Below are 175,200 nucleotides of genomic sequence, written 5' to 3'. Positions count from 1 at the left end.
CTCAGTTGGTTAGAGCACCACCTTGACATGGTGGGGGTCGTTGGTTCGAGTCCAATTGTGCCTACCAAATCGAAAAAGGGGTGATCCGAAAGGGTCACCCCTTTTTTCATTGTCCACTGCCGCGCGAGTGGGAAAACCGCGGCATGGACGCAAAGCGCTTTCATTCGAAAGTTTTTGATTTTTCTCAAAAAAAAGCTTTACAGGTACGCATCGCGCCACTAATATTCGCACCACACGACAGGCACATAGCTCAGTTGGTTAGAGCACCACCTTGACATGGTGGGGGTCGTTGGTTCGAGTCCAATTGTGCCTACCAAATCGAAAAAGGGCGATCAGAAATGATCGCCCTTTTTGCATTTGCCCCCGAAGCAGCGTGTAACGTTTGGTCGCGGTTCGGGGCATACCCGGCGTGCTAGAATCCGCCCCTTCGAATCTGGAGGTACACGCGTGCGCAAACTGGCTGTGGTAATGGCAGTGCTCGCCCTGGCGGGCTGTGAGAACGAGGTCGAAGGCGTGCACAAGCAGGTGGCCGAACACCTGCATAACCCCAAGACCGCCAAGTTCGGCAACGTGCGGATCGACACCCAGGGCACCATCTGCGGTCAGGTCCGCGGCAAGGACGATGCCGGGCAGTACGAAGCCTACCGCAGCTACGTGGCGATCAAGCGCGATGGCCAGTACGACATCATCGTTGACGATACCGGCAACAACCTGCGTATCCGTGAACTCTGCGGCGGAGCCGACCTGCAGCGCCGTGCCGAGGCGCTGGCAGACCAGCCGGCGCCCCAGGGGTGGGATGTGGAAGTGGTACAGGGCGCCAACATGGGCGCACTCAGCGATATGACGGCGCGCCTGATCGAAAAGGGCATCCCGTCTTCGGTGGAGTACCGTGACGGCAAGCCGGTGGTGCTGATGGGGCCGTTCCCCACCCGCGAAGAAGCGCAAGCGCGCAGGGATGAAGTGATGGCCAAGCTTGGTACCGATTCGGTGGTCATCCAGCACGGCGCAGCACGCTAGGGTACGCAAAGTCTTGAGACGCAGGTCAGGCTGTTTCAACGCAGCATGAACAAGTATCAAGGCTTATCGTACAGCGCCTAAGCCGGTACAGTGGCGCCGCGGCCAAGGCTTGTGTCAGGCGCTGTTCACACAAGTTTGGCTATGCTTGGGTTGGGAGATGCCAAACGGGGAGGGCCTCATGTCTACACTGGAGCGGGCCATTGCCGTGGCCGCCAGGGCGCATGAAGGGCAATACGACAAGGGTGGGGCGGCTTATATCCTCCACCCGTTACGCGTGATGATGCGGGTTTCCACACCTGAGCAGCGGATTGTGGCGGTGCTTCACGATGTGATCGAAGACACCCCGCTGACCCTGTCCGACCTGGCGCGTGAGGGCTTCGCGCTGAAAATCCTGGCTGCGTTGCTGGCGCTTAGCCGCCGCGAAGGCGAGCCTTACCAGGATTTCGTGGTGCGCCTGGGCGAAGACCCGTTGGCGCGCACCGTCAAGCTGGCCGATCTGGCCGACAACAGCGACCTCTCGCGCATCCCTTGCCCGGGCCCCGCCGACCTGGCGCGGCTGGCCCGTTATCGCCAAGCCAGTGCCTACTTACAGGCGCTGGCCTGAGGATCAACCGCACGCCTTGAGGTTGACCGGCCCCACGAACGCGTTTCCTCGCCCCATCACGCAGGCGACCTGTTGGTTGCGTTGCTGCTCCCAGGCTTGCGGCGGGTAGGTCTTGTTCCAGGCTTCGAACAGCTGGCGGTCCTGTTTGGACAGGCGCAGGTTGTACTGCTTGCTCATGTAGAAGTAGGTGCGGGCGATCATGCCGCGGATCGACGGGCGCGGCATCACCTTCTTGGCCTTGAAGTCGACCTGGGTCAGGCAGCGGCCATACTGGCCGCGTTGTTCTGGTAGCCAGCCGAAGCTGAAGTTGCTGCGGTCGCCGTTGACCTCGCCGATGCTTGGCACCAGGTTGTGCAGGTCGGCTTCGGCGCGTTGGTACACTTCGTCATGCTGCGAGCACTGCTTGCGCCCGCCGCTCTGCCAACACTGGCGCTGATGGCCGATCTGCCAGGCGGGTACGATGTGTTCCCACTCGATGCGCGACGCGCGCTGGGCGTTCTTGCGTGGGGCATAGCCGCAAGATGCCAGGTCGACCTTGTTGCCTTTGTATTTACAGCCGCAATAGAACTCGGTCGATTGCGGCGCATAGAGCTTCCAGGCGACCTTCTTGGCCTCCTGGAAGGTGCGCGGGGCGTCGGCTTGAACAAGCGGAGTGGTCAGTAACAGGCAAGCTGCTGCGAAAAGCGAAACTCTCATGCGCCGTCAATCTTCCTTCGGTACGGTCCAGAAAATCTGCACGCCGCCATCGTCGCGATGGGCGAGGGTGACGTTGTCGTTTTCTGCGATCTCCTGAAGCAGGGTCTCCCAGTCATCCGGGCTTTCCTGTTCCAGGCGGAAGATCAGCGCCGCACGGCTGCGCTGGGCGGTGGGGCTGTTGATGATCTTCTGGATGCGTACACCCAGCTGTTCATAGCTGCTCGGGGTGGCGGAGGCGGTGCTGGACACAGGAATTTCCTTGTTTTGCTGTATGTGCATACAGTATTTCACTGTAAGTAAATTCGCAACAGCTTGTCAGGGGAAATCCAGCGTTGGTCCGTAAGCCATGACACCGTTCTGAAATGTAAACGATGTTCGGGTTAGTAGCAGTGCAAAGCAAAACCTCTTTTTTGTCCTGGGTATGAAGTGAGACAGGCGGCGACTGAGGCTGCCTGCCTTCTTTATCGCTTCAGCAGGTTGTTGCGCTGGTGGCTTTCTTCGCGGCCGTACGGATGTGGGTGCCGTACAGCGTCAGGCCTGTGAAGGCCAGGCCGCCCACCAGGTTGCCCAGTACGGTGGGGATTTCGTTCCACACCAGGTAGTCCATGAGCGAGAAGTCGCCGCCCATGATCATTGCGGAAGGGAACAGGAACATGTTCACGACCGAGTGCTCGAAGCCCATGAAGAAAAACAGCATGATCGGCATCCACATGGCGATCACCTTGCCGCTCACAGAGGTGGAGATCATCGCGCCGACCACGCCCATCGACACCATCCAGTTACACAGCACGCCACGCAGGAAGATCGTCAACCAGCCTGCCAGCCCGTATTGCTCGTAACCCAAGGTGCGGGCCTCACCGATGCTGGCAATTTTCTCTCCCACGGCACCGGGGGAAGCATGGAAACCATAGGTAAAGACGAAGGCCATCATGCAGGCGACCGTAAGGGCGCCGGCGAAGTTGCCGACGAACACCAGGCCCCAGTTGCGCAGAATTCCCCTAACGGTGACCCCGGGACGTTTGTCCAGTAATGCCAGCGGGGTGAGCATGAAGACCCCAGTGAGCAGGTCGAAGCCCATAAGGTAGAGCATTGAAAAACCAACCGGAAACAGTACTGCGCCTAGCAGGGCTGAGCCTGTCTGTACTGCGATGGTCACTGCGAATACGGCAGCCAGGGCCAGAATTGCCCCGGCCATGTAGCTGCGGATCAGTGTGTCGCGAGTGGACATGTGGACCTTTGATGCGCCGGCATCGAGCATCTTGGTGACAAAGTCGGTGGGTAGCAGATAAGACATGGCGGCTCCCTCAGTTGCGGGTCATAGGCGGCACCCCTGAGGGGTGCCGAGGGTTGGATGGGTTTACCAGGAACGGTATGGCAAGAACTTGCCATTGAGGGTCAACAGAACCCGGTCGCCTTTGGGGTCTTCGATTCGCTCGACATGCATGGAAAAGTCGATGGCACTCATGATGCCGTCGCCAAATTTTTCCTGGATCACGTCTTTCAGGGTCGGGCCATAGACGCCCACGACTTCGTACAGCCGATAGATCAGCGGGTCTTGAGGAATGGACTTGTCCCAGCCCTTGACTGGGAAAGCGGTTAAGGTGGTGGCGACTTGATCATCCAGCTCCAATACCTCGCAAAGATGCGTTGCCACTTCCCGCGGCGCGCTGTTCATGCCGTAGCAGACCGATGCAAGCCATACCGGGGCCTTGCCCACTGCGTTGGCAAGATCATCCCAGCTCAGGCCCTTGCGTGCTTTCGCGGCCATGATCAGGTGATGCATTTCAAGTTTGTCCATTATTTCTGCTCCCGCAGTTGGGTTTAAGGTGAACACACCCATAGCGAGAGATGTGCCAATCTCCATTATTTTTTAACTATCTGATTTTATTAGTTTATTTTTTATTGATAGCGATTTGGATTGACGAAATTTCGTGAATTACGAACTCTCGTAATATTGTTTACGAAATTTCGTGAAAATCGGCTGAAGGATATGCATCTGTGACAGACGCCGTCGCCCTCGGAGTCGCTGCCGACTCCGCCGTTGCCATGCTGTTAATCCACCCGGTAGATGATCGGGTACTGCAAGCCAACAACGCCGCGCTTGATTTACTGGGCTGCGCCGCAAATGAGCTGCCCGGTCATGCCTTTAGCCATTTTCTGCGAGGGGGAATCGCACTGTGGGTGAGCTTTACGGATGAGGTGCTGACTCAAGGCGAAGCGTGGTCGGACGACCTGCTGCTGGTGGATCTGCAACTGCGGCAAATAGCGGTGGAGGTTTCGGCTAGCGCGGTTGATGGCGGGAAAATTGTACTGGCGGTGCAGCGCCGGGACCTTCTGGAGCAGCGCCGTAACCGTGCAGAGGCGCGCCGCCAACACCGTTTGGGTCACGTGGGATGGGAGCGGATCAGCCAGGTGTTCGAGCGCATCCAGCAGCAAAACCGGCTGATTCTTGGTGCAGTTGGCGAGGGCATCTATGGGCTCGATACCCGGGGCCAGACCACGTTCATCAACCCCGCCGCCGAGCGTATTTTGGGGTGGAGTGCCGTCGACATGATTGGCCAGGATGCCCACCATTTGTTCCACCACAGCCATAGCGACGGACGTGCGTTCGAGGTCAATCAGTGCCCCATCCATGCTTCGTTCAGCGATGGACAAGTTCATCGCGTGGACCACGAGGTGTTCTGGCACAAGAGCGGCGAACCAATCGCCGTCGAGTACACCAGCACTCCAATCTTCGAGATGGGAAGGCTGGTGGGGGCGGTGGTGTTGTTTCGGGACATCCGCGAACGACAGCGCACTGAAGCGCGCCTGCGCGATGCGCTAAGTGAAGTAGAGCAGTTGAAGACTCGGCTGGAGATGGAAAACCAATACTTGCAGGAGGAAATCAACGCCCACGGCAATCACCACGAGATCGTCGGCGAAAGCCCAGCGGTCAAGCATCTGTTACAGCAGATCGACCTGGTCGCAGCTACCGACGCCAACGTGTTGGTCACCGGCGAGTCAGGCACGGGTAAGGAGCTTGTGGCTCGCGCGATTCATGCCAGCAGCCCCCGGCGCGACCGCCCTCTGATTCGGGTCAATTGCGCCGCGGTGCCCCGTGAATTGTTCGAGAGCGAGTTCTTCGGCCACCTCAAAGGGGCCTTCACCGGAGCGGTCAGCAACCGAGTGGGTCGCTTTGAGTTGGCAGACGGCGGAACCTTGTTTCTCGATGAGGTGGGAGAGATTCCGCTGGAGCTACAAAGCAAGTTGCTCCGTGTTCTACAGGACCGCCAGTTTGAGCCTGTAGGCGACAATCGCACCAGGGCCGTTGATGTGCGAGTTATCGCCGCAACGAACCGTGACCTGCGCGATATGGTCGCCCGAGGGGCGTTCCGGGAAGATTTATACTTCCGCTTGAATGTGTTCCCTATACGCTCGGTGCCCTTGCGGGAGCGACTTGAGGACATTCCGTTGCTCGCCAGCCATTTTCTTGAAAGGGCTAGCCTGGCGTTTAACAAGCCGGGCATTCGCATGTCGCTGACCCAAGTCGCGGTGCTTCAGCAGTACGCCTGGCCAGGCAACATCCGCGAGCTTCAAAATGTGATTGAGCGACAGACCATCGTCTCCCGAGACGGTCGCGTGAGCTTTCATGAGGTTCTGGCGCCAAACGGCCCGTCCAGTGGCCCAGTATCTTCAATTGCACAATGCCAGCCTGAGCCGACTGCCGACAAAGACTGGGAGCGGCAGATGAAGCTGAATGCGATCTCTGTGCTCAAACGAACAGCAGGGAAAGTCTCCGGCGAGGGTGGTGCTGCGCAATTGCTGGGGTTGAAGCCCACAACCTTGGCGTCTCGACTCAAGAAGTGGGGCGTTGATCCGAGAGATTACAAATAGAGCCGCTTGCGCAAGCCAGAGAAGAAACCCGCTGATGCGAGCCCCAGTTGAGTGGCGGCGGGGCGGGTTGATCTGGAACGGAAGCATGGCCGGTGATGTGGGGCACCGGCCATGGGGGGTTGATCAGTACTCCCAGAAGATGCGTTGCAGCTCTTTGCTGTCCTGGGTCTTGGTCATTGCCACCATCGCCAGGATCCGCGCTTTTTGCGGGTTCAGGTCGTGAGCCACGACCCAGTCGTTCTTGTCATCCGGCTGTTCGGCGTTACGCAGTACGAAACCACCCTGGTTGACATGCGACGAGCGGATGATCTGCACGCCGTTCTTGCGCAGTTCTTGCAGCGCCGGGACTACCCGCGACGATACCGAACCGTTGCCGGTACCGGCATGGATCAGCGCCTTGGCGCCGTTCTGTGCCAGCGCCTTGTAGGCGGTGTCGGTGACGTTGCCATAGCCATAGGCAATGTCCACCTGCGGCAGGCTGCTGATCTGCTTGATATCGAACTCGGAATTGACCGTATGGCGCTTGGCCGGCAGGCGGAACCAGTACGATTTGCCTTCCACCACCATGCCCATCGGGCCCCAGGCGCTCTTGAAGGCTTCGGTCTTGATGTTGACCGCCTTGCTCACATCGCGGCCGGACTGGATCTCGTCGTTCATGGTCACCAGCACGCCCTTGCCACGCGACTGCTTGTCGCTGGCTACGGCCACGGCGTTGTACAGGTTGAGCATGCCGTCGGCGGACATGGCGGTACCCGGACGCATCGAGCCGACCACCACGATTGGCTTGTCGGTCTTCTCTACCAGGTTGAGGAAGTAGGCGGTTTCTTCGAGGGTGTCGGTGCCGTGGGTGATGACGATGCCGTCCACGTCCTTGCTTTCGGCCAGCTCGGCGACGCGCTTGCCCAGCTTCAGCAGGTCGTCATTGCTGATGCTCTCGGAGGCGATCTGCATCACTTGCTCGCCACGTACGTTGGCGATGTCGGCCAGTTCTGGCACGCCGGCGATGAGCTTGTCGACGCCCAGCTTGGCAGCCTGGTAAGTGGCGCTGTTGGCTGCGCTGGCGCCGGCGCCGGCAATGGTGCCGCCGGTGGCGAGGATGACCACGTTGGCCAGCTTCTGTTGGGTTTCGGCTTCTTTGGCCGAGGCGCTGGATGGCAGGATCAGCAGCAGGGCGAGTGCGCTGGGGGCGAAGGTTTTGAGTGCGGCATTCATCGTTATTGTTCTCGCTTCCTAGTGAGATAGTTATTGAGTCGCGCAGGGCTATAGGCATTTTTCGTACCAAGGCACCACGCGTTGCCTGGGTTGGAGCGGCCTTGCGTTGCAAGGGGCCGCGTAGCAGCCCCGGCAATGTGTGGTGTTGCACCGAGCCGCGCCTGCAAAAGGTGGCATTGCATTCGTAATTCCGAACAAAAAAAGGAAAAGGTGTTCGGGTTTTCGGAAAAGCCTGCATAATCGGCCCCGGCAGCACATCGGCCTCCGACAGCCAAACGGATTTGACAAACAACGGTCCTGTTACCATAGTTGGTCAGCGCAAACGTTTGCGATCCGATAAAAAACACAAGATTCGGAGTCATCGTTCATGAAGCTGCCGTTCCCCGGTCGTCTGCTGGCCCTCGCTGTCATTTCCTCGCTTAGCCTCGCCTTGCCATTGTCTGCCGCCCAGGCTGAAGACAAGCCCAAGGTCGCCCTTGTCATGAAGTCGCTGGCCAACGAGTTCTTCCGCACCATGGAAGACGGCGCCAAGGACTACCAGAAAACCCACGCCGACGAGTTCGACCTGATCGCCAACGGCATCAAGAACGAGACCGACACTGGCGAGCAGATCCGCATCGTCGAGCAGATGGTCAATGCCGGCGCCAAGGCGCTGGTGATTGCACCGGCTGACTCGAAAGCACTTGTGTCGGCGGTGAAGAAGGCCATGGACCAGGGCGTGGTGGTGATCAACATCGACAACCGTCTGGACCCTGACTTGCTCAAGAGCAAAGGCATCAGCGTTCCCTTCGTCGGCCCCGACAACCGCAAGGGCGCGCGCCTGGTTGGCGATTACCTGGCCAGCCAGAAGCTCAAGGCCGGCGACCAGGTGGGCATTATCGAAGGCGTGCCGACCACCACCAATGCCCAGCAGCGTACCGCCGGCTTCAAGGACGCCATGGACGCCGCGCAGATGAACATCGTCTCGGTACAAAGCGGCAATTGGGAGATCGACAAAGGCAATGCCGTCGCCGCCTCCATGCTCAACGAATACCCCGACCTGAAGGCCTTGCTGGCCGGAAACGACAGCATGGCACTGGGCGCTGTGTCCGCCGTGCGTGCCGCTGGCAAGGCCGGCCAGGTGCAAGTGGTGGGCTATGACAACATCAATGCCATCAAGCCAATGCTTGAAGACGGTCGCGTGCTTGCCACCCTCGACCAGGCCGCCAGCCAGCAGGCGGTGTATGGCATTCAGGCGGCGCTGAAAATGGTCAAGGGCGAAAAGCCTGATGTGGATGCCGACAACGTCATTCAGACCCCGGTCGAACTCATCACCAAGAAGCCCTGATGCTGCCAGGAGAATCGGCCATGCCTGCATCGGCCAATGAAGTGGTGCTTGCCGCCAGCGGCCTGGGCAAGACCTACGCCCAGCCCGTGCTCGGCGAGGTCAGCCTGAGCCTGCGCGCCGGTGAAGTGCTGGCCCTGACCGGCGAGAACGGCGCGGGCAAGAGTACGTTGTCCAAGCTCATCAGCGGCCTGGAGGTGCCCACCACCGGGCACATGACCTACCGTGGCCAGGCCTACGCGCCCGGCAGCCGCAGCGAGGCCGAACGCCTTGGTGTGCGCATGGTCATGCAGGAGCTGAACCTGCTGCCGACGCTGACCGTGGCGGAAAACCTGTTTCTCGACAACCTGCCCAGCCGTTTCGGCTGGATCAGCCACAAGCGCCTGCGCCAGCTGGCAACGGCCGCCATGGCTCGGGTCGGGCTCGACGCCATCGACCCGGACACCCCTGTCGGCGAGCTGGGCATCGGCCATCAGCAAATGGTCGAGATTGCCCGCAACCTGATCGGTGACTGCCATGTGCTGATCCTGGATGAACCCACTGCCATGCTCACTGCGCGCGAGGTGGCGTTGCTGTTCACCCAGATCGAGCGCCTGCGCGCGCGCGGCGTGGCCATCGTCTATATCTCGCATCGCCTGGAAGAGTTGCAGCGGGTGGCCCAACGCATCGTTGTGCTGCGCGATGGCAAGCTGGTGTGCGACGAGCCGATCCAGCGCTACAGCAGCGCCGAGCTGGTCAACCTGATGGTCGGCCGCGAGCTGGGCGAGCATATCGACCTTGGCCGACGGCAGATGGGTGCACCGCTGCTCAAGGTCGACAAGTTGTGCCGCGGCGACAAGGTGCGCGAGGTGTCGTTCGAAGTCAGGGCAGGGGAGATTTTTGGCATTTCCGGCCTGATCGGCGCCGGCCGTACCGAGCTGTTGCGCCTGATCTACGGTGCCGATCGCGCCGACAGCGGCGGTATCGCGCTCGGCCAACCGCCGCAGGCGGTAAACATCGACTCGCCCAAGGCTGCAGTGCGGGCCGGTATCGCGCTGATAACCGAAGACCGCAAAGGCGAGGGCCTGCTGTTGACGCAGTCGATCAGCGCCAACATTGCATTGGGCAACCTGGGCGCGGTATCGCGGGCCGGCGTGCTCGATGGCGAAGCGGAAAAAGCCTTGGCCGAACGCCAGATCCAGGCCATGCGCATTCGCAGTGCCGGCGCGCAGCAGGTGGTGGGTGAGCTGTCTGGCGGTAACCAGCAAAAAGTGGTGATCGGCCGCTGGCTGGAGCGCGATTGCCAGGTGCTGCTGTTCGACGAACCCACGCGTGGCATCGATGTGGGCGCCAAGTTCGACATTTATGGCCTGCTGGCCGAGCTGGCGCGCCAAGGCAAGGCCTTGGTGGTGGTGTCCAGTGACCTGCGAGAACTGATGCTGATTTGCGACCGCATCGGCGTGCTGTCCGCCGGTCGCCTGATCGACACCTTCGCGCGTGATCATTGGAGCCAGGACCAGTTGCTTGCCGCCGCCTTCGCCGGTTATCAGAAACGTGACGCGCTGCTGCATGATGCAGCCCCCAGGATGGATGCATGAAAACCACCCCGCTCAACAACCAGGAAGCCGCCCCCGTGCGCCGCAGCGGTACCTACTTTGGCCTGGGCACCTACCTGGGCCTGGCTGGCGCCTTGCTGGCGATGATCGTGCTGTTCTCGTTCCTCAGCAGCCACTTCTGGTCGTATGGCACCTTCAGCACGCTGGCCAACCAGATCCCGGACCTGATGGTGCTGGCGGTGGGCATGACCTTCGTGTTGATCATCGGCGGCATCGACCTGTCGGTGGGCTCGGTGCTGGCGCTGGCCGCCTCCACGGTGAGCGTGGCGATACTCGGCTGGGGCTGGGGCGTGCTGCCCTCGGCGCTGCTGGGCATGGCTGTGGCCGCATTGGCCGGCAGCATTACCGGTGGCGTCACCGTGGCCTGGCGCATCCCGTCGTTCATCGTCTCGCTTGGTGTGCTGGAGATGGCCCGTGGCCTGGCCTACCAGTTCACCGACTCGCGCACCGCCTATATCGGCGACGCCTACGCCTGGTTCTCCAACCCGGTCGCCTTTGGTGTTTCGCCAGCGTTCATCATCGCCTTGTTGGTGATCGTGCTCGCCCAGTTGGTACTGACGCGTACGGTGTTCGGCCGTTACCTGATCGGTATCGGCACCAATGAAGAGGCCGTGCGCCTGGCCGGTATCGATCCGCGCCCTTACAAAGTGCTGGTGTTCGCCCTGATGGGCCTGCTCGCCGGCCTGGCCGCACTGTTCCAGATCTCGCGACTGGAAGCCGCCGACCCCAACGCCGGGTCTGGCCTGGAGCTGCAGGTCATTGCCGCCGTCGTGATCGGCGGTACCAGCCTGATGGGCGGGCGTGGCTCGGTCATCAGCACCTTCTTTGGCGTACTGATCATTTCCGTATTGGCCGCCGGGCTGGCGCAGATCGGCGCCAGCGAGCCGACCAAACGCATTATCACCGGGGCGGTGATCGTCATCGCCGTTGTGCTCGACACTTACCGTAGCCGGCGCGCAGGCCGGCGGAACTGACACCATGGCAACCATCAAAGACGTCGCGGCACTGGCGGGTATTTCCTACACCACCGTGTCCCATGTACTCAACAAGACCCGTCCGGTCAGCGAACAGGTGCGGCTGAAGGTGGAAGCCGCCATTGTCGAACTGGATTACGTGCCCAGTGCGGTGGCGCGCTCGCTGAAGGCGCGCAGCACGGCCACCATCGGCCTGTTGGTGCCCAACAGCGTCAACCCGTACTTCGCCGAGCTGGCGCGGGGTATCGAAGACGCCTGCGAGCGCAACGGCTATTGCGTGATCCTGTGCAACTCCGACGACAACCCGCAGAAGCAGCGCAGCTACCTGCGCGTGCTGCTGGAAAAACGCATCGACGGCCTGGTAGTGGCCTCGGTGGGCCAGGACGACGACCTGCTGCAAAGCCTGGCCGGTGTGCGCACGCCAATGGTCATCGTCGACCGTGAGCTGGAAGGCGTCGATGCCGACCTGGTGCGCATCGACCACGAGCAGGGGGCGTATCTGGCCACCCAGCACCTGCTGGAGCTGGGCCATCGCGACGTCGCCTATATCGGCGGCCCCGCCGAAACCGGGGTTACCCAGCTACGCCTGAGCGGCTTCCGCCGTGCCATGGCCGAAGCCGGAGCGCCTGTGCTGGACAGCCGTGTACTGCACTGCGACTTCACCAGCCCGGGTGGTCATGCAGCGGCGGCGCAGGTGCTGGAAGGCAAGCGGCCCTCGGCGATTTTTGCCGGCAACGACATGATCGGCTTTGGTGTGCTGCGCGCTGCCGCCGAACGCAATATCAGCGTACCCGGCGAGCTGTCGGTGATCGGCTTCGACGACATCGAACTGAGCCGCTACGTGTACCCACCACTGACCACCGTGGGCCAGTCGATCCGCGAGCTGGGCGAGAGCGCTGCCTCGTTGCTGCTGACGCGTATCGCTACGCCCCGGCAAGGCGCGGCGGAGCAGCGTATCGTCGCCCCGCGTATCGTCTTGCGTGAATCCACCGGGCCGCGCCCGGACCTGTTCAATGAATACCGCTAACGCTAAGGAAACGTCATGAATGCCAAGGTTGTGGTGGTCGGCAGCCTCAACATGGACCTGGTGGTCCGCGCCCAGCGCCTGCCCCGGGCCGGCGAAACACTCCCCGGCGATAGCTTTTTCACGGTGCCGGGCGGCAAGGGTGCCAACCAGGCGGTGGCGGTAGCGCGGCTGGGGGGCAGCGTGGCGATGATCGGCAATGTGGGGGATGATGACTACGGGCGGCAACTGCACCGGGCCTTGTATGTCGAGGGTATCGACTGTCAGGGTGTCAGCACCTGCCCGGGCACGTCCAGCGGTGTGGCGCTGATCACGGTGGATGCTGCCAGCCAGAACTGTATTGTCATCATTCCCGGCGCCAACGGCCTGCTGACGCCGCAGTCGGTGCTGCGTTTCGATGCACTGCTGCAGGCCGCCGAGGTGGTCATCTGCCAGCTGGAAGTGCCCACTGGCACTGTGGCTTGCACACTGGCCAGGGCGCGTGAGCTGGGCAAGCAGGTCATCCTGAACCCAGCACCCGCTACCGGCCCCTTGCCAGCGGACTGGTTTGCGCATATCGATTACCTTACCCCTAACGAAAGCGAGGCCGAAGCCTTGACCGGTGTGGCGGTGACCGACCAGGACAGTGCCCGGCGCGCAGGCGAGCGCTTGCTGCAGCTGGGGGCAGGCAAAGTGATTATCACCTTGGGTGCGCAAGGTGCCTTGCTGGTTACTGCCCAAGGCCATCAGCACTATCCGGCGCCGCGCGTGCAACCGCTGGACACCACCGCTGCCGGCGATACCTTCATTGGTGGCTTTGCTGCCGGCCTGGTGCGTGGGCTGGACGAGGGGGAGGCGATCGCCTTTGGCCAGCGTGCCGCGGCATTGTCGGTTACCCGTGCCGGTGCCCAACCGTCGATTCCCTACCTGGCGGAGCTGACGCCATGAAGAAAACCCCGCTGCTGAACGTTGCCCTGTCGCGAGTCATTGCCGGCATGGGGCATGGCGATATCCTGGTGATCGGCGATGCCGGGCTGCCGGTGCCGCCGGGTGTCGAGCTGATCGACCTGGCCATTACGCCTGGCCTGCCGGACTTCGCCAGCGTGCTGCGGGTGGTGCTGAGCGAATTGCAGGTTGAGCGGCACGTGCTGGCTGAAGAAATGCAGAAAGTGGTGCCACCTGCGCTGGTCGAAATCGAGCGACTGAAGGGCAAGCTGGGCAAGCGCGAATGGCTGACCCATGAGGATTTCAAAGTGCTGTCGCGCAGTGCCCGTGCGGTGGTGCGTACAGGCGAGTGCCAGCCCTACAGCAACATCGCCCTCATCTCCGGCGTCACCTTCTAGCCGCTTCCACAAAGGACGCCGGGCTGTGTAAACGCATGATGCATAGGCAACAGGAGTGCCATCCATGCTCAAGTCCCTGCTACAAGGAGTTGTTTTCATGGCCACAGCCTCCACCCTCCAGGCCGCACCCATCGACCTGATCATCGACACCGATCCCGGCGCGGACGACGTGGTCGCGCTGTTTCTGGCCATGGCTTCGCCCAACGAACTCAATATCCGCGCCATCACCACCGTGGCCGGCAACGTGCGCCTAAACAAGACCTCGCGCAATGCCCGCCTGGCCCGCGAATGGGCGGGGCGCGAAGACATCCCGGTGTATGCCGGTGCCGGCCGCCCATTGGTGCGCACGCCGATCTACGCCGCCGACGTTCATGGCGAAGAAGGCCTCACCGGTGTACCGGTGCACGAGCCGAAAGCGCCCCTGGCCCAGGGCAATGCCGTGCAATACCTGGTCGATACCCTCAGCGCAGCCAAACCGCACAGCATCACCGTCGCCATGCTCGGCCCGCAGACCAACCTGGCCCTGGCGCTGATCCAGCGCCCGGGCATCGTCAACGGCATCAAAGAGGTGGTGGTCATGGGGGGAGCCCATTTCAACGGCGGCAACATCACCCCGGTGGCGGAGTTCAACCTCTACGCCGACCCGCACGCCGCCGAAGTGGTGCTGGCCAGCGGCGTGCAGCTGACCTACCTGCCGCTGGATGTCACGCACAAGCTGCTGACCAGTAACGCTCGCCTGAAGCAACTGGCAGCCGTGAACAACCAGGCCAGCAAGCGCGTGGTGGATATCCTCAATGCTTACATCACCCACGATATGGACGTGTATGGCATACCTGGCGGCCCTGTGCACGACGCCAGCGTCATCGCCTACCTGTTAAAGCCCGAGCTGTTCAGTGGCCGGCGTATCCACATGAGCATCGACAGCCGCGAAGGGCCCACTTTCGGCCAGACAATTGCAGACTGGTACGGTGTGCTCAAGCGGCCGGCGAATGTGCTGTGGGTGGAGCAGGGTGATGCCCAGGGGCTGTTCGACCTGCTCAGTGCCCGTCTGGCGCGATTGGAATAGCCGCGTGCGGCGCGTAGCGCTCGAACACCTGGTCGATGAAGCTGCGTGCCGCCTCGGCACCGTTGTCGCGCACCAACAGGTCGATGGCGATCAACAGTAACTCTTCCGGTGTGCCAGGGCTGTACGCGCTCTGGCCCTCGGCCCATTTGACCTTGATATCGGCATCGATGCTGTGGGTGCTCATGAAAAGCTCTCGCTGGGGGCCCGGAACGAAGGGGGAACACCTGACCCTGGTGTTCGATGGAGGCGGGATGCGCTCCACTTCTTGCAGCAAATCATGGCTTTGCGCCGGTGACCGTGCGAGCTAAGCATATGGCAAACGCAGCGTGTTGTGCAAAATCCGGTCACGATTGCTTTTCGCCTCGCCGCTGCAGTTCAGGCAGACTTGACCGGTTTTGCAACAAATGATGAGCGGAGCTGTCGGATCAGGCAGTTCCCGGACCGATTTAGGAGGCTTCATGTTCCGTACCCGTGCTTACCTGGCAACTCTGGCTGTGGCTGCTGTCCTGGCGGGTTGCAGCACTGGTGGCAATGCTGATGGTGGTGCCGCGCCGGCCGCGCCAGCGGGCAACGATGGCCGCTGCGAAGCCAGTGGTGCCGACTTTGCCCTGGGCAAGCAGGCCAGCGCCGAATTGCTGGAGCAGGCACGCAAGGCCAGCGGCTCGCAGATGGCGCGCATTCTCAAGCCGCACGACGTGGTGACCCTGGAGTACCGCTCCGAGCGCTTGAACCTGAACGTGGACGAGCAGGGCAGGGTAACCCGCGTCAACTGCGGTTGATGCACGCAGGGGCAACTGCCTTGCGCAAAATGTGAAAAACCTGCGCGGTCGCCTGTAGGAGCGGGTTCACCCGCGAACACGGGCGAAGCCCGTGCCATTCACCCTAAAGTAGGTTTCGCAGGCAATCCCGCCCCACTCAGATGATGCATCACCCATAAAAAAACCCGCCACAAGGGCGGGTTTTTTTACAGCTATCCGAATTACTCCGGACGAACCTGTGCAGCCTGCATGCCCTTCTGGCCGCGCTCGGCGACGAAGGAAACAGTCTGGCCTTCTTTCAGGCTCTTGAAGCCGTCAGATTCGATGGCTTTGAAGTGTACGAACAGGTCGTCGCCGCCGCCTGCTGGGGTGATGAAGCCGTAGCCTTTCTCATCATTGAACCATTTGACGGTGCCTTGTTGGCGATTGGACATGGGTGAATCTCCAGAACATTTAGTTTTTTCAGTGGTGCAATGCGGCCGAGGCTACGGAGCACGGGATACATCATAGTCTAATTCTGCGCATCTAGCGCCTTTTACCTTCGCAGGATATTGATCCAGCTCAAAGAATGGCTGGCCATCACCGGCTTTAAGGTTTCAGCTCTTCGGTGCGCAGGCCTGTTTCACCACCGACTGCGCCTTCTGCATCAGTTTGGCGTCAACGCCGTCCTTGCTGTCGAGGTCGGCAATCTCGGCGTCGGTGAAATTCTTTTTGATGGCTTGCGCGCCGCAGTCGCAGTGTTTTTTCGCGGTGGCAGCGTCAACGCCCTGGCCGCTGGCCACTTGCGTGCACTGGGTCATGTAGGCGGCCTCCTTCCCGGCTGGGAAGTTGCCGGCGTTCGCAGCCACCGGCAGCAGCAGGGCGCCAGCGGCCGCCAGGGCCAGAAGAGACGGAACTCGCATCACCAGTTACTCCTTGGGTTAAGGTCTCATCAAGAGTAGGTTGCTTCCCAAAGTCTGAGCGGTATTTTTCCGCGTTAGTTCACCGCTGCGGTGCAATTTCCAAATATTTCTGCCTGGGGTGCAACCCGCGTGCTAGCATGCTCGGCTTGCAGTCGCGCTGTTGCCGGCTGCAGCTATCTTTTTTCTTTCCAGTCACTCTGGTTCGTCCCTGACAAGCCGAAAGGCTTCTGCCACTGTGGGGCAGGCTTCCTTTTACCGGAAGGCAGGTCGGATCTTGTACTGGCTCATCCCAACCCACGTGACCTTTGGTAGGGGTCACCACTAGGAGAGGAGGCGCCATGCCCGTTATTACTCTTCCCGATGGCAGTCAACGTTCGTTCGATCACGCCGTATCCATAGCCGAAGTAGCCGCTTCCATCGGCGCTGGCCTGGCCAAGGCCACTGTGGCCGGCAAGGTCGACGGCAAGCTGGTCGATGCGTGTGACCTGATCAGCAACGACGCCACCCTGCAGATCATCACCCCTAAAGATGAAGAGGGACTGGAGATCATCCGTCACTCGTGCGCCCACCTGGTTGGCCACGCCGTGAAGCAGCTGTACCCGACCGCCAAGATGGTGATCGGCCCGGTCATTGACGAAGGCTTCTATTACGACATCGCCTACGAGCGCCCCTTCACCCCAGAAGACATGGCCGCCATCGAAAAGCGCATGATGGAGCTGATCGAAAAAGACTACGACGTGGTCAAGAAAATGACCCCGCGCGCCGAAGTCATCGATGTGTTCACGGCCCGTGGCGAAGACTACAAGCTGCGTCTGGTCGAAGACATGCCGGATGAACAGGCCATGGGCCTGTACTACCACGAAGAATACGTCGACATGTGCCGTGGCCCGCACGTGCCGAACACCCGCTTCCTCAAGGCATTCAAGCTGACCAAGCTGTCCGGCGCCTACTGGCGTGGCGATGCCAAGAACGAGCAGCTGCAGCGCGTGTACGGCACGGCCTGGGCTGACAAGAAGCAGCTGGCTGCGTACATCCAGCGCATCGAAGAAGCCGAAAAACGCGACCACCGCAAGATCGGCAAGCAGCTCGACCTGTTCCACCTGCAGGAAGAAGCCCCGGGCATGGTGTTCTGGCACGCCAACGGCTGGACCGTCTACCAGGTACTCGAGCAGTACATGCGTGGCGTGCAGCGCGAAAACGGCTACCAGGAAATCAAGACCCCGCAGGTTGTCGACCGCATCCTGTGGGAGCGTTCCGGCCACTGGTCCAACTATGCCGAAAACATGTTCACCACTTCGTCGGAAAGCCGTGACTACGCGGTAAAACCGATGAACTGCCCGTGCCACGTGCAGGTGTTCAACCAGGGCCTGAAAAGCTACCGCGACCTGCCGCTGCGTCTGGCCGAGTTCGGTGCCTGCCACCGTAACGAGCCGTCGGGCGCCCTGCACGGCATCATGCGCGTGCGTGGCTTCGTACAGGACGATGCGCACATTTTCTGCACCGAAGAACAGGTGAAGAAAGAAGCCGCCGACTTCATCAAGCTGACCCTGGACGTGTACAAGGACTTCGGTTTCAGCGACATCGCCATGAAACTGTCCACTCGTCCGGCCAAGCGTGTCGGTTCTGAAGAGTTGTGGGACCGTGCTGAAACAGCGCTGGCCGACGCCCTGAACGAATCCGGCCTTGAGTGGGAATACCAGCCGGGCGAGGGTGCCTTCTACGGCCCGAAAATCGAGTTTACCCTGCGCGACTGCCTCGGCCGTAACTGGCAGTGCGGTACCCTGCAGTACGACCCGAACCTGCCAGAGCGTCTGGATGCCAGCTATATCGCCGAAGATAACAGCCGAGTTCGCCCGGTCATGCTGCACCGTGCCATCCTCGGTTCGTTCGAGCGCTTCATCGGCATGCTGATCGAGCACTATGCTGGTGTGTTCCCGGCGTGGCTGGCCCCAACCCAGGCGGTGATCATGAATATCACCGACAAGCAGACCGATTTCGCCCTCGAGGTTGAGAAATCTCTGAACGGAAGCGGTTTCCGTGCCAAGTCGGACTTGAGAAATGAGAAGATCGGCTTTAAAATCCGCGAGCATACTTTGCTCAAGGTCCCGTACCTTTTGGTTATAGGGGACCGCGAAGTCGAAACGCAAACCGTCGCTGTGCGTACTCGCGAAGGCGCAGACCTGGGCTCCATGCCCGTCGCCCAATTCGTTGAGCTGCTGACACAAGCGGTTTCCCGGCGTGGTCGCCAAGAATCGGAGTAATGACTATTAAGCGTGAAATGAGAAACGATAAGCGTGCTGTACCGAAGGCCCCGATCAACGAGAATATCTCGGCCCGCGAGGTTCGGTTAATTGGCGCAGACGGCGAGCAGGTTGGCATCGTCTCGATTGATGAAGCGCTGCGTATCGCTGATGAAGCGAAGCTGGACCTGGTAGAAATCTCTGCAGACGCGGTACCACCCGTCTGCAAGGTCATGGACTACGGCAAGCACCTCTTCGAGAAGAAGAAGCAGGCTAACGAAGCCAAGAAAAACCAGAAGCAGATCCAGATCAAAGAAATCAAGTTTCGTCCAGGGACGGAGGATGGGGATTACCAGGTAAAACTACGCAACCTGGTACGTTTCCTTACCGATGGGGACAAGGCCAAGATCTCTCTGAGATTCCGTGGTCGTGAGATGGCCCACCAGGAGCTGGGCATGGAGCTGTTGAAGCGGGTCGAAGCCGACCTCGCCGAATACGGCACCGTTGAGCAGCATCCGAAGATGGAAGGACGCCAGCTTATGATGGTCATCGCCCCCAAGAAAAAGAAGTAATCTCCCGGGCACGGCAGGCCTGATGATTATGTGTAATTTTATCGAATGCGGAGTTCCAACATGCCAAAAATGAAAACCAAGAGCGGTGCTGCGAAGCGCTTCCTGAAGACAGCTTCGGGCTTCAAGCACAAGCACGCTTTCAAGAGCCACATCCTGACCAAAATGTCGACCAAGCGTAAGCGTCAACTGCGCGGTGCCAGCTTGCTGCACCCGTCCGACGTCGCAAAAGTCGAGCGCATGCTGCGCGTTCGTTAATTCTGGTTAAGATAGAGGAAGTTACTCATGGCTCGTGTTAAGCGCGGCGTTATCGCTCGTAAGCGTCACAAAAAAATTCTGAAACTGGCTAAAGGTTACTACGGTGCACGTTCGCGCGTATTCCGTGTAGCCAAGCAAGCGGTCATCAAGGCAGGCCAATACGCCTACCGCGACCGTCGCCAGAAGAAGCGTCAGTTCCGCGCACTGTGGATCGCTCGTATCAACGCCGGTGCCCGCACCAACGGTCTGTCCTACAGCCGTCTGATTGCTGGCCTGAAAAAGGCTTCGATCGAAATCGACCGTAAGGTTCTGGCTGATCTGGCAGTGAACGAAAAAGCGGCGTTTGCTGCGATTGTCGAGAAAGCTAAAGCCGTTCTGGCTTAAGTACCCGCGACAATCACCCGGCGGTGCTAGCGCTGCCGGGCATTGAACGTCATCGATAGGGGAAGAGCCTTCAAAGCTCTTCCCCTATTTTCGTATCTGGAGTCTGTACATGGAAAACCTGGATGCGCTGGTCTCCCAAGCCCTAGAGGCCGTGGAACGCGCTGAAGACATCAACGCCCTGGAACAGATCCGGGTTAATTATCTCGGCAAGAAGGGCGAGCTGACCCAGGTGATGAAGACCCTGGGCAACCTGCCAGCCGAAGAGCGACCGAAAGTCGGCGCGCTGATCAACGACGCCAAAGAGCGCGTCACCGTTGTGCTCAATGCCCGCAAGGCTGCCTTTGAAGAAGCCGAGCTCAGCGCTCGCCTGGCTGCCGAATGCATTGACGTCACCCTGCCAGGCCGCGGCCAGGCCACCGGTGGCCTGCACCCGATCACCCGTACACTCGAGCGCATCGAGCAGTTCTTCACCCACATTGGTTACGGCATCGCCGAAGGCCCAGAGGTGGAAGACGACTACCACAACTTCGAAGCGCTCAACATCCCTGGCCACCACCCGGCGCGGGCGATGCACGACACCTTCTACTTCAATGCCAACATGCTGCTGCGTACCCACACCTCGCCGGTGCAGGTGCGGACCATGGAGTCCACCCAGCCGCCCATCCGCATTGTGTGCCCGGGCCGCGTATACCGCTGCGACTCGGATATCACCCACTCGCCGATGTTCCACCAGGTCGAAGGCCTGCTGATCGATCGCGATATCAACTTCGCCGACCTCAAGGGCACCATCGAAGAATTCCTGCGCGTATTCTTCGAGAAAGAACTGGCGGTCCGTTTCCGCCCATCGTTCTTCCCCTTCACCGAGCCGTCTGCAGAAGTCGACATCCAGTGCGTGATGTGTTCCGGCAACGGCTGCCGCGTGTGCAAGCAAACCGGCTGGCTGGAAGTGATGGGCTGCGGCATGGTGCACCCGAATGTGTTGCGCATGTCCGGCATCGACCCAGAAGAGTTCCAGGGCTTCGCCTTCGGCATGGGTGCCGAGCGCCTGGCCATGCTGCGCTATGGCGTCAACGATTTGCGTCTGTTCTTCGACAACGACCTGCGGTTCCTAGCCCAATTCCGCTAGGCCCAATCGACGCAACTTTCAGGAGAACAGCATGAAATTCAGTGAACAGTGGCTGCGCGGTTGGGTCAACCCGCAAGTCTCCCGTGACGAACTGGTCGCCCGCCTGTCCATGGCCGGCCTCGAAGTTGACAGCGTTACCCCCGCTGCCGGCCAGTTCAGCGGCATCGTCGTGGGCGAAATTCTCGCCACCGAACAACACCCGGACGCCGACAAGTTGCGCGTGTGCCAGGTAAGCAGCGGCCAGGAAACCTTCCAGGTTGTGTGCGGCGCCCCTAACGCCCGCCCAGGCATCAAGATCCCGTTCGCCATGATCGGTGCCGAACTGCCAGGCGACTTCAAGATCAAGAAGGCCAAGCTGCGCGGTGTCGAGTCCTTCGGCATGCTGTGCTCGGCTGCCGAACTGCAGATCAGCGAAGAAAACGACGGCCTGCTGGAACTGGCTGCCGACGCTCCGGTTGGCGAAGACATTCGCACGTACCTGAGCCTGGATGATGCCAGCATCGAAATCGGCCTGACCCCGAACCGCGGCGACTGCCTGTCCATCGCCGGCCTGGCACGCGACGTCAGCGCCCTGTACGACACCCCGGTCACCCGCCCGGTGGTGCCAGCCGTAGCGGCCGCCCATGACGAAGTGCGCCCGGTCGAAGTCAGCGCCCCGGCTGCCTGCCCGCGCTACCTGGGCCGCGTTATCCGTAACGTCGACCTGAGCAAGCCAACCCCACTGTGGATGGTCGAGCGCCTGCGCCGCAGCGACGTTCGCAGCATCGACGCCGCCGTCGACATCACCAACTACGTGATGCTCGAACTCGGCCAGCCGATGCACGCCTTCGACCTGGCGGAAATCAACGGCGGCATCCGCGTGCGCATGGCCGAAGAGGGCGAAAAACTCGTCCTGCTCGACGGCCAGGAAGTGGCCCTGCGTGCTGACACCCTGGTCATCGCCGACCACACCCGCGCCTTGGCCATCGCCGGCGTCATGGGGGGCGAGCACAGCGGTGTGAACACCGAAAAAACCCGCGACCTGTTCCTGGAAAGCGCCTTCTTCGAGCCGATTTCCGTCGCCGGTAAAGCCCGTTCCTACGGCCTGCACACCGATGCCTCGCACCGCTACGAGCGCGGCGTCGACTCGCAACTGGCCCGCGAAGCCATGGAGCGCGCCACCCAGTTGCTGCTGGACATCGTTGGCGGCGAAGCCGGCCCTGTGGTTGAAGCGGTCAGCGAGCAGCACCTGCCACAAGTAGCCCCGGTCACCCTGCGCGCCGAACGCATCACCCAGATGCTTGGCATGGAAATGGACCCAGCCCAGGTCGAGCAGTTGCTCAACGCCTTGGAACTGACCACGGTTAAAAGTGCAGAAGGGCAGTGGACCGTCACCGTTCCAAGCCACCGCTTCGACATCAGCCTGGAAGTGGACCTGATCGAAGAGCTGGCCCGCCTGTACGGCTACAACAACCTGCCGGTCCGCTACCCTCAGGCGCGCCTGGCGCCACAGGGCAAGCCGGAAACCCGCGGTGACCTGCCGACCCTGCGCCGCCTGCTGGTTGCCCGCGGCTACCAGGAAGCCATCACCTACAGCTTCATCGACCCGAAACTGTTCGAACTGTTCAGCCCGGGCGTAGAGCCGCTGCTGCTGGCCAACCCCATCTCCAGCGACATGGCCGCCATGCGCGCCTCGCTGTGGCCGGGCCTGGTCAAGGCACTGCAGCACAACCTGAACCGCCAGCAAGACCGCGTGCGCCTGTTCGAAAGCGGCCTGCGCTTTGTCGGCCAACTGGGTGACCTGCAGCAGCAGCCAATGATTGCCGGCGTCATCACCGGCAGCCGCCTGCCAGAAGGCTGGGCCAACGGCCGCGACGGCGTCGACTTCTTCGACGTCAAAGCCGACGTGGAAGCCTTGCTGGGCTACTCCGGCGCCCTGAGCGACTTCACCTTCAGCGCCGGCAAACACCCAGCCCTGCACCCAGGCCAGACCGCTGCCATCGAGCGTGACGGCAAGCTGGTCGGCTACCTCGGCGCCATTCACCCGGAGCTGGCCAAAGCCCTGGGCCTGGACCGCCCGGTGTTCCTGTTCGAGCTGGTGCTGGGCGACGTGGTCGAAGGCCGCCTGCCGAAATTCAGCGAACTGTCCAAGTTCCCGGAAACCCGTCGCGACCTGGCTTTGATCGCAGGACGTGATGTGGCTTCTAGCGCGGTGCTTGAATTAATTCGTGACAATGCAGGCGAATGGCTCACAGACCTCAGGCTGTTTGATGTGTACCAAGGTAAAGGCATTGATCCTGATAGAAAAAGCCTTGCCGTCGGCTTGACCTGGCAGCATCCATCGCGCACTCTTAACGACGATGAGGTGAACACTACCCTGCAAAACATCCTCACCTCGCTCGAACAAAGGTTGAACACCACGTTAAGGAAATAACGGCATGGGTGCTCTGACGAAAGCTGAGATGGCCGAAAGGCTGTACGAGGAGCTGGGGCTTAACAAGCGTGAGGCCAAGGAGCTGGTCGAGCTGTTTTTCGAAGAAATTCGGCACGCACTTGAAGAGAACGAGCAGGTCAAGCTGTCCGGTTTCGGCAACTTCGACCTTCGCGACAAACGCCAGCGGCCGGGCCGCAACCCCAAGACAGGGGAAGAAATCCCGATCACCGCACGGCGCGTCGTCACCTTTCGTCCAGGGCAGAAGTTGAAGGCCCGGGTTGAGGCCTATGCTGGAACCAAGCCATAACGACGAACTGCCCCCCATACCGGGCAAACGCTACTTCACCATTGGTGAAGTGAGCGAGTTGTGTGCCGTAAAGCCACACGTGCTGCGGTATTGGGAGCAGGAGTTCGACCAGCTGAACCCTGTGAAGCGGCGGGGGAACCGGCGGTATTACCAGCGCCAGGATGTGCTGATGATCCGCCAGATTCGTGCGCTGCTGTATGATCAGGGGTTCACCATTGGCGGGGCGCGGTTGAGGCTCTCCAGTGATGAGGCTAAAGATGAATCCAGCCAGTACAAGCAGCTGATTCGGCAGATGATTGTTGAATTGGAGGATGTGTTGGTGGTTTTGAAGAAGTAAACCGGGTTTCTGATGAGCGGAAATTTTTTTGAGAAAAAGCTTTCATTTATCAGAGGGTTAGGGTACATTCTTCAACGTTCTCGGCAAGATTGAGAACATGCTTCAAAGCCCAGTCGGGGCGTAGCGCAGCCCGGTAGCGCACTTGCATGGGGTGCAAGGGGTCGAGTGTTCGAATCACTCCGTCCCGACCAAATAACTCCAAAGAATCCAGTCACTTAGCGGTGACTGGATTTTTTTGTGCCTGTACGTTTTTCGGCGATGGGCATTTTTGCCCCACTTTTTGCCCCACCGAAGATTTTTGATGTCTCTGGCGTTTTTTTGTTGGGCCTACCGTGGTGCTATCGCTAACCACGTGCCTTGGCCGCAAACCCGTGAGAATCTAGAGTTAATTGTCGGGTCGGAGAATCGAAGCCCGATTCGCTCCCGTTGGGTACCAACGCATGCGTTTCGCCTTAGTCTCTGTCTCTGCGGTATTCCGAGGGAGCGTCGTAGCGATGCCGTCTAGTTGGTGTGGGGCCAGGGGAGGTATCGCTAAGCGATTTTCGAGTTCGAATGTCTACGCTTCCGCCACTATTTTTCATCAAAGCCCTGATTTTTCGGGGCTTTTTTGTGCCTAGGTGTTTTTGGTCCCCCACCTGGTCCCCCATTATTAGTTTGGCTTTTGCTGGTTTACAGCGGATTGTGATGGGCATGCTGTTTTCATGGGACCTAATGACTCACGTTAGGAGGAGCGATTTTTCGAAAGCAGCGTAGGTGGGAGATACGCTTGGCTCTTCCCGGCATCTATCGACCCGGCGCTTGGATATTGGGGCCGCTTCGCGACCCATCGACGACAAGCGTGGCTGCTACCGGTGTGGCGCAGGTCTGGAAGCTGTTGATATTTTCGTGGGGCCCGGTTTGCAGCGATTAGGCCCGAACTGGGGGAACACAAAGCCTTGGAATGATGCCATCATCACACCGTCGCTATCGCCCTATAATGGCTTAACAGAGCAAAAGCGGCAGGGCATGAAGCGAAGCGTGGAAGGCGCGGCCAAAACCGGCTAGCAGCTACTACGCGAAGCCCTTGATGCGATAAGGGCGCATCAGGACACCCAAGATAGTGGAGCATCTCCGAATATGGTCGAGCGGCTTAGAGCTTGGCCGACTCCGTCTACCACGGGGTAGTGAATTTCCAGTTGCTGGAGGCCGGCATTCCGTCTGAATCGATTCACTGACATCGAGGCACTGATGCCCAGATAGGCCAAGATTTGCCGCCCGACCACCAAGCCTACACCCAGGCAATTGAGACAATGCGCCGGTACCATGAAGCTCAGGATGCTGGCGCGCCTGCAATAGAGGTGGGAAGATTACGCCTGATAGCTGAGTCTCTGTTCCAGTCAGTCACTGACTATCAAATGCGAGTTTTTGCCCGCGGGGGTTGAACCGCTCACTGATCGTCAGTTGTACCTGAAACATCCTCTGAGATGGTCGCAGCGACCCAGCGCAGACATTGTATACCAGGGCTTCTTCGCGGCCCATCGACGCATGATACCCGTTGACCTCTATCGGAAAACTACCGTCCCATGTCGATGTGTTGGATGAGGGAGAAACTAACTTGTATACGCCTTGTGGTAGGTGGTGGCTTCTCATGGAGAAGCCACTAGGTTCGGAGCTTTCCTGTCAAACGGGTCAAACACGAGCAAAGTAAAAGTCTTTATCTTTGAGCCGAACGTAGGAACTTCAGCGCAACTTCGAATCCAATAGTAGCACTTAGCTCCGCGCAATAATTCTGATAGTTGTCAGTTTTGTTTCGGTCGGCTAAATCCGATACGCATTTTATGCAGATAAATTTAGATTGAGGATCCACCGACATGTCTGCAGCAAAATATACTCCATAACATTCCATATCCACTGCAATAGCTTTGCGATGCTGCTTAACAAATATGGCATGCTTGCTAGGGTCTTCGACTACCGCACTTCCAGAAAGCATCGGTCCTACGTGTACCTTTGGTTGAGTTCCTGGGCGCTGATCTTGGCTTTTCCAGAACTGCAAAGATATATCTTCTGTTCCTCTGGCCAATGCCACGATATCCGGTGAGGCCTCTTTGTGATCCGGCGCAGAGTCAAACTCACCTGAATGTAACCATTTCCCACTTTGCCAGTCCCAACTTCTATCTGCTACAATAACATCGCCAAGGTTTACATTTCTAACTCCGCCGCATATGCCTGTCATTACGATCAATTTGGGGTAATATTTTTCCCAAAGAACTCTTGTCATAAAGGATGCAGCAATCATGCCCATTTGACTTGAGTGCGCACAGACAAACTTCCTCAACTTTCCATCAATTTCTGCCGTTCCCTCTTGTATCAGTACACCGTTGCCAAGACTCTGCTCCGGTGTCCAGCTTATAGGTAAGCCCAGTACTGCGGTTAGCTCAGGGTAACGAAGAGCAGTTATGAAGCATACATCCACCAATCTTTCTTTAGGGTGTTGTTGAGATCGGACTATATGGCTGATTAATTTTTCAAGCGAGAATCGCCATGCTGTTAGCTCTGGAGTAACTAATAAAATTTGTGTGGTGAGGTTCTTGAAAGACTCCTCATATTTACCCATGGCCTCGTTGTCTGCTGTGGTTCCAACTATACTTGTAGGAGGTAAGTACTCTTCGTCATCTAAGATTTGGCGTAAAAGTTCAATTCCCACCGATGCGCTTGGAGTGTCTCCCTCGCGATTTGGAAGTACAAGGTCGAGCAGAAGTAGGTCTATTGTTCCGGCGTGCTCGCGCAGGGCGCACCTAGTTTCATATCCGTTTTTTGCAAAGATGAGTTCTAGTCCGGAGATATCAAAGGTTGAAAGAGCGTCGGAAAGAAGCTGTGCTTTGTAGGGAGTGTCTTCAGAAATAAGTACTTTAACAGCCATTGAACTCACCGTAGATGGACAGTTTTAGTTTGTTGCGCCAGTCGCTTTTCTGGCTGGCATAAAATAGAACTGCTATTAATGTTGTTCTGAATTTTTTTAGAAGCTGGTCGGTTAAACACTCGAGGGTGGAAGCAGCGCCGTTACCGTCAGGGAACTCACTGTATTGTGTGATAATTATTGCCTTGGTTTTTTCTCTTTCACTCTGTAGGAAGCGAAGTATATCGATGCCTCCTTTTGATTGAGGTTCGCCCCCGGTTGTATCTGCATCAAAATCGTAGGTGGGGATTGACATATCTACTATGCAGAGATCAAAATTTTCTGACTCCAATAACTGCATGGCACTAGTTAGCGACTTGGCGCTTATGATGCTTTTGATCATTAGCTCTTCGCTGAGGCATTGATTAATTGCGCTAAGTTTTGGGTTGTCATCCTCTACTATCAAGATCCTGAGGTCAGTAATTGTAGACATCGTAAGCCTCGGCACGCTTGTGAAGTGGGATAAAGGCCATTACCACAAAATTGCTGCCTTCAATTTTGATATCTAATGGGAGCGGGCAAATGCCTCGATCAATCTTGTGTGACAGTCTGGCGATCTTCGGCAGTCCGGTGCCTCCCTCTGTAGCTATGTTCTCAATGACAAGTTCTTTTTGAAATCGCGCGCGAATACTCTCTAAGAACTCTGGTGTCAACTGATTCAATCGGTTTGAAGATAGAGGGTTTGAGATCGCTACAGAGAGAATGTCATTTGCGCTATTGATGCTGGACATTATATCTATGGTGTATTCCTTGTCATACAATCCTGAGTATTTCCAGCAATTTTCAAGTAGTGTGGTAAGCGCTTCAACTATGGCGGTCATCCCAATGGCTGTAAGCTTTAAATCAAGCGAGTCATTTTTCTCAACTTCAACTATTGCATTAAAACGCGGGTAGATATTTTTTGACACCTTGGTTGCAATGCTAATCGCTTCATCGAATGAAAAAACGCGATCGGTCAGATTGCTATGAGGTTGAAACCAGCCCGCAGCAACAACACATTTTTGGCATGTCAAATTCTTTATTCTTGTCAGACCCGCAACCAAGGTTCTAGAACCATCACCAATGACTTGTATTTTGTGTATGGCTTGGTCGAACATATTATAAATTTGCTGCTGGAAGTCTCCGTTGAAGTAATCGTGAAGGCTCTGCAATGAAGGTTCTAGGAGCTTCCAAAATGTTGTGAATACCACTGATACAAATGTGTTGAAGTCCAGCATCGTGCCGATTAACGGAGCCGTTCTGCTGAAGCCGGCTTGACTATTACCTATTGAGATAAATCCATGCGGATGCTTTTCGCTTTTTATACGGATCTTGTTCGCGAGAGCGTCATTAATCAGGTTAACTAGTCCAGCTGATAGCTCCAATAGTGCAGGAGTAACTATTTCTACTTTATGGTAGTGAGAAAATTCATGCATCAATCTATCAATGCTGTCGTCTAACCGCTCTCCAACAGCTAGAAAGCCTGCTTCATCTAGCGGGCCGAGTACCGTGTTTTTAATAGTCCCATGCCTAATTCTAGCGCTCAGATAGCAGTGAAGGCCGTCTAAAGGGTCGTTAAGGAATTTGTTTTCCAGGCGAGCTATGATGGTAAGCAATATTTTGTGCTCGTCCGACATGCTGCTGCCCGCTATTTCATCTAGTCGTTCTTTTGTAGGCGAGTTTGCAAACTGGAAAATTTCTTCTGCAAGATCCTCGGTGAACGTTATTGCATGTGCTTTTTTCCATGTTTCGAAATCTGGGCGAAGTTCTTTGTCTGCCCATCTTGATATTCCGGCTTCATTGACGAATATTCGTGTCTCGTCTACATGGCTTAACCCCTCCCACTGAGATTCCCGAAGAGTAATATCCATGATTTCAGCTGCATACTCTTGCTCACCTTCTGGGTGCGTTTGTACTAGCAGGCGAAGTACATCAAGGCGCTCATTCATAGCCTCGCGACTGGTCTTGAAGTTCAAGAATGTGAGGTTTTCCTCGGTCCAAACTTTGGAGAAAAGTGTAATTGCTGCCTTTTTTTCTTGTTCTGAAAGTACTGCTTTAAGAATTTCTTTGCCGCCTAGTTCCTGGTGGATGCGTTTACAGGCCATTTTACATATGTAGAGTATATCTTCGTCTTTTGATTCGAGTGTGGCGTTCGTAAAATGGGCGACAATCGCTGTCTCTGTCGGGTTGAAATGTTTGAAGTCGCCCCAGGTGTTGTCTTCGAATATAATTGCGAATGGGTATTCGAAGCTTTGTACGTGATTGTTTTCAATTGACTGATAGGCAAGAGTTAATGCGTCTTCGGTGTTATGGTTTCGGCTTAGGAGATTGAGCTTTAACTTGATTGCTTGCCTTTTCCAGAAGGGTTGTCTGCTGGATAAATGCTTGATAATGATTTCGACTTCGGTGTGGCGCCCTTCTTCAATGAAATAATAACCGAGCCATAAAGCCGAATTACATGAGATTGACTGGAATGAATCCTTGTCGACTGAGTTGTTGCGGGCATTTAAGAGTAGTTTTGCCTGCCTAACCACTTGCTCGTTGGTGTGTGAGTTCGAGATTTTCTCAATAAGTTCCCATGCGTGGTTGCATGGCAAAACAAAAAAGTCTTCAATCGCTATAGAGGAATTTAATAGCGTAATCCATGGCTGAGAGACTGATTTTTCAGGATCTTTACTGAATAGGTTTACGCTGAACCCAGAAAGACATACGCCTAGGGGGATAAATCTTAGCCCCAAACTCTCTTTTTCTAACTTTCCCAGCGCTTCAAATGCCATTGCGCCATTTTCATTGAGTTCGTAAATGAACTCAAGTGCTGATGGCACATCGGATTTGTTTGCGGAGTGGTTAATCAGTGCCTGATATGCAAGCTTTGCATTAGGTCGTGTGCTTTGACTTATAGTCGTCGGCTCACCGGTAAGCAAGAGGGAAAGCTTTTTTAATCGAGGGTCTTTGATTCCGCCAGATATCAATACCTCAATACATTTTGCTACACTTTCTTTCAGCATTCCTGGGTTGGAGGCTATTAGTGAGTGTACTGATTCTACACATGAGTTGTAGCAGTCAAATATTGATATCGAAAAATCTTGAAGTAATACGTCTCCAAGCGAGTCTTTTAAGTCGGAAATGCCTAATACATGGAATAAGTAGTGGTTTCGTATTTCTGGCTTTTCAATATATTTAGGTATTATTTCATGCCATTTCGATACAAAGTTGTCGACGGAGTACCGGTCGTCCACGCGCTCAGCGAATATGCTGGCGGCAAGTCCAATTATTCTACCGTCTGTGCTTTCTCTTATCTGCCTGGCTAGTTTTATAGTTTCTTCAGAACCATGTACCTTGTTTGTTAGATATATTACCGCCTCTAGCACCCAGAAACTCCATCCGTGAGCCTTCTGGAAGTCATGAGCCACCGCAAGCGCGGTAGCGTAATTTTCTGAAATTATCAGTTCTTGAATGGTTTCTGAAACTTCGATAAAGAGATTAAGCGCTTGAGTGTGTTTTATTAGCCAAATTGTTGCGAAGAAAAAGTCGTCGCAATAATTCTTGCCTGAAAAATGTGCGTAATATCCAACATCCTTCAGTTCTCTCTTTCCACTCCATGCGTGTTTTTTGAAGCGTTTCCCTACTTCAAAGTATACAGCTAGGAATGCTGGGTACTGGTCGGGCTTTAGTCTCTCATGATAATTTGAAGCGATCTGAATGAACGTCGAATAATCTTTCTTAGCAGCGCCATCCAGATCTTTGTAGATTATTTTTTCCAGTGCCCTAGACAAGATGCTATTCTCCCTGCGTGCAAATTTTTCTTCAGTCCGTTGTGGCAGATTGCCTCATGCTAACGAGAACATCAAGCATTCGGCTGCGTCTTTTCACGTGAGCTACGTTCAGAAACAAGCGGCACGCTATCTTCATGATTATTTTCTGTTTATGGCCAGATTTTAAGGAATTTGTTGTCCTCTGGCATCTGATCAGAAATGTAACAGCTCTCACGAAGCAAGTATCCATTAAGAGTTCCTGCTTTTCGTGGTCCTCTTACCTTGCAGATCCAAATGTTCCGGCCGTTGGGCTTTTTCACATGAACACCCAGTTTCTCAAATTCACGTTGGACGCGTTGCCATCCTTGGTTTTGAGGATCCGCTTCGGCCGACGCTGGTTGCTCAGAGACATAGCGTTGGAAAATGCCCGGCGTGACCACGAAAAAAGCACCTTCCACGGTGTGGACCTTTGCTTTGCTGTCGTTAATAACCAATCGATGACTGCGGACACCGTCGCGCAGCCACCCTAGAAATGCCAGCCCGATGGCATCCTGGGAAGGGGCAGTTGCGGACTGCAAGTTTCCAGTGCTTGATTCAGCCTCAAGCTGGCCCGGATCTTCCAACATATCCACCAAATCGTCGAGGTAGGGGAAATCCTCACCAAAGTGCGCTGCGGTCGGCCGCTCTTCATCCGCAGAAGTCTGCGGCGCATCAGTGCTCGATTCGCTGGGTTCACTGTTTGGTAGGGGATGGTCCATCATCGGTTCAACCGTGCCACGAAAGCACCGTGGCCGAGGTTCATCGGCCCAGATAAGGCTTGGCTGCAGACGAAGAAAGGTAAAGCGATGTTGCCAGTCATCGTCTGTAATGGTCGCGCTCCATACCGCTTTCCCTTCTGGTGTACCGTCCACCAATCCATGTGATTGCAGCTCATCGAACAAGGCGATATTGGAGGAGGGGATGCCATCCACGCCCTGAGCGAGCAGGTAGGCGCGCAGTTTGTCGGTGGCCGTCTTGCTTACCAGCCACAGTTCGTCCTCTGTGAGCCAACCGGCGGCGCCGGGCTGATTGAGCTTGAACTCGTTCTTGACCAGGTGTCGCAAGCCCGTGAGCAGGTGATGCTGCAGCGAGTGTTTGGGTGCCTGCAGGGCCTTGGTGGGATTGGCGCCGATGTTCTGCGCGGTGGAGACCCGGTCCGCTTGCAGCACCAGTTCGCCGAGGGTGCCGGCGTGCTCGTAATGGTTGGCGAGCAGGAAGAGCAGGTGGCCCCACAAGACCGGGTAGTGGCTGAGCCAGTCGAGCTGACGGGACGTCAAAATCTGTGTATAAAGCAGCCCGGCGGCGGCGCCGTGTAGCTTGTAATTCCGGTCGGGGTGGTAGCGGAAACGGTAGGGTTGGTTCAGTGGCCCGTGCCAAGGGCGCCACACCTCACCATTCTGATACTCCACCTGCACGTCAACGGCAATTTTGCCAATGTCATGGAGCAGGGCGCCGTAGGCAATCGCCGCGCTCCAGGCGTCCGCCTGCGCGGCCTGATCTTCCGGTGCGGCGCCGCTGGGTAGCAGGTACGACTGGCGTAACTTCAAGCTGCAGGCCACCAGTTCCAGTCCATGGTCCAGCATGCCGCCCGGATAAGCATGGTGGTGGCTTTCGCTGGCGGGGAGTTGCTGTACATAGACGGCGTAGCGGCGGATCGGATCAAGGTAGAGCTGATTGAACTGAGGTTCCGAAAGCGCCGTGTATTGCCAGATGCGCTCCAGCAGCTTTTTCCGGTGGTCGGCACACAGCAGGGATTCAGCGGGGAGCGGGAGCAAAAAACCCTCGGGCGCTAGGGCGGGTGTGGGCTCTGCGGCATTGCCTTTTTGATGTTTGAACCACCAGCGCTTCATCGCGTTACCTGCTCTGCATTAAGAAGGTCCTTTTCCTTTTCGGATAGGCCTCTTACCCTTGTGCCCCCTTACCGTTGCCGCCGTTACCCTTTAACGCCTTGGTCCTTTTCGCGAATGCGGAAATTCGAAGACTGGTGCATCGGGTTACCTGTGGGACCGGAATGGCCTGTCCTTTTCTCGGGAGGTAGAATGTCCGGCATTATTTGGGGGAAGGTAGCCTGATGACGTTGAGCGATGCCATTTTGATCGTGCTGTTGGCCGACCGGATTCATGATACCGATGCTGCCATTCGATCAGCAGCCAAGCGATGTGCGAAACAGCTGCCACGCAGTCAGCGCGATATGTTGTTCAAGATCGGCAACAGTGCTGCACCTCGTGAACTAGTAGGCCATCTTTGCCAGTTCTTGCCGGACTGATTAGTCACGTAGATATGTGCACATCTTGAGACATGAAAAGTTAGCTGAATAGCGAATTAACGCTCGGCTAGTACTTTTGCTTCAGGTAATATCGCTGCACATGCCCCAATCCTAGGAAAGATTTCACATGTCCAAACTTGCCGAATTCAAAGCGCTGGAAGCTCAACTGGCCGCTCAACTTCAACAACTGGACGCGATGAAAAACGATTCCGGCCTGAAGCAGGAAATCGAGTTCGAACAAAAGCTCAAGGCCTTGCTGGATGAGTACGGCATGAACCTGCGCCAGGTCATCACCATTCTTGACCCGTCCAAAGGCGTGAGCGTGACTACTTCCAGCGCCTCCACTGGCGCTCAGCGCAAGCCGCGTGAAGTTAAACGCTACAAGCACCCGCACAGCGGCGAGATCGTCGAAACCAAGGGCGGCAACCACAAAATCCTCAAGCAGTGGAAGCAGGAGCACGGCTCGGATGTCGTCGAGAGTTGGCTGCAGTAATCGCTTGCTCAATTGCAGCGGCCGATGCTCGCGTTGCAGGTAAAACAAAGGCCCCGGTTGGGGCCTTTCTGTTGAAGGTGAAAAGTCACGCCGTGAGCCGTTCCGCTGCCTCGGTAGCCTGATCTGGCAGCAGCGCCAACAGGTACTCGGACGCCTCTCGCGCCTGACCGCTGGCGCGGAAGATGGCCCGCTTGTCTTCCTTGAGAATTTTCAACCAGTATGCCAAGTATTCCTCATGGCGCAACTCGCCCTGGGTGCCGGTGAGGGCGCAGAGAAACGCTGCGCCCATCTCCGCGACTAACTCCTCGAAGGCGTACGCCGCAGAGCCGAATCCATGCCCGCCAGTGATGCCTTCCCGGTTGAGGCGGGCGTGGTGACCCGACCAGTGCGTCAGCTCGTGTAGGGCGGTCGCGTAGTAGCTGCCGACGTCCACGAATTGGGCTTTGGTAGGTAGTTGGATGAGATCCCGTATTGGTAGATAAAGCGCGTCATCCCCATAGCGGTGTTCGATGCTTGCGCCGCTGGCGATCAGCAGTTGCTCGGCAGGGGCATGATCGATGAACGCTGTCGAATCCATGCTCTGATTCCGTGGCTGCTCTTCGTTGGGTAGTCCCTCGGTCTGCTCAATGTTGAACAGGCAATGCGTCCGTAGCAGTGCGAACTGCACCATCTTGACGTTACCTTGCTCATCACGGACGACCTGACCGTCTTCGTCGTGTGCTTCCTTGCTCATAGGTTTGTACAGCACCGCGAGGGTCGATTGTTCACCCTTGCGCACATGCCCACCGGCTTTCCGCGCCTGGTTGTAGGTGAGCCAGCGATCCTGGCGGTACCCGCGCAGACGCGCTTCGGCCCACAGCAGTGGAATGTTGATGCCGGCGTAGGGTCGCCGGGTGATCGCGTTAATGGGGAAAGGTGCGTCAGCACTTGAGCCCGAAGTGGTCCAGGGTTTGATCCAGGGGATGACCCCTTGGCTCAGGGCACTGACAATCTTGTTGGTGACGTCCAGGTAGATATCGGACATGACGTTCTCCAGTCAAAGAAGGGGAACGCTGCCCGGCCGGGAAGGGTTCCCGGTGGGGTAGTCAGGCAGTAGCGGTGATGCATGGTTAGAGGGCGGCGATATCTACTACGATCTCGCCGGGTAGCCGGATGAGCAGAAAAGCCGGGCCCCTGTGTGGCGTGATGCGAGCCAGCTGAAGCTGCGGCAGGTGAGCAGATACTGAAGTGCCGTTGTGCCGCAAGCGGTCGAGTTGCAGCTCGATGGGGCAGTGTGAAGGACGCGGTGCCGAAGTCAGCACGCTGTTGAGCAGGTCCGCCAAGCGCAGGCCTGACTGTCCAATCGGTTCCTCGCCTGTGGCAGGTTCAATGAACTGCTGCCAAACGCCTGGGCTCAGCACCACCGCATCGGAAAAGCGCTTCATCCTGGACATTGGGACCTCCGCGTAGCTGATCCCGCGACACCTCATGTGAGGTTCGTGCGTGGACCTGCTCAATCTGAACAAGGCACTGAGCAGGGTGCGTCCATCTATTAAACCGCGCTTGGACGTGAGGTCAATCTCCGATCTACACCTCACATGGATGGCTCTATCCAGGGAGTTCCAGCGAAGACTTCCGTCCTTGGACACCTGACAAACGGCGATCTTCAAGCGACTGAAGATGGATGCGAGAGGCGCCCAGAGAGGCCCGGTTAAGGTGCCGCTCTGGGTACGCGTGGAGATCGATTCGGCGTTTAAGATTTGCCTGCCGGATCAACCTCGGCGGCCAGGTACAGGTGGGTGGAGGTGGCCTCTACCACCAACGATCCTGCAGTGCCGCGAAGGCTGGCGAGGACAGGATCATCGATGTCGAAGTACTCGGCAAAATCATCGCCGCCGAATTCTTCGCGGGCGCGATTCCACCAGGTATCGAAGTCGTCGACGTAGGGGTTGCAGCCAGTGGCATAGGCCACGCGTTTGCGGCCGCCACCGTCCGGTTTGCTTTCGCCAATCTCGGACATGAGGTAAACACCGTGGTCCTTGACCAGTATCAATCTGCAACCATTGATACCGGCCTCGGCCAACACGGCGTGAAGTTCAGTGCCTGTGAAACGCAGCATGATGAGATCCTCCAAAGAGTGCGGAGGAACGCCACCCTGTGTGGGAGAGTTCCCAGCACTGGAATGGATGTGAGTAGGGTGCAACGAAGACGCTGGTTCAGCGAACCCAGGGGATTAGAAAGCGTTCATCACCGGGGAGCGGTGACCATGCGAGCTGCCGAACGCGAATCGCATTTTGGGGTAACCATCACATCGTGACGTAGCCTCAAAGGTTATGGCTACCTGGGGTGCTGGAAAACCAGCGATTGCATAATTGGTTTACCAAGCGACCGATGTAGCGTCAATGGCGCTTTTCGGTGGATGCAATGTCCCCTATCCAATGAGCGCCACCGGCGATAACCCGCGTATTCCAAGTGATCAACGGTCATGGAATTTAGCGACGGAGGAGTAAGCTAGAGCTTGGATCCAAATTGGCGGTAGCGGCTTGGCCGCGATCGCAGTGACGGGTATAGGAGGCAACCAAATGTCGACTCCAGCTTCTGCCAGGTCCCGCCGGACCGGTCTCGGCAGGTTTCTCATTCGCACTGCGGCTGGTGCTGGTCGAATGATGCAGCGGCTCGAAACGAAAGTGCTGCACTCCAGCATATTGGCTTCAGTACCTTGCAAGTATCGGCGATTTGGCTTGCAGATTGTCAAATTGCTCCTCGTCCTTGCGGTTGCGTCAGTTGCACTGTTCCTGGCGATCGGCTTGTTGGCTCTCTGGGCCATGGCGGCACTGCCCATTACGGCATCCGGTGATGAGGAACCTGGTGTGCATCAGGTCAGTCACCCTCAACATCAACACAAGTATCCAGAGCTGTATGACGAGTACGGGTCGCTCAAGTAGAGTCTTATTTGAGTTTCTGGACACCTGCCATTAGCTGTGTGGAGCCTCTTCCTGCTTGTGTCTGAGCGGCCTCCGTTCCTCGAGTAAGAAGAGTCTGGATAGCACTTCCCACGTTATACCCCGCCCAACTCATTGCGCCGATAAAGATCATCGGTAGCAAAACAAACATTGCGCCCATGACGTACTCGATCACCTGAGCGGTGACTGTCCCATCCATGAATCCTGCTGTCGGTAACGACAACAGTGCCTGGTCTGTGGCCGACACCTGGTTGTACAGCGTTTCCAGCATGCTCGAGTCGATCCAGCGCGCGAGCTCCCACCAGAACGTCAGCATGTGCAGGGTGAACAGCGCGAATGTGATCGTCATGAGCGCCTTGAGCTGGTACGTGCTAATCAGCAGCACCAGCGGTAGGCTAATGATGGTGCCCATGATCAGAAAGGCCTGGACCATCGGCAAGGCCGCGCGTAGCGCATTCATTGCCGGGAAGTTGCTGAACGAGCCCAGCGCAAGGCCGGTGTTGGTGGCCAGGTTGTTCAGCCCTTGCGTCAACGAGCCGCCCCGGGCACTGCTGCCATAGTCCTGGAACACCTGCCCAGGCGCCATGCTCAATGACTGCTGCCGTGGGCTCACCAGTTCGCGCAGGGTGGCGTCTTCGACCTCCGTAGCGGTGCGCCCGGTCAGCCAGCCCCTGAGTTGCGACAGCAGTGAAGGATTGACCTCGGCTACCAAGCGATCGCGCAGTCCGATCGCGCCGTCGCTCCACCATTGCTTGCAGGTAGGGTAGCCAGCGCCGTTGTCGAGCTGAGGAAGGGAGGTGTCCCGGGTCTCGTCGTACGGCCAATCGACCCTGGGTACTCGCGAGCGATCGGTATCGTAGTAACCCGGTGTGTTGAGCAGGTAGGTCGAGCCAATCCAGGACGCGTCGTAGCTCTGCGATTCATCCAGCTCGGGACGATTGGTAAATAGTCGCGAGCGCGAAAAGCCGTAGCAGTCTCGAGTAAAGTCGGCGACCTCCTGTAGCAGCACCTGGTCGTTGATCCTCGAGCTGTCGATCTCCATGCGCATTGCCCGGATGTCGGGCGCGCAGGGAATCGCCGCAGTCGCTGCCGCGGTGATGCCTTTGCTCATGGCATGCACGAGAAACCACCACACCGGCACGTTTGCTGACTTCTCGCCGATGGTATTAAAGGTTGCGCCCCAGGCCGTGTCGGCAGGCTTGGCCATGGACACCCCACAGCGCTGGCTCGCCGCATCGTCGAAAGTGACGGAGGATAGGTTGAGCGGAAAGAACGGCATGCAGCCAAACAGAATGACCACGTAGCTCATCCACAGCCGGTTCTCGACGCGAGGGATCGACAGCAGACCCTTGTTGCCTTCGTCAGCACCCTGTTGGCGGGCCGATAGCCATTCCTGCAGGATGACCGCACCGAATGGGGCGGCGAACAGCCCGGTGTCCACCAGCGTATTCCAGATGCCGTTGTTGATGATCCAGGCCAGCAGCGACAGGTAGTACTCAAGGTAGCTGTTGGTGCTCATGTTCATGGCCGCACCTCACACGCGAGATAGTTCGACCAGGATGATCGAGCTGAAGCCGATCAATCCCAGGCGCTTTAGTCTTTTCTGGTCCACAGGCGCTGACCGTATGCGCAACGCTGCGGTCCACCCGGCGATGATCAGTGTGTACAGCAGGGCGCGCCACCATACGAAGTAGGTGGCAGCCGTCCCCGCCGGATTGAGCCAATCCAGTTGGGTGGCGGGCAGTTGCAGCGCCATCCAGGCAATCAGCAACATGACCAGCATGAAGCCGAGAATCAGCAGCACGTGGACGATCAGGGATCTCATAGACAACGTGATCATGGCGTACTCCTTTCCTGTTCAGCCCGGCGCACTCGGTCCGGCACCGGGTCGCGCTGATCGATGCTGCGCGAGGCGTCGGCACCGCCGGCGTGGCGATCAAGAACCAGGCTGGCGGTATTGGTGGCCAGCGACTGGCGTACCTGTAGCTCGGTTTGCAGCAGGCGGATCTCCCGTTCCAGGGTTTCGACGTTGCTGTTGAGGGCTGTGGTGGCGGGCTGCGCCGATGCCACGTTCGGCTCATGGCTGCCGGCGAACAGCGTGCGTTGCAGCAGCATCGCCTTGTAGATCACGCTGGACAGTGCGGTCTCACTGGCCAGACGCCGGGACAGCAGGTTCTGATCAGGGTCATCGCGCAGCCCCTCAATGACGCCGCGCGAGACCTGCAGCAAGGGGCTGGAGACCTTGCTGAGGTTCTCTGGGGTAGGCTGGTCGGCGTCCGAGACCATGCGCTGCAGGCCTTCCAGGTGTTCCGTGTAGGTTTCTTGGATCAGCGGCGACAGGCCTGTACCTGCGGTTACACGCAGCGTCTCGCAGTCATCGCAGGTTTCCACCTCGGTTTCACCGAGCACTCGTGTCGCCCATTCCGAGGCCTCTTCGGGGCTCGACCAGGCTTGACAGATAGCGCCATTCTGGCAAGCCGACCCGACGGCCGAGGTGTCCTCGACGGCCCGGTTGTGCAGCAGGTTGTAGCCGGCCTTGACCACATCCGAAGTCACCCGGATGGGTTGCTGTCCGTTACCACCGGCTTTCTGCCCACCGACCCAACTGACGCCGTTGTTGCCGTTGTTCGACTCGGTATCCTTCACCGCCATGACGGCATCGCCGCCGGACTGCTCGAGGTTGTGCTGCATTTCCTGATTCTGAGCCAGCGCGCCCCAGCCAGCTTGATCGACTTTGTCGGCCATTTTCGCCGCCATCGCCTGGCAGGTGAGCTTGGAACGATCAAAGTCGATGCGCCCCTGCAGCACGCCATTGCTCAGCAGCTCATACAGCCCGGGATTGGCGCGCTGGATGATCATCGCCGGCAACGACATTACTGCCTGCGTGGCGCTCTGGATGACGTTGCCCATGATCTGCTGAAAGCCCTGGGTGGCGCCGTTGAGCTGGTTCTGCAGGGTGTTCGAGAGGTTCATGTTTCCGCACATCATGTTGGCGCGCCATGACATACCGACGCCAAGGCCATTGGGACGGTAAAGCGAGGAGGGCGCTCCCGCCGCCGAACCACCGCCTATGGTGTACATCACGCGGTCGTCCAGGACCGGGGCCTGGTCACCGAGGTGGTAGCCGTTCTCTGCGGCTAAGCTCGCGGCGCACACGAGGAAGCACACCAACCCGAGCGCGAGGTTTTTCATCATTGGCCTCCATCAAAGTCGATGCTGAACAGAAACGTCTGGCCCATACGCTGGCAGCAGCGGTAGGGCCGCCACAGCGACCAGGCATAGGCACCGTCGGAGCTCTGGATCGTTGGGGTGGGGAAGATGGCGCAGGTGTTCTGGATGACCGGGACCAGCAACTGCCAGCGGTGATTGTTGACGTTGTTCTCCAACACCGGCCGCGGCGGCCAATAGCCAGGAGCCGGCATCGGCTGCAGCGGTAGATAGACATGCGGCTGGCCGACGCGGGTGATGAAGTCGCTGGCGCGCTGGGCCATCACGGCAGCCGCCTTGAAGTCATCTGGCTGCACCAGAAAACCGTGGCGCGGATACACGCTGCCCCACATGTCCCCGAGAGCCTGGTTGCCGATCTCGCGCATCCCCGGGACCATTGCCTGTGGGTAGGCGGACTCGGGGATCGCCTGGCGCCACGCCAGCGGGTCGAGCGTGCTGAGGTAGTAGGGCGCAAACGGCACGGCTCCGCTTGGGCACGCATAACCGAATGCATGCGCGAGAGCTGTGAGGGCTGCCCCGCCGGGATGGCCAATGCCGTCGACATTTTTGAAGCGGGGCAGGTTGTCGCGCTGCGGCGAGGGCGTAATCAGGTTGCCACCCCCTTGTGACGCCAGCGTCGGCGTCGACAGCGCCGACATCTCGCTCCAGGGATTGGCGCCGGTGTCGGCATAGCTCGATACCACCAGCTCGGGAATGAAGTGACGGATCTTCGGTGAGGTCCGCACCGTGCAGCCGAACGGTGTGCACAGCAGCCAGTAGCAGATTCCTACGACCCGATACTCCAGACACTGCAGCGAAGTGACGGAGGCTATGAGGGTTGGCGTAGTCAATGCCAGACACTGCTCGGCGGCCACCAGCAGAGCAGCCGCGGTGAAGGCACTGCCACGGCGAGCCTTTCTGGGTTTCGGCGCTTTGCTTCGGGTGAAGGCGGTGAGGTTCATGGGCAACGCTCGGCAGGTGGCAGCGGTGTGCATCCGTGCGCCAAGTTTCAGCATCCCGGATCCGGTGCTGGAGGAGGGCGGACAAACCGAGTCCGGGGTGATCGGTTTCGTCGGGCGCTCGATTTAGCGGCGCGAGATGAGGAAACTGCCAGGGGGGGTACAAATGTGCTCTTTCCGATTTTTACTAAGCAGAAGGGCTCGGATAGCCCTGACGGTGTCGTTCACGAGATGCCGCGCAGGCGATCAATCTCCGCCGCGACCTGCAGGGCGGCTTCCAGCTCGGACTGCTGGTGCTCTTCCATCAATCGCCAGCGCTGAGCTTTTTCCTCGGGCTCGGTCATGGCCAGGGCGAGGTAGAGGCTCGGCGGCACTGCGCGGAACAGCGTTTCCAGGTTCTTCGACAGGACCACGCCCTCGGTGTATTTGCCCGAGGCCTTACTCGCGGAGAGCAGCAAGGCTTTCTGTGCCGGCGTGAGCTTCTTGAAGCGAGCAATTTCCTCGATTTCCGCTGGCGGCATGTTCAAGCAGATCCACCACTCAATCATGTTGAGCATGGTCTGCGCCGCGTCGGGCAAGTCGGCCATGTTCTGCGTTGCCAGCCAGAACCAGGCGCCGAGCTTGCGCCACATCTTCGTGCCCTTGACCACAAAGGGGGCCAGCAGCGGATTCTTGGTGATGATGTGGCCTTCGTCGGTAACCATGATGATCGGTCGCCCCAGGTACTGATCGCGCTCGGCGATGTTGTTCACCGTGTTCATCAGGCTGATGTAGCTGATCGACATCTGCGCCTCGTAACCCTCACGGGCGTACGTGGCGAGGTCGACGATCGTCACGTCGCTCTCCGGCCAGGGTGTGCCGGGCCGGTCGAACAAGGCACCTTCGAAACCTTGGCAGAACAGGTCGATGGACTCGGCCATCTCCTGCGCGCGCTCGCGGCGTTTGTCGGGCAGATGGGTGTCGCTGGCGACCTTACGCAGGGCATCGCGGACATGCCGGGTCAGCACCTGTTGCTCAGTCGCCGCGCAGTGTCGGGCGGCATCGAGGATGCATTCGCGGACCAGACTGCGGTCTGCTCGGGTCAGGCGCGCTTCTTCCTTGGCTTCGCCGCCGGTGATCATCAGCCGCGCGGTGATCTCCAGCTCGCCCAGCACATCGCGCTGCTCGTCACTGTCCGGCGCGGCCTCATCCAGGTCTTCGGTCGACAAGCTGGCGACTTGGTCCGGATGTTCGATCAGGCGCCGGGCATGTGCGAACGGCGCCAGGCTCACATCACTGCCTGGTTTGAGCTGAACCTTGTTGACGGTTAACCCGAGGGTGGCGAAATAGTCGCCCTGCAGGCCAAAGGAGTTTCCGGCTTCGACGATGAACAGCCGCGGCCGGTAAACGGCCATGACTTGCATCAGGATTGAAACCAGAGTGGCCGACTTGCCGGCACCGGTCGGGCCAAACAGCAGCAGGTGACCATTCATTGAGCGATCGAAGCGTGATAGCGGGTCGAATGACAGCGGCGCACCGCCACGGTTGAAAAAAGTGATGCCCGGGTTGCCGGTGCCGATGCTACGTCCCCAGAGGGGCAGCAGGTTGGCGACGTGCTGAGCAAACAGCAGACGGGTGTACCAGTTGCGTGTGTCCCGCGCCGGGTTGTAGACCATCGGCAACCAGCGCAGATAGCTGTTGCACGCGGCCACTTCATCGCCCTCGCGCACCGGCTGCAGGCCGGCGCCGAGCAGGACGTTGGCAGCCTGGACCGAGCGCTGGCGCAACTGCTGTTCATCGGCGCCGCGCAAGTACAGCGCCAACGTGCCGCGGTACAGCTTGTGCTGACGACCAATCAGCGCGCGGGCTTCTTCCACGTCCTGACGGGTTTGGGTCGAAGCGAGGTTCTCGCCGATGGCTTTTCGCGCCAGGCGGTTGAGCTGCTCCTCGAGCACATCCTGGGGCGTGATCACCAAAGTCAGGCTCATGACCGCCTGTTCGGGCAATTGATCGAACAAGGCGTTCAAGGCCTCGCCCTTTCGCGTTTCGCCGGTCAGCTGGCCGATATGCGGTGGCCTGCGCAGCTTGTCGACCACCATCACGGCGTGGGGCTGCTGATCGAAGTACCACAGACCCTGCTCGCTGTCGGAGCGCGGCTCTTGGAAGAACAGCCGCTCGGCGAAATCGTGGTCGAACGGCAGCGGCAGCTCCTCGCCGTCATCCCCTTCCGGATAAAGCACACGCCGATAGAACGCGGCGGGGGATTCGTCGGTGAGGGCAGGAGCGGGGTTGAACCAACGCAGCAACCAGGCGTAGAAGTCGCGCCCGGCCAGTCGCCGAGGGCTGACCCCGCAGGCCTGCAATGAGGCCACCAAGCGATCGCAGGTCCGGCTCAACAGCTGGACTGGGTTCTGCCCATCCTCGTCGGCCTGGTCGCCGAGCCAGCGGTAGACCACCATGCGAATCCGCCGATTGCTGCCGCGCCACGGCAGGTGAGACACCACATGGTCGTCGAACAACCCGCCCGGCTTGCCGACGGCGTCGAGGTGGCGTTGCATCGACGTGAGGAAGGCCTCCGTGAACGGCGTACCTCGCGCGCGCGGCGCGATATAGCGATTCAGGCGTTCAAGGTACGGGGCGAAGTCACTGTCGTCCTGGCAGAAGAACTGCACCACCCAGGGCGCCTGGTCGAACTCGTCGAAGCTGTCCTGCAGCGCATCTTCCAGGGCGTCGCGTGCGGCCATCAGCCATTCGGGCTCGCGACCCTCCGTGCCGATCGGTTGCAGCTCGAATACGGCACCCACGGAACGGTTGTCATCGAGCATAAAGCACTGCTCATCTTCGAGGTATTCGACCCAGGGCAGGTAGTCGGCGAAGCTGGGGTTGTGCGCGTACTGGGCGGCTTCGTCGGCCAGGGTGGCGCGCCGGCGCTGTGCCGCGCGCCAGGGCTTCCAGCGGGACGGATCGCGACTGGCGTCATCAGCCATCACAGATCGTCCAGGCGCTCGCCGGGCAGCGCGTACTGGACCTTCTCGTACAACGGGAACACGGTCGAGTAGCCAGGCACCGGCGTTTGTTGGGTACCAGCCAGATGCGGGTAAACGTACATGACCAGGTCTGGATTGGGCAGGCGTGGGAACTGGGCACGGATCTCGTTGGCGGCGGTGCGCGTGTAGGCGCTCTGGGCGTTGATCAGGCGCTCGGGATCCAGCACCGGGCGACGCAGTTCGCCACGCGCCTCCTGTAGCTGTTGCTGGCTGCCCACCGAGCCACTGCCGTTCCAAATGTCCAACATGGTGTGATCGCCGTGGGGCAGCATTTCCTCCTTGCTGGTGGAGCAGCCGGCCAGATGCAGGCCGAGCAGCAAGCTAATCCAGATCCAGTACCGAGACGGATGGGCTTTCATGGTTCACTCTCCGGCCTTTGGGTTCGTAGTCGATGCTGATTTCGTGGTCCAGGTGCAGGGCCACTTTGGCCCCAGGCGGTACGTAGATCGCGGCGAAGGCTTCGCCGTAGAGCTTGTTGACCCATTCACGGATATCGCCAATGCCACCGCTGATCACCGAGTTCACCGCGCTGTTACCGCTGTTCTGGGACAGGCCCAGACTGCCGCTGGCCGAATTGATGAACGAGGTGTTGGTATGCTCGCTGCCCAAGGCCGCGGCGAAGCCGGCGCCGGCCGCAGTGATCAAGCTCTGGCTGCCCAGGTACTGCTGGGCGTTGGAGCGGCGTTCGCCGGAAATGCAGGGGATGCCGTAAGGGTCGGAGATGTAGCCCAGGCCGCCGCGGATCTTCTCGGTGTCCGAGGTCTGCGTACTGCTGCGATTACGGCTGACGACCTTCTGCGGCTGCGGCACCGTGCGGACAGTACCGTCGCTGAAGACGAAAGTGATCGACTCGACCTGGCCGCGCACGCAGGACAACGTCCAGTCACCGGCGGCGGTGCCGCTCATGACCGCGCCGACTACGTCCGGCAGGTCAATGCCGTTGGCGGTGAGGTTGTCCGGTCCCACCAGCACTTTGAACGGATAGGGATCGTTCACCGTGCCGTCCACCGGCACCCGGCCAATCAGGGCGGTCATCGCGATCGAGCCCATCAGCGTCGAATTCTCGGGGATGGTATAGACGGGGCGGGCACCTTCGGTACGGTCCTGGGCGCTCTCCAGGTCACGTTCGCCTTTGGCGACGGCACGCAAGCGGTCCTGGCCACGGTCGATTGCATTGTCGTCCAGACCCCGCAGATCCTTGAACTTTGAGGTCAACGACGACAGCGGTCCGTCGGCTTTGCCGGTATCCACTTGCCCGGCGCGTGCATTCGACGGTTCGATCCACTGCACCGCATCTGCCGGCGGTTGAGCTCCTGCGAATTGCTGCTCGTCGCCCGGTTCAAGACCGAAGCCTGCGGGAACATCTGACTTCGCGGCTGGCTTGCCCGTGAGCTGATCCTTGAGCCTGGAGAGCAGCCCCTGGGTCTCGCGGTGTTGCTGCTCAGCTCTCTGCCGAGCATCGTTGGCCTGCTGGCGCTGCTCAGTGACTTGTTGGGTGACGCTGCTCAGCGTGCTCTGGATGCGTGTGTCGATGTTGCCTTCGCGGGTACGCAGCCGGTTGTTCTCGGTTTGCAGGGCATCGTTGCCTTTCTTCAGCGTCTGCATCTCACTGCGCATCGCCTTGACCTGGCCGATCAACGTGGCCACGGTGTCGCGCGGAGTGTCGCCGGCGATGCCCAAGGCTTTGGCCTGTTCCGCGCTGAGTGAGGCGTTTTCCGGATCGTGAGTGGGCTGGCCATCTGGAACGGCCATCCAGGACTTGATGATGATCAGCACGATGCCCAGTAGGACTACGGGCACCAACCATTTCAGCAGGCCGTTAGCTTTCATGATCTACAGCCTCCGGTTTTGGCGGAGGCAACAGCAGCGCATGCTTCAAGTCACCGCCACGGGTGACGAGATACGCCACGGTAGTGTCTTCAGGCGTCCCGGCGAGACCGAGGTCGGCGTGCTGGAATGTCGCGGCGTACAGCGTGGCCTGCAGGTGTCGCGGGTCCAGCGCCACCTTGCCAGGACCGCGATTCACGATCTTCACCGCGGTCACCCAGTAGTCGCCCAGCCGCCAGGCCGCGAGGGCCTTGATCGAAACCCGTTCGGTGGGCAGCAAGGTGCTGAACGCGGTGGAGTCGCTCAGCGGCACCCGCCGCACACCGGGTAGCGGTGCCACGGTACGCAGGGGCGCATAAAGGTTCTGCGCCGCATAGCGGGTGAGCACCACCGGTACCGGGGTCTCTGCAAGTGACGTGTCCTTCGCAGCTTCCACGTCCGGTGCCTGAGCCTGGGCCACGATCTTGACCGGTTCCAGTGCCTCGCTGCCCTCGAGCGCCTCGATGTCGATCAGGATGATGTCGCCTGATTTCACCGACTGCAGTTGCAACCGGGTAGGGGGAAGGGTGTCAGCGGCGCGCAGATACACCGTACCGCCGACGGACTGCACACGCAGCTTTCCGGCGATCGCATTGGGCAGGCCGACGCGCACATCCTCATCCAGCATCAGGACGCGCTCCTGGCCCACCGTAAGTGGAACGGCCAGCGGCAGGCGATCCCAGTATTTGACCTCGACCGCACCGACTGCAGAACACCAGCCTGCGGCTATCGCCAGCATCATGATCAAGACACGCATCATCCTGCACCTCCAGGTAGCGTCAGCTTTTGCGGTGTGCCTTCGTAGCAGTCCAGGGCCAGGCCCCACTTGTTGTGCTCGGGGTCGACGTCGAAGCGCACCACACGCAGGGGATAGCGCACGACCACACGCTTCACCGGCTCGGCGGCGTAGTACTCGTCGGCATTGAGGTCAAGCTTGACCAGCCAGCTGTGCTTATCCAACTGCTTCACTCGCAGGTCGGGGTCGTCGCTGTAGCCGCGGCCCAGCACCTCGTATACGCCGCGCACCCGACCGCGCAGTTCGCCTGCAGCCTTGCGGTACTCGAAGTCACCGTCGAAGAAAGTCTTGCACGCCGGGGTAAGGTAGGGTTGCAGGGCAAAGATGGCGCGGTGATAGTCGACTTCGCCGTCGGTGGGCCAGCGGTTGAGCTGGCCGAAGATGTACAGCGCGAAGGCATAGATGTTTTCCGGGGGTACATCCCACCATTTGCGTGTGCTGCCGGAGCGCAGGTCGGGCGGCACGTGAATGGTCAGCTCGGAGGGCGAGGACTGCCAGCCGTACCACAGCCCGCAGCACAGCAGTGCCAGGATCGAAACGGCCAGACGCAGGCTGAAGATATGCGCCTGCTGCGCATCCACCTTGTTGCGGAAGCGGCTCATGGCGTCGACCTCGCATGTCGACGCGTGCGGCGCACTGTCCAAGGCCCCGAGTGCAGGATCAAGTGATGAGTGCCGACACCCCAGTGCACTGCCAGGTGCCACTGTAGGCGTCGGTATAGCCAGGTTTCGGGGCGGGCGCGTTTGAGCCTTCGCATCAACTTGCCGCCGCCCAGCAACACCAGCGCCATGCAGATGAACATGCAAGTGGGGAGGGTGGCGATGGAGGCGGTGGCCACCGCCAGCGGTGCACCGAGAATTGCACCCAGCCCGGCACCGACAACTAGGGCGACCCACATCTCGTCGTTGGTGAGCCCACGGAGAACGGCCGGGTCACGATTGAGGCGCTCCGGGAGGAAGGTCAGAGTGCCGTCAGGCAGGGTGGCAGGGACGTCGGACATGGTGACCTCACAGGATCGTCGCGGCTTTGGTGAGGAACCACAGGATCACCACCACCAGCAGCGCGCCAACGCCGACCACCGCGCCGAGATCCTTCCAGGTCTTACGCTGGTTCTGCACGTCGGCGTAGACGGTGAGCGAATGCCAGGCCACGCCGAGGAAGGCGAGGGTGGCAATCAACAGACCGAGCAGGATGCCGCCGTCGTAGGCGTAGTTCTTGATGGTGTCGATCAGCCCCGAGCCTTCGCCACGAGACGGTGCTTCCATGGTCGGTAGGTCAGCCCAGGCGAACGTCGAGCTCAGCAGCGCCAGGCCACAGAACAGTACTTGCGTAGAGGATCCCCGCAACAAGGCGAGCGGGCGATGGCAACGAGGGGAGAGATTCATAGCAAGATCTCCTGATTACGACAGCATGAAAAACATCAACACGATCAGGGCGAGGGCCAGGCGCAGCGTGCTGCCGCCGAGCGCACCGAAATTGAGGTTGCCGGCCGCCCAACCGCGATAGCCGGTCCACAGGGCCCAGGTGCACCAGAGCAAGGCGAGCACCAGCACTGATGAGCGCCACAGCACTGAGCTGAGCTGCGGGGTGAACCCGGCCACGACCGAGAACGCGTTGAGTTGGGCGTCAGTCATGCTCATCGGATGCCTTCGCGAGGGGCGCTTCAGTGCGGTAATCACCGGTCAGATCGACCAAGTCAGCCGGCTGCGAGCGGGAGGGCGAAAGGTATTTGTGGATGCCTTGACGCATACGCTCGAGGTCCGCAGCGAACCTTGCATAATCAAAGCGGTAGCGAGCTCCTGCGGCGTCGATTGAGCTGCTACTTGCGCGGTGGGCCAACTGTTCGATGTAGAAAATCTGCCGCTCCACCAGTTTCAGGTCCGAGCGCTCGCGAATGTCAGCAGCAGCGGAAAGCGATACTAGGTAGGCAAGCAGCAGCAGGTAGGAAAAAATAGTCATGGCGAAATCCAGCGAGGAGTCTTTCTTTCACCTTAATGGCACAATCTGGCTTTGGCATGAGTTAAAAGGATGTGCAGATAATCGCTTATGTACGAGAGACTCTGATCTGCATTTTTTATGGTATCGATCTCAAAATTTGTTAGAAAAGATCGATTCAAAGATCGGTCTAGCTCCTGATTTGTTTCAAGCGAGTGCGCAGCATCAATAATTCAATATTTGGCGAATTCAGGGTAGGAGAAAAGCTGGCCGCTTCTCGCTTTTTCAATCCAGTGTAGAGAGGTGTCAAGGGTGTGTTTTCTAATAATGGTCTCAGCGAGATCCTTGTGGCCTAGGGCAAATAGAGAAATAAGGATGTTGGAGGCTGCGTTTGTTTTGTTGTGTATATGCATAAAGCTATCTCTAACTGCGGCAGGTCCACATTTGAATTCATGAGCTATTTCTTTGGATGCTAGCTCATATGCTGTGTCGTAGTACTCCGTGTATGTTTTATCGCGTGCGAAATAATATAGCGCATGTAGTCCTGCCAGAAAGTCGGGGGTCATTAGTTTTTCAAATTTGCTCCAGGTGGCCTGTTGTGATTCGGCTTGTTTTTTTATGTCATCAATAATGGATTCTTTTCTTTCCCAGTAGTCGATGCCGAGGCTTGGTTTTGATTCTTCTTCAGTATCACTATTTTGACTTGTCCAGTTTTCAAAGAAACTTAAGATTTGGTCTTCGGAAATTCCTTTGATTGGTAGTGGTGCGCCGATCAGGTATGATAAGAAGTAGTGATTTTTAATTTTATCAATGGCTTTTGTAAGGTCTCGGCTTCCGAGGTTGTATGTCTTCATCAGTTCTTTTTTTGTAACGGTGAACTGAGGGTGAGACCACTCGGACTTTGGAGGTAGAGCACGAGCTAACTCATAAATTTTTGGGCGAGACAGTTTGCTTGTAAAGGTCCCTTGTTGGTACTCCTGTTTAAGCCAGAGGTTGAGAGAGTGAAGGGTGTCGAGGTTTTTTTCTAGCTCGCCAAATTTATTTTTTAGAAGGAAGAAATTTATTAGCGCAATTTCAGTTAGGTGCTTTTGGCTTTCGTTGCTCACAGGGTAGCGGAATGTTTGGCCTGTGGCATCTACCGCTGCGATGTCAGATATTGTTGAGTTGATCGATTTGTTGACTTCGATATAGCGCTCGTCAAGAAGCTCCGATTGAGATTTAAAGAAGTTCCAAATATTTCCAATGTCGTGAGATCCTGATAGGTCGAAAACGAAAGGCTGGCTTTGGATTTCAGCTATGTCAGCCAACTCTTGGATTGCACCCTTAAGTCTAAGTTCGACGGAGTGGCGCATGTTGAAACAAACTGGGTATACAAGGTCGTCCACTGGTAAATCTAACCCGCGGCCCGCCAGGACTTGCTCAATCAAAATATTAGCGGCAGCAGAGAAGCCTTTGGAATACTCTATATATCCAGGGTTGCCATTATTTCCGACGCAGGCATTTGCCCAAGAGGGGTCCGCGCCGCTAAAAGTAGCGTTATTAGATGTTGTCATTGTTAATGCTCTATCAGTTGATGGAGGCGAGTTGCGGGTGTGGCGCATGCTCATTTGTCTAACTAAGGTGGTTAGTGTGTAGTGGCGGAATTTTGTTGTCGATGACGTCTGCATACATTGTTTGTGTTTCGCCAGTTTGGTTGCATGAAAACTGGCGGGTACCAATGTTGCGTCATGCGCGCTCTGTAATCGCAGCGAGTTGTAAAGCAAATTCGTAAATTTCGCTGGTTACGGACTTCAAGTGGTGGTTGGTGTCGTAGGCTATCCAGTTTGTAGAACTGCCGACAATTTTCCCAAGGCTGCATTGCATGATCTTGTTGTCGCCCCAGCTGAATTCGGGTTGACGGTAGTGAATTGAGTTAACAATTATCTTTGAGAGTTTCTGGCTTTGGGCATAGCCATCCTCACCTTTTACGGAGTGGCCGCGAGCAACGAAGTAAGCATTGTTTACCGTGTATCTTATCTTGACGTTCATGTTTGGGGCGATGTTGTCTGAAGCCCTTGGGTTTCTTACGCCGTAATCGCCGAAGTAAAGTTTTGCAGTGGGGTTCGCAGAAAGAAAGCCTTTCCAAGCAATCATTTCTTTTCGTTGCACCAAGCCAGTCGAGTCGCGGTCCTTTACGGCTTTCTCAATAGAGTCAGGGATGGAGCTCCCGCTCATGATTATGTCCTGGAATCCCAAAGTCTTCATCTGGCCATACGCAGTCTCAAGGAGCTCCATGACTTCCTGAATAGAAAATTTGGTAACATCGCCCATGTCAATAAGGACGGGTGTGGTTGATTCGATCAGTCCAGTACTGGCAATCATGTCCTCAATAACTTCTGCTAAGTGGTCTGGGTCTCCAAGATCTTCGATGGCCAAGCTGTCCAAACGAATACAAAAGAATGAACGATCAGGCAAAGTCATGGAGGTAATCGTTTCTCGATATTCGACTACCTCCCATCGGTCATAGCCGATTATAGGACAAACCAATACACCCAATTCGTTCAGTCGATTGCAGATGAAGCTCAGTACCTGCTCCCCACCCTCCGTTGTGAAATCAAGAGGCCATTGAGAAACGTCAACAATTACGTGCTTGCCTCTGAATATCTGCGCAATTTTATGCGCACGTTCATCAAGGTATTTTTCGAAAGGGGTATCGCTCCTCTTTCTGGCCGTCTCGAGAGCTTTTCCGTCTAGCTTTGTTATCTCGAAAATTGGTGTGCAGCGAGCCAGCGATGCTTTATCCAGCTTGCTCAGAAATGTTAAGGCTTCCAGCTCACCGGATTTGGCTCGAATGATAGGAAAATACTGGGTGTTCATATTTAACGCCTCATAGATTTTCGAGTTGAGCTCTTACCATTCCTTGGCCGATGAGATCAGTGAATTGGTTGTAATTACCAGCTTCTTTTCTAAGTCGGCCAGCAACTATTGCTGGATGTATGTTGAGTTCCTTTGCCAATGCGTTGATGGTCTCTTTGCTTGGCTTCAAGTACGCATCGGTTCGCTTCCATAATGACCTCGGAATGAATGCGTCACGTGCGATACGATTGGCCTCTGACTCTCTTTTGTCGGTGCTTGCGTGTTCTAAGTCGTCCAGGATTGCTTCGTTTGTGTCGTCAATGTGCTTCCAGATGTGGACTAGTTCATGCACTAGGGTAAACCAGAAGTTGTCAATCCGGTCGTACCTGAGGGTAAGTGCGATTATCGGAGTTCCGTCGATCTCTTTAAGGGCCGCGCCGTCCAGCATAGTGCCCTTTAACTGTGGTTCAATAATCACAGCTATGCCATGATCCTTAAGTAGCGATACTGCCATTTTAGGGCCGTCCTCAAAACGACTGAGGTGCACGATTTGCTTGATTAAAGAATCGCCAATCTTAGCTCTGTCATATGGTGGCAGCTCGCTTTTTATTTCGCGCGTTTTTTGGATTACTCTAGCAAGCCAGGCGTATAAGGCATAAGTTGTGGTGGGCGTAGGCGAGTCTCCGGCAAGTGTGCGGCGAAAAGAGGCCCCGCTTTCTTGTAGTCCCATGTCGGAAATGAAACCTTGGACTATTTCCTCTACAGTCTTCTTAGCCTTGCTGGTTATGTTGTCAATCCAGCCTCTAGCGACCATTTCTTTGATCGGAAATTTTGACCAGTCTACATTTTGTTTTTTATTATTGCCTTCGACTTCGTCAAGACCAATCAATGTGTCAGCGGAGATGCCGAGACCGACAGCAAGAGCTCGTATCATAGGGACTGTAAGTGGGCGCTTCCTAGCCAAGACCTCTGAAACTCGGCTCCTAGTGCCGAAGTAGGGTACTAAATCGGCTTGCTTAAGCCCCTTCTCGGTCATGCGAAACAAAATTGCATCAATAGGGTCTGGAGCCTCGACCGGATATTTTTGCTTCTCGTAATCTTCGATCAGCATCGAAAGTAATTCGAGCCTATCACTCTCCTCAGAGCCTAGTTTTGGAGAGGAAATTATCAGCGAATGCACTTCATTGAAGTATTCGAGGTACTGTTCCTCTGTTTTGATAATTTTCGGGCTCAACGTAATCATATTTTTTTCACTATAGCAGTGATGATTGCAATTCCTTGGGCAAAAGCAACCTTCAACTCTAAAAACTTGCCCGAGTCGCAGACAGAGAACAGAAAAGTATCTTCGGTAGTAGCAAGAGCACTCGGGAACTGCTCCAGCAGTTCCGATGGGATTTTCCAGCTTGCATGGTCGATTTCACTCACCCACACGCCAATCCACTTGCGGATGTGCTCGCTCTCTCCCAGCAGAATGGGTAATTTTTCTCTACCAAGCAATCTCATGATCGTAGCTTTGTTCCCAATTTGGGAACAAGGTATCTGAGCATTGGTTGTACGTCAATGGGGTGTTCCCAAATCGTGAACACCTCGTTTGGTAGCAGGAAGGTGTCGATGCCGAGAACCCGTTCCTGACTCACAGAACTCGCGGTGTTCAGCCCCATTCGGCGGAGATGCCTGTATCTGTGCATCAGGTGCATCCTCAAAGGTATTTTTTGAATGTCGCTGAGGTGAGGGCGACCATACAGCCCAGAAGAGTCGCGCATGGCAGTAACACCCAGTTGGGATTCAGCGAGCATGGTAGGGATAGGTAGATCACCCAAGGGCTGACTATAAGCGGCAAGAGTGTCCGCTTCGCTCGGTGGTACACGAAGCTGCTTTCGCGGCCTGCTCCGAACTTGCGCAGGTCACGGCGCATCAACCCATCGACCGCACCGGTGATTACAGCCAGCAAAAACAGCGGGGTGGCCAGGGTCAAAACGGCTAGCCTCACCACGAAAGTAAAGACCGTGAACAGAGCCGCCAACAGGTAGTCCTGCATCACAACGTAGACCTGCGCGAACTGCCCCTGCATTGACGCTTCTCGACTGAGCAGTTTCAGCTGTGCGTCGGAATGCGCCCATCCAGAGCGCACTACGACCCAGTTGTTGAGGTGTTCGAGGACCTTGGCGGTCGCTTGCGCCGGTTCTTGCACGAGCAGCGAATTCTTGAAGTGATTGCTTAGCCAGCCGAGCTCACTCAGCCACATGGCGTGGCTGTGATGCCAGCCCTGCTCGGGCCAGAACCAGAGCATGCCCACGAACTCCAGCACGATGGAGAAGATCAGCGAAGCGAAGAGCAGGCCGAGTAGCCGCAGACACAGCTCGAGCATGCCGAAGATGAGCCCCGGACTTCGCTGCGGGGGAGTTGGGCTGGCTGGGGTGGTCGACATATAGGCTCCAGAGTATCCGGTTGCACAAGGCGTGCTCATCAGGAGTGCCTGCGCCCTGGTGGAGGCATCTCGGGATCAAAATCGACTGTCGGCGCACCGCCAGCGCTGCTCCACCAACTCCCCGTATTGGCGTTGTAGGACTCGCGCATGCGCGCGGCCAGGGTCTGCAGGTCTGCCGGCATTTGGTCGTCACTGCCGGGTTTGGGCAGTGGCATACGCACTTTCCATAGCTGTCCGCCTTCCTGGAACGAGAACATCTGCCCCTTGGGCAAGGCGATGATGTGCGCCGGCTCGATCAGTGGTACGGCGGCGGTGGTAACCCGGTCCTGCGAGGACGAGGTGAAGTCAGTGTGGGCATCAGGATCGGCGGTGTCCGTCGCGCCGGAGACCAGGGTGCGGGTCTGCACGTTGACCTTGGGCAGTTGGTTGGTCAGCAGTTCTGCGGTGGCGGTCTCCCGTACCCGCAGCATCTGCAGGGTGTTGAAGTTGCCAATGACCTGGCCGGCCTTGGCCCGGTTGCCGATCCGAGCCTCGATGTCGCTCAAGGTCTGGGTGTAGGCAGTGACCTGGATACCGGCGCCGCCACCTTTGTTGATCAGCGGAATGAACTCGTCGCCCATCAGTTCGTTGAATTCGTCGGCGTGCAAGTTGATCGGCACCTTGTCCGCGGCGCTGGAGGAGCCTGGCAGCCCGTGGTCAATGCCGTGCTTGTAGATATGGCCGGCGACGGAGACCAGGTCGGCAAACATCGAGTTGCCGACGGCAGCCGCCACCTCGGCATCGGACAGCGCATCCAGGCCAACATACACGATGCCGCGTTTGCGGATGATCTGCAGCCAATCGAAGATCGGCCGTGGATCCTCCAGGTCGGAGTAGTTGGGGGCGAGCAGTTGCGCGGTCTTGCCGCTCGTGAGTTTTTCCAGCAGCGGCAGCAGCGAAGCCACGATCTTGTCGAAGTAGGTGCGGTCGTAGCGCACCGCCGAGCGCAGGCCGTCCATCACCGGATCGAAGATGCGCTTGGCGGTCAGGTACTGCTCGATGGCGACCACGCGTTTTTCTCGGCCGATCATGTGCCGCGGGATGTTCTTTTCGTTCAGGCGACCTTCGATCAGCACGATTGCTTCCCAGGCCTGCGGATCATGGCGGGCGAAGAAGTGCTGAGCGTACTCGATGAACAGCGCATCGATGTTCACCACATGCCGCTGGATCTGCAGGTAGTCAGGGCGCCGGCCGAGCTCGATCAACGCGCGGGCGATGATGTTGACGAAGCGCCAGGCGAACTCGCGAAACGCCGCCGAGTTGCCTTCGCCGCTCAGTTGGCCGGCGATGCGGGTGGCGACTTCGGAAATGCGGCCGAAGCGGCCGATGGCGTTGTAGCGGGCGGATATCTCCGGCCAGCCCAGGTGGAACACGTAGAACTCGTGCTCACGGCCGGCGCGGCGCGCTTCGACGTATATGCGCTTGAGCAGGTCAGCATCGCCCTTGGGGTCGAAGACGATGACTACTTCCTGGCTCGGCCGGTGGATATCCTGAGTGATGTACACCTCGGCCAGGCGTGTCTTGCCGACTCGCGTGGTGCCTAGCACCAGGGTATGCCCGACGCGCTCGCCCAGCGGCAAGCTGGCTTCCTGCTCCTTTGGCTCGACGCCGTGCAGCAGTGGCGAGCCGCCCACCGGCGGCAGTGGCCGCACCGGGTTGAATGGGCTGTCCCAGGCGGTCAGGCGGGGCAGCAGTGACAGCCAAGGTGGGGCCTTCTCCAGCAAGTGTTCCATCCGCCGCGCCCACTGGTGAGCGGCCGATTGGTTGACATAGCGGGCCAGCGCCGGGTCCTGCGCCTCGAGCAGGCGCTGGGTGTGCAGGCGAGTCCAGCGAAAGCCACGACCCATGAACAGGCGCTTGCCGCTTACCGGAATCTGCCGACTGGTCAGCGAGTAGCGCGGCAGGCGGCGGATATTGCGCCGATAGCGCAGGACGATCCGCGCCTCGTTGAGCCGCTTCAGGCCGAATGCGGTATAGGCCAGGGCCATGCCTGCCCCTACCTCGGGCGACAGGGCTACCGCCCAGGGCGAATGCAGGCACAGGGCGCCGGCGCCGGCGCAGATGCCCACGGTGTACAACTCCACCGCAGGGCGCAGCAATGACTCCATCGCATGTTCGCCCATGAGCCACCCTCACTGTTCCAGGCCGGTGGGCGTGATCAGCACCGGGTAGTGCTGCAGTTCCAGGCGCTCGGCGATGTCGTCGCCACTCACCGGCCAGATGTCCACCCCCGGGGCTGCCGCTTGGATGCGGCGCAACGCCGGGGTGTTGGCCACTTCAACAGCCAGGCCGCTGGCGCCCAACTCCTGCAGCTTCTGTGCATGCTGGGCCAACCATTCCAGAGAGGCGGCGTCGTGCCCGACCAGGAACAGCGGCGTCAACCCGGGCAGCTTCAATGTCCTTGGCGACACGGCACCGGGTGACAGGCGTGTGCTGTGTACGGGCAGGGCCCACGTCAGCGCGCGGGGATCGGGCAACTGGCTGGGGGCCGCGAGCGCGCCAACCGTCCACCAGAGACAAATACACAGCGTTACCCAGCACCGACAGTTCATGGCTGCGGCCCTCTCGGAGACGCCACGACCGCTTGTACACGCTGCCAGTGCTGGCTGAACTTGCGGCGGTAGCGCGCTGCAGGTTTACCGCCGGTAGGGCGGTGATAGCGGCCCGCCGCCATGACCCAGTCACCGCTGTCGGCGTAGTGGGCGCGCAGCAGCTCTGCCGTCACGGCCAGGTTGGCGCGAGGATCGAGAGCCTCGCAGGCGCTGTGGTAGCGGTCCGGGTGGTAGCCGAGATTGGTCTGGCCCAGCCCGACATCGATGCGCTTGGGATCGTGACGGATCAGCGCCTGTTTGAGTGCGGCACACGCCTCATCACGGCGGGCGAAACGCTGCGGCGTACCAGCAACATTCAGGGTCCAAGGCCAAGGCATGAGGTGACCTCGCAGCGGCGTGCCGCTCTCTTGGAGGGCGATGGCGAACAGCACGGAGGCGGGGATGCCGGCGCGTGCGGCAGCCAGTTGATACGCCGGCGGCGGCAGCGCGTCGGCGTGAACGGCCGTGGCGCAGGTCAAGGCCAGCGCCAGGATCAGTCGATGCGCTGCCATTTCCCGTCCACCTGCTGGTAGCGTGTGGGTAAGGGGCGGCTGGCGCCCAGGGCGAACCAGCGGCCACGGTCATGGTTGAGAGTGACCTGGCCACTGCTGACCTGGGCGGGGGTAATGCCCGCGCCCCGAGCCCACCGGCGTAGACGCGTATCGTCACCTTGGCTGCCGACCAGGTACACATCGAGGTGCGCGCCGCCACGAAGCCATTGCTGAGTGTTGGCGACACAGGGCGGGCAGCGTTCCTCCACAAACAGGGCAAAGCGGCCAGCGGGGGTAGGCGCTGGATCGTCGGCCATGCCCTGCACGGGCAGCATGCCCGGGAACAGTCGTGCCCAGGCGGCGGTGTAGGCCTTCTGGTAGGCCAACTCGCGCTCGGCGCGCTTGGCCTCGAGACGGACCTGTAGCTCGGCGTAGCGTTGCCGTTCCTGGTCCGAGTCGGTTTCCACGCCGAGGGTGGTGAGCGGGTCGAGCTGCGGCGACCAGTAGTGGCGGGGCCCAGCCTGCAAGCGCTCGAACTCGGCCCACTCATCCTCCGTCAGCCCCCAGGCCTTGGCCCGAGCCGCGTCGGATGCCTGCCGACCCAGTGGCATCTGTTCGCTGAACTGCGAAGCCGAGTCGATCAGTTTTGGCGCGGTCCACGCCAGTCCTGCGAATAGACAGGCGGGGAGCAGGATGAGCGAAAGGCGGGAGCACCTAGCCATAAGCACCTCGTCACGGCAGGGGCAGTGTGTGGTCGCCCTGTCCGGGGACATGGAACACCACCTGGTTCGTGCGGATCGCGCGCAGCTGCCAGCTGTTCAAGCTGTCGCCAGGCTGTAGCAAGTGCACGGTCGTCAGCGAATGCGCACCTTTGGGCAGGGCTGCCACGAACCTGACGTCACCTCGGGTCTCGATACCCAGCAGGGTAAAGGGCGGGGCCAGAGGCTTGGCCTTGGCTTTTGCACTGGTGAAGGACTTTACCTGTGCGTTGGTGGCCGCGGGCACAGAAGGGAGGGTCGACAGTTTCTCGAGCTTGGCTTCTGCCGTGGCCAGCCGATGTTCCAGTGCCGTCAGATCGCTGCTGCTCGGACCTGGCGGTGCTGCCTGGAGCGTCTTGAGCGAGGTGGCCAGTTCATCCTGCTGCTGACCGAGGGTGACCTGCGCCGCGGTGTGTCGACTTTGCGCCTCGCTCAGCGCGACTACCTGCGGCTGCAGCGTCGTGAGCTTGGAGGACAAAGCATCGATATCGCGGCGCAGGGCTGGCGCTGGATCCGCCGGGGCATTACGGGCCGCGGCTTGAAGTTCGGCCAACTGCTGGTGATGGTTGTACGTTTCGGCGGCGAGCACCGCAGCGCCCAGGCACAGGGCACCGACCACCAAGGCCTGAAAATGGAGGACCTTCATGGCGTGAGCTCCAGGGTCGAAAAGGGGGCAGCGGGCGATGGCACGCGCAGGGCGTAGCACACGGTCCGATCAACTGGATCGATGTCGAGTTGCCAGGCCGGGCCGCCGATGATGGTCAGGGCGTCCAGCAGCGAGATAGGTCCGAGCTGGTGCTGTACCGCGGGCAGAGGGCGACGGAACAAGCGATCCACCGCTGGGCTGTCGGCACACAGCGCGAAGCCCGAGCGGTGCAGCACGTGGCGCAGGGCTTCACCGACGGTGGCATGCAGGGCTGGCGCGATCTGCACGTTGACCAGTTGATACAGCGGTTGGCGCTGCTCCAGCGTGGGCCGGGTGGTGACGAGTGTGTAGCGGTCTTGGCGGACCCAGGCCGGAAGCGGGGTTTTCGGCTGCGGCGATACCGCCGGCAAGGCGGGTGGTGCCGTGGGGGCCGGGGCCGGCGGCGGTGTGCTACAGCCGGCCAGGACGGCCATCACGCCGATAGTGGGAAGTAGGGATGTTTGCATGACTGGGTCTCGACGAATGTTGCCGATACCATGGCGAAGACACGAGGCGAGTCCCCACTGGAAAACCGAATCCGGCGAGCCAGCTTTTCTGTCGGGCATCATAAAAAAGGCGCCCGGGAGGGCGCCTTGGTCATTCTTCGGTGAATAGCGGTAGTTCCCAGAGAGGTGCCGCGTCAGGATCAAAGATCAACAGGCGGATGTCCGCCTGGCCTGCCAGTAGGAGCAGCTTGAGTAACACCGGAGGGACACGGTCAGCGAGCATCCGCGCACTGACCTCGTCGGCGCTGCAGCTGCTGCCGCCGGCTTTAATGTCTGCGACCCAAGGCGTCGAATACAGCTTGCAGCCGACGGCATGGCTGACGTTGAGTTCGAAGCACTCGAAGAAGCTCGCCGGTGAATTGCACCAAGCGCACACCTGCAGGTACTCGAAGTCGTCTGCGGGCAGGTGGGCGCTGCTGATTTCCCAGCTGCGGCTGTAGTGCCCGGTGGCAAAGGACAGTTGTTCGATCAGGTTTTGCGCAGCTTCCACGTTGACGAGGTCGCCGATATGCATCGAGCGTCCGAGCTGACTACCCAGTATCTGGTAGAGCACGGTATTCACCAGGCCGTCGGCCGGGCAGCGCATGCGCAGAAACTCGGGTACGCATACACCATCGGTGATCACCGCGACGTCGTCATCGAACAGGCACGGCTGCAGGTTGATGGCTTCATTGGGCAGCTCGTTCTGAGCCGGGTGCAGCGCGCGGTAGCATGGAGGGCAATCGTCGGCATAGCTGATCTGCAGGACACGCTCGTAGCGCAAGTCTTGGAAACCGCGAAGAAACGGATTGGTATGGGAAGGATGCATGGTGGTTCTCCGAAAGTGCCGAGGCCACCCCGAACGGGCGGTGACCTCATGGGCAACGTGGGCTGTCACATCCAGCCGTACTCGGCCAACGAAAGCGGAGTGCCTTCGCCGACGATGATGTGGTCCAGGACGCGCACCTCGACCAAGGCCAAAGCCTCGGTCAGGCGGGTGGTGAGTACCCGATCGGCGCCGCTCGGTTCAGAGCAGCCGGAGGGGTGGTTGTGGCTGAAGATCACGGCGGCGGCATTGTGTTCGAGTGCCTTGATCACCACCTGGCGTGGATACACGGAGGCACCGTCAATGCTGCCGGTGAAGAGGATGTCGAAGCTCAACACACGGTGGCGCGAGTCGAGGCAGAGCAAGGCAAACACCTCGTGGTGGTAAGGGGCGAGTTGCAGTTTCAAGTAGGCTGCGGCATCGGCGGGGGTTATCAGCACCTCGCCGCGCTGGAAGTGACGTTGGTCCAGCAGCTGCAGGGCCTCGGTGATCAGCGCATCCTCACGGGCGCGTTGGGCCAGTACCGAATCGAGCGGGTCAACCAGGTTCAAGGCGGTGTTCATGGGCAATTCCTCGTGGCAGATGGAGCGCCCCGTGGGGGAGTGCCCCAGGCTGGTTTAAGTGCGTGATCAAAGGCGCGTGAAGCGATGTCGCGTGCCATGCAGCGGGCTTTGGCAGCCCTCGCACGGTTGCATCGAGAAGGCCTCGATACCGGCGCCGGTCTGCGGGTCGAAATCGGCGCTCAGCGGTAGCAGGGTTTGCAGTTGGGCGGGCATGTGGATGATGCGTTGCTCGACTTCAGCCTCGCTGTAGTACAACGACAGCGCGCTGAAATCGTCGTAGGCGACCGCCTGCAGGCAGTCTTCGCAGAGCCAGAAGCTTTCCATGGCGACCTCCGACGTGAATGAACAACAGGCGCTCATAAGAGCGCCTGCTGCGGGCGGTCAACCTGCCTCAAGCAGATTGGCGTGCGGCGGTGGATTTGCGTGCAGCGGGTGGAGTTGGCTGGCCTTGGCCAGTGTCACCGTCCACCTGTTCCGACTCTGCTGATTCAGCAGCCTCAGGGGCGGCGGCGTCGGTGCGCGCTGGCGCACGGTAGCTGAATTGGCCATCGACTTTGATCCACTCGATGAAGATCAGTCGGCCTTTGAGGCTGGCGCCGGGTTGCCCCTTGCGTTCGCCTTTCTCGTACATGAACGGATCGACCCAGAGGTCGCCGATGCGAAACGCGATAAGGACCTTGCGTTCAGCGCGGACGTCTTCCAGGTGTTCACGGATCAGCCGGTCGGCTTCACCGCTGGCGACCTTGCAGTCGAAGCGGGTGTACTCAACGTCGTCCGAGGCACCGTGCAAGGCAGCGATGTCACAGGCCATGAACGCTTGGCCGCGGCGAACCGGGACTTCGCGAACACGGTTCAGGTAACCGATGCCTTGGGTGTGCAGGTTGAAGTAGGTGGTGGGGGCGTTATTGCTTGCAGTCGTCATGATGGAGCTCCTGTTCAGCAGAAACGCGGACATCCACCGGCCCTGGCGGCTGGTGAGTTCCGCAAGGGGAGGTGCAAACACATGATCGGTCGAGAAGGCGCTCATCACCGATGGGACGGTGACCGTGCGAGCTGCCGAGCGCGAGTCGCACTTTGGGTAAGAACCACCCGATATGGGCGTAGCCTTGAAGGTCCTGGCTACCTGGGTGCTGTCAACGACAGCGAGGTGCAGCTCATCTATAAAACGCTGCAAAAGGCCCGTCAACCGTGGTCTGCAGGCGGTCTGGGCGGGCGGAATCGGGTGGCTTTCGGTGGATTGTCGGCGACGAAAAAATAGCCCGACGGTCATCAGGCTAGGAGGAGTTGGACCACCCTTGACCCGGCGATGTGGCACCGGAGTCCGTCGCAGACCTCCACTGCCGATCCATCTGGATCAACCGACCCTTGTCGTGGCCTGGGTCGGAATCAACTGGCACGCATCCGCGTACAAAAGGTGCCCAGTGTTTCGCCGGCGGGCACCGGAGCTGAGCATCGTCGCCGAAGCGGATGACCCCTGAGGCCTGATGCAAGCCGCACGGGTCATCCACCTGGAAGACTTGCAACGCTGAGAAGTCATCCGCAGATGCGCTGAAGTGTGGCTCCGAACTCTAGGAGTCTGACCGAGCTGCCCGGAGCGAATCGGTCTTGGTCGCCAAGCGGCGAGAGGCCAGATCACTACACCAGCGCTATGGTGTGCCGTCAAGTCATGCGTTTTTCGCCCGCTTGGGCTTCGCCACCGGTTTGGTGCCCTTGCATTCGGGGTAGCGGTTGCAAGACCAGAAACTGCCGGTGCGGCCTTTGCGCTGGCGCATGGTGCTGCGGCAAACCGGGCAGAACGGCCCCTTGCTGGGGTGCGGGCGCAGGGTGAGTGTGGCGTTACTGCGCACCAAGCGGGTCAGCCACTCTGCCTGCTTGGCGAGAAAGGCCTCGACGCTCAGCTGGCCCGATTCGATGCGGTCCAGCGCCTGCTCCCACAGCGCGGTCATGACCGGATCGGCCACCTCCGGCGGCACCGCTTCGATCAAGGTATGCGCCGCAGCTGAGGCAGCTAGGCTGCGTTTCTTCTTGGTCAGGTAACCGTGATCGATCAGCCCCTGAATGATAGCCGCGCGAGTGGCCTCGGTACCGAGCCCGCAGCTGTCCTTGAGCTTCTGCTTCAGGCGCGGATCGGCCACCTGGTTGGCGATGGTTTTCATCGCTTTGACCAGCGTGCCCTCGGTGTAGGCCTTGGGCGGCTGCGTGCGCTGTGCGTTGAGCATGGCGTCGATCAGCGCCACCGTCGCGGATTCACGCAATGTGGGCAATCGCTGCGCCTGTTCGGCCGGCTCGGTGCCGTCGGCCTCGTTGATGACTGCCTTCCAGCCGCGGACCAGGATCTGCTTGCCGCGCGCCACCAGTTGATCTGCCTGGCTGTGCAGCAGCGCCTGGGTTTTCAGGTACTCGTGCTCGGGCATGAACTGCGCGAGGTAGCGTGCGCGAATCAGCGTGTACACCGCCCGCTCGCGCTCGGAGAGCTGCGCCAAATCCAGCGTGACGGCGGTGGGAATGATGCCGTGGTGCGCGGTGATCTTGCTGCTGTTCCAGGCGCGTGAGCGGCGGCTGGGGTCAACCTCTTTCAGAACTGCCCCCAACGAGGGTGCAGCGGCGAGGGCGTGGAGCACGCGTGGGACTTCATCGAGCATGCTCTCCGGCAAGTAGCCGCAATCGCTTCTCGGGTAGGTCGTCACCTTGTGGGTCTCGTACAGGGCCTGGGCAGTGGCCAGGGTCTCCTGTGCACCCAGTCCGAGCTTGGCCGAGCAGATCTCCTGCAGCGTGCCCAGGTCGAACGGTAGCGGCGGGCCTTCGCGCACGTGCTCGACTTTGACATTGTCGATCTCGGCGGTGCCGGCTTGAATGAGGCGTCTCAGCGCCTGCTGTGCGGCGGTTTCGTCAATACAGCGTCCAACCGCATCGCTGACCGCGGCCGGGGGCTGCCAGCGCGCTTGAAAGCGGATCCCGTCCTGCTCCATGTGAGCATCGACGGACCAGAATGGCTGTGGCGCAAAGCTGGCGATCGCCCGGTCGCGCTCGACCACCAGGCGCAGGGTGGGCGTCTGCACACGTCCCACCGGCAGCAGGCCATCGAAACCGGCGCGGCGGCCGAGCAGGGTGAACAGCCGGCTCAGGTTGATGCCGACCAGCCAGTCGGCACGGGAGCGAGCGAGGGCGCAGTGGTACAGCGACAACGTCTGCTCTCCCGGGCGCATGGCGCTCAAAGCCCGGCGGATCGACGCTTCATCCAGCGCGGACAGCCACAGGCGCAAAATCGGCCCCTGGTACTGGCAGCGCTCGAGAATCTCCCGGGCGATCATCTCGCCTTCGCGGTCGGCGTCGGTGGCGATGACCACCTCGCTGCAGGTGCGCAGCAGTTGGCTGATCACCTTGAGCTGGCCAGCGACCTTGGGCTTGGCTACCAGTTGCCAGCGGCTGGGGATGATCGGCAAGTCTTCCAGTGACCAGCGCTTGTAATCGCCATAGGTCTCAGGCGGCGCGGTCTCCAGCAGATGACCGACGCACCAGGTGACGGTAATATTCGGCCCTTTCAGGCAGCCATCACCGCGGCGGCTGGCCTGCAGCACCTGGGCGATGTCGCGGGCTTGGGATGGTTTTTCGCAGATGAACAGGCGCATGCGCGGGCCCTCTCGGTGGGTACCGACAGGGTGAGGGTGTTATCGCGGAAGGCCAGGGTAAATCCGAAGGTGCCGCGTTCATATCGGCGGAGGTGCATCACTTGCGTTGCGCGAGATGGCTCGCCAGCGCTTTCAGAGATTCCAGGGCGAATTGCTTATCCGCATCATCGAGCTCCTTGATGATCGAATTAATCTGCACGCCTAAGTCCTGCGGCCGAGGGCTGATCGCGAGCAGCAGTTCATCGGCCGGGCAGCCATACAAGTCGGCCAATTGCAGCAGCTTGGAAACCGAGAGTTCAACGAAGCCTCGTTCCAAGCGCGACACCGCTTCGCCAGAAATCTGCAGATGCTCGCCGACCTGTGTCTGGGTCAAGTGCCGGGCACGGCGATACTTCGCCAACTGGCGACCAATGTGATGTGGACTAGGCTCTTTCACGGGCAATGGGGGCGCTCTTCAATTCGACCTATATGGTCGAACAGCACCCCAAAGATATGAACGACTCAAAAGGTTGACTAACAACCCGATGAGGCGTATCACCGAAAAAAATATGGATGTCTCGACCGTCATCACGGAGGCAACAAACTTGCACGTATCCCACCAGAGTGAGGCAGATGCGTTAGCGATCAAGGCCTACGAGCTATTCATGGCCACCCATCTGGAACCGGACAAGGAGCAGGCTCGGGCCCGGCTAGTCGCCTGGGTTCAGGAGAGTCCGCTGCACTGGCGGGCATTCCTTGCCCTGGACCAGTACTTGGCGGAAGTGAAGCAAATGCTGGAGCATGAGCGGCGCAAGAGCGCCCGGCGAGAGTGAGTCAAGCGGCAGCAGCCGGTGTTGCCCGCTGAGCTGCCTGTACGGCTCCAGTGATATCGCGCTGCGGGCGGCGATTCCACTGAGTACCACGCACTTATCCGGATTTGCGTGACGCTTTCTTGCCTCCCCCCTTGCGCGAATTGCTCGCGTTGTCGCTGGCTTTCTCGCGCATGGTCACCGAGGCCACGCGGTGCGGCAGGATACCGATGCGCCGCGCCTCCACCTTGAACGTCACGCGGGCGTTGTCCTCGCTGTCCTCCCATTCCTCCTTGACCGTGCGCCCCTCGACCAGGACGCGCATGCCTTTCTGGTACAGCGTGGCCCAGTGCTCGGCGTCGCGGTTCCAGAGCTCGACGGGCGCCCAATAGCCACCGCGGTCCTCGTAGCCGCCTTCGCGTGGTACCGGGTTGTCGAAATAGACATTCAGCCGCAGCAGGCGGCGCGGCTCATCCGGGTTGGTGTTGAACTCCTGATACTCAGGAACGCTGCCGATGTTGCCTTCACCAACAAACAAAGTACTCATGCGGGTTACTCCTCGGTGGGGGAACGGGTCAGGGCGAGCTCGGCGGCCTCGAGCTTGCTGGCACCAGTGATGGCCTGGCGATACAACGACTGCAGGCTGCTCATCTGCAGGTTCAGCACCACACGGTTGGTCTCCAGCTGATACAACGCCTGCCGCAGTTCCGGGTGCAGGTGCGGCTGAACCATCGCCTCCTGCCATACCTCCACGCCCATGCGCAGAAAATCCGGGCTGCGCCAGCGCAGGAAATCAGTGCCCGTCGCGCTGTGCTGGACGACCAGGCGCAGGTCCAGCAACGAGAAGGGGGGCTGGGCCATGATCGCCAGCATCACCGCCATCAACTCGGCGACCTGGGTGCGCAGGCGCAGGATCGTCTCGGCGAACTGCTGCAGCTCCCCCTTACCCTTAAAAGGCTTTAAAAGGCCTTTTAGGGAGGCACCCTGTGCGAACTCGCGATAGGCATCGGCTGACAAACGCCGGGCAATGGCTTCCGCCAGGGTCATGCCTCACCCCCGTCGTTCGGGGTGTCGGCTGTGGGCTGCTCTTCGGCTTCCGGCGGATTCGGGCTTTCGATCTCGGCGTGCGCGTTACTGCGGGCGATCGGCGGGGCGAACTGAGAGCGGCGCGTCCCTTCGAGAATGTCCTGCGGCAGGACGCCGAACTTGTCGATGGCTTCGCGGGCGCGGGCGTTGTTGGCGGCCATGTCGTCGCGGCTCACCCCCGCCAGGCGGTAGCGCTGCGCCAGGCCAAACAGGCTGCGCAGCAGATGCGCCCCGCCATCGATCCAGGACTCCATGTCGCCCCGGCCGATCAGCGCTGTGTGGTGGGCGAGCAGTACCCGCCGGACCAGGGTGTCGTAGTCGGTAAGCAGGTAGATCGCCAGAAAGCCCAACTGGCTGCCGATGAACAGCGGCAGGGTGACGGGGTGGATATTGAGGTTGTCGCCGACATCGACTTGCGTGGGCAGGGCCCGTTCCACGCGGCTCATTTGCTGCGTCAGCGTGGCCATGTCGAGCCTGGCCTGCAGTAGCTTTTCCTCCAGCTGCAACATGAACCAGTCCGCGTACGGGTCGCCTTGGCTGCTGGCGTGTTTGAGCAGGTTGGTGACGCTGATGTAACCGGGCATGCCCAGGATCGGATGTACCCCGTCGCGACCGCTACGCCCCTGCCACAGCCGTGCCGCATGGTGGGTGTGCAGAGTGAGGGTGATGCTGCTGCGCAGGGAGCCCAGGTTGAGTTGGTAGTGATCGACCATCGCCAGTACCTCGCCGTCGGAATGACGCCGACGATGGGCCTAACCCTGACTGGCGACGCGAATCATCGCGAAGGTGGTGCGGTCACATTTCCAGAAGGGTGGACGTTGTTGGAATCTATGGCATTGGCATTATATCCACCGAGTTCCAGCCCTATGTCGCCGCAGTGATCCCCCGACAACGTTGTTTCAGTTCCTCCAGGCAGGAGAGGGCGAGTGGCGAGGCGGTGCGCTGACCGCCGCGCTTCGTTCGTTCGCGGGACGGCTCCTCCGACGCTGGCTTGGCTGGGCGTGAAGCAGGGTTTGAGGATTTCTCTTGCTCGGTACGCGCGGCCCAGAGAGTGAACTTGCCCTGGCAAGCGCGCTTGATCAAACCCATTAGATAGGCGACGGGTTTTCGGATCTCTCCGCGGGCGCAGCGCACCGCCGCTTCGTTGATTACCGCTTGTTGCTGTTCCGGCTCGAGCTGACGCATTGCCTGGGAGGCCATGCGCCGCTCGTTCGGGTTCAGCGGTAAATCTTCGGGCCACCGTGCTCGACCAAACTCTACCTGCCCCAGTACCGTACTTTTTTTGCTTTGGTTTTTCTGTACTGTACGGCCAGCGTCGGCATTCCGAACCATAGCCAAATCCGCTGTATTGCCGCAGGGTTCGGGATCTGTTGCGCCAGCCGGAGAATTCCGAACGGGGCCGTGTGCGCCAGGTTCGGAATCCTCTGTCTTTGTTTCAGCGTTCATCAGCGGCAGCGTTTGCTGTTGGACCGGTGGCAGCGAGCCGATCTTGTCCTTGTCGACTTGAGCGACTTGCGGGTCGGCCTGGATCTCGGCGATCACATGCCGCGCCACGTCTCGGACCCCTTTGGTGGCATGAGAGAGGTTCTGCTGCAGCAACGCCGCGTAGCCGCTATCCAGTTCCAACTGCTCGGCCGCGGTCAACGGATCGCCGTGCAGCACGTAGACGCAACCGCGCAGGCAGCCGTTGGCATCGCGTGAGCGTTCCACCAGGCTGAGCCAGCGAGTGGTGCGTAAAACGTTGAGTGCGCGGGCGATGGTTTCGCGCGAAGCCTGGGCGCCGCAGGGACTGGTCGCCAGGTAGGGCTGCAGGTCCTGATAGCGTGGCGTCTTGACCCTACGTTCGGTGATCAGCCAGCGCAGTACCTGCCAGGTGTTGCGCTCCAGTGGCGTCAGCCGCCGATCCAGCAGCAAGGTCTGCGGCAGCGGATTGTTGTCGCCGTAGTAGATCGTCCGCACCGCCGGCTCCTGGGTGGAAACAGCCAGTTTGCCGTTCGCCACATACCACTCATTTCGGCGCCTAAGGGCGTCGTAGCACTGACGCACCACGTCCTGCCAGTCGACCTCGTAAAAGCTCAGCATGGTGTGCCTCCATACAGTTCGATCTGTTGCCAGACCAGGGTCAGGCTGATGTGTTGTTCCTCGGCCAGCATCATCATGGTGTCCAGCGGATCGTTGTCCGGATCCTCCGTGCGCAACTGGCTCCAGCGATTCCACACCGCATGCTCTTGCGCTTCACTGAGCTGGACCGGCCGACCGCGGTGCGTCTCGATCTTCAGCACACGTCGGCGCAGCGCGGTTTCAGAGTGGTCCAGGCCGAAGCAGCGGTACATGATGTTGGAGCTCGCGCCCAACTTGAGAGCACGATTGATCAGCCGCTCGTTCTGTTCGTCGCGTTCGGCCTGAACGATCAGGCGGCGCAATACGGTGATGTCGACCTTCACCTCGACCCAGGCGATCGATGAGTGTGCCAGGTGGGACAAGGTGGTCGGCGGTAGCGACTGCAGCACCTCAATGTCTTCGTCGGCCAGGCCCAAGGCCTTACAGCGCTGCAGACGCCCATGGCGCAGCTCATGCAGCACTTGGTTTAGCATGGCATGGTTCAACAGATTGAAAGTCGTGCTCATGAGGTGGCTCCTCACGTTATCGAGTGGACGACAGCGTCAGTTCGATCAACTGGCGGGCGTGGCGGATCAGCGAGAACAGCTGCTCCAGCTGGGCATCAGGAAGTCGTTCAAGGCCCACCGTCAGGGCTGGACGGTCGGTGAAGGGCAGGTCGTAGACGCCGATCATCAGCTGACCAAACAGTGCAGCCGGCAACTGCTGACGTTCCTTCCAGGTCACGTCGTCCTGCAGGCGCAGCAGTGCCGAGAGCAGCAGCTGGATACCGGTGTGCCGCGAGCTGAGTCGCTCGCCATGCCCCGGTGAAAGCGTGAAGCCCAGTCCGTCCACGAGGGGGCTGACCATGTCGCCGGCGTCTGCGTAAGCGGCAAGGTCGGCGGCCAGGGCGGCGCAGCTCGCGCGCAAGGCGCTGATCTTTTCCAGTGACGCTGCGCCTGATGGCGCCGTGACGATCGGCGTCGGAACCTCCTCGACCTCTTCCAGAAGCTTCTCCGGTAATGGCTCGTCCCCCAACGCCTGGCGTATATCGGGCAGGCGTGGTGCTTGCGGCGCCGAGAGGCCTGCATCAGCTTTTGTCGGCTCGGGACTGGGTACCGCAGTCGGCGCTTCTGGCGGATGCACAGATGAAGGCGAGGGCTTTGCAAGCTCACCCGCTGAAGGGGTCGGAGGGGTATGAGTGCTGTCGGCTAGGGGCAGCGAGGGGCGTTGTTCCTGGTGCAGCTCCAGAGCCAACAGACGAGGTGTCTGCTCCAAGGACACGGACATCCTGGCAATCAATTCATCCTGCAGCTCACTCGAACTCAGTTCCGGCTTTTCACCGTCGAACGCTGACAGAACCTCGAACCACAACAGCGGGAATTGCTCAGGAGCACCTAAGTACCGATTCCAAATCGACTCCGCTCGCCGTCGCAAACTGATGAGGCGCACGATGCCAGATTTGCCCAGGCCCGCGTACAGCATCTGCGGGATGGCTGGGAGCAGATGTTCGAGCGCGTCGAACATGCGGCTGATGTGTGACTGTGAGATGGGATAGCCACCCTCACTCAAGCGCGTCGCGAGCTCGCGTTGGGTGAGGCGAGTGTCCGGGTATTGGAACATGTCCTGGAGCTTTGCCACGGCCAGAGCCCGTTCGATAAACGTCAATTGGCCGTGCAAGTCACTCTCGGCCAGGTGCCCGAGCAAGGCATGTGACTCCGATTGCCACGGACGGAACAGGCAATGGATACGGAAGAAGCGCTCTTCGCGCGTTTCCTGCCACAGTTCACCGAGGATGCTTAGACGCGTGTTACCGCCGTTGCGGATGATGAAGTGCGGCTCATCGGGACGGCGGGTGATCGCAGGTGGCTGATCCAGGCCACGCTCGCGGATTGAGGCCTTGATGTCGTCATAGAGCGGGTTGCGCACCACACGCGGGTTGAGCTCATATGGCCGCAGTTGCTCGAGACTAACCACAATCGGTGTATCGCCAACGGGGGCCACGGCGAGGTCGCGGTCGTGGTTTTGCGGAAAGTGCGCCTGTTGCAACTGACGCGTGATGTCTTCGGAGGTTGGTGGCTTCATCACTCATCCTCCGATCAGACGCGACGGAGCAGTTGCTGCCCAGCGTCAGTCAGCATGCCGGGCGCACGGGCGGCGAGCGCATCGACCTGCTGGGCCCATTGCGGGAATAGCTCGATGGCCAGGCCGCACATGACCTCTGCGGCGCAAGGGCTGCGGCTCCCGGACGGTGGAGTTATTTCCACTCGGTGCACGGGGAGGCCGAGCGAGGCGGCATTGGGATAAGCCACACGGTCGGGGATCACCGTGCTGCAGACGCTGACATGCGGATCGGTCTGAAAAGAGGCCTGTAGGCTCTGCATGATCAAGCGCGTATCGCGGCGGTTGGCATTGACCTGGTTGAGCAGCAGCTTTACCGACGGCAAGTCAACGCCCAGGTAGCGGTAGGGTTCCAACTCTTCGAACAGACCCAGCGTACCCCGGCGCAGCTCTCGTGCGGCGAGCATTTCCGGGGGGACCGGACACAGGGCGCAAGAGGAGGCAAGAATGACCATCTCCACGACCACGCTGCGTGCACCTTGGGTGTCGATGATCAGTACATCGTAATGCTCCTCGAAGGCAGGCAGCAGGTTGCGCAGGCGCAGACGGCCATCGGCCGCGTGCAGCAGCAGGGTGTTGATGTGCCCGGCGCGGTCGTTGGAGACAATCAAATCCAGGTGCTGAATGACAGTGGCAGAGATCACCTGATCAGGCGCCGTGAGCCGCTGCGCGATAAGTTCGTAGCTACCGGCCTCACATGCATCGCTCATGGTGTAATAGCTGGACAGCGTCGGTTGGCTGTCCAGGTCCAGTAGCAGAACGCGAAGGCCGGCATCGGCGAGCACGCCGCCGAGGTTGGCGGCGACGGTAGTCTTGCCCGCGCCGCCCTTGGTCGAGATCAGCGAGAGGACTTCCATGAGTTAGCCCCCCATGGACAGTCGGTCCTGGACCCACTGCTCGATCTCCAGTGAATCCCAGCCGACGGCACGGGTGCCGATACGCCGACATTGCGGAAACTGACCGGCCTTCATCAGGTTGTAGATGTGCGAGCGTTTGAAGCCGGTTTTCTGCTCCACTTCATCGCGGCGCATGATGTGGCGGTCAGCTGCAGGAGGGGTAGGGCTGGTCGGTTGCATGATGTCACTCCTTAGCGCCGGGTGGCGCGTGGTGGGTAGTGACAGTCAGTGAAGGTCTGAAGAGGGCAAAAAACATTGTCAGGCAATGCTGGGCATTGCCTGACAATGCGGCGTTAGCCCCGTTTCGCCTGGGCTATAAGACGGCGGGCGTCGGCAAATCGGCGATCAATGGTACTTTTACTCAACCCATCCACACCGGGAAAGCGCAGCAGAATAGCTTGTACCAATGCTGCCTGGCTGGAATAGATCGATTGCTGCTTACCGTTTTGGTTTTTCCCGAGCGTGGTTTCGAGCATGGCGCCGATCAGCCAGTTGTGCATGGCTTCGGACGTCTCGGATGGGATGCCAAGTGACTCGAGCCGCGTTTTCAGCTTTTCGTTGAGCGTGGAAAGGGCGGCCATCTCACCAGCGGTGATATCGTAGCTTTGCTGCAACTGCTCAAGCGTATTCAGGGCATACTCGAGCTCGGCTTGTTTGGCTAAATGCGCATTCAGACTGACGCATCTCGAGTGATCAGCATTCTGGGGAAACAGAAAGGCGGGTTTCTGATCGGGGCGGCTCCGTATGAACCAGAGCAGGAGGTCGGCGCGCCGAATGGAATAAAAGCCTCGGTGAACGTGCTTCTCGGCAGTAATAGGCTGGCCGAGGTAAGTCGCTGGCAATTCCCCGCTGAAAATGGCGTCATAGAGATACTCGACGTGTTCGTGCAGGCTTGGCCATTGCGGGAAATGCTTTCGCAAGCTGCCCGGCTGGGAAAGGTCTACTTGAAGAATCTCGTCCTCGTGCTCGGAGAGGTCGCACCACAGAATCGCGGCGTCGATGGGGTGGTAGGAGCTTCTTATTGAGATCATGGCACACAGCCTCCTGCTGCGTTCATCCTGGAAGCGCTGGCGGGGGCTGTGATCTGGCCCCTGTCGAGCGAGCCAATTCAAAAAGCAATAGCATCAAGAGATGGTGACCATACGCCAGGGATTTGGTTCTGCGATGGATATCGGTCACGACACGATGTGTCGTGATCAGCGCTTGAGGACTCTTGATGATCTGGGGTCGTAAATTGAAAATCGCTTCGCCTATGCATGCTAGATTCGATTAAACGATCGTCAGCAGGTCTCTAGGTACGTAGATATAGCTTTCCCAAACCCCGAACTGACAGCAAGGCGTAATCTGCATACAAATGCGGTCACCTTCACCGCGCTTACCCCTTATACATTGAGTCCTTTCGCTACTATCCCGTATGTGTCGTCAATAACACAATCTAGGTGCCGCTACCGCTTAGTCTCGTCGGCTGAGAGCGAGCCTCAACGCCACATTGTTGTCCAATCAATGATCAGGTTCAAAGAAACATGCTTTCTGATGTTGTGCTTGTCTCGCCGTCAGTTACCGCTTACGCCCTGTGCTGTGTTTTCGTCGCTGCGGTTGCGCGGGGTTTTTCCGGTTTCGGCTTTACCCTTCTGGCCATCATGTCACTTTCGTTCGTGTTGCCCTTATCGACGATTGTGCCGGCCATGTTTGTTCTGGAAATTGCTGCCGGTGTGAAGCTTTTGCCCTCCCTCTGGGGGCAAGTGCATTGGCGATCCATTCGAATATTGGTCATCAGTTCGATCATGGCGACGCCGGTGGGCGCGTATCTGCTTGTCAGCCTGCCTGCCGAGTATGTCAAGTTTGTGCTCGCCATCCTGATAATGGCGTGCTGTCTGGTCATGATCACTGGATATAAACTAAAGAGGATGCCCTCGGCCACGCAGACCGCTGCAACAGGTGCAGGGGCAGGGGTGCTCAATGGTTCGCTGGGCCTGGGTGGTCCGCCCGTCATCGTCTTTTTCCTTGGGTCTCCGCTGGCCTTGGAAGCGGGGCGGGCGTCCATCGTTGCTGCGTTTTTGGCAATGGATGTGGCGGCGCTTCCCGCTTTCTGGGCGCTTGGCCTGTTCGGGCGCGAGTCGCTACATCTCGGATTGATGAGCTTGCCGGTGTTGGTAGCGGGCGTGTGGTTGGGGGCGCGGATTGCCCAGCATGTAGAAGAAGCGGTAGCGAGAAAGGTAATTCTCGTACTACTAATGCTGCTTGCCTTGGGTAGCTTTGTTTAACGGCCCGGTACCGCAGGCCACTCAGCGAGTCGCCTAGACGGCCTCCAAGACAGGTACGAGCTGGCCTTAATTGCCTTTAGCCAGCCACGCGTTGAAGCGCACTTCCAGATCTTCGCCATGATCGACCCAGAATTCATTGTTGAACGCCAGCGACTGCTTGATATTCGCGGGGAAGGTATTGAGCCGTGGAGCCACACTGGCATCCAGCAGCCCTGCAGCCTGTAAATTCACTGCCCCATAACCCAGCTTTTCTGCGTGGAGCTTTTGAGCCTGTGGCTGCAAGGTCGAGGCGATGAACGTTTGCGCAAGCGCCTTGTGCTTGCTGCCCTTGGGAATGGCCCAATAATCAATCGCGTGGATGCTGCCTCCCCAAACGGGTTTGATCGGCGCTCCAGACGCCTGGGCGACGAAGATTCGGCCATTGAATGCGGTGGTCATCACAACGTCACCTGCGGCCAGGTACTGCATCGGTTGAGCGCCGGCTTCCCACCACTGGATAGCAGGTTTGATCTTGTCCAGCTTCGCAAGCGCGCGGTCAACTCCCTCTGATGTAGCCAGCACTTCATAGACGTTCTCGCGAGGAACGCCGTCGGCAATCAACGCCGCTTCCAATGTGAACTTGGCACCGCGTTGTAGCGCGCGCTTGCCCGGGAATTTCTCTAAATCCCAGAAATCAGCCCAGCCTTGCGGAGCTTCTTTGAGTGCATTAGCGTTGTAGGACAAAGTCATCGACCATACCAGTAACCCGGCTCCGCATTCAGACAGGGTTTCAGGCACAAACGCCTGCGCATCGCCAAACTGGTTCTCATCAAGTGGTTCAAACAGCCCCTCGTCACACCCTCTGACCAACTTGTCTGACTCGACTTGTACAACGTCCCAGTTCACACTTTTGGTGTCCACCATGGCCTTGATGCGGGCCATTTCACCGTTGTACTCACCCGCGATGATTTTCGCTTGGTGAGCTGTTTCGAAAGGTTTGTAGAAGATTTCAGTTTGTACATCTTTGCTGACGCCTCCATAAGAAATAACCGTCATTTCCTCGGCGCTGACTGGGGCGCACACCGCGAGCGCCAGGGTGAGAGAGGTCAAATGCTTATCCATACGCGTTCTTCCTTGTTTTCATTGTGAAGGCGGTAGTTGGGGCAGGTCCGCTCCATTTTTCGTGGTGGCTGGATGCGGTTCTATAACGTGCAGGACGCTTTATTGAACCGCTCGGCTGAGTGGCAACTTGAATGTTGCTTGCCATGCACGAGCGCAGAGAGTCACCTTGGATCGAGGCATTGAGCACGCATTGAGAGGCCGGTTGGATGGCTTGTGAAAAGTTATAATATAACGTAAATTTGCGCCCTTCTTCTGGTGGAGCTTCAGGGCTCCGGCCGTTTTACGACTGACCACCGCCGCCGTCTCCTTGGCAGTAATCCCGCGAGAGGGATTCAGACAGGGCAGTGAGCACGCGCGTTAAGGATAATGATGAAAACCGATCTGGCTCCCTTTGCGCTCCTTGCAGCTTTCACCGCTGGTGAGTCACTCGCTGCGTCAACAGGAGAATCCACCATTGTTTTGGGCGAGACCCACATTGGAGGAGGTTCTGGTGGAGGACAGGTTTATCAGACCGGAAGTAGCGTAATGACTTCCGTGGATGTACTCGGGGCTGACAAAATCGAGGACCAGGCTGTCATGAACAGCTGGGAGCTGCTTGGGCAGATGCCAGGCATCCAAATGACGGAGACTCGCCAAGGCGGTGAGTCGGGCAAAGTCAGCTTCCGGGCATTCAATGGTGAAGGTTATATCAATGGGATCAAGACATTGATCGACGGCGTTCCCAGTAACGTCAATAGCGGGAACCAGCGTTTCATCGAGATGGTCTTCCCCCTTGATCTTGAGTACATCGAGGTGGTTCGAGGGACAAACGACCCGCGTTATGGACTGCATAACATCGCCGGCAACGTCAATATGGTTACCCGGCAGGGGGGCAATTACGTCGACAGCCGCCTGACCTATGGCAGCTTCAATACTCAGGAGCTTCAGCTGGCGACTGGGCTGGAGTCAGGTAATTTTGCGCAGAACTATTTCCTGGCCAGTCAAACCTCCGATGGCTATCGGGATCACGATACATCTGAAAAATACTCGCTGAGCGGCAAATGGTTCTACACCGACGATGAGGCGAGGATGAAGCTTGGGTTGGTAGCGCGTCTCTACCACCATGAGGCTGACGAGGCGGGCTTCATGACCAAGGCTGAGCTCGACGCGGATCGCCGCAGTTCCGACCCGCGCAACGCCAATGACGGCGATGACCGTGACATGAAGCAGCTGGCTGTGCATTTCGACTGGCAGATGCGCGACGACGTTAGCCTGAGCAACAAGGTCTATTACAACAGTTACAAGGATGACCGGAAAGTCACCTTCAGTAGCATCCCCGTTGGCGATGCGCCACGGCAGCGCCGTCAGTGGGACGAGCAACAGACCGGTATGTTGAGTAACCTGACCTGGGTTGCTTCCAACGGTCTGACCTTGGATGGCGGGTTGAATGTCGAACACCAGAATAATGAGTACCGCCGCTACCGTTATCGCTACAGCATTCCCACCGACTTCGACGCGGCCCCCGCCCGCGTTCAAAACGACGACTCCTACACCTTGGATAACGTGGGCGGGTACGTTCAGGCTGTCATCCAGCCAACCGAAGCGTTGAAGATCATCCCCGCAATGCGCGTGGATCGGTTCTATGGCGAAACTCATATGCTGAACGGCGAGCACGCAGATCTCCAGGACTACGGCTGGATCCGTCAGCCTAAGTTCAGCGTCATTTATAGCCTCACGCCTGAGATCAGTGTGTACGCCAACTGGGGGCGTACCTTCCAGATTCTCACCGGCTCAACGGCGCCTGCCTATGTGACCCCGGGCCAGGTGCGTTTCGATCCCTCCATCAACACGGGCAAGGAAGTGGGGGTCAACTTCAGCCCGGTGATGGGGACCGAAGCCCGTATCGCGGTATGGCAACAAGACGCGACGGATGAGGTGGCCAACATGCCCAGTACGGGTACCTCGGTTGGTCTCGGCGAAACACGACGCCGCGGTATCGACCTGCAATTCAATGCCAGCGTGACTGAGCAATGGAGCGTTTGGGGCTCGCACTCCATACAGGAAGCGAAAGTCGTGAGCGCGTACGCCGCTGACGGTCAGTCGCTGGCGGGCAAAGAAGTCTTCTCGACCCCGCGCCATATCAGCAACCTGGGTACCGACTACCAGCTCGATGATCACTGGCGTTTTGGTCTGCAGGCTCGCGCCCAAGGTGACTATTACGTGGATTCGCTGAATGAACAGGGTAAATATGGGGGATATGCGCTGCTCGACGCCAGTGTGCGTTACACCCATTCTGACGCGCTGAGCGTCGACCTGCAGGTCAAGAATCTGACTGACCGGGAGTATGAGTATGTGTGGTACGACAATTTCTTCTGGGACGGTGCTGACCGGCCCATGTTTTCACCGGCTCCTGGCCGTACCGCCTTCGTTTCACTTAATCTGAAGATCTGACACACGACATCCACGCGCTAGTGTCCTCGGACAGGAGCGATGCCGCCCTGTAGGCCATGGCCGCCCATCTCAAGGCGTTGTCGCCGGCCAAGGGTTCGACTGAACAAGGTTCGCTCAGTAGGAGCAGCCATCGAAGCGCGCTGATTTCTGGTCCGCTTGGTGTAACAACGCGAGCTCTGAGGTATCAGGGCTCGCCTTGTTGTTGCATCTATTAGCAGGTGGCGTTTGCGATTGGTTAGCCCAGTGCTGCGGCCTGCTGCAAGCTCATGGAGCGCGTTTCGGGGGCCAGCATCCAGCTGATTGCCAGCCCGACGAAGGTGATGGCGGCTGCCGCGTACATCGTAAATTCAATCCCGTAACCTTGAAGTGAGATCGGCACGAGATAGGTGCCCAAGGCTGCCCCAATTCTGGAGAGCGAGGTACCAAGGCCGACCGCCTGCGTACGAATCTCGGTAGGAAAGATTTCATTGGGGTATACAAGCGCAAGCACTTGCGCGCCGCCGATGGACACTGCATAGAGGCCGAAGAGCATCAGCACTCCCACAGGGCCGCTGGCGTGCATGATTCCTAGGCCAAGCAGCGATACGCCTGAAAGAAGAAGGCTGAGCAATAACAGGTTTCGCCGGCCCAATGTATTGATCAGCTTGGCCGCCACGGCGCATCCGGCAATGAAGAGCAAGGTGATGCCGAAAGAGGCGCTGGAGGCGAGGTCGCCTTCCAAGTTCAACGACGACATGACTTTAGGGGCGAATGCATAAACGCCAAACAACGGGATGATCGAGCACGTCCAGAATGCGCTCACGAAAAACATTCGTTTCCCGTAACCCGCGCGGAGCAACGACCAGGTGGAGAGCGATTGCGTTTGCGGCTCTTCCGGAAGGTTTTCCAGCGAAAATGCGGGGCCATAGACGGCTTTGATGATTTGCTCGGCTTCTTTCGGGCGGCCTTTGCTCAAAAGCCAGCGCGGCGATTCGGGTGAGCCTACGCGAACCCATATCAACGCCAGGCCGAACACAGCGCCACTTGCCAATACCAGGCGCCAGGCATCAGCACCCCCTATGCGCAAAATCAGCTCACCCAGCCCATAGGCCACGGCGGCGCCCGCAAACCAGATGATCATGAACCAGGCAAGGCGCGGGCCTCGATATTTTTTTGGCATGAATTCGACAAGCATTGCGGTGGCGACCGGATACTCGATGCCTACCGCTATCCCCAATATCAGCCTAAGAGCAAACAAGGTGAGGGGGTCGCTGACCCAATATTGAGCCAGTGACGCGACGACAAATATGATTGGGCCAATAAAGTAGACCCGTTTACGGCCCAGGCGCTGGGTCAGGGAGCCGCCGAGAAAACCGCCGAAGAAAATGCCTATCAGGGCGGATGCCGCGATCATTCCCTCCCAGAAGCTGCTGAGATTGAGTGCGGCAGAGGTGGGCATCAATGCGATGCCGATGATGCTTAATATGTAACCGTCGACGAAGGAGCCGCCAGCGGAGCGCAAGGTGAGTAGCCGATGAAATCGGGTGAGTGGAACATCTTCGATCGAACGAGTTGGACGAGTCATGGGGTCTCCAAGTACGGCTGATCTTTTATTTCTTGTTGGCGGCATGACACGGTGAAGAAACATGCGGCACATGATCAGCTTACGAATTAGCCATGGCGCGGCTTGTCAGGCCACAGGCATTAGAAGGACGGTTAATTTGAACCTTTGATGAAGGGTTTCCAAAAAACGGGCGCAAAGCGCCCGCGTCCCAAGAAGGACTAGTTACCACAAGAGTTCAGGTGACTGGGTGGATCGTTTCTCCTCAGACAGCCGCGCTACGCTCGCGCAGGTTTATATTCAGGATGCGATCGTTTTCGCTGTAATCCACCGGGCAGTCGATCACGTGCACACCGGGGTTGGAAACACAGTGGTCCAGCAGGGGCAGCAACGCATCGGCGCTCTCGACGCGGTAGCCGTTGGCACCGTAAGACTCGGCGTACTTCACGAAATCCGGGTTGCTGTAGTCCAGGCCGAAATCGGTGAAGCCCATGTTGGCCTGTTTCCAGCGGATCATGCCGTAACCGTCGTCACGCAGGATCACCACGGTGATGTGCATGCCCAGACGCACTGCGGTTTCCAGCTCCTGGCTGTTCATCATGAAGCCGCCGTCGCCGCACACCGAGATCACCGGTCGATCCGGGTGCACCAGGTGCGCCGCCATCGCTGATGGCAGGCCAGCGCCCATGGTCGCCAGGGCGTTGTCCAGCAACACGGTATTGGGTTTGTGTGCCTTGTAGTTACGAGCGAACCAAATCTTGTAGATACCGTTGTCCAGGGCGACGATGCCTTCGGACGGCAGTACGCGACGGATGTCAGCGACCAGGCGCTGTGGGTAGACAGGGAAGCGATCATCGTCGCCACCTTCCACGATCTGCGCTTCGTTGGCCTCACGAATGGTCATCAGGCGGGTGAAGTCCCAGTGCGCGGTCTCGTTCAGTGCTTCGCTGATCTGCCACACGGCATTGGCGATGTCGCCGATGACTTCCACCTGCGGGAAGTACACGGCATCGACTTCGGCGGAGCGGAAGCTGATGTGGATGACTTCGGTACCGCCGCGGACCATGAAGAACGGTGGCTTCTCGATGACGTCGTGGCCAATGTTGATGATCAGGTCGGCGGCTTCGATGGCGCGGTGAACGAAGTCACCGGACGACAGCGCAGCGTTACCCAGGAAGCGCGGGTGACGCTCGTCGACCACACCTTTACCCATCTGGGTGGTGATGAACGGGATGCCGGTCTTGTCGATCAGCTGCTTGAGGACCTTGGCGGTCATCTTGCGGTTGGCACCGGCGCCGATCACCAGGATTGGGCTGCGAGCGGCCTGCAGTTTCGCCACGGCAGCTTCGATGGCCTTGTGCTCTGCCAGTGGACGGCGGTGCAGGCTTGGCGGAATGGGTAGCGAGTCGGTTTGCTCGGCAGCGATGTCTTCTGGCAGCTCCAGGTGCACGGCCCCCGGCTTTTCTTCCTCAGCCAGGCGGAAGGCTTCGCGCATGCGCGCCGGGATGTTGTCGGCCGAGGCGAACTGGTGGGTGTACTTGGTGATGGGGTCCATCATGCCGCACACGTCGATGATCTGGAAGCGGCCCTGCTTGGACTTCTTGATCGGCTTCTGGCCGGTGATCATCATCATCGGCATGCCGCCGAGATACGCGTAGGCGCTGGCAGTGACCAGGTTGGTGGCACCCGGGCCGAGGGTCGACAGGCTGACGCCGGTCTTGCCGGTCAGGCGACCGTAGGTGGCAGCCATGAAACCTGCAGACTGCTCGTGACGGGTCAGTACCAGCTTGATCTTCGACTTGCGCAGGGATTCCAGCAGGTCGAGGTTTTCCTCACCAGGAATGCCGAACACATACTCGACACCTTCGTTTTCCAGGCATTGCACAACGACATCGGCGGCCTTGGCCATCTTGCTCACTACCTCAACTCTATAATTGTTCTTACACCAGGCTTCACGAGACCGACTCCAGCGTCGATCCCGCGAGGAACAGCTTGCGTTGGGACCAGTGACTTCAGGCCAACTGGTAGGTGGTCTTGACGCGGGTGAAGAATTGACGGGCGTGGGTGCCTTGCTCACGCGAACCCAGGCTCGATGCGCCATTGCCGCCAAACGGCACGTGATAATCCACCCCAGCCGTAGGCAGGTTAACCATCACCATGCCTGCCGTACTGTTGCGCTTGAAATGCTCGGCGTGGCGCAGCGAGGTGGTGACAATGCCCGCCGAAAGACCGAAAGCGGTGTCCTCTGCCGCAGCGAAGGCCTCGTCGTAATCCCGCACCTTCAGCACGCTCAATACCGGTCCGAAGATCTCTTCGCGATAGATGCGCATGTCGGGCGTCACTTCGGTGAACAGAGCCGGTGTGAAGAGGTAGGCGCCAGCCTGGTTTTCGATGCGCTCACCGCCACACACCAGCTTGGCACCCTGTTCACATCCGCTGATTACGTAGGACAGGTTCTGCTCCAGCTGCCGACCATCCACCACTGGGCCGATATCGGTAGAGGCCTGCAATGCATCGCCTACTTTCAGTGCTTGAGTACGCTCGGCCAGGCGCGCTACGAATTTGTCGTGAATACCCTCGGTGACAATAACTCGAGAGCTGGCCGTGCAACGCTGACCGGTGCTGAAGAACGAGCCATTGAGCGCCACGTCCACCGCCTGCTCCAGGTCGGCATCGTCCAGTACGATCAGCGGGTTCTTACCGCCCATCTCCAGCTGCACTTTCTTCATGCCTTCAGCAGCGAGCTTGGCGATCTGGCGACCCGTATTTTCCGAGCCGGTAAAGCTGATGCCGTCTACCTCTGGCGAGCGAATGATGGTGTCGCCCACGCTGCGACCTGGGCCGATCAGCATGTTGAACACGCCAGCAGGCAAACCCGAGCGGCTGATGATTTCGGCCAAGGCCCAGGCCGAGGAGGGGACCAGTTCGGCAGGTTTGAATACCACGCAGTTGCCGAAGCACAGCGCTGGCGCGATCTTCCAGGCGGGGATGGCAATCGGAAAGTTCCACGGCGCGATGATGCCAATCACACCCAGGGGTTGAGTGAACACGTCGATGCCGACGTCCTGGCGCACCGACTGGTATTTCTCGCCCTCGGCGCGCAGCGCCTCCTGGGCATAGAACTTGAACGAGCGTCCGGCGCGGTCGACTTCACCCAGCGCTTCGCGAACGATCTTACCTTCCTCGCGGGCGAGCAGGGTGGCCAGTTCTTGACGGCGTGCAAGAATCTCGCTGCCAATGAAGTCCAGCGCATCGGCGCGCTGCTGCGGATTGCTGCGCGCCCATGCCGGCTGGGCGCGCCGTGCGGCTGTGATTGCCTGCTCGGTCAGCAACTGGTCGGCACGCACGAAGCGCTCGACCACTTCACCTGGGTTGGAAGGGTTGCGGTTTTCGAGGATATCGGTGCCGCTGTCCAGGGCTACGAAAGCGCCGTCGACGAAGCTGCTTTTGGTGGCGATGGTCATGCGGTGCAAGTCCTTGTTTGAGTATTGTGGCGGGCTACGAAATCAGTGATGTTGTCGACTGCGCGATCCATTAGCTGCTGCATGGCATCCTCACTGCTCCAGGCGATGTGCGGGTTGAGGATGAAGTCGTCGCGATCGATAAGCGCGAACAGCGGGTTGCTTGGATGCAGCGGTTCAACTTCAACCACGTCGAGTGCAACGCCACCCAGGCGACCATTTTGCAAGGCATCGATCAGGGCGGCTTCGTTGACGATGCCGCCGCGACCGGTGTTGATGACCACGGCGTCACTTTTCATGAGCGCGAGCTTCTGGGCATCAATCATGTTGTAGGTTTCAGGCGTCAATGGCGCGTTGATCGACAGCACATCGCAACTCTTGAGCAGGCTGTCCAGCGGGCGGTTGTCCGGCCCCGGGCGCTTGCCGCCACGGTCTTCGAACAAGACTTCCATACCGAACGCGCGAGCGAGCGCTGCCAAGCGGACGGCAATCGGGCCGCTGCCGATGATCGCCATCTGTTTGCCGCGCACATCGCGGATGCGGTGGTCGAAGTAGATATTCTTGTACTCAGCCTGCCCGGCATGCACCTTGCGCATCAGGCGGCTGAAAGCGGCCGGGCGACGGAACAGCTCGAGCATCATCGCCATGCTGTGTTCGGCGACGGTGTTCGCGGCATAGCCAGGTACGCTGGCTACCTCGATGCCGTGTGCATCGCAGTAATCGACGTCGACGATGTCGCGGCCGGTCAGTGCCAGCGAAATCATCTTCAGTTTCGGCAACTGACGCAGGTGCTCTTCACGCAGCGGCACGCTGCACGTCAGCGCTACGGTGGCGTCCTTCAGGTGCTCAAGCACCTGGTCGGGATGGGTATAGGCAAACTGCTGCCAACTATGCTCGCAGTCAGGGCGTTTAAGTCGCGTCGATGCGGCAAGACCGTCGTCGTCGAGAAAAACAATATGCTCACTCATAATCCTGATCCTGATACTTATTTCTTCTGGGCAGGGACATAGCCGGCTGGCGCCATGGAAACCAGCTGGCGGGTGATGAAGCCAGCATCCTGATCGTGGTCTTCTAGGGACTCTTTACGCACCAGTGCATCGCGCACCATGTGCGCGCCGAAGAAGCGGAAGGGCTCTGGCGGCAGCAGTTTCATCTTCTGGTTGACCAGGCCACAGTTGGCCCACTCGTCATTGGCATGGGTGGCCAGCGATTTGATGATGCGGCTGGCGAAGACTGTGGTGGCCACGCCGTTGCCCGAGAAGCCAATGCCGTAGCTGACAGTCCCGTGATGGTCGAGGTAGCCGAAGTTCGGCAGGCCTTTCATGGCACGGTCGATCGGGCCGGTCCAGCTGCTGACAACCGGCACATCCTGCAGTTGTGGGTACAGACGGCGCAGTTCGGCAGCGACCTTGTCGGCGGCCGGCGATGGTTTTTCGTAAAGGTTGCCGATGCGACCGGCGTAGGCGAACTGGCCCAGGGGCTTACCAAACACGACGCGGCCATCCGGGGTGTTGCGCCAGTAGTTGAGCACGGTGCGCGAGTCGGTCATGCACTCACCGCCACTGAAGCCGATGGCGTCGAGCTTGGCTTTCACCGGGGCGGTTGCCACCATGTCGCTGGACATGATGGCAATCATGCGACGCAGCTCGGGGAACTGTGCACCCCAGGCGTTTAGTGCGAGCACAACATGGTTGGCCTTCACACGCCCCATAGCCGTGTGCACCACGGGATTCTTGCCGCGCTCAAGGTGGGTGAATGGCGATTTTTCGAAGATCTTCACCCCAAGCTTGAGGGCGACGCGGCGCAGGCCGCGCGCCAGCATGGCAGGCTGCACAGTCGCGGCGTTAGGGTCGTAGATACCGCCCAGAACCAACGGCGAGCCCACGCGGCCGCGAATGGTCTCACGGTCCAGTTCCTGGAACGGGTTGACATTGAGCTTCTGCAGACCGTCGGTCAGCACCTTCCAGGAGCCCATCTGCCGCTGGTTGGTGGCAGTCCACAACCAACCGTCTTTACGGTACTGGGCATCGATACCGTGCTCCTGGCAGAAGCTGCCAATTTCGTCGATGGCCGATTCAGCTGCTTCACAGATGCGTCGGGCTTCGACGTCACCGCAGATGGTACGCACCGACAGGTACTTGCCCCACCAGTTCGTGGCGACCCCACCGTTACGCCCGCTGGCACCAGAACCGCAACGATCGCGCTCGACGATAACGATGGTTTTTTCCGGGTGCGCCTGCTTCAGGCGGATGGCCGACCAAAGGCCAAGGAAGCCGCCGCCGACAATGCAGACATCCGCTTGAATTGCATCCTGCAGAGCAGGGGCCAGATCGCTGTCCAGGTCGAGTGCCTGGGCATACCAGAATCCACGGTACATAGTGAGTGCCTTTGAGCATGTTGGTTTTTGTCAACATGATGCTCAGTAAACGGCCGCCTAGATATTACGCACATGACAATTGATCGTACGCTTGCGCCTATTCGCACTGAATGTCCTAAACTTCCCATTAGCTGAGATTGATATGATATGTAGGACCGCGGGGGTGCTTTAGAATTGGGCAGTCCAACAAGCCGAGGTGATTCGCAGTGGTCCGGGAATCCGAAGAACAAAGCAGCGTTCCTGCCTCCATCAAGCCAGAGTTGAGGGTCGGCTTTGTCTTGATGAACCACTTCACCTTGGTACCGGTTGCCGGGCTGGTGGACTCCTTGCGGTTTGCGGCTGACAAGTCCTTTCGCAGTCAGCAGGTGTTTTGTCAGTGGGATTGGATGACGCTGAATGACCAGCCCATTGTGGCCAGCTGCGGCATGCCTATCTCACCGACCAAACCCCTGAACCTCTGGGCTCAGTATGACTACATCGTGATTGCCGGGGGGTTGCTCGGTGAGACGCGCAACCCGCCGGACTGGCTGCTCGACGCTCTACGGGATGTGCATGCTGCCAACATTCCGATCATAGCGTTGTGCTCCGGTTCTTTCGTGCTGGGCAAGGCTGGGCTGCTTGATGGCCGGCGATGCGCGCTGCATTTCACCCTGCGAGAGGAGTTCAAGGAGCGCTTCCCGCTGTCCACTGCGGTGATCGACAAGAACTATGTCGATGATCGCGGAATCATCACTTGTCCTGGTGGCACGGCCATTGATCTGGCGGCCAGTCTGATACGCCGCCACTGCGGGGCCGTTCGGGCACAGAAAGGCCTGGAGTACCTGCTGGTCGAGGAGCGAAACGAAGAGGAGGCGACGGGATCTGAAGGTGGGGTCTATCAAAACGACCGCGTTCAACGAGCCATCGCTTTTATGCGCGAGAATCTCGGATCATCCCTTACCATCCAGGCAGTTGCCAGTGCTGTCGGTACGCATCCTCGACAGTTGCACCGCGAGTTCGTAGCCAATACGCAAGAACCTCCCGCCAATTATTGGCGCAAGCTGCGTCTCGATCACGCCAGGCGCTTGCTGGTCAATACCAGTCAGAACATCACTACCATTGCGCTGGCCTGCGGTTTCTCGGACGCTTCCCATTTCATACTCTGGTTCCGGAAGCAGTACGGCGAAACGCCCTACAGCTTCCGCAAGCGTCGGCACGAGGTGGAGCGCTTTGAATGGACTAACGAACGTGTTGGTTTGGATCCCGAGCTATGAGCGTCAAGCCGGCTGCGCCGGTCCGCAGGCGGCTTGATGGATCAGCAATGCTCAGCCTATTCGCTACTCATGGTCAGCCTTATTCTTCAAATTCCACCATGGCATCACTCACCGCCCCCAGGAAATAGTCCAGCGACGGGCGATCGAACAGCAACTGCAACGCCCTCCCTGTATTCACCACGATCACATTGGTCCGCGCCGCCGAGGTTTGCGCCACGCTGCCCATGGCGAACGCGCCTTCGCGCAAATCCACCCCGCACAGCTTGGCCATCACCGCACTGGCCTGATCTCCAGCTAGTTGCAGCCAGGCATGGCTGTCCTGGCGCGGCAGCAGGTAATTGCGCGCGTTGTCGTCCAGCATCCACTGCGCTTCCAGCGCCGCCACCGGCGCACCGTGGTCGGCGAGGGCGCCCAGCAGTAAATACTCCGTATGCGACAGCCGCGCCACCCAGGCGCCGTCGTCCTGGCGTTCGGCCTTGTTGGGCTGCGCCGGCAGTCGATAGCCATGGGTCTGCAACCAGGCGGCGCTGTCGGCGCCGCGAAACCCCACCCGAGCCACGGCGGTCAGGTCGGTGAGGGTGCAAGGCTGAGCCAACACCGCCTGCGGGCTGCGTTCTTCGAAGCTGTCGGCTTTCAACAGACTGGTCATCACTTACACCTCCTGACGGATATTCTCGGGGTCGTAAAACGGCAATTTCACCACCTGCGCCTGGACGATCTTGCCGCCCTCCACGCGGATCGGGATGTGCATGCCAGGCTTGGCCTGATGGGCACCGGCGTAAGCCAGGCCGATGATCTGCCCCAGGGTTTGCGAGTATTCGCAGGATGTGACGTTGCCGCTGATGTCCGCCCCGTCCAGCACCAGATGCCCCTCCAGCGGCTGTGGGCTGCCCTTGGGCAGAGTGAAGCCGACCAGTTTGCGCTTGAGCGGCTGCGCCTCGAGGATCTCGATCGAGCGCTTGCCGACGAAGAATGGCTTCTTGCGGCCCATGGCCCACTGCATGTCGATCTCCGCCGGGTGGGTCATGCCGTCGGTGTCCTGGCTGATGATCACGTGGCCTTTTTCCAGGCGCAGCAGGCGCTGGGTCTCGACGCCGAACGGGCGAATGCCCAACCCCGCGCCGGCCTGCATCAAGGCATCCCACAGGCGCTCGGCGTGGCGCGCCGGCACGTGCACTTCGTAGCCCAGTTCACCCACAAAGCCGACCCGCAGGATGCGCGCGGCAATACCGGCCACATTGCCCTGGCGTACGCCGAGGTAACGGAAGGCCTCGGCCGACAGGTCCACATCGTCACATACCTTGGCCAGCACCTGGCGTGACAGCGGCCCGGCCAGGTTGACCGCGGCCAGGGCGGCGGTGACGTTGGTGACGTCCACATCCAGGCGCCATTGCGCGTTCCACTTCAGCATCTGCTGGTAGATGCGGTCGACGCCGCTGGTGGTGGCGGTGACGTAGAAGTGCTGCTCGCCCAGCCGGGCGCACACGCCATCATCGATCACCACGCCGTGCTCGTTGGTCATCAGCGCGTAGCGGGTGCGGCCGATGGCCAGCTTGGCGAAGCCGAAGGTGTAAAGGCGCTCCAGCAGTTCGGCGGCGTCGGGGCCGCGCACATCCAGGCCACCGAGGGTGGAAACGTCGATCAGGCCGACCTTCTCGCGCACATGGCGGGCTTCCTCCTGCATGCAGCGTTCGCGTTCCTCGGGCTTGCCATAATAGGCCGGGCGCTGCCAGAGGCCGGCCGGCATCATCTTCGCCCCGGCTTCCAGGTGGCGGCGATGCATCGGTGTTTGCCGGTACGGGTCGAAGGCGCGGCCGGCGACGTGGGCCAGTTTTTCCGCCTGGAACGGTGGCCGGGCGGTGGTCACCCCGGTTTCGCTGATGCTGCGCCCGGTGGCGTGGGCCACCAGGCGGGCGGTCGGCAGCGCCGAGTGGCGGCCCTGGGACGGGCCCATGCCGACCGTGGAAAAGCGCTTGACCAGCTGCACGTCGCGGTAGCCGCTGCGGGTGGCGTTGACGATGTCGCGCACTTGCAGGTCTTCGTCGAAATCGACGAAATCCTTGCCCTTGGGGTGGGGGAAGATTGGCCAGGGGAAGTTGACCTTGGCTTCGGCACTGAACACTGGCTGCACTGGCGCTTCCAGGCCCAGCGCTGCCAGCGCATCGGCAGCCCCGCGAGTGGCGTCAGCCAGCACATTGCCCAGTGCGTGACGGCCGTTCACCGAGCCGGCGATATCCAGCCCGGCCGGCAGGTTGCTGATGGCGAATTCGTCGCGGTTCACATCGTAGGCCAGCTTGCCGCCAGCCTGGCACAGCAACTGGTACACCGGCATGTAGCCTGCCGACATGCACAGCAGGTCGCAGGCCAGGCGCAGGCCATGCGGGCCGACCTTGCCCTGGCCGGTGATCGGGCGAATATCCACGCCACTCACGTGGCGCATGCCCGCTTCGTGCAGGGCTTCGTACACGGTGCTGCCCAGGTGCACGGGTATATCGCGGCGCTTCAGTTCTGCGGCCATTGCGGCATCGGCTGGCGCGGCGCGCATGTCGACCACCGCGGCCACGGCCACGCCTTGCTCCTGCAGGTCGAGGGCGGCGAGGTAGCCGTCATCGTGGCCGGTGAGGATTACCGCGCGCTGGCCCGGCTTGACCGCGTACAGCTTCATCAGCCGCTGCGCGGCGCTGGTCAGCATGACCCCCGGCAGGTCGTTGTTGCGGAACACCACCGGCTGGTCGAACGCACCGGCCGCCACCAGGCAGCGGCTGGCGCGCACCTTGTACAGGCGTTTGTGCTGGATCACCGGCAGGTAGTTGTCGGTGAACCAGCCGTTGCAGGTGGCTTCCAGCAGCACCTGGATGTTCGGGTGGCCCTCGACGGCTGCCAGCAATTCCTGGCGCAGGCCGGTGGCGCGGGTGCCGGCAATGTCGAAGCGGGCGTAGGTGAGCGAGCCGCCAAGCACCGGCTGTTGTTCGATCAGCAACACCTTGGCCCCGGCATTGGCCGCGTCCAGTGCCGCACGCAGGCCCGCCGGGCCAGCGCCGATGACGGCCAGATCGACGAACAGATAGGCCTTGTCGTAATACTGCGGCCTGAAACCGAGGTCGAGCACGCCCAGGCCGGCCTTCTTGCGGATCAGCGGCTCCCACACCTTCCACATGCCCTTGGGCTTGTAGAACGAGCGGTAATAGAAGCCCACCGGCATGAAGCGCGAAAACTTGCCCAGGTAGGCATCGCGGTCGTGCGCCAGGCTACCGTTGAAGTTCTGCCCTTCGACCACCAGGCCATCGCGGGCGGCTTCCAGGTCGGCCAGCACATTGGGCTCGTCCGGCAGCTGCACCAGGGTGTTGGCATCCTGCCCGGCCATGCTCAGCGGACCGCGCGGGCGGTGGTACTTGAACGAGCGCGACAGCAGCCAGCGGCCGCTGCCGAGCAGGGCGCTGGCGATGCTGTCACCGGCAAAGCCCTGGCAGGCCTGGCCGTCGAACTGGAAGTGCAGGGGCCGCTCGCGGTCGATCAGCAGGCCCATGGGTGCGGGGAGGCGAGTGTGGCTGTTCATCCGGCAATCTCCGGGGTGGCGGCGGGGGTGAAGTCGACGCGGCGGTCGAACAGTTCTTTCGGGTCGAAGGTGCGCAGCACCTGGTCGCTCACCGTGTGGCGTTCGGCCAGGAACCAGTAGCTGGAGGCGTTGTGCAGCCACCATTCGGTCACCACCCCGGCCAGGTTGTCGCTGTTGAACACATAGTCGGCCCATTCGGCGTCGCTGCAGTTGGCCGGGTCGGGCATGTGCCTGAATTCGCCGCCGTAGGTGAACTCGCTGATATTGCGCGGGCCGTTCAAGGGGCAGGTCAGGATCTTCATCGTCGTCGCTCCTTAGTGGCTGGCCGCGGTAGCGCCCATTTCGTTGACTTGCTGGAAGCGGCTGAAGCGCTCCAGGGCAAAGGGTGCGATCAGTTCCGGTACCTTGCCGCCACTGGCGACCAGCTCGGCCATGGTCTTGCCGCAGATCGGCGTGGCCTTGAAACCCCAGGTGCCCCAGCCGGCGTCCAGGTAATAGTTGTGCACCGGCGACAGGCCCATGATCGGGCTGTAGTCCGGTGTCATGTCGGTGATCCCGGCCCATTGGCGCATCAGCTTGGCGTTGGCCATGAACGGGAACATCTCGATGGCGTGGGCCAGCAGGCTTTCCTTGAGGTCGAGGGTGGAGCGGGTGTTGTACAGCGGGTAGGGGTCGGAGCCGCCGCCAAAGACGATCTCGCCACGGCTGGTCTGCTGCACGTAGCAGTGCAGCGCCGACGAGCTGACCAGCGGATCGAGGAACGGCTTGAACGGCTGGGTGACCATGGCCTGCAGCGGGTAGGTATGGATCGGCGCACGGATGCCGGCCTTGGCCATCAGCAGCGAACTGGCCCCGGCCACGGCCTGCACCACGCAACCGCACTGCACGGTGCCACGGTTGGTCTTCACTGCCTCGATGCGGCCATTGCGGATCAGCAGGTCCTGCACTTCGGTCAGATGGTGGATCTCGACGCCGCGCTTGGCCGCCTGCTTGGCGTAGCCCCAGGCCACTGCGTCGTGGCGCGCGGTGGCGCCGTCGATGTGCCACAGGCCGGCCAGCACTGGCAGGTGGCCCGGGTCCAGGTTCAGGCTTGGCACCAGTTCGCGGATCTGCTGGCGGTCGATCATTTCCGTGCGGCCACCGAAGTGCCTGTTGACCTCGGCGCGCTGGCGGAAGGCGCGCACGGTGGCGTCGGTATGCGCAAGGGTGAGCTGGCCGCGCTCGGAATACATGATGTTGAAGTCGAACTCGTTCGACAGGTTCTGGAACATGCGCACCGATTCTGCGTAAAAGCGCACACCCTCACTGGTGAGGTAGTTGGAGCGGATCACCGCAGTGTTGCGTGCAGTGTTGCCGCCACCGAGATAGGCCTTTTCCAGCACGGCGACATTGGTGATGCCGTGGTACTTGGCCAGGTAGTAGGCGATGGCCACGCCGTGGCCGCCGCCGCCGATGATCACCACGTCATAGCGTGGCTTGAGGTCGCACGGTGGTGGCAGGTCGACCTCCACCGGGTAGTCGGCGCTCAGGCCGTATTTCAGCAGGGCGAAAGGCATGGGGTGCGCTCCTGGTGGGCGGCCTGTTGTTGCAGGTCGAGGGCGAGCAGGGTGTTTTTCATCAGGTAGGCGATGGTCATCGGGCCGACCCCGCCGGGCACCGGGGTGATGCCGGCCACCTGGGGCAGTGCGGCGGCGAAGTCGACATCGCCGACCAGGCGGCTGTGGCCGCCTTCGTCGATGCGGTTGATACCGACATCGATCACCACCGCGCCGGGCTTGAGCCAGTCGGCACCAATCAGCCGCGGCTTGCCCACTGCGGCCACCAGGATGTCGGCCTGGCGACACAACGCCGGCAGGTCGCGGCTGCGCGAGTGCACCACGGTCACCGTGCAGTCGGCCTGCAGCAGCAGGGCGGCCATGGGCTTGCCGACGATGTTCGAGCGGCCGACCACCACCGCATGCTTGCCGCGCAGCTCGCCACAGGCATCGCGCAGCAGGCGCATGCAGCCGCTGGGCGTGCACGGGGTGAGCACATCGCGGCCCTGGGCCAGGCCGCCGACGTTCTCGCTGTGGAAACCGTCCACATCCTTCAGTGGGCTGATCGCCTGGAGAATGCGGTGTTCGTCGATATGGACCGGCAACGGCAATTGCACGAGGATGCCGTTGACCTCGGCGTCGCGGTTGAGGCGGTCGATCAAGGCCAGCAGCTCGGCCTGGCTGGTGTTGGCGGGCAGGCGATGCTCCAGCGAGCGGATGCCCACCTCTTCGGCACGCAGCACCTTGTTGCGCACGTACACCTGGCTGGCAGCGTCGGCGCCCACCAGCACCACCGCCAGGCCCGGCTGCACGCCGCCCTGGCGCAGTTCCTGCACTTGCTCGCGTACCTCGGCCAGCACCCGCGCCGCGGTGGCCTTGCCGTCGATCAGCTTGATACCGGGAATGGCGTTCATTTGAAGATCACCGTGCGGTCGTGGTTGAGGAACACTCGGTGCTCCAAGTGGTACTTGACCGCGCGGGACAGGGCGATGGTTTCGGTGTCCCGGCCGATCGCCACCAGGTCGTCGGGCGTGTAGGCATGGTCCACGCGTTGTACTTCCTGTTCGATGATCGGGCCTTCGTCGAGGTCGCTGGTGACGTAGTGTGCGGTGGCGCCGATCAGCTTCACCCCGCGCTGGTACGCCTGGTGGTAGGGCTTGGCGCCCTTGAAGCCGGGCAGGAACGAGTGGTGGATGTTGATCGCCTTGCCGCTGAGCTGGCGGCACAGGTCGTCGGACAAAATCTGCATGTAGCGGGCCAGTACCACGAGCTCCGTGCCGGTGTCCTCGACGATGCGCATCAGCGCCGCTTCCTGGTCGGCCTTGGTTTCTTTAGTCACCGGCAGGTAGACGAAGCGAATTCCCTGACGCTCGGCCATGGCGCGCAGGTCGAGGTGGTTGGACACCACGGCGGTGATTGTCATGTCCAGCTCGCCCTTGGCGTGGCGGTACAGCAGGTCGCTCAGGCAATGGTCGAACTTGCTCACCATCAGCAGCACGCGCATGGGCTTGGCGCTGCTGTGCAAGCTCCAGTCCATGTCAAAACGCCCGGCCACATCGGCAAAACCCGCTTCCAGTTGCGGGGTGTCACCGCTCACGCCAGTGTTGTAGCGGAACACCGCACGCATGAAGAAGCGGCCGTTGTCCTCGTCGTCGAACTGCGCCATTTCGCTGATGTAGCAACCGTGCTCGGCCAGGTAGGTGGTCACCGCGGCGACGATGCCGGACACGGCCGGGCAGCTGACGCGCAGGATGAAATGGTCGGGAGCGGGGTGCATGAAAGTGTCCTCGTGGCGGGGAGAGTAGGGCAGGTCTGGCACAAGGGCGAAAGGGGATGATGCTATGTTATTTCTTCGTAGGAATATAAATTTCCTTTTGCGGATTTATAGGCGAAGTGGTGGCGTGGGTCTAGCGGTTTGTGAAATTTTTTTGCTTGAGAGGAAAGTTGGAGGGTGAGCAGGGTGGTGTCAGTTCACTATTGGCACGGCCCTTGGGCAGCGGCTTCAAGGCCGCTCCCAAAGAATCACCTGTGCTTCGGTTGTGCTGTACCTGCGGGGGCCTAATTGCCGGCGATGAGGGCGGCGGGAGATTTGCGCGTCAGTCGCTGCCGTAATTCATGATCGACAACAACCGTATCGGCACTTGCACCAGCTTCTCCGGCCCGTGGGGCGTTTCACCGTCGAACGTCAGGCTGTCGCCGGCTTTCATCGGGTACAACTGGTTGCCATGTCGATACACCAGCTCGCCCTCCAGCAAGTGCAGGAACTCCGTTCCGGGGTGGGCAAAGGTTGGAAACTCTTCACTCGCATCGTCCATGCTCACCATATACGCCTCGAAGTTTTTCTTCGGCCCTCGGGTGTGGTTCAACAGCTGGTAGGTATGGCCTTTCTCTGTGCCGCGGCGCACCACTTCCAGCCCTTCACCGGCCTTTACCAGCAAGGCGTTGCCGTCGGGTTGGTCGTACTGACTGAACAGCTTGGCCATGGGCATGCCCAGCACGTCGCACAGGCGGCTGAGGGTGTCGAGGCTGGTGGACACCTGGGCGTTTTCGATCTTGCTCAACATGCCCTGGCTGATGCCGGCGATACGGGCCACGTCGGCCAGCTTCAAGGATTGCGCCTGGCGCTGGCGCTTGATCTGCATGCCCAGGTACTGCTCCAGGCGTAGGCGCGGTTCGTTCTCGGTCGACATTCGGTGTCCTGCACGGTTTCAGTTCAAGAATAATATTTTCGCACCTGGAAAGTGCGTGAGTTTCCTTATGTGAAAGGGAGTTTCCCATAATTCAACGGGAAATGCTTGGGGGGCCAATGGTTCTATCGCCGGCAAGCCAGCTCCTACGGGGTTTGCGTGACCTGGAGGAGCCGGCTTACGGCGATCAAGGCGATCCAGTGGCAAAGTTGGCAAGGCAGTTGCATTCCTGTGGTGAAAGTAAGTTTCCTTATCTGAAATTTATCCAGGCCAACCTTGCTGTGCCCTAACCCAGGAGTGATCAACCCATGTTGCCAGCAGAAACCCAGCGCACCCTCGATCAGCACGGCATCAAGTACGTGCTGGCGCAGTTCGTCGATATCCATGGCTCGGCGAAGACCAAATCGGTGCCGGTCTCGGGCCTGAAGATGGTGGCCGAGGAGGGCGCCGGCTTTGCTGGGTTCGCCATCTGCGGCATGGGCATGGAACCGCACGGCCCCGACTTCATGGCTCGTGGCGACCTTTCCACCTTGATCCCGGTACCGTGGCAGCCGGGTTACGGCCGGGTGGTATGTGTAGGCCACGTAAATGGCCAGCCTTGGCCCTACGACAGCCGCTACGTGTTGCAGCAGCAGGTGCAGCGCCTGGCCGACAAAGGCTGGACCCTGAACACTGGCCTTGAGCCCGAATTCAGCCTGTTCCGCCGCGACGAGGATGGCAAGCTGCAACTGGTGGACGCGTCCGACAACCTCGACAAGCCGTGCTACGACTACAAGGGCCTGTCGCGCTCGCGGCTGTTCCTCGAACGCCTGACTGAGGCGTTGCAGCCGGTGGGCTTCGACATCTACCAGATCGACCACGAGGACGCCAACGGCCAGTTCGAGATCAACTACACCTACAGCGACGCCATGGAGTCGGCCGACCGCTTCACCTTCTTCCGCATGGCCGCCGGCGAGATCGCCAACGACCTGGGGATGATCTGCTCGTTCATGCCCAAGCCCGACCCCAAGCGCGCCGGCAATGGCATGCACTTCCACCTGTCGCTGGCCAGCAGCACCAACAAGAACCTGTTCCATGACCCGTCCGACAGCAGCGGCATGGGCCTGTCGAAGCTGGCCTACCACTTTGCCGCAGGCCTGCTGGCCCATGGCCCGGCGCTGTGCGCCTTCGCCGCGCCCACGGTCAACTCGTACAAGCGCCTGGTAGTCGGCCGCTCGCTATCCGGCGCCACCTGGGCCCCGGCGTTTGTCGCCTACGGCGCCAACAACCGCTCGGCGATGGTGCGCATCCCCTATGGCCGCCTGGAGTTCCGCCTGCCGGACGCTGGCTGCAACCCGTACTTGGTCACCGCCGCGATCATCGCTGCCGGCCTCGATGGCATCGACCGTCAGCTGGAGCCGGGCGAGATCTGCAACGAGAACCTCTACAACCTGAGCCTGGAAGAGATTGCCGCACGCGGCATCAAGACCTTGCCGCAATCGTTGAAGGAAGCCGCCGATGCCCTGGAGGCCGACCCGCTGTTCCGCGAAGTGCTGGGCGCCGAGATCGTCGACGAGTTCATCAAGCTCAAGCGCATGGAGTGGGTGGAGTACTGCCGCCATGTCTCCGACTGGGAAATCCAGCGTTACACCGAATTTTTCTGACCGCCCCCAATCCCTTGGGCGGCCAGCACGAAGGCGGTCGCCCACTGCCTAGTAAGGAGCATCACCATGTGTGGAATCGTAGGTCTGTACCTTAAAAAACCTGAGCTGGAAACCCAGCTTGGCAAGCTCTTCGAACCCATGCTCGAAGCCATGACCGACCGTGGCCCGGACAGCGCCGGCTTTGCCATCTACGGCGACGAAGTGGCCGATGGCTGGGTCAAGCTGACCCTGCAGGCTACTGACATCAACTACCCCTGGGTGACCCTGATGGGCCAGCTGGAAGGGCGCCTGGGCTGCTCGCTGGATTGGTTCCAGAACGCCAGCGCCGCCGTGCTCAAGGTGCACACCCGCGAGGCGTTGGCCCGCCAGGCCCTCAGCGAACTGGCCCCTGACGTGCGCATCATGAGCGCCGGGCAGAGCATCGAGATCCTCAAGGGCATGGGCCTGCCGGCGGAAATCTCCAGCCGCTTCGGCCTGGTCGGCATGAAAGGCAGCCACATCATCGGCCATACCCGCATGGCCACCGAAAGCGCCGTGACCATGGAAGGCAGCCATCCGTTCTCCACCGGCGCCGACCTGTGCCTGGTGCATAACGGCTCGCTGTCCAACCACTTCCGCCTGCGCCAGGAGCTCAAGCGCGAAGGCATCAGCTTCGAGACCGACAACGACACCGAAGTGGCCGCCGGCTACCTTACCTGGCGCCTGCAGCAGGGAGACAGCCTGGCCCAGGCCCTGGATGGCGCCTTGGAAGACCTGGACGGCTTCTTCACCTTCGCCATCGGCACCCGCAACGGCTTTGCCGTGATCCGCGACCCGATCGCCTGCAAGCCCGCCGTGCTGGCCGAGACCGACGACTACGTGGCCATGGCCTCGGAGTACCAGGCGCTGGCCAGCCTGCCGGGCATCGAGAACGCCAAGGTCTGGGAACCGGCCCCGGCCACCCTGTACGTCTGGGAACGCGAAAGCGCCTGACCTGCCACCGAACCACTGGAGAACCACATGAAGACGATCGACCTTTCCAGCACCTCGGTGCGTGTCCTCAATCAGTCCTTGCACGGTGAGGTGCAGGACCACGAATGGCGGGTGACCCACCCCGACGGCAAGCACAACCTGGCCGTGGGCATCAACGCCGCCGTGGCCGTGGATATCGAAGGCCACGCCGGCTACTACTGCGCCGGCATGAACCAGCAGGCCAGTGTCACCGTGCATGGCAACGTCGGTGTCGGCGTGGCCGAAAACATGATGTCCGGCTCGGTGCGGGTCAAGGGCAGCGCCTCCCAGGCCGCCGGCGCCACCGCCCATGGCGGGCTGCTGGTGATCGAGGGCGACGCCGGCGCGCGTTGCGGTATTTCCATGAAGGGCGTGGATATCGTCGTCGGCGGCAGCATTGGCCACATGAGCTGCTTCATGGGCCAGGCCGGGCGTTTGGTGGTGTGTGGTGATGCCGGCGATGCGCTGGGCGATTCGCTGTACGAGGTGCGTATCTACGTCAAGGGTTCGGTGCAGTCGCTGGGCTCGGACTGCATCGAGAAAGAGATGCGCGCCGAGCACCTGCAAGAGCTGCAGGAACTGCTGAACAAGGCCGGCCTGGACCACAAGGCCGCCGATTTCAAACGCTACGGCTCGGCTCGCCAGCTGTACAACTTCAAAGTCGACAACGCCAGCGCGTACTGATCCAGGAGCATTCCCATGAGCGAGCAATTCCCCCCGGTACTGCGTGAGTCGGCCACCTTCGACCGCCTGACCATCCAGGAAATCCAGCGTGCCGCCGAAACCGGCATCTACGACATCCGCGGCGGTGGCACCAAGCGCCGCGTGCCGCACTTCGACGACCTGCTGCTGCTCGGTGCCAGCGTGTCGCGCTACCCGCTGGAAGGCTACCGCGAGAAATGCGGCACCGATGTGCTGCTTGGCACCCGCTTCGCCAAGAAGCCGATCCACCTGAAAATTCCGGTGACCATCGCCGGCATGAGTTTCGGCGCGCTGTCGGCCAACGCCAAGGAGGCCCTGGGCCGTGGCGCGACCATTGCCGGCACCAGCACCACCACCGGCGACGGCGGCATGACCCCGGAAGAACGCGGCCAGTCGCAGCACCTGGTGTACCAGTACCTGCCGTCGCGCTATGGCATGAACCCCGATGACCTGCGCAAGGCCGACGCCATCGAAATCGTCCTCGGCCAGGGCGCCAAGCCGGGCGGTGGCGGCATGCTGCTGGGCATGAAGGTCACCGAGCGCGTGGCCGGCATGCGCACCTTGCCGATCGGCGTCGACCAGCGCAGCGCCTGCCGCCACCCGGACTGGACCGGCCCGGATGACCTGGCGATCAAGATTGCCGAGATCCGCGAGATCACCGACTGGGAGAAACCGATCTACGTGAAGATCGGCGCCAGCCGCCCGTACTACGACGTCAAGCTGGCGGTGAAGGCGGGTGCCGACGTGATTGTCCTCGACGGCATGCAGGGCGGTACTGCCGCGACTCAGGAAGTGTTCATCGAACACGTCGGCATCCCGATCCTGCCGGCCATTCCACAGGCGGTGCAGGCGTTGCAGGAGATGGGCATGCACCGCAAGGTGCAGCTGATCGTCTCCGGTGGCATCCGCAACGGTGCCGATGTGGCCAAGGCCATGGCCCTGGGTGCTGATGCCGTGGCCATCGGCACGGCGGCGCTGATTGCCCTGGGCGACAACCACCCGCGGCTGGACGCTGAGTTGAAGAAGATCGGCTCGGCCGCCGGGTTCTACGACGACTGGCAGAACGGCCGCGACCCGGCCGGCATCACCACCCAAGACCCCGAGCTGGCCAAGCGCCTGAACCCGGAAGAGGCTGGTCGGCGCCTAGCCAACTACCTGCGAGTGCTGGTGCTGGAAGCGCAGACCATGGCCCGTGCCTGCGGCAAGTCGCACCTGCACAACCTCGATCCTGAGGATTTGGTGGCGTTGACCGTTGAGGCAGCGGCCATGGCTCGGGTGCCGCTGGCGGGCACCGCGTGGGTGCCAGGTCAGGCGCAGTACTGACAGCCCAGCCCCGTCTCTGTAGGAGCCGGCTTGCCGGCGATAGGGCCACCGGCCGCGCCACAGCTTGAGGGCCGTGGAATGCAGGCCCGGCCCGCATCGCCGGTAAGCCGGCTCCTATCTTGTCCCGATCACACAGGAGTGCCCCGCATGAAGCTGTCTCTCGCTGTTGTGTTGTCCTTGCTCGCTACCCAGGCCAGTGCCGCCGAACCCAGCCTCGATACCGGCAACACCGCCTGGATGATCTGCGCGGCGATGTTCGTTCTGATGATGTGCATCCCGGGCCTGGCGCTGTTCTACGGCGGCATGGTGCGAGCCAAGAACCTGCTGTCGGTGTTCACCCAGCTGTTCGCCGTGGCCGGTGTTATCGGTATCCTCTGGGTGCTGTTCGGCTACAGCCTGGTGGTCAGCACCGAAGGCATGGTAGAGGGCAAGCTGACCCTCAACAGCTTTATCGGCGGCCTGAGCAAGGCGCTGATGCTCAACATCGGCCACGACAGCCTGGTGGGGACCATCCCCGAAGGTGTCTTCGCCGTGTTCCAGCTGACCTTTGCCATCATCACTCCGGCGCTGATCGCCGGCGGCTTTGCCGAGCGCATGAAATTCAGCGCCTCGCTGCTGTTCATGGGCGCCTGGTTCGTGCTGGTGTACGCGCCCATCGCGCACATGGTCTGGGGCGGTCCGGGGGCTTTGATGGTCAACTGGGGCGTGCTCGATTTTGCCGGCGGTACCGCCGTGCATATCAATTCCGGCGTGGCGGCCCTGGCTGCTGCACTGATGCTCGGCAAGCGCAAGGGCTATCCGCAGATGGCCATGCCGCCGCACAACCTCGGCTTCACCTTAGTGGGGGCGGGCCTTTTGTGGGTGGGCTGGTTCGGTTTCAACGTGGGCTCCGGGCTTGCCGCCAACCAAGGTGCCGGAGTGGTAATGCTGGCGACGATGGTCGCCGCCTGTGCCGGCATCGTCGGCTGGTTGCTCACCGAAACCGTCACCCATGGCCGGCCTACCGCGCTGGGTGCGGCATCCGGAGCATTGGCGGGGCTGGTGGGCATTACCCCGGCGTGCGCCTTCGTCGGACCGCTGGGTGCGTTGGTGATCGGCTTGCTGACCGGCGGCGTGTGTTTCTTCGCGGTGACCAAGTTCAAGCAGGCCCTGGGCTACGATGACAGCCTGGATGTGTTCGGCCTGCATGGGGTGGGGGGCATCGTCGGGGCGCTGCTGACCGGGGTTTTCGCCGCGCCGGCGCTGGGTGGTTACGTGGAGGGCGTGACGCCGTTCGGGCAGGCGCTGGTTCAGCTGAAGGGGGTGGCGTTTACCTTCGTCTATTGCTTCGTGGTCAGCTGGGCGATCCTTGGCGCGATCAAATTGACAATTGGCTTGCGCGCTTCGCAGGAGAACGAGGAGCAGGGGCTGGACTTGGCCGAGCATAACGAGCGGGCGTACAACCTCTGAGGCGGCGGGTGTACATGAGCGAAAGCTGCACTGTGCATTCCTCAACCGACAGTCGCCCGCCAGGCGAAAAAAAAACGCCGCAGGTCGGACCTGTGGCGTTTGCGGGGCAGCGATCAAAGGCTACGGCAACTCACCAAAGGCCTGGATCTCGATGAGGTACTCAGGCGCGGCCAGTTGTGCGCCCACGCATGCGCGTACAGGCGGCTCGTCTCCGACCCAGGCGTCGTAGACGGCGTTCATGGCGGCGAAGTCGTCCATGTTGGCCAGCCAGATCTGAATACGCGAGATGTTTTTCTTACTCGCGCCCACTTCTGAAAGCCAACGCTCGAGCTGGGTCAGCACGCATTGGGTCTGCTCGCCGATGCTGCCCTGGGGCGCTTCGGCGACGATGCCAGAGGTTTCGATACGGCCGTTTATCAGCACCATCTGGCTCGCACGGGCGCCAGGCTTGATCCTTTCGATCATAGACCCTCCTTAGAACAGCACGTAGGTTTTGCGCAGTGGCTCGCGAATGTCCCAGACGCCTTCACAGTTCTCCGGGAACAGCACGGCATCACCAGCGCGCAGCTCGACAGGCTCGCCACCGTCTGGGGTAAACGTGCACCAGCCGCTAACGATGTGGCTGAATTCGCGGTTCTTCAAATGGCGACGGAAAACGCCGACGCTGCTCTCCCAGACGCCGATGCTGGCGCCGACCGCTTCATCGGTCTGTGCCTGGCCGGTGGCGGCCACGGCGACGATGTCGCCGATTGGCAGTTTGGCTGGGGAGGTTTCACCCAGTGCCGACTCGGCAGCGTTTCGTACAACGGTAAGAACTTGGGTCATCAGGTACTCCTTGGTGTCTCGGTCGTTCAGGTTGGTTAGTAACTGCCTGCTTTAGCGGGAGTCAGTGAAGAAGCCTGCTGCAGGTCAAGCTTGCTCGTCTCTGGGGCCAGCCACCAAGAGATGAGTGCGCCAAACAGCGAAATGACAGCCGCTGCGAACATGGTGTTGGCGATGCCCAGCGACGCGAGTGAAATAGGCACCAGATAAGTTCCGACCGCAGCGCCAATGCGCGAGAGCGATGTTGCAAGCCCCACCGCGGACGCGCGGATCTCGGTCGGGAAGAGTTCATTGGGGTATACATATTCCAGTACCTGGGCCCCGCCGATCATCACCGCGTACCCGCCGAACAGGATGAGCACCAGGGTAGGGGACGCGTCCGGGAACATCCCCAGCAGCAGCAAGGACAATCCTGACCACAGGAAGCTGTGGATCAGCATCTTGCGCCGGCCCATGCGGTTGATCAGTTTGGTCGCCAGGAGGCAGCCCAAGGTAAACAGGAACGTAATGGCGATGGAGCCGTAGCTGGCCCAGTCACCGGTCAGTTTCAATGCTTGCAGGACTTTGGGGGCAAACGCATAGATGGCGAACAGTGGAACAATGGCACAAGTCCAGAACAGCGTGATGAATGCCATGCGCTTGCCATAGCCGGAGTGGAACAGCGACCACACGGAAGTTGGCTTTTCGCTTACCGCTTCTGGCAGATCACTGATGGAATACGAGGGCCCGTATACCTTCTTGATCACCGCATCTGCTTCAGCCACGCGCCCTTTGTTCAGCAGCCAGCGTGGCGACTCCGGGGTGCCAGAGCGGGCGATCAGGAACAGTGCGCCAGGTACCACCGCACTGGCCAAGACCCACCGCCAGCCGTCATCACCCATGGCGCGGAGCAAGAGTTCACCTACCAGGTAGGCGACTGCGGCGCCTGCGAACCACATGAGTACCATTGCAGCCAGCAAGGGGCCTCTGTGCTTGCGGGGCAAGAATTCGGCCAGCAGGGATGTGGCGATCGGGTAGTCAGCGCCGACAGCGATACCGATCAGCAAGCGCCAGGCAAACAGGGCCCACGCTGACTCCACCCAGAACTGCGCGACCGAAAAGCCTACGATGGCGATCAAATCAACCAGGTACAGGATTTTTCGGCCGTACTTGTCAGTGAACCACCCGCCTAAAAATCCACCTAGAAAGACCCCAATCAAGGCGGACGCTGCAATCAGGCCTTCCCAAAAAGCACTAAGGGAAAGGGCGCCTGAAATCTGAACCATGGCAACGCCGATAATGCTTAATACATAGCCGTCAAGAAACGGCCCCCCCGACGAATAGACCGCTAGTTTGCGGTGAAACGCATTGAGTGGAGCATCCTCGACGGAACGTTTTGAAACTGACATTTACGACCTCTTGTTTTTATTGCGCGCACAGTCATCGGCCCGATGGCGGGTCAACTATGCGGGTTATAACTAGCGGGGGAGGCGCCTTGTCCAATGGGTGACTTGCGCACCTTGGCATCCTGCCTTGCGTCACTATGGCATCGATTGTTAACAGGCCATATAACGCACAGGACAAGTCATAACAGTAATCGGGCTTTTCGATTCTTTACTGCGGTGGTCGAGTTCGGGTAAGAAGTGCGTCCAGTACAACTTCACAGGCAGCTCCCCAGTTGGCGCTTACCGGTTGGTGCATCAACACGGACAGCCCTTCGGCAGAGAAAGTCCCCGGAGTTGCAATTGCCCAGCCCAGTGACTGGAGACTTTTGTCGGGGTTGGATTCCGCAGAGCCTACACAGTCCTTGATATTGCCAAGCACCAAGGCGCGGGCCTGGTCAGCGGGCAATCCTTTTTCACTCAACCATTGCTCAAGATCGTGCAGCAAGAAGTAAAACCAGCTGTTCATGCACGCTGCGACGGTTGCAAGCTCGAACGAATCTTCGTCTTTCAAGGTCACCAGCTGGCCCAACGTTTCGAGCAGGTTCGCCGTCGCCGCATCAGGCGGGCAGACGACAACCGTCGAGCGGTTGAGCTTGGCTGCGCATGAGAGCATTGCCCGCACGCAGTCGGCTTGCGGGAATGCGGTGCGCAGTTGCTTCAGGCTTATGCCTGCCGCAAGCGAGATCAGCTTTTGGCCGGGCTTCAGGTGAACTTCATTTGCCACGCTTGTGATATGTTCTGGCCGGACGCCGAGCAGCACGGTTTCGCTGCAATCAACGACCGCCTGATTGTCTTGCAGAACCTGGCATGCGCATTCTTCAGCCAGGGTCTGGGCGCGTTCCGTGTTTCGCGGAGACAGCATGATCACGCCGGTAAACCCGCCGCTGCGCAATCCGCGAACGATGCTTTCAGTCAGTTCACCTACACCGATAATGCCCAGGCTCTGCATGTCGTCCCCTTAGCTTTCCATTCCGGCGCGGTGCTGACCCCAGCGCAGATTCAAGTTCACGCCAACGCTCAGAAACGGTTCGGGAGGGTTGCGATTCGGCCCTTCGGCACTCAACAGGAAATCAGTCAGCTCATCGCGTTCGCCGGCGAGCCAGTTGGCCAGCAAAGTGCCGGTCACGGTGCCGCGGGTGATGCCCAGGCCATTGCAACACAGCGCGCCATGTACATTGCGCGCGAGTGAGCCGAAGTGCGACATGTGGTTGCGCGACAAGCACATGGAACCACCCCAGGTGTACTCGAACGGCAAGCCTGAAAGCATCGGGAAGCGTCGTTCGAACGAGTCCCTGTGCTGGCGCCCGGCACGATCCAGATAATGCTGGTGGGCACGACCATCGGCATTGAAGCTGAAACTGTTGCGCACGAGCAGGCGTTGATCGGGGGTACGACGTAATGTGCTACCGAACGGATCTGCGGGGATCACGCCCCAGGTTTCCTTGCCGCCGAGTCGCTGCTGTTCCTCTGCCGTCAGGGGGCGAGTCATGCTCGCGTAGGTGAAGATAGGCAGCAGACGGCCCGGCAGGAAGCCGAAGTGCGAAGCAAAGGCGTTATTGGTGAGCAGCAATTGGTCGGCGATGATCTCGCCAGCGTCGTGCCTCAGCGTGACGCGGTCGCCCTGTTCGATAGAGGTGATGACCGTGCCCTCGTAGAGGGTAACGTTGGCCGGCAGCGTCTCTGCGAGCCCTTTGGCCAGTGCCGCTGGCTGTAGCAGTTTGGTACCGGGGGTATACAACGCCTTTTTGTAGAACGATGTACCCAGATGATCGGGAAGATCTTGTGCATCAATCATTTCATAGGGTTGGTCAAGCTTTTCGAGGCCACTGCGATATGCCTCCAACACCGCAAGCCCCTTGGCTTCCACGGCAGCTTGATATTTGCCATCTGGCCTTATCTGGCAGTCGATGCCGTGCTCTTTGATCAATTGCTCAAGGATGCCCTGCGCCCGCAGATTGAGCTTCAGATTCATCCGGGCAGTCGGCAGCGGGCCAATATAGTCCGCAGCACCAATGTCATGAGGCAGGTCGATGGCGAAGCCTGAGTTGCGCCCGGATGCGCCAAACCCCACGACTTGGGCCTCGATCAGAATGATTTCGTCTGCTGGAAAATGGAAGGCGAGCTGGCGTGCCGCAGCGAGGCCGGTGAAGCCTGCACCCAATACAACCCAGCGTGCCGAGCTGCGGCCCTTGTGACCAGGTTTTGGAGTGCGGGCCGGGCTCAGGTGGAACCAGCCACAGCCGTTGTCATCCGCAGGGGTGGAAGTGCTTCTGTACATGCGAATCTACTTTTAAATGTTGTTTGAGTCACTATCGCACCCATCGCCGCGTGAAAATATAACGGCCGGGACGACTCATGGAAGGTTCTGGCTGCGCCTTGAAAGACATACGCCGCGGTCCGATCGGAGCCGCGGCGTGCGGTTTTTTTCAATGGGACTGAAGGCTGGTATCAGGCCCAGATGTCGCCGATGGTGAAACCTTCGGTGAATGGATCGTCATGATCCAGCACGAACGTGTTCAAACCATAAATCCAGCTTTTGCCGGTAATGGTCGGTACCACCGCCTTATGGCTGCCGATGGTGGTTTCGTCGATCAGGCGGCCGGTATAGATGTTGCCGACAATGCCCTGGTGCCGGAATTCTTTGTTCAGCGGCAGCTCGCCTTTGGCGTGCAGTGTCGCCATCTTCGCGCTCGTGCCGGTTCCGCATGGGCAGCGATCGAGGGCGCCTGTCCAGGTGGCCGGGTCATCCCAGGAGAAATCGCCCGAAGCCATGGTCACGACATTCTTCCAATCGGCTTTAGGGTCATCGGTAGGCCCCGACAGCTGCGAGATCGTGATGCCGACACCTGGATAGTCGGGATGCGCCACCGGCAATTGCTCGATGGCCGCTTCCCGGATCATCGAAGAAATACGCGCGATCTCGCCGCCGTGCTGGGGAATCAGCTCAAGACCCTTGAACTGACGTACATCCGCGATCACGTAGAACATGCCACCCCAGCCGACATCGACTTTGACTTTGCCCAGGTGCGGCACGTCGATGACGGCGTCCAGGTGCGCAGCGAAGGCCGGCACATTCTGGAAAGTAACGCCTTTGACCTTGCCATCCTTGCACTCTGCCTTGATACGGATCAGCCCAGCTGGGGCTTCGAGCACCAGTTCGGTCAACGGTTCTTTCATGGGCAGCAAGCCCATTTCCAGCAATACGGTAACGACAGAAATGGTGTTGCCGCCAGACATCACCGGGTACTCGATCTGCTCCATGATCACATAGCCGGCGTCGGCTTCCGGGTGGCAAGGTGGAACGATGATGTTGCAGCAGTGCGCAGGGTAGCCACGAGGCTCACGCAACATCAGTTTGCGCAGCTGGTCGTCATTTTCCTCCAGCCACTTCATCTTTGCATACACGGTGTCGCCGGGCACATGAGGTACGCCGCCGGTGATCACCCGCATCGGAGTGCCGGCGTGGGTGTCTACTGCGTGGATCGTGCGCTTGAAAGACATGATGAGTATTCCTTGTTATTGGCTAACGCGTTTCGGGGAAGGGTGACGGTGGGTCTCGACAACTGTGGGGGCGTCGATCACGTCCTTGTTCGAGAGCAGGCTGCGGCAGAGGGTGTAGGCGGTCAGCAGCATGTACACAGCGATAGGCAGGCCGACCACGATGCTGGCCATTTGAATGGCCAGAAGCCCGCCCGCAATGATCAGGCTGCCCGCGATAGCACCTTCGAGTACGCACCACATGATTCGTATCCACTTGGGCGGGTGTAGCGACCCAGAGGAGTTCAGCGTCGATATCACCTGTGTCCCGGCATCGGCAGCGGTAACGAAGTGCACGGCAAGCAGCAGGCATACGACCAGGCTCAGGATGCCGCCGACGGTCGGGCCGTCCAGCCTGCCGAGGAAGGTGAACATGGCAGTGGTGGTTTCGCGACGGGTTTCTTCAAGAATCGGACCGCCTTTGAACGCACCGGCTGCGGACTGCTCCGCCACGGGCAGGTTGGCGTAGGCATGGCGCACCTGTTGTTCATCTTTCAGGGCGGTGCCACCGAATACCGACATCCAGATCAAGGTGACGATGGTGGGCACCAGCAGCGCGCCGAAAACCAGTTCCCTGACGGTGCGGCCTCGCGAAATCTTGGCGATGAACAGCCCTACGAACGGCCCCCAGGTCATCCACCATGGCCAATAGAACGCGGTCCAGGTTTTCTGCCATTCGCTACCCGCTTGGGCGTCCGTCCAGAAGCTCATGCCCACGATGTTCTGCATATAATCACCGGTCGTTTCGAACAACAGGTTCATGATGAAGTTGGTTGGCCCCAGCGCCAGCACCACGGCTACCAGTCCCAGAGAGATCCACATGTTCAATGTGCAGAGACGTTTCATCCCTTTGGACACACCGGCGAGCAGAGATATGGAGGCGATAATCGTGACCACGACGATAATCGACAGCTTGAAAGTCAGGCTGACGGGAAAGCCGAAGACGTGGTGCAGCCCCATGTTGATTTGCTCGACACCGAGGCCGAGTGCCTGGGAAACGCCGAAAGCTGTGACGACCGCGCCGACGATATCGACCGTGTGACCAATCGGGCCGTAGATCCGGTTTCCAATTAGGGGATAGAGAATCGAGCGCAGCGCCAGGGGCAGGCCTTCGCGATAGGCAAAATAGGCCAGGCCCAAGCCGATGATGGTGAAGATCGACCACGGGTGCAGGCCCCAGTGCAGCATGGTGATGCGCATCGCCATGCTGGCGGATTCATCCGTGAACCCCGGAGTGAACGGGTTGCTTGCATAATGCAGCACAGGTTCGGCAACCGACCAGAAGATCAGGCCCACGCCCATGCCGGCGCTGAACAACATGGAGATCCATGCCGCGAAACTGTATTCGGGCTTTTCGTCAGGCCGCCCGAGACGCAGGGTGCCGTAGCGGCTCATGGCCAACACCGCCAGCACCAGCAGCACGCCGCTGACCAGGGAGATATAGAACCATTTGAAGTTGTCGAGAATGGCGTCCGAGGCGAGTTTGAAAACGCCCGTGGCTGATTCTCCATAGATGCCGCAGAAAATGACGAAGGCCATGACCAGGGCAAGTGACCAGACGGTCACGGTGGGGTTCAGGCCCTTTAGAAGGCCTTGTTTTGCACGCATCGGCTATATCCTTTTTATTCTTGAAAGCTGTAAATCAGCTCGGCATATCGATGATCGAAACGTAACGAAAAAAAGCTGATGCGCGGCGCTAGCCGCGCACCAGCCAACCCAGGTATCCACCTGGAAGGGTGATGTTCAGGTTCTCCAGAGAGGGGCCCGCTCCATGGGAGTAGGGCACCAGGTCGATGTCAGAGGTCGACAACCAGGTTGGATGTCGGTCGGCTGCAGCAGAGCAAGCGCAGGCCTTTGTCAATTTCGCGCTGGCGGATACCGCCGTTGTGGTGCATTTCCACAGTGCCTTCCAGTACGGCGGTCTTGCACGTGCCGCATACGCCCTGACTGCATGACGACGGCACTACTGCACCCGCTTTTTTCGCAGCAGCGAGCACGGTCTGGTCGCCGCTCATGGTGAATTCCTTGCCTGACCGTGCCAGGCGCACCGTAAAGGTGTCGGCGGCGGGTGCTGCGTCGGCCGAGGCGGGCGTTTCAACTTCCACTGCGGCTTCGGCGTTGATATCGAAGCTTTCCTGATGGTAGTGGCGCATGTCGAAGCCGCCGCTTTGCAGCAGGGCTTTCACCGCGTCCATGTAGCCTTTCGGGCCGCAGGTGAACACCTCCCGCTCGAGGAAGTCAGGGACCAGCTGTTGAAGCTGCTCGACGGACAACCGGCCGGTTGGCCCCTGCCAGTCCGGTTCGTCCCCGTTGCTCTCGCAGAAGAAGAAGGTCTTCAGGCGTGGCATGGAGCGTTCGAGGCGCGACAACTCATCGCGGAAAATGATGTCTTTCGGGGTGCGGGCGCTGTGCACGAACACGATGTCCAGGTCGGCATGCAGATCCGCAGCGGCGCGAGTCATGGCCATCACCGGCGTTACCCCCGAGCCCGCCGAGAGGTAGAGCAACTTTCTGGCCGGTGCGGCTACGGGGGTGAAGATGCCGGCCGGGCCGGAAGCCACGAGCGCATCACCGGCACGCAGGTTGTCGTGCAGCCAGTTGGAGACGACGCCGCCCGGCACCCGCTTGACCGTAATGCTGAAGGTGAAGGGGCGCGTCGGCGTCGACGACAGGGTATAGCAGCGGGAGATGCTCTCGCCGTTCACCACCGGCGACACGGTGAGGAACTGCCCTGGTTCGTATGCCAGCGCGTGATAATCAGGGCAATGGAACACGAATGTCTTGACGTCGTGGGTTTCGTCCACGACGGTCAGGCATTCGATTCGCTTGGTTTCGCCGCTCGCCCACTGCACGCCAAAGGTCGCCCAGTGGTCGGTGTCGGCGAAGCGCTGATCAGCCCGCAGGCTGGCAATATTCTCGATCATGCCCATCACCATTAAATCCCGTGTGCTGCGAGGCGAGTGGAGTACCAGCGTGCAAACTGATCAACATACGGCTCGGTGAATTGAGAGTACGGTCCGGGTACGAATGCCGGATCCTGGGTGCCGCTATGGGTGATCGCGACGAGGCTTGCGTCCTGTTGAGTCGTGGCGACCCAGACTTCGGTCAGACGCTGCAGGTCGTAGTCGACGCCTTCCACCGCATCCTGGTGAACCAGCCACTTGGTACGGACCAGGGTTTTGTCCGGCGACAGCGGGAAGATCCAGCTGATCATGGCGTGGTCGCTCATTACATGGGTCCAGGCGTTGTTGCCCCACATGTGAGTATCGCCGAGATCTTTGCGGGTGAGGTTGCCGAGCAGCTTGGTGCATGCCACCTTGGTGTCCAAGGTTTGCGATTCGCCGGAACCGGCGATGATCATGCGCTGGGTGCGGAATTGGGTCGGGGCATCGTCTGCCAGGTGTTCCACCGTGGCATAGAGCAGGCCGTCGCTTTCCCAGTTGGCTTCGATGCCGGCTTTACGAATCTGATAGGCATCGTAGGAAGCCCGCTGCTCGTCGGTCATTTCCTCCAGGCTTACACCCAGGTCTTCCGACTGGTAGGAAACGATCAGCTCAGGGTGAGTCCCTTCGCAGTGATAGCATTCGCGGTTGTTCTCCATGACCAGTTTCCAGTTGCCGTTCTCGACATAGTCGAGCTCGTAGGCAATCTTGGTCTTGGTCAGGTCAAACGGTTCGAAGCGCGGGCGCATGGTGTCCGCCAGGACCTTGATGTCCTCTGGCGGCGTATCGCTCAGGCAAACGAATACGTGGGTGCCAATCACTTCGCAGTTGACCGGGATCAGGCTGCGGCATGAAGGATCGAAATCGGTACCCATGTGCTTGGCGTGCTTGAGGCTGCCGTCCAGGTCATAGGTCCACTGGTGGTAAGGGCAGACCAGCATGCCGACTGTGGATTTGCCAGCCTCTTTCAGGCGTGCACCGCGGTGGCGGCAAACGTTGCGGAATGCGCGGACCTGCTCGTCGTCGTCACGCACGACAATGATCGACGCTTTGCCGATATCGACCGTGTACACATCGCCAGGCTCAGCGACGTCAGCGGTAACGGCAACCAGAATCCAATGTTTGTGGAAGAACACATCAAGATCGTTTTCGAATACGTCTTGGCGACTGTAGAGTTCGCCAGGCATACCGAAACCAGGCTTGCGAGAATCCAGCAACTCGCGATGCGTTTTGATAGGGGAAGTGCTCATTGTAATCCTCACGGGCTCTTATTTTTAGTTCGCCATGAACGCCAGTGGATTATTTGAGCACGCCCATATCTCGTCAACGCACCAATTCTTACGCTTGCATAACTCCAAGTTATTCAGTGACGATTTTCTTGGTGGGTGGCACCGCTTTACTCTGCAGCCATTGGACCACGGCGGTCACGTTCGCTGTTACGGGACGACCTTTTGGCACGATGAGGTAATACGACTTCTTGGGCCTGACGACGAAAGGTTCAAGTTTGACCAGCTCACCGCTGTCAATCAGGTGATCGACCATCCTTCCCCACCCCAGTGCGATGCCGTAACCGTTGACTGCGGCATGAATGGCATCGGTGTAAAGGCTGCAACGCAGGTTGATGGTCAGCTTCGAGTAATTGGCGCCTAGCTCCTTGAACCAGGCCGGCCAAGTGATCCAGCCTTCCGAGGTGGCTTCTGCGTCCAACAGCCCAGCGGTAGTCAGATCTTCAAGGGTTGATGGCATGGGGTTGCGAGCCAGCCAGGCCGGAGAGCACACCGGAAAAACTTCTTCTTCGAACAAAAGAATGGCCTCACCGTCATCCCAATGACCGTTGCCGAAACGAATGTCCATGTCGAAATCCGGCGCCTTGAGGTCTCCCAGAAACATCTGGGTCGACAGCCTGAGCCTGACGTGGGGTAGGGCATCTACCAGCGTATTCAGGCGCGGCATTATCCGGAACTGGGACACGGGCGCGGTGGACGACAGGACGATTTCCTCCTTTTCATTACCTTCCAGTATCTGGTCGAACCCGCTGGCAATTTTCTGCAACGCCTCTGAAATGATGGCGAACAGGGTCTGGCCTGCCTCGGTCAGGTAGATATTGCGGTGCATGCGCTGAAACAACTGAGCGCCAACATTTTCTTCCAGAAGCTTGATCTGCTTACTGACAGCGGCTTGGGAAACACCCAGCTCTGCCCCGGCGAGCGTGAAGCTGTTGTGACGCGCGACGGCTTCGAACTGGAGTAAGGCGGTCATGGACGGGATGATGCGCCGGTAGCCTTTATGTTTGTTATCCGTCTCGTGGTTTTTCATACGGGGTCCGCGCGATGTGCTGAAAGGGGGCGTCAAAAAGTAAAGCTGATCGAGAACAGCTTGGCAGCACGTCCCGCCAAAACAGGCTTGGGCTTGGTCATGTGCGCCGGACAGGGTAAGGCGGCGTGCGGTGCATGGCTATAGCAAAAACCATTTCAATTTCAGGTTATGGCGGCGTGAGATGAAGTTATGCAAGGCGCTTTGCTGGCATGTTCTATCGCGTCTGCCTGGAAATTACATTTTTTGACTGAGGCATACAATGAGGTCGGCGCAGTCTGGCCTACAGTGTGTTTAAGTCGAGATAAAAAATGGATCGCAAGCTAAGCAATTTGTACATGGAGGTCATGTACATCAGTGCCCGTGCTTATCGCCCAGGGCGCCTCGTCTAACTTATCGCTCGCACCTGCAGAGCGACCTGCCAGTTGTATGGCGACTCCTTTAACGAGTCGGCTAATTGGTCACAAATATAATAAAGAGGGTCGTATGAGTGAAGGCAACGAAATCCTTTCGGTGAAGAACATCTTCAAGGTGTTTGGGCCCCGTCCTGAATTGGCCATGGACATGCTGCGAAAGGGCGCGCACAAAGATGAGATTTTCAAAAGCACGGGGCACGTGGTTGGCGTATTTGACGCCAGTTTCTCCGTCAAGCGAGGTGAGATTTTCGTCATCATGGGCCTGTCCGGCTCAGGCAAGTCGACCATGGTACGGCTGTTCAACCGCCTGATCGAGCCCACTTCCGGCAGCATCCATCTCAACGGAAAGGAAATCACCGGGCTTTCCGACAAGGCCCTGCTCGATGTGCGCCGCAAGGAAATGGGGATGGTGTTTCAATCCTTTGCCTTGATGCCGCACATGAGTGTGCTGGAAAACACCGCCTTCGGTCTGGAGATCGCCGGCGTGCCCGAAACCGAGCGTCACAATCGCGCACGCGAAGCGCTGAGCCAGGTCGGCCTGGCCGGCCACGAGCATAGCTATCCGCATCAGCTATCGGGCGGCATGCAGCAGCGTGTAGGCCTGGCCCGGGCGCTGGCCAACGACCCGGCGATTCTGTTGATGGATGAAGCATTTTCGGCCCTCGACCCGCTGATTCGCAGCGAGATGCAGGGCGAACTGATTCGCCTGCAAGCCGAGCAGCAGCGCACCATCATCTTCATTTCCCACGACATCGAGGAAGCCATCCGCATCGGTCACCGCATCGCGATCATGGAGGGTGGGCGCGTGGTGCAGATTGGCACCCCGCAGGAACTGATCAACCAGCCGGCAAACGACTATGTTCGCACGTTCTTCAAGAGCTTCGACAGCTCGCGGGTGCTCAAGGCTGGTGATTTGGCCAAGCTGGATCCGGCGGTGGTGTGCAAGGTCAATGGCAAGGCGCCAAGTTTCAAGGCCGGCGTGCCGTTTGGTTACTTGATCGACGACCAAGGGCATTTGCTGGGTGTGGTCGACACCGATGCTAGCGGTGCGTCAGCGGGTGATCGCTACAGCCTTCACGAGCAGCGTCCTGTCTTCATCGACACACCATTGCATGAAGTGCTGGGCATTGCGGCTGACCTGCCGTATCCGGTTCCGGTGTTCGACCGCCAGGGCGCCTTCCGGGGGACGGTATCGAAGAACGAGCTGTTGCAGACCTTGAGCCGCCACTAATCACAACAAGAGGTAAGCCCTCATGTCCGAATTCAGCCTTCTCGACCCGTTCCAGGCCGCTACCATCCCGTTGGGCGACTGGGTCACCGCAGCCTTGAACTTCCTTGTGCACAACTTCCGCGAGGTTTTCCGCGCCATACGCTGGCCGATTGACCAGGTGCTGAACGGCATCGAATTTACCCTGCAAAGCATTCCACCCACCATCGGCATCATCCTGTCGTCGTTGCTCGGCTGGCAGCTGGCTGGCAAACGCATGGCTGTCCTGTGCTTCGTCACCCTGACCTTGCTTGGGCTGATCGGAGTCTGGAGCGAATCGATGACCACCCTGGCATTGGTGCTGACGTCGGTGTTCTTCTGCGCGGTCATTGGTATTCCGCTAGGCATCCTCAGCGCTCGCAGCAACCGCCTGGAGAGCGTCATTCGACCGTTGCTCGACGCCATGCAGACCCTACCGGCGTTCGTTTACCTGGTACCTGTGGTGATGCTCTTCGGCATCGGCAACGTGCCTGGAGTGCTGGTGACCATCGTATTTGCTCTACCGCCGCTGGTACGTCTGACCAACCTGGGGATCCGCCAGGTGCCGGAAGACAAAATCGAAGCCGCCCGTGCCTTCGGCTGTACCCCATGGCAGATGCTGACCCGCGTTCAGCTCCCGCTGGCCACCTCGACCATCATGGCGGGCCTCAACCAGACGCTGATGCTGTCGTTGTCGATGGTAGTGATCGCCTCGATGATTTCGGTGGGGGGGCTGGGTCAAATGGTGCTGCGCGGTATTGGCCGACTGGACATGGGTGTGGCTACCGTTGGTGGAGTAGGGCTTGTGTTGTTGGCGATTTTCCTCGACCGCCTCACCCAGGCCATGGGCGCCCGCAGCAGTGCGGACCCGAGCCTGCGCTGGTATCAGACTGGGCCGCTGGGGCTTTTGCTGAAAGTGTTCGGCTTGCGCCACTCCTCGCGTCGCCGCGCTGCCGTGTAACGCTGATTGATTTGTAGTGTTGAACCGCAACAACAACCATAAAAAGGTAAACGACATGACTCATTTCGCACCTCGCAGGATGTTCGGCTACGCAGCAGCGTGCGTGCTTTCTCTTACTTCACTTTGCGCGAGTGCTTCGTATGAAAAGCCCGGCGAGGGGGTCAAGGTTCGCCCTTCCTATCCCATCGCGATGGAAGAGCGAGTGTTGGGTGAGATTGCAATCGCCGGGTTGAAGGAACTGGGATACGACGTCAAGACGCCCAGTGAAACGGAAATCCCGACGATGTTGCTGGCCGTCAGCTACGGAGACGCTGATTACACCGTGAACCTGTGGGAGAAGCTGCATGCCAGCTTCTACAAACGGGCTGGCGGCGACGACACCATGGTCCGTGTCGGTGACATGGTGCCCGGGCTCGTTCAGGGCTACATGATCGACAAAAAAACCGCAGAAGCTCACAACATCCGTTACATAACGGACATGAAGAAACCTGAGATTGCCAAGCTTTTCGATACCGACAATGACGGCAAGGCCGATCTCACCGGTTGCAACCCTGGATGGGGATGCGAGTTGGTGATCGAACATCACCTCAAAGCTTACGATCTCAACAAGTCGATCACACATGTGCGCGGTTCCTACACTGCGCTCATCGCCGACACCATTGCCCGTTTCAACGAAGGCCAGCCGGTCTTCTACTACGCCTGGCTACCGCAATGGGTAGGCGGCATTCTCGTAGAGGGCCGTGACGTAGTGTGGCTGGAGGTACCCAAAACTGATTTGCCAGACGGCGACAACCAGGCCGACACCACCTACCAAGGCAAAAATCTTGGCTTTGCCAAAGACAAAGTGGAGGCCGCGATCAACAAAGAGTTTGCTGAGGAGAACCCGGCACTTGTCAAGTTTCTGTCCCAGTTGCGGGTGAGTTCGGAAGATATCTCGGCAGAGAATTTCAAGCTTCACGAAGGTGAAGACAAGATTCCCGACATCCAGCGCCATGCGAAGGAATGGATCGCTGCGCATCGACAAGAGTTCGATGGCTGGCTTGAGAATGCTCGCAAGGCTGCGACCGTAACCGATCGCTGATTACGCAATCATTCAATCCCACTTATTCGCCCAGCGCTGCGCTCTGAAGAGCGCGGCGCAACACGGCTAAGGCTGGATACTCATGATGAATTCGCCGTTCTCAATCCCCTCGGCAGCCAGAAAGATCGATCCTGCAAGACAGCGCGCAGCAGCGTTGAAACGCGATGGGTCTGAAGATAACAACGATCGCGTCGAAATCGGCCCCACCCCGCTGGCTTTCTCAGAATGGGAAACCCTCGGGCTTGTACCGCCGAACCTGCCCGCCATGCGTGAATATCGCTTGCGTCGATTGCAGGCACAGTTGGTGGCCCGCGACCTTGCGGGTGTCCTTCTGTTCGACCCGCTCAATATCCGCTATGCCACCGACACCACGAACATGCAGTTATGGACGACGCACAACCCAGCGCGTGCCTGCTTTGTCGCAGCCAGTGGCCACGTTGTTCTATGGGATTTTCACGGGTGTGCGCATCTCTCTGCCCACCTGCCACTGGTGAGCGAGCTGCGTAGTGGTGCGTCATTTTTCTATTTTGAAACCGGGGAGCATACCGAACATCACGCTCGCCGTTTCGCTGCCCAGATTGACGAGCTGCTGCGCCAGCATGCGGGCGGGAATCGTCGGCTTGCGGTGGATCGTATCGAGGTCGCCGGTCTGCGCGCTCTGGATGCACTTGGCGTCGAGGTTCAGAGCGGGCAAGAGGTGACCGAATTCGCTCGTGTCATCAAGGGCCCCGACGAGATTCTGGCCATGCGCTGTGCAGTGGCTTCTTGCGAAGCTTCTATTGCTGAAATGCGTCAGGTCATGCGCGCAGGTGTCACCGAGAATGATGTCTGGGCCGCGCTGCACGCGGGGAATATCCGGCGAGGAGGGGAGTGGATCGAAACGCGCATCCTCAGTTCAGGGCCACGTACCAACCCTTGGTATCAAGAGTCCGGTCCCCGGGTTCTGAGTGAGGGTGATCTGCTCTCATTCGATACCGATCTGATTGGTGTCTACGGTTACTGCGTGGACATGTCCCGCAGTTGGATCTGCGGAGACAGTGAGCCCACGGCAGAACAAAAGCGCCTTTACCGCATTGCCCATGAGCACATCACCTCGAACACGCAGATGGTCCGGCCAGGCATGAGCTTCGCGGAGCTTACCGCCAAGGGGCATCGTTTGCCTGAATCATGCCGCCAGCAGCGCTACGGCGTGATGTTTCATGGGGTTGGGCTTTGCGACGAATACCCGTGCATACGCTACCCGGAGGACTTTGAGTCGCATGGTTACGCCGGCGTGCTCGAGCCGGGGATGGCACTCTGCGTCGAGGCCTACATCGGTGAGGTGGGCGGGCGTGATGGCATCAAGCTCGAGAATCAGCTGCTGGTCACCGAGACTGGCTGTGAGGTGCTGACTCGATACCCCTTCGAAGACAGCTTCCTCAGAGACTGAGTTCGTTGGGCTGGTAGTTTTACAAAGGAGAAGCAGTAATGAGTGCAAACAATAGAGGCGTCGTGTACCTGGGCGCAGGCAAAGTTGAAGTCCAGCACATCGACTATCCGAAAATGCAGGACCCGCGCGGCAAGAAGATCGAACACGGCGTCATTCTGAAAGTGGTGTCGACCAACATCTGCGGCTCGGACCAGCACATGGTCCGCGGCCGCACCACTGCCCAGATCGGCCTGGTGCTGGGGCACGAGATTACCGGTGAGATCGTCGAAAAGGGCAGCGATGTCGAGCGCATGCAGATCGGCGACCTGGTGTCGGTGCCGTTCAACGTAGCCTGCGGCCGTTGCCGCTCCTGCAAGGAAATGCACACCGGTGTCTGCCTCACCGTTAACCCGGATCGCCCGGGTGGTGCTTATGGGTACGTCGACATGGGCGACTGGACGGGCGGCCAGGCTGAGTATGTGCTGGTGCCGTACGCCGACTTCAACCTGCTCAAATTGCCAGAGCGCGACAAGGCCATGGAAAAGATCCGTGACCTGACCTGTCTGTCCGACATTCTGCCGACCGGTTACCACGGCGCCGTCACAGCGGGCGTCGGCCCAGGCAGCACTGTCTACGTTGCCGGTGCCGGCCCGGTCGGCCTGGCTGCAGCTGCTTCGGCGCGCCTGCTGGGCGCTGCCTGTGTGATCGTTGGCGACCTGAATCCGCTGCGCCTGGCGCATGCCAAGGCACAAGGATTCGAAGTGGTCGACCTGACCAAGGACACCCCATTGCACGAACAGATCGCCGACATTCTGGGCGAACCAGAAGTAGACTGCGCGATCGACGCGGTAGGTTTCGAAGCGCGCGGCCATGGTCACGAAGGCGCTAAACAGGAAGCGCCAGCTACCGTGCTCAACTCGCTCATGCAGGTGACCCGTGTAGCAGGCAAGATTGGTATTCCGGGCCTCTACGTGACAGAGGACCCGGGCGCGCACGATGCGGCTGCAAAGTTGGGTGCCTTGAGCATCCGCTTCGGCCTGGGCTGGGCAAAATCGCACAGCTTCCACACCGGCCAGACGCCTACGATGAAGTACAACCGCCAGCTGATGCAGGCGATCATGTGGGACCGCATCAACATTGCCGAAGTAGTCGGTGTACAGGTGATCAGCCTGGATCAAGCACCTGAAGGCTACGGTGAGTTCGATGCGGGCGTGCCCAAGAAATTTGTAATCGACCCCCACAAGATGTTCAGCGCGGCTTGATCAGGCAGGCGAGCTAACCGCTGCATCGAAGCGCGGTGGCAGAGCGAGGCCACAGCGTTCGTTGTACAGGTTGGTGCATTGCAGCGAATGAACGCCGTGGCCACTGGGCCGCGGCGTTTACATTTGTGCAGCCGTTTAGTACCGACAATGAGATTTTGAACGATGCGAATTTATGATGCTGAAACCATCGCCTCCTTTTTGGACTGGGGGAGGGTGATACAAGCACTTCACGATGCACATCTGGGCCCGCGTCCACAGGGAGAAAGTTTTTTCATCGGAAATAGCGGCTACGGACTGTTGAGTCGAGGTGTGGTTCTTCCCGGTTACGGTGCAGGGTTGAAGGTGTGCTCCATCACCCCTTCCAATAGCCAGCTGCAGCCGCCATTGCCGGTGGAACAAGCCCGTTTTCTGGTCATAGATGAGCAGAGTAAAGCAATCGTTGCGTTAATGGATGGCCCTGAAATCACCCGGTGGAAGACCGCCGGCGATTCCGCCCTTGCGGCTTCTTTCCTGAGCAGAGTGGATAGCCGCACGCTGCTTGTGGTCGGGGCTGGCCCTATCGCCCGGGCACTGTGCGAGGCCTACTTGCATGTGCGGCCCTCGATCAGACAGGTTCTGCTTTGGAATCGATCCCCCGAAAAGTGGCGGGCGGCGGTTCCCACATTTGGCGATGACGTGTTGGTGGAGGTAGTGACTGACCTGCCGGCAGCGATCGCAAAGGCGGACATCATTACTTGTGCCACAAGCGCCTCGGAGCCGGTAATTCCTGGCGCCTTGGTTCGTCCCGGCACGCATGTGGACCTGGTTGGAGGCTTTCGCGAGGAGATGCGGGAAGCCGATGATGACCTGTTCATCAATGCTCGTGTGTACGTAGACGATTTTACGACCGCGCAGGTTAGCGGCGATATTTGCGGGCCGAGGAAAACGGGCATTTTGCGAAGAATAGAGGGTGATCTGTACGATCTTTGCCGCCCGGAACCTTTGCTCCGAGCGGCAGAAGAGATCACGGTCTACAAGAACGCCGGCGGTGCGCATCTGGACCTTGTTGTCGCACAGACGGTGCGTAGCTTGCACCGTTGAGCCCTCACGCCCTGATGCGGGAGCTGCAGCGGCCTTCAAGACCGCCCCAGGCCCCTGCGTTCGGGCTCACTGCGAATCACCATGGACACGCCTACCGCCGACACACACAATCCGAGGATGATTGACCAGGAAAAGGGCTCTCCAAAGCTGATCCATGCCCAGATGATCGTCACCGCAGGACTGAAATACAGTACGCTGGCGACCCGGGTCGGCGATGATCGCTGGAGGCATATCCAGTAAAGCCCATAACCGCCAAGGGTCGACAACAGTGCGGTCCATATCACACTTGCCGCAAAACCCGTTGAGGCCACGGGCGCAACGCCTGTATCAAAGCTACATGCCACCCCGAAGCACAGCGTGGCCACGAAGCACTGTATCCACAAGGTCGCAAGCATGCTCACCCGCTTTGCTTTCGGGGCGGTTTTTTGCCAGACGCTGGCCACGGCTAACGAAAGCATCCCCAGGAGCGGGAGCCCATAGGCCCATAGCGGCGCGTTTCCGATCCCAAGCACTTCTTGCGTGACAATGATCACGCCCACCAGACCAATGCCCAAGCCGGCCCAGGCTCTGGCCGAGAGTTGCTGTTGCCCTAAACCGATAGCTATGACCGCCGTCCCGATGGGTAACAGATCTGCTATCAGGGCGGCTAGCCCAGCAGGCACACCCAGTGCGATCCCTTGAATCACGCCGCCCAGATAGCCGGTCATGGCCAGAAAACCGATCGAGGCCTGTTTTCCCAGGAGGGGCAGGGGTGTGCGCCGTAATTCGCGCCAGACCCAAGGCGTCAGCACGGCTGCCACTACCAGGCAGCGCCAGAACACGACCAGAAACGCCGGCGCGTGATCGATGGAATACCTCGCTCCGATGAATCCCGAGCTCCAGGTGACGACCATGGCTGCTTCTAACAGGGGAAGCGGGAGAAGCATGGGTGAAGCGACACGGGCCAGCATGCGGGAATCTCCAGAATGAAAACTTGACCCTACGCAGTGCTGGTCATTTAATAAAACGAATTCTTGTGATGCAGTAGTTTAAAGGTGATCAACCATGAGCTCGACACTGGATATCGCGCTACTCAGAACATTCCATACCGTTGCGCACCTCAGGCAATTCAAGTCCACTGCCCAACAGCTTCACAAAAGCCCGGCCGCGATAAGCGTGCAGATCCAGAGACTTGAGCAGGCGGTCGGAGGCCGGCTGCTTGACCGTGATAATCAAGGGGTGGCATTGACGCCGTTGGGACGTCGCTTGCTGGCCAATACTCGCGAATTGCTCTCTGTGCATGACCGGACTGTCAATGAGCTGAAGGTGGCGCCAGCGGCTGGAAGAATTCAGCTTGGGGTGCCCGACGAGTACGTCGTGCATGTCATGCAGGACATACTCCCGGCTTTTATCGCGGCCTGGCCTCAAGTGACGCTGGAGATCAGCACGGCGCCCAGCTTCACGCTTCTGCAAGCGGTAAACGAAGACCGCCTGGACGTAGCGATCATTGCTCACCCGTCAGGACGCCTTCCAGGTGGCCACCTGCTTCAGGCAACCAGTCCCGTTTGGGTGGGGGCCTTTGAAGGCCTGGAATTCTATGCGCAACCGATACCTGTCGCTTTGTATGCCTCCCCATGTCCTTATCGAGAGGCCATGATAGATGCGCTGGATGGCGCCAGCTTGTCCTGGCGGCCCGTCCTGGATACGCCGTCAGGTGCAGCAGTCAAGGCGTGTGTCGAGAGCGGGATTGGCGTCAGCGTAATCGACCGCGCTCGGCTCACGCCAGGCATGTTCATCATGCATGAGCTTCCGGCACTTCCCATCCATCATATTTGCCTGATCAACAACCCCAGAGCGCGTATGGCTGACCGGGCTGCGATCGAACTGCTTATCGCCTCGATCCGGCAAAAATTCAAACTGTGAAGCGGACCGCCCGGCAGTTCCAACGTGCGCCAAAGAACCTGTCGCGGTTTTCGCTTTCATCACAATTACAGATTCCGGTAGTCAGTATCAGGAATCCTGATAGAGCGAACGCATATGCTGTTTCTGTAATTTCACAGGCGTAGACTCGGAGCCACGCCGGATTACAACCGGCACAAAAGACAAGTACAAAAATGTCATCTGGAGTCACGCATGAACACTCAAGTTTCGGTCGAAGACCTGCCCCTTAGCCGCTTCCATGTAAGAACGGTATTAAGTGGGACAGGTGGACAGTTCAGTGACGGGTTCGTATTAGGGATTATCGGCATTGCCGTCAGCATGGCAGCTGGCCCCCTCCAATTGAATGCGCTTTGGATGGGCTTGCTAGGTGCAGCCTCCCTAGCAGGTCTCTTTATTGGTAGCCTGGTTGCAGGCCCCCTGGCAGATAAATTCGGACGCCGAAAAATCTTCGCCTGGGATATGTTGCTGTTCGCTGCCATCTCCGCCTCACAATTTTTCGTCACCTCTCCCGAACAATTGCTGGTTCTACGCCTGTTGCTTGGGCTGGTGCTCGGTTTCGATTACGTGGTCAGCAAGTCCTTGGTCACGGAGTTCGCTCCACGGCGCTACCGCGGACGACTGCTGAGCGTTCTTGCCGCAGCATGGGCGGCAGGTTACGTCGCCGCATATCTTATCGGTTTCGTCCTGCGTGATCTTGGGCCAGACGCCTGGCGCATCATGCTCGCTGTCAGCGGCATCCCTGCATTGCTGATCCTGCCACTGCGAATGGGCGTGCCTGAATCTCCCATCTGGCTGATGGCCCGTGGTCGCAAAGAAGAAGCCCTGGCGATAATCCGCGATAAATTCGGCCCCAACGTTTACCTGCCGGTCCCGAGCGCGACTCCCAAGAAAACCGAGGGTGCCTGGGCCGAGCTGTTCAGCAAGCGGTGGCGGAAAAACACCATTGTCGGCTGCGTCTTCTACACCTGCCAGGTCATTCCGTTCTTTGCGCTGGGGACCTTCGCGCCGCGTGTTCTCGAGGCCCTCAACGTCCAGGACAAGTTCGTCGGTGGGCTGGTCTACAACGTGTTGCTGATGATCGGTGCATTGCTTGGCCTGATGATCATCGACCGAATTTCCCGCCGCGCATTCCTGGTTGGTACCTTCTACCTGAGTGCAATAGGCCTTGCCGTCCTGGCCTTTGCCGGGTTCGGTCCGGTTGGCACCATTATCGCCTTCGGCTTCTTCGCCTGTGTACTGGCTGCAGCCGTCAACCTGGAATTCGTTTACCCGCCGGAACTGTTCCCCACTCACCTGCGCGCCTCGGGTATCGGCATGGCCGTAGCGGCAAGCCGATTCGGTTCTGCTTTTGCTACCTTCCTGTTGCCTATCGCCGTACAGGACCTCGGTATCCACGTCGCACTGGGTGTGTGTGTCGCTGTCTTGCTGATCGGTGGTGTGGTGTGCCATCTGTTTGCGCCGGAGACCAGTAAAGAGCAGTTGTCTGCCGTCACGACCGATACCCATGGGGCGTTGCCGCCTGAGGCCTGCGCAGTGCCTCCTGCCGGGCGCAAGATCGGCTGACACCAGCTTGACCGACTCACGATCCTGAACGAGTAGAGCCTATGCCGACCGACAAGCTTATCGACATGTACGCCGTGCAAGTTTTCATTGCGGTTGCAGAGACGGGAAGCATGTCGGGCGCGGCGGTGCGTCTCGGGATCTCCCAGTCTGGTGTTTCGCAAATGGTCAGGCAGTTGGAAGAGGAGCTGGGCGTCATCTTGATCAACCGCACGACGCGGCCAATGACGCTTACCCCCTTTGGCATGGCGCTGAAGAACAGAGGATCCTTGCTCAGCGAAGAGCTCTCTCACCTCAAGGCACAGGTGCTGGATGCCGGTCGCGGTGTGAAACCGGACCTTCGGATCGGTTTGGTGGATTCCTTCGCCGCCACCTGCGGCTCGGTTTTCACCAAGCAGCTTTTGGGCAAGGTGTCTCAACTGTCGATTCGAACCGGCTTGAGCCCTCAGCAGGGTGAATCGCTACTGCGCAGGGATCTGGATCTGATCGTGACCAGCGACCCGCTCATGGATGCGAACGTGGAGCGGTATCGAATCCTGTCGGAGCGATACTTCGTGATCACGCCTAAAGATAACCGGCCAGCGATGACCTCCATGGAAGAGCTCCGGGCGCTGGCCAATGTTCTACCCGTAGTACGTTTCAACAGAGCCTCTCAGGTGGGTCTTCAGATTGAGCGGCATTTGCGTGGCCTGGATATCCGCGTGCCCAATCGTCTGGAACTCGACAATGCCGATGCGCTGACCTCGATGGTCGCTGAAGGCATAGGTTGGGCGGTGACCAGCCCGATCTGTTTTTTGCAGGCCGCCCATTGGGTGAACGATGTTGCAGTTCATCTCACACCCGATCTGGGACTGCAGCGCTCGCTGTACCTCGTAGCCCGCCGCGATGAATACAGCTCTTTTTTTGCTGATGCATGTGAAATTGCTCATGACGTTGTGCTCAACACCTTTTTGCCCCGCCTAACCGCACTGGGGTGTGGTGTTGAAACACTGATAAATATTGCCGAGGTTAAATAGCCGTGAACACCTTTGATAGCGTGAAAGAACGTCTGGAACGTGACTATGTGGGTGAAGTCCAGATTCCTGGGGACAAATTGTATGGCGTCAATTCGCTGCGTGGCTACGAGAACTTGACCGTTTCGCCACTGACGGTTGCCCACTACCCGGAGTTCCGCAATGCGTTTGCCCAAGTCAAATGGGCAGCTGCCCTGGCCAACCTGGACTGTGGAGTATTGACCAACGCTCAATGTGATGCGATCGCCCAGGCGTGCCAGGATGTGATTGCGGGCAATTGTGACAGCTCTCTTATCGTTGACTTGCTGGAAGGGTCAGGCGGCACGTCCACCAACATGAACTTCAACGAAGTAATCGCCAACCGCGCCCAGCAGTTGCTTGGACACGAAGCGGGCTCGTACGAAGTCGTGCACCCCAACGATCATGTGAACTGCTCGCAGTCCACCAACGACGTGTACCCGGCGGCCTTGAAGATCGCCACCCACGCCATGCTGGGTGGGCTGATCGCAGAAGTCGGGCTGCTGGCTGCCGAGTTCGATCGCAAGGCGCTGCAGTTTGCTGACATCCTGCACCTGGGTCGCACCTGTCTGCAGGACGCCCAGCCGATGCGGCTGGGTCAACTGTTTTCCGGCTACGCTTCGCTGACCCACCGCCTGGCCGACGAACTGGCCGGGGTTCGGAGCAAACTGCATACGCTGCCCCTGGGCGGTACCGCGATCGGTACGGGCTTCGGCGCGCCGGCCGCTTATCGAGCTTCGGTGTATCAACATTTGGCCGCCATCACTGGTGTGGCCTACAAGGCGCCATCGAACTCCTTTGATGCCATGCAGAACATGGATGTCTTCTCGCGGGTATCGGGTGAGTTGCGTACTTGTTCCGCTTCCATCGCCAAGATCGCGGCTGATCTCACCGTGCTCTCCTCGGGACCGGTTGCCGGATTGGGTGAGGTTAAGTTGCCGGAAGCCCAGGCTGGCTCGTCGATCATGCCTGGCAAGGTCAACCCGGTCTTGCCGATGTCCATGATCCAACTGAGCTTTGCTGTGATTGGCAACGATACCGCCGTCGCTCAAGCAGTTCAGTACGGTGAGCTCGAGATCAACCACTTCGAGCCGGTCGTGTCTTCTCGGGTGTTTGACAGCATTACGCTGCTGACCAAGGGCATCCGGCAATTCCGGGAAAAGTGCATTGTTGGCTTGACTGCGGATGCGGAGCGAAATAAAGCGCACCTCACCCAGTCCATGGCTGTCGCCACTGCTTTGGTGCCCAAACTTGGGTATGCGAAGGTGAGTAAACTGGCCCGCCAATCGGTGAGCGAAGGGCGGTCGTTGCTCGCAATCATGGAAGAGACAGGTGTAATGAGCGAGGCGGAAGCAATCGCGGCCATTGAAAAAGCATCGCGACCAGTCTTCGACGTCTGACGGTACGACAACTTGCAAGATACGTGCTACGTGTCTTGCAGGTTTTAATGAGAGTAAATGTGGTGAATGCGGCTGAATTGCTGGCAGAAATGAAGTCCATGGGGTTGGCGTTTGCTGTCCAAAGACATGCTGCCGTCCTGACCATGGCTGAATCAGGCGAACTGGAGCTAATGCTTCAGGGGGAGCGCTGCAAGAATCTGCTGTTGCGCGATAAAACCGGGCAGCTTTTTCTGGTCATGACCCTTGCTGACAAGGCCATAGATCTCAAGACGCTTCGGGCGTCACTCGGCTCTGCTCGGCTTTCCATGGCGAGCCACGATCAGATGTTCGAGACGCTCGGCGTCAAGACCGGTGCGTTGAGCCCTCTGGCATTGGTCAACGACACCCAGCGCGCAGTCAAGCTGGTTATCGACAGTGAGCTCCAGCTAAGCCCTGGGCTTTTGCTGCATCCGCTCGATAACTCCATGAGTGTCCAGCTTTCTACCCACGCCCTGGGCAATTTTTTGTCTGAGCTGGGGTATGCCCCCGCTTGGACGCCGCTGTAGGCATAGCGCTGTGAATGCAAAAAGCGAAGCCATGGGTTGGCTTCGCTTTTTTGTGCCTACAGATATGAGCTGAGTGCTTCAGTCACAAGCGTCATGGCTAGCGCTCATGTCCAATCTCGCTGGCCAGCCCTGCCTTGCACGCCAAAAGTGCATCGGTGTACCGGTTCGGCTCTCGTTCAAAGCGGAACGTCGGGATCGGCATAGAGATGGCGAAGCAGCCAAGCACCGTATCCAGAGCGACCGCAGTGGTGGTGATGCCTTCCATCAATTCGCCATGATCACAGGAAAAGCCCAGCTGGCGGATGCCATCCAGCTGTTGAAATATCTGGTCATCGAGCGGGTCACTTGCCGCATCTGCACTGACCATCATGCTCCGGATCTTCTCGTCATCTTCAAGTGCCAATAGCGCACGTCCCGCTGATGTTCCATGCAGTGGCAAATCGAGCAGCCCCAGCCTGGGCATGACCTGCAGTTCACGATCAGCCACCACGCGATGTTCCACCAGCAGCCGAAGCCCGTCCGCACAAGACAGTACAGCAGTCTCCTGGACGCTGCCGCTGAGCTTTTGAAGCCACGGGTGGACAATCGTGATGCGGTCGGCATGCGCGTGGGTTACGAGCCTCAGCAGGCCAGCACCCAGGCGGATACCGCCTGCGCCCTCGCTTCGGATCATGCCTTCCTCTTCCAGCGCGCCCACAATCCGCTGCACCGTGGAGCGCGGGAAACCAACCTGCTGAGCGATTTCTCCAAGACTCAGCCCGTCGGGCCTTTTGCCTAGCAAATTTAATATCTTGGCTGCACGCGCAATCACTTGGATACCGCCGCCACGTTCGTCGCTGGTGCCTGCCTGATTCGATGGTTCCATGCTCACCTCCCAGTTTCCGGTCACTGTACCACATTGTGGTACGCATTTTTTCGCGATACAGTGACCACATTGTGATACAGATCATGAGGTGGGGTGTGCTCCGGGAGTTTTCATTTGCAGGGCTGTTGGTAAGCCCGATGGTGGTATGTGTGCTTATCGCGGCGTTGCTCACGGCCATGACGCTTCGGCTGATCCCAGGGCGGCTGGAAATGCTGTTCCAGGTCAGACCTGCCTGGTTAGGGCTCGCGATTTTCACAGGCTATACCGCCGCGGCTTTATCCATTCTGGATGGGGGTTTGAAATGAGCGGTGTGGTACGCGTTTCGATGACCTTGCTGATCGCCGCCGCTACGATTGTTGCTGGCTCCTGGGTATGGAACCACTATCGATATTCGCCGTGGACTCGGGATGGGCGCGTGCGTGCAGACATCGTGGTGGTCGCCCCTGACGTTGCCGGCTGGGTAACCCGGTTAAGTGTTCGGGATAACCAGGCGGTCAGGAAGGGCGACCTCTTGTTCGTGATTGATCCTGCCCGGTATCTGGCAGCCTTGAACGAAGCAAAAGCGAAGATGGAGCATGCGAAACATGCCTGGCAACTAGCCGCCGGCCAGGAGCGTAGGCGAGTTCCGCTCGCCAGAATCAACGCTATCAGCGCCGAGGATTTGGACAATGCCCGCTCCCAGGTACTGCTCGCCAAATCCGAATATGAAATGACCAAGGCGCAGTGGGACAAAGCTCGGATCAATCTCGCGCGCACCCGAGTCACCGCCCCGGCAGATGGCACCATCACCAATATCCGGCTGCAGGAGGGCAATTACGTGACGCAGGGTGGCCCGGCATTCTCCTTGATCAAAGATGGCTCGTTCTACGTGACCGCGTACTTTGAAGAGACCAAGTTGCCCAGCATCAGCGAAGGGGACATGGCTGATATCGCGCTGATGAGCGGTGGGCCGATCTTGTCAGGGCGGGTCACGAGCATCGCCAAGGGCGTCGCCAACACGAACACCCAATCCGACCCCATGTTGCTGCCGCAAGTGCAGCAGGCATTCAACTGGGTTCGGCTGGCGCAACGTATACCCGTGGATATCCGGCTCGAGACCGTGCCGCGTGAAATACGCTTGAGTGCGGGCATGAACGTCTCAGTGAGACTCGTACCTGCTCATGGCGCGGTCGCTGGCCGATGAGAACCGTGCTCATACATTACCTGCAGCCGAACTTGCGCAGCGTTCTCTTTGCGCTGAAAGGGGTGTCTGCGGTCGCATTGGCGCTCGCTGTCTCCATGGGCCTGGATCTGGACAAGCCGTTCTGGGCGATGGTCGCCTCGATGATGCTACAGGCGCGCCCCGAAACCGGCCTCGTGATCGAAAAGGCGTTGTGCTTGATCCTTGGCTCGACACTGGGCGCAGCTGTGGCCATATTTATCCTGGATAACTTCATGCCTTATCCGACGCTGGCCATTGGTGCGTTGGCTGTCTGCGTTGCCTTCACTTCAGCGCTGGCTTCAACCGAGCGTCATGTCAATTTCATCTTTGGGCTCGCACTTGTTTCGGTGACGGCCATCCTGATCGTCATGTTCGCGATAGCCGATCCCGCGACCACTAGCAGCGGGTCAATATTCCTGGTGGTCAGAGCGAGGCTGACCGAGGTGATCGTAGGCGCAAGTTGCGCAACGCTTTCGAGCCTGTTCCTGTTTCCTTGGCGGGTTGAGATGCTGGTCAAAGGTCATGCAAAACGGCTGCAGGCTTTGAGCATGGGTTACATCGAACTGCTGCTGCAGCCAGAGCCAGATCGTGCAGCGCTTCACCAGCAGCGTCTGGGCATGATCGCCCTGGTCACCACGATCAACGATGAATCGAACGCCGGTCGCTACGAGCGGGCCAACACCATTCGCGCTGCTCTGTATATGGCGAACGCTGCCCTGACAGTGATCGCCTGTGGCCAGACAGTTGAGGGATGGTTCAGGCAGAACAAAGCGAGCTGGGTAGGCTTGCTGGCTGCGCACAACACAGATCAAGGTGTACAGCATTCCCCGCTGCAGCTTCTGGCTGAGCTAAGCCAAAGATCCTCTAAGATCCAGGTGGATGACCTCGACGCCGCGTTTCAGGAGTTGGCTAGGGCCAGTGCGTTGATGTCTGCAGCAGATGAAACCTTGGAGAAGAATGAACATTTCCATGAGCCTGGTCCACGCCTGAAAAGGCACAGGGACTGGCGGACCGCCGGAACATCAGCGCTGCGCAATGCAGTGGTGTTTCTTGCCGTAGCTTACGTATGGATCCTGTCCGATGGCGCCCCAGCGTTGATCATGATGATGGTACTGCCCACTCTTTTCTCGCAAATGTTCGGCGCTGCACCGGCACCGGCGATGATGGTTCGTAAACTGATAGTAGGGGTAGCCCTCGCGGTACCGGTGGCAACCTTTTTGGTGCTGGGAACGGTTGCCCAAGGCCCTGATCATTTTGCAGCTTTAATCATGATTCTGGCTTGCCCCCTGTTTCTTGGCCTGATGGCGATGACGTCGCCTGCCTTAACGCCGTATGGACTGGGCTTTTGCCTGACGCTGGCGGTGTCGACCCAGCCTAGCAACTACATGACGTTTGCAGTTGATCAAGCTGTTACGACCGGCATCGGTGTCATAGCGGGTCTCGGCGTCCTCTTCATTGCGTTCGCCCTCACAGGACCCCCCAAAGGCGTTGCGTTACAGAGGCGGGTAATCCAGGCGTTGGCTGCCGACTTGACCTTCATGAAGGCGACAGGAAAGCCGGTAGCGTGGTTCAACCGGCGTGTGGTTGAACGACTCGCTTACCTACACGGTTATGCACCCGATACCGTCGAGGGGCGAGAGCTCACCGTGCACGGCTTGGCTCTGCTTGAGAAAGGGCATCGCTTGACAAGGAATCGTTCAGCTAGTGGCTGAAGCCAGCCGGGATAAGTCCCTGGCTGACAAGCCCGCCTTCTGTGGCCCTAACCCAGATGCGCAGGCATATTGGACGGGCTGTGCGATCAATCGGGGCGGACCGGGTATTTGCCCCAGCATACCAATCGTAGATCCGGTCACTTCCTTGGCCTGCAAAATGAGTCCAGAATTGAGGCTATCCCCGTTTCAGGGATAGCTGAAAAGCCTTAGTTTTCAACGGCTCGGAAGGCGGATGCGAGTCTCGTTTCCATCCTTTAACTCAGTTCAGCCAGCACCTTGCCTTTGTCAGGTTGTTTTGCAACCTGACAGTGCATAGCGAGCTCATTCCTCCATCAGTTGTTTTCGTTTTTCCAGCAGATCACCTCGTCGATACGCTGCTTCAGTCGCATTACTCTTCAGAAGTAATAACCCACGTTGCTGTAGACCTGATTTTCCCACCGATTGCTGCCGCCGCTACCCAGGCTCTGGGTAAAATCACTCCCGCCGATGTACGGGTCATTGCGACCATGCAGCCATTCCAGCGCCACAAAGAGCCGCCCCAGGTTGAACGAACTGCCGAGAATGGCTCGCTGTGAATTGCTGAATTGCCCCTCGTCCTTGTCGAACAGGCTGTAGTTGGCATATACCTTGACCTTCGACAGCCAGCCGAAGCGTGAGGCTAGTTCATAGCTGACGTCCGCCAAGTACAGGTTGCCCTTGGCGGCGACATTGAACGTGGCATCGAAGCCGCCAAAACTCACCAATGTGTCGGTCCCCATGTTCTTCGGAGTCATTCGCTGGCGCGCAGCCATTGCCTGGAAACCGAGCGGGCCCCTTTGGGCTTTGAGGTGCAGTGCCGTGGCCAGGCGCTGGCCGTCGCGGTTGGTGTCGTTGTTGTGCAAGTTCGAGGACAGCATCGACACGCCGAGCTCACCCTGCCAGTCGCCAACGCTGTAGCGACGGGCAATACGCCCGACGAGGATGTCGCGCTCTTCGTTGTCGCTGCCTTGCGCCACATAGCTGTCGGCCGAGGCCACGCTGGTGCCGTAGGTGCGGCCGCCGCGGCTGGTGCCGTGACCCTGTTGCGCGGTGACCGGGTAGTAGGCCGCGCTCAGATCCCAATCATCGAACTGGCCGAGGTACTTGATGCCGATGTCCTGGGTATCCTCCAGGCCGACCACGTTGCCGAGGGTCTCGAAGAAGGTATTGCCAAAGTACCGGCCCAGGCCGAAGGGGATGTCGGTCAGGCCAAGCTGGACCTGATGCGCAGGGGAAAACCTGTAGCCCACCCAGGCATGCTCGAAGAAGGCGATATCACCGATGTCATTGGTGTACTGAAAAGGGTAGGCATTGCCGTAGAAGCGATATTGTACCGAGCCGATCCAGTGCTCCGAGTCGTAATCGGCACGCAGGATAAGCGTGTCGAAATCGAACCTGGAAATATCCCGGTCCGGGTCGATATCGAGCCGGCCGCGGATTGCACCGCCGATGTCCAGGTGCTCGGTCACCGGCACGGCCGCGGCCTGTTTTGGTTGATCTAGGAGGGCGAGCAACATCAGCGCGAACGCATAGCGTTGAATCTTCATGAATCGCTCCGGAATTATTGTTTTAAGGGCGACGAGGAGAGAATTGCAGACGTGACTGGACACAGTGGCGCCCGGGCGACGCGCCAGGCGAGCCCATTACCACTGTGCATAGGACTGATTTGGAGACCTGCCCCGGGGCCATGCGTCCCGGGGCAGGTGAGGGCAAGCGCTGCTTAGCCTCTCAAGGCCGAGGTGGCTGCCTCGTCGACCTGCAGCGTGAGCGGGTCGATGACCACGCCGTAGTCACGCTTGGCGGCTTCGATGCTGATGTATTCGTCGAGTACGTCTTCCAGCACTTCAGTCACGGTGCGCTGGCGTGGATTGCCCCAGCCACCGCCACCTGTGCTTTCGAACATGAACACATCGCCTGCTTTGAACTTGTGCGAGGCCAGTAGTGGGCTGGACCACGAGCCGTCGCTGGCCAGGCCACCAATGACCCGAACGTCGCCGTTGGCATGGATATGACTGGCACGCTGTACAGCGCTGGGCAGGCCGCCCGAAGCGCCGGGGCTGCCTTCGAGGGTACGCGAGGTTTCCATGCCCAGTTCGCCGCCGCCAAGGAAGCGTACCTTGAAGGTAGCCCCTAAGCCGCCACGGTGGCGACCGGCACCTGACGAATCGCCTCGCAGCTCGAAGGCCTCGTAGGCGATGGGGAAGAACAGCTCGGCGGTCTCGGCCGGCATGTTCATGCAATTGCCCAGCGGGTCCATGGTGACGCTCATGCCGTCGGCATATGGGGTGCCGCCCCAGCCACCGGCCGGCAGGTCGGAGAACACGTCGGTCTTACCGTCGGGCGAGGTGCAGCTGGCGACGAACCAGTTGCATTCCGAGCATGTGGAACCGGTGATTTTCTCGGGGATGGCCTTGGCCAGGGCCTGCCAGATGGCGCTGGTGATCTTCGACGAGGTCAGCGTGGTGCAGCCGATGGTCGGCGCCGGCCATTGTGCGTTCAGCCAGCAGCCCTCAGGCAGCACGACCTCGATCGGGTTGAACATGCCTTGGTTCTGCGGCGCATCGGGCGCCAGAAAGAACTGCAGTGAATACAGCGCGGCAGAAATGGTGTTGGCTCGCGGCGAGTTGATCGCGCCCTGACAGATGGGGTCGGTACCGGCGAAGTCGACCTTGATCGAGGTGTCCTGGATCTCCAGGGTGACCTTGAGCTTGACCCGCTGGTCGCTGATACCATCGGTGTCGGCGTAGTCCTCGGCCTCGTAGACACCGTTGGGGATCTTGCGGATCGACTCACGGATCATGCGCTCGGTGTAGGCCTGGATCTTCTTCATGGCCTTCTTCACCGTTTCGGCGCCATAGCGCTCGCAGGCCCGTTGCAGCTCCTGTTCGGCGCCCAGCAGCGCGCCCAGGTGCGCCTGCAGGTCGCCCTTGATGAAGTGTGGAGTGCGTGAGTTGTTGAGGATGATCGCCAGCAGGTCGTCGTTGAGCTTGCCGCCCGAGTAGATCTTCAGCGGTGGCAGGCGCAGGCCCTCGGCCGCGATGTGGGTGCTGAACGCCTGGCCGCCGGCACCGCCGCCGCCCAGGTCCATCCAGTGGCCGCGGCTGACGCCGTAGCCAATGAGTTCCTGCTTGTAGAAGATCGGCTTGATGAAGGAAATATCGTTGATGTGGGTGCCGCCACGATAGGGGTCGTTGACCACCATCACGTCGCCTTCATGCACGTTCTCGCGGCCAATGGTCTTCACCGCTTCCTCGGCACTGAACTTCATCGCCGCCAGGTGCACTGGGCAGTTGGCCGCCTGGCTCAGCAGTTGCAGGTCGGCGTCGTAGATGGCGTTGGAGAAGTCCAGCATGTCCGCCAGGATCGGCGAGAACGAAGAACGTTGCAGCACGGTCGCCATGCGGTCGCTTGCGTACTCGAAGATGCTGCGCATCACCTCGAAGGTGATCGGGTCGATGTCGTTGTCGACGTCATGACCGATGATTTGCTTGCTCATAGTGGGCTCCTTATTTTTATTTTTCGATGTCGATGACCAAGGCGCCCATCGCATTCACATGCGCTTGGGTGTTCGGCGGCATCACGGTGCAGGCGTGCTCGTACTCGATGATTGCCGGCCCCTGGATGCGGTGCTGGGTGCCCAAAGCTTCGCCGTCGTAGACCTTGCACTGCGTCCACTGGCCATCGAAGTACACGTCGCGCACGGTCTTGACTGCATCGCCGTCGGTGGCGTTGACCAGGTCGACCGGGGGCGGCGAGTCCATGCGGCCGATGGCGGTGACGCCGAAGGAGACGAACGCCGGGGCGAAGTCGTCGGAGCTGACGCCGAACTCCTGCTTGTGTGCGGCATGGAACGCCTGCTCGATGCCCGGCAGGCAGGCGGCGGTCAGTTCGCCAGCGGGGATCGGCGTGTCCACTTCATAGGACTGGCCGACATAGCGCATTTGTGCGGTGCGGATCAGTTCGATATCGTTGTCGTCGTCGATGCCCTGTTCGCGCAGCACGGCCTTGGCCTTGGTTTCCAGCTCGGCGATCATTTCGTTGATCTTGCCGAGGTCGGCTTCTTTCACCGGCGAGTAATAGAACCGCTCGAGGTCCTGACGCAGGTTCATTGCCGTGGCGCCGAAGGCCGAAGCGACACCGGCATAGGGTGGCACTATGACCTTGGGGATGTTCATCGACTTGGCCACGATGCAAGCATGCAGCGCACCCGCTCCACCGAAGCTGGCGAATACGAAGTCGCGTGGGTCACGGCCCCGGGCGACGAGGATTTTCTTCACGGCCTGGGCCATATATTCGCAGCCGATGCGGATCATGCCTTCGGCGGTCTCCAGCGGCGACAGACCGATTTGCTTGGCCAGTTGGGTCATGGCCTTGTCCGCGGCCTCGATGTCGAGGTCGAACTTGCCACCCAGGGTTGGTTCCAGGCGCCCCAGTAGCAGGTTGGCATCGGTGATGGTCGGTTGCGTGCCGCCACGGCCGTAGCACACAGGCCCAGGCTCGGAGCCGGCGCTTTTCGGGCCGACGCGTAGCGAGCCCCCCTGATCCACCCAGCCGATCGAGCCGCCACCGGAGCCGACGCTGTGGATGTCGAGCATCGGCACCACGATCGGCACTTCCCATTCCAGTTCATGGTCACGGGTGATTAGGCCCTTGCCATGCTCGACGATGGACACGTCGAAGCTGGTACCGCCGACATCGGTGTGCAGGATCTTGTCGAAGCCGCTGAGTTCGCAGAGGTAGGCCGCATAGGCGACACCGCCTGCCGGGCCGGACTCGAGCATGTCTTCCGGGTGCAGCCGCGCCAGCTCGGCGGACATCACGCCGCCGCTGCTCTTGAGAATCAGCAGCTTGCCGGTGAACTGGTGCTGGCGCAGGCGCGCCTCCAGGTCGTCCATGTACTTGACCATCACCGGCATGCAGGCTGCGCGCACAGCGGTAGTGGTAAAACGCCCGTGCTCGCGGAACACCGGGCGCGTTTCCCCGGAAAGCACCACATGCACGTCAGGGCAATGCTCGAGCAGGATGTCGCGCATCTGCTCTTCGTGGCGGGTGCTGGCATAGGAATTGATGAAGCCGATGCCGACCGACTTGATGCCCGATGCCTTGATCTTCTGCGCGACCTCGTGGGCTATGGTGATATCCAGTGTGCGCTCGGTCTCGCCGCGCACGTTGGTGCGCTCGGGGACGGTATAGCGGAAGCGCCGCTTGATGATGGGTTTGGGCTTGGTCTGGTACGGATCGTATAGATGTTCACGGTGCTGTCGACCGATCTCCAGAGTGTCGCGGAACCCTTCGGTGGTGATGAAGGCCGCATCGGGGTAACTACGCTCGATCAAGGCATTGGTCGCGGTGGTGGTGCCATGCATCAGATGGGAGATGTCGGCGATTGCTATGCCGGCCTTGTCGATGGCTTCCAGTACCGCGATCGAGCGGTCTTGCTTGGTGGTGAGCACCTTGGCTGTCACCTGTTTACCCGAGATTTCCTCCCAGGCGAATAGGTCGGTAAAGGTACCACCCACGTCTACGCCTACTCTCCACATACGATGTTTCTCCGCGCTTGTTGTTTTTGGAATGCTTCAGAACCACATCCCTAGATTCTTCCTCCGCAAACGCAGGCTCAATCAGTCAGAAACAATAAAATCGCAGGGCGTCCCATACGTTCGTATGAGGTGAGTTGGATACGTTATCGCGAGTCGGTGGAAAAGCAGCCTGCGTACTACAGCGCGACTGGATTTCCTGCAACGTTTTCAATTAGCAAAACCGGTGATGCGTTCATGCTCGAATACAAGAACTACTGTTCGATTCCCGCAATTTGGGCGCTTCGTAGTGCTATCCAAAGCGCTGTGACGTCTTCGGTGGATTCGAGAGAGCGTCCTGTAATTTCCTCAATACGTCGAATTCGATAAACCAGCGTCTGCTTGTGAATATTCAAACGCTGAGCCGCTTTCTGCCAAGAGCGATTGTCTTCCAGGAAAACACGCAAGGTGTGCTCGAAACGAGCGCCCTGTTGCTTGTCGTAGTCGGCCAAGTGGCCCAGAACCAGACGATGGACACGCGCGGCCTCGTCAAGGCTGCTGGGTAACCATGACTGTTCGTCGCGGGCTTGAGCGTAGGCCACCAAAGGCCTTGTGGGCCCGCAGTGTGCCAGGGCCAAGCGGGCTTCACGCAAGGCCTCAGGCGCTCTCAATGCGCGACCCAAAGCATTGCTCTGTCCAAGGTTGCATCCCAGTTCTGCTTGAATCTGCCTAGCTGTATCTTCCAGGGAAAACAGGGTGATCAACTCGTCCCCCTGCAGGCGAATCGCGATTCTGGTGTTCAACCGAGCCAGGCGCCGTAGCCAAGCGCTTTGCTCGTCACCGCCTACCTTGGTGATTGCGATAAAAGTCTGCTCAACCGCGCAATCGAAATGAGTCAGGCGCTCCTGCGCTGATCGTTCGGTAATGCGCTGCTGCAGCAGGTCGTCGAGTAATTCCGAGCCTAGACGCAACAAGCGTTGGTGCTCGGCCTGGAGGCGTTCCAGTTCCATGCTCAGCACCCCAACGAGATGGTGCAGAAGTCCATAGTCCAGGAATTCGCCACCGATACCCAACAGGTGGCAGTGCTGCATCGATGGGAGGCCGATAGTGAGCGCTTCTGTCTCTCCATTGCTGCAACGTGATGCCGATGCAGGCAGTTCACGCTTTTCGAGTGCCACACACCAGCTTTCTGGTAGGGCAGGGAGGTCGTCTTGCCAAGGTTGCAATGTCCTGGCATCGAACAGATACAACTGGGCGTGAACGTCTTTGGACAGTCGTATCAGCAGGTCCGCAAGCCCCAATCCTTGCAGCCCCAGACGAGCGCTTTCGTACATCCTGCTAACGGCTTGGCGCCGTTGGTATTCAGCCTCTTTACTGGCGTCCAGGATGGCACGTGTAACAGCCGAGAACGGCACCGAGTAAAAGGTCATCATCACCGGCAACCCGAGCCGTTCGGCCTCCACCTGCAACGCTGTCAGGTCTGCCGGCGCTTGCATGTTCTCACCGATCATGACGCCGGCCAGGCGTGCCTTGGCCAAGCGCTGGACATACAGTTTCTGCGCTTCGGGCTCCACAGGAATGCCGATACCGGTTGTCATCAGCAGATCGCCTTCGCCAAGCCACTCCGTGGGATCCATGAGTTCACAGACATGTGCCCAGCGAACGGCTCGATCGACACCGGCAGCACCTGCCAGTAAGCGAGTTTGCAAGGAAGTGTTGTCGAGAATGTCCTGAACGCAGTACGTCATTTTGACCGGGTACTCATTTTGTATTTGTTCGAAAGAACAGGTATGCCACTGTTTCTCACAACTGCCAAGTTATGGCATCAGGTAGCGAAACGCTTTGGTTGGGACAAGTATTGAAATGTGCGTGAGCGTCGGCTTAGGCTGAAATGGCTGTGCGCAAGCACGAAGGTTTTGCCTCTCTCTACAGGCTGAAAGACAGGAATTACGCATGCCGATACTGCCATCGCAAGAACTGGTTTCTCCATCGCAGTGGTCTGTTTCTGCTTCAGTCGACCTTCACGGGCGCGTGGAGGAAACAGACAGCGCACGAGGTGCACGGCAGCTTCGCACGCTTGAAAGGGTGATTCAGCTCGCAAGGGCATTACTGTTGTCCGGCAAAGATGCTGTCAGATGCATTTGGGTGGCAGAGGACAGCACCTGGCAGGCCGTGAAGATTGAGCGGTGCGATGCCTACACCACAGTGCCAACTGCCGAGGTGAGCCTGCAAAAGCTGGAACCGACGGCTGGCATTTCGTTACGCGAGCTGGATGTGCTGACGTTGCTGGCCGCCGGATTGAGCAACGAGGTTGTCGCACAGCGCTTGGGTCGGAGCCCGCGAACCGTTGCCAAGCACGTTGAACACCTGTTTGAAAAGCTGCAGGTCTGGACCCGAGCAGGGCTCGCCAGCTTCGCTGTGGATCAAGGGCTTTTGAGGTTTCCGACCCCAGGGGGTTGCCAGGGCTTGGCGCTGGGCTCAGCAGTGCTTGAAGGATTGATTGACGAGCTGGATTCGCAGAAGGTAATTCCTCCGGTCAGGCTGCAACGACGGCCGTTGTACATCGGCATTCCGTACAGTGCAGAAGGCCGAGGCTCGGCGGACTCACAGGAAATGCTCAATGGGGCGCAGTTGGCGATAGAGGAGATCAACAGCCGCGGCGGTGTGCTTGGCCGTGAGTTGGCGCTAGTGACCAGCTCCTGTGACCCGAGCGATACAAGATCTATGAGCCAGGCACTTGAGCAATTGGTGAATTGTGAGGTGGACGGCATTACTTCGGCTTATACACATCCACAGGCATTACTCAGTGATCTGTTGAGCGATTACGGCGCGCCGCTGTTGCACTCATTGACCATGGAGTGTGCGGTGGAACCTGTGAGGCAGGAGCCCTTGAGGCTAGGCAATCTCTTTCAGGTCAATGCCAGCGATATTACCTATGGCGTCGGGCTGGCGAGATTCCTCAAGCAGATCATCGCTGAAAAGTTGTGGGCGCCGTCTAACCGCAAGATTGTCATCGTTCAACCTTTCTGGCCTGGGCTGAATCTCGGGCTTTCTGCGCTGGAAAGTCGCCTGGGCGAGCAGGGCTGGGATGTGGAGGTCATGTCAGACCTCGCTGCGCACCCTGTTAATTGGGACCTTGTGGTGACGCAGCTGCACGTCCGGCAGCCCAGCGTAGTGGTGCTGGCGTCCTACTTCATCGAGGATGGTATATCGTTCCAACGAGCATTTTCGCAGTCGCCATTACGGGCGTTGGTGTACATGCTGTATAGCCCATCGGTACCGGCCTACGGCATTGAACTGGGCGCACTTGGCAACGATGTGGTATGGGCAACAAGTGCAGGCGTTTACCCCGATCAGATGGGAGTACGCTTTCGTCAGAAGTACTTCGAAAGGTTCAATCAGGCTTCGGGGTTGTCTCAGGCGGGTTTGGGCTATGACCGCGTGCAGATGCTGGCGAACAGTTGGGCCAGGGTCGGGAATGCAAGACGCTTCTCGCAGGTACGCGATGATCTGCGGCATAGGGTACATCGTGGCGTGACGGGGGCCTGCTACCTCGATAACCCAGGTCAGGTGGGGCTGTCATTCCCGGACGATACGCTCGACTTGTCCATGTCCCATGCGCACCTGATTTACCAGGTCCAGAATGGCCAGCAGAACATCCTCGCGCCATCCCCTTATGCCGTTGCGCATTTTCGAACGCCTTGGTGGTTCGACCGGTGTTGAAGGCTTTCGGCTAAACATCAGAAGCCGAGAAAGGCTTCGAATCATAGAGAATACGTATTTTTGCGTATTGTCCTCAGTGGCTATCGACACCAATATCTGCGCCATACCCGCTACTGCTCGAAGCAATAAGCCGGTGAAAAAAACAATAACAGGAGAAGTCAATTGTCCATCCCCGCCTTGCGCGTCCACCTAGTTAGCCGTCCGTTGCAGCAACTCCCACACTAACCGCTACGTCATCTAACTGAATGACCGGCGCCCCATCGGCCGCCGACGGTGAGGTCTTGCCCGAATTTCAGTCGACAACGTTATTTTCAATGAGGAGTGGTCATGGCGACCAAAGATATCCAAGTCAGCATTTGCCCCCATTTCGACGCCGTCTCGCTGTGGATTGGTTCATTCGGTGGCGCAGACTCGCCCTGTGACATTTCCCGTGGTGTGTTTGCCGCCAAGCGGGGCGTTCCACGACTGCTGGACATGTTCAAACGCTACGGCATCCGGACCACTTGGGGTGTCACCGGACATTCGATGGAAAGCTTCCCTCGGGCGGCTGAAATGCTGGTGGCGTCTGGTCACGAACTGGCAGTGCACGGTTACATGCATGAGAACCCTCTGGCGATGACCCGCCAGCAGGAAGCGGACGTTCTCGATCGCACCATTGAACTGATCAAATCCAGCAGTGGCATTAGCCCAACGGGATACATGGCGCCATGGTGGGAGTTGAGTTCAAACACGATCGACCTTCTGCTTTCACGAGGCATCAGCTACGACAGTAGCCTCATGGAAGATGACTATCATCCCTACTACCTGCGCCAAGGCGATAGCTGGACGAAAATTGATTACAGCGGTTCTGCCGAGGAATGGATGAAACCTTGGCAGCCCGGCAAGATCGTCGATCTGGTGGAAATTCCTGCTAGCTGGCACCTGGACGACGCCCCGCCGACCATGTTCGTGAAGGCCATGACCAACAGTCACGGATGGGTCACAGGCAGGCAATTAGGCGAAATCTGGCAAGAGCAATTCGACTGGGTTTATCGCAATCACGATTACGCAATTTTCCCGATCACCATTCATCCGGACAGCGCGGGTAAGCCGCACGTGCTCATGATGCTGGAGCGCCTCATCGAACACATGCTGTCCCACTCCGGCGTTCGCATGGTGACTTACGCCGAGATTGCGGACGACTTCCGCAAACGCAATCCATTCAATGCGCAAGTGGAAATAGGCGGTCGTAGTGGCTGCTGAAAACAGGTGATGTCGCTATGTGCGGAGCTTGTGGCGTTTTACTGGGCGCAACCGAGTGGGCCGACGCGCTGGCTCTGGATATTCCCCTCCAGGCACAGCGGCACAGGCGCATCGCGATAGTCAATCGGTTGCTCAGCGTTTCCGGCACACGCTTGTATGACGCTGGAAGCAAAATGGTACTGCATGACTTCACTGGCAGAACCCGCGTCGTGGACGATCTGGCACATATCTGGATTGCCGCAGCAGAACTGGGCACTCGACCCGTCGACCCCCTGTCTGGTTTTTGAGGTGTAGCAAAGGAGACAACTCAATGCACACACGATCTGACAAGCGCATTCCTGTGGTGGTGCTGGGTGGTTTCCTCGGCGCGGGCAAGTCGACGATTCTCAATCGTTTATTGAGCGAAACAGGTAACGAATCCGTTCGGGTTGCAGTGGTTGTCAACGAGTTCGGCGAAACCAGTATCGACCATTTGATGGTCGAAGCGGTGGTCGGGGACACCACTGTACTCAAGAACGGATGCATTTGTTGCGTGATTCGAGATGACCTGACTCATGCGTTGCACGAGCTGTTGGAAAGGTGCTCGGGACCTGACGGAGCAATGATTGATCGGGTCATCATCGAGACAACCGGGCTCGCCGATCCGGGCCCCATCGCTAAATCCATTGCGACAGACCCGCTGCTTTGCCAACAGCTCCGTTTCGCCGGCGTGCTGTGCGCGGTCGATGCTCTGCAATGTGTCGAGCAGCTGCGTGATTTCGCGCTCTGTCGGCAACAGATTGCCAGCGCTGACGTGGCGATGATAACGAAGATCGACCTCGCCAGCCCCGAGTCAGTGAACAAGGCACGGGCATTGATCGAAGACTTGAATGCGACGGCTAGGGTCATTTGTCGCAACGCCCGAGTCGATCCGTTGCGGTCGATCTTTGATTCGTTGATGTGCGGAGAAACTCAGCGCAAGGCTTCGGCTCAAGGCGTGGTGCAAGCGGGGCGGGTACTTAAGCGCTTAGGAACTAATAGTTCAGGCCTCGCGCATGATATCCAATCCGTCAGCGTTCAACTGAACGATACGTTTGAATGGGTAGCCTTTTCGGTTTGGCTGTCTGCATTTGTACATTGTTATGCAGATAGCGTTCTGAGAATCAAGGGTGTGATAAGAGTTCAGGGGGGGAGTCAGCCAGTGCTGATTAACGTGGTGAGGTCCTTCATCCATCCACCCGACAATCTGGACGGAAATGATGAATTGCCCGCCGGCAGTACGTTGGTATTTATCGTTACCGGTATTCAACCCGGCCGCATAGAGGCGTCCCTGAGGCATTTTATGGCCAGGTGATTAGATCTGGCTGGCAAGGGACAGGAAAGGCCTGTTACGAATACAGCTATATAGGGGGTTAGAAATAATGGCGAAAAAGTTGATGAATGGGTTTCCTCCGCTTACTGAAGAGCAAGTTACGCTGTCCAATTGGCGAAGCGCGCCTTATATCCAGTGGTCGTTCACGCATGTGCGAGAGATTGTGCCGTCAGCGGATATCCCTGGTGCATGTCGAAACAGTAAACCCCTGGAACAAGTGCCATCCGACGTAGAGTCAGTTCGGATCCCGTTCAAAGGGGTGGATTATTCCCTCTCGGCGTTTTTGGAGGAGACCAATACCGATGGGTTTGTCGTGCTGCACAAAGGCAAGCTGGTTAACGAGTACAACCGACCGGGTCTGACTACTGAAACACCTCACATCATCATGTCCGTGTCCAAATCGTTTCTGGGGCTGCTGGCAGGTATCCTGATCGATCAGCGGCGGCTTGGTGAGGAATTGCTGGTTACTTACTACGTTCCGGAACTCGCTGGCACGGCGTTCGACGATGCTACTGTGCGTGACCTGCTGGACATGAAAGTCGGCGTCGACTTTGAGGAAAACTACCAGGCAAGCGAAGGCTTGATGATTGCCTATCGTCAAGCCCAGGGCTGGCATCCGGTAGATGCGACGACCAAGGCACATGACTTGCGCTCGTTCTTCTCCCTGCTCACAGGCCGCCAGGGCAACCACCGCGACAAGTTTCACTACGTGTCCCCCAACACCGATCTGCTCGGCTGGATCATCGAACGAGCAACTGGCCGACGCTACGCGGATCTTCTCTCGGAGTTGCTGTGGCGTCCGATCGGTGCTGAAACGAACGCCTACATAACGGTCGATCGACTGGGCGCTCCACGTTGTGCGGGGGGCATATGCACGACCACTCGGGATCTGGCCCGAGTCGGTCAAATGATGCTGGATGATGGCCGAGTGGGTGAGACCCAAGTCGTGCCACCTCAGTGGCTGCAGGACATTGAAACGCAGAGTGACAGGGAGGCGTGGAATAAAGGCGCCTTTCTTGATTACTTCCCCGATTTGCCTATGCACTACCGCAGCCAATGGTACGTGCTCAATGGTAAAGATCCGCTGGTTTTCGCGGTTGGGGTTCATGGCCAGAACGTGTTCATCGACAAAACTAACGATCTCGTTATCGCAAAGTTGTCCTGCCACGGTGTCGCTATGGATGCGGAAAAAATTCAGTTTACCACTGCGGCAGTACAAGCGATCCGAGCCCATTTTGCTAGTCAACGGCCGGAGTGTTGAATCTTATAGAACCAGAAACTACGTGCCGTTCAGGGCTTGAGAAACAACCCTTCAAAAATAGTTTGGCTTGACACTATTTTTTACAACAACAAGGAAATCAATATGTCCATTAACTCTAAAGTTGTACTGATCACCGGTAGCGCCGGCGGCTTGGGCGCTGCGCTCGCACGACGCCTGGTGGCCAGTGGCGCTTCCGTCGTTGTGACTGATTTGCAGGAAGAACCGCTGAAGCAACTGACCGAAGAACTCGGTGATAAGGCGAGCTACTGCGTGCTCGATGTGACGCAAGAAGCCCAATGGCAGCAAGCGATCACGCATGCAGTTAAAGTTTTCGGGCGCCTGGATGGCCTTGTCAACAATGCTGGCATTTACTGGCCCTCGCCTTTGGAGGAAACCTCCACCGAGGCATTTGATAAGGTATATCGAGTCAACCAGCTTGGAACCTTCCTCGGCATGAAGTATGCCGCATTGGCTATGAAAGAAACGGGTGGGGGCTCCATTGTGAATCTGTCCTCTATCTTTGGTATGAAAGGTTTCGAAAAAACCATCGCCTACGGTGCCGCTAAATGGGCTGTGCGCGGCATGAGCAAAATTGCTGCGCGTGATCTTGGTAAGTACGGCATTCGCGTGAACTCGATTCATCCTGGGGCATTCGATACGCAGATGGTTCGGGAAAATCCGAGCGAGCTCCTCCAACAGTGGGCTAAACAGACCCCGCTGGGACGTCTGGGGCGACCGGATGAGTGTGCTGATGCCATGATCTACCTGCTTTCCGACGCAAGTAGCTTCATTACTGGATCGGAGATTCTGATCGATGGCGGACTCACCGTCTAAGTCAGACTGTGCCTAGCTCATGGCACATCGTGTAGGGGCGGTGGAGCCCCTACACAGCAATTTGTAAGGTCCCGCGCAGGCATCATCGGAATGCTACTGCCAGCTAGTTGCTCTTTACGAAGCACCGCTACTCAAGATACGTGCTGTCTCCAACAAAAATAAGAGTAATGCCATGACGAAAAGACACATGATTAACGCAAGCCTTTGGACAGGGGCGGTGGTGGGTATTTATGTCCTGCTCTATTTGATTAGTCCCTTAGCGGCACTCGGTACCCTACCTTGCACTTTCGTCGTCCTACCTATATTCCTGAGCAGCAATGCTAGCGCCCAAAGACTGCCTGACGCCCTCACCAGTGTTGCAGTGGGCGTCGCGTGGGGCGGTGTATTCGTTTATGCCGGTGCACAACTTACCCGGACCGGTATCGAACCCGCGAATGCCACTGCGCTTTCAGTCGCGCTGCTAACCAGCATCCTGTGTGGCGCGCATCTACTGCTGACACCGAAAGGCTTGTTATCGCATATTCCCCTGATGTTCGGTGCGGTTGCCTGCGTGTTCTTCATCGGCGTCGAAAGATGGCCCGCCATACTCTTGACCGTCTGTCTGGGTGTATTACTAGGCGGAGTCATCAATGCCAGCGCCAAGCTCATGGATGAGCGAGGGCGTTGGTCGCTCGCTCGCTTGAAAGCGCGTAGACAATAGCCGAGTCGCGTATGGAGCGAACGTCTACGGGTGGACTCACCGTCTGATTGTGCTTTCCGGTGCTGAGCAAACGGCAGGGGCGAAATCGCCCCTGCTTTGAACGTTGGTATGATTACACCGTTCCGTAGATACGTTGCGTGTCTGCTTCAAAGTAGCTCAACTCTTCCAACCGTCTGCTCTCACTCCAGCCCAATACTTCAGCCATGACCTTGGACAAATCCTCTGCCTGGTCACGTCCCATCGACTCATCCAGCCCATGTGGCAAGCGTCTTCGAATCAGGTCGGACAGCCTCACCACATGCTCATGGAGAATGACATCGCGTACGCTGTTACTTTCGAGCATGTTGTGCTTGATCATGCCCTGCGGTGCAATGCCTCGTTTACCCAGCCGTGACTCCACGGCTTTGGCGATCATGCGTGCTGCATGGCGATGGAGCATGATGGTTGAGCCGGTCAAGGTCAGCAGATCGGGTTTGCCAGGCGTACTGCTCAGTCGCACCGGCAACGAAGTAGATTGTCCGCCCAGCGTCGATGTCGGTCGCACCCCGCACCAGGTATGCAGAACATCTGTACGACCCAGTTGCAATGAAGGGAAGAGGAGGTTCGCTTCATTGAGGATGTAGTCGATCTCCTTTTCCTCGACCCGAACCAAGTCAGGGTCCTCGGTGAACTCGGTCTCTGTAGGGCCGATGAAGTGGTGATCGCGCCAAGGGAAAACATAGAAGGGCTCGCCTTTGCTCGAAAATGCTTCAAGGCCTTGGTCGCGGAAAGCCGGGGGCAGGCGGACCATGACATTCACCCCCTTGATGCCAAGCACGCGCTTGCTGCTTTCACCTCCCGCGCCAGGCACACGATCGACCCAAGGCCCTGCAGCGTTGACGACCATCCGTGCTCTGACCTTGGCTGTACCCGTGCATTCTGGGGCTTGTTCTTGCAGTGATACGTGCCAAGCATCATCCGTTCTCACCAGATCGGTGACACGGGTGTAGGTTCGTATTGTCGCGCCGCGCCACTGGGCGTCGAGCGCGGTGTCCACGCAAATGCGCTCTGGCCAGGCGTACATGTACTCTTCGAACATCCCCACATCATGTACTGCCCCGCCAAGTGCTGCGGCCATCGCGCTTTGGCCTTTTGCACGTTCAACCGGCAGGCGCTTGTAAGAGAGCGGCACTTTCCAGCTGCCCAACGCTTCAACCAGGCGAAACCCCGCGTCCACCAGCCAGGCAGGATATCTGTCTTGCTTGCGGAATGGGTAATGGAAACGGTGTTTGGTCAGGTGGCCAGGCATTTCCTTGACCAATTCAGCACGACACTGCATGACTTGGCGGGTGTACCGTAGTCGCTGCCACATGTCGAAGGGGCGCAGGGGCACCTGCCACAGTGGGTATCTCGCAGCCAGGTAGCCTAGGCCGGAGTAGAGCATCCTGCTGGACCGCGAGGAGGTTCCGGCACCAATGTCTGCGCGGTCGACCAGCAAGGTACGGAAGTTTCGAGCGGCGAGTTGCCTTGCGGCTGCGCATCCGACAGCGCCGGCGCCGATCACGATGACGTCAAACACCTGGCCATCGAGCATATCCAGATCGGTACGCTTCATCAGACCTCCGGATACGAAAGGGCAAAACAGTACATCGCGGCAAATAGCATGCTTCAGATCTCCGTTAGTTGTCATTGTTGTGAGTGCTGATGCAATGGGTGTCGATGGTGGAGCTCACGCTAGAATCTTCAAGCACGAACCCCATCGGCTAGTACATTCAGGACAACATCTGTAACGACCCAGCCTAAAGACAAAAAACCCCCGATTACCTGTGGTAAGCGGGGGCTTTATGCAGCTAGTTCATTACCAACTGGAAGGGAGCATTCCGAGCGCTGAAAGTATCGCGTACACGCCACTGGACAGGAATACCATGACAATGAACGCTTGCAGGAACGGGTGCGCATACCAGCCGCAGGTGAACGCTGGCTGCTGGTCTCCGGACTTGCGGGCGGCGTTGAGTAGCAAGATGGGAATGATCCCCATCAGTACGCCACCGAACGTGCCTGCGAAGTACAGTGCATTCACGAAACCGCTGAAGCCGGAGTAAGCAAAGGCGATCGGTGGCAAGGTCACCACCGCCAGGACGATCAGGCGATTGCGCCGGTTGTCTTCGTCGCCAAGGCGGAATTGGTCGAAGATGTTGGTGAACAGGCAACCCCCCAAGCCCCAGTAGGAAGTGAGCATGGCCAGCAGGGCAAAGGTGTTGGCCACATAGTACGCCCATTGGCCCAGTGACCTGCCCCAGCTCAGGGTCGCCACTTCGCTGAGGTTGTCCAGGCCCACCAAGGCGATCACCGACGCTGGAATGGCGGCGACCAGGACCAGTGTGAGTATCATGCCGCCAATGATCAGCCGCGGAATTCGTTGGGGCGTCTCCAGGTTGCCCCGTACCAGTTCGGGCACCAGGAACTGAGCGCCGAACACGAACACGGCAAGGTTGAAGATGGGCACAACGTACTGCCACTGGCTTTGCCATAGGTGCACCCAATGTGAATCCGGGTGAATCGCCGTGGCGCCGATCAGCAGGCAGACGATAAGCACCATGCCAGCGCTGATCAGTTTCTCCGCGACGCCGAGCGCTTTGAGGCCCAGGTACAGGACCAGTGCAGCAGGGACGAAGAACAGCAGGCTGCCTTGCTGGGGCGTCAGGCCATACTGGCCAAAGAAGTCCGCGAGGATGTTGCCGCTGCCACTGATGTAGGCGATCAGGGCACCATAGCTGTTGGCGGCTACGGCGATGAAGATCAGCCATCCACCGAGTGGCCCCAGGTACTTGCGGGACAAGCCGCTCAACTGCAGGTTCTGGCGCGTCCTCAGGCAGGTTTCGGCGACGTAAAGCATAGTGATGATGCAGAATACGCAGGTGGCGATCAGGCAGATCAAAAGCGGCCCGTAACCGACCTTGCGAGCGGCAAATGCCATACCCAGTACACCGGCGCCGATATTGGTGCCGATGATGATGCCGATGGTCTCCATGCGGCTCAGGGCATGCGCCTTGAGCCCAGTCGCCTCGGGCACTTGTTGTTGTATACCCACTTCTTGTACCTCGTATTATCTGTGGGAGGTGCTTCGGAATTCCGTCAGTTGAGAATCAAATAGGTCTTGCGAACGGTTTCAAGGATGTCCCAGGTACCTTGGCTGTTGGCCTCGAAGTACAGGGCATCGCCGGCGCTGAAGTGCACGGGCTCGGCCCCGTCAGGTGTAAAGCTGCCAGCGCCACTGACGATGTAGCTGTATTCGGCCTGCGCCACCTGGCGTCGAAAACGCCCCGGCGTGCATTCCCATATTCCCGTACTGCCTCGGCCGTCGTTCAGTTCCAAGTTTGCCGCGATCCGAGCTTGTGGGGTTGGATCGGTCGCGCTCCCCAGCGTGACTGGCTCACCGAACTGGTCGTTGTTTTCCAGCGTGATGCGAATGACAGACATCGTGCCTCCTCAGGCTTTGTCTTCAAGGCCGGCCGGCGCGAAGCTGGCCAGATAACGGTCGACAGGCGAGGGCTTGCGCCCAGCCAGTTCTGAACGCTCTTTACGCAGGACGGCGTTGCGTACCAACGAGCCGCCGAGGTAACGGAAGGGTTCTGGCGGGAAGCTGCGGCAGTTGCGCTCAACCAGCGGGCATTGGCTCCACGCGTCTTTGCGACCAAGCGCCAGGCTGGCAAGGATTCGCCCTCCCAGACGGCTCGGGCCGACGCCGTTGCCACTCCAGCCAATGCCATAGTGAATATTGCTGTGTCCATTCAGGCGACCAAACACAGGCAGGCTGTCGTAGGTGCGATCGATGGGCCCCGACCATGAGGCTTCGACCTTGACGTCGTCGAGCATCGGGTAGGTGCGACGCAAGTCTGCTTCGGTCAGGGAGAGGCTGGCGCTGTCCACACTGAAGACTTCATTGATCTTCGAGCCGAAGCTGATTGCGCCAGTGCCTTTGCCGAATGCAATGCGCCCGTCGCGGGTGGTTCGGTAGTAGTCGACCATCAGTTGCGAGTCGGTAATCGACTCGCCACCCGTCCAACCCAGGCGATCCAGGCGATCAGGCATGGCCTGGGTCGCCACGATGGAGCTGTTGACCGGGACGATGAGTTTGGCCAGTGCGGGCAGCGCTGCACCCCAGGCGTTGACGGCGAGCACGACGTTACGTGCGTGAACACTACCGTGGGCGGAGCGAACGCAAGCGGGATCTCCGGGCTCGATGGCGGTTACCGGCGTATGCTCATGGATCCGGATGCCTTTGCCCAAGGCAACACTGCGCATGCCCTCCACCAGCAATGCTGGCTGAACCGTGGCATTGCTGCGCTCGAGAACGCCGGCAATATGCACCGCCGAGCCAGTTCGGCGGGCAACCTCCTTGGCATCAAGGCGTTCGAAAGGCTGCACGCCCAAGCGCTGGCAAGCTTGCAATGTGGTGTTCCAGCTTTCCACGTGTTGGAGTGTGGTGGCGGTCCAGAGCCAACCGCCTTGATGGAAGTGCGCATCGATACCGTGGCGCTCGCAGAATGCCCCCAGTTCACTGATGGCCGCTTCCGCCTGCTCGCCCAAAAAGCGGGCCTGGGTATCGTTGCAGAAGCCGCGCAGCGTACCCACCTTCGGCCACCATGACATCACGAACCCGCCGTTGCGTCCCGATGCGCCGCCGCCACAGACATGTTGTTCCAACACAGTCACCCGTACATCGGGCTCTAGCTCTTTAAGGGTGAGGGCGGTCCACAGGCCTACGAAGCCACCGCCCACGATGACGACATCGGCTTCATGACTGCCCTGCAGCGGCGAGGTTGCATCCTCGAGCAAGCGCGTCGCCGCCATCCAGTGACTGGGCTTCAAGGGTGGGGTAGGTGTCAGATTCATTGTTGTCCCCTCAGGCAAGTAAGTAACGCTAGTGTCTGAGGAAGGTCCAAGGGCGACAATCAGTCGCACTTAGGATTTAAGACATGTTGTTCATACGATCGAACAAGTAAGCAAACTGGTTGCCCATTGATAATTACAAGAGCGGATCGTTACGTTGCGAGTGCTGAAGGCCTCAATTACTGCTCTTGCGAGCTTGATAGGCTGGATGACTGAAAATTTCTGTACAACTCACCTGAAAGATCGGGAGCAAAATTGAGGCTATCAAGCGGTGATGGCGGCTGCACCGGCCAGTGGTGGCAGTGAGCCCGCCGTCATCTCAGGCTATCCGACATTAGCCGATGGTCGCAGCTTGAGTAGCGCTACCATGTGACTCTAGGGAGACTGATGAGTTTACTCTCCACAACGCTTCGCCATCTTTTTTGCCACCTTTCTACGCAGACCATGGTTGCAAGCAGCTGGCCGGCGGTAAGCTTGCTAGTTATGAAAATTAAGTCCAGAATCAAGGCAATCCCTGCTTCAGGGATTGCTGAAAGCCCTTAGCTTTCAACGGCTCGCAGGCCCGATACGAGTCTCGTTTCCCACTCCAATCAGTTTCTGATTAAATTTCGGCCGTTGGAGTTCGAAGGATTGTTTCAAGACGGTCGCCCAGTATGTTCCATGCCTCATTCTTCTCCTTGGCATAGTCATAATGCAGATAATGCCGGCGTACCTTTGAGCCTCCCAGCAGGTGATTCTGGCAACGATCAATGATTTCTAGTGTCACTCCGAGCTCCTGCATCATGGTCGCTCCTGTGCGACGCAAATCATGCGGAGTCCATTCGCCTTTGTTACCTTGGCTTAGTACCAGTGAGTCGTCGTGATGTCGGCCAGATAGAGGCTTGCTGCGATTTTTGAAGCGGCATTGCCGGTCTCCGATCAGCTTGCTGACTGTTTTGGTATCCACATGACTGCGTTCGTCATTGCTGGGAAAGCAGAATGGGGTGTGGCCTGTTTCTTCTCTAAGGCGTTTGAATTGGTTCAGCGCGAAAGATGATAGGAATACATGGTGAGCCTGCCGTTTACCTTTATGGCCTTTGGTGGCTTCTGCTGGAATGAACCAGGTGCCGTTCTCTAGATCGACATGTCGCCATTCGGATTTTAGGAGCTCTCCAATGCGACAGAGCGTGCTAAGACAGATCCAAACTGCGCATTGCACGCGGGAATTCACAGGTCGGATACCGGAGTATTTCTTACCAGCGGGCAAGGCATCATACTCACACACCAGGCGAGTGAAAATTTGTTGCAGCTCTTGGATTTCGTCAGTGGATAGAAGGCGATCGCGCTGCTCCTGATAGTCATGATCAAGTAGCTTATTGACGTCAATCAGGTCGGCGGGATTACCGTCGACCATCAAGGTGCGCCACGGCTTGCGTTTCTCGGCCCATCTCAGCATCTGACCTATGTCTTTGCTGCGAATAACGACGGTACGGTTTAGACCGCGGGCTTTGATCGAGCGCAGGAGGGCGAGCAGGTCTTTTTCAGTGATGGTTCGCAGTGGTTTATCGCCAATAGCTGGTAGCACGTCTTTGGAAAAGCTGCGGCGCAGTTCTGCGTTGTCGTCCTGGCGAGATACCCCGTCGCGCATCCACTCTTCAAAAAGGTCGGTGACCGTTTTGTTTTCTGCAGCCTGACGTTCCGCTTCAGCAATGGTTGCGGCGACCGCAGCTCGAGCCTCGAGCTTAGCTGCCTTTCGTGCAATTGCGGGTTCTATACCTTTAGCAACGCTTGCTCTCACTTCGTCTCGCTCAGCACGAATCTGCGCTAGCGATTTTTTGGGCCAGCTGCCCAGGCGCTGATCGCGTTTGGCTCCGCCCATTTTGAACTCATAGCGGAAAAGCGCTGTAACGCCGCGCACACCTGCACGAACTTTGGCGGTCAGGCCACCCTCTTCACGGAGCGTTTTGCCATCATCGGCGGGGGTAAGTGCTTCGAGTTGCTTCAATGTGATCTTCGCCAATCTCTACCCCTAGCCAAGGTCGATCACCTTGGAATTTTGCCCCACTTTTGCCCCACCGAATCGCTTGGCTAAAGGTGGACGCTGGTGGACCTGAATAGATCAAACTATAGGCTATAGGCCTTGTATTTACTAGCCTGTAGGCTATCCATGACGGCCTACAGCATTCCATGGAAATACTTTGTATAAGCGCATGGGGTGCAAGGGGTCGAGTGTTCGAATCACTCCGTCCCGACCATATATTTCAATGACTTAGGCCATTTCCGAAAGGAGTGGCCTTTTTCATGTGCGTGACTTTTGCGTGACTGCTCAGGATTTTACGCTTGCCTCCTCTTCAAAATTGTCAGCACCGGCCCACGCGAGTCCGTCGCTGAAACTTTGTTTGCCGCCTTTATCAACACTCCCTCACCGAAGCGGCATCAGTGAATCTCGTGGCTCGCCGGGACCCGCTGAGTTTCAGCGCCCCCTCAATGCCGAAGCTCAAGGCGCTAACTCAATTCGTTTCATGAAGCGCACGATTGCGGCTTTCGAACATCGAACGTTCGCTTGGCGAGCGCCTGTCCAGATGAGGCGCTCTCGTATAGGGGAGTATCGCTCCATGTTACCGAGTCTTAACGTCCTCAGGATAACGCTGGCACATAGACAACTTGGTCACGCCCCCCATGTTTGGCCGCATAGAGACCGCCGTCAGCGCGCTTTATTGCATCATCAATCTGCTCACCCTGGGTGAGCAGGGTGCATCCAATGCTCATGGTCATCTTCCGGGGGCCGCCGGGCATCAAAAACGGCGTGCTGCCGATTGACTGACGCAAGCGCTCCGCAATCTGCGTTAATTCTTGGCTATCTTTAACCCGTAGCAGGGCCACAAACTCCTCTCCTCCCTGGCGTACCAGCAGGTCATCTGGCCGCAGCGTAGCCCGCAGTCGGCGGGCACACTCGCAGAGCACTTTATCGCCGGCATCGTGGCCATGCTCGTCATTGACGGATTTGAAACGGTCGAGGTCTGCGTATACGGCACCTAGCTGTAAACCTCGCTCCTCAGCCAAACGAAGCTCTCGGTTCTGAAATGCTGCCAACGCCCCGCGGTTCCATAGTTGTGTCAAAGGATCAAGCAAAGCCCTGCGCTGCCCGCGATCCATTTCAACACGCAGAGCGCGATTGACCTGCGCTAGGCTCCGCAGTTGCAAATAACCCTCGGTGAGCGTGGCTAAGTCCCGAAAATTAGCCTGTTGCGCCTCGCTGAGCTTCCGCGGCCGAGGATCGAACATGCACAGGGTGCCAATGGCTTTGCCATTTGAGGCACGTAACGGGTGGCCCGCATAGAACCGGATATAGGGTGGGTTCAGCACGAGGGGATTGTCCTCGAAGCGTGAATCGCACCTGGCGTCGGAAACCATCAAGGTATCTTCACCGAGAATCGCGTAGCCGCAAAAGGACACATTGCGCTTCGTCTCGCTTACCTCGATGCCGATTCGAGCCTTGAACCACTGCCGATCCTGATCGATTAGGCTGATCAGAACGGTCTCCACCTGGGCTAGTTCTTGGGTGAGTCGTACCAAGGTATCAAGATAATGCTCGGCTGGCGTATCGACCAAGTCCATGTCATCAAGTGTGCGCTGACGAAGTGCTTCATCAGCGGGTAGGGGACAAGCTGGCATGTCTGTTACTCCACTCCTTGGTTCGTTTTTTCACAAACGCGGATAGAAAAATCTCAAGCATCTTGGCCAATGCCGCACACGCTCGGCGCCTTCAGGCCAGCCGAAGTAGAGAGCATAGCAAACCGGTTGGCTCTATCCCGGATCCTCCAGTGGGTCATACCTGTGGCGTTGATCGGCGCGGCTCGGTCGGTCGCCCAAGTCCTCGACAAACTTCTCAGACTTACAGGCGGCTTGAACAAACGGTTGAGGTTGTCGCCCCTGGCTGCCTTATTGGAAAACCGGTATTGACCTCGAGTTAAGTCAAGGTTTTAGAGTGGCGTCCGGACGCTCTCGCTGCTTTCGGAAACGAACTCACAAAGGACCCGGAATGGACACTCCGACTTCACTGCTGATTTTCCAGATCACCTGCTGCATTGGCTTGAGCCTGTGGCTGAGTATCAGCCTGATCAACAACCTGCAGGCCTTTGCCAGCTCAGCCGGGGCGATCGGGGAGACCATGTCGATGGCGCCGCTGGCCCAACCTCCCGGAATCAGCCTCCCTTTGCTGGTGCGAGCGATGACCTCTCACGCCATCCATCGCTTGGCCTTGTCGATCATCGTGCTGACACAGGCAGCCGCCGTTCTCGCGGCTTGGGTTGGCTGCTATGAACTGCTGCTTGGCGCCGGTTTGGAGGTGGCGCTGCCCTGGTTGAACCTGGCCTTGAGCGCAACGCTTGGGTTCCTGTTCGCGATGCTGCTGGGCGGGATATGGTTCGGCTACTGGATCCGCCAGGAAGGGTTGCAACTGACCCATCTGCTGTTGATGGTCTGGATCCTGCTGCACTTCGTCGTACTGAATGTCCGGTGGAGTTGAACGGCTCAGGGAAGCTTGGAGCATTTCAGTTAAAAGGAGCAACAGATGAAGATGATGATCGTAGGCGCCGGCAGAGGGTTGGGCCGGGCTTTGCTCGAAGGGCTCGGCAAGCCAGGGGACACGCTGATTGGCGTATCACGCAAACAACCGTCAGACTTGGCCCTTGCCCCGGACATCGATCTGCACTGGGTCGATGCCGACCTTGCCAAGCCAGCGGCGGCTGTGGCACAGATCGCGGATCGGGCACCTGCCGATCTGGATGTCCTGATCTACAACGTTGGCATCTGGGAAGAACACGCCTTCAGCGAGCACTATGCCTTCCTTGACGACAGCGACGAATCGATCACCAGGCTGGTCGAGGTGAACATCACGGCCACGCTGCTTCTGCTCAAGCGCCTGGTGCCCAAGTTGCTTGGTGCGTCCCGGCCGCAGTTGATCCTCACCGGTTCGACCTCAGCTCTTCGCCAGAGTGGGCGCCCGGAGGTAGCGTTCGGCGCCTCAAAGTTCGCCCTCAACGGCATGGCTGATGCGCTGCGCGAAAGTTTCAGGAATGACAACCTGGCGGTGACTGTGCTTCAACTGGGTTATCTCAATACCGACGACTCCCTGAACACGCCATTGGCGCAAGCCGCAGCACGTGGCGAGCGGCGCCAGGTACCGGTGCATGATGTGGTCACTATGGTCGACGCGCTGTTGCGCTTGTCCGGGGCTTCGTTCGTACGGGAGCTGATCTTGCCGGCTATCGGTGATGAGCGCTTCTGACGCCAAATCACTGGAGCCTTTGCGTGAGGGTTCGGCTTTGATGTCGCAATCGATGGAACTGAGTCTTGGATCACGTCTAGCAAGAAAGGGGCAGGGGGTAGGTCGCTGAGTCGCCTTCAAAACCGGGAGTCGCATAGGTCTTGAAGGCACCCAGTCGATGATGAGTCATTCAGCGCATCATGCCCAGTTCAGCATCATCCATCAGTGCCTTGGCTAACGCGCAAAGGTAGTGCGAAGCCCAGATCAACTGAGGTTTATCTTCCATCAATCCATCCAGGGTCATGTCCCGTGCATAGCCCATCAGCTCGGACGCCTGTTCACGGGCGCTTTGGCAAGGGATGCCGGCTTCGATGCGGAAGAGGGGATGGGTCTGGTTTTCACCTTGGTAGAAGGTGGTTTTGCCGACGGTGAATTTGGTTTCTTCTGTGGACATTGTTCAGTTTCCCCAAGATTGCTTCAGCCTGTACGGGCCTATTCGCGGGTGAACCCGCTCCTACGGGAGCACGGCAGTCTTCAAGGCTGAGGGAGTGCCGGGGAGGGTACCGCGAAGAGGCCGGCCCAGGCAGTACATCAGCGACACGTCAATGCATAGTCCGAGGCTCACTGGGCATCTGCACTTGGGCTATTGCGGACTCGAGCAAAGCTCTCAAGGTCTCCAGTTCATGCATCGAGGTCATCATCAAAATCGACGCGGGGGACTTGGGCTGCAGCAGCATTGCCTGATGCACGACGGTCGCCGCGCATAACGCGTAGTCCGTAGCCTGAACCAGGGTGTCTTCCAAGGAAAGAACGTTGTGGGGTGGATCAGGTACTATTTTCAGCATAAACCCTCTCAGTGCCTTACAGGGCTGCCGCAGTACCGCTGTCAAACGGAAGGGTGGCAGCTGTTTGTGGGTTGACAGACCGGGGGCACTGAGAATCCCGGCGCACACGAAGGTGCCCCACGCACAGCTGCCATAACTGGCATTGCACATGCTCTCAGTGAACCACGGTCTGTCAAAACCGTGCCGCCAATGGGTGGCGACAGGCCGAGACTAGGGCTGACTATTTCCATGTGCAACGAAAATCAGGCGCGAGGAGTATCTTTGGGAAATGGCCTACAAGGAAGGGGTAATTTCTGATTTTTCGACCCGCTCCCGTTCCCCAAAACGTCGACAGGAAACATGCGGGCAAAAGAAAGCCCGCCGAGGCGGGCTAAGTACTATCACGTAGGGATAGCTTCATCCTGCCCAAGCCACTGTGAAAATGGGGTGAAAGAAAGGTCCCCATAACGTCATCATCCAGTGACGTTAGCGGGGCCCCGTGCCCTTTAAAGCTCGGCTTTCTGCCGCTGGTGGCGCTGAAAGCGGGTAACCGCGATCTGGACGGCAGCTGCAACGAGGCACAGTAGGCCGACTTTCCAGCTGCCCTCCAGGCCGTAATGCTCGGCGATCTTCCCTGTGATGATGACGCTAACGAAGATGGCGAAAGGCAGGATCAGTTTGTTCATCGGGTCTTCCAGCAGGCTGCAGATGGCTCGGGTGAACATGCAGTTCACCCAGCGGAAAGGCCGCGATCTTAGCAAATCCGGTTGCGGCGTTGTGGTCACTTCCAGAGCGGTTGCAAGGTGTGTTGTCTGTATCGCGATAATGGCAAAGGGTCAGTATGGACTTGCGCGACCCAGCCCTCGAAACTGATCCATTCGCATCTGGACCAGGGCCGGTCATGAATAACCTGCAACGCACACTCTCTCTCATGCTGCTGCTGGCAGCCGCTTCATTGACCGCCTGCGTCCCCTGGAAACGCGAACGCGCCGCCTACGCGGACCTTTGCGAATCCGAGTTCCAGTTCAAAGTGCAAGGCCCGCAGGGGGAGACCACCCTCTACCTGGAAACCTACCTCTACGACCACGCCGCCCTATGGGGCGAAAAGCGCTATGAGCAAAGCCTGTACGTGCAGTACCCGGGCGAGAAGTACTCGCGGCAGGAATTCTTTGTGCAAATGATCGCCTACAACAAAGACCGCCAACGCCCGTCGACCGATGCCAAGCGTGGCGAGCCGCCGATACCGGTGCTGTACGACAGCCGTCGGGCTTACATCACCTTTGAAGACGGCTCGCGCCTGAATGCGCGGCCCGAGGTGTACTTGGGCCTCAACGAGACCTACGACTTTCCGTTGGTGAATGAGAAGACCGCCCGGCCATCGCCATACGACATCAACAGCGATGAAGTGCACCGGATGATTCCCAGGATGACCAACAACAAGCGCTATGGCTCGACTTACGTGATCTTTCAGACGGACAAGTTCGAGGCAGATTCCAAGTGGACGATTCATCTGGGGGCACTGGATGTGCAGGGCCGCAAGGTGCAGATTCCGCCGCTGAAGCTCTGCTATCACCCCGTTAAGAAATGGATCGGGATCGAGCCGCTCATGCGGCCTTGAGTGGAAGGTGTCGGCCATGGGAGGTTTGGCGGCGCTCGATCTCACCGGCAATACAAACCCACCGGCGAACATCTCCCAGCCCCCCATTGCGAATTTCCTGGTTTCAGCTAACTTATACAAAAACCTGTACAAGCATGAGAGGTTGTACATGTATTGCGAGTGGCCCTTCACCCTGTACTTTGACGGCGCCTGCCCGTTGTGCGCTCGGGAGATCGCCTTCCTGCGCAGGCAATCGACCGGGGGAAAGCTCATCCTGATTGACATCAGTGCGGATGATTTCGATGCAGGGGCGTTGGGCTTGACGGTTGAGCAACTGAGGTCATGCCTGCATGGAAGGTTCGCGAGCGGGCACTGGGTTACAGGCTTGGACGCCACCTTGTGGAGTTGGCGTGCTGCCGATGTGGGCCTGTGGGTCGCGCCACTGGCTTGGCGTCCGCTACGTCCCCTGTTTTCGGTGCTTTACAGGCTGTTCTGTCGATTGAGGCCACACTTGGCCTGGCTACCACATCCCGCTGGCGGGCACCGCTGTAGCGGTGAGGAGTCCAAATGTCACATTCGTTAGCCGAGCACTACCATGAAATCCTGGTCGGTATTGGTGAAAACCCGCAGCGCGAAGGGCTTCTGGACACACCCCAGCGTGCGGCAAAAGCGATGCAGTACTTGTGCAACGGGTATGCCCAGGATCTTCACGAGGTCGTGAACGGTGCTCTGTTCGAGAGTGAAAACGATGAAATGATTGTGGTGCGTGACATTGAGCTCTACTCATTGTGCGAACACCACATGCTGCCGTTTATTGGCAAGGCGCATGTTGCGTACCTGCCAACAGGACGCGTGTTAGGCCTTTCCAAGGTTGCACGCGTGGTGGATATGTTCGCCCGTCGTTTACAGATACAGGAAAACCTCACGCGGCAAATTGCGTATGCCGTGCAGGAAGTCACGGATGCCGCAGGGGTAGCGGTCGTGATCGAAGCCCAGCATATGTGCATGATGATGCGCGGTGTAGAGAAGCAGAACTCGGTGATGATTTCATCCGTGATGTTAGGTGCATTTCGCGACGCCCCCTCGACGCGGCACGAATTCCTGAACCTCATTGGACGACACAGTTGACGTCCGGTCCTGAACCGTCGCGAAGGGGCGCCCAGATGAATACCGATGCTACTGCGTTATCTCCAAGCCGCTTCGCTGTCCTGGGTTACGGCGGTCTGCTGCCGTTTATTGGTTTGACGCTGCTCATCCTTTTTTGGGCTGAATATCGAGCGTTTTTCTCGATGATGCTGGTTGGCTATGGCGCGGTGATATTGAGCTTCGTCGGTGCCCTGCACTGGGGGTTTGCCATGACGTTGCAGGGTTTGCCCGCAAAGCAGCGTCAAGAGCGACTGGTGTGGAGCGTTATACCGGCCCTGATCGGTTGGGTTGGCACGTTGCTGCCTGTGCCATTGGGGTGTCTGGTGTTGACCTTTGGTTTTGTCGGCCATCTTTGGCAGGATCGCAAACTGGCGCAAGCGATGCCTGGGTGGTATCTGCCGATGCGCGTGCATCTCACTGCTGTAGCGAGCCTCTGTTTGCTGGTCAGTGCACTCGCTGTATTCATTGATTTTTGAAACCCCAATCCACGCTTCGATCCGTTCTACCCTGCCAGGGTGAGCGCTACGGATAACCCAGTCGGGGGCTGCGCGGCTGCTTTTCGTTCCATGAATAGACGCTCTTCCACTCAACACTATGCATCCGTCTGTGTCTCTGCATCCCTGATGCGCTTGAGCGGCTGAGCGCTGGGCGGCAAGCACTTGTTGCGCGGTCAGCTCGATATAGTCGAACACCGCCTCGGAAGCTCTGTAACTTGCGCAGTGCGCTGTACGGTCGCGTAGCAAGTCATATCTCCGAGTCCGTTGAATTCCACCCGCCACTTCGAAACCCGCTCACCTGGTCGAGTAATGTACTGTTCTGGGTCGAATAGCTGCACGAAGGCGCCGCTTACAGGTGAAGGCTGACCAATGTCTTCACCGTTGAAGGCTTCCCGGAGATAGCAGGCCTTTATCCCGCTGCCCGCATGTATCTTTCCTTCAGTTTGGACGTGAGCGCTGTGCCTTTTTTTAGTTGGCTCACAAAATCTTCAGAATTCGCGATTATGCCGTTTTTTTCTTCACTTTCCACAGGCATGTGAGGCTTGTGGATTATCGCTGACCGCCTCGTAAGCCTCCAACTACATGTAGCGTCTGAGCAGGCATCACTCGTCGTTCTGTTCCAACAGCATCGACCCAGCCAGCCGCGTGATGGCCGGATCGTTGGGGAAATTCCCACAACATCGGCGCGGCGCGTGGCCGGCCCTCGCAGCTTTTTACAGCTGCCTTCACGGCCGTAACGCGCGACGATCTTCCTGGCGATGACGATGCTTACGGTGATTTGTTTCTGAATGTGTGATCTCTCCCGCTCAGTCTTCGTCAAGAAGACTGCCCCTCGCCGTCGTCTGGGGATTGATACAGGGCCTTCCATGCAAACGCTGTTGAACGAGATTCTCGAAGAAGTACGTCCCTTGATCGGCAAGGGCAAAGTCGCTGACTACATTCCTGCGCTGGCGGACGTGCCGGCGAACCAGCTGGGCATCGCTGTCTATGGCAACGATGGCAGTTATCACTGCGCAGGCGACGCGCGGGTGCCATTCTCGGTGCAAAGCATTTCCAAGGTGTTCAGCCTGGTTCAGGCCATTGGCCATTCGGGGGAAGCCATTTGGGAGCGACTGGGGCATGAGCCTTCGGGGCAGCCATTCAACTCGTTGGTGCAGCTGGAGTTCGAGCGCGGGCGGCCGCGTAACCCGTTCATCAATGCAGGGGCATTGGTGATCTGCGATATCAATCAGTCGCGCTTCGCTGCCCCCACGTTGTCGATGCGCGATTTTGTCCGACGGCTTTCAGGCAACCCCCACATCTCGATCAATACCCGGGTCGCTGATTCGGAATATCAGTTTCGCGCGCGCAACGCTGCCATGGCGTACCTGATGCAGTCATTTGGCAACTTCCATAACGAGGTCGAGACGGTGCTGCGCAGTTACTTCAGTTACTGCGCACTGCAAATGAACTGCCTGGACCTGGCGCGGGCATTCTGCTTCCTGGCCAATGATGGGTTCTGCAAGCACAGCGGTGAGCAGATCCTGACGCGGCGCCAGACCCAACAAGTGAACTCGATCATGGCCACCAGCGGGCTGTATGACGAGGCGGGGAATTTCGCCTTCAGGGTGGGTTTGCCTGGCAAGAGTGGCGTGGGTGGCGGGATCGTGGCGATCGTACCGGGGCAATTTACCGTATGCGTGTGGTCGCCAGAGCTGAATGCGGCGGGCAACTCCCTGGCCGGGATGGCGGCGCTTGAGCTGCTCAGTTCGCGGATCGGATGGTCGGTGTTCTGATCTGCGAACTCAGGGGCCATCAGGCGTCGCCTTGGCGGGTCAGAACGCGTACACCAACGTGGCCGTGGCGCTGCGTGGGCTGCCATACCAGCCGCGCGCGCCAATCGCCGTGTAGTAGGTTTTGTCCAACACGTTGTTGAGGTTCAGTGAAACGCTGGTCTGCGGCGTGAAGGCATATTGAGCCATCAGGTCGACCACGCTGTAGGGGTCCTGGGTGAACGTTTCGTTGTTGGGCCCGGCGCTCTTGTAATATTCGGTACCCTGCCAGCGCACACCACCCCCGACCTTCAACTGTGGCAGGGTCGGCAGGCGGTAGCTGGTGAACAGTTTCAAGGTGTCTCGCGGTATTTCAGTGTTCAGGCGGTCGCCATCCGAATCCTTGCTCACCGCATAGGTGTAGCTGGCCGAGACCTGCCAATCAGGCAAAATCTCGCCCGCCATTTCCATCTCGAAACCACGTGTCTTGGTACCCGACTCGGCACGGTAGGCCTGGTTGCCGTCTGGCGCCAGGTTGCTTCCGTCGGCTACCGCCAGGTTGTCCTGGTGCACCTCGAATACGCTGAAAGCGGTGGTCAGGCGCTGGTCCCAGAACTCACTCTTCAGACCGAGCTCGTAGTTCACGCCTTCCAGCGGGTCCAGGTAGGTACCGTTGATATCCTTGTTGCTCTGCGGCTTGAAAATGGTGGTGTAACTGGCATAGGCCGACCAGTGCTCGTTGAGGTCATACACCAGGCCAAGGTAGGGCGTGACGACCCCGGTTTCGCTACGTGAGGTGCGGCTTGTCGTGCCGGACGACAGGGTGGTAGAGGTTTCGTCGCGTTTCCAGTCGATCAGCCGCGCCCCGGTAATCAGCGACAGGTCATCGGCCAGGCTCCAGCGTACCGAAGCCACCAGGCCGTCCTGGGTTTCATCCAGCGCGTCTTCCGAGGACTTGGCATGGATGGCGTCTGGTATCGCCAGCGAACCGTCCCAGGTGTAAATGTTGTCGATGGTCTGGATCGCCCACAGTGGGTAACCGTCGTTGCGGTAGTAGGCGCGGTAGTGACTGGCCCCGACGTAGGCCTGGTGCTCGCGTGACAACAGCGCGAACGGGCCCGACGCCGACAGGTCGAATGAGGTCTGCCGGGGCTCGCCGGCCCAACGCCCCGTCCAGGTGCTGATGCCACTGCCATCGGGCTTGACGGTGCCGCTGGCAGCGGTGGCGAAGGCGTCGTCATAGCTGCGACGGCTGTGTTCGGCATTCAGTTTCAATTGCCAGCCGTTGTCCAGTTGATGCTCCAGCGTAGTGAATACCGTCTTGGTGCGACGCTTGTGATAGCTCCAGTCCGAAGCCGAATTGAACGCGCGGGAGGGGCTGAAGTGACTGCCATCTGAATTGAACATCGGGAAGCCGTGGTTGCCTGCCCCGTCGTTGTCCATCTCCTGATATTCCGCACCTGCTGTCAGCATCGTGCTGTCGGTGATGTCCCACTCCAGCACCCCATAGGCCACCTGCCGCTCCAGCGATTGGCGGTCGACGTAGCTCTGGCTGTCGGTATTGGAGGCGACAAAGCGCCCGCGAACATTGCCGCTTTGCGTCAACTTGCCAGAAACGTCCAGCTCGGTGCGGTAGTTGTCCCACGAGCCCGCTTTCAAGGTCAGCTTGCGTTGTGTTTCCAGGGTCGGCTTCTTGCGGATCAGGTTGACGGTGGCGCCCGGGTCGCCAGTGCCGGACATCAGGCCCGTGGCACCGCGCACTACCTCTACCCGGTCATAGGACACCATGTCGGAGAGGTCGTCCCTGAAGCCAAAGGTATCGGGGCGGTTGATGCCGTCCACCTGGATGCTGCCGACCTCGAAGCCGCGCACGTAGATATGGTTGGCGTCGCTTCCGGCGGGCCCCATGCTGTCAACGACCACGCCTGGTGTCTGTTCAAGCACCTGGGCAACATCGTTCAGGTTCTGGTCTTCAATCTGCTGGCGGGTGACCACGCTGACCGATTGGGGTGTCTCGCGTGCAGACAGCCGCAGCCCGGTTGCGGTATTGACCGAGCCGGTGGTGTAGCTGCCGGTGCCTTCGGTGGTGGCACCCAGGGCCATGCTGGAGACGGTGGTTGCCGCAAGCTCCATGGCGCCATCCTGCTCAGCGCTGACCAGCATGAAGTGCTTGTCGCCCGCTGCCTGCACCTGCAAGCCACTGCCTTGCAGCAGTTCTGCCAACGCCTGATGCAGCGCGTAATTGCCGTTCAGCCCTTTGCTGTGCAAGCCTGCGACTGCTTCATGGCTGAAACTGATGACTGCCCCGCTGGCGTCGGCAAACTGGTCGAGTGCGTGAGCCAATGACCCTGCCGGGATGCTGTAACCCACAGGCTCGGCCCAGGCATGTGCAGTGCCCAGCAGCGAGCCCGCGAAGCTGACCGCTAGCGCGGTTTGGCGAATACGGGTGGCGGGGGAGGAAAAGCGAGCGGACATCCATTGACTCCTTGCTGATCGAATACAAGTGCTCCCAGTAACAAACGTGTTGTTGACGGAAATACTTAGTAGCAAGGTGCAGATAGGGCTGAGGATCTACTTTGGCAGTAACATCCTTATCGCAGCACAAGGCTGCTCCTGCCAGTGCTGTACAGGCTTTGAAACCGACATGCAGGCTCTCGGTACTTGCCCAGGCAGTGTCCGGACGGCGCCCGTGACCCCGCGCATTCACCGGAAATGGAACCTACCGAAGATGACCCGCCAAGCGTTTGCCCCTTATCAGAGCCTTGCCACTGACTTGCTGAAGTATCTGCCGTCCGACCAGCGTGATGGCTCCCACGACTTGGCCGATATTCAGCGCGTGTGGGTCAATGCGCACCGGATTCAGCGGGTAGAGGGTGGCGACCTTGAAATCTTGCTTGCGGCGACGGTGCTGCACGACTGTGTGGCGGTGGAAAAGCATTCGCCGTTACGTGGGCAGGCCTCGACGTTATCGGCGAACAAGGCTGCATCAGTCCTTGCTGAGATGGGCTGGCCGAGTGGGCGTGTTGAGCAGGTAGTGCATGCGATCAAAACGCACAGTTACTCGGCGGGGTTCGAACCGCTGACACGTGAGGCCTGCATCCTTCAGGACAGTGACCGGCTTGACGCCATAGGCGCGGTGGGTATTGCCCGGTGTTTTTACGTCGCCGGGCGAATGGGGTCGGCGCTCTATGACGTCGAGAATCCTTTCGCGCAGCAGAGGGCGTACCAGGACGGGGCGTATGCCATCGAGCACTTCCAGACCAAACTGCTCAAGCTCGCCTCGGGCTTTAAGACCCAAGAAGGGGCTCGCCTTGCTGCCGAGCGTCATACCCGGCTTGAAACCTTTCTTACCCAGTTCATGGACGAGATTACCGGGGCCGGTTAGTCATGCCGGGCTTGTGCCGTCCTTGAATTCAGTCAGCCCAGCGCCACAGCGGCTCATCCAGCAACCCAACCCCCCGCAGCTGGGTTTGCCCTTGTATTTTTTCCAGCTCTAGCACATTGCACCCGTCACAGGCTGCCAGCGCGTTGATTAATGGCGCACTGTGCGATACCACCCAAACCTGGCTACGGCGTGATGCACGAATGATCAGCCGCGCCAAGGCCGGGAGCAGGTCCGCGTGCAGACTGGTTTCCGGTTCGTTCAAGACCATCAGCGATGGCGGTCGTGGTGTGAGCAGGGCGGCCATCAGCAGAAGATAACGCAGGGTGCCGTCTGACAATTCAGCACCCTCGAGCGGGCGCAAAAGACCGTGCTGGTGCAGCCGTACACTGAACAGCCCGCCAGGTGGCGCATTGACCTCCAGACGGCTGCCGGGAAACGCATCATTCAGCGCTTCCACCAGATCCTCCACATCACCAATTTCGATAATGGTCTGCAACGCCGAGGCAAGGTTGCGCCCGTCGTGATGCAGTACCGGCGAGCGAGTGCCCAGTTGGGGTTGACGGCAAGGCGCATCACGGTCAATCCGGAAGTGATCGTAAAACCGCCAGCTGTTGATGAACGCGCGCAGGTCACCGATTTCCGGTGCCTGGCGTGGCCGGCCGACGATGTTGAAAAAGCTCTCGCCGCTGTCAGCATGCTGATCGAGCACTGCCCAGCGGTTGCCCTCGCGGGCCCGCACCAGGGCATTCTTGCGCTCGACCAGCAACGAAGAGGGGCGATAGGCGCCAGCGCCCCAGATGGCCTCGCACTTTATTTCAGGGTCGAGCATGAACGCGCTCGGATACGGCAGGGGAATTGGCAGGCCGAGGGTGATGGCAAAACCGAGGTCTTCGGTGGCAAAGCCCAGGCGCAGGCGCCTGACTTCGCTCGGATGCTGGCCTTGGATGGGCACTTCGCCGCGCCGCATTCGTGCGCTGGTTTCTGGGCCGGCCCACCAGGTCGAATCCAGCCCGCCTTCACGGGCGAGGGCTTCGACCACACCGCCCTGTGCGGTTTCGGCCAGCAGGCGCAGCGCCTTGTACAGGTTGGATTTGCCGCTGCCGTTGGCACCGGTCACCAGGTTGAGTTGGCTCAGCGGCAGCACCAGGTGGTTGATCGAGCGGTAGTTGCCGATGGCGAGGGTAGTGAGCATGCAGTGCTTCCCAGCGTGGACCAGGCGACCGATTGTGGCCGAAGCGTGCCTCCCTTGTCAGCCATCCCTGCTGAGGCGGTTGCAAGTGAAGCAGGCGTGCGCACCGTCTATAGTGTGGGACAACCTCTCTCGCAAAGGATGCTCACATGGCCAGATCAACAATCATGACAGCCGTTGTCACCTCATTGGCGGTGGCCTTGGCCTCTGGCCCGGTGCTCGCCGACCCGGGTAATGGCAAAGGCCAGGGCCAAGGTCAGGGGCACGGCAAGGGCCAGGCGCCGCACGCCCAGGGCCAGGGCAATTCGGGCGGCCACAAGCAGAGCGTCGGCGGCAATGACTGGCACGGCGGCCCGTCCATCGACCGTGGCGATGTACTGGGCATCCTCGGTGGCCACCGCAACTACTGGAGCCCGGGCCCGGCATTGCCTCCAGGTATTCAGAAGAACCTGGCCCGCGGCAAGCCCCTGCCACCTGGTATCGCCAAGAAACTGGATGGCCGTCTGTTGGGGCAGCTGCCTCACTACGACGGGTATGAGTGGATGCAAGCGGGCGCAGACCTGATTCTGGTCGCCGTGGCGACCGGGATCATCTATGAGGTGTTGAACGGGGCGTTCGACTAAGGCCGCAGGTGCGAGCAGTCCGCTCGGTCCCTGTAGGTGCAGGCGTGCTTCGGCTGGGCTGCGCAGCAGCCCAGCGACCTCTCAACGCCGCCGCAACACCGCGGCCAGCCCAAGGGTCAGCACCACAGCGCACAGCATGGCCAGCCCGATGGTCACGCCAACGCCCCACGTTTCCAGCAGCCCCGCCAATACCAGATAGAACGCAATCACCCCCACCGCGCCGATCGCATTCCCTCGCACCATCGCCGCCATCCCGGCTCGCCCGCCCTGCACATGGGCGAACACCACCAGCGGCCAGGCAATCACCGGAATCGGCGCCAGCATCCCGCTGGTCGCCGGGCCCAGCCAACTGGCCAGGCTGGTGGTGATCATCAGCAGGGAAGTGGCAGATACCATGCGCAACGGGATTTCCCAGTGCCGGTGCCGGGGGCGGGCCAAGGTATCAGGTTTGGGCTCACGGCCGCTGGCGCGGATCAGCACGCCGATCAGTACCAACGCCACTGCAATCGACAGGTACAGGCTGCCCCAGTGGGTAAAGGCATAGGCGGCCAGGCCATAGAACAGCAACGCCAGCAGTACGGCCACGGCGATGCCGAGTGTGCGCGTGGCCAGCAGGTAGACGGTGTAGGTGGCCTGCACCGCTGCCAGGCCGCCCAGTGCGCCGGGCAATGCGCCCAGGGCGAAGGCCGTGCCCTGTTCCAGGCACAGGAAGGTCATCACCAGCGCCGAGGTGATCGGCAGGCCGGACAGCAATCCGCCTAGCAGGCCGCCCCAGCGCCGGGAGGCGAGGGAGATGGCCCACATCAGCAGGGGGGTGATGGTGAGTTTCAGGTAAAACAGGGTCATTGCGGGTACATCCCACGCTTGATGAAGGTGCGCCCGCCTTCGACATTGGGTAGGGCGCGGAGGAATCAGCCGCGGCTGGCCTCCAAGGCCTGGGCCAGGTCGGCGATGATGTCGTCACTGTGTTCGATGCCGATCGACAGGCGCACCATGTCCCGTGGCACGCCGGCCTTTTCCAGTTCCTCGTCGTTGAGCTGACGGTGAGTAGTGGACGCGGGGTGGCAGGCCAGTGACTTGGCGTCGCCGATGTTCACCAGGCGTACCACCAACTGCAATGCATCGATGAAGCGCGCGCCAGCCGCCTGGCCACCCTTGATACCGAACGACAGGATCGACGCCGGCTTGCCACCGGTGTAGCGCTGGGCCAGTTCATGTTCGGGGTGGTCGGGCAGCCCGGCGAACTTCACCCAGGCCACTTGCTCGTGGGCTTGCAGGTAATGGGCGACCTTTAGCGCGTTCTCGGTATGGCGCTCCATGCGCAGGGCCAGGGTTTCCAGGCCTTGCAGGATCAGGAAGGCGTTGAATGGCGACAGCGCGGCGCCGGTGTTGCGCAAGGGCACCACACGGCAGCGGCCGATGAAGGCGGCAGGCCCGAAAGCTTCGGTGTAGGTGACGCCGTGGTAGGACGGGTCGGGGGTGTTGAGCAGGGCGAAGCGTTCCTTGTTTTCGGCCCAGGGGAATTTGCCGGAGTCGATGACGATGCCGCCGATGCTGGTGCCGTGACCGCCGATGTACTTGGTCAGCGAGTGCACGACGATATCGGCGCCGTGCTCGAACGGTCGGCACAGCACCGGGGTGGCCACGGTATTGTCGACGATCAGCGGCACCCCGTGGCGGTGGGCGGCCTCGGCCAGCGCAGCGATATCAACGATATTGCCGGCGGGATTGCCGATGGACTCGCAGAATACCGCTTTGGTACGCGCGTCGATCAGCGCTTCGAGGGCGGCGATATCGTCATGGGCCGCGAAGCGGGTGTGGATTCCCATGCGTGGCAGGGTGTGCGCCAGCAGGTTGTAGGTGCCGCCGTACAGCTTGGCCACCGAGACGATATTGTCGCCGGCTTCGGCGACGGTCTGGATGGCGTAGGTGATAGCCGCCATGCCCGAGGCGACGGCCAGCGCGCCAACCCCGCCTTCCAGGGCGGCCATGCGCTGCTCGAGCACGTCGTTGGTAGGGTTCATGATGCGCGAATAGATGTTGCCGGCAACCTTCAGGTCAAACAGGTCGGCGCCGTGCTGGGTGTCGTCGAAGGCGAAGGAGGTGGTCTGGTAGATCGGTACGGCCACCGCCTTGGTGGTCGGGTCGGGGCTGAAGCCCGCATGGATGGCAAGCGTTTCCAGCTTCATGCAATCGTTCCTTGAGCGTGGGTGGAAGCGTTCGAGCATGCGGCGGCGAGTGGGCATGGGTCAAGGAGGATCATTCTGGTGGTCCCTGCGCGGCGTTTGCGGCCACTGGCTCGACAGTAAAGATATGCAAAGTTTCCCTGTGCCATCACACCGCAGCTCTAGAATCCTGTCGCTGCCCAATCAGCTAAGGCAGGCAGCAGATCTAGCCTTGTGGAGCGTTTCAATGAAGTCGAAAAACCTTTTGCGCGCAGCCTTGGTGGCGGCGCTGGTATCCGCCTTGTCGGGTTGCTGGATGTTCATGCCACCGGGTGGTGGCGGTGGTCATGGTGGGGGTGGCCACGGCGGTGGTTTTGGTGGCCATCAGGGTGGCGGCCCGCGCTAATTTGACCCCGCGATGGACCGCGCCATCTCGGCCGGGTTGCAAGCGCGTACCCGGCACCGGCGCACCCCCTTGGTCGCCCGAACCGCGGGTGGCACAGCGCCGGTGTTTGCGCTTTAGGGCATGCAGGATGATGCGCTGATCGGCAGTTGATCCTGCTGCAGGTCTGGTTCCTGAGGCGAGCTCACTCTATTCGCCACCCCAAACGGTACATGCACCATCGGCAGGTTTCCCGCTGGCGATTGCAGGTGCGTGCGCTGGTCGTCGAAAAACACATGCGGCTTCAATATCGACAACACCCTGGGTTTATCCATACCGCCTAGAAAAAAGCACTCATCCGGGGATACGCCCCAATCCTTCAAGGTTGTCACTACTCGCTCGTGCGAAGGCGCGTTGCGCGCCGTGACGATGGCAATGCGCAGAATCCGCTGGTACGTCGGGTCCTCGGCCAGCTTGCGGTCCTCCAGCATGCGTATCCGCGAAAGCTTGCGGTAAAGGTCTGCCAGTGGCCCCGGCGAATGCGGGGTGCCCTTGTGCATGCGCTCGTGTTCCTGAAAGTCGTCCAGGTTGTCGTTGCGCTTGTAAACACGCTCTGCCTCGTCGTCGGCAATCACGCCATCGAAGTCGAAGGCCACCCGCAGCTCAGTGTCGATTTCATCGTCGTAGATGCGCGTAGGCAGTACACGCCCGGCAGGGTAGTTGGCGTCGATGGCCTTTTGCACATCTTCCTCGTTGGCGCTGAGGAACAGCGAGGCATTGAACGCCGGGATGTATTCGTAGGGCGAGCGGCCCGACATGAATGCCGCGCGGGTGATGTCCAACTGATAGTGGCTGATGGAGCGGAATACCCGCAGGCCGGTTTCCGGCGAGTTGCGCGAGAGCAGCACCACTTCCACCGGCAACTGGTCGGGGAACGCCTTGTTGATGCTCAGGAAGCGGCGAATGAACGGGAGCGCCACCCCACTGGGGAACGGCTCGTCCAGGTTCTGCTCCTGGTGTTGGCGGTAAGCCTCGACACCTTGTGTCTGGTAGATGTCATCGGAGACGGAGAGGTCGAACAGCGCGCTCGAGGCAACGCCGATGACCAGTTTTTCTTCAATGGGGTAGGGCATGAAGCGGCTCCTGCGAGTGGCATGAAGGCAAGTGTACGCGCACGTTCTGACGAAAGCCGTCAATTGCGCGACTGAGCAGTGGATCCGTTGATGTCATTTTGATAGCTTCTCGCCCCTTACCGCAGTATCCGGACAGTGATTGATGAACCAGCTACATGAACACGGCACCCTGACTCCGCTTGCCGAGGTGAATGGGAACACGATGCACGAGCCCCACGATGAGGCAGACGCGTCGGCCCAGCAGGCCACCGGGCATGACGCACTGCAGGCCAGTATCGAGGCGCTGAACAAAAAGCTCGTGGCAACTACCCTGGCCCGTGTGCAGAAGGAAGGGGCGATTCGCAAGCACCTTGAGCAGTGCCAGCAGCAACTGGCCGCCAGCAATCAGGCTCGGGAGGGGCTGTCCATCACGGTGACCACGGCACTGAAGAAGCTCGCGCTGGCAGCGAGCACCCAGGCAGACCGTGTGGACAGTGTGGAGACGCGCTTGACCGGCCTGGCTGAGCGCCAATGTCAATGCGTGGCGCAGTCAGCAGCCGGTTGGCCCGCGTACCTGGAACGTCATGGAGTGTCGTTGGTCGCCTTGGCCGTGGCTGTGTTTACGCTGGGGCTGCACCTGCTTGGGTAGTGCAACCTCAAGGCTGCACTGGGTTCAGCGTTGAAGTGCCAAAGCTTGCGGGTTGGCGACGTTCTTCGGCACCCCTTCGAAAAACGCCAGCACATTGTCGAAGGCGTCACCGAAGTACAGCTCGTAGCCGTTCTTCTCCACATACCCCAGGTGGGGCGTGCTGAGTACACGTGGGTGGCGCAGCAGTGGATGGGCCGGGTCGAGTAACGGCTCCTCCTCATAAACATCGACCGCCGCGTAGCCCGGCCGCCCGACATCCAATGCCTGCAGTAATGCGCCTGGTGCAATCAGTTCCGCGCGGCTGACGTTCACCAGCAAGGCGTCGGGCTTCATGTGGGACAGGTCGTCGAAGGTCACTCCATGGCGTGTCTGATCCGAAAGGCGCAGGTTCAGGCTGACAATATCCGCCTCGGCAAAAAACGCCTCACGCGAGGCGGCAGCAGCGTGGCCATGGGCTTTGGCTGCGGACCATGCATGAACATGACGTGCTGTGTTTCGGCGAAACCATGGCCATGTTCGTCGCCGAGCAAGCCGGCGATCTGGCCGGTGTCGGCCAGTTCGGCAAACGCATCGCCGGCGCCGACAGCAATGTGGCGATCGGCCTGGCGCGGCTGGGTTTCAAGGTGCGCTGGCTGAGCCGGGTAGGTGACGATTCGTTGGGCCGTTTCGTGCTCGACAGCTTGCGCTGCGAAGGCCTGGACTGTTCCGGTGTCGAGGTGGATGCCATCTACCCGACGGGTTTTCAGCTCAAGGCCCGCAGCGATGATGGCAGTGACCCGGCAGTGGAGTACTTTCGCCGCGGTTCGGCGGCCAGCAGGCTGTCACCTGCGATGGTGAGCCCCGTTTGGCTGCAGGCTCGCCACGTGCACGCTACCGGTATTCCGCTGGCGCTGTCGGACAGCTCGCGGGCGCTGTCCCACGCGCTGCTGGACGCAATGCGCGCAGCCGGGCGCAGCATATCGTTCGACCCCAACCTGCGCCCCTCGCTGTGGCCCGATCAAAGCAGCATGGTGCGAGAAATCAATGCCCTGGCGGCCAAGGCCGACTGGGTTTTACCGGGGTTGGAGGAGGGGCGGTTGCTGACCGGTCANCACACGCCGGCCGATATCGCCGCGTTCTACCTGGACCAAGGGGTGGAATTGGTGGTGATCAAGCTGGGCGACGCTGGCGCCTACTTCCGCAGCGCCAAGGGCGAAGGGCAGGTAGCCCCCGTGCCAGTCAGCCGCGTGGTGGACACCGTCGGTGCAGGTGATGCCTTTGCCGTCGGTGTGCTCAGCGCGCTACTGGAGGGCCGTCCGGTAGCCGAGGCGGTAGCGCGCGGCAACTGGTGCGGCAGCCGTGCCGTGCAGTCGCGGGGCGACATGGAAGGGCTGCCGCTGCGTCATGAACTGGAGGCCTACGACCTGCGCAGAAGCGCATGAGCCGACCCCGAATCACCTGTTGCAACAAAAACAACAAGCTCAGGAGAAACAAACCATGCAAAGCCAAAGCCTGGCACCTCGCCGCTGGTGGTACATCATCCCGATTGTGTTCGTCACCTACAGCCTGGCGTACCTGGACCGCGCCAACTACGGCTTCGCCGCCGCCTCCGGCATGGCCGAAGACCTGCACATCACCCCGGTGCTGTCTTCGTTGTTGGGTGCGCTGTTCTTTCTCGGTTACTTCTTCTTCCAGGTGCCCGGCGCCATCTACGCTGAAAAGCGCAGCGTGAAGAAGCTCATCTTCGTCTGCCTGATTCTGTGGGGCGGCCTTGCCACGCTTACCGGCATGGTCAGCAACGTCTACATGCTGATCGGCATCCGCTTCCTGCTCGGGGTGGTGGAGGCTGCGGTCATGCCGGCCATGCTGGTGTACCTGTGCCATTGGTTCACCCGGGCCGAGCGTTCGCGCGCCAACACCTTCCTGATGCTGGGCAACCCGGTGACCATTCTGTGGATGTCGGTGGTGTCCGGTTACCTGATCAAGCATTACGACTGGCGCTGGATGTTCATCATCGAAGGCCTGCCCGCCGTGATCTGGGCATTCTTCTGGTGGCGCCTGGTAGATGACCGCCCGGCCCAGGTGGCTTGGCTGAGCGAGCAGGAAAAGGCCGCTCTGGCGCAGGCGCTGGCTGCCGAGCAGCAGGGTATCAAGCCTGTAAAGAACTACCGCGAAGCGTTCCGCTCGCCGCAAGTGATCATCCTGGCGCTGCAGTACTTCTGCTGGAGCATCGGCGTGTATGGCTTCGTGCTCTGGCTGCCGTCGATTCTCAAGCAGGCGGCGAACGTTGATATCGTGCAGGCCGGCTGGCTGGCCTCGGTGCCCTACCTGGCGGCGGTGCTGGCGATGGTGGGCGTGTCCTGGGCGTCCGACCGCCTGCAAAAGCGCAAGCGCTTCGTCTGGCCGCCGCTGCTGATTGCCGCGTTGGCGTTCTATGGTTCTTACGCCTTGGGCAGCGAGCATTTCTGGCTGTCGTATGCATTGCTGGTGGTTGCTGGTGCCTGTATGTACGCACCCTATGGCCCATTCTTCGCGATCGTGCCCGAGATCCTGCCGGCCAACGTCGCAGGCGGCGCCATGGCGCTGATCAACAGCATGGGGGCGCTGGGCTCGTTTGGCGGTTCGTGGCTGGTGGGCTACCTCAATGGGGCTACGGGCGGGCCCGGCGCCTCTTACCTGTTCATGTGCGGTGCGCTGCTGACTGCAGTGGCGCTTACCGCTGCGCTCAATACTTCCCAGACCTCTGGCCGAGCAAAGCGCGATAGCTCGCGTCTGGCCATGAACCATTAGGAAACCTGCAATGAAGAAGCGAATCGTCCTGTATAAACGCCTGTCAGACGACTTGATGGCACGCCTGCAAGATCGCGTCGAGGTGACCTGGGTGGATACTACCCAGCCCGATGGCCTGGCCCGCCTGCGCGATGCGTTACCGGGGGCGCACGGGTTGCTGGGGGCCAGCCTGCGCCTGGATGCCAGCCTGCTCGACCTTGCCCCGCAACTCGAAGTGGTGTCGAGCGTTTCGGTAGGCGTGGACAACTACGACATTGCTGAACTCAGCAGGCGTGGTGTGATGCTGACCAACACGCCCGACGTGTTGACAGAAACCACGGCCGACACAGGCTTTGCCTTGATCCTGGCTACCGCCAGGCGGGTGGTGGAGCTGGCGAACTGGGTGCGTGACGGCCGCTGGCAGGCCAACTTGGGGCCGGCGCATTTTGGCAGTGATGTGCACGGCAAGACGCTAGGCATCGTCGGCATGGGCCGCATCGGCGAGGCCCTGGCCCGGCGCGCGGCCGCTGGCTTTGGCATGCGCGTGCTGTATCACAGCCAGCGTGCCAAGCCCGAGGTGGAAGCACGCTATGCCGCATGCCAGTGCAGCCTGGATGAGCTGTTGCAGCAGGCAGACTTCGTTTGCCTGACGGTGCCGTTGAGCGCCAGCACCGAAGGCCTGATAGGCGCACGGGAACTCGCGTTGATGAAGTCTGAGGCAATCCTGGTGAACATCTCACGCGGGCGTGTGGTGGATGAGCAGGCGCTGATCGAAGCGCTGCGGGCCAGGCGCATCCGCGGTGCGGGGCTGGACGTGTTCGTGCACGAGCCGCTGCCGAGCGACTCGCCGCTGTTGCAGCTCGATAACGTGGTAGCGACCCCGCACATCGGCTCGGCGACCGAGGACACCCGCCAGGCCATGGCGCGTTGCGCGGTGGACAACCTGCTCAGCGCGCTGGCCGGTGAGCGGCCGGTAAACCTGGTCAACGGCTGACGCGCCCCGGTTCCCACAGGGGCCGCGCAGCCTTTGAAACGGTCAGCGGCAGTTGCCTGCCTTGCGATACCCCGCTGCCTGCGCTTCACCTTCGTTTGCGAAGGTAACCTGGTTCTTCGCTGTAACCTGGTTGTAGCCCGGGCAGCCGACTGACAGGTGATAGACGTGGCTGTTGCGGTTGCCAAGCACGGCGCCGACCGAACCGGCGCTGGCCAGGCTTGGTTTGGCCTCTGGCTTGGCCGCGTTTACCGGCACCGCCTCTACCACGCCGCTGCCAACCGGCTTGTAGCCGGCGGTCCACTTGCGTTCGCCGCTTACGAACGGGTTGGCATGGCCCATGATCGCGGCAATGCGCCGGTCGCGTTCTTTCTCCCAGGCCGACACCGGGTGTTGCTTGTCCCAGGCCATCAGCAGCTGTTGCTGTTGGCGCGACATGTTCAGCTTGTAGCGGTCGAACATGTAGAACGTGGTGCGGGCCACCAGGCCTTTGACTTCGTCACGCGGTTCGGCGGTGCGCTGGACGAAATCGACCTTGGTGGTGCATTGGCCGTATTCGCCGGCATTGCCAGTGACCATGCCGTAGTTGAAGTTGCTGCGGTCACCGTTGACCTCACCCACGGCCGGGTAAAGGTTGAACAGGTCGGCCTCCATGGCGCGGAACACCGGGTCGTTGTCCACGCAGTGCTCACGGCCGCCGTTCTTCCAGCACTGGCGCTGGTTGCCGAAGGTGTGGGCGGGCACGATGTGTTCCCACTCGGTGCGTTCGGCACGGTTCTGCTGCTTGCGCGTCTGGTAACCACACGAGGCGGCATCGATGCGCCCGCCAGACTTGCCCACCCAGGTCCATTTGCAACCGCAGTACAGGTCGCCCATGGCACTGCTGGCCTGGTCCAGGTAGACCTTCTGCTTGGCCACCACCTTGGCTTCGGTGAAGGTGGTCGGCGGGTTGGCCAAGGCAGGGAGGGTAAAGGAAAATAATAAGGTTACGGCGTAAAGCAGTGATTTCATGGGGAAAACATATTTCAGGTTGGGCCGCGCATTGTAATGGTTTCCCCGGGGCTGACCAGCTCGCGGAGCCATACCAATGGTCGGCCAGGGTCGTCGCTGCCCATACGGCTGAAGGTGGTTGAGTCGAGCATGTCCCGCACCTGGGTGCCCATGCGCAGCAGGTGCTCGACGAAACCGGCACCGACGTCACCGTAATCCTCCAGGGAAACCCCGCTCTGGTTGTGCTGGATTGCCAGGTGGTAATGACTGACACCATCGCCGTTGCCGCTACCGCCCAGTACCACCGTGAAGCGTGGGCCAAGCAGGGTGGTCAGGCGTTGCTGCACCAGATCGAGCAGGGCGACGGGTATTTCATTTTCGCGCAGTGATGTAGGGAAACAGGGTGTGAACGGAGGCATGAGGGTGTCCTGCTGGGCGGGGTTCGAGTGCTGGCCAGCTTAGGCAAGGTGATTGTCAACTTGGGTAAAGCGGGGGTAAAAGCGGGTAATGCTCAACCCCCGTGCTGCGCGGTTCATTTCAAGAGCAGCCTCAGAAGGTCTGGCCCAACGAGAACTGGAACACCTGGGTTTCGGCGTTATCCGGCTTTTTCAATGGCGCCGCCAGGCTGAAACTCAGCGGCCCCATCGGGCTGTACCAGGTCACGCCAACCCCCAGCGACACAGCCATCTGCGCCAGGTCGACGCTGCCGCAGCCTTGGGTGGTGGACAGGTAGCAGGTGTCGGCATATACGTTGCCGGCATCGACAAACACCGAGCTGCGCAGCTGGCTCTGGTCCTTCACGAAGGGCAGCGGGAACAGGTACTCGGCACCGCCGGTAATCAGGATATTCCCCCCCAGCACATCGGTGTCGCGGTCGGAATAGTAAGCCTGCCCAGCGCTGGAATAGGCCCCGGTAGCCGGTGTGCTGCGCGGGCCGAGGGTGCCGTCCTTGAACCCGCGTACCGACCCCTGCCCACCGGCGTTGTAGCTTTCATAGAACGGCAAGCCGTCGGTGGAGCCATAGCCGTTGCCGTAGCCCAGGTTGGTGTGCAGGCGCAGCGTGGTGTTGCTGGTGACCGGCAGGAAAGCCTGGCCGTTGTAGTCGAGCTTGTAGAACGACAGGTCGCTGCCAGGGGTGGTAGCCATCAGCGTCAGGCTCTGCGAGTGGCCCCGGGTGGCTAGCACGCCTTTGTTGAGGGTAGATTCCGACCAACCGATCGACGCCTTGAGGTTGTTGAAGCTTTTGCCTTCGCGGGAGATGAAATCGTAGATCTCGTCAGCGCTGTAGGTGCCGGGCGAAATGTCGTCGTGCTGCAGGGTCAGGCCGTAGGTCAGGCGCGAGGTTTCGTTGATCGGGTAGCCGAAGCTGACCCCGGCGCCGTAGCTGTTGATTGCATAATACGAAACCCCATCGTCGTAGTAATCGCTGTAGTCGGTGCTGTTGTAGAACAGGTTGTAGCCCAGGCTCACGCCGTCGGCGGTGAAGTAGGGGTCGACGAAGCCGAAGTTGTACTTGGTCTGGTATTCCGAACGGGTCAGGCCGATGGACACCTTGTTACCGGTACCGAGAAAGTTGCTCTGGCTGATCGAACCCCCCAGGATCAGGCCGGCGCTCTGGGCGAAACCGACGCTGGCGGTGATCGAGCCGGAGGCCTGCTCTTCGACGCTGTAGTTGACGTCGACCTGGTCGTCGGTGCCAGGCACCTGCGGGGTCTCGACGTTGACTTCCTTGAAGAAGCCCAGGCGCTCCAGGCGGGTCTTGGACTGGTCGATCAGGTAGGTCGACGCCCAGCCACCTTCCATCTGGCGCATTTCGCGACGCAGCACTTCGTCTTCGGTCTTGGTGTTGCCGCGGTAGTTGATGCGGTTGACGTAGGCACGCTTGCCCGGGTCGACCACGAACATGATGTCGACGGTGTGGTCCTGGTCGTTTGGTTGCGGCACGCCGTTGACGTTGGCGAAGGTGTAGCCTTCGTTACCCAGGCGGCGGGTGATCAGCTCGGACGTGGTGGTCATCACCTTGCGCGAGAACACCTGGCCCGGCTGCACCAGCAGCAACGACTTGACCTGGTCTTCCGGCACCTTGAGGTCACCGGACAGCTTCACGTCGCGAACGGTGTATTTCTCGCCTTCGTTGATGTTGACGGTGATGTAGACGTGCTTCTTGTCCGGCGTGATGGACACCTGGGTGGAGGCGATGTCCATGTTGATGTAGCCGCGGTCCAGGTAGTAGGAACGCAGGCGCTCCAGGTCACCGGAGAGTTTTTCACGGGCGTACTTGTCGTCGTTCTTGAAGAACGACAGCCAGTTGGTGGTCTTCAGCTCGAACAGCTGCCCCAGGGTCTCATCATCGAATACGTTGTTGCCCACGATGTTGATGTGCTGGATGGCGGCGACGGTGCCTTCGTTGATCTTGATCTTCAGTGCCACTCGGTTGCGCGGCTGCGGCACCACCTCGGCGTCGACCTCGGCCGAGTAGCGCCCTTGGGCCACGTACTGGCGCTGCAGCTCATTACGCACACCTTCGAGGGTGGCACGCTGGAAGATCTCGCCTTCGGCCAGGCCCGATTGTTTCAGGCCCTTCATCAGGTCTTCGGTGCTGATCGCCTTGTTGCCTTCAATCTCGATGCTCGACACCGACGGGCGCTCGACCACGTTGATGATCAGCACATTGCCATCGCGGCTCAACTGGATGTCCTGGAAGAACCCGGTCTTGAACAAGGAACGAGTCGAGTCCACCAGGCGGCGGTCGTCGGCCTGGTCGCCAACGTTCAGCGGCAAGGCACCGAACACACTGCCAGCGGAAACCCGCTGCAGGCCGTTGACGCGAAT

The 175,200-nt window shown here is 59.4% G+C and carries 165 protein-coding genes, 2 tRNA genes and 1 pseudogene; 67 read left to right on the top strand and 101 right to left on the bottom strand.

What is annotated here, in order from left to right; translation table 11 throughout:
* Positions 1–239: 239 nt before the first annotated feature.
* The 3 genes from ACTJJN_RS12080 (at position 240) to ACTJJN_RS12070 (ending at position 1,621) form a co-directional block, all read left to right on the top strand.
* A tRNA-Val gene (locus ACTJJN_RS12080) sits at positions 240–316 on the top strand.
* Positions 317–447: 131 nt separating this feature from the next.
* The gene (locus ACTJJN_RS12075; protein ID WP_003250559.1) at positions 448–1,017 is read left to right on the top strand and encodes an SPOR domain-containing protein; all 570 of its coding nucleotides are present in this window, start codon (positions 448–450) and stop codon (positions 1,015–1,017) included.
* A gap of 178 nt (positions 1,018–1,195) precedes the next feature.
* A complete protein-coding gene (locus ACTJJN_RS12070) occupies positions 1,196–1,621 on the top strand; it encodes a hypothetical protein (protein ID WP_003250560.1) in 426 nt (141 codons plus the stop codon).
* Between the two features lie 3 nt (positions 1,622–1,624).
* On the opposite strand, the gene ACTJJN_RS12065 is transcribed toward ACTJJN_RS12070, so the two are convergent.
* The 4 genes from ACTJJN_RS12065 to cynS all read right to left on the bottom strand — a co-directional run bounded on the left by ACTJJN_RS12065 (position 1,625) and on the right by cynS (position 4,115).
* Complete coding sequence (locus ACTJJN_RS12065; RefSeq protein ID WP_014860898.1) at positions 1,625–2,317, bottom strand: endonuclease; 693 nt, start codon at positions 2,315–2,317, stop codon at positions 1,625–1,627.
* A gap of 6 nt (positions 2,318–2,323) precedes the next feature.
* Positions 2,324–2,566 carry a DUF1654 domain-containing protein gene (locus ACTJJN_RS12060; protein ID WP_004574330.1) on the bottom strand — a complete coding sequence of 81 codons (243 nt, stop codon included), beginning with the start codon at positions 2,564–2,566 and terminating at the stop codon, positions 2,324–2,326.
* Positions 2,567–2,786: 220 nt separating this feature from the next.
* Positions 2,787–3,611 carry a formate/nitrite transporter family protein gene (locus tag ACTJJN_RS12055; protein ID WP_004574329.1) on the bottom strand — a complete coding sequence of 275 codons (825 nt, stop codon included), beginning with the start codon at positions 3,609–3,611 and terminating at the stop codon, positions 2,787–2,789.
* Between the two features lie 63 nt (positions 3,612–3,674).
* On the bottom strand, positions 3,675–4,115 hold the full coding sequence (gene cynS, locus ACTJJN_RS12050) for a cyanase (protein WP_017147724.1): 441 nt from the start codon (positions 4,113–4,115) through the stop codon (positions 3,675–3,677).
* 200 nt (positions 4,116–4,315) lie between these two features.
* Here cynS and ACTJJN_RS12045 point away from each other — a divergent pair, with 200 nt between their 5' ends.
* On the top strand, positions 4,316–6,190 hold the full coding sequence (locus ACTJJN_RS12045) for a sigma 54-interacting transcriptional regulator (protein ID WP_088512872.1): 1,875 nt from the start codon (positions 4,316–4,318) through the stop codon (positions 6,188–6,190).
* Between the two features lie 123 nt (positions 6,191–6,313).
* Here the strand turns inward: ACTJJN_RS12045 and ACTJJN_RS12040 are convergent, their stop codons facing one another.
* Positions 6,314–7,402, bottom strand: a complete 1,089-nt coding sequence (locus ACTJJN_RS12040) for an asparaginase (protein WP_003250634.1) — start codon at positions 7,400–7,402, stop codon at positions 6,314–6,316.
* A 367-nt stretch (positions 7,403–7,769) separates the two neighbouring features.
* Between ACTJJN_RS12040 and ACTJJN_RS12035 the strand changes: the two genes are divergently transcribed.
* The 7 genes from ACTJJN_RS12035 (at position 7,770) to ACTJJN_RS12005 (ending at position 14,707) form a co-directional block, all read left to right on the top strand.
* On the top strand, positions 7,770–8,729 hold the full coding sequence (locus ACTJJN_RS12035) for a sugar ABC transporter substrate-binding protein (RefSeq protein WP_012052887.1): 960 nt from the start codon (positions 7,770–7,772) through the stop codon (positions 8,727–8,729).
* Positions 8,730–8,749: 20 nt separating this feature from the next.
* Positions 8,750–10,303 carry a sugar ABC transporter ATP-binding protein gene (locus ACTJJN_RS12030; protein ID WP_088512871.1) on the top strand — a complete coding sequence of 518 codons (1,554 nt, stop codon included), beginning with the start codon at positions 8,750–8,752 and terminating at the stop codon, positions 10,301–10,303.
* Positions 10,300–11,295, top strand: a complete 996-nt coding sequence (locus ACTJJN_RS12025) for an ABC transporter permease (protein WP_003250639.1) — start codon at positions 10,300–10,302, stop codon at positions 11,293–11,295. Before ACTJJN_RS12030 ends, ACTJJN_RS12025 begins: the two co-directional genes overlap by 4 nt.
* A gap of 4 nt (positions 11,296–11,299) precedes the next feature.
* Positions 11,300–12,322 carry a LacI family DNA-binding transcriptional regulator gene (locus ACTJJN_RS12020; RefSeq protein WP_014753747.1) on the top strand — a complete coding sequence of 341 codons (1,023 nt, stop codon included), beginning with the start codon at positions 11,300–11,302 and terminating at the stop codon, positions 12,320–12,322.
* A 15-nt stretch (positions 12,323–12,337) separates the two neighbouring features.
* Entirely contained in the window at positions 12,338–13,246 is a 909-nt protein-coding gene (gene rbsK / locus ACTJJN_RS12015) for a ribokinase (RefSeq protein ID WP_012052884.1), read from the top strand.
* Complete coding sequence (gene rbsD, locus ACTJJN_RS12010; protein WP_003250646.1) at positions 13,243–13,641, top strand: D-ribose pyranase; 399 nt, start codon at positions 13,243–13,245, stop codon at positions 13,639–13,641. Before rbsK ends, rbsD begins: the two co-directional genes overlap by 4 nt.
* 64 nt (positions 13,642–13,705) lie before the next feature.
* Positions 13,706–14,707, top strand: a complete 1,002-nt coding sequence (locus ACTJJN_RS12005; RefSeq protein ID WP_012052883.1) for a nucleoside hydrolase — start codon at positions 13,706–13,708, stop codon at positions 14,705–14,707.
* Here the strand turns inward: ACTJJN_RS12005 and ACTJJN_RS12000 are convergent.
* On the bottom strand, positions 14,679–14,891 hold the full coding sequence (locus ACTJJN_RS12000; RefSeq protein WP_003250649.1) for a hypothetical protein: 213 nt from the start codon (positions 14,889–14,891) through the stop codon (positions 14,679–14,681). The genes ACTJJN_RS12005 and ACTJJN_RS12000 overlap by 29 nt on opposite strands.
* Positions 14,892–15,165: 274 nt before the next feature.
* Here ACTJJN_RS12000 and ACTJJN_RS11995 point away from each other — a divergent pair, with 274 nt between their 5' ends.
* Complete coding sequence (locus tag ACTJJN_RS11995) at positions 15,166–15,486, top strand: I78 family peptidase inhibitor (protein WP_012052882.1); 321 nt, start codon at positions 15,166–15,168, stop codon at positions 15,484–15,486.
* Positions 15,487–15,686: 200 nt separating this feature from the next.
* On the opposite strand, the gene ACTJJN_RS11990 is transcribed toward ACTJJN_RS11995, so the two are convergent.
* Both ACTJJN_RS11990 and ACTJJN_RS11985 read right to left on the bottom strand, forming a co-directional pair.
* The gene (locus ACTJJN_RS11990; protein ID WP_003250656.1) at positions 15,687–15,899 is read right to left on the bottom strand and encodes a cold-shock protein; all 213 of its coding nucleotides are present in this window, start codon (positions 15,897–15,899) and stop codon (positions 15,687–15,689) included.
* Between the two features lie 162 nt (positions 15,900–16,061).
* On the bottom strand, positions 16,062–16,367 hold the full coding sequence (locus ACTJJN_RS11985) for a hypothetical protein (protein WP_012052881.1): 306 nt from the start codon (positions 16,365–16,367) through the stop codon (positions 16,062–16,064).
* Positions 16,368–16,705: 338 nt separating this feature from the next.
* Between ACTJJN_RS11985 and thrS the strand changes: the two genes are divergently transcribed.
* The 9 genes from thrS to ACTJJN_RS11940 all read left to right on the top strand — a co-directional run bounded on the left by thrS (position 16,706) and on the right by ACTJJN_RS11940 (position 24,192).
* Complete coding sequence (thrS, locus tag ACTJJN_RS11980; protein ID WP_012052880.1) at positions 16,706–18,628, top strand: threonine--tRNA ligase; 1,923 nt, start codon at positions 16,706–16,708, stop codon at positions 18,626–18,628.
* Positions 18,628–19,179, top strand: coding sequence for a translation initiation factor IF-3 (gene infC / locus ACTJJN_RS11975; RefSeq protein WP_012052879.1), 552 nt, complete (start codon positions 18,628–18,630; stop codon positions 19,177–19,179). The genes thrS and infC overlap by 1 nt, the downstream gene beginning before the upstream one ends.
* A 60-nt stretch (positions 19,180–19,239) precedes the next feature.
* Complete coding sequence (gene rpmI / locus ACTJJN_RS11970; RefSeq protein ID WP_003250667.1) at positions 19,240–19,434, top strand: 50S ribosomal protein L35; 195 nt, start codon at positions 19,240–19,242, stop codon at positions 19,432–19,434.
* Between the two features lie 27 nt (positions 19,435–19,461).
* Positions 19,462–19,818, top strand: a complete 357-nt coding sequence (gene rplT / locus ACTJJN_RS11965) for a 50S ribosomal protein L20 (RefSeq protein ID WP_003250671.1) — start codon at positions 19,462–19,464, stop codon at positions 19,816–19,818.
* A 109-nt stretch (positions 19,819–19,927) separates the two neighbouring features.
* Positions 19,928–20,944 carry a phenylalanine--tRNA ligase subunit alpha gene (pheS, locus tag ACTJJN_RS11960; protein ID WP_003250674.1) on the top strand — a complete coding sequence of 339 codons (1,017 nt, stop codon included), beginning with the start codon at positions 19,928–19,930 and terminating at the stop codon, positions 20,942–20,944.
* Positions 20,945–20,975: 31 nt separating this feature from the next.
* A complete protein-coding gene (gene pheT / locus ACTJJN_RS11955; protein ID WP_012052878.1) occupies positions 20,976–23,357 on the top strand; it encodes a phenylalanine--tRNA ligase subunit beta in 2,382 nt (793 codons plus the stop codon).
* A gap of 4 nt (positions 23,358–23,361) precedes the next feature.
* A complete protein-coding gene (gene ihfA / locus ACTJJN_RS11950; RefSeq protein WP_003250679.1) occupies positions 23,362–23,664 on the top strand; it encodes an integration host factor subunit alpha in 303 nt (100 codons plus the stop codon).
* On the top strand, positions 23,645–24,001 hold the full coding sequence (locus tag ACTJJN_RS11945; protein ID WP_003250681.1) for a MerR family transcriptional regulator: 357 nt from the start codon (positions 23,645–23,647) through the stop codon (positions 23,999–24,001). Before ihfA ends, ACTJJN_RS11945 begins: the two co-directional genes overlap by 20 nt.
* A 114-nt stretch (positions 24,002–24,115) precedes the next feature.
* A tRNA-Pro gene (locus ACTJJN_RS11940) sits at positions 24,116–24,192 on the top strand.
* 1,502 nt (positions 24,193–25,694) lie between these two features.
* Here ACTJJN_RS11940 and ACTJJN_RS11935 read toward each other — a convergent pair.
* The 4 genes from ACTJJN_RS11935 to mobH form a co-directional block, all read right to left on the bottom strand.
* On the bottom strand, positions 25,695–26,900 hold the full coding sequence (locus ACTJJN_RS11935) for a 5'-methylthioadenosine/S-adenosylhomocysteine nucleosidase family protein (RefSeq protein ID WP_102690009.1): 1,206 nt from the start codon (positions 26,898–26,900) through the stop codon (positions 25,695–25,697).
* Complete coding sequence (locus ACTJJN_RS11930; RefSeq protein WP_102690008.1) at positions 26,890–27,369, bottom strand: response regulator; 480 nt, start codon at positions 27,367–27,369, stop codon at positions 26,890–26,892. Before ACTJJN_RS11930 ends, ACTJJN_RS11935 begins: the two co-directional genes overlap by 11 nt.
* Positions 27,353–30,691, bottom strand: a complete 3,339-nt coding sequence (locus tag ACTJJN_RS11925) for a hypothetical protein (RefSeq protein ID WP_146024555.1) — start codon at positions 30,689–30,691, stop codon at positions 27,353–27,355. Before ACTJJN_RS11925 ends, ACTJJN_RS11930 begins: the two co-directional genes overlap by 17 nt.
* A gap of 149 nt (positions 30,692–30,840) precedes the next feature.
* A complete protein-coding gene (mobH, locus tag ACTJJN_RS11920; protein ID WP_102690006.1) occupies positions 30,841–32,559 on the bottom strand; it encodes a MobH family relaxase in 1,719 nt (572 codons plus the stop codon).
* 221 nt (positions 32,560–32,780) lie between these two features.
* Between mobH and ACTJJN_RS11915 the strand changes: the two genes are divergently transcribed.
* A complete protein-coding gene (locus ACTJJN_RS11915) occupies positions 32,781–32,975 on the top strand; it encodes a DUF7740 domain-containing protein (RefSeq protein WP_102690005.1) in 195 nt (64 codons plus the stop codon).
* A 127-nt stretch (positions 32,976–33,102) separates the two neighbouring features.
* A complete protein-coding gene (locus tag ACTJJN_RS11910) occupies positions 33,103–33,468 on the top strand; it encodes a histone-like nucleoid-structuring protein, MvaT/MvaU family (protein ID WP_102690004.1) in 366 nt (121 codons plus the stop codon).
* Between the two features lie 85 nt (positions 33,469–33,553).
* Here the strand turns inward: ACTJJN_RS11910 and ACTJJN_RS11905 are convergent, their stop codons facing one another.
* The 3 genes from ACTJJN_RS11905 to ACTJJN_RS11895 form a co-directional block, all read right to left on the bottom strand.
* Positions 33,554–34,492 carry an ArdC family protein gene (locus tag ACTJJN_RS11905; RefSeq protein ID WP_102690003.1) on the bottom strand — a complete coding sequence of 313 codons (939 nt, stop codon included), beginning with the start codon at positions 34,490–34,492 and terminating at the stop codon, positions 33,554–33,556.
* 85 nt (positions 34,493–34,577) lie between these two features.
* On the bottom strand, positions 34,578–34,892 hold the full coding sequence (locus ACTJJN_RS11900) for a hypothetical protein (protein WP_102690011.1): 315 nt from the start codon (positions 34,890–34,892) through the stop codon (positions 34,578–34,580).
* Between the two features lie 308 nt (positions 34,893–35,200).
* Positions 35,201–35,566, bottom strand: a complete 366-nt coding sequence (locus tag ACTJJN_RS11895) for a DUF3085 domain-containing protein (RefSeq protein ID WP_102690002.1) — start codon at positions 35,564–35,566, stop codon at positions 35,201–35,203.
* A 544-nt stretch (positions 35,567–36,110) separates the two neighbouring features.
* Between ACTJJN_RS11895 and ACTJJN_RS11890 the strand changes: the two genes are divergently transcribed.
* On the top strand, positions 36,111–36,392 hold the full coding sequence (locus tag ACTJJN_RS11890; protein ID WP_256596974.1) for a hypothetical protein: 282 nt from the start codon (positions 36,111–36,113) through the stop codon (positions 36,390–36,392).
* Between the two features lie 4 nt (positions 36,393–36,396).
* Here ACTJJN_RS11890 and ACTJJN_RS11885 read toward each other — a convergent pair whose 3' ends face one another.
* From ACTJJN_RS11885 to ACTJJN_RS11870, 4 genes are read right to left on the bottom strand one after another with little or no spacing between them, the layout of a single operon-like run.
* Complete coding sequence (locus ACTJJN_RS11885) at positions 36,397–37,935, bottom strand: conjugal transfer protein TraG N-terminal domain-containing protein (RefSeq protein ID WP_102690000.1); 1,539 nt, start codon at positions 37,933–37,935, stop codon at positions 36,397–36,399.
* Between the two features lie 9 nt (positions 37,936–37,944).
* Complete coding sequence (locus ACTJJN_RS11880) at positions 37,945–38,250, bottom strand: hypothetical protein (RefSeq protein ID WP_102689999.1); 306 nt, start codon at positions 38,248–38,250, stop codon at positions 37,945–37,947.
* Positions 38,247–39,602 (bottom strand): integrating conjugative element protein, encoded by a 1,356-nt coding sequence (locus tag ACTJJN_RS11875; RefSeq protein ID WP_102689998.1) that lies wholly within the window; start codon positions 39,600–39,602, stop codon positions 38,247–38,249. The genes ACTJJN_RS11880 and ACTJJN_RS11875 overlap by 4 nt, the downstream gene beginning before the upstream one ends.
* Positions 39,602–40,579: a TIGR03756 family integrating conjugative element protein gene (locus ACTJJN_RS11870; RefSeq protein WP_102689997.1), complete on the bottom strand. Its 978-nt coding sequence runs from the start codon at positions 40,577–40,579 to the stop codon at positions 39,602–39,604. The genes ACTJJN_RS11875 and ACTJJN_RS11870 overlap by 1 nt, the downstream gene beginning before the upstream one ends.
* Between ACTJJN_RS11870 and ACTJJN_RS11865 the strand changes: the two genes are divergently transcribed.
* Complete coding sequence (locus ACTJJN_RS11865; RefSeq protein ID WP_256127447.1) at positions 40,578–40,706, top strand: hypothetical protein; 129 nt, start codon at positions 40,578–40,580, stop codon at positions 40,704–40,706. The two genes, ACTJJN_RS11870 and ACTJJN_RS11865, sit on opposite strands and share 2 nt — an antisense overlap.
* 94 nt (positions 40,707–40,800) lie before the next feature.
* Here the strand turns inward: ACTJJN_RS11865 and ACTJJN_RS11860 are convergent, their stop codons facing one another.
* From ACTJJN_RS11860 to ACTJJN_RS11735, 26 genes are all read right to left on the bottom strand, one after another.
* The gene (locus ACTJJN_RS11860; protein ID WP_102689996.1) at positions 40,801–43,542 is read right to left on the bottom strand and encodes a conjugative transfer ATPase; all 2,742 of its coding nucleotides are present in this window, start codon (positions 43,540–43,542) and stop codon (positions 40,801–40,803) included.
* Complete coding sequence (locus ACTJJN_RS11855) at positions 43,542–43,961, bottom strand: TIGR03751 family conjugal transfer lipoprotein (protein WP_102689995.1); 420 nt, start codon at positions 43,959–43,961, stop codon at positions 43,542–43,544. Before ACTJJN_RS11855 ends, ACTJJN_RS11860 begins: the two co-directional genes overlap by 1 nt.
* On the bottom strand, positions 43,924–45,432 hold the full coding sequence (locus ACTJJN_RS11850; RefSeq protein ID WP_102689994.1) for a TIGR03752 family integrating conjugative element protein: 1,509 nt from the start codon (positions 45,430–45,432) through the stop codon (positions 43,924–43,926). The genes ACTJJN_RS11855 and ACTJJN_RS11850 overlap by 38 nt, the downstream gene beginning before the upstream one ends.
* Positions 45,422–46,228: a TIGR03749 family integrating conjugative element protein gene (locus ACTJJN_RS11845; protein WP_207268628.1), complete on the bottom strand. Its 807-nt coding sequence runs from the start codon at positions 46,226–46,228 to the stop codon at positions 45,422–45,424. The genes ACTJJN_RS11850 and ACTJJN_RS11845 overlap by 11 nt, the downstream gene beginning before the upstream one ends.
* Complete coding sequence (locus ACTJJN_RS11840; RefSeq protein WP_064492718.1) at positions 46,225–46,866, bottom strand: PFL_4703 family integrating conjugative element protein; 642 nt, start codon at positions 46,864–46,866, stop codon at positions 46,225–46,227. The genes ACTJJN_RS11845 and ACTJJN_RS11840 overlap by 4 nt, the downstream gene beginning before the upstream one ends.
* Complete coding sequence (locus tag ACTJJN_RS11835) at positions 46,863–47,264, bottom strand: TIGR03750 family conjugal transfer protein (protein ID WP_102689201.1); 402 nt, start codon at positions 47,262–47,264, stop codon at positions 46,863–46,865. Before ACTJJN_RS11835 ends, ACTJJN_RS11840 begins: the two co-directional genes overlap by 4 nt.
* A gap of 7 nt (positions 47,265–47,271) precedes the next feature.
* Positions 47,272–47,649, bottom strand: coding sequence for a TIGR03745 family integrating conjugative element membrane protein (locus ACTJJN_RS11830; protein WP_102689200.1), 378 nt, complete (start codon positions 47,647–47,649; stop codon positions 47,272–47,274).
* Between the two features lie 15 nt (positions 47,650–47,664).
* Entirely contained in the window at positions 47,665–47,904 is a 240-nt protein-coding gene (locus tag ACTJJN_RS11825; RefSeq protein ID WP_102689199.1) for a TIGR03758 family integrating conjugative element protein, read from the bottom strand.
* Positions 47,891–48,223: an RAQPRD family integrative conjugative element protein gene (locus tag ACTJJN_RS11820; RefSeq protein WP_102689198.1), complete on the bottom strand. Its 333-nt coding sequence runs from the start codon at positions 48,221–48,223 to the stop codon at positions 47,891–47,893. Before ACTJJN_RS11820 ends, ACTJJN_RS11825 begins: the two co-directional genes overlap by 14 nt.
* A gap of 209 nt (positions 48,224–48,432) precedes the next feature.
* Positions 48,433–49,800, bottom strand: a complete 1,368-nt coding sequence (locus tag ACTJJN_RS11815) for a hypothetical protein (protein ID WP_207268629.1) — start codon at positions 49,798–49,800, stop codon at positions 48,433–48,435.
* A 124-nt stretch (positions 49,801–49,924) separates the two neighbouring features.
* Positions 49,925–51,055: a beta family protein gene (locus tag ACTJJN_RS11810; RefSeq protein WP_102689196.1), complete on the bottom strand. Its 1,131-nt coding sequence runs from the start codon at positions 51,053–51,055 to the stop codon at positions 49,925–49,927.
* Between the two features lie 10 nt (positions 51,056–51,065).
* Positions 51,066–52,277 (bottom strand): ImmA/IrrE family metallo-endopeptidase, encoded by a 1,212-nt coding sequence (locus ACTJJN_RS11805; protein WP_256596930.1) that lies wholly within the window; start codon positions 52,275–52,277, stop codon positions 51,066–51,068.
* Positions 52,274–52,537 carry a hypothetical protein gene (locus ACTJJN_RS11800; RefSeq protein WP_102689195.1) on the bottom strand — a complete coding sequence of 88 codons (264 nt, stop codon included), beginning with the start codon at positions 52,535–52,537 and terminating at the stop codon, positions 52,274–52,276. The genes ACTJJN_RS11805 and ACTJJN_RS11800 overlap by 4 nt, the downstream gene beginning before the upstream one ends.
* 196 nt (positions 52,538–52,733) lie before the next feature.
* On the bottom strand, positions 52,734–53,462 hold the full coding sequence (locus ACTJJN_RS11795; RefSeq protein WP_102689194.1) for a TIGR03747 family integrating conjugative element membrane protein: 729 nt from the start codon (positions 53,460–53,462) through the stop codon (positions 52,734–52,736).
* 38 nt (positions 53,463–53,500) lie between these two features.
* The gene (traD, locus tag ACTJJN_RS11790; protein ID WP_102689193.1) at positions 53,501–55,624 is read right to left on the bottom strand and encodes a type IV conjugative transfer system coupling protein TraD; all 2,124 of its coding nucleotides are present in this window, start codon (positions 55,622–55,624) and stop codon (positions 53,501–53,503) included.
* A gap of 9 nt (positions 55,625–55,633) precedes the next feature.
* Positions 55,634–56,053, bottom strand: coding sequence for an integrating conjugative element protein (locus ACTJJN_RS11785; RefSeq protein WP_102689192.1), 420 nt, complete (start codon positions 56,051–56,053; stop codon positions 55,634–55,636).
* Entirely contained in the window at positions 56,050–56,604 is a 555-nt protein-coding gene (locus ACTJJN_RS11780; protein ID WP_102689191.1) for a glucosaminidase domain-containing protein, read from the bottom strand. The genes ACTJJN_RS11785 and ACTJJN_RS11780 overlap by 4 nt, the downstream gene beginning before the upstream one ends.
* Positions 56,586–57,305 carry a TIGR03759 family integrating conjugative element protein gene (locus tag ACTJJN_RS11775; RefSeq protein WP_102689190.1) on the bottom strand — a complete coding sequence of 240 codons (720 nt, stop codon included), beginning with the start codon at positions 57,303–57,305 and terminating at the stop codon, positions 56,586–56,588. Before ACTJJN_RS11775 ends, ACTJJN_RS11780 begins: the two co-directional genes overlap by 19 nt.
* Before the next feature lie 10 nt (positions 57,306–57,315).
* A complete protein-coding gene (locus ACTJJN_RS11770; protein ID WP_102689189.1) occupies positions 57,316–57,987 on the bottom strand; it encodes a hypothetical protein in 672 nt (223 codons plus the stop codon).
* Positions 57,984–58,493: a PilL N-terminal domain-containing protein gene (locus ACTJJN_RS11765; RefSeq protein WP_172455948.1), complete on the bottom strand. Its 510-nt coding sequence runs from the start codon at positions 58,491–58,493 to the stop codon at positions 57,984–57,986. The genes ACTJJN_RS11770 and ACTJJN_RS11765 overlap by 4 nt, the downstream gene beginning before the upstream one ends.
* Before the next feature lie 130 nt (positions 58,494–58,623).
* Positions 58,624–59,340 carry a hypothetical protein gene (locus ACTJJN_RS11760; RefSeq protein WP_102689188.1) on the bottom strand — a complete coding sequence of 239 codons (717 nt, stop codon included), beginning with the start codon at positions 59,338–59,340 and terminating at the stop codon, positions 58,624–58,626.
* Between the two features lie 65 nt (positions 59,341–59,405).
* Positions 59,406–59,900 carry a JAB domain-containing protein gene (locus ACTJJN_RS11755; protein WP_102689187.1) on the bottom strand — a complete coding sequence of 165 codons (495 nt, stop codon included), beginning with the start codon at positions 59,898–59,900 and terminating at the stop codon, positions 59,406–59,408.
* A 66-nt stretch (positions 59,901–59,966) separates the two neighbouring features.
* Entirely contained in the window at positions 59,967–60,224 is a 258-nt protein-coding gene (locus ACTJJN_RS11750; protein ID WP_102689186.1) for a hypothetical protein, read from the bottom strand.
* Between the two features lie 67 nt (positions 60,225–60,291).
* The gene (locus ACTJJN_RS11745) at positions 60,292–60,822 is read right to left on the bottom strand and encodes an STY4534 family ICE replication protein (protein ID WP_102689185.1); all 531 of its coding nucleotides are present in this window, start codon (positions 60,820–60,822) and stop codon (positions 60,292–60,294) included.
* Between the two features lie 742 nt (positions 60,823–61,564).
* The gene (locus ACTJJN_RS11740) at positions 61,565–63,529 is read right to left on the bottom strand and encodes a DNA topoisomerase III (RefSeq protein WP_102689184.1); all 1,965 of its coding nucleotides are present in this window, start codon (positions 63,527–63,529) and stop codon (positions 61,565–61,567) included.
* A 97-nt stretch (positions 63,530–63,626) separates the two neighbouring features.
* On the bottom strand, positions 63,627–63,971 hold the full coding sequence (locus tag ACTJJN_RS11735) for a helix-turn-helix domain-containing protein (RefSeq protein ID WP_102689183.1): 345 nt from the start codon (positions 63,969–63,971) through the stop codon (positions 63,627–63,629).
* 142 nt (positions 63,972–64,113) lie between these two features.
* Here ACTJJN_RS11735 and ACTJJN_RS11730 point away from each other — a divergent pair, with 142 nt between their 5' ends.
* Positions 64,114–64,341 (top strand): hypothetical protein, encoded by a 228-nt coding sequence (locus ACTJJN_RS11730; protein WP_086974480.1) that lies wholly within the window; start codon positions 64,114–64,116, stop codon positions 64,339–64,341.
* Between the two features lie 94 nt (positions 64,342–64,435).
* On the opposite strand, the gene ACTJJN_RS11725 is transcribed toward ACTJJN_RS11730, so the two are convergent.
* The 9 genes from ACTJJN_RS11725 to ACTJJN_RS11685 form a co-directional block, all read right to left on the bottom strand.
* Positions 64,436–64,864, bottom strand: coding sequence for a single-stranded DNA-binding protein (locus ACTJJN_RS11725; protein ID WP_102689182.1), 429 nt, complete (start codon positions 64,862–64,864; stop codon positions 64,436–64,438).
* Positions 64,865–64,869: 5 nt separating this feature from the next.
* Positions 64,870–65,364 (bottom strand): DUF3158 family protein, encoded by a 495-nt coding sequence (locus tag ACTJJN_RS11720; protein WP_102689181.1) that lies wholly within the window; start codon positions 65,362–65,364, stop codon positions 64,870–64,872.
* Positions 65,361–66,116, bottom strand: a complete 756-nt coding sequence (locus tag ACTJJN_RS11715) for a PFL_4669 family integrating conjugative element protein (RefSeq protein WP_102689180.1) — start codon at positions 66,114–66,116, stop codon at positions 65,361–65,363. Before ACTJJN_RS11715 ends, ACTJJN_RS11720 begins: the two co-directional genes overlap by 4 nt.
* 151 nt (positions 66,117–66,267) lie before the next feature.
* A complete protein-coding gene (locus ACTJJN_RS11710; protein ID WP_102689179.1) occupies positions 66,268–67,485 on the bottom strand; it encodes an STY4528 family pathogenicity island replication protein in 1,218 nt (405 codons plus the stop codon).
* Entirely contained in the window at positions 67,479–68,030 is a 552-nt protein-coding gene (locus tag ACTJJN_RS11705) for a DUF2857 domain-containing protein (RefSeq protein ID WP_019098991.1), read from the bottom strand. Before ACTJJN_RS11705 ends, ACTJJN_RS11710 begins: the two co-directional genes overlap by 7 nt.
* Before the next feature lie 16 nt (positions 68,031–68,046).
* Positions 68,047–69,585, bottom strand: coding sequence for a ParB family protein (locus ACTJJN_RS11700; protein WP_102689178.1), 1,539 nt, complete (start codon positions 69,583–69,585; stop codon positions 68,047–68,049).
* 14 nt (positions 69,586–69,599) lie between these two features.
* Positions 69,600–70,478 (bottom strand): ParA family protein, encoded by an 879-nt coding sequence (locus ACTJJN_RS11695; RefSeq protein ID WP_102689177.1) that lies wholly within the window; start codon positions 70,476–70,478, stop codon positions 69,600–69,602.
* A 3-nt stretch (positions 70,479–70,481) separates the two neighbouring features.
* Positions 70,482–70,697, bottom strand: a complete 216-nt coding sequence (locus ACTJJN_RS11690) for an AlpA family transcriptional regulator (RefSeq protein ID WP_102689176.1) — start codon at positions 70,695–70,697, stop codon at positions 70,482–70,484.
* A gap of 113 nt (positions 70,698–70,810) precedes the next feature.
* A complete protein-coding gene (locus tag ACTJJN_RS11685) occupies positions 70,811–71,548 on the bottom strand; it encodes a hypothetical protein (RefSeq protein ID WP_102689175.1) in 738 nt (245 codons plus the stop codon).
* Positions 71,549–72,040: 492 nt separating this feature from the next.
* Here ACTJJN_RS11685 and ACTJJN_RS11680 point away from each other — a divergent pair, with 492 nt between their 5' ends.
* On the top strand, positions 72,041–72,781 hold the full coding sequence (locus ACTJJN_RS11680; protein WP_102689174.1) for a sulfite exporter TauE/SafE family protein: 741 nt from the start codon (positions 72,041–72,043) through the stop codon (positions 72,779–72,781).
* 66 nt (positions 72,782–72,847) lie between these two features.
* Here ACTJJN_RS11680 and ACTJJN_RS11675 read toward each other — a convergent pair whose 3' ends face one another.
* Entirely contained in the window at positions 72,848–73,882 is a 1,035-nt protein-coding gene (locus ACTJJN_RS11675) for an ABC transporter substrate-binding protein (RefSeq protein ID WP_102689173.1), read from the bottom strand.
* Positions 73,883–74,251: 369 nt separating this feature from the next.
* Here ACTJJN_RS11675 and ACTJJN_RS11670 point away from each other — a divergent pair, with 369 nt between their 5' ends.
* On the top strand, positions 74,252–76,312 hold the full coding sequence (locus ACTJJN_RS11670) for a TonB-dependent receptor (protein ID WP_102689172.1): 2,061 nt from the start codon (positions 74,252–74,254) through the stop codon (positions 76,310–76,312).
* 235 nt (positions 76,313–76,547) lie between these two features.
* Here the strand turns inward: ACTJJN_RS11670 and ACTJJN_RS11665 are convergent, their stop codons facing one another.
* The 5 genes from ACTJJN_RS11665 to ACTJJN_RS11645 all read right to left on the bottom strand — a co-directional run bounded on the left by ACTJJN_RS11665 (position 76,548) and on the right by ACTJJN_RS11645 (position 83,690).
* Entirely contained in the window at positions 76,548–77,876 is a 1,329-nt protein-coding gene (locus ACTJJN_RS11665; RefSeq protein WP_102689171.1) for an MFS transporter, read from the bottom strand.
* Between the two features lie 241 nt (positions 77,877–78,117).
* Positions 78,118–79,761 (bottom strand): acetolactate synthase large subunit, encoded by a 1,644-nt coding sequence (locus tag ACTJJN_RS11660; protein WP_102689205.1) that lies wholly within the window; start codon positions 79,759–79,761, stop codon positions 78,118–78,120.
* Positions 79,762–79,864: 103 nt separating this feature from the next.
* Complete coding sequence (locus ACTJJN_RS11655) at positions 79,865–81,316, bottom strand: aldehyde dehydrogenase family protein (RefSeq protein WP_102689170.1); 1,452 nt, start codon at positions 81,314–81,316, stop codon at positions 79,865–79,867.
* Positions 81,313–82,281: an NAD(P)-dependent oxidoreductase gene (locus tag ACTJJN_RS11650; protein ID WP_102689169.1), complete on the bottom strand. Its 969-nt coding sequence runs from the start codon at positions 82,279–82,281 to the stop codon at positions 81,313–81,315. The genes ACTJJN_RS11655 and ACTJJN_RS11650 overlap by 4 nt, the downstream gene beginning before the upstream one ends.
* A gap of 17 nt (positions 82,282–82,298) precedes the next feature.
* Entirely contained in the window at positions 82,299–83,690 is a 1,392-nt protein-coding gene (locus ACTJJN_RS11645; RefSeq protein ID WP_102689168.1) for an NAD(P)/FAD-dependent oxidoreductase, read from the bottom strand.
* Positions 83,691–83,896: 206 nt separating this feature from the next.
* Here ACTJJN_RS11645 and ACTJJN_RS11640 point away from each other — a divergent pair, with 206 nt between their 5' ends.
* Positions 83,897–84,943 (top strand): GlxA family transcriptional regulator, encoded by a 1,047-nt coding sequence (locus tag ACTJJN_RS11640; RefSeq protein WP_102689167.1) that lies wholly within the window; start codon positions 83,897–83,899, stop codon positions 84,941–84,943.
* A 79-nt stretch (positions 84,944–85,022) separates the two neighbouring features.
* Here the strand turns inward: ACTJJN_RS11640 and ACTJJN_RS11635 are convergent, their stop codons facing one another.
* The 7 genes from ACTJJN_RS11635 to ACTJJN_RS11605 form a co-directional block, all read right to left on the bottom strand.
* Positions 85,023–85,592: a sarcosine oxidase subunit gamma gene (locus tag ACTJJN_RS11635; RefSeq protein ID WP_102689166.1), complete on the bottom strand. Its 570-nt coding sequence runs from the start codon at positions 85,590–85,592 to the stop codon at positions 85,023–85,025.
* A gap of 3 nt (positions 85,593–85,595) precedes the next feature.
* Positions 85,596–88,499, bottom strand: coding sequence for a 2Fe-2S iron-sulfur cluster-binding protein (locus ACTJJN_RS11630; protein ID WP_102689165.1), 2,904 nt, complete (start codon positions 88,497–88,499; stop codon positions 85,596–85,598).
* Complete coding sequence (locus tag ACTJJN_RS11625; RefSeq protein WP_102689164.1) at positions 88,496–88,801, bottom strand: sarcosine oxidase subunit delta; 306 nt, start codon at positions 88,799–88,801, stop codon at positions 88,496–88,498. Before ACTJJN_RS11625 ends, ACTJJN_RS11630 begins: the two co-directional genes overlap by 4 nt.
* Before the next feature lie 12 nt (positions 88,802–88,813).
* Positions 88,814–90,055 (bottom strand): FAD-dependent oxidoreductase, encoded by a 1,242-nt coding sequence (locus tag ACTJJN_RS11620; protein ID WP_102689163.1) that lies wholly within the window; start codon positions 90,053–90,055, stop codon positions 88,814–88,816.
* The gene (folD, locus tag ACTJJN_RS11615) at positions 90,037–90,948 is read right to left on the bottom strand and encodes a bifunctional methylenetetrahydrofolate dehydrogenase/methenyltetrahydrofolate cyclohydrolase FolD (RefSeq protein WP_102689162.1); all 912 of its coding nucleotides are present in this window, start codon (positions 90,946–90,948) and stop codon (positions 90,037–90,039) included. The genes ACTJJN_RS11620 and folD overlap by 19 nt, the downstream gene beginning before the upstream one ends.
* Positions 90,945–91,811 carry a formyltetrahydrofolate deformylase gene (gene purU, locus ACTJJN_RS11610; RefSeq protein ID WP_102689161.1) on the bottom strand — a complete coding sequence of 289 codons (867 nt, stop codon included), beginning with the start codon at positions 91,809–91,811 and terminating at the stop codon, positions 90,945–90,947. The genes folD and purU overlap by 4 nt, the downstream gene beginning before the upstream one ends.
* Before the next feature lie 319 nt (positions 91,812–92,130).
* A complete protein-coding gene (locus ACTJJN_RS11605) occupies positions 92,131–92,724 on the bottom strand; it encodes a helix-turn-helix domain-containing protein (protein WP_102689160.1) in 594 nt (197 codons plus the stop codon).
* A gap of 305 nt (positions 92,725–93,029) precedes the next feature.
* On the opposite strand from ACTJJN_RS11605, the gene glnT reads away from it, so the two are divergent.
* From glnT to ACTJJN_RS11580, 5 genes are all read left to right on the top strand, one after another.
* Entirely contained in the window at positions 93,030–94,364 is a 1,335-nt protein-coding gene (gene glnT / locus ACTJJN_RS11600; RefSeq protein WP_102689159.1) for a type III glutamate--ammonia ligase, read from the top strand.
* A gap of 66 nt (positions 94,365–94,430) precedes the next feature.
* A complete protein-coding gene (locus tag ACTJJN_RS11595; RefSeq protein ID WP_102689158.1) occupies positions 94,431–95,336 on the top strand; it encodes a class II glutamine amidotransferase in 906 nt (301 codons plus the stop codon).
* Positions 95,337–95,363: 27 nt separating this feature from the next.
* Complete coding sequence (locus ACTJJN_RS11590) at positions 95,364–96,038, top strand: protein glxC (RefSeq protein WP_102689157.1); 675 nt, start codon at positions 95,364–95,366, stop codon at positions 96,036–96,038.
* A gap of 15 nt (positions 96,039–96,053) precedes the next feature.
* Positions 96,054–97,379, top strand: coding sequence for an FMN-binding glutamate synthase family protein (locus ACTJJN_RS11585; RefSeq protein WP_102689156.1), 1,326 nt, complete (start codon positions 96,054–96,056; stop codon positions 97,377–97,379).
* A gap of 147 nt (positions 97,380–97,526) precedes the next feature.
* Entirely contained in the window at positions 97,527–98,828 is a 1,302-nt protein-coding gene (locus ACTJJN_RS11580) for an ammonium transporter (RefSeq protein WP_102689155.1), read from the top strand.
* Positions 98,829–98,948: 120 nt separating this feature from the next.
* Here ACTJJN_RS11580 and ACTJJN_RS11575 read toward each other — a convergent pair whose 3' ends face one another.
* The 10 genes from ACTJJN_RS11575 to ACTJJN_RS11530 all read right to left on the bottom strand — a co-directional run bounded on the left by ACTJJN_RS11575 (position 98,949) and on the right by ACTJJN_RS11530 (position 109,869).
* Positions 98,949–99,293 (bottom strand): RidA family protein, encoded by a 345-nt coding sequence (locus ACTJJN_RS11575; protein ID WP_102689154.1) that lies wholly within the window; start codon positions 99,291–99,293, stop codon positions 98,949–98,951.
* 9 nt (positions 99,294–99,302) lie between these two features.
* Positions 99,303–99,653, bottom strand: a complete 351-nt coding sequence (locus tag ACTJJN_RS11570) for a cupin domain-containing protein (protein WP_102689153.1) — start codon at positions 99,651–99,653, stop codon at positions 99,303–99,305.
* Positions 99,654–99,688: 35 nt separating this feature from the next.
* Entirely contained in the window at positions 99,689–101,038 is a 1,350-nt protein-coding gene (locus ACTJJN_RS11565) for an MFS transporter (protein ID WP_102689152.1), read from the bottom strand.
* A gap of 205 nt (positions 101,039–101,243) precedes the next feature.
* Complete coding sequence (locus ACTJJN_RS11560; protein WP_102689151.1) at positions 101,244–102,023, bottom strand: NAD(P)-binding domain-containing protein; 780 nt, start codon at positions 102,021–102,023, stop codon at positions 101,244–101,246.
* A gap of 9 nt (positions 102,024–102,032) precedes the next feature.
* Positions 102,033–103,352: an NAD(P)/FAD-dependent oxidoreductase gene (locus tag ACTJJN_RS11555; RefSeq protein ID WP_102689150.1), complete on the bottom strand. Its 1,320-nt coding sequence runs from the start codon at positions 103,350–103,352 to the stop codon at positions 102,033–102,035.
* A gap of 170 nt (positions 103,353–103,522) precedes the next feature.
* Positions 103,523–104,575, bottom strand: coding sequence for a proline racemase family protein (locus ACTJJN_RS11550; RefSeq protein ID WP_102689149.1), 1,053 nt, complete (start codon positions 104,573–104,575; stop codon positions 103,523–103,525).
* 15 nt (positions 104,576–104,590) lie between these two features.
* Complete coding sequence (locus ACTJJN_RS11545; protein ID WP_102689148.1) at positions 104,591–106,219, bottom strand: BCCT family transporter; 1,629 nt, start codon at positions 106,217–106,219, stop codon at positions 104,591–104,593.
* Between the two features lie 188 nt (positions 106,220–106,407).
* On the bottom strand, positions 106,408–107,541 hold the full coding sequence (locus ACTJJN_RS11540; protein WP_102689204.1) for a hybrid-cluster NAD(P)-dependent oxidoreductase: 1,134 nt from the start codon (positions 107,539–107,541) through the stop codon (positions 106,408–106,410).
* A 5-nt stretch (positions 107,542–107,546) separates the two neighbouring features.
* Positions 107,547–108,803: an aromatic ring-hydroxylating oxygenase subunit alpha gene (locus ACTJJN_RS11535; protein ID WP_102689147.1), complete on the bottom strand. Its 1,257-nt coding sequence runs from the start codon at positions 108,801–108,803 to the stop codon at positions 107,547–107,549.
* Between the two features lie 109 nt (positions 108,804–108,912).
* Positions 108,913–109,869, bottom strand: coding sequence for a LysR substrate-binding domain-containing protein (locus tag ACTJJN_RS11530; RefSeq protein WP_102689146.1), 957 nt, complete (start codon positions 109,867–109,869; stop codon positions 108,913–108,915).
* A 483-nt stretch (positions 109,870–110,352) separates the two neighbouring features.
* Here ACTJJN_RS11530 and ACTJJN_RS11525 point away from each other — a divergent pair, with 483 nt between their 5' ends.
* From ACTJJN_RS11525 to ACTJJN_RS11500, 6 genes are all read left to right on the top strand, one after another.
* Complete coding sequence (locus tag ACTJJN_RS11525) at positions 110,353–111,513, top strand: quaternary amine ABC transporter ATP-binding protein (protein ID WP_102689145.1); 1,161 nt, start codon at positions 110,353–110,355, stop codon at positions 111,511–111,513.
* Positions 111,514–111,535: 22 nt separating this feature from the next.
* Entirely contained in the window at positions 111,536–112,489 is a 954-nt protein-coding gene (gene proW / locus ACTJJN_RS11520; RefSeq protein ID WP_102689144.1) for a glycine betaine/L-proline ABC transporter permease ProW, read from the top strand.
* Between the two features lie 55 nt (positions 112,490–112,544).
* Positions 112,545–113,570: a glycine betaine/L-proline ABC transporter substrate-binding protein ProX gene (proX, locus tag ACTJJN_RS11515; RefSeq protein WP_102689203.1), complete on the top strand. Its 1,026-nt coding sequence runs from the start codon at positions 112,545–112,547 to the stop codon at positions 113,568–113,570.
* 85 nt (positions 113,571–113,655) lie between these two features.
* Complete coding sequence (gene dddP, locus ACTJJN_RS11510; protein WP_256596923.1) at positions 113,656–114,999, top strand: dimethylsulfonioproprionate lyase DddP; 1,344 nt, start codon at positions 113,656–113,658, stop codon at positions 114,997–114,999.
* 38 nt (positions 115,000–115,037) lie between these two features.
* Positions 115,038–116,240 carry a formaldehyde dehydrogenase, glutathione-independent gene (fdhA, locus tag ACTJJN_RS11505; protein WP_207268647.1) on the top strand — a complete coding sequence of 401 codons (1,203 nt, stop codon included), beginning with the start codon at positions 115,038–115,040 and terminating at the stop codon, positions 116,238–116,240.
* A 162-nt stretch (positions 116,241–116,402) separates the two neighbouring features.
* Positions 116,403–117,320 carry an ornithine cyclodeaminase family protein gene (locus ACTJJN_RS11500; RefSeq protein WP_102689141.1) on the top strand — a complete coding sequence of 306 codons (918 nt, stop codon included), beginning with the start codon at positions 116,403–116,405 and terminating at the stop codon, positions 117,318–117,320.
* 35 nt (positions 117,321–117,355) lie between these two features.
* On the opposite strand, the gene ACTJJN_RS11495 is transcribed toward ACTJJN_RS11500, so the two are convergent.
* A complete protein-coding gene (locus tag ACTJJN_RS11495) occupies positions 117,356–118,270 on the bottom strand; it encodes a DMT family transporter (protein ID WP_102689140.1) in 915 nt (304 codons plus the stop codon).
* A gap of 94 nt (positions 118,271–118,364) precedes the next feature.
* Here ACTJJN_RS11495 and ACTJJN_RS11490 point away from each other — a divergent pair, with 94 nt between their 5' ends.
* The 5 genes from ACTJJN_RS11490 (at position 118,365) to ACTJJN_RS11470 (ending at position 123,776) form a co-directional block, all read left to right on the top strand.
* Positions 118,365–119,222 carry a LysR family transcriptional regulator gene (locus ACTJJN_RS11490; protein WP_102689139.1) on the top strand — a complete coding sequence of 286 codons (858 nt, stop codon included), beginning with the start codon at positions 118,365–118,367 and terminating at the stop codon, positions 119,220–119,222.
* Between the two features lie 210 nt (positions 119,223–119,432).
* On the top strand, positions 119,433–120,803 hold the full coding sequence (locus ACTJJN_RS11485; RefSeq protein WP_102689138.1) for an MFS transporter: 1,371 nt from the start codon (positions 119,433–119,435) through the stop codon (positions 120,801–120,803).
* A 41-nt stretch (positions 120,804–120,844) separates the two neighbouring features.
* Positions 120,845–121,816: a LysR family transcriptional regulator gene (locus ACTJJN_RS11480; protein ID WP_102689137.1), complete on the top strand. Its 972-nt coding sequence runs from the start codon at positions 120,845–120,847 to the stop codon at positions 121,814–121,816.
* Positions 121,817–121,818: 2 nt separating this feature from the next.
* On the top strand, positions 121,819–123,231 hold the full coding sequence (locus tag ACTJJN_RS11475) for an aspartate ammonia-lyase (RefSeq protein WP_078459383.1): 1,413 nt from the start codon (positions 121,819–121,821) through the stop codon (positions 123,229–123,231).
* A gap of 62 nt (positions 123,232–123,293) precedes the next feature.
* A complete protein-coding gene (locus ACTJJN_RS11470) occupies positions 123,294–123,776 on the top strand; it encodes a prolyl-tRNA synthetase associated domain-containing protein (RefSeq protein WP_158248156.1) in 483 nt (160 codons plus the stop codon).
* A gap of 97 nt (positions 123,777–123,873) precedes the next feature.
* Here the strand turns inward: ACTJJN_RS11470 and ACTJJN_RS11465 are convergent, their stop codons facing one another.
* Positions 123,874–124,641 (bottom strand): IclR family transcriptional regulator, encoded by a 768-nt coding sequence (locus tag ACTJJN_RS11465; RefSeq protein ID WP_078459385.1) that lies wholly within the window; start codon positions 124,639–124,641, stop codon positions 123,874–123,876.
* A 301-nt stretch (positions 124,642–124,942) separates the two neighbouring features.
* On the opposite strand from ACTJJN_RS11465, the gene ACTJJN_RS11460 reads away from it, so the two are divergent.
* Together ACTJJN_RS11460 and ACTJJN_RS11455 are read left to right on the top strand one after the other, a co-directional pair.
* Positions 124,943–125,824, top strand: a complete 882-nt coding sequence (locus ACTJJN_RS11460; RefSeq protein WP_078459387.1) for an efflux RND transporter periplasmic adaptor subunit — start codon at positions 124,943–124,945, stop codon at positions 125,822–125,824.
* A complete protein-coding gene (locus ACTJJN_RS11455; protein WP_102689136.1) occupies positions 125,821–127,554 on the top strand; it encodes an FUSC family protein in 1,734 nt (577 codons plus the stop codon). Before ACTJJN_RS11460 ends, ACTJJN_RS11455 begins: the two co-directional genes overlap by 4 nt.
* Positions 127,555–127,949: 395 nt before the next feature.
* On the opposite strand, the gene ACTJJN_RS11450 is transcribed toward ACTJJN_RS11455, so the two are convergent.
* From ACTJJN_RS11450 to ACTJJN_RS11435, 4 genes are all read right to left on the bottom strand, one after another.
* Entirely contained in the window at positions 127,950–129,119 is a 1,170-nt protein-coding gene (locus ACTJJN_RS11450; protein WP_102689135.1) for a hypothetical protein, read from the bottom strand.
* Positions 129,120–129,292: 173 nt separating this feature from the next.
* Positions 129,293–131,068 (bottom strand): hydantoinase B/oxoprolinase family protein, encoded by a 1,776-nt coding sequence (locus tag ACTJJN_RS11445; protein ID WP_102689134.1) that lies wholly within the window; start codon positions 131,066–131,068, stop codon positions 129,293–129,295.
* A 16-nt stretch (positions 131,069–131,084) separates the two neighbouring features.
* Positions 131,085–133,112, bottom strand: coding sequence for a hydantoinase/oxoprolinase family protein (locus ACTJJN_RS11440; protein WP_102689133.1), 2,028 nt, complete (start codon positions 133,110–133,112; stop codon positions 131,085–131,087).
* Between the two features lie 251 nt (positions 133,113–133,363).
* The gene (locus tag ACTJJN_RS11435) at positions 133,364–134,836 is read right to left on the bottom strand and encodes a PucR family transcriptional regulator (protein ID WP_102689132.1); all 1,473 of its coding nucleotides are present in this window, start codon (positions 134,834–134,836) and stop codon (positions 133,364–133,366) included.
* Between the two features lie 205 nt (positions 134,837–135,041).
* Between ACTJJN_RS11435 and ACTJJN_RS11430 the strand changes: the two genes are divergently transcribed.
* The 6 genes from ACTJJN_RS11430 (at position 135,042) to ACTJJN_RS11405 (ending at position 142,199) form a co-directional block, all read left to right on the top strand.
* Positions 135,042–136,811: an ABC transporter substrate-binding protein gene (locus ACTJJN_RS11430; protein WP_102689131.1), complete on the top strand. Its 1,770-nt coding sequence runs from the start codon at positions 135,042–135,044 to the stop codon at positions 136,809–136,811.
* A 327-nt stretch (positions 136,812–137,138) separates the two neighbouring features.
* Entirely contained in the window at positions 137,139–138,053 is a 915-nt protein-coding gene (locus ACTJJN_RS11425) for a polysaccharide deacetylase family protein (protein ID WP_102689130.1), read from the top strand.
* Between the two features lie 310 nt (positions 138,054–138,363).
* Entirely contained in the window at positions 138,364–139,386 is a 1,023-nt protein-coding gene (locus ACTJJN_RS11420) for a CobW family GTP-binding protein (RefSeq protein ID WP_102689128.1), read from the top strand.
* Between the two features lie 67 nt (positions 139,387–139,453).
* Positions 139,454–140,665 (top strand): serine hydrolase domain-containing protein, encoded by a 1,212-nt coding sequence (locus ACTJJN_RS11415; RefSeq protein ID WP_102689127.1) that lies wholly within the window; start codon positions 139,454–139,456, stop codon positions 140,663–140,665.
* A 102-nt stretch (positions 140,666–140,767) separates the two neighbouring features.
* Positions 140,768–141,499 (top strand): SDR family NAD(P)-dependent oxidoreductase, encoded by a 732-nt coding sequence (locus ACTJJN_RS11410; protein ID WP_102689126.1) that lies wholly within the window; start codon positions 140,768–140,770, stop codon positions 141,497–141,499.
* Positions 141,500–141,671: 172 nt separating this feature from the next.
* The gene (locus ACTJJN_RS11405) at positions 141,672–142,199 is read left to right on the top strand and encodes a hypothetical protein (protein WP_102689125.1); all 528 of its coding nucleotides are present in this window, start codon (positions 141,672–141,674) and stop codon (positions 142,197–142,199) included.
* A 112-nt stretch (positions 142,200–142,311) separates the two neighbouring features.
* Here the strand turns inward: ACTJJN_RS11405 and ACTJJN_RS11400 are convergent, their stop codons facing one another.
* The 6 genes from ACTJJN_RS11400 to ACTJJN_RS11375 all read right to left on the bottom strand — a co-directional run bounded on the left by ACTJJN_RS11400 (position 142,312) and on the right by ACTJJN_RS11375 (position 150,725).
* Positions 142,312–143,793 carry an FAD-dependent oxidoreductase gene (locus tag ACTJJN_RS11400; protein ID WP_102689124.1) on the bottom strand — a complete coding sequence of 494 codons (1,482 nt, stop codon included), beginning with the start codon at positions 143,791–143,793 and terminating at the stop codon, positions 142,312–142,314.
* Between the two features lie 243 nt (positions 143,794–144,036).
* The gene (locus tag ACTJJN_RS11395; RefSeq protein WP_219735990.1) at positions 144,037–145,209 is read right to left on the bottom strand and encodes an aromatic amino acid transport family protein; all 1,173 of its coding nucleotides are present in this window, start codon (positions 145,207–145,209) and stop codon (positions 144,037–144,039) included.
* 104 nt (positions 145,210–145,313) lie between these two features.
* On the bottom strand, positions 145,314–145,658 hold the full coding sequence (locus tag ACTJJN_RS11390; RefSeq protein WP_102689122.1) for a cupin domain-containing protein: 345 nt from the start codon (positions 145,656–145,658) through the stop codon (positions 145,314–145,316).
* Positions 145,659–145,667: 9 nt separating this feature from the next.
* Entirely contained in the window at positions 145,668–147,074 is a 1,407-nt protein-coding gene (locus ACTJJN_RS11385; RefSeq protein WP_102689121.1) for an NAD(P)/FAD-dependent oxidoreductase, read from the bottom strand.
* Between the two features lie 598 nt (positions 147,075–147,672).
* Entirely contained in the window at positions 147,673–149,070 is a 1,398-nt protein-coding gene (locus ACTJJN_RS11380) for a tyrosine-type recombinase/integrase (protein WP_102689120.1), read from the bottom strand.
* A gap of 617 nt (positions 149,071–149,687) precedes the next feature.
* Complete coding sequence (locus tag ACTJJN_RS11375; RefSeq protein ID WP_440781279.1) at positions 149,688–150,725, bottom strand: sensor domain-containing diguanylate cyclase; 1,038 nt, start codon at positions 150,723–150,725, stop codon at positions 149,688–149,690.
* A gap of 367 nt (positions 150,726–151,092) precedes the next feature.
* Between ACTJJN_RS11375 and ACTJJN_RS11370 the strand changes: the two genes are divergently transcribed.
* Together ACTJJN_RS11370 and ACTJJN_RS11365 are read left to right on the top strand one after the other, a co-directional pair.
* Positions 151,093–151,578 carry a DUF2165 domain-containing protein gene (locus tag ACTJJN_RS11370; protein ID WP_179053152.1) on the top strand — a complete coding sequence of 162 codons (486 nt, stop codon included), beginning with the start codon at positions 151,093–151,095 and terminating at the stop codon, positions 151,576–151,578.
* 45 nt (positions 151,579–151,623) lie between these two features.
* Positions 151,624–152,340 carry an SDR family NAD(P)-dependent oxidoreductase gene (locus ACTJJN_RS11365; protein WP_440781278.1) on the top strand — a complete coding sequence of 239 codons (717 nt, stop codon included), beginning with the start codon at positions 151,624–151,626 and terminating at the stop codon, positions 152,338–152,340.
* Positions 152,341–152,509: 169 nt separating this feature from the next.
* On the opposite strand, the gene ACTJJN_RS11360 is transcribed toward ACTJJN_RS11365, so the two are convergent.
* From ACTJJN_RS11360 to ACTJJN_RS11350, 3 genes are all read right to left on the bottom strand, one after another.
* Positions 152,510–152,773 carry a DUF3077 domain-containing protein gene (locus ACTJJN_RS11360; protein WP_003250694.1) on the bottom strand — a complete coding sequence of 88 codons (264 nt, stop codon included), beginning with the start codon at positions 152,771–152,773 and terminating at the stop codon, positions 152,510–152,512.
* 148 nt (positions 152,774–152,921) lie between these two features.
* Positions 152,922–153,164, bottom strand: coding sequence for a hypothetical protein (locus tag ACTJJN_RS11355; RefSeq protein WP_012052871.1), 243 nt, complete (start codon positions 153,162–153,164; stop codon positions 152,922–152,924).
* A gap of 485 nt (positions 153,165–153,649) precedes the next feature.
* Positions 153,650–153,868 (bottom strand): hypothetical protein, encoded by a 219-nt coding sequence (locus ACTJJN_RS11350; protein WP_014591528.1) that lies wholly within the window; start codon positions 153,866–153,868, stop codon positions 153,650–153,652.
* Positions 153,869–154,044: 176 nt separating this feature from the next.
* Here ACTJJN_RS11350 and ACTJJN_RS11345 point away from each other — a divergent pair, with 176 nt between their 5' ends.
* From ACTJJN_RS11345 to glsB, 5 genes are all read left to right on the top strand, one after another.
* A complete protein-coding gene (locus ACTJJN_RS11345; protein ID WP_440781277.1) occupies positions 154,045–154,761 on the top strand; it encodes a hypothetical protein in 717 nt (238 codons plus the stop codon).
* 148 nt (positions 154,762–154,909) lie between these two features.
* Positions 154,910–155,323 (top strand): thiol-disulfide oxidoreductase DCC family protein, encoded by a 414-nt coding sequence (locus tag ACTJJN_RS11340; RefSeq protein WP_440781280.1) that lies wholly within the window; start codon positions 154,910–154,912, stop codon positions 155,321–155,323.
* Positions 155,308–155,868 carry a GTP cyclohydrolase I FolE gene (gene folE, locus ACTJJN_RS11335; RefSeq protein ID WP_003250704.1) on the top strand — a complete coding sequence of 187 codons (561 nt, stop codon included), beginning with the start codon at positions 155,308–155,310 and terminating at the stop codon, positions 155,866–155,868. Before ACTJJN_RS11340 ends, folE begins: the two co-directional genes overlap by 16 nt.
* A gap of 35 nt (positions 155,869–155,903) precedes the next feature.
* Complete coding sequence (locus tag ACTJJN_RS11330; protein WP_440781276.1) at positions 155,904–156,362, top strand: DUF3429 domain-containing protein; 459 nt, start codon at positions 155,904–155,906, stop codon at positions 156,360–156,362.
* 887 nt (positions 156,363–157,249) lie between these two features.
* Positions 157,250–158,158 carry a glutaminase B gene (glsB, locus tag ACTJJN_RS11325; protein ID WP_004575383.1) on the top strand — a complete coding sequence of 303 codons (909 nt, stop codon included), beginning with the start codon at positions 157,250–157,252 and terminating at the stop codon, positions 158,156–158,158.
* Between the two features lie 39 nt (positions 158,159–158,197).
* Here the strand turns inward: glsB and ACTJJN_RS11320 are convergent, their stop codons facing one another.
* Positions 158,198–160,609 (bottom strand): TonB-dependent siderophore receptor, encoded by a 2,412-nt coding sequence (locus ACTJJN_RS11320; RefSeq protein ID WP_440781275.1) that lies wholly within the window; start codon positions 160,607–160,609, stop codon positions 158,198–158,200.
* A gap of 253 nt (positions 160,610–160,862) precedes the next feature.
* On the opposite strand from ACTJJN_RS11320, the gene ACTJJN_RS11315 reads away from it, so the two are divergent.
* On the top strand, positions 160,863–161,519 hold the full coding sequence (locus tag ACTJJN_RS11315; protein ID WP_440781274.1) for an HD domain-containing protein: 657 nt from the start codon (positions 160,863–160,865) through the stop codon (positions 161,517–161,519).
* A gap of 28 nt (positions 161,520–161,547) precedes the next feature.
* Here ACTJJN_RS11315 and ACTJJN_RS11310 read toward each other — a convergent pair whose 3' ends face one another.
* Complete coding sequence (locus ACTJJN_RS11310; RefSeq protein ID WP_012052856.1) at positions 161,548–162,711, bottom strand: AAA family ATPase; 1,164 nt, start codon at positions 162,709–162,711, stop codon at positions 161,548–161,550.
* 146 nt (positions 162,712–162,857) lie between these two features.
* On the opposite strand from ACTJJN_RS11310, the gene ACTJJN_RS11305 reads away from it, so the two are divergent.
* On the top strand, positions 162,858–163,331 hold the full coding sequence (locus tag ACTJJN_RS11305) for an anti-virulence regulator CigR family protein (RefSeq protein ID WP_012052855.1): 474 nt from the start codon (positions 162,858–162,860) through the stop codon (positions 163,329–163,331).
* Between the two features lie 81 nt (positions 163,332–163,412).
* Here the strand turns inward: ACTJJN_RS11305 and ACTJJN_RS11300 are convergent, their stop codons facing one another.
* Both ACTJJN_RS11300 and ACTJJN_RS11295 read right to left on the bottom strand, forming a co-directional pair.
* Positions 163,413–164,177, bottom strand: coding sequence for a hypothetical protein (locus tag ACTJJN_RS11300; RefSeq protein ID WP_003250736.1), 765 nt, complete (start codon positions 164,175–164,177; stop codon positions 163,413–163,415).
* 65 nt (positions 164,178–164,242) lie between these two features.
* Entirely contained in the window at positions 164,243–165,520 is a 1,278-nt protein-coding gene (locus tag ACTJJN_RS11295) for a bifunctional O-acetylhomoserine aminocarboxypropyltransferase/cysteine synthase (RefSeq protein WP_004575388.1), read from the bottom strand.
* A gap of 223 nt (positions 165,521–165,743) precedes the next feature.
* On the opposite strand from ACTJJN_RS11295, the gene ACTJJN_RS11290 reads away from it, so the two are divergent.
* Positions 165,744–165,902, top strand: a complete 159-nt coding sequence (locus ACTJJN_RS11290; protein ID WP_004575389.1) for a hypothetical protein — start codon at positions 165,744–165,746, stop codon at positions 165,900–165,902.
* A 113-nt stretch (positions 165,903–166,015) separates the two neighbouring features.
* Here ACTJJN_RS11290 and ACTJJN_RS11285 read toward each other — a convergent pair whose 3' ends face one another.
* Positions 166,016–167,011 carry a 5'-nucleotidase gene (locus ACTJJN_RS11285; protein ID WP_012052853.1) on the bottom strand — a complete coding sequence of 332 codons (996 nt, stop codon included), beginning with the start codon at positions 167,009–167,011 and terminating at the stop codon, positions 166,016–166,018.
* Positions 167,012–167,153: 142 nt separating this feature from the next.
* On the opposite strand from ACTJJN_RS11285, the gene ACTJJN_RS11280 reads away from it, so the two are divergent.
* On the top strand, positions 167,154–167,639 hold the full coding sequence (locus ACTJJN_RS11280) for a hypothetical protein (RefSeq protein WP_440781273.1): 486 nt from the start codon (positions 167,154–167,156) through the stop codon (positions 167,637–167,639).
* A gap of 7 nt (positions 167,640–167,646) precedes the next feature.
* Here ACTJJN_RS11280 and ACTJJN_RS11275 read toward each other — a convergent pair.
* A pseudogene (locus ACTJJN_RS11275) lies at positions 167,647–168,107 on the bottom strand (NAD(P)-dependent oxidoreductase); the annotation flags it as partial.
* 2 nt (positions 168,108–168,109) lie between these two features.
* Between ACTJJN_RS11275 and ACTJJN_RS11270 the strand changes: the two are divergent.
* From ACTJJN_RS11270 to ACTJJN_RS11260, 3 genes are read left to right on the top strand one after another with little or no spacing between them, the layout of a single operon-like run.
* Complete coding sequence (locus ACTJJN_RS11270; protein WP_440781272.1) at positions 168,110–169,060, top strand: sugar kinase; 951 nt, start codon at positions 168,110–168,112, stop codon at positions 169,058–169,060.
* A gap of 55 nt (positions 169,061–169,115) precedes the next feature.
* Positions 169,116–170,408 carry an MFS transporter gene (locus tag ACTJJN_RS11265; protein WP_010954250.1) on the top strand — a complete coding sequence of 431 codons (1,293 nt, stop codon included), beginning with the start codon at positions 169,116–169,118 and terminating at the stop codon, positions 170,406–170,408.
* Positions 170,409–170,418: 10 nt separating this feature from the next.
* The gene (locus ACTJJN_RS11260) at positions 170,419–171,381 is read left to right on the top strand and encodes a 2-hydroxyacid dehydrogenase (protein WP_088513131.1); all 963 of its coding nucleotides are present in this window, start codon (positions 170,419–170,421) and stop codon (positions 171,379–171,381) included.
* A gap of 42 nt (positions 171,382–171,423) precedes the next feature.
* On the opposite strand, the gene ACTJJN_RS11255 is transcribed toward ACTJJN_RS11260, so the two are convergent.
* The 3 genes from ACTJJN_RS11255 to bamA all read right to left on the bottom strand — a co-directional run.
* Positions 171,424–172,389 (bottom strand): endonuclease, encoded by a 966-nt coding sequence (locus tag ACTJJN_RS11255; protein ID WP_440781271.1) that lies wholly within the window; start codon positions 172,387–172,389, stop codon positions 171,424–171,426.
* 14 nt (positions 172,390–172,403) lie between these two features.
* A complete protein-coding gene (locus ACTJJN_RS11250; protein ID WP_012052219.1) occupies positions 172,404–172,787 on the bottom strand; it encodes a hypothetical protein in 384 nt (127 codons plus the stop codon).
* A gap of 130 nt (positions 172,788–172,917) precedes the next feature.
* The coding region (bamA, locus tag ACTJJN_RS11245; protein ID WP_440781270.1) for an outer membrane protein assembly factor BamA at positions 172,918–175,200 on the bottom strand (2,283 nt) is incomplete at its 5' end.

Origin of the sequence: Pseudomonas sp. 22515 (assembly GCF_052044625.1) — a bacterium.
GTDB classification, from domain to species: Bacteria; Pseudomonadota; Gammaproteobacteria; order Pseudomonadales; family Pseudomonadaceae; genus Aquipseudomonas; species Aquipseudomonas alloputida.
This window is presented reverse-complemented; position numbering and strand designations above follow the sequence as displayed.

Excerpts from the sequence above, each read along its gene's own strand:
- ACTJJN_RS12070 (WP_003250560.1), top strand. The coding sequence starts at position 1,196 with ATGTCTACACTGGAGCGGGCCATTGCCGTGGCCGCCAGGGCGCATGAA.
- ACTJJN_RS12065 (WP_014860898.1), bottom strand. The coding sequence starts at position 2,317 with ATGAGAGTTTCGCTTTTCGCAGCAGCTTGCCTGTTACTGACCACTCCG.
- ACTJJN_RS12055 (WP_004574329.1), bottom strand. The coding sequence starts at position 3,611 with ATGTCTTATCTGCTACCCACCGACTTTGTCACCAAGATGCTCGATGCC.
- cynS (WP_017147724.1), bottom strand. The coding sequence starts at position 4,115 with ATGGACAAACTTGAAATGCATCACCTGATCATGGCCGCGAAAGCACGC.
- ACTJJN_RS12040 (WP_003250634.1), bottom strand. The coding sequence starts at position 7,402 with ATGAATGCCGCACTCAAAACCTTCGCCCCCAGCGCACTCGCCCTGCTG.
- ACTJJN_RS12035 (WP_012052887.1), top strand. The coding sequence starts at position 7,770 with ATGAAGCTGCCGTTCCCCGGTCGTCTGCTGGCCCTCGCTGTCATTTCC.
- ACTJJN_RS12030 (WP_088512871.1), top strand. The coding sequence starts at position 8,750 with ATGCCTGCATCGGCCAATGAAGTGGTGCTTGCCGCCAGCGGCCTGGGC.
- ACTJJN_RS12025 (WP_003250639.1), top strand. The coding sequence starts at position 10,300 with ATGAAAACCACCCCGCTCAACAACCAGGAAGCCGCCCCCGTGCGCCGC.
- ACTJJN_RS12020 (WP_014753747.1), top strand. The coding sequence starts at position 11,300 with ATGGCAACCATCAAAGACGTCGCGGCACTGGCGGGTATTTCCTACACC.
- rbsK (WP_012052884.1), top strand. The coding sequence starts at position 12,338 with ATGAATGCCAAGGTTGTGGTGGTCGGCAGCCTCAACATGGACCTGGTG.
- rbsD (WP_003250646.1), top strand. The coding sequence starts at position 13,243 with ATGAAGAAAACCCCGCTGCTGAACGTTGCCCTGTCGCGAGTCATTGCC.
- ACTJJN_RS12005 (WP_012052883.1), top strand. The coding sequence starts at position 13,706 with ATGCTCAAGTCCCTGCTACAAGGAGTTGTTTTCATGGCCACAGCCTCC.
- ACTJJN_RS12000 (WP_003250649.1), bottom strand. The coding sequence starts at position 14,891 with ATGAGCACCCACAGCATCGATGCCGATATCAAGGTCAAATGGGCCGAG.
- ACTJJN_RS11995 (WP_012052882.1), top strand. The coding sequence starts at position 15,166 with ATGTTCCGTACCCGTGCTTACCTGGCAACTCTGGCTGTGGCTGCTGTC.
- ACTJJN_RS11990 (WP_003250656.1), bottom strand. The coding sequence starts at position 15,899 with ATGTCCAATCGCCAACAAGGCACCGTCAAATGGTTCAATGATGAGAAA.
- ACTJJN_RS11985 (WP_012052881.1), bottom strand. The coding sequence starts at position 16,367 with ATGCGAGTTCCGTCTCTTCTGGCCCTGGCGGCCGCTGGCGCCCTGCTG.
- thrS (WP_012052880.1), top strand. The coding sequence starts at position 16,706 with ATGCCCGTTATTACTCTTCCCGATGGCAGTCAACGTTCGTTCGATCAC.
- infC (WP_012052879.1), top strand. The coding sequence starts at position 18,628 with ATGACTATTAAGCGTGAAATGAGAAACGATAAGCGTGCTGTACCGAAG.
- rpmI (WP_003250667.1), top strand. The coding sequence starts at position 19,240 with ATGCCAAAAATGAAAACCAAGAGCGGTGCTGCGAAGCGCTTCCTGAAG.
- rplT (WP_003250671.1), top strand. The coding sequence starts at position 19,462 with ATGGCTCGTGTTAAGCGCGGCGTTATCGCTCGTAAGCGTCACAAAAAA.
- pheS (WP_003250674.1), top strand. The coding sequence starts at position 19,928 with ATGGAAAACCTGGATGCGCTGGTCTCCCAAGCCCTAGAGGCCGTGGAA.
- pheT (WP_012052878.1), top strand. The coding sequence starts at position 20,976 with ATGAAATTCAGTGAACAGTGGCTGCGCGGTTGGGTCAACCCGCAAGTC.
- ihfA (WP_003250679.1), top strand. The coding sequence starts at position 23,362 with ATGGGTGCTCTGACGAAAGCTGAGATGGCCGAAAGGCTGTACGAGGAG.
- ACTJJN_RS11945 (WP_003250681.1), top strand. The coding sequence starts at position 23,645 with ATGCTGGAACCAAGCCATAACGACGAACTGCCCCCCATACCGGGCAAA.
- ACTJJN_RS11935 (WP_102690009.1), bottom strand. The coding sequence starts at position 26,900 with ATGGCTGTTAAAGTACTTATTTCTGAAGACACTCCCTACAAAGCACAG.
- ACTJJN_RS11930 (WP_102690008.1), bottom strand. The coding sequence starts at position 27,369 with ATGTCTACAATTACTGACCTCAGGATCTTGATAGTAGAGGATGACAAC.
- mobH (WP_102690006.1), bottom strand. The coding sequence starts at position 32,559 with ATGAAGCGCTGGTGGTTCAAACATCAAAAAGGCAATGCCGCAGAGCCC.
- ACTJJN_RS11915 (WP_102690005.1), top strand. The coding sequence starts at position 32,781 with ATGACGTTGAGCGATGCCATTTTGATCGTGCTGTTGGCCGACCGGATT.
- ACTJJN_RS11910 (WP_102690004.1), top strand. The coding sequence starts at position 33,103 with ATGTCCAAACTTGCCGAATTCAAAGCGCTGGAAGCTCAACTGGCCGCT.
- ACTJJN_RS11905 (WP_102690003.1), bottom strand. The coding sequence starts at position 34,492 with ATGTCCGATATCTACCTGGACGTCACCAACAAGATTGTCAGTGCCCTG.
- ACTJJN_RS11900 (WP_102690011.1), bottom strand. The coding sequence starts at position 34,892 with ATGAAGCGCTTTTCCGATGCGGTGGTGCTGAGCCCAGGCGTTTGGCAG.
- ACTJJN_RS11895 (WP_102690002.1), bottom strand. The coding sequence starts at position 35,566 with ATGCTGCGTTTCACAGGCACTGAACTTCACGCCGTGTTGGCCGAGGCC.
- ACTJJN_RS11890 (WP_256596974.1), top strand. The coding sequence starts at position 36,111 with ATGATGCAGCGGCTCGAAACGAAAGTGCTGCACTCCAGCATATTGGCT.
- ACTJJN_RS11885 (WP_102690000.1), bottom strand. The coding sequence starts at position 37,935 with ATGAACATGAGCACCAACAGCTACCTTGAGTACTACCTGTCGCTGCTG.
- ACTJJN_RS11880 (WP_102689999.1), bottom strand. The coding sequence starts at position 38,250 with ATGATCACGTTGTCTATGAGATCCCTGATCGTCCACGTGCTGCTGATT.
- ACTJJN_RS11875 (WP_102689998.1), bottom strand. The coding sequence starts at position 39,602 with ATGAAAAACCTCGCGCTCGGGTTGGTGTGCTTCCTCGTGTGCGCCGCG.
- ACTJJN_RS11865 (WP_256127447.1), top strand. The coding sequence starts at position 40,578 with ATGGGCAACGCTCGGCAGGTGGCAGCGGTGTGCATCCGTGCGCCAAGT.
- ACTJJN_RS11870 (WP_102689997.1), bottom strand. The coding sequence starts at position 40,579 with ATGAACCTCACCGCCTTCACCCGAAGCAAAGCGCCGAAACCCAGAAAG.
- ACTJJN_RS11860 (WP_102689996.1), bottom strand. The coding sequence starts at position 43,542 with ATGGCTGATGACGCCAGTCGCGATCCGTCCCGCTGGAAGCCCTGGCGC.
- ACTJJN_RS11855 (WP_102689995.1), bottom strand. The coding sequence starts at position 43,961 with ATGAAAGCCCATCCGTCTCGGTACTGGATCTGGATTAGCTTGCTGCTC.
- ACTJJN_RS11850 (WP_102689994.1), bottom strand. The coding sequence starts at position 45,432 with ATGAAAGCTAACGGCCTGCTGAAATGGTTGGTGCCCGTAGTCCTACTG.
- ACTJJN_RS11845 (WP_207268628.1), bottom strand. The coding sequence starts at position 46,228 with ATGATGCGTGTCTTGATCATGATGCTGGCGATAGCCGCAGGCTGGTGT.
- ACTJJN_RS11840 (WP_064492718.1), bottom strand. The coding sequence starts at position 46,866 with ATGAGCCGCTTCCGCAACAAGGTGGATGCGCAGCAGGCGCATATCTTC.
- ACTJJN_RS11835 (WP_102689201.1), bottom strand. The coding sequence starts at position 47,264 with ATGTCCGACGTCCCTGCCACCCTGCCTGACGGCACTCTGACCTTCCTC.
- ACTJJN_RS11830 (WP_102689200.1), bottom strand. The coding sequence starts at position 47,649 with ATGAATCTCTCCCCTCGTTGCCATCGCCCGCTCGCCTTGTTGCGGGGA.
- ACTJJN_RS11825 (WP_102689199.1), bottom strand. The coding sequence starts at position 47,904 with ATGAGCATGACTGACGCCCAACTCAACGCGTTCTCGGTCGTGGCCGGG.
- ACTJJN_RS11820 (WP_102689198.1), bottom strand. The coding sequence starts at position 48,223 with ATGACTATTTTTTCCTACCTGCTGCTGCTTGCCTACCTAGTATCGCTT.
- ACTJJN_RS11815 (WP_207268629.1), bottom strand. The coding sequence starts at position 49,800 with ATGCGCCACACCCGCAACTCGCCTCCATCAACTGATAGAGCATTAACA.
- ACTJJN_RS11810 (WP_102689196.1), bottom strand. The coding sequence starts at position 51,055 with ATGAACACCCAGTATTTTCCTATCATTCGAGCCAAATCCGGTGAGCTG.
- ACTJJN_RS11805 (WP_256596930.1), bottom strand. The coding sequence starts at position 52,277 with ATGATTACGTTGAGCCCGAAAATTATCAAAACAGAGGAACAGTACCTC.
- ACTJJN_RS11800 (WP_102689195.1), bottom strand. The coding sequence starts at position 52,537 with ATGAGATTGCTTGGTAGAGAAAAATTACCCATTCTGCTGGGAGAGAGC.
- ACTJJN_RS11795 (WP_102689194.1), bottom strand. The coding sequence starts at position 53,462 with ATGTCGACCACCCCAGCCAGCCCAACTCCCCCGCAGCGAAGTCCGGGG.
- traD (WP_102689193.1), bottom strand. The coding sequence starts at position 55,624 with ATGGGCGAACATGCGATGGAGTCATTGCTGCGCCCTGCGGTGGAGTTG.
- ACTJJN_RS11785 (WP_102689192.1), bottom strand. The coding sequence starts at position 56,053 with ATGAACTGTCGGTGCTGGGTAACGCTGTGTATTTGTCTCTGGTGGACG.
- ACTJJN_RS11780 (WP_102689191.1), bottom strand. The coding sequence starts at position 56,604 with ATGGCAGCGCATCGACTGATCCTGGCGCTGGCCTTGACCTGCGCCACG.
- ACTJJN_RS11775 (WP_102689190.1), bottom strand. The coding sequence starts at position 57,305 with ATGGCTAGGTGCTCCCGCCTTTCGCTCATCCTGCTCCCCGCCTGTCTA.
- ACTJJN_RS11770 (WP_102689189.1), bottom strand. The coding sequence starts at position 57,987 with ATGAAGGTCCTCCATTTTCAGGCCTTGGTGGTCGGTGCCCTGTGCCTG.
- ACTJJN_RS11765 (WP_172455948.1), bottom strand. The coding sequence starts at position 58,493 with ATGCAAACATCCCTACTTCCCACTATCGGCGTGATGGCCGTCCTGGCC.
- ACTJJN_RS11760 (WP_102689188.1), bottom strand. The coding sequence starts at position 59,340 with ATGCATCCTTCCCATACCAATCCGTTTCTTCGCGGTTTCCAAGACTTG.
- ACTJJN_RS11755 (WP_102689187.1), bottom strand. The coding sequence starts at position 59,900 with ATGAACACCGCCTTGAACCTGGTTGACCCGCTCGATTCGGTACTGGCC.
- ACTJJN_RS11750 (WP_102689186.1), bottom strand. The coding sequence starts at position 60,224 with ATGGAAAGCTTCTGGCTCTGCGAAGACTGCCTGCAGGCGGTCGCCTAC.
- ACTJJN_RS11745 (WP_102689185.1), bottom strand. The coding sequence starts at position 60,822 with ATGACGACTGCAAGCAATAACGCCCCCACCACCTACTTCAACCTGCAC.
- ACTJJN_RS11740 (WP_102689184.1), bottom strand. The coding sequence starts at position 63,529 with ATGCGCCTGTTCATCTGCGAAAAACCATCCCAAGCCCGCGACATCGCC.
- ACTJJN_RS11725 (WP_102689182.1), bottom strand. The coding sequence starts at position 64,864 with ATGAGTACTTTGTTTGTTGGTGAAGGCAACATCGGCAGCGTTCCTGAG.
- ACTJJN_RS11720 (WP_102689181.1), bottom strand. The coding sequence starts at position 65,364 with ATGACCCTGGCGGAAGCCATTGCCCGGCGTTTGTCAGCCGATGCCTAT.
- ACTJJN_RS11715 (WP_102689180.1), bottom strand. The coding sequence starts at position 66,116 with ATGGTCGATCACTACCAACTCAACCTGGGCTCCCTGCGCAGCAGCATC.
- ACTJJN_RS11710 (WP_102689179.1), bottom strand. The coding sequence starts at position 67,485 with ATGCTGAGCTTTTACGAGGTCGACTGGCAGGACGTGGTGCGTCAGTGC.
- ACTJJN_RS11705 (WP_019098991.1), bottom strand. The coding sequence starts at position 68,030 with ATGAGCACGACTTTCAATCTGTTGAACCATGCCATGCTAAACCAAGTG.
- ACTJJN_RS11700 (WP_102689178.1), bottom strand. The coding sequence starts at position 69,585 with ATGAAGCCACCAACCTCCGAAGACATCACGCGTCAGTTGCAACAGGCG.
- ACTJJN_RS11695 (WP_102689177.1), bottom strand. The coding sequence starts at position 70,478 with ATGGAAGTCCTCTCGCTGATCTCGACCAAGGGCGGCGCGGGCAAGACT.
- ACTJJN_RS11690 (WP_102689176.1), bottom strand. The coding sequence starts at position 70,697 with ATGCAACCGACCAGCCCTACCCCTCCTGCAGCTGACCGCCACATCATG.
- ACTJJN_RS11685 (WP_102689175.1), bottom strand. The coding sequence starts at position 71,548 with ATGATCTCAATAAGAAGCTCCTACCACCCCATCGACGCCGCGATTCTG.
- ACTJJN_RS11680 (WP_102689174.1), top strand. The coding sequence starts at position 72,041 with ATGCTTTCTGATGTTGTGCTTGTCTCGCCGTCAGTTACCGCTTACGCC.
- ACTJJN_RS11675 (WP_102689173.1), bottom strand. The coding sequence starts at position 73,882 with ATGGATAAGCATTTGACCTCTCTCACCCTGGCGCTCGCGGTGTGCGCC.
- ACTJJN_RS11670 (WP_102689172.1), top strand. The coding sequence starts at position 74,252 with ATGAAAACCGATCTGGCTCCCTTTGCGCTCCTTGCAGCTTTCACCGCT.
- ACTJJN_RS11665 (WP_102689171.1), bottom strand. The coding sequence starts at position 77,876 with ATGACTCGTCCAACTCGTTCGATCGAAGATGTTCCACTCACCCGATTT.
- ACTJJN_RS11660 (WP_102689205.1), bottom strand. The coding sequence starts at position 79,761 with ATGGCCAAGGCCGCCGATGTCGTTGTGCAATGCCTGGAAAACGAAGGT.
- ACTJJN_RS11655 (WP_102689170.1), bottom strand. The coding sequence starts at position 81,316 with ATGACCATCGCCACCAAAAGCAGCTTCGTCGACGGCGCTTTCGTAGCC.
- ACTJJN_RS11650 (WP_102689169.1), bottom strand. The coding sequence starts at position 82,281 with ATGAGTGAGCATATTGTTTTTCTCGACGACGACGGTCTTGCCGCATCG.
- ACTJJN_RS11645 (WP_102689168.1), bottom strand. The coding sequence starts at position 83,690 with ATGTACCGTGGATTCTGGTATGCCCAGGCACTCGACCTGGACAGCGAT.
- ACTJJN_RS11635 (WP_102689166.1), bottom strand. The coding sequence starts at position 85,592 with ATGACCAGTCTGTTGAAAGCCGACAGCTTCGAAGAACGCAGCCCGCAG.
- ACTJJN_RS11630 (WP_102689165.1), bottom strand. The coding sequence starts at position 88,499 with ATGAACAGCCACACTCGCCTCCCCGCACCCATGGGCCTGCTGATCGAC.
- ACTJJN_RS11625 (WP_102689164.1), bottom strand. The coding sequence starts at position 88,801 with ATGAAGATCCTGACCTGCCCCTTGAACGGCCCGCGCAATATCAGCGAG.
- ACTJJN_RS11620 (WP_102689163.1), bottom strand. The coding sequence starts at position 90,055 with ATGCCTTTCGCCCTGCTGAAATACGGCCTGAGCGCCGACTACCCGGTG.
- folD (WP_102689162.1), bottom strand. The coding sequence starts at position 90,948 with ATGAACGCCATTCCCGGTATCAAGCTGATCGACGGCAAGGCCACCGCG.
- purU (WP_102689161.1), bottom strand. The coding sequence starts at position 91,811 with ATGCACCCCGCTCCCGACCATTTCATCCTGCGCGTCAGCTGCCCGGCC.
- ACTJJN_RS11605 (WP_102689160.1), bottom strand. The coding sequence starts at position 92,724 with ATGTCGACCGAGAACGAACCGCGCCTACGCCTGGAGCAGTACCTGGGC.
- glnT (WP_102689159.1), top strand. The coding sequence starts at position 93,030 with ATGTTGCCAGCAGAAACCCAGCGCACCCTCGATCAGCACGGCATCAAG.
- ACTJJN_RS11595 (WP_102689158.1), top strand. The coding sequence starts at position 94,431 with ATGTGTGGAATCGTAGGTCTGTACCTTAAAAAACCTGAGCTGGAAACC.
- ACTJJN_RS11590 (WP_102689157.1), top strand. The coding sequence starts at position 95,364 with ATGAAGACGATCGACCTTTCCAGCACCTCGGTGCGTGTCCTCAATCAG.
- ACTJJN_RS11585 (WP_102689156.1), top strand. The coding sequence starts at position 96,054 with ATGAGCGAGCAATTCCCCCCGGTACTGCGTGAGTCGGCCACCTTCGAC.
- ACTJJN_RS11580 (WP_102689155.1), top strand. The coding sequence starts at position 97,527 with ATGAAGCTGTCTCTCGCTGTTGTGTTGTCCTTGCTCGCTACCCAGGCC.
- ACTJJN_RS11575 (WP_102689154.1), bottom strand. The coding sequence starts at position 99,293 with ATGATCGAAAGGATCAAGCCTGGCGCCCGTGCGAGCCAGATGGTGCTG.
- ACTJJN_RS11570 (WP_102689153.1), bottom strand. The coding sequence starts at position 99,653 with ATGACCCAAGTTCTTACCGTTGTACGAAACGCTGCCGAGTCGGCACTG.
- ACTJJN_RS11565 (WP_102689152.1), bottom strand. The coding sequence starts at position 101,038 with ATGTCAGTTTCAAAACGTTCCGTCGAGGATGCTCCACTCAATGCGTTT.
- ACTJJN_RS11560 (WP_102689151.1), bottom strand. The coding sequence starts at position 102,023 with ATGCAGAGCCTGGGCATTATCGGTGTAGGTGAACTGACTGAAAGCATC.
- ACTJJN_RS11555 (WP_102689150.1), bottom strand. The coding sequence starts at position 103,352 with ATGTACAGAAGCACTTCCACCCCTGCGGATGACAACGGCTGTGGCTGG.
- ACTJJN_RS11550 (WP_102689149.1), bottom strand. The coding sequence starts at position 104,575 with ATGTCTTTCAAGCGCACGATCCACGCAGTAGACACCCACGCCGGCACT.
- ACTJJN_RS11545 (WP_102689148.1), bottom strand. The coding sequence starts at position 106,219 with ATGCGTGCAAAACAAGGCCTTCTAAAGGGCCTGAACCCCACCGTGACC.
- ACTJJN_RS11540 (WP_102689204.1), bottom strand. The coding sequence starts at position 107,541 with ATGGGCATGATCGAGAATATTGCCAGCCTGCGGGCTGATCAGCGCTTC.
- ACTJJN_RS11535 (WP_102689147.1), bottom strand. The coding sequence starts at position 108,803 with ATGAGCACTTCCCCTATCAAAACGCATCGCGAGTTGCTGGATTCTCGC.
- ACTJJN_RS11530 (WP_102689146.1), bottom strand. The coding sequence starts at position 109,869 with ATGAAAAACCACGAGACGGATAACAAACATAAAGGCTACCGGCGCATC.
- ACTJJN_RS11525 (WP_102689145.1), top strand. The coding sequence starts at position 110,353 with ATGAGTGAAGGCAACGAAATCCTTTCGGTGAAGAACATCTTCAAGGTG.
- proW (WP_102689144.1), top strand. The coding sequence starts at position 111,536 with ATGTCCGAATTCAGCCTTCTCGACCCGTTCCAGGCCGCTACCATCCCG.
- proX (WP_102689203.1), top strand. The coding sequence starts at position 112,545 with ATGACTCATTTCGCACCTCGCAGGATGTTCGGCTACGCAGCAGCGTGC.
- dddP (WP_256596923.1), top strand. The coding sequence starts at position 113,656 with ATGAATTCGCCGTTCTCAATCCCCTCGGCAGCCAGAAAGATCGATCCT.
- fdhA (WP_207268647.1), top strand. The coding sequence starts at position 115,038 with ATGAGTGCAAACAATAGAGGCGTCGTGTACCTGGGCGCAGGCAAAGTT.
- ACTJJN_RS11500 (WP_102689141.1), top strand. The coding sequence starts at position 116,403 with ATGCGAATTTATGATGCTGAAACCATCGCCTCCTTTTTGGACTGGGGG.
- ACTJJN_RS11495 (WP_102689140.1), bottom strand. The coding sequence starts at position 118,270 with ATGCTGGCCCGTGTCGCTTCACCCATGCTTCTCCCGCTTCCCCTGTTA.
- ACTJJN_RS11490 (WP_102689139.1), top strand. The coding sequence starts at position 118,365 with ATGAGCTCGACACTGGATATCGCGCTACTCAGAACATTCCATACCGTT.
- ACTJJN_RS11485 (WP_102689138.1), top strand. The coding sequence starts at position 119,433 with ATGAACACTCAAGTTTCGGTCGAAGACCTGCCCCTTAGCCGCTTCCAT.
- ACTJJN_RS11480 (WP_102689137.1), top strand. The coding sequence starts at position 120,845 with ATGCCGACCGACAAGCTTATCGACATGTACGCCGTGCAAGTTTTCATT.
- ACTJJN_RS11465 (WP_078459385.1), bottom strand. The coding sequence starts at position 124,641 with ATGGAACCATCGAATCAGGCAGGCACCAGCGACGAACGTGGCGGCGGT.
- ACTJJN_RS11460 (WP_078459387.1), top strand. The coding sequence starts at position 124,943 with ATGAGCGGTGTGGTACGCGTTTCGATGACCTTGCTGATCGCCGCCGCT.
- ACTJJN_RS11455 (WP_102689136.1), top strand. The coding sequence starts at position 125,821 with ATGAGAACCGTGCTCATACATTACCTGCAGCCGAACTTGCGCAGCGTT.
- ACTJJN_RS11450 (WP_102689135.1), bottom strand. The coding sequence starts at position 129,119 with ATGAAGATTCAACGCTATGCGTTCGCGCTGATGTTGCTCGCCCTCCTA.
- ACTJJN_RS11445 (WP_102689134.1), bottom strand. The coding sequence starts at position 131,068 with ATGAGCAAGCAAATCATCGGTCATGACGTCGACAACGACATCGACCCG.
- ACTJJN_RS11440 (WP_102689133.1), bottom strand. The coding sequence starts at position 133,112 with ATGTGGAGAGTAGGCGTAGACGTGGGTGGTACCTTTACCGACCTATTC.
- ACTJJN_RS11435 (WP_102689132.1), bottom strand. The coding sequence starts at position 134,836 with ATGACGTACTGCGTTCAGGACATTCTCGACAACACTTCCTTGCAAACT.
- ACTJJN_RS11430 (WP_102689131.1), top strand. The coding sequence starts at position 135,042 with ATGCCGATACTGCCATCGCAAGAACTGGTTTCTCCATCGCAGTGGTCT.
- ACTJJN_RS11425 (WP_102689130.1), top strand. The coding sequence starts at position 137,139 with ATGGCGACCAAAGATATCCAAGTCAGCATTTGCCCCCATTTCGACGCC.
- ACTJJN_RS11420 (WP_102689128.1), top strand. The coding sequence starts at position 138,364 with ATGCACACACGATCTGACAAGCGCATTCCTGTGGTGGTGCTGGGTGGT.
- ACTJJN_RS11415 (WP_102689127.1), top strand. The coding sequence starts at position 139,454 with ATGGCGAAAAAGTTGATGAATGGGTTTCCTCCGCTTACTGAAGAGCAA.
- ACTJJN_RS11410 (WP_102689126.1), top strand. The coding sequence starts at position 140,768 with ATGTCCATTAACTCTAAAGTTGTACTGATCACCGGTAGCGCCGGCGGC.
- ACTJJN_RS11405 (WP_102689125.1), top strand. The coding sequence starts at position 141,672 with ATGACGAAAAGACACATGATTAACGCAAGCCTTTGGACAGGGGCGGTG.
- ACTJJN_RS11400 (WP_102689124.1), bottom strand. The coding sequence starts at position 143,793 with ATGAAGCGTACCGATCTGGATATGCTCGATGGCCAGGTGTTTGACGTC.
- ACTJJN_RS11395 (WP_219735990.1), bottom strand. The coding sequence starts at position 145,209 with ATGGAGACCATCGGCATCATCATCGGCACCAATATCGGCGCCGGTGTA.
- ACTJJN_RS11390 (WP_102689122.1), bottom strand. The coding sequence starts at position 145,658 with ATGTCTGTCATTCGCATCACGCTGGAAAACAACGACCAGTTCGGTGAG.
- ACTJJN_RS11385 (WP_102689121.1), bottom strand. The coding sequence starts at position 147,074 with ATGAATCTGACACCTACCCCACCCTTGAAGCCCAGTCACTGGATGGCG.
- ACTJJN_RS11375 (WP_440781279.1), bottom strand. The coding sequence starts at position 150,725 with ATGCCAGCTTGTCCCCTACCCGCTGATGAAGCACTTCGTCAGCGCACA.
- ACTJJN_RS11370 (WP_179053152.1), top strand. The coding sequence starts at position 151,093 with ATGGACACTCCGACTTCACTGCTGATTTTCCAGATCACCTGCTGCATT.
- ACTJJN_RS11365 (WP_440781278.1), top strand. The coding sequence starts at position 151,624 with ATGAAGATGATGATCGTAGGCGCCGGCAGAGGGTTGGGCCGGGCTTTG.
- ACTJJN_RS11360 (WP_003250694.1), bottom strand. The coding sequence starts at position 152,773 with ATGTCCACAGAAGAAACCAAATTCACCGTCGGCAAAACCACCTTCTAC.
- ACTJJN_RS11355 (WP_012052871.1), bottom strand. The coding sequence starts at position 153,164 with ATGCTGAAAATAGTACCTGATCCACCCCACAACGTTCTTTCCTTGGAA.
- ACTJJN_RS11350 (WP_014591528.1), bottom strand. The coding sequence starts at position 153,868 with ATGTTCACCCGAGCCATCTGCAGCCTGCTGGAAGACCCGATGAACAAA.
- ACTJJN_RS11345 (WP_440781277.1), top strand. The coding sequence starts at position 154,045 with ATGAATAACCTGCAACGCACACTCTCTCTCATGCTGCTGCTGGCAGCC.
- ACTJJN_RS11340 (WP_440781280.1), top strand. The coding sequence starts at position 154,910 with ATGTATTGCGAGTGGCCCTTCACCCTGTACTTTGACGGCGCCTGCCCG.
- folE (WP_003250704.1), top strand. The coding sequence starts at position 155,308 with ATGTCACATTCGTTAGCCGAGCACTACCATGAAATCCTGGTCGGTATT.
- ACTJJN_RS11330 (WP_440781276.1), top strand. The coding sequence starts at position 155,904 with ATGAATACCGATGCTACTGCGTTATCTCCAAGCCGCTTCGCTGTCCTG.
- glsB (WP_004575383.1), top strand. The coding sequence starts at position 157,250 with ATGCAAACGCTGTTGAACGAGATTCTCGAAGAAGTACGTCCCTTGATC.
- ACTJJN_RS11320 (WP_440781275.1), bottom strand. The coding sequence starts at position 160,609 with ATGTCCGCTCGCTTTTCCTCCCCCGCCACCCGTATTCGCCAAACCGCG.
- ACTJJN_RS11315 (WP_440781274.1), top strand. The coding sequence starts at position 160,863 with ATGACCCGCCAAGCGTTTGCCCCTTATCAGAGCCTTGCCACTGACTTG.
- ACTJJN_RS11310 (WP_012052856.1), bottom strand. The coding sequence starts at position 162,711 with ATGCTCACTACCCTCGCCATCGGCAACTACCGCTCGATCAACCACCTG.
- ACTJJN_RS11305 (WP_012052855.1), top strand. The coding sequence starts at position 162,858 with ATGGCCAGATCAACAATCATGACAGCCGTTGTCACCTCATTGGCGGTG.
- ACTJJN_RS11300 (WP_003250736.1), bottom strand. The coding sequence starts at position 164,177 with ATGACCCTGTTTTACCTGAAACTCACCATCACCCCCCTGCTGATGTGG.
- ACTJJN_RS11295 (WP_004575388.1), bottom strand. The coding sequence starts at position 165,520 with ATGAAGCTGGAAACGCTTGCCATCCATGCGGGCTTCAGCCCCGACCCG.
- ACTJJN_RS11290 (WP_004575389.1), top strand. The coding sequence starts at position 165,744 with ATGAAGTCGAAAAACCTTTTGCGCGCAGCCTTGGTGGCGGCGCTGGTA.
- ACTJJN_RS11285 (WP_012052853.1), bottom strand. The coding sequence starts at position 167,011 with ATGCCCTACCCCATTGAAGAAAAACTGGTCATCGGCGTTGCCTCGAGC.
- ACTJJN_RS11280 (WP_440781273.1), top strand. The coding sequence starts at position 167,154 with ATGAACCAGCTACATGAACACGGCACCCTGACTCCGCTTGCCGAGGTG.
- ACTJJN_RS11265 (WP_010954250.1), top strand. The coding sequence starts at position 169,116 with ATGCAAAGCCAAAGCCTGGCACCTCGCCGCTGGTGGTACATCATCCCG.
- ACTJJN_RS11260 (WP_088513131.1), top strand. The coding sequence starts at position 170,419 with ATGAAGAAGCGAATCGTCCTGTATAAACGCCTGTCAGACGACTTGATG.
- ACTJJN_RS11255 (WP_440781271.1), bottom strand. The coding sequence starts at position 172,389 with ATGAAATCACTGCTTTACGCCGTAACCTTATTATTTTCCTTTACCCTC.
- ACTJJN_RS11250 (WP_012052219.1), bottom strand. The coding sequence starts at position 172,787 with ATGCCTCCGTTCACACCCTGTTTCCCTACATCACTGCGCGAAAATGAA.